General features: G+C 71.7%; 205 protein-coding genes, 1 tRNA gene and 3 pseudogenes (1 of these 209 running past the window's edge). 100 read left to right on the forward strand and 109 right to left on the reverse strand.

Annotation, left to right across the window (positions count from 1 at the left end; genetic code table 11):
• Together ACZ7OH_RS35440 and ACZ7OH_RS35445 are read right to left on the reverse strand one after the other, a co-directional pair.
• Nucleotides 1-16 carry the 5' portion of an aminoglycoside phosphotransferase/kinase family protein gene (locus ACZ7OH_RS35440; RefSeq protein WP_470284838.1) on the reverse strand. It extends 881 nt beyond the left edge of the window, so 16 of the gene's 897 nt are visible here — the first part of the coding sequence; it begins with the start codon at nt 14-16; its stop codon lies beyond the left edge, outside the window.
• Nucleotides 13-489, reverse strand: coding sequence for a response regulator transcription factor (locus tag ACZ7OH_RS35445; protein ID WP_470284839.1), 477 nt, complete (start codon nt 487-489; stop codon nt 13-15). Before ACZ7OH_RS35445 ends, ACZ7OH_RS35440 begins: the two co-directional genes overlap by 4 nt.
• A 24-nt stretch (nt 490-513) precedes the next feature.
• On the opposite strand from ACZ7OH_RS35445, the pseudogene ACZ7OH_RS35450 reads away from it, so the two are divergent.
• Nucleotides 514-645: pseudogene (locus ACZ7OH_RS35450) on the forward strand (hydrolase); the annotation flags it as partial.
• A gap of 184 nt (nt 646-829) precedes the next feature.
• Nucleotides 830-991, forward strand: coding sequence for a hypothetical protein (locus ACZ7OH_RS35455; RefSeq protein WP_470285022.1), 162 nt, complete (start codon nt 830-832; stop codon nt 989-991).
• Here the strand turns inward: ACZ7OH_RS35455 and ACZ7OH_RS35460 are convergent.
• From ACZ7OH_RS35460 to ACZ7OH_RS35470, 3 genes are all read right to left on the reverse strand, one after another.
• Nucleotides 975-1703, reverse strand: a complete 729-nt coding sequence (locus ACZ7OH_RS35460) for a polysaccharide deacetylase family protein (RefSeq protein WP_470284840.1) — start codon at nt 1701-1703, stop codon at nt 975-977. The two genes, ACZ7OH_RS35455 and ACZ7OH_RS35460, sit on opposite strands and share 17 nt — an antisense overlap.
• A gap of 76 nt (nt 1704-1779) precedes the next feature.
• On the reverse strand, nt 1780-2586 hold the full coding sequence (locus ACZ7OH_RS35465; protein ID WP_470284841.1) for an NAD-dependent epimerase/dehydratase family protein: 807 nt from the start codon (nt 2584-2586) through the stop codon (nt 1780-1782).
• Between the two features lie 27 nt (nt 2587-2613).
• The gene (locus ACZ7OH_RS35470) at nt 2614-3423 is read right to left on the reverse strand and encodes an IclR family transcriptional regulator (protein WP_470284842.1); all 810 of its coding nucleotides are present in this window, start codon (nt 3421-3423) and stop codon (nt 2614-2616) included.
• 153 nt (nt 3424-3576) lie between these two features.
• On the opposite strand from ACZ7OH_RS35470, the gene ACZ7OH_RS35475 reads away from it, so the two are divergent.
• The 7 genes from ACZ7OH_RS35475 to ACZ7OH_RS35505 all read left to right on the forward strand — a co-directional run bounded on the left by ACZ7OH_RS35475 (nt 3577) and on the right by ACZ7OH_RS35505 (nt 14052).
• Complete coding sequence (locus tag ACZ7OH_RS35475) at nt 3577-5082, forward strand: sodium:solute symporter family protein (RefSeq protein WP_470284843.1); 1506 nt, start codon at nt 3577-3579, stop codon at nt 5080-5082.
• Between the two features lie 52 nt (nt 5083-5134).
• Nucleotides 5135-6070 carry a 5-dehydro-4-deoxyglucarate dehydratase gene (locus ACZ7OH_RS35480; RefSeq protein WP_470284844.1) on the forward strand — a complete coding sequence of 312 codons (936 nt, stop codon included), beginning with the start codon at nt 5135-5137 and terminating at the stop codon, nt 6068-6070.
• Complete coding sequence (locus ACZ7OH_RS35485) at nt 6070-7326, forward strand: glucarate dehydratase family protein (RefSeq protein WP_470284845.1); 1257 nt, start codon at nt 6070-6072, stop codon at nt 7324-7326. The genes ACZ7OH_RS35480 and ACZ7OH_RS35485 overlap by 1 nt, the downstream gene beginning before the upstream one ends.
• Nucleotides 7327-7330: 4 nt before the next feature.
• Nucleotides 7331-8458, forward strand: a complete 1128-nt coding sequence (locus ACZ7OH_RS35490; protein ID WP_470284846.1) for a hypothetical protein — start codon at nt 7331-7333, stop codon at nt 8456-8458.
• A 15-nt stretch (nt 8459-8473) separates the two neighbouring features.
• Nucleotides 8474-9928 carry an aldehyde dehydrogenase (NADP(+)) gene (locus ACZ7OH_RS35495; RefSeq protein ID WP_470284847.1) on the forward strand — a complete coding sequence of 485 codons (1455 nt, stop codon included), beginning with the start codon at nt 8474-8476 and terminating at the stop codon, nt 9926-9928.
• A 227-nt stretch (nt 9929-10155) separates the two neighbouring features.
• Entirely contained in the window at nt 10156-12516 is a 2361-nt protein-coding gene (locus ACZ7OH_RS35500) for a polysaccharide lyase 8 family protein (RefSeq protein ID WP_470284848.1), read from the forward strand.
• A gap of 66 nt (nt 12517-12582) precedes the next feature.
• Nucleotides 12583-14052, forward strand: coding sequence for a flavin-containing monooxygenase (locus ACZ7OH_RS35505; protein ID WP_470284849.1), 1470 nt, complete (start codon nt 12583-12585; stop codon nt 14050-14052).
• 127 nt (nt 14053-14179) lie between these two features.
• On the opposite strand, the gene ACZ7OH_RS35510 is transcribed toward ACZ7OH_RS35505, so the two are convergent.
• The 6 genes from ACZ7OH_RS35510 to ACZ7OH_RS35535 all read right to left on the reverse strand — a co-directional run bounded on the left by ACZ7OH_RS35510 (nt 14180) and on the right by ACZ7OH_RS35535 (nt 21542).
• On the reverse strand, nt 14180-14302 hold the full coding sequence (locus tag ACZ7OH_RS35510) for a ribosomal protein bL36 (RefSeq protein WP_086684836.1): 123 nt from the start codon (nt 14300-14302) through the stop codon (nt 14180-14182).
• Nucleotides 14303-14377: 75 nt separating this feature from the next.
• Nucleotides 14378-15547, reverse strand: a complete 1170-nt coding sequence (locus tag ACZ7OH_RS35515) for a VWA domain-containing protein (RefSeq protein WP_470284850.1) — start codon at nt 15545-15547, stop codon at nt 14378-14380.
• The gene (locus ACZ7OH_RS35520) at nt 15544-17724 is read right to left on the reverse strand and encodes a DUF5682 family protein (protein ID WP_470284851.1); all 2181 of its coding nucleotides are present in this window, start codon (nt 17722-17724) and stop codon (nt 15544-15546) included. Before ACZ7OH_RS35520 ends, ACZ7OH_RS35515 begins: the two co-directional genes overlap by 4 nt.
• Nucleotides 17721-18806: an ATP-binding protein gene (locus tag ACZ7OH_RS35525; protein WP_470284852.1), complete on the reverse strand. Its 1086-nt coding sequence runs from the start codon at nt 18804-18806 to the stop codon at nt 17721-17723. The genes ACZ7OH_RS35520 and ACZ7OH_RS35525 overlap by 4 nt, the downstream gene beginning before the upstream one ends.
• Nucleotides 18803-20188, reverse strand: coding sequence for a DUF5691 domain-containing protein (locus ACZ7OH_RS35530; RefSeq protein ID WP_470284853.1), 1386 nt, complete (start codon nt 20186-20188; stop codon nt 18803-18805). The genes ACZ7OH_RS35525 and ACZ7OH_RS35530 overlap by 4 nt, the downstream gene beginning before the upstream one ends.
• 34 nt (nt 20189-20222) lie before the next feature.
• Nucleotides 20223-21542, reverse strand: a complete 1320-nt coding sequence (locus tag ACZ7OH_RS35535; protein ID WP_470284854.1) for an SWIM zinc finger family protein — start codon at nt 21540-21542, stop codon at nt 20223-20225.
• Between the two features lie 101 nt (nt 21543-21643).
• Between ACZ7OH_RS35535 and ACZ7OH_RS35540 the strand changes: the two genes are divergently transcribed.
• Together ACZ7OH_RS35540 and ACZ7OH_RS35545 are read left to right on the forward strand one after the other, a co-directional pair.
• Nucleotides 21644-22147, forward strand: a complete 504-nt coding sequence (locus ACZ7OH_RS35540) for a PadR family transcriptional regulator (RefSeq protein WP_470284855.1) — start codon at nt 21644-21646, stop codon at nt 22145-22147.
• The gene (locus tag ACZ7OH_RS35545; RefSeq protein ID WP_470284856.1) at nt 22147-22746 is read left to right on the forward strand and encodes a GyrI-like domain-containing protein; all 600 of its coding nucleotides are present in this window, start codon (nt 22147-22149) and stop codon (nt 22744-22746) included. The genes ACZ7OH_RS35540 and ACZ7OH_RS35545 overlap by 1 nt, the downstream gene beginning before the upstream one ends.
• Here ACZ7OH_RS35545 and ACZ7OH_RS35550 read toward each other — a convergent pair.
• From ACZ7OH_RS35550 to ACZ7OH_RS35560, 3 genes are all read right to left on the reverse strand, one after another.
• The gene (locus ACZ7OH_RS35550; RefSeq protein ID WP_470284857.1) at nt 22731-22994 is read right to left on the reverse strand and encodes a hypothetical protein; all 264 of its coding nucleotides are present in this window, start codon (nt 22992-22994) and stop codon (nt 22731-22733) included. The genes ACZ7OH_RS35545 and ACZ7OH_RS35550 overlap by 16 nt on opposite strands.
• The gene (locus tag ACZ7OH_RS35555; protein ID WP_470284858.1) at nt 22994-25060 is read right to left on the reverse strand and encodes an AMP-binding protein; all 2067 of its coding nucleotides are present in this window, start codon (nt 25058-25060) and stop codon (nt 22994-22996) included. The genes ACZ7OH_RS35550 and ACZ7OH_RS35555 overlap by 1 nt, the downstream gene beginning before the upstream one ends.
• A 265-nt stretch (nt 25061-25325) precedes the next feature.
• Nucleotides 25326-26258, reverse strand: a complete 933-nt coding sequence (locus ACZ7OH_RS35560) for a helix-turn-helix transcriptional regulator (protein ID WP_470284859.1) — start codon at nt 26256-26258, stop codon at nt 25326-25328.
• A gap of 96 nt (nt 26259-26354) precedes the next feature.
• On the opposite strand from ACZ7OH_RS35560, the gene ACZ7OH_RS35565 reads away from it, so the two are divergent.
• The gene (locus ACZ7OH_RS35565) at nt 26355-26735 is read left to right on the forward strand and encodes a VOC family protein (protein WP_470284860.1); all 381 of its coding nucleotides are present in this window, start codon (nt 26355-26357) and stop codon (nt 26733-26735) included.
• Here ACZ7OH_RS35565 and ACZ7OH_RS35570 read toward each other — a convergent pair.
• Entirely contained in the window at nt 26689-27129 is a 441-nt protein-coding gene (locus ACZ7OH_RS35570) for a hypothetical protein (RefSeq protein WP_470284861.1), read from the reverse strand. The genes ACZ7OH_RS35565 and ACZ7OH_RS35570 overlap by 47 nt on opposite strands.
• Before the next feature lie 86 nt (nt 27130-27215).
• Here ACZ7OH_RS35570 and ACZ7OH_RS35575 point away from each other — a divergent pair, with 86 nt between their 5' ends.
• Genes ACZ7OH_RS35575 through ACZ7OH_RS35595 form a run of 5 tightly spaced genes read left to right on the forward strand, consistent with a single transcriptional unit; the run spans nt 27216 to nt 32284 of the window.
• Nucleotides 27216-28088: a helix-turn-helix domain-containing protein gene (locus tag ACZ7OH_RS35575; RefSeq protein WP_470284862.1), complete on the forward strand. Its 873-nt coding sequence runs from the start codon at nt 27216-27218 to the stop codon at nt 28086-28088.
• A gap of 22 nt (nt 28089-28110) precedes the next feature.
• Nucleotides 28111-28248: a DUF397 domain-containing protein gene (locus ACZ7OH_RS35580; protein WP_470285023.1), complete on the forward strand. Its 138-nt coding sequence runs from the start codon at nt 28111-28113 to the stop codon at nt 28246-28248.
• 49 nt (nt 28249-28297) lie between these two features.
• Nucleotides 28298-29047: a 3-hydroxybutyrate dehydrogenase gene (locus tag ACZ7OH_RS35585; RefSeq protein ID WP_470284863.1), complete on the forward strand. Its 750-nt coding sequence runs from the start codon at nt 28298-28300 to the stop codon at nt 29045-29047.
• A 38-nt stretch (nt 29048-29085) separates the two neighbouring features.
• Nucleotides 29086-30414, forward strand: a complete 1329-nt coding sequence (locus ACZ7OH_RS35590; RefSeq protein WP_470284864.1) for an MFS transporter — start codon at nt 29086-29088, stop codon at nt 30412-30414.
• Between the two features lies 1 nt (nt 30415).
• Nucleotides 30416-32284, forward strand: a complete 1869-nt coding sequence (locus ACZ7OH_RS35595; RefSeq protein ID WP_470284865.1) for a helix-turn-helix domain-containing protein — start codon at nt 30416-30418, stop codon at nt 32282-32284.
• Here ACZ7OH_RS35595 and ACZ7OH_RS35600 read toward each other — a convergent pair.
• Nucleotides 32273-33421: an MFS transporter gene (locus ACZ7OH_RS35600; RefSeq protein WP_470284866.1), complete on the reverse strand. Its 1149-nt coding sequence runs from the start codon at nt 33419-33421 to the stop codon at nt 32273-32275. The genes ACZ7OH_RS35595 and ACZ7OH_RS35600 overlap by 12 nt on opposite strands.
• A gap of 30 nt (nt 33422-33451) precedes the next feature.
• Between ACZ7OH_RS35600 and ACZ7OH_RS35605 the strand changes: the two genes are divergently transcribed.
• Complete coding sequence (locus ACZ7OH_RS35605) at nt 33452-34462, forward strand: LacI family DNA-binding transcriptional regulator (protein ID WP_470284867.1); 1011 nt, start codon at nt 33452-33454, stop codon at nt 34460-34462.
• Here the strand turns inward: ACZ7OH_RS35605 and ACZ7OH_RS35610 are convergent.
• Entirely contained in the window at nt 34452-35345 is an 894-nt protein-coding gene (locus ACZ7OH_RS35610) for an NADP-dependent oxidoreductase (protein ID WP_470284868.1), read from the reverse strand. The two genes, ACZ7OH_RS35605 and ACZ7OH_RS35610, sit on opposite strands and share 11 nt — an antisense overlap.
• 73 nt (nt 35346-35418) lie before the next feature.
• On the opposite strand from ACZ7OH_RS35610, the gene ACZ7OH_RS35615 reads away from it, so the two are divergent.
• The gene (locus ACZ7OH_RS35615; protein ID WP_470284869.1) at nt 35419-35955 is read left to right on the forward strand and encodes a TetR/AcrR family transcriptional regulator; all 537 of its coding nucleotides are present in this window, start codon (nt 35419-35421) and stop codon (nt 35953-35955) included.
• 17 nt (nt 35956-35972) lie between these two features.
• On the opposite strand, the gene ACZ7OH_RS35620 is transcribed toward ACZ7OH_RS35615, so the two are convergent.
• Entirely contained in the window at nt 35973-37175 is a 1203-nt protein-coding gene (locus ACZ7OH_RS35620) for an extracellular catalytic domain type 1 short-chain-length polyhydroxyalkanoate depolymerase (RefSeq protein WP_470284870.1), read from the reverse strand.
• 189 nt (nt 37176-37364) lie between these two features.
• Between ACZ7OH_RS35620 and ACZ7OH_RS35625 the strand changes: the two genes are divergently transcribed.
• The 4 genes from ACZ7OH_RS35625 to ACZ7OH_RS35640 all read left to right on the forward strand — a co-directional run bounded on the left by ACZ7OH_RS35625 (nt 37365) and on the right by ACZ7OH_RS35640 (nt 40083).
• The gene (locus tag ACZ7OH_RS35625; RefSeq protein WP_470285024.1) at nt 37365-38693 is read left to right on the forward strand and encodes a 3-hydroxybutyrate oligomer hydrolase family protein; all 1329 of its coding nucleotides are present in this window, start codon (nt 37365-37367) and stop codon (nt 38691-38693) included.
• Between the two features lie 275 nt (nt 38694-38968).
• A complete protein-coding gene (locus ACZ7OH_RS35630) occupies nt 38969-39436 on the forward strand; it encodes a hypothetical protein (RefSeq protein WP_470284871.1) in 468 nt (155 codons plus the stop codon).
• A 63-nt stretch (nt 39437-39499) separates the two neighbouring features.
• Complete coding sequence (locus ACZ7OH_RS35635) at nt 39500-39859, forward strand: hypothetical protein (RefSeq protein ID WP_470284872.1); 360 nt, start codon at nt 39500-39502, stop codon at nt 39857-39859.
• Nucleotides 39805-40083: a dihydrofolate reductase family protein gene (locus ACZ7OH_RS35640; protein ID WP_470284873.1), complete on the forward strand. Its 279-nt coding sequence runs from the start codon at nt 39805-39807 to the stop codon at nt 40081-40083. The genes ACZ7OH_RS35635 and ACZ7OH_RS35640 overlap by 55 nt, the downstream gene beginning before the upstream one ends.
• On the opposite strand, the gene ACZ7OH_RS35645 is transcribed toward ACZ7OH_RS35640, so the two are convergent.
• Genes ACZ7OH_RS35645 through ACZ7OH_RS35655 form a run of 3 tightly spaced genes read right to left on the reverse strand, consistent with a single transcriptional unit; the run spans nt 40058 to nt 43168 of the window.
• The gene (locus tag ACZ7OH_RS35645) at nt 40058-41053 is read right to left on the reverse strand and encodes a TolB-like translocation protein (protein ID WP_470284874.1); all 996 of its coding nucleotides are present in this window, start codon (nt 41051-41053) and stop codon (nt 40058-40060) included. The genes ACZ7OH_RS35640 and ACZ7OH_RS35645 overlap by 26 nt on opposite strands.
• Complete coding sequence (locus tag ACZ7OH_RS35650; RefSeq protein WP_470284875.1) at nt 41050-42291, reverse strand: MFS transporter; 1242 nt, start codon at nt 42289-42291, stop codon at nt 41050-41052. Before ACZ7OH_RS35650 ends, ACZ7OH_RS35645 begins: the two co-directional genes overlap by 4 nt.
• A 4-nt stretch (nt 42292-42295) precedes the next feature.
• Nucleotides 42296-43168, reverse strand: coding sequence for an alkaline phosphatase family protein (locus ACZ7OH_RS35655; protein WP_470284876.1), 873 nt, complete (start codon nt 43166-43168; stop codon nt 42296-42298).
• Between the two features lie 236 nt (nt 43169-43404).
• Between ACZ7OH_RS35655 and ACZ7OH_RS35660 the strand changes: the two genes are divergently transcribed.
• The 6 genes from ACZ7OH_RS35660 to ACZ7OH_RS35685 all read left to right on the forward strand — a co-directional run bounded on the left by ACZ7OH_RS35660 (nt 43405) and on the right by ACZ7OH_RS35685 (nt 47316).
• Nucleotides 43405-43662 (forward strand): hypothetical protein, encoded by a 258-nt coding sequence (locus ACZ7OH_RS35660; RefSeq protein ID WP_470284877.1) that lies wholly within the window; start codon nt 43405-43407, stop codon nt 43660-43662.
• Nucleotides 43659-44627, forward strand: a complete 969-nt coding sequence (locus ACZ7OH_RS35665) for an FAD:protein FMN transferase (protein ID WP_470284878.1) — start codon at nt 43659-43661, stop codon at nt 44625-44627. The genes ACZ7OH_RS35660 and ACZ7OH_RS35665 overlap by 4 nt, the downstream gene beginning before the upstream one ends.
• Nucleotides 44627-45184, forward strand: coding sequence for a ferric reductase-like transmembrane domain-containing protein (locus ACZ7OH_RS35670; protein WP_470285025.1), 558 nt, complete (start codon nt 44627-44629; stop codon nt 45182-45184). The genes ACZ7OH_RS35665 and ACZ7OH_RS35670 overlap by 1 nt, the downstream gene beginning before the upstream one ends.
• Nucleotides 45181-46314 (forward strand): NADH-ubiquinone oxidoreductase-F iron-sulfur binding region domain-containing protein, encoded by a 1134-nt coding sequence (locus ACZ7OH_RS35675; protein WP_470284879.1) that lies wholly within the window; start codon nt 45181-45183, stop codon nt 46312-46314. The genes ACZ7OH_RS35670 and ACZ7OH_RS35675 overlap by 4 nt, the downstream gene beginning before the upstream one ends.
• A complete protein-coding gene (locus tag ACZ7OH_RS35680; RefSeq protein ID WP_470284880.1) occupies nt 46311-46505 on the forward strand; it encodes a ferredoxin in 195 nt (64 codons plus the stop codon). Before ACZ7OH_RS35675 ends, ACZ7OH_RS35680 begins: the two co-directional genes overlap by 4 nt.
• 73 nt (nt 46506-46578) lie before the next feature.
• On the forward strand, nt 46579-47316 hold the full coding sequence (locus tag ACZ7OH_RS35685; protein ID WP_470284881.1) for an SIR2 family NAD-dependent protein deacylase: 738 nt from the start codon (nt 46579-46581) through the stop codon (nt 47314-47316).
• A gap of 141 nt (nt 47317-47457) precedes the next feature.
• Here the strand turns inward: ACZ7OH_RS35685 and ACZ7OH_RS35690 are convergent, their stop codons facing one another.
• From ACZ7OH_RS35690 to ACZ7OH_RS35710, 5 genes are all read right to left on the reverse strand, one after another.
• The gene (locus ACZ7OH_RS35690; RefSeq protein ID WP_470284882.1) at nt 47458-48663 is read right to left on the reverse strand and encodes a glycosyltransferase; all 1206 of its coding nucleotides are present in this window, start codon (nt 48661-48663) and stop codon (nt 47458-47460) included.
• A gap of 118 nt (nt 48664-48781) precedes the next feature.
• A complete protein-coding gene (locus ACZ7OH_RS35695) occupies nt 48782-50260 on the reverse strand; it encodes an aldehyde dehydrogenase (protein ID WP_470284883.1) in 1479 nt (492 codons plus the stop codon).
• Between the two features lie 185 nt (nt 50261-50445).
• Nucleotides 50446-50757: a hypothetical protein gene (locus tag ACZ7OH_RS35700; RefSeq protein WP_470284884.1), complete on the reverse strand. Its 312-nt coding sequence runs from the start codon at nt 50755-50757 to the stop codon at nt 50446-50448.
• A 196-nt stretch (nt 50758-50953) separates the two neighbouring features.
• Nucleotides 50954-52669 (reverse strand): serine/threonine-protein kinase, encoded by a 1716-nt coding sequence (locus tag ACZ7OH_RS35705; protein ID WP_470284885.1) that lies wholly within the window; start codon nt 52667-52669, stop codon nt 50954-50956.
• Between the two features lie 44 nt (nt 52670-52713).
• A complete protein-coding gene (locus ACZ7OH_RS35710; RefSeq protein ID WP_470284886.1) occupies nt 52714-53673 on the reverse strand; it encodes an SDR family NAD(P)-dependent oxidoreductase in 960 nt (319 codons plus the stop codon).
• A 102-nt stretch (nt 53674-53775) separates the two neighbouring features.
• Here ACZ7OH_RS35710 and ACZ7OH_RS35715 point away from each other — a divergent pair, with 102 nt between their 5' ends.
• Both ACZ7OH_RS35715 and ACZ7OH_RS35720 read left to right on the forward strand, forming a co-directional pair.
• Entirely contained in the window at nt 53776-54315 is a 540-nt protein-coding gene (locus tag ACZ7OH_RS35715; RefSeq protein WP_086682824.1) for a DUF6069 family protein, read from the forward strand.
• Nucleotides 54316-54317: 2 nt separating this feature from the next.
• A complete protein-coding gene (locus ACZ7OH_RS35720) occupies nt 54318-54743 on the forward strand; it encodes a nitroreductase/quinone reductase family protein (protein WP_470284887.1) in 426 nt (141 codons plus the stop codon).
• Between the two features lie 26 nt (nt 54744-54769).
• On the opposite strand, the gene ACZ7OH_RS35725 is transcribed toward ACZ7OH_RS35720, so the two are convergent.
• The 6 genes from ACZ7OH_RS35725 to ACZ7OH_RS35750 all read right to left on the reverse strand — a co-directional run bounded on the left by ACZ7OH_RS35725 (nt 54770) and on the right by ACZ7OH_RS35750 (nt 60620).
• Nucleotides 54770-55573, reverse strand: coding sequence for an ABC transporter permease (locus tag ACZ7OH_RS35725; RefSeq protein ID WP_470284888.1), 804 nt, complete (start codon nt 55571-55573; stop codon nt 54770-54772).
• Entirely contained in the window at nt 55570-56541 is a 972-nt protein-coding gene (locus ACZ7OH_RS35730; RefSeq protein ID WP_470284889.1) for an ATP-binding cassette domain-containing protein, read from the reverse strand. Before ACZ7OH_RS35730 ends, ACZ7OH_RS35725 begins: the two co-directional genes overlap by 4 nt.
• A gap of 79 nt (nt 56542-56620) precedes the next feature.
• Nucleotides 56621-57130, reverse strand: coding sequence for an OsmC family protein (locus tag ACZ7OH_RS35735; protein WP_470284890.1), 510 nt, complete (start codon nt 57128-57130; stop codon nt 56621-56623).
• Nucleotides 57131-57204: 74 nt separating this feature from the next.
• Nucleotides 57205-59490: a M4 family metallopeptidase gene (locus ACZ7OH_RS35740; protein ID WP_470284891.1), complete on the reverse strand. Its 2286-nt coding sequence runs from the start codon at nt 59488-59490 to the stop codon at nt 57205-57207.
• 316 nt (nt 59491-59806) lie between these two features.
• Nucleotides 59807-60322 (reverse strand): peptide-methionine (S)-S-oxide reductase MsrA, encoded by a 516-nt coding sequence (gene msrA, locus ACZ7OH_RS35745; RefSeq protein ID WP_400897841.1) that lies wholly within the window; start codon nt 60320-60322, stop codon nt 59807-59809.
• Nucleotides 60323-60413: 91 nt separating this feature from the next.
• The gene (locus tag ACZ7OH_RS35750) at nt 60414-60620 is read right to left on the reverse strand and encodes a tautomerase family protein (protein ID WP_470284892.1); all 207 of its coding nucleotides are present in this window, start codon (nt 60618-60620) and stop codon (nt 60414-60416) included.
• Between the two features lie 116 nt (nt 60621-60736).
• Here ACZ7OH_RS35750 and ACZ7OH_RS35755 point away from each other — a divergent pair, with 116 nt between their 5' ends.
• Nucleotides 60737-61408 (forward strand): TetR/AcrR family transcriptional regulator, encoded by a 672-nt coding sequence (locus ACZ7OH_RS35755; protein ID WP_470284893.1) that lies wholly within the window; start codon nt 60737-60739, stop codon nt 61406-61408.
• A 130-nt stretch (nt 61409-61538) separates the two neighbouring features.
• The gene (locus tag ACZ7OH_RS35760; RefSeq protein WP_470284894.1) at nt 61539-61922 is read left to right on the forward strand and encodes an STAS domain-containing protein; all 384 of its coding nucleotides are present in this window, start codon (nt 61539-61541) and stop codon (nt 61920-61922) included.
• Between the two features lie 221 nt (nt 61923-62143).
• On the opposite strand, the gene ACZ7OH_RS35765 is transcribed toward ACZ7OH_RS35760, so the two are convergent.
• Nucleotides 62144-63010 carry a LysR family transcriptional regulator gene (locus tag ACZ7OH_RS35765; protein WP_470284895.1) on the reverse strand — a complete coding sequence of 289 codons (867 nt, stop codon included), beginning with the start codon at nt 63008-63010 and terminating at the stop codon, nt 62144-62146.
• Nucleotides 63011-63097: 87 nt separating this feature from the next.
• On the opposite strand from ACZ7OH_RS35765, the gene ACZ7OH_RS35770 reads away from it, so the two are divergent.
• Entirely contained in the window at nt 63098-63544 is a 447-nt protein-coding gene (locus ACZ7OH_RS35770) for a nuclear transport factor 2 family protein (RefSeq protein ID WP_470284896.1), read from the forward strand.
• Between the two features lies 1 nt (nt 63545).
• Here ACZ7OH_RS35770 and ACZ7OH_RS35775 read toward each other — a convergent pair whose 3' ends face one another.
• Together ACZ7OH_RS35775 and ACZ7OH_RS35780 are read right to left on the reverse strand one after the other, a co-directional pair.
• A complete protein-coding gene (locus ACZ7OH_RS35775) occupies nt 63546-63851 on the reverse strand; it encodes a hypothetical protein (protein WP_470284897.1) in 306 nt (101 codons plus the stop codon).
• A gap of 35 nt (nt 63852-63886) precedes the next feature.
• Nucleotides 63887-64114 carry a three-helix bundle dimerization domain-containing protein gene (locus ACZ7OH_RS35780; protein ID WP_400897849.1) on the reverse strand — a complete coding sequence of 76 codons (228 nt, stop codon included), beginning with the start codon at nt 64112-64114 and terminating at the stop codon, nt 63887-63889.
• Nucleotides 64115-64264: 150 nt separating this feature from the next.
• On the opposite strand from ACZ7OH_RS35780, the gene ACZ7OH_RS35785 reads away from it, so the two are divergent.
• Nucleotides 64265-65185 (forward strand): hypothetical protein, encoded by a 921-nt coding sequence (locus ACZ7OH_RS35785; protein ID WP_470284898.1) that lies wholly within the window; start codon nt 64265-64267, stop codon nt 65183-65185.
• Between the two features lie 81 nt (nt 65186-65266).
• The gene (locus tag ACZ7OH_RS35790; protein WP_470284899.1) at nt 65267-65692 is read left to right on the forward strand and encodes a L,D-transpeptidase; all 426 of its coding nucleotides are present in this window, start codon (nt 65267-65269) and stop codon (nt 65690-65692) included.
• On the opposite strand, the gene ACZ7OH_RS35795 is transcribed toward ACZ7OH_RS35790, so the two are convergent.
• Entirely contained in the window at nt 65647-66105 is a 459-nt protein-coding gene (locus ACZ7OH_RS35795) for a hypothetical protein (protein WP_470284900.1), read from the reverse strand. The two genes, ACZ7OH_RS35790 and ACZ7OH_RS35795, sit on opposite strands and share 46 nt — an antisense overlap.
• Nucleotides 66102-66542 carry a hypothetical protein gene (locus ACZ7OH_RS35800; protein WP_470284901.1) on the reverse strand — a complete coding sequence of 147 codons (441 nt, stop codon included), beginning with the start codon at nt 66540-66542 and terminating at the stop codon, nt 66102-66104. Before ACZ7OH_RS35800 ends, ACZ7OH_RS35795 begins: the two co-directional genes overlap by 4 nt.
• A gap of 111 nt (nt 66543-66653) precedes the next feature.
• Here ACZ7OH_RS35800 and ACZ7OH_RS35805 point away from each other — a divergent pair, with 111 nt between their 5' ends.
• The gene (locus tag ACZ7OH_RS35805; protein WP_470285026.1) at nt 66654-68015 is read left to right on the forward strand and encodes an NAD-dependent succinate-semialdehyde dehydrogenase; all 1362 of its coding nucleotides are present in this window, start codon (nt 66654-66656) and stop codon (nt 68013-68015) included.
• A gap of 38 nt (nt 68016-68053) precedes the next feature.
• On the opposite strand, the gene ACZ7OH_RS35810 is transcribed toward ACZ7OH_RS35805, so the two are convergent.
• The 8 genes from ACZ7OH_RS35810 to ACZ7OH_RS35845 all read right to left on the reverse strand — a co-directional run bounded on the left by ACZ7OH_RS35810 (nt 68054) and on the right by ACZ7OH_RS35845 (nt 75058).
• Nucleotides 68054-69364, reverse strand: a complete 1311-nt coding sequence (locus ACZ7OH_RS35810; protein ID WP_470284902.1) for a tyrosine-type recombinase/integrase — start codon at nt 69362-69364, stop codon at nt 68054-68056.
• An 87-nt stretch (nt 69365-69451) separates the two neighbouring features.
• Complete coding sequence (locus ACZ7OH_RS35815) at nt 69452-69661, reverse strand: helix-turn-helix domain-containing protein (protein ID WP_470284903.1); 210 nt, start codon at nt 69659-69661, stop codon at nt 69452-69454.
• Nucleotides 69662-69669: 8 nt separating this feature from the next.
• Nucleotides 69670-71310: a replication initiator gene (locus ACZ7OH_RS35820; protein WP_470284904.1), complete on the reverse strand. Its 1641-nt coding sequence runs from the start codon at nt 71308-71310 to the stop codon at nt 69670-69672.
• Nucleotides 71307-72890, reverse strand: coding sequence for an FtsK/SpoIIIE domain-containing protein (locus ACZ7OH_RS35825; protein ID WP_470284905.1), 1584 nt, complete (start codon nt 72888-72890; stop codon nt 71307-71309). Before ACZ7OH_RS35825 ends, ACZ7OH_RS35820 begins: the two co-directional genes overlap by 4 nt.
• Nucleotides 72891-73211: 321 nt before the next feature.
• Nucleotides 73212-73532, reverse strand: coding sequence for a helix-turn-helix domain-containing protein (locus tag ACZ7OH_RS35830; RefSeq protein ID WP_470284906.1), 321 nt, complete (start codon nt 73530-73532; stop codon nt 73212-73214).
• A complete protein-coding gene (locus ACZ7OH_RS35835) occupies nt 73529-73801 on the reverse strand; it encodes an AMED_5909 family protein (protein WP_470284907.1) in 273 nt (90 codons plus the stop codon). The genes ACZ7OH_RS35830 and ACZ7OH_RS35835 overlap by 4 nt, the downstream gene beginning before the upstream one ends.
• 547 nt (nt 73802-74348) lie before the next feature.
• Entirely contained in the window at nt 74349-74804 is a 456-nt protein-coding gene (locus ACZ7OH_RS35840; RefSeq protein WP_247021759.1) for a hypothetical protein, read from the reverse strand.
• Between the two features lie 26 nt (nt 74805-74830).
• The gene (locus ACZ7OH_RS35845; protein ID WP_470284908.1) at nt 74831-75058 is read right to left on the reverse strand and encodes a hypothetical protein; all 228 of its coding nucleotides are present in this window, start codon (nt 75056-75058) and stop codon (nt 74831-74833) included.
• A 245-nt stretch (nt 75059-75303) separates the two neighbouring features.
• Between ACZ7OH_RS35845 and ACZ7OH_RS35850 the strand changes: the two genes are divergently transcribed.
• The 4 genes from ACZ7OH_RS35850 to ACZ7OH_RS35865 all read left to right on the forward strand — a co-directional run bounded on the left by ACZ7OH_RS35850 (nt 75304) and on the right by ACZ7OH_RS35865 (nt 77787).
• Nucleotides 75304-76047, forward strand: coding sequence for a DUF5919 domain-containing protein (locus ACZ7OH_RS35850; protein WP_470284909.1), 744 nt, complete (start codon nt 75304-75306; stop codon nt 76045-76047).
• A gap of 8 nt (nt 76048-76055) precedes the next feature.
• On the forward strand, nt 76056-76526 hold the full coding sequence (locus tag ACZ7OH_RS35855; protein ID WP_470284910.1) for an NUDIX hydrolase: 471 nt from the start codon (nt 76056-76058) through the stop codon (nt 76524-76526).
• Between the two features lie 206 nt (nt 76527-76732).
• On the forward strand, nt 76733-77398 hold the full coding sequence (locus ACZ7OH_RS35860; RefSeq protein WP_470284911.1) for an RNA recognition motif domain-containing protein: 666 nt from the start codon (nt 76733-76735) through the stop codon (nt 77396-77398).
• Nucleotides 77395-77787 (forward strand): hypothetical protein, encoded by a 393-nt coding sequence (locus tag ACZ7OH_RS35865; RefSeq protein ID WP_470284912.1) that lies wholly within the window; start codon nt 77395-77397, stop codon nt 77785-77787. Before ACZ7OH_RS35860 ends, ACZ7OH_RS35865 begins: the two co-directional genes overlap by 4 nt.
• Nucleotides 77788-79289: 1502 nt before the next feature.
• On the opposite strand, the gene ACZ7OH_RS35870 is transcribed toward ACZ7OH_RS35865, so the two are convergent.
• The gene (locus tag ACZ7OH_RS35870) at nt 79290-79673 is read right to left on the reverse strand and encodes a hypothetical protein (protein WP_470284913.1); all 384 of its coding nucleotides are present in this window, start codon (nt 79671-79673) and stop codon (nt 79290-79292) included.
• A gap of 34 nt (nt 79674-79707) precedes the next feature.
• Nucleotides 79708-80994 carry an ABC transporter substrate-binding protein gene (locus tag ACZ7OH_RS35875; protein WP_470284914.1) on the reverse strand — a complete coding sequence of 429 codons (1287 nt, stop codon included), beginning with the start codon at nt 80992-80994 and terminating at the stop codon, nt 79708-79710.
• Between the two features lie 126 nt (nt 80995-81120).
• On the opposite strand from ACZ7OH_RS35875, the gene ACZ7OH_RS35880 reads away from it, so the two are divergent.
• Both ACZ7OH_RS35880 and ACZ7OH_RS35885 read left to right on the forward strand, forming a co-directional pair.
• The gene (locus ACZ7OH_RS35880) at nt 81121-82143 is read left to right on the forward strand and encodes a LacI family DNA-binding transcriptional regulator (RefSeq protein ID WP_470284915.1); all 1023 of its coding nucleotides are present in this window, start codon (nt 81121-81123) and stop codon (nt 82141-82143) included.
• Nucleotides 82144-82245: 102 nt separating this feature from the next.
• Nucleotides 82246-82614 carry a DUF742 domain-containing protein gene (locus ACZ7OH_RS35885; RefSeq protein WP_400897887.1) on the forward strand — a complete coding sequence of 123 codons (369 nt, stop codon included), beginning with the start codon at nt 82246-82248 and terminating at the stop codon, nt 82612-82614.
• On the opposite strand, the gene ACZ7OH_RS35890 is transcribed toward ACZ7OH_RS35885, so the two are convergent.
• Together ACZ7OH_RS35890 and ACZ7OH_RS35895 are read right to left on the reverse strand one after the other, a co-directional pair.
• Nucleotides 82601-83431, reverse strand: a complete 831-nt coding sequence (locus ACZ7OH_RS35890) for an alpha/beta fold hydrolase (protein ID WP_470284916.1) — start codon at nt 83429-83431, stop codon at nt 82601-82603. The two genes, ACZ7OH_RS35885 and ACZ7OH_RS35890, sit on opposite strands and share 14 nt — an antisense overlap.
• A gap of 21 nt (nt 83432-83452) precedes the next feature.
• Nucleotides 83453-84076, reverse strand: a complete 624-nt coding sequence (locus ACZ7OH_RS35895) for a TetR/AcrR family transcriptional regulator (RefSeq protein WP_470284917.1) — start codon at nt 84074-84076, stop codon at nt 83453-83455.
• A 32-nt stretch (nt 84077-84108) separates the two neighbouring features.
• On the opposite strand from ACZ7OH_RS35895, the gene ACZ7OH_RS35900 reads away from it, so the two are divergent.
• From ACZ7OH_RS35900 to ACZ7OH_RS35930, 7 genes are all read left to right on the forward strand, one after another.
• Nucleotides 84109-84969 carry an SDR family NAD(P)-dependent oxidoreductase gene (locus tag ACZ7OH_RS35900; protein ID WP_470284918.1) on the forward strand — a complete coding sequence of 287 codons (861 nt, stop codon included), beginning with the start codon at nt 84109-84111 and terminating at the stop codon, nt 84967-84969.
• A gap of 105 nt (nt 84970-85074) precedes the next feature.
• Nucleotides 85075-86403, forward strand: a complete 1329-nt coding sequence (locus ACZ7OH_RS35905) for a purine-cytosine permease family protein (RefSeq protein ID WP_400897895.1) — start codon at nt 85075-85077, stop codon at nt 86401-86403.
• 11 nt (nt 86404-86414) lie between these two features.
• Nucleotides 86415-87956, forward strand: a complete 1542-nt coding sequence (locus ACZ7OH_RS35910; protein WP_470284919.1) for a hydantoinase/oxoprolinase N-terminal domain-containing protein — start codon at nt 86415-86417, stop codon at nt 87954-87956.
• The gene (locus tag ACZ7OH_RS35915) at nt 87956-89026 is read left to right on the forward strand and encodes a DUF917 domain-containing protein (RefSeq protein ID WP_470284920.1); all 1071 of its coding nucleotides are present in this window, start codon (nt 87956-87958) and stop codon (nt 89024-89026) included. The genes ACZ7OH_RS35910 and ACZ7OH_RS35915 overlap by 1 nt, the downstream gene beginning before the upstream one ends.
• The gene (locus ACZ7OH_RS35920) at nt 89023-90126 is read left to right on the forward strand and encodes a DUF917 domain-containing protein (RefSeq protein WP_470284921.1); all 1104 of its coding nucleotides are present in this window, start codon (nt 89023-89025) and stop codon (nt 90124-90126) included. The genes ACZ7OH_RS35915 and ACZ7OH_RS35920 overlap by 4 nt, the downstream gene beginning before the upstream one ends.
• Nucleotides 90127-90154: 28 nt before the next feature.
• On the forward strand, nt 90155-91225 hold the full coding sequence (locus ACZ7OH_RS35925) for a DUF917 domain-containing protein (RefSeq protein WP_470284922.1): 1071 nt from the start codon (nt 90155-90157) through the stop codon (nt 91223-91225).
• Between the two features lie 196 nt (nt 91226-91421).
• Nucleotides 91422-92792, forward strand: coding sequence for a PucR family transcriptional regulator (locus tag ACZ7OH_RS35930; protein ID WP_470284923.1), 1371 nt, complete (start codon nt 91422-91424; stop codon nt 92790-92792).
• Here the strand turns inward: ACZ7OH_RS35930 and ACZ7OH_RS35935 are convergent, their stop codons facing one another.
• From ACZ7OH_RS35935 to ACZ7OH_RS35945, 3 genes are read right to left on the reverse strand one after another with little or no spacing between them, the layout of a single operon-like run.
• Nucleotides 92793-94349 carry a WXG100 family type VII secretion target gene (locus ACZ7OH_RS35935; protein ID WP_470284924.1) on the reverse strand — a complete coding sequence of 519 codons (1557 nt, stop codon included), beginning with the start codon at nt 94347-94349 and terminating at the stop codon, nt 92793-92795. It lies immediately after the preceding gene.
• On the reverse strand, nt 94349-94663 hold the full coding sequence (locus ACZ7OH_RS35940; RefSeq protein WP_470284925.1) for a hypothetical protein: 315 nt from the start codon (nt 94661-94663) through the stop codon (nt 94349-94351). Before ACZ7OH_RS35940 ends, ACZ7OH_RS35935 begins: the two co-directional genes overlap by 1 nt.
• On the reverse strand, nt 94660-95175 hold the full coding sequence (locus tag ACZ7OH_RS35945) for a YbaB/EbfC family nucleoid-associated protein (RefSeq protein WP_470284926.1): 516 nt from the start codon (nt 95173-95175) through the stop codon (nt 94660-94662). Before ACZ7OH_RS35945 ends, ACZ7OH_RS35940 begins: the two co-directional genes overlap by 4 nt.
• Nucleotides 95176-95357: 182 nt before the next feature.
• Here ACZ7OH_RS35945 and ACZ7OH_RS35950 point away from each other — a divergent pair, with 182 nt between their 5' ends.
• Entirely contained in the window at nt 95358-96368 is a 1011-nt protein-coding gene (locus ACZ7OH_RS35950; RefSeq protein ID WP_470284927.1) for an aldo/keto reductase, read from the forward strand.
• Here ACZ7OH_RS35950 and ACZ7OH_RS35955 read toward each other — a convergent pair.
• Nucleotides 96365-96829, reverse strand: coding sequence for a hypothetical protein (locus ACZ7OH_RS35955; protein WP_470284928.1), 465 nt, complete (start codon nt 96827-96829; stop codon nt 96365-96367). The genes ACZ7OH_RS35950 and ACZ7OH_RS35955 overlap by 4 nt on opposite strands.
• 101 nt (nt 96830-96930) lie before the next feature.
• Here ACZ7OH_RS35955 and ACZ7OH_RS35960 point away from each other — a divergent pair, with 101 nt between their 5' ends.
• From ACZ7OH_RS35960 to ACZ7OH_RS35970, 3 genes are all read left to right on the forward strand, one after another.
• On the forward strand, nt 96931-97620 hold the full coding sequence (locus tag ACZ7OH_RS35960; RefSeq protein WP_470284929.1) for a response regulator transcription factor: 690 nt from the start codon (nt 96931-96933) through the stop codon (nt 97618-97620).
• Nucleotides 97617-98894, forward strand: coding sequence for a sensor histidine kinase (locus tag ACZ7OH_RS35965; RefSeq protein ID WP_470284930.1), 1278 nt, complete (start codon nt 97617-97619; stop codon nt 98892-98894). The genes ACZ7OH_RS35960 and ACZ7OH_RS35965 overlap by 4 nt, the downstream gene beginning before the upstream one ends.
• A gap of 73 nt (nt 98895-98967) precedes the next feature.
• Entirely contained in the window at nt 98968-99420 is a 453-nt protein-coding gene (locus tag ACZ7OH_RS35970; RefSeq protein ID WP_470284931.1) for a hypothetical protein, read from the forward strand.
• A gap of 56 nt (nt 99421-99476) precedes the next feature.
• On the opposite strand, the gene ACZ7OH_RS35975 is transcribed toward ACZ7OH_RS35970, so the two are convergent.
• Both ACZ7OH_RS35975 and ACZ7OH_RS35980 read right to left on the reverse strand, forming a co-directional pair.
• Nucleotides 99477-100037, reverse strand: coding sequence for a DinB family protein (locus ACZ7OH_RS35975; protein WP_470284932.1), 561 nt, complete (start codon nt 100035-100037; stop codon nt 99477-99479).
• A gap of 19 nt (nt 100038-100056) precedes the next feature.
• Entirely contained in the window at nt 100057-103326 is a 3270-nt protein-coding gene (locus ACZ7OH_RS35980) for a glucodextranase DOMON-like domain-containing protein (RefSeq protein WP_470284933.1), read from the reverse strand.
• A 124-nt stretch (nt 103327-103450) separates the two neighbouring features.
• Between ACZ7OH_RS35980 and ACZ7OH_RS35985 the strand changes: the two genes are divergently transcribed.
• The gene (locus ACZ7OH_RS35985) at nt 103451-103861 is read left to right on the forward strand and encodes an ATP-binding protein (RefSeq protein ID WP_470284934.1); all 411 of its coding nucleotides are present in this window, start codon (nt 103451-103453) and stop codon (nt 103859-103861) included.
• A gap of 3 nt (nt 103862-103864) precedes the next feature.
• On the opposite strand, the gene ACZ7OH_RS35990 is transcribed toward ACZ7OH_RS35985, so the two are convergent.
• The 6 genes and pseudogenes from ACZ7OH_RS35990 to ACZ7OH_RS36015 form a co-directional block, all read right to left on the reverse strand.
• On the reverse strand, nt 103865-104590 hold the full coding sequence (locus ACZ7OH_RS35990) for an ANTAR domain-containing protein (protein WP_470284935.1): 726 nt from the start codon (nt 104588-104590) through the stop codon (nt 103865-103867).
• A gap of 196 nt (nt 104591-104786) precedes the next feature.
• Nucleotides 104787-105089, reverse strand: coding sequence for an STAS domain-containing protein (locus ACZ7OH_RS35995; protein ID WP_470284936.1), 303 nt, complete (start codon nt 105087-105089; stop codon nt 104787-104789).
• Nucleotides 105086-109168, reverse strand: a complete 4083-nt coding sequence (locus ACZ7OH_RS36000; RefSeq protein WP_470284937.1) for a SpoIIE family protein phosphatase — start codon at nt 109166-109168, stop codon at nt 105086-105088. The genes ACZ7OH_RS35995 and ACZ7OH_RS36000 overlap by 4 nt, the downstream gene beginning before the upstream one ends.
• A 92-nt stretch (nt 109169-109260) precedes the next feature.
• Nucleotides 109261-109674, reverse strand: coding sequence for an ATP-binding protein (locus ACZ7OH_RS36005; RefSeq protein ID WP_470284938.1), 414 nt, complete (start codon nt 109672-109674; stop codon nt 109261-109263).
• A pseudogene (locus ACZ7OH_RS36010) lies at nt 109671-111232 on the reverse strand (PP2C family protein-serine/threonine phosphatase). Before ACZ7OH_RS36010 ends, ACZ7OH_RS36005 begins: the two are co-directional and overlap by 4 nt.
• 58 nt (nt 111233-111290) lie before the next feature.
• Nucleotides 111291-111611, reverse strand: a complete 321-nt coding sequence (locus ACZ7OH_RS36015; RefSeq protein WP_470284939.1) for an STAS domain-containing protein — start codon at nt 111609-111611, stop codon at nt 111291-111293.
• A gap of 110 nt (nt 111612-111721) precedes the next feature.
• Here ACZ7OH_RS36015 and ACZ7OH_RS36020 point away from each other — a divergent pair, with 110 nt between their 5' ends.
• Nucleotides 111722-112165: an STAS domain-containing protein gene (locus ACZ7OH_RS36020; protein WP_470284940.1), complete on the forward strand. Its 444-nt coding sequence runs from the start codon at nt 111722-111724 to the stop codon at nt 112163-112165.
• A 17-nt stretch (nt 112166-112182) separates the two neighbouring features.
• On the opposite strand, the gene ACZ7OH_RS36025 is transcribed toward ACZ7OH_RS36020, so the two are convergent.
• Nucleotides 112183-113406: a PP2C family protein-serine/threonine phosphatase gene (locus tag ACZ7OH_RS36025; protein WP_470284941.1), complete on the reverse strand. Its 1224-nt coding sequence runs from the start codon at nt 113404-113406 to the stop codon at nt 112183-112185.
• Between the two features lie 82 nt (nt 113407-113488).
• Between ACZ7OH_RS36025 and ACZ7OH_RS36030 the strand changes: the two genes are divergently transcribed.
• Together ACZ7OH_RS36030 and ACZ7OH_RS36035 are read left to right on the forward strand one after the other, a co-directional pair.
• Complete coding sequence (locus tag ACZ7OH_RS36030; RefSeq protein WP_470284942.1) at nt 113489-114208, forward strand: histidine phosphatase family protein; 720 nt, start codon at nt 113489-113491, stop codon at nt 114206-114208.
• On the forward strand, nt 114186-115055 hold the full coding sequence (locus tag ACZ7OH_RS36035) for an NAD(P)H-hydrate dehydratase (protein WP_470284943.1): 870 nt from the start codon (nt 114186-114188) through the stop codon (nt 115053-115055). Before ACZ7OH_RS36030 ends, ACZ7OH_RS36035 begins: the two co-directional genes overlap by 23 nt.
• Here the strand turns inward: ACZ7OH_RS36035 and ACZ7OH_RS36040 are convergent, their stop codons facing one another.
• The 4 genes from ACZ7OH_RS36040 to ACZ7OH_RS36055 are packed head-to-tail and all read right to left on the reverse strand — an operon-like array spanning nt 115056 to nt 119095.
• Nucleotides 115056-115778, reverse strand: a complete 723-nt coding sequence (locus ACZ7OH_RS36040; RefSeq protein ID WP_470284944.1) for an SDR family oxidoreductase — start codon at nt 115776-115778, stop codon at nt 115056-115058. It abuts the gene before it with no gap.
• A complete protein-coding gene (locus ACZ7OH_RS36045) occupies nt 115775-116617 on the reverse strand; it encodes an oxidoreductase (protein WP_470284945.1) in 843 nt (280 codons plus the stop codon). The genes ACZ7OH_RS36040 and ACZ7OH_RS36045 overlap by 4 nt, the downstream gene beginning before the upstream one ends.
• Nucleotides 116618-116659: 42 nt before the next feature.
• Entirely contained in the window at nt 116660-117478 is an 819-nt protein-coding gene (locus tag ACZ7OH_RS36050; RefSeq protein ID WP_470284946.1) for a helix-turn-helix transcriptional regulator, read from the reverse strand.
• A 54-nt stretch (nt 117479-117532) separates the two neighbouring features.
• Nucleotides 117533-119095 carry an alkaline phosphatase D family protein gene (locus ACZ7OH_RS36055; RefSeq protein ID WP_470284947.1) on the reverse strand — a complete coding sequence of 521 codons (1563 nt, stop codon included), beginning with the start codon at nt 119093-119095 and terminating at the stop codon, nt 117533-117535.
• Between the two features lie 136 nt (nt 119096-119231).
• On the opposite strand from ACZ7OH_RS36055, the gene ACZ7OH_RS36060 reads away from it, so the two are divergent.
• Nucleotides 119232-121445, forward strand: coding sequence for an extracellular catalytic domain type 1 short-chain-length polyhydroxyalkanoate depolymerase (locus ACZ7OH_RS36060; protein ID WP_470284948.1), 2214 nt, complete (start codon nt 119232-119234; stop codon nt 121443-121445).
• Here ACZ7OH_RS36060 and ACZ7OH_RS36065 read toward each other — a convergent pair.
• Together ACZ7OH_RS36065 and ACZ7OH_RS36070 are read right to left on the reverse strand one after the other, a co-directional pair.
• Entirely contained in the window at nt 121442-121936 is a 495-nt protein-coding gene (locus ACZ7OH_RS36065) for a methylated-DNA--[protein]-cysteine S-methyltransferase (RefSeq protein WP_372665745.1), read from the reverse strand. The two genes, ACZ7OH_RS36060 and ACZ7OH_RS36065, sit on opposite strands and share 4 nt — an antisense overlap.
• A gap of 17 nt (nt 121937-121953) precedes the next feature.
• Nucleotides 121954-122850: a glycoside hydrolase family 16 protein gene (locus ACZ7OH_RS36070; protein ID WP_470284949.1), complete on the reverse strand. Its 897-nt coding sequence runs from the start codon at nt 122848-122850 to the stop codon at nt 121954-121956.
• 324 nt (nt 122851-123174) lie between these two features.
• Here ACZ7OH_RS36070 and ACZ7OH_RS36075 point away from each other — a divergent pair, with 324 nt between their 5' ends.
• Together ACZ7OH_RS36075 and ACZ7OH_RS36080 are read left to right on the forward strand one after the other, a co-directional pair.
• A complete protein-coding gene (locus ACZ7OH_RS36075) occupies nt 123175-124338 on the forward strand; it encodes a glycoside hydrolase family 64 protein (protein WP_470284950.1) in 1164 nt (387 codons plus the stop codon).
• Between the two features lie 44 nt (nt 124339-124382).
• Nucleotides 124383-124595, forward strand: coding sequence for a hypothetical protein (locus tag ACZ7OH_RS36080; protein ID WP_400897963.1), 213 nt, complete (start codon nt 124383-124385; stop codon nt 124593-124595).
• Between the two features lie 145 nt (nt 124596-124740).
• Here the strand turns inward: ACZ7OH_RS36080 and ACZ7OH_RS36085 are convergent, their stop codons facing one another.
• Nucleotides 124741-125184, reverse strand: coding sequence for an ATP-binding protein (locus ACZ7OH_RS36085; RefSeq protein WP_470284951.1), 444 nt, complete (start codon nt 125182-125184; stop codon nt 124741-124743).
• A 321-nt stretch (nt 125185-125505) separates the two neighbouring features.
• Between ACZ7OH_RS36085 and rho the strand changes: the two genes are divergently transcribed.
• Nucleotides 125506-126567, forward strand: a complete 1062-nt coding sequence (rho, locus tag ACZ7OH_RS36090) for a transcription termination factor Rho (RefSeq protein ID WP_470284952.1) — start codon at nt 125506-125508, stop codon at nt 126565-126567.
• Nucleotides 126568-126957: 390 nt separating this feature from the next.
• Here the strand turns inward: rho and ACZ7OH_RS36095 are convergent, their stop codons facing one another.
• The 3 genes from ACZ7OH_RS36095 to ACZ7OH_RS36105 all read right to left on the reverse strand — a co-directional run bounded on the left by ACZ7OH_RS36095 (nt 126958) and on the right by ACZ7OH_RS36105 (nt 128756).
• Nucleotides 126958-127158 carry a DUF3072 domain-containing protein gene (locus tag ACZ7OH_RS36095; protein WP_470284953.1) on the reverse strand — a complete coding sequence of 67 codons (201 nt, stop codon included), beginning with the start codon at nt 127156-127158 and terminating at the stop codon, nt 126958-126960.
• Nucleotides 127159-127225: 67 nt separating this feature from the next.
• On the reverse strand, nt 127226-127648 hold the full coding sequence (locus ACZ7OH_RS36100) for a hypothetical protein (RefSeq protein WP_470284954.1): 423 nt from the start codon (nt 127646-127648) through the stop codon (nt 127226-127228).
• 55 nt (nt 127649-127703) lie between these two features.
• The gene (locus ACZ7OH_RS36105) at nt 127704-128756 is read right to left on the reverse strand and encodes a C40 family peptidase (RefSeq protein ID WP_470284955.1); all 1053 of its coding nucleotides are present in this window, start codon (nt 128754-128756) and stop codon (nt 127704-127706) included.
• Between the two features lie 401 nt (nt 128757-129157).
• Here ACZ7OH_RS36105 and ACZ7OH_RS36110 point away from each other — a divergent pair, with 401 nt between their 5' ends.
• Nucleotides 129158-129988: a peptidoglycan-binding domain-containing protein gene (locus ACZ7OH_RS36110; RefSeq protein WP_470284956.1), complete on the forward strand. Its 831-nt coding sequence runs from the start codon at nt 129158-129160 to the stop codon at nt 129986-129988.
• Between the two features lie 90 nt (nt 129989-130078).
• Nucleotides 130079-130897 (forward strand): LLM class flavin-dependent oxidoreductase, encoded by an 819-nt coding sequence (locus ACZ7OH_RS36115; protein WP_470284957.1) that lies wholly within the window; start codon nt 130079-130081, stop codon nt 130895-130897.
• On the opposite strand, the gene ACZ7OH_RS36120 is transcribed toward ACZ7OH_RS36115, so the two are convergent.
• The gene (locus ACZ7OH_RS36120; RefSeq protein ID WP_470284958.1) at nt 130851-131795 is read right to left on the reverse strand and encodes a threonine/serine dehydratase; all 945 of its coding nucleotides are present in this window, start codon (nt 131793-131795) and stop codon (nt 130851-130853) included. The genes ACZ7OH_RS36115 and ACZ7OH_RS36120 overlap by 47 nt on opposite strands.
• Nucleotides 131796-131878: 83 nt before the next feature.
• Here ACZ7OH_RS36120 and ACZ7OH_RS36125 point away from each other — a divergent pair, with 83 nt between their 5' ends.
• Nucleotides 131879-132790 carry a LysR family transcriptional regulator gene (locus ACZ7OH_RS36125; protein ID WP_470284959.1) on the forward strand — a complete coding sequence of 304 codons (912 nt, stop codon included), beginning with the start codon at nt 131879-131881 and terminating at the stop codon, nt 132788-132790.
• Here the strand turns inward: ACZ7OH_RS36125 and ACZ7OH_RS36130 are convergent.
• Entirely contained in the window at nt 132741-133664 is a 924-nt protein-coding gene (locus tag ACZ7OH_RS36130; RefSeq protein WP_470284960.1) for a LysR family transcriptional regulator, read from the reverse strand. The two genes, ACZ7OH_RS36125 and ACZ7OH_RS36130, sit on opposite strands and share 50 nt — an antisense overlap.
• Before the next feature lie 73 nt (nt 133665-133737).
• On the opposite strand from ACZ7OH_RS36130, the gene ACZ7OH_RS36135 reads away from it, so the two are divergent.
• The 3 genes from ACZ7OH_RS36135 to ACZ7OH_RS36145 are packed head-to-tail and all read left to right on the forward strand — an operon-like array spanning nt 133738 to nt 136158.
• Nucleotides 133738-134646 carry a DMT family transporter gene (locus ACZ7OH_RS36135; RefSeq protein ID WP_470284961.1) on the forward strand — a complete coding sequence of 303 codons (909 nt, stop codon included), beginning with the start codon at nt 133738-133740 and terminating at the stop codon, nt 134644-134646.
• Between the two features lie 37 nt (nt 134647-134683).
• Nucleotides 134684-135580, forward strand: coding sequence for an NAD(P)H-binding protein (locus ACZ7OH_RS36140; RefSeq protein WP_400897989.1), 897 nt, complete (start codon nt 134684-134686; stop codon nt 135578-135580).
• Nucleotides 135577-136158, forward strand: coding sequence for a CPBP family glutamic-type intramembrane protease (locus ACZ7OH_RS36145; protein WP_470284962.1), 582 nt, complete (start codon nt 135577-135579; stop codon nt 136156-136158). The genes ACZ7OH_RS36140 and ACZ7OH_RS36145 overlap by 4 nt, the downstream gene beginning before the upstream one ends.
• Here the strand turns inward: ACZ7OH_RS36145 and ACZ7OH_RS36150 are convergent.
• Nucleotides 136148-137200, reverse strand: coding sequence for a serine hydrolase domain-containing protein (locus tag ACZ7OH_RS36150; RefSeq protein ID WP_470284963.1), 1053 nt, complete (start codon nt 137198-137200; stop codon nt 136148-136150). The two genes, ACZ7OH_RS36145 and ACZ7OH_RS36150, sit on opposite strands and share 11 nt — an antisense overlap.
• A 153-nt stretch (nt 137201-137353) precedes the next feature.
• On the opposite strand from ACZ7OH_RS36150, the gene ACZ7OH_RS36155 reads away from it, so the two are divergent.
• Both ACZ7OH_RS36155 and ACZ7OH_RS36160 read left to right on the forward strand, forming a co-directional pair.
• Complete coding sequence (locus ACZ7OH_RS36155; protein WP_470284964.1) at nt 137354-139132, forward strand: glycoside hydrolase family 76 protein; 1779 nt, start codon at nt 137354-137356, stop codon at nt 139130-139132.
• A 226-nt stretch (nt 139133-139358) separates the two neighbouring features.
• Entirely contained in the window at nt 139359-139499 is a 141-nt protein-coding gene (locus ACZ7OH_RS36160; RefSeq protein ID WP_470285027.1) for a SecDF P1 head subdomain-containing protein, read from the forward strand.
• Nucleotides 139500-139502: 3 nt separating this feature from the next.
• On the opposite strand, the gene ACZ7OH_RS36165 is transcribed toward ACZ7OH_RS36160, so the two are convergent.
• Complete coding sequence (locus ACZ7OH_RS36165; RefSeq protein WP_470284965.1) at nt 139503-139979, reverse strand: MarR family winged helix-turn-helix transcriptional regulator; 477 nt, start codon at nt 139977-139979, stop codon at nt 139503-139505.
• An 82-nt stretch (nt 139980-140061) separates the two neighbouring features.
• On the opposite strand from ACZ7OH_RS36165, the gene ACZ7OH_RS36170 reads away from it, so the two are divergent.
• The 4 genes from ACZ7OH_RS36170 to ACZ7OH_RS36185 all read left to right on the forward strand — a co-directional run bounded on the left by ACZ7OH_RS36170 (nt 140062) and on the right by ACZ7OH_RS36185 (nt 143038).
• Nucleotides 140062-140703, forward strand: coding sequence for an FMN-dependent NADH-azoreductase (locus tag ACZ7OH_RS36170; RefSeq protein ID WP_470284966.1), 642 nt, complete (start codon nt 140062-140064; stop codon nt 140701-140703).
• Between the two features lie 155 nt (nt 140704-140858).
• Nucleotides 140859-141368 (forward strand): ATP-binding protein, encoded by a 510-nt coding sequence (locus ACZ7OH_RS36175; protein ID WP_470284967.1) that lies wholly within the window; start codon nt 140859-140861, stop codon nt 141366-141368.
• A 1-nt stretch (nt 141369) separates the two neighbouring features.
• On the forward strand, nt 141370-142344 hold the full coding sequence (locus tag ACZ7OH_RS36180) for a GlxA family transcriptional regulator (RefSeq protein ID WP_470284968.1): 975 nt from the start codon (nt 141370-141372) through the stop codon (nt 142342-142344).
• A 67-nt stretch (nt 142345-142411) separates the two neighbouring features.
• Nucleotides 142412-143038, forward strand: a complete 627-nt coding sequence (locus ACZ7OH_RS36185; RefSeq protein ID WP_470284969.1) for a response regulator — start codon at nt 142412-142414, stop codon at nt 143036-143038.
• Here the strand turns inward: ACZ7OH_RS36185 and ACZ7OH_RS36190 are convergent.
• Entirely contained in the window at nt 143019-146411 is a 3393-nt protein-coding gene (locus tag ACZ7OH_RS36190; protein ID WP_470284970.1) for an indolepyruvate ferredoxin oxidoreductase family protein, read from the reverse strand. The two genes, ACZ7OH_RS36185 and ACZ7OH_RS36190, sit on opposite strands and share 20 nt — an antisense overlap.
• Before the next feature lie 157 nt (nt 146412-146568).
• On the opposite strand from ACZ7OH_RS36190, the gene ACZ7OH_RS36195 reads away from it, so the two are divergent.
• Together ACZ7OH_RS36195 and ACZ7OH_RS36200 are read left to right on the forward strand one after the other, a co-directional pair.
• Nucleotides 146569-147015 carry an Lrp/AsnC family transcriptional regulator gene (locus tag ACZ7OH_RS36195; protein ID WP_364461332.1) on the forward strand — a complete coding sequence of 149 codons (447 nt, stop codon included), beginning with the start codon at nt 146569-146571 and terminating at the stop codon, nt 147013-147015.
• 1 nt (nt 147016) lies between these two features.
• Nucleotides 147017-147742, forward strand: coding sequence for a GNAT family N-acetyltransferase (locus ACZ7OH_RS36200; protein ID WP_470284971.1), 726 nt, complete (start codon nt 147017-147019; stop codon nt 147740-147742).
• Here the strand turns inward: ACZ7OH_RS36200 and ACZ7OH_RS36205 are convergent.
• The 3 genes from ACZ7OH_RS36205 to ACZ7OH_RS36215 form a co-directional block, all read right to left on the reverse strand.
• On the reverse strand, nt 147739-148101 hold the full coding sequence (locus ACZ7OH_RS36205; protein ID WP_470284972.1) for a hypothetical protein: 363 nt from the start codon (nt 148099-148101) through the stop codon (nt 147739-147741). The genes ACZ7OH_RS36200 and ACZ7OH_RS36205 overlap by 4 nt on opposite strands.
• Nucleotides 148102-148247: 146 nt before the next feature.
• On the reverse strand, nt 148248-149870 hold the full coding sequence (locus tag ACZ7OH_RS36210; protein ID WP_470284973.1) for a thiamine pyrophosphate-binding protein: 1623 nt from the start codon (nt 149868-149870) through the stop codon (nt 148248-148250).
• Complete coding sequence (locus tag ACZ7OH_RS36215) at nt 149867-150640, reverse strand: cyclase family protein (RefSeq protein WP_470284974.1); 774 nt, start codon at nt 150638-150640, stop codon at nt 149867-149869. The genes ACZ7OH_RS36210 and ACZ7OH_RS36215 overlap by 4 nt, the downstream gene beginning before the upstream one ends.
• Nucleotides 150641-150760: 120 nt before the next feature.
• On the opposite strand from ACZ7OH_RS36215, the gene ACZ7OH_RS36220 reads away from it, so the two are divergent.
• The 4 genes from ACZ7OH_RS36220 to ACZ7OH_RS36235 all read left to right on the forward strand — a co-directional run bounded on the left by ACZ7OH_RS36220 (nt 150761) and on the right by ACZ7OH_RS36235 (nt 156002).
• Nucleotides 150761-151156 carry a GntR family transcriptional regulator gene (locus tag ACZ7OH_RS36220; protein WP_470284975.1) on the forward strand — a complete coding sequence of 132 codons (396 nt, stop codon included), beginning with the start codon at nt 150761-150763 and terminating at the stop codon, nt 151154-151156.
• Between the two features lie 11 nt (nt 151157-151167).
• Nucleotides 151168-152052: an ABC transporter ATP-binding protein gene (locus tag ACZ7OH_RS36225; RefSeq protein ID WP_470284976.1), complete on the forward strand. Its 885-nt coding sequence runs from the start codon at nt 151168-151170 to the stop codon at nt 152050-152052.
• Nucleotides 152049-153020, forward strand: a complete 972-nt coding sequence (locus tag ACZ7OH_RS36230) for a transporter (RefSeq protein ID WP_470284977.1) — start codon at nt 152049-152051, stop codon at nt 153018-153020. Before ACZ7OH_RS36225 ends, ACZ7OH_RS36230 begins: the two co-directional genes overlap by 4 nt.
• A gap of 129 nt (nt 153021-153149) precedes the next feature.
• Nucleotides 153150-156002 carry an RICIN domain-containing protein gene (locus tag ACZ7OH_RS36235; RefSeq protein ID WP_470284978.1) on the forward strand — a complete coding sequence of 951 codons (2853 nt, stop codon included), beginning with the start codon at nt 153150-153152 and terminating at the stop codon, nt 156000-156002.
• Here ACZ7OH_RS36235 and ACZ7OH_RS36240 read toward each other — a convergent pair.
• Nucleotides 155999-156844, reverse strand: coding sequence for an SAM-dependent methyltransferase (locus ACZ7OH_RS36240; RefSeq protein WP_470284979.1), 846 nt, complete (start codon nt 156842-156844; stop codon nt 155999-156001). The two genes, ACZ7OH_RS36235 and ACZ7OH_RS36240, sit on opposite strands and share 4 nt — an antisense overlap.
• Before the next feature lie 70 nt (nt 156845-156914).
• Nucleotides 156915-157109, reverse strand: a complete 195-nt coding sequence (locus ACZ7OH_RS36245) for a hypothetical protein (protein WP_470284980.1) — start codon at nt 157107-157109, stop codon at nt 156915-156917.
• 198 nt (nt 157110-157307) lie between these two features.
• On the opposite strand from ACZ7OH_RS36245, the gene ACZ7OH_RS36250 reads away from it, so the two are divergent.
• Both ACZ7OH_RS36250 and ACZ7OH_RS36255 read left to right on the forward strand, forming a co-directional pair.
• Nucleotides 157308-158042, forward strand: a complete 735-nt coding sequence (locus tag ACZ7OH_RS36250; RefSeq protein ID WP_470284981.1) for a sugar phosphate isomerase/epimerase family protein — start codon at nt 157308-157310, stop codon at nt 158040-158042.
• Nucleotides 158039-159139: a Gfo/Idh/MocA family protein gene (locus ACZ7OH_RS36255; protein ID WP_470284982.1), complete on the forward strand. Its 1101-nt coding sequence runs from the start codon at nt 158039-158041 to the stop codon at nt 159137-159139. The genes ACZ7OH_RS36250 and ACZ7OH_RS36255 overlap by 4 nt, the downstream gene beginning before the upstream one ends.
• Here the strand turns inward: ACZ7OH_RS36255 and ACZ7OH_RS36260 are convergent.
• On the reverse strand, nt 159136-159723 hold the full coding sequence (locus tag ACZ7OH_RS36260; RefSeq protein WP_470284983.1) for a TetR/AcrR family transcriptional regulator: 588 nt from the start codon (nt 159721-159723) through the stop codon (nt 159136-159138). The genes ACZ7OH_RS36255 and ACZ7OH_RS36260 overlap by 4 nt on opposite strands.
• A 123-nt stretch (nt 159724-159846) precedes the next feature.
• Between ACZ7OH_RS36260 and ACZ7OH_RS36265 the strand changes: the two genes are divergently transcribed.
• Together ACZ7OH_RS36265 and ACZ7OH_RS36270 are read left to right on the forward strand one after the other, a co-directional pair.
• Nucleotides 159847-160623 (forward strand): DeoR/GlpR family DNA-binding transcription regulator, encoded by a 777-nt coding sequence (locus ACZ7OH_RS36265; RefSeq protein ID WP_470284984.1) that lies wholly within the window; start codon nt 159847-159849, stop codon nt 160621-160623.
• On the forward strand, nt 160620-161810 hold the full coding sequence (locus ACZ7OH_RS36270) for an MFS transporter (RefSeq protein ID WP_470284985.1): 1191 nt from the start codon (nt 160620-160622) through the stop codon (nt 161808-161810). The genes ACZ7OH_RS36265 and ACZ7OH_RS36270 overlap by 4 nt, the downstream gene beginning before the upstream one ends.
• Before the next feature lie 3 nt (nt 161811-161813).
• Here ACZ7OH_RS36270 and ACZ7OH_RS36275 read toward each other — a convergent pair whose 3' ends face one another.
• Nucleotides 161814-162740 (reverse strand): cation diffusion facilitator family transporter, encoded by a 927-nt coding sequence (locus tag ACZ7OH_RS36275; protein WP_470284986.1) that lies wholly within the window; start codon nt 162738-162740, stop codon nt 161814-161816.
• A 54-nt stretch (nt 162741-162794) separates the two neighbouring features.
• On the opposite strand from ACZ7OH_RS36275, the gene ACZ7OH_RS36280 reads away from it, so the two are divergent.
• A complete protein-coding gene (locus ACZ7OH_RS36280) occupies nt 162795-163145 on the forward strand; it encodes an ArsR/SmtB family transcription factor (protein WP_470284987.1) in 351 nt (116 codons plus the stop codon).
• Here the strand turns inward: ACZ7OH_RS36280 and ACZ7OH_RS36285 are convergent.
• Both ACZ7OH_RS36285 and ACZ7OH_RS36290 read right to left on the reverse strand, forming a co-directional pair.
• Nucleotides 163142-163945, reverse strand: coding sequence for a MerR family transcriptional regulator (locus ACZ7OH_RS36285; protein ID WP_470284988.1), 804 nt, complete (start codon nt 163943-163945; stop codon nt 163142-163144). The genes ACZ7OH_RS36280 and ACZ7OH_RS36285 overlap by 4 nt on opposite strands.
• Before the next feature lie 7 nt (nt 163946-163952).
• Entirely contained in the window at nt 163953-165212 is a 1260-nt protein-coding gene (locus ACZ7OH_RS36290; RefSeq protein ID WP_470284989.1) for an amidase family protein, read from the reverse strand.
• 94 nt (nt 165213-165306) lie between these two features.
• On the opposite strand from ACZ7OH_RS36290, the gene ACZ7OH_RS36295 reads away from it, so the two are divergent.
• The 3 genes from ACZ7OH_RS36295 to ACZ7OH_RS36305 are packed head-to-tail and all read left to right on the forward strand — an operon-like array spanning nt 165307 to nt 166619.
• Entirely contained in the window at nt 165307-165897 is a 591-nt protein-coding gene (locus tag ACZ7OH_RS36295; RefSeq protein WP_470284990.1) for a TIGR03086 family metal-binding protein, read from the forward strand.
• Between the two features lie 43 nt (nt 165898-165940).
• On the forward strand, nt 165941-166120 hold the full coding sequence (locus ACZ7OH_RS36300) for a hypothetical protein (protein WP_470284991.1): 180 nt from the start codon (nt 165941-165943) through the stop codon (nt 166118-166120).
• A gap of 52 nt (nt 166121-166172) precedes the next feature.
• Entirely contained in the window at nt 166173-166619 is a 447-nt protein-coding gene (locus ACZ7OH_RS36305; RefSeq protein WP_400898053.1) for a nitroreductase/quinone reductase family protein, read from the forward strand.
• Nucleotides 166620-166631: 12 nt separating this feature from the next.
• On the opposite strand, the gene ACZ7OH_RS36310 is transcribed toward ACZ7OH_RS36305, so the two are convergent.
• Nucleotides 166632-167255 (reverse strand): maleylpyruvate isomerase family mycothiol-dependent enzyme, encoded by a 624-nt coding sequence (locus ACZ7OH_RS36310; protein ID WP_470284992.1) that lies wholly within the window; start codon nt 167253-167255, stop codon nt 166632-166634.
• Nucleotides 167256-167323: 68 nt separating this feature from the next.
• Nucleotides 167324-168094: an ANTAR domain-containing protein gene (locus tag ACZ7OH_RS36315; RefSeq protein ID WP_470284993.1), complete on the reverse strand. Its 771-nt coding sequence runs from the start codon at nt 168092-168094 to the stop codon at nt 167324-167326.
• 117 nt (nt 168095-168211) lie between these two features.
• Here ACZ7OH_RS36315 and ACZ7OH_RS36320 point away from each other — a divergent pair, with 117 nt between their 5' ends.
• Together ACZ7OH_RS36320 and ACZ7OH_RS36325 are read left to right on the forward strand one after the other, a co-directional pair.
• Complete coding sequence (locus ACZ7OH_RS36320) at nt 168212-168820, forward strand: HSP18 transcriptional regulator (protein ID WP_470284994.1); 609 nt, start codon at nt 168212-168214, stop codon at nt 168818-168820.
• 410 nt (nt 168821-169230) lie between these two features.
• Nucleotides 169231-169404, forward strand: coding sequence for a hypothetical protein (locus ACZ7OH_RS36325; protein WP_167379575.1), 174 nt, complete (start codon nt 169231-169233; stop codon nt 169402-169404).
• Here the strand turns inward: ACZ7OH_RS36325 and ACZ7OH_RS36330 are convergent.
• Genes ACZ7OH_RS36330 through mdlC form a run of 4 tightly spaced genes read right to left on the reverse strand, consistent with a single transcriptional unit; the run spans nt 169401 to nt 173803 of the window.
• A complete protein-coding gene (locus ACZ7OH_RS36330) occupies nt 169401-169559 on the reverse strand; it encodes a hypothetical protein (RefSeq protein ID WP_470284995.1) in 159 nt (52 codons plus the stop codon). The two genes, ACZ7OH_RS36325 and ACZ7OH_RS36330, sit on opposite strands and share 4 nt — an antisense overlap.
• An 8-nt stretch (nt 169560-169567) precedes the next feature.
• Nucleotides 169568-170791: an MFS transporter gene (locus ACZ7OH_RS36335; protein ID WP_470284996.1), complete on the reverse strand. Its 1224-nt coding sequence runs from the start codon at nt 170789-170791 to the stop codon at nt 169568-169570.
• 7 nt (nt 170792-170798) lie between these two features.
• The gene (locus ACZ7OH_RS36340) at nt 170799-172226 is read right to left on the reverse strand and encodes a benzaldehyde dehydrogenase (RefSeq protein WP_470284997.1); all 1428 of its coding nucleotides are present in this window, start codon (nt 172224-172226) and stop codon (nt 170799-170801) included.
• Between the two features lie 2 nt (nt 172227-172228).
• Nucleotides 172229-173803, reverse strand: coding sequence for a benzoylformate decarboxylase (gene mdlC / locus ACZ7OH_RS36345; protein ID WP_470284998.1), 1575 nt, complete (start codon nt 173801-173803; stop codon nt 172229-172231).
• Nucleotides 173804-173897: 94 nt separating this feature from the next.
• On the opposite strand from mdlC, the gene ACZ7OH_RS36350 reads away from it, so the two are divergent.
• The 3 genes from ACZ7OH_RS36350 (at nt 173898) to ACZ7OH_RS36360 (ending at nt 176119) form a co-directional block, all read left to right on the forward strand.
• Complete coding sequence (locus tag ACZ7OH_RS36350; RefSeq protein ID WP_470284999.1) at nt 173898-174791, forward strand: LysR family transcriptional regulator; 894 nt, start codon at nt 173898-173900, stop codon at nt 174789-174791.
• 21 nt (nt 174792-174812) lie between these two features.
• Nucleotides 174813-175004: a tryptorubin family RiPP precursor gene (locus ACZ7OH_RS36355; RefSeq protein ID WP_470285000.1), complete on the forward strand. Its 192-nt coding sequence runs from the start codon at nt 174813-174815 to the stop codon at nt 175002-175004.
• A gap of 62 nt (nt 175005-175066) precedes the next feature.
• On the forward strand, nt 175067-176119 hold the full coding sequence (locus ACZ7OH_RS36360; protein WP_470285001.1) for a cytochrome P450: 1053 nt from the start codon (nt 175067-175069) through the stop codon (nt 176117-176119).
• On the opposite strand, the gene ACZ7OH_RS36365 is transcribed toward ACZ7OH_RS36360, so the two are convergent.
• Complete coding sequence (locus ACZ7OH_RS36365) at nt 176091-176870, reverse strand: cellulose binding domain-containing protein (protein WP_470285002.1); 780 nt, start codon at nt 176868-176870, stop codon at nt 176091-176093. The genes ACZ7OH_RS36360 and ACZ7OH_RS36365 overlap by 29 nt on opposite strands.
• Nucleotides 176871-177037: 167 nt before the next feature.
• Here ACZ7OH_RS36365 and ACZ7OH_RS36370 point away from each other — a divergent pair, with 167 nt between their 5' ends.
• From ACZ7OH_RS36370 to ACZ7OH_RS36380, 3 genes are all read left to right on the forward strand, one after another.
• Nucleotides 177038-177979 carry an NmrA/HSCARG family protein gene (locus tag ACZ7OH_RS36370; protein WP_470285003.1) on the forward strand — a complete coding sequence of 314 codons (942 nt, stop codon included), beginning with the start codon at nt 177038-177040 and terminating at the stop codon, nt 177977-177979.
• A gap of 36 nt (nt 177980-178015) precedes the next feature.
• A complete protein-coding gene (locus ACZ7OH_RS36375; protein WP_470285004.1) occupies nt 178016-179770 on the forward strand; it encodes an AfsR/SARP family transcriptional regulator in 1755 nt (584 codons plus the stop codon).
• Nucleotides 179736-179819: transfer RNA gene (locus ACZ7OH_RS36380), tRNA-Leu, on the forward strand. Before ACZ7OH_RS36375 ends, ACZ7OH_RS36380 begins: the two co-directional genes overlap by 35 nt.
• Here the strand turns inward: ACZ7OH_RS36380 and ACZ7OH_RS36385 are convergent.
• On the reverse strand, nt 179784-180545 hold the full coding sequence (locus tag ACZ7OH_RS36385; protein WP_470285028.1) for a recombinase zinc ribbon domain-containing protein: 762 nt from the start codon (nt 180543-180545) through the stop codon (nt 179784-179786). The two genes, ACZ7OH_RS36380 and ACZ7OH_RS36385, sit on opposite strands and share 36 nt — an antisense overlap.
• 766 nt (nt 180546-181311) lie before the next feature.
• Here ACZ7OH_RS36385 and ACZ7OH_RS36390 point away from each other — a divergent pair.
• Entirely contained in the window at nt 181312-181917 is a 606-nt protein-coding gene (locus ACZ7OH_RS36390) for a hypothetical protein (protein ID WP_470285005.1), read from the forward strand.
• Nucleotides 181918-181919: 2 nt separating this feature from the next.
• Here ACZ7OH_RS36390 and ACZ7OH_RS36395 read toward each other — a convergent pair whose 3' ends face one another.
• A complete protein-coding gene (locus ACZ7OH_RS36395; protein WP_470285006.1) occupies nt 181920-182321 on the reverse strand; it encodes a tautomerase family protein in 402 nt (133 codons plus the stop codon).
• A 10-nt stretch (nt 182322-182331) separates the two neighbouring features.
• The gene (locus ACZ7OH_RS36400) at nt 182332-183441 is read right to left on the reverse strand and encodes a sigma-70 family RNA polymerase sigma factor (protein WP_470285029.1); all 1110 of its coding nucleotides are present in this window, start codon (nt 183439-183441) and stop codon (nt 182332-182334) included.
• On the opposite strand from ACZ7OH_RS36400, the gene ACZ7OH_RS36405 reads away from it, so the two are divergent.
• Nucleotides 183440-184162 (forward strand): SDR family NAD(P)-dependent oxidoreductase, encoded by a 723-nt coding sequence (locus ACZ7OH_RS36405; RefSeq protein WP_470285007.1) that lies wholly within the window; start codon nt 183440-183442, stop codon nt 184160-184162. The two genes, ACZ7OH_RS36400 and ACZ7OH_RS36405, sit on opposite strands and share 2 nt — an antisense overlap.
• A gap of 63 nt (nt 184163-184225) precedes the next feature.
• On the opposite strand, the gene ACZ7OH_RS36410 is transcribed toward ACZ7OH_RS36405, so the two are convergent.
• On the reverse strand, nt 184226-184657 hold the full coding sequence (locus tag ACZ7OH_RS36410; protein WP_470285008.1) for a hypothetical protein: 432 nt from the start codon (nt 184655-184657) through the stop codon (nt 184226-184228).
• 434 nt (nt 184658-185091) lie between these two features.
• Between ACZ7OH_RS36410 and ACZ7OH_RS36415 the strand changes: the two genes are divergently transcribed.
• Nucleotides 185092-185244 (forward strand): hypothetical protein, encoded by a 153-nt coding sequence (locus ACZ7OH_RS36415; RefSeq protein ID WP_470285009.1) that lies wholly within the window; start codon nt 185092-185094, stop codon nt 185242-185244.
• Here ACZ7OH_RS36415 and ACZ7OH_RS36420 read toward each other — a convergent pair.
• The 3 genes from ACZ7OH_RS36420 to ACZ7OH_RS36430 form a co-directional block, all read right to left on the reverse strand.
• A complete protein-coding gene (locus ACZ7OH_RS36420; protein WP_470285010.1) occupies nt 185241-186860 on the reverse strand; it encodes an AcrVA2 family anti-CRISPR protein in 1620 nt (539 codons plus the stop codon). The genes ACZ7OH_RS36415 and ACZ7OH_RS36420 overlap by 4 nt on opposite strands.
• Nucleotides 186857-187249 (reverse strand): hypothetical protein, encoded by a 393-nt coding sequence (locus ACZ7OH_RS36425; protein WP_470285011.1) that lies wholly within the window; start codon nt 187247-187249, stop codon nt 186857-186859. Before ACZ7OH_RS36425 ends, ACZ7OH_RS36420 begins: the two co-directional genes overlap by 4 nt.
• Nucleotides 187250-187984: 735 nt before the next feature.
• The gene (locus ACZ7OH_RS36430; RefSeq protein ID WP_470285012.1) at nt 187985-188584 is read right to left on the reverse strand and encodes a TetR/AcrR family transcriptional regulator; all 600 of its coding nucleotides are present in this window, start codon (nt 188582-188584) and stop codon (nt 187985-187987) included.
• Nucleotides 188585-188754: 170 nt separating this feature from the next.
• On the opposite strand from ACZ7OH_RS36430, the gene ACZ7OH_RS36435 reads away from it, so the two are divergent.
• Nucleotides 188755-189690 (forward strand): alpha/beta hydrolase family protein, encoded by a 936-nt coding sequence (locus tag ACZ7OH_RS36435; protein WP_470285013.1) that lies wholly within the window; start codon nt 188755-188757, stop codon nt 189688-189690.
• 119 nt (nt 189691-189809) lie between these two features.
• Here ACZ7OH_RS36435 and ACZ7OH_RS36440 read toward each other — a convergent pair whose 3' ends face one another.
• The 9 genes and pseudogenes from ACZ7OH_RS36440 to ACZ7OH_RS36480 form a co-directional block, all read right to left on the reverse strand.
• On the reverse strand, nt 189810-189971 hold the full coding sequence (locus ACZ7OH_RS36440) for a hypothetical protein (RefSeq protein ID WP_470285014.1): 162 nt from the start codon (nt 189969-189971) through the stop codon (nt 189810-189812).
• A gap of 6 nt (nt 189972-189977) precedes the next feature.
• Nucleotides 189978-190346 (reverse strand): hypothetical protein, encoded by a 369-nt coding sequence (locus ACZ7OH_RS36445; RefSeq protein ID WP_470285015.1) that lies wholly within the window; start codon nt 190344-190346, stop codon nt 189978-189980.
• A gap of 17 nt (nt 190347-190363) precedes the next feature.
• Nucleotides 190364-190588: a hypothetical protein gene (locus tag ACZ7OH_RS36450; protein WP_470285016.1), complete on the reverse strand. Its 225-nt coding sequence runs from the start codon at nt 190586-190588 to the stop codon at nt 190364-190366.
• A gap of 120 nt (nt 190589-190708) precedes the next feature.
• On the reverse strand, nt 190709-192628 hold the full coding sequence (locus tag ACZ7OH_RS36455) for a LamG-like jellyroll fold domain-containing protein (protein ID WP_470285017.1): 1920 nt from the start codon (nt 192626-192628) through the stop codon (nt 190709-190711).
• A gap of 251 nt (nt 192629-192879) precedes the next feature.
• A pseudogene (locus ACZ7OH_RS36460) lies at nt 192880-193215 on the reverse strand (zinc-binding dehydrogenase); the annotation flags it as partial.
• Between the two features lie 20 nt (nt 193216-193235).
• Nucleotides 193236-193532, reverse strand: coding sequence for a hypothetical protein (locus tag ACZ7OH_RS36465; protein ID WP_470285018.1), 297 nt, complete (start codon nt 193530-193532; stop codon nt 193236-193238).
• A 131-nt stretch (nt 193533-193663) separates the two neighbouring features.
• Complete coding sequence (locus ACZ7OH_RS36470; protein WP_470285019.1) at nt 193664-195754, reverse strand: alkaline phosphatase family protein; 2091 nt, start codon at nt 195752-195754, stop codon at nt 193664-193666.
• A gap of 80 nt (nt 195755-195834) precedes the next feature.
• Nucleotides 195835-196935, reverse strand: a complete 1101-nt coding sequence (locus tag ACZ7OH_RS36475) for a hypothetical protein (protein ID WP_470285020.1) — start codon at nt 196933-196935, stop codon at nt 195835-195837.
• Between the two features lie 411 nt (nt 196936-197346).
• Nucleotides 197347-197484 (reverse strand): hypothetical protein, encoded by a 138-nt coding sequence (locus tag ACZ7OH_RS36480; RefSeq protein ID WP_470285021.1) that lies wholly within the window; start codon nt 197482-197484, stop codon nt 197347-197349.
• Between the last annotated feature and the right edge of the window lie 475 nt (nt 197485-197959).

Below are 197959 nucleotides of genomic sequence, written 5' to 3' on the forward strand. Positions count from 1 at the left end.
ACCAGGACGGGATCACCGGTCCCTGGCCACGAGCGCGGCCTGGGTGCGGCTCGTGACGCCCAGCTTGGCCAGCACGTTCCCCGCGCGCGCCTTGACCGTCCGCTCGGCCGACCGCAGCCGTGCCGCGATGTCCCGATTGGACAGTCCTTCGCCCAGCAGCGTCAAAACATCCCGCGCGCGCGGCGTGAGTGCGCCACCCGCGCTCAACGCGCTCGCCGGGCCCAGCGCGGTGACGACCTGGTGCGCGGCTCGGACCGCGGCCGCGTTGAGGGCTTCGCGGATCTCGCGGGGCCGGCCGACCGTGGTCAGCATCAGCACCCGCGGAGCCGTGGGCGGCAGCAGCACGACGTCCGCCTCCACGGACGAGCCGAGCAGCTCCGGACCGATCGCGTACTGCGCGACGACGTCCAGGCCCGGCCTGGCATCCAGGATCAGCGCGATGCCCTCGCAAGCCAGCGCGTGGTCGTCGACGACCTGAACCCGGATCATGCCGGGCACTCTACTGTCGGCGGCATGCGCCAGAGTTCCGTCACGACGGCAGCGGCCGCCGCGGTGCTGCGCCAGGTCGAGGCCGGCCGGATCGGCCTCGACACCCCGATCGGCCACTACCTGCCCGCGCTCGTGCCCGGGGACCGCGGACGGGCGATCACGGTCCGGATGCTGATCGACCACCCCAGCGGGCTCGCCGAGTACCTCCCGTACGCCAGCCCGAGCCTCAAGGCGTTCCCCAACCTGGCCGAGACCCGGCCGGACAGCCTCGACGACCACCGGTGCACGCGGTTCGACCCGGTCGAGCTGATCGGGATGGCCGCCGGCCGACCCGCCCGGGGTGTATTCGAACACCAACTACCTGCTGCTCGACCAGCTCCTCGAGCACGTCACCGGAGGCAGCACGGAGGAGTGCGCCACCCGCGACGTCATCGACCGCGCCGGCGGGCGAGATCGTCTCGCCGGCTTCGCGCGCTCGCCGCTCTCTACCCAAAGGCGATGAGCTGGGACACGGTCGCGAACCGGTAGCCGCGCTCCTTGAGCCCGTCGACGATCGGCGCGATGGCTTGCCGGGTCTGCTCGCGAGACGCGTACATCGCGTGCAGCAGCACGATCGAGCCGGGCCGGACCTGGTTCAGCGTCGTATTCGTGACGGTCGCCGTGTCAGGGGTCCCGTCCGAGTCCGGCTCGACGTCCCACGTGATCGTCGTCCGGTTGTGCTCGGCCAGGTAGTGCGGCAGGGCGAAGAGCTTCTTGCCGTTCGGCGGCCGGAACAGGATCTCGCCGGTGTAGCCCGTCGTGCGGATGAGGGCGTCGGTGGCTTCGACCTCGTCCGCGACCCACGCGGGCGTCACGCCGATCATCCGCTCGTGGCTGAAGCTGTGGTTGCCGATTTCGTGTCCCGCCGCGGCGATGGCGTGCGCGAGATCGGGGTGCGCGGCGATGTCCCGGCCGATGAGGAAGAAGGTCGCCGAGACCTGACGGCTCCGCAAAGTGTCCAGGATGGCTTGCGTACCAGCCGGGTCCGGCCCGTCGTCGAAGGTGAGCGCGACGACTTTCTCCGTCGTCTCGACGCGGTTCACGAGCCTGCCGAAGAACTGGAACGTCCGCGACTTCGACACCTCGAACAGCGTGAAGGCACCGCCGAGCACGACGACCAGCACGCACGCCACCACGATGGCCCACTTCCGCGCGCGGCGGGATTTCAAGATCATGACGTCCACCTTGGCGGCGCGGCCGGAACGCGGGAAGCCGCGAAGGTACTAATACCTCCGCGGCTTCCCGAAACGGTCAGAGCGGGTTGAACACGCCCAGGGGAGCGGTGCAGAACGGGCCGCCGACGTACTCGGCCGCGATCCCCGTCGGTGCGGGCTTCGACGCCAGCTGGTCCGCGTACACCTCGGCGTCGTCCAGGGACTTGTAGCCCAGCGCCTCCGCCTCCTCCAGCGAATAGATCCGGCGCGTGTTGTCCGAGACGCCCCAGATCAGCCGGTACCCCGGCGACGGCGCCGCGAGGCACGCCTCGAACAGGCGGGCGCCGTCGTCCGGCGAAAGCCACGTCGTCAACCCGCGCGGGCCCAGCGGCAACGGCGTCTCGAAGCACGAGCCGATCCGGATCACGATCACGTCCATGCCGAACCGCGAGTGGTACAGGCTCCCCAGCGCCTCGATCGCCGCCTTCGAGACGCCGTAGTACGTGTCCGGGCGCGGGGACGAGTCCGCCGGCAGGTCCGAATCCACCCGGCGGAAGCCCACCGCGTGGTTGCTCGACGCCAGGATGACGCGCGAAACGCCCGCCGCCCGCGCCGCCTCCAGCACCGTGTGCGTCCCGTTGATGTTGACGTCGAGCGTCGCTTCCCACGAGTTCTCGCGGCTGTGCCCGCCGAGGTGGATCAGCGCGTCGACGCCTTCGCACGCCGAAGCCATCGCCGCCGCGTCGGTGACCGACGCCGTCACGATCTCTTCGGAGGCGTCCGACGCCGTCTGCGGGGCGACGTCGAGCAGGCGCAGCACGCGGCCTTCGCGCTTCAGGCGGGGGCGCATCAGGGTGCCGACGACACCCGCCGACCCGGTGATGAGCACGCGCTGGTCCGTCATTGTGGGTCCTCTCGGTAAGGGCGGCGGTCAGCGAATGCCGGCCCGGCGCAGCTGCTGCCCGAGCTCGGTGGTGATTTCGGCGAGCAGCTCGCCGACGCGCTGCGCGTCGGCGTCGGTCACCTGGGCGATCGGCATCGAGCAGCTGATCGCGTCCGTGCCCGGGATCCGGTAGGGGATCACCGCGGCGACGCACCGGACGCCCAGCGTGCCTTCCTCGACCTCGGAGGCGTACCCGCGCTCGCGGGTCGCGGCGCACTCGGCGTGCAGGCCTTCGAGCGTGGTGATGGTGTTCGGGGTCAACGCGGTCAGCGACGCCGGCATCAGCGTCTCGATCTCCTCGTGCGTCAGCTCGGCCAGCAGCGCCTTGCCCAGCGCGGTCGCGTGCGTGGGCAGCGTGCGCCCGACGCGGGAGACGAGGTGCGTGGACCGCTGCGACTCGCGCGTCTCCAGGTAGACGACCTCGGTGCCGTTGCGGCGCGCGAAGTGCGCGGTGAAGCCGGTCTTCTCCCGGATCCGCTCCAGCGCCTCGGTGGCGAACGGGACGACGGCGTCGCGGTCCAGGTACGCCGTGCCGCAGATCAGGGCGCGGACGCCGAGGCGGTAGCGGGCGGTGTTGGCGTCCGCCTCCAGCCAGCCGGCTTCCAGGAGCGTCCGCAGCAGGCCGTGCAGCGACGAGCGCGGAAAGCCCGTGCGCGCGTGCAGATCGGACAGCGAGAGCCAGACGTCGTTGGCCGCGAACGTCTCGATGAGGTCGACGGCCCGGCGTGCGGACTTCACGCCGGACGACTCGGCGGGAGCGCCGTCGGCCGCGGCCGGGTTGTCCACCTTCTGCGGCATTTGTGCGCCTCCGTCCGGCCGTTGACTTGTGACTCCGGCCATATTAGCGTCCCGAACAACGTTCTTATGGATGAACATAATCACTATAACAGACTCCGTTCATAGATGTGAACAGGTGAACCACATCGAAGTGGACGCGGAAGGGAGCCTGCGGTGCACGCACTCGACTGGACGATGGTCTGCGCGTACTTCGCGCTGATGATCGTGATCGGCTGGTGGTCGCACAAACGGGTCAGCGACGTGAAGGACTTCTTCACCGCCGGCGGCAAGATGCCGTGGTGGCTGGCCGGCATCTCGCACCACATGTCCGGCTACAGCGCCGTGCTCTTCGTCGCGTACGCGGGCGTCGCGTACACCAGCGGCGTCACCGTGTACTTCTGGGGCTTCGCCAGCATCGGCATCGGCGTGGGCATCGGCAGCTGGCTGTTCGCCGGGCGCTGGAACCGGTTGCGCTCGAAGCTCGGCGTCGCCTCACCGCTGGAGTACCTCGCGAAGCGGTACAACGTGCCGACGCAGCAGGCGCTCGCCTGGAGCGGCAGCCTGCTGAAGATCTTCGACATCGCGGCCAAGTGGTTCGCCGTCGCGACGCTGCTGCACGTCTTCGCCGGGCTCGACTACAACCTCGGCATCCTCATCACCGGTGCCGTCACCCTCGTCTACTGCACCATCGGCGGCCTGTGGGCCGACGCGCTCACCGACTTCGGCCAGTTCGTCATCCAGGCCATCGCCGCGATCGTGATGATCGTCGTCGTCCTCGGCAAGCTGGGCGGGATCTCCGCGCTCTGGACGATGTGGGACAAGCTGCCCGAAAACCACGTCAACCCCGTGACGTCCAAGTACACAACGATCTTCCTCCTGGTCTACGTGCTCGTGAAAACGCTGGAGTACAACGGAGGCATGTGGAACCTGGCGCAGCGCTACATGGCGGCGCCGAACACCCACGAGGCCCGGCGCGGCGCGCGGCTTTCGTCGGCGCTGTACCTTTTGTGGCCGCTGGTGCTCATGTTCCCGATGTTCGCGGCGCCGCTGCTCATCCCCGGCATCAAGGACCCGACGCAGTCCTACGCCATCATGACGACGACGTTCCTGCCGCCGGGCCTGATCGGCCTGGTGCTGGCCGGCATTTTCTCGCACACCATGGCGATGGTCTCCTCCGACGCCAACGCGATCTCCGCGGTGATCACCCGCGACATGATCCCGGCGATGGTCCGCCGCACCCGGCAGTGGACCGACGTCCAGGGCCTGAAGGCCGCCCGGATCACCACCGTCATCTTCGTGGCGCTGACCATGCTGGTGGCCACCCAGGCGCAGAACCTCGGCGGCGTGCTGCAGATCGTCGTCAACTGGGTCGCCGCGCTGATGGGCCCGATCTCGATCCCGCTGCTGCTGGGCATGCTGCCGTGGTTCCGCAAGTGCGGCCCGCGCGCGGCGCTGGTCTCGTGGGCGGGCGGCCTGATCGACTACGCGCTCGTGTACTACGTCCTCAACGCCAACCAGACGGTGCTGGTCGCGACGCCGATCCTGGTGTCGCTCGCCCTGTACATCGGCCTCGGCCTGCTCGCCCCCGAGCGCAGCGCGGCCGCCGATGAGATCGTCGACACCGTGAACGCCGACGACGACGTCGACCGCACGAAGGAAGGCACGACCGTGCCCGCTTGACCGACGCCGGTCCACCCCCGGCAGCACCCGACAAACGGAGAGCAGAAAACAGATGGCACAGACCGAGATCGCGCTGGACGGCCTGCTGGCGTTCCCCTTGACCCCGTTCACCGAGAACCTCGAGGTCAACCTCGACGCGCTCGCGGAGAACGTGGAGAGCCACATCGCGGCGGGCGCCGGCGCCCTGTTCGTCGCGTGCGGCACGGGGGAATTCAGCTCGCTGTCGCCGGCCGAGCACGCCGCGGTGCTCGCGAAGACCCGTGAGGTCGCCGCGGGCCGGGTCCCGGTCTGGGTGGGTGCGGGCGGGGGTGCCGCCTCGGCGCGCGCGGGGATCGCCCTCGCCGAGGCCGGCGGTGCGGACGGCGTGCTGCTGCTGCCGCCGTACCTGGTCACCGGGCCGCCGGCGGGCCTGGTCGACTTCGTCCGCTACGCCGTCGGCGACTCGTCGGTGCCGGTGATCGTCTACCACCGCGGCACCGGCGTGTACACCGCGCAGACCGCGGCGGCGCTGCTCGACATCCCCTCGGTGGTGGGGCTCAAGGACGGCTACGGCGACGTCGAGGTGATGACCCGGATCGTCACCACCATCCGCGCGCTGGACACCGAGCGGTCGCGGAACTTCCTGTTCTTCAACGGGTTGCCGACCGCGGAGGTCTCGGCCAAGGCGTACGCCTCGATCGGCGTCGCCCGCTACTCCTCGGCGGTGCACTGCTTCGCGCCCGAGATCGCGCACCGCTTCCACCGGGCGCTCGGCGAGGGCGACACCCGCGTGATGGACGCGCTGCTGACCGGCTTCTACCTGCCGCTGGTGGCGCTGCGGGACGAGACGCCCGGCTTCGCCGTCTCCCTGGTCAAGGCCGCCGCCCGGCTGCGCGGCGACAAGGTCGGCCCGGTCCGGCCGCCGCTGGTCGAGCCGACGCCGGAGCAGATCCACCGGCTGGAGAAGATCGTGGAGGACGGCTTCGTCACGCTGAAGGCGCTGGGCTGATGAAGATCCTCGATGTGGTGCTGACGCCGGTCGCGTTCGCCGACCCGCCGCTGCTCAACGTCATGGGCGTGCACGAGCCGTTCGCGCTGCGCAGCGTCGTCCAGGTGAAGTGCGAAGACGGGATCGTCGGGCTCGGCGAGTCCTACGGCGACTCCGCGTTCCTCGGCGAGGTGCGCAAGGTCCTGCCGCAGCTGCGCGGCCACGACGTCTTCGACCTGCCCGGCCTGCAGCGGCTGGTCGCGCAGGCGTTGTCGGGCACGGTCCTGACCGACGCGCACGGGCTGATCGGCGGGTTCTCCATCCGCAAGACCGTGGCCAGCGTGTACTCGCTGTTCGAGGTCGCTTGCCTGGACGCGCAGGGGCAGTACCTCGGCCGCCCGATCACCGACCTGCTCGGCGGCAAGGCGCGCGACGCCGTCGAGTTCTCCGCGTACCTGTTCTACAAGTACGGCAAGCACGTCGACGGCCGCGAGGACTCCTGGGGCGAGATCACGACGCCGGAAACCCTGGTGGGCTCGGCGAAGCGGATGATCGACGAGTACGGCTTCCGCTCGATCAAGATCAAGGGCGGGGTTTTCGAGCCCGCGCAGGAGGTCGACGGGATCCGCGCGCTGGCCGAGGCGTTCCCCGGGCACCCGCTGCGGATCGACCCGAACGGCGCGTGGACTCCTGCGACCGGCATCCGGGTCGCGTCCGAACTGGACGGTGTCCTGGAGTACCTCGAAGACCCGACGCCGGGTATCGAGGGCATGGCGCGGGTGGCTGCCGAGGCGTCGATGCCGTTGGCCACCAACATGTGCGTGGTGAACTTCGGCGACATCGACCCGGGCTTCCGGGCGCGCGCGATCGGCGTTCTGCTGTCGGACCACCACTTCTGGGGTGGCCTGCGGGCGACGCAGTCGCTGTCGACGACGTGCGAGAGCTTCGGCGTCGGCCTGTCGATGCACTCCAACAGCCACCTCGGGATCAGCCTCGCCGCGATGGTCCAGGTCGCCGCGGCGACCCCGCACCTGACCTACGCCTGCGACACGCACTGGCCGTGGAAGGTCGAGGACGTCATCGAGCCGGGCGTGCTTTCTTTCCGGGACGGGGCTGTCAAGGTGCCCACGACCCCGGGTCTGGGCGTGAAGCTCGACGAGGACGCGCTGGCCCGCCTGCACGAGAACTACGTCCGATGTGGACTGACCAAACGGGACGACGTGACCTACATGCGCAAGTACGTTGCCGGGTTCGAGCCCAACACGGCGAGGTGGTGACCCGGTGAAGGTGACGGGATACGCCTACCCCTGGGACGTCCTGGAGCCCGGGTTCGCCTCGCGGGCCCGCGACCTCGGCGTCGACGAGGTGGCCGTCGCGCTGTCGTACCACAGCGCGCGTGCGGCGACGCCGTGGTCGGCGTCGCGCACCGCCGTCGTGGCGCGGCACGCGGCGTTCTACCGGCCGCTTTCCGATGGATGGGGCGCGCTGCGACCGTCCACTCCGGACTGGGTGTCGGCGGAGGACAGTGGTGGTGACGCCGTCCGGCTGCTCAACGAAGCCGGGATCCCGGCGGCCGCGTGGATCGTGCTGACCCACAACTCCCAGCTCGGTTACGACCACCCGGACGTCGTGGTCCGCAACTGCTTCGGCGAGCCGTACCCGTGGGCGCTGTGCCCGTCGCAGCCCGCGGTGCGCGAGTACGCGGCGACGCTGACCGCCCAGGCCGTCGCCGGGCTGGAGCTCTCGTCGGTGATCCTCGAGGCCTGCGGCCCGCTCGGCGCGGTGCACCAGCACCAGCACGAGAAGACCGACGGCGTCTGGGCGCCCGCGGTGGCCCGGCTGCTGTCGATCTGCTGCTGCGACGCGTGCGCTGCCGGGTGGGACCTCGACACCGACACCGTCCGGGCCCAGCTCGTCGAGGAGGTCCGGCGGCTGATCGCGACCGGCGACCTCGGTGTCACCGCCGACGGTTTGCCGCCGTCGTTGACCTCGATGCTGCTGCGGGTCCGGCAGGAAGCGACCGATGCCTTGCGGGCCGCGGTGCTGGCGTCGTTGCCCGCGGGAGTCCGGATCGTGCTGCACGGCGCGCTCGACCCGTGGGTCACCGGCGCGCTGCCCGGGCTGACGCCGTCCGCTGCGGACGACGTCGACGCGGTCGTATTGTTCGGCTGGGCGCCCGCCACGGGTGCCGAAGCCGTCGCGGCGGCCAGGGAGGCCCTGCCCGAGCGGGTCGCGATCGGCAGCTACATCACCGCGGTCGCCGCGGCGCCGGTGCCGGACATCGCCGCGTACGCCGGCGAGCTGGCCAAGGCGGGCGCGGCCGAGCTGCACCTGTACCACCTCGGACTGGCCGGTCCGGGTCGCTGGAGCGACCTGGCCACGGCCACCGCCGCCGCCCAAGAGAACTGAGGAGCTGTTCCACCCATGAGCCAGGCCACCGACGCCGCCACGCTCGAGAAGATCCTGGCGGGGGCCGCCGAAGCCGCCCGCCCCGCCGCCGCGGCCACCCCGGCCGAGCGCGCCCGCTGGCTCGTCGCGGCCGCCGACGCCCTCGACGCCGCCGCCGACGACCTCGTCCCGCTGGCCCACAGCGAAACGCACCTGCCGGCCACCCCGCGGCTGGCGGGCGAGCTGAAGCGCACGACGTTCCAGCTGCGCCTCTTCGCCGAGGTGCTCACCGACGGCGAGTTCCTCGGCGCGACCGTCGACCACGCCGACCCGGACTGGCCGATGGGCCCGCGTCCGGACATCCGCCGCGTGAAGACCGCGATCGGCCCGGTGCTGGTGTTCGCGGCCAGCAACTTCCCGTTCGCGTTCAGCGTCGCCGGCGGTGACACGGCGTCCGCACTCGCCGCCGGCTGCCCGGTGATCCTCAAGGCGCACCCCGGGCACCCCGAGCTGTCCGCGCTGACCGGCCGGATCCTGCGCGAAGCCCTGGTCGGCGCGGGTGCGCCCGAGGGCATCTTCGATGTCATCTTCGGCCAGGAGGAAGGCGTCACGGCGCTGAAGGACCCGCGCATCGCCGCGGCGTCGTTCACCGGGTCCATCCCCGGCGGGCGTGCGCTGTTCGACATCGCGAACGCGCGGCCGCGGCCGATCCCGTTCTACGGCGAGCTGGGCAGCGTCAACCCGGTCGTCGTCACCGAGGCCGCCATCGCGGCGCGCGGGGAGGCCGTCGCGAAGGGCTACGCCGGGTCGTTCACCCTCGGCGCCGGCCAGTTCTGCACCAAGCCGGGCCTGCTGTTCCTGCCCGAGGACCACAACCTGACCTCGACCCTGAAGGACGCGCTGGACGGGGCCGCGGCCCAGCCGATGCTCAACGACCGCATCGCCGCCGGATACGATTCCAAGCTTTCATTGCTGAAGGAGGTCCCGGGCGTCGAGGTCGTGTCTTCGTCGGATTCTTCGTCGCCCGCGTTCACCCCGACGCTGCTGGCCACCACCGGCAAGCAGTTCCTCGAGGGCGGCGACACCGTGCACGAAGAGTGCTTCGGGCCGGCGTCGCTGATCGTCACCTACGCCGACCAGGCCGAGCTGCTGCGCCTGCTCGACGTCATCGAACCGGGGCTCACCGCCACGATCCACGGCGAGGAGTCCGATGTGGACTGGATCCGGCCGGTGCTGCCGGCGCTGAGCCGCATCGCCGGCCGGCTGCTGTGGAACGACTGGCCCACCGGCGTCACGGTGAGCTGGGCCCAGCAGCACGGCGGCCCGTACCCGGCCACGACCGCCCCGACCACGACGTCCGTCGGCACCGCCGCGATCGAGCGGTTCCTGCGCCCGATCGCGTGGCAGGGCTTCCCGGACGCGTTGCTGCCCGAACCCTTGCAGGAGGCCAACCCCTGGCAGCTGCCCCGCCGCACCGACGGCTCCCGCTGACCCGGCGGGGCGCCCCCCCGGTTTCCACTTTACCGCTTGGTACCGACAGTTTTCGGCGCCGCTGACCCGATTCCCCGACCCGCAGCCCCTGATCCCGCGGGGGCGCCCCCCGGTTCCACTCTATCGTCCGGCACCGACAGTTTTCGGCGCCGAACACCGAATCCGCCGCCGCACAACTGAATCCCCTTTCCCCGCAAGCCGAGGATGTCTTCCTGGGAGGCATTGCCATGCCCGTGAACCGGAGAAACGCTCTGCGCGGCGGCGCGCTGGCGGCCGCTTCGACCGTGTTGCTCACCCGTCCCGCGTTCGCTTCCGCAGCGCCCTTGGGCACCCCGGCCGTGAGCGGGGTGCCCGCCGCGACCGCCCCGATCGTCGCCGCCTACCGGCAGCTGCAGACCGGCATCAACCGGCCGTCGCCGGAACGCGCCGAGGCGCTGGCCAACCTGGGCCGCGTCGCCAAGGCGTACAACGCGAGCCTGTCCGTCGCCGGCGGTGGCGCTCCACTGTGGACGGACCTGCCGCTCGGCCCGGGCAGCGACTACACGACGTCGATGTACGCGCGGCTGCGCGCCATCGCCGTCGACTGGGGCACGCCGGGCGGCGCGCTGTCCGGCGACCCGGTGGTGCTCGACCGGATCAAGACGGTGCTCGAGCTGATCTACGCCAGCCAGTACAACGAGAACGTCGGCGAGATCGGCAACTGGTACACCTACGAGATCGGCATCCCGTACTACCTGCTGCACACGCTGTCGGTGGTCGCCGACCAGCTCACCGCCGAGCAGCTGGCCCGCTACCTCGCGCCGGTCAAACGGTTCGTCGGCAACCCGAACCTGCGGGCCAACAACGCGTCGGTGATCGAGACCGGCGCGAACCGCGCCGACAAGGCCCTCATTTCGATCGTCTCCGGCGCGATGCTCGGCGATACCGCCTGGATCAAGACCGGCATCGACGCGCTCACCGACGTCGCCGGCGGGGGAGCGGCCAGCGTCGTCGCCAAGCTGGACCGCGCGGCCGGCGACGGCTTCCACGTCGACGGCTCGTTCATCCAGCACGACACCATCCCGTACCCCGGGCACTACGGCATCGTCCTGCTCACCGCGCTCGCCGGCGCCATCCACGTCACGGCGGGCACCGAGTACGCGCTGCCGCAGCCGGTCAAGGACAAGATCTACGCGCTGGTGGCGGACAGCTTCGCGCCGTTCGTCTACGCGGGCGCGTTGATGGAGCCGGTGCGCGGCCGGATGCTCTCGCGCCAGGGCGAGACCGGGCACGACATCGGCCACCAGCTGACGGTCGCGACGCTCGTGCTGGCCCGCACGGCGTCCGGCAAGACGAAGACCGACCTCAACGCGCTCGCCGCGAAGTGGATCAAGGAAGGGACGTACGCGCCGTTCCTGAAGATCCCGGATCCCGAGCGGTTCGCGCCCGGCCCGGACCTGGTGGCGACGCCGGGCATCGAGTTCGCGCAGGACATGCTGGCCTCGGGCGCGCGCCCGGCGCGGGTCACCGCGACGCACCGCGTCTTCGGCCAGCAGGACCGGATGGTGCACGTCACCGACGACTGGTCGGCGTCCCTGGGGGTCAGCTCGACGCGGATCTCGCGCTACGAGTCCATCAACGGCCAGAACCTCAAGGGCTTCTACGTCGGCGACGGCGTGCTCTACACATTCCTGCCGAACGCCAAGGGCCACTACACCGACGCCTACTGGCCGACGGTCGACCCGCTGCTGCTGCCGGGCACGACCGAGAACGACGGCCCGGTCGACCCGAAGTTCGGCGGCGTGCCGGTCGGTCCGAACGCGCACACCGGCGGCGTCCGCTGGGACACGCGCACCGGTGCCTACGCGTTCGACTTCAAGTCGTGGGACGGCTCCCTGGTCGCGAAGAAGTCGTGGTTCTTCACGCCGTCCGGGATCGTGTGCCTCGGGGCCGGGATCACCAGCACGTCCGCGAGCGCCGTGCGCACGACGATCGAGAACCGCAACCTCGGCGAGGGCGGCCGTGGCGCGTTGCTCGCGGATGGCCGCCGCGTCCCGACCGACCTCGGCAAGGCCTCGGCACTGCGTCGTCCGCGCTGGCTGCACTTGGAGAACGTCGGCGGGTACGTGCTCCTGGACGACGCTTCGGTCACGGCGCTGCGCGAAGACCGCACCGGCGCGTGGCGCGACATCGACACCGGCGCCAACACGAAGGGCACTACGACGCCGAACACGCGCCGGTACCAGAAGCTGGTGCTGGAGCACGGCGTCAAGCCGGTCGACGCGACCTACGCGTACGCGGTGCTGCCGGGCGCGTCGGTGATCGGCACGCTGACGGAGTCCTTGGCGTGTCACGTGCTGACGAACACCTCGGTGGCACAGGCGGTGCGCACGGGCGACGGCACGGTGCTGGCGAACTTCTTCGCCGCCGGCTCGGTCGGCGACGTGCGGGTGTCCGGCCCGGCGTCGGTGGCGGTCGGGCGGCGTCAGCTCGCGGTGTCGGACCCGACGCAGACGCAGGACAGCGTCACGGTGACCGTGCGCGGCAAGGCCGTGACGGTGCCGCTGAAGGGCACCTTCGGCGCGACTTCGCTGGTGCCGTTGAGGTAGGCCTCCCCGCCGGACCGGTGCCCCGACCCGGTCCGGCGGGGTCCCCACCTCGGTTAGGCTGGTTTCATGACCGAACACCTCGACGTCCTGATCGTGGGGGCCGGGCTGTCCGGGGTCGGCGCGGCGTGCCGGCTGCAGGAGCGGCTGCCGGGCAAGACGTACGCGGTGCTCGAGGCGCGTGACACGATCGGCGGAACCTGGGACCTGTTCCGGTACCCGGGCATCCGGTCCGATTCGGACATGTTCACGCTCGGTTACCCGTTCCGGCCGTGGAAGGACCCGAAGGCGATCGCGGACGGCCCGTCGATCCTGTCGTACATCCGCTCGACCGCCTCCGCACACGGGATCGTCGACCGGATCCGCTTCGGCCACCGCGTGGTGCGGGCGTCGTGGTCGTCTTCGTCGGCGCGGTGGACGGTCTCGACCGAGCACGGCGCCACGTTCACGTGCCGGTTCCTGTACCTGTGCAGCGGTTATTACTCGTACGAGTCCGGGCACGTCGTCGACTTCCCGGGGCGCGCGGACTTCGCGGGTGAGATCGTGCACCCGCAGCACTGGCCCCCGTCGCTGGACTACACGGACAAGCGGGTCGTGGTGATCGGCAGCGGCGCGACGGCGGTGACGCTGGTCCCGGCGCTGGCGTCGCGCGCTTCGCACGTGACGATGCTGCAGCGGTCGCCGTCGTACATCGTGGCGCGCCCGGGCCGGGACGCGCTGGCCGACCGGCTCCGGGCGCTGCTGCCGGAGAAGCTCGCGCACCGGCTGGTGCGCGGCAAGAACGTCGTCATGGGAACGCTGTTCTTCCAGCTGATGCGGCGGTTGCCTCGGCGTGCCGCCCGGGCTTTGCGCGACCGGGTGGCGGCGCAGCTGCCGGCGTCGATCCCGGTGGACCCGCACTTCGTGCCGTCGTACGACCCGTGGGACCAGCGGCTGTGCCTGGTGCCGGACGCGGACCTGTTCCGGGCGCTGCGGTCGGGCAAGGCGGACATCGTGACGGACCGGATCGCGCGGTTCACGGCGTCCGGAGTTTCTTTGGAGTCGGGCCGTTCGCTGGCTGCGGACATCATCGTGACGGCGACGGGGCTGCGGCTGGTGGCTTTCGGCGGGATCGCGCTGACGGTGGACGGCCGGGTTGTGGAGCCGGGGGACCAGCGCGCGTACAAGGGGATGATGTTCGGCGGCGTGCCGAACTTGGCGTGGTGCGTGGGGTACACGAACAACTCGTGGACGCTGCGGGCAGATCTGACGTCCCAGTACGTGTGCCGGCTGCTGGCGTACCTGGATCGGCGCGGGTTCGCGTTCTGCGCGCCGGACGCGGAGTCGGCATCGTCGGCGGGCCGCCCGCGGCCGATCGTGGACCTGGCGTCGGGTTACATCAAAAGGGCCGCTCCCGGCCTGCCGAAGCAGGGTGAGAAGCGGCCCTGGATGATGCGCCAGAACTATCTGCTGGATTTCGCGGACATGCGGCTCGGCCGGGTCGACGACGGAGTGATGCGCTTCGGCCGCGCGGAAGACCGGGCGGCCGCGGCCGGCTGAGGGGCCAGGGGCGATCGCCCTGCAGCGTGCGTGACGCGACGGGCGGGCCGTTGCGATCGCCACGCGATCGAGCCGAAACGGGCGGCCGGGCCCCCTGGCCCGGCCGCGTAAATCCCCTACCGCTTCGTCAGCCCTGGCGGGCCTTGTTGCGCGGGTTGTCCTTGTTGATCACCAGCACCTTCGTCCCCCGGCGGATGACCTGGGCACCCGGCTGGCGGGCGAGCGAGCGGATCGAGCTGCGGACCTTCATGGCGAGCCGTCCTTCCTGCGGGCACTGCGTCCCACGTCCCCTTCAACCACCCGCCGAAGAGTTTCATTCCGCAACTCAGCTGGTCTCCCGCGCCACCCAGGACTGCAGGTCGTCGCCTCGGACGGCCGCCGCCATCAGCTCCGGGAACTGGTCCGGCGTGCACGCGAACGCCGGCACTCCCAGCTCGGCCAGGGCCGCCGCGTTCTCGTGGTCGTACGACGGCGCCCCCGAGTCCGAGAGCGCCAGCAACGTCACGACCTGGACTCCCGCGCCCACCAGCTCGGCGATGCGGTGCAGCAGCTCGTCCTCGTCGCCGCCCTCGTACAGGTCGCTGATCAGCACCAGCAGCGTCTGCTCGGGCCGGCCGACCAGGCCCTGGCAGTACGCGATCGCCCGGTTGATGTCCGTGCCGCCGCCCAGCTGGGTGCCGAACAGCACGTCGACCGGGTCGGCGAGGTGCTCGGTCAGGTCCGCGACCTCCGTGTCGAACGCCACGAAGGACGTCTGCAGGGCCCGCATCGACGCCAGCACCGCGCCGAACAGCCCCGAGTACACCACCGACTCCGCCATCGACCCCGACTGGTCGACCGCCAGGATCACGTCCCGCTGCACCGCCTGCTGGCGCCGCCCGTACCCGATCAGCTGTTCCGGCACGATCGTGCGCAGCTCGGGGGAGTAGTGCTTGAGGTTCCGGTGGATCGTGCGCGCCCAGTCGACGTCGCCCGGCCGGGGCCGGTGCGTGCGCGACGCCTTGTCCAGCGCCCCCTTGATCGCCGCCCGCGTGCGCTCGGCCAGCCGCTCCTCCAGCTCCTCGACGACCTTGCGGACGACCTGGCGTGCGGTCTCCTTGGTCTCTTCCGGCAGCACCCCGTTCAGCGACAGCAGCGTGCCGACCAGGTGCACGTCCGGCTCGACCGCCGAGAGCAGCTCCTTCTCCAGCAGCATCCGGGTCAGCCCGAGCCGGTCGACCGCGTCGCGCTGCATCACCTGCACGACGGTGCTCGGGAAGTACCGCCGGATGTCACCCAGCCAGCGCGCGACCCGCGGCGCCGACGCGCCCAGGTTCGCGCTGCGCGGCCCGCCCGTGGCCTCCTCGTCCGGCTTGTCGTAGAGGGCGGCCAGCACGGCGTCGACCCCACTGTCCTCATCGGACAGCGGGGCGTCGGCCAGCCCCGACCCCTCGCCCGCGCCTTCGGCGCCGAGCACCAGCCGCCAGCGCCGCGCGCGTTCCGTGTCCGCGGTCATGCCCCCACCCCCAGCAACGTCGCCAGGACGGGCAGCACGCGCTCCGCCCGGCCCTCGTCCAGTTCGTCGGTCACGGCGACGACGGCCGCGGTGCCGTCGAGCCCCGCCGCCCGGTGCCCGATCGCCCGTTTCTCGGGTCCGCTGAACGCGCCGAACGTGCGGCGCAGCAACGGAAGCACCTCGGTGAAGACGTCGGCGGGGATCGCCGAGAGCCACGCGTCGATGACCCGCAGCAGGCCTTCGTCGTGCACCAGCAGCAGCGCGCCGCCGTCGAAGAAGCCCTCGACGTACGCCGCGCCCGCCGACGGCGCGATCCCCGGCGTGAGCGCGCGGCCCAGCCGCAGTTCGATGTCGAGCGCGTCGAGCAGCCCCGCGTCGTGCAGGATCCGGGTGAGGCGCCCGGCCAGCAGCGGCGGCAGCGACGGCCGTTCGGCCAGCCGCGCCAGGGCCGACAGCCAGCGTTCCTTGGGCTCCTCGCCGAGCAGCGACGTCGCGTCGTGCACCCCGTCGACCAGCTGGGCCATCCGGGCCGCGGCGTCGTCGTCGATCCCGTGCGTCGCCGGCGGCAGACCGGCGCAGATCCGGTCGAGCATGCGGTCGGCCACCGCGCGCAGCGCGCCGGTGTCGGTGCCCCGGACGTTCCCGTAGCGCGTCGCCCGGGCCAGCGCGGGCAGCGCCGACATGAGCCGTGCGACGTCCGCGTCCGCCGCCGCTCGCGCGTCGAGCGCCGCCAGCGCCTCGGGCAGCGCGTCCGGCAGGTCGGCGAGCAGGCAGTTCTCGACGGCCGTGGTCACCTCGTCCAGCGGGGGCGTGCCCTCGACGGTGCCGCGGACCGCGGCGGTGGCCGCCGACGGCACGGTCGTGCCGTACACCGCGGCCGCGACCAGGTCGACCTCGAACGCCGGTTCCCAAGCCAGCGCCCACGTCTCCCGGAACGTGCCCTTGTTCCGCCGCGCCGACGCCTCCCGGCTGCCCCACTCGATGCCGAGGATCCGCAGCCGGTGCAGCAGCTTCGAGCGGTCGAGCCCGCCGGGCGTGCGCAGGTCGAGGTCGAGCTCCTTGACGACGGGGTCCTTTTTGAGCCGCAGGCGTTTCGCGGTCGCGGTGAGGTCCGCGGCCAACGGCGGCTGCGGCACCCGATCGGGCACTTCGCCGAGCCGTTCGCCGACCACCACCCGCCGCGTGACGAGCTCGACCTGCACCTCGTCCCCGCCGCACAGCACCGAACGGGTGGCTTCGGTGACCTCGGCCAGCCCGGCCGACGACCGCCCGCGCAGCGTGGCCAGGGTCTCGGCCAGCCGGACCGCCTCGATGACGTGCGCGGTCGAGACGGGCAGGTCCTCTTCGCGCAGCACCGCCGCGACGCCGGCCAGCCAGCGCGTGGTGACGTCTTCGGGCGTGGTGAACAGGTGGTGGTACCAGCCGGGGGAGCGCACGCCCGCGCCGTAGCCGCTGGCCGTCGCGAGCCGGCCGTGGGTCCACGGGACCCAGGTGCACGCGACCTTCCGCTTCGGCAGTCCTTTGAGGACGGTCTGGTCGTGCGACGCGGGCGGCAGCGGGTCGGCCAGCGCGGGCACGTGCCAGGCGCCGCAGACGACGGCGATGTTCTCGAAACCGTCCTTGCGGGTGCGGCGCAGCACCGAGCGCATGTAGGCCTCGCGCCGCGCTTCGCTGCCCCGGGGCGGGTCCTCGTCCTCGCGCACCGCCGTCATCGCGTCCGCGATCACCTCGAACGGGTTTTCGTCGTCACGCCGCGACTCGACGACGTCGTCCCACCAGCGTTCCGGGTCGTCGTAACCGCCGGCCGAAGCCAGCAGCGCCAACGGGTCGACCGGCGGGCCGGCGTGCTCGTCCGGGCCGGCGGCGAACGTGTGGGCGGCCGGGAGGTCGCAGAACCGCACCGGGATCCCGGCTTCGCGCGCGTACGCGAGCGCCTGCCACTCCGGGCTGAAGACGGCGAAGGGCCAGAACGCGGCGCGCGAGACGTCGTCGGTCGCGTACGCCAGCAGCGCGACCGGCGGCTGCATGGCCGGGTCTTCGGTGAGCTCGACCAGCGCGTCGGCTTCGGGTGGACCCTCGATCAGCACGACGTCGGGCTCCAGTTCGGCGAGCCGCTTCGCCACGGCCCGGGCGGATCCCGGGCCGTGGTGGCGGATGCCGAGCAGGTGGGTGGTCACGAGATCTCCTGGCCCGCCCGGTAGAAGTCGGCCCAGCCGTCGCGCTCGCGGACGACCGTCTCGAGGTACTCGATCCAGATCGCGCGGTCGGCCACCGGGTCCTTGACCACCGCGCCGTGGATGCCGGCCGCGACGTCGTGCGGGCGCAGCACACCGTCGCCGAAGTGCGCCGCCAGCGCGAGGCCGCCGGTCAGCACGCTGATCGCTTCCGCCGTCGACAGCGTGCCGGACGGCGACTTCACCGCCGTGCGGCCGTCTTCGGTGCGGCCCGAGCGCAGCTCGCGGAACACCGTGACCACCCGCCGGATCTCGGCCAGCTCGGCGGCCTCGACGGGCAGCTGCAGCGACGTGCCCAGCTCGGCGACCCGCCTGCTGACGATCTCGACCTCCGCCTCGGCGCTGTCCGGCAGCGGCAGCACGACGGTGTTGAACCGCCGCCGCAGCGCGCTCGACAGCTCGTTGACGCCCTTGTCGCGGTTGTTGGCCGTCGCGATCAGGTTGAAGCCCGGGCGCGCCTGCACCTCGGTGCCCAGCTCGGGGATCGGGAGCGTCTTCTCGGACAGGATCGTGATCAGCGAGTCCTGGACGTCGGCCGGGATGCGGGTCAGCTCTTCGAGGCGGGCGAGCTTGCCGTCCCGCATCGCGCGCAGCACCGGGCTTTCGACCAGCGCGGCGGCGCTCGGGCCCTCGGCGATCAGCCGGGCGTAGTTCCAGCCGTAGCGGATCGACTCCTCGGACGTGCCCGCCGTGCCCTGCACCAGCAGCGTCGAGTCGCCGCTGATCGCCGCCGAGAGGTGCTCGGACACCCACGTCTTCGCCGTGCCGGGCACGCCGAGCAGCAGCAGCGCGCGGTCGGTGGCCAGCGTCGCGACGGCGACTTCGATCAGCCGCCGCGGGCCGACGTACTTCGGGGTGATCACGGTGCCGTCCGGCAGGGTGCCGCCGAGCAGGTACTCGACGACGGCCCACGGCGACAGGTTCCAGTGGGGCGGCTTGGCCCGGTCGTCGGCGGCGGCCAGCGCGGCCAGCTCGGCGGCGTGGTCCTGTTCGGCGTGCGGCCGGAGGACGATGGGGGCGGTCATGCGAGCTCCTCGTACATTTCGCGGCGGAAGTTCAGCGTTTCGGTGAGCGCCCGGCGCCACGGCCCGGCGTCCATGGTCAGGCGGGTGGTGGCCAGCGGGTGGCGCAGGCACTCCGGCGGGACGGCGCGGGCGATCACGACGGCGGCGTGCGAGACCAGGCGGTGGTCGGCCTGGCGGGCGATCCAGTCGAGGAGGGCGGTGCCGAGCTCCTTCGTCCACGGCCGGGGCAGCTCGTGCACCAGCCGCGCGAACGATTCGACGGGCAGCCGGCCGATCAGGTGCCCGACGGTGGCGGCCTGGCTCGCCGGGCCGAGCACGCCGAGCAGCGGCGGCGTGGTGCGGCCGCCGGGGTCGGCGCCGATCAGGGCCTGGGCCCAGGTTTCGTCGCGCTGGCGCAGGGCGGCGGTGGCCCAGGAGTCGCGCAGGACGCCGGCCGGGCAGCCTTCGACGGTCATCCGGACGACCTCGGCGGGCGGGCCGAACTCGGTCCAGAAGGCCAGCGGAGCGGCCGCGACGAGCGTGCGCAGCCGGACGGTGCCGTCGCCGCGTTCCCCTTGCGGGACGGTGACTTCCAGGACGCGGCCCCGGCGGCGGACCAGGGGCCGCAGGCGGTCGGCCATGCTTTCGCCGTACCGCGTGCCGGGCAGGCGGCCGAGCAGTTCGGCGGCCCGTTCCCGGACGGCCGCGGCGCGGTCGGCGAGGGCGGCTTCGAGGAAGTCTTCGTCCACGGCTTCGAGGTGGCCGGCGAGCACGCCGAGGAAGTCCGACCGGACGTCGGCGGGTTCGCTCTTCCAGGACGTGCGGAGGGCTTCCCGGGCCGCGGCGGGGTCCTGGGTGAGCGTGGTGGCGAGCCAGCGGCGGCGCTGGGCGAGGCTGCCGTACTGCCAGACGTCCTTGCCCGCCTCGGCCGGCGCGCAGAGGAAGGCCCAGTCGGGGTTCCGCTGCCCGAGCCACGCCCCGACAGGCCCGGCGACGGCGACGAGCGGCCCCCGCAGGGCGGCCTTGCTCCGCGCGGCTTCGGCGAGCAGGGGGAGGGTTTCCGGCGGGACGCGGTAGTCCGTGCCCGCGACGATGCCGAGCCACTCCAGGAGGAGATCGGGGTGGCTGGCGGCGAGCAGGCGGGCCAGGCGTTCCCGGGCGAGGGGCGGCACGAAGGGCCGATCGTCGGGGGCCGCGACGGGCAGCGGGCGGACGTCGCGCAGGGGCTGCCGCCCGGCCCGGCGGTAGGTGGTGAGGACGGCCGCCGCGGCGAGGAGCTGTTCGGCGGGGTCGTCACGGTCTTGGACGAGCTCCTGGACGGCGGCCGGTTGGGTGGCGGGGTCGAGCGTGCGACGGCGGGTGCCGAGGAGCGCGGTGCCGACGAGGTCTTCCCAGGCTTTCACGGTCGCACCTCCTGTTCGTGGACAAGGGAGAAGTTCACAGCCGCACCGCCCGGTCCTCGTGCCAGCAAGTCAGCGGGCGCAGACCCGCCGGGCTCCACTCGCCGGCCACCGTCAGCGGCCGACCCGCCGACATCGCCAGCAACGACCACGGGAACGCGTACGGCACCAGCGGCACCGCCGTTCCGTCCTTTTCGGACAGACACCAGCCGCTGCCGTGTTCCGCCGGCGTCACGCCCGACAGCAAGACCGGCCAGCGCTCCAGCCACGGGTCCGCCGCCATCGCCCGCGCGTAAGCCGCCAGCGCGTCGGAAATCGACCCGCCGGACGCCGACGAGGCCGCCAACGGGATGCCGCGCTCGACCACCAACGCCCGCAACGGTGCCGCGCCCGGGTAGAACGCCAGCTCCGCCGTCAGCAAATGCCCTGGTGGCAACGAAGAATCCAGCGGACGGCCCGGCGGCGCGAACGACAGCACCAGCGCGTCCCGGCCCGTGTCACGGCCGCGCAGCCACGTCCGGCGCGTCAGCAGCCGGTCGTTCTCCTCGTCCGCCGCGCCCGTGATCAGCCATTCGTCCGCTACCCGCTCTCCCTGCTCGAGCACCCGCGCCGTCTCGACCGAAAACCCCAGCCGGGTGCGGACCGTTTCCGCCAACGGCAACGGCAGTGCGGCCAACCGCGTCGCCGAATCCGCCAGCAGGTAGACCAGCGACAGCTCGCCCAGCAGCGCTTCCGGCCAGTCGCGGCGGCCGACGATCCCCGCCGCCCGGCGCAACCCGCCCGCCAGGCCGGACGCCTGCGCGTCCACCATGCGTGCCGCCACCGTGCGGAGCTCTTCACCGCCGCTGCGCTCGAACCCGGCGAAACCCGCACCGATCCGGTCGGTCAGCCAGATCTTCAGCTCCGCGACGCCGCCTTCGACCCGCGCCGCCCGCTCCGAAGCGCGTCGAGCGGCCGCTTCCTCGTCCTTGGGCCCGGCCGCCTCCGCGCGTTTCTCCGCCTTGCGAGCGCGGTCGGCGCGTTCGGCGAGCCACGTGTGCACCCACTCGGGTGGTTCGGCCGGCGGCACCTTTCCCGCCGCCCACACCAGCAACAGCCCGAGCGCGTGCTTGCACGGGAACTTCCGGCTGGGACAGGAACACCGGAACGCGGGCTCGGCGAGCTCGACGCACGTCTGGTACGGCTTCTTGCCACTGCCCTGGCAGAAGCCCCACACGGCGTCTTCGGACGCACCCGCGCCCGACCACCTCGCCGGCGCGGCCAGCGCCCGGCCCGCCTTCTCCGAAGCGGGATCCGGCGCCAGCCCGGCCACGCGTTCCGCGGTCCACGGCACCGCCGTCACCACCTGTCCCCCCACTGTCGCCCTCGCTTTCCGGTACTCGCTGAAGCATGCCAGCACCCACCGACAATTTCCGGAAGCCTTGACGAACCGAGCTATTCCAGCACTAGAATACCGACGTGCTGACCGACGCGGAACTGACCGTCCTCGGCCTCGTCGTCGAGCGGCCGAGGCACGGCTACGAGCTGGACGAAGTCGTGTCGGAACGCGGCATGCGCGAGTGGACCGCCCTCGGGTTCAGCTCGATCTACTACGTCCTCGGCAAACTCCGCGACCGCGGCCTGGTCGCCGAGGTCGCGGAAGAACGCGCGCACGCCAAGGCCAAGAAGACGTACACGGCCACCGACGCGGGCCGGCGGGCCTGCGCGGCGGCCGCGGAGGCGGCCGTCGCCGAACTGCGTCCGGTGCACCCGCCGGTGCTGGTCGGGCTGGCCAACAGCCCGGCGATCCCGCCCGGCCGGCTCGCCGCCGCGCTGGCCCGGCGCGCCGAAGCCGTCGCGGAACGCCTGGCCGAAGTGCGCCGAGCCGCGCAAGCCGACGCCCCGCCGTTCGTCCGCGCGATCTTCGACTACTCCATCAAGCAGCTGGAAGCGGAAGCCGCGTGGCTGGAAGGACTGGCCTGATGCCCTACGACGTCAAGAAGGACCTGAAGCAGCTGTACGCGCCGAAGAACACCGACTGGGCGCTGCTCGACGTGCCCGAACAGCAGTTCCTCGCGATCGATGGCCAGGGCAACCCGAACACGGCGGAGAGCTACAAGAAAGCCGTCGAAGCGCTCTACGCCTTCGCGTACACGATCAAGATGACGGCCAAGCGCACCGGCCAGGACTTCGTCGTCGGCCCGCTCGAAGGCCTGTGGTGGGCCGAGGACTACACGGCGTTCACCGTGCGCGCCAAGGACTCCTGGCGGTGGACGATGCTGATCTCCCTGCCGGGACACGTCGGTGAGGAAGCCGTCGAAGAAGCCCGGGAATCGGTGCGGCGCAAGAAGAAGATCGACCCGCCGGTCCGTCTCGAGAAACTGCACGAAGGCCGCTGCGCGCAGGCGCTGCACATCGGCTCGTACGACGACGAGGGCCCACTGCTTGCCCGCCTGCACGGTGACTTCCTGAAGCGCGAAGGGCTCAAAGAAACCGGGCTGCACCACGAGGTCTACCTCGGCGATCCACGGAAAACCGAGCCCGCGAAGCTGAAGACCGTGCTGCGTCAGCCCGTCGGCTGATCGAGCTCGGCGAGGCCGCTTTCCCACCGCGCCCGCCGCTGCTCGGACGTCTGCTCCCACCACGGCTCACCGCGCTCGCCCAGCGCCACCTTCGCCGTCTGGGTGCGCGCGCGGTCCTGGACGCGCCGGGCCGCCATCAGGTGCTTCTGCAGGCGGTCGCGGACGTCGTCCGGGATCGCGGGGTCCGTCGCGCGCCACCGGCGGCCGTTCACGACGATGTAGCGGCCGTCCGGGGTGTGCTCGGGCATCAGTACTCGCTGCTGACCGGCCAGGTGTCGTCGTGCAGCAGGCGCTTGAGGATCTTGCCCGTCGCGTTGCGGGGGAGGTCCGGCACGAAGTACACGTCACGCGGCACGGCGAACCGGGCCAGCCGCTGGTGGATGTAGGCCCGAATGTCCTCCGCGTGCAGCGAGGCGCCGCGCCGCGGGACGACGTACGCCGCCAGCCGCTGGCCCCACTCCGCGTCCGCCACGCCGACCACCGCCGCGTCGTGCACGCCGGGCAGCGCCACCAGCGCTTCTTCCACCGGACGGGGGAACACGTTCTCGCCGCCGGACACGATCATCTCGTCGGCCCGGCCGGTGACGAACAGGCGGCCCGCCGCGTCCAGGTAGCCGACGTCGCCGGTGGCCATCAGGTCCGCCGCCCGCGCCGGGTCCTTCCCGTTCGTGTAGCCGTCGAACAGCATGTCGTTGCCGACGAAGATCTGGCCTTCGCCGCCGGGCGGGACGGGCTTGCGGTCCTCGTCGAGGATCGCGACGCGCGTGCCGAGCGGGCAGCGCCCGGCGGTGCTGGGCGCCGCGCGCAGGTCGGACGGGCCGGCGATGCTCGCCCAGGAGACCTCGGTCGAGCCGTAGAAGTTGTAGAGGACGTCCCCGAAGGTGTCCATGAACTGCGTGACGAACGAGCCGGACATCGCCGACCCGCTGCTCGCGACGATCCGCAGCGACGACAGGTCGTAGCGCGCGCGGACCCGCTCGGGCAGGTCCATGATGCGCTGCAGCATGATCGGCACCGCGAACAGCGCGTCGCACTTCTGCTCGGCGATCGCCCGCAGCGTCTCCTCGGCGTCGAACTTGCGGATCAGCGCCAGCGACGCCCGCAGCGCCATGCCGATCTGCATCGCGGCCAGGCCCCAGCTGTGGAACAGCGGCGCCGCGACGAGGATCCGGTCGCCGGCGCGCAGCGGGATGCGGTCGAGGATCGCCGCGGCCGAGCCCAGGCCCTTCGGCGTGGGGCGGCGCGCGCCCTTCGGCGTCCCGGAGGTCCCGGAGGTGAGCACGACCACGCGGCCCGGCCGGTCGACCGGCTTGGGCGGGTCGGCGGGCGCGGCGTGGATCAGCTCGTCGACGGTCGGGTAGCCGGTCTCGGCGTCCGGCCAGGTGCTGATCCGGGCGAACTCGCCCGGGACGTTCGCGATGGTCTGCGCGAACTCGTCGTCGGCCAGCACGGCGGCCGGCTGGTGCTCGGCGAGCACGTCCTTGACCGAGGCCGCGGACAGGCCGGTGTTGAGCAGGATCAGGTCGGCGCCGAGCTTGCTGGCGGCGACGAACGACTCGACCATCACGGCGTGGTTGCGGCACATCAGCGCGATCCGGTCGCGTTCGCCGACGCCGAGCTCGCTCAGCCCGTTCGCGAGCCGGTCGCTGCGCTCCTGGACCTGCTTGAAGGTGCGGAGACTGCGCTCGTCGTGCAGCGCAGGCTCGTCCGGGACGCGGGCCGCGGCGGCCTGGTAGCCGCCGGCGATGGTGGCGCCCCACTGGGCGAGGGAGTTGAGCTGGCGGGCGATCTTGTCGGGCCGGCCCGCGGACAGGACGCCGGCGCGCAGCAGGACGCTCGTGGTGCGCAGCTTGGTGGCCTTGTTGCCGTCGCGGTCGGCGTCGGGGTCGGCCTGCCCGGCGAGGTGCAGGTCGAGGCGCCGGGCGAGCGCGCGGACGTCTTTCTTCGCCGACGACACCAGATCGGCGTGCGACGGCGGCAGCATCATCCGGACGAACAGCTCGGTCTTGCCGCCGGCCAGCGGTCTCAGCTCGAGCGAGACCCACGTGCCTTCGTCGGGGACGCCGCACCACACGACGTGCTCGCCCGGCCGGTAAACGACAGCCTGGACCTGCGCCTCCATGATCGGCCCGCGTTCGGGCGCGATCCGGATCACGCCCCGGGGCCCCCGGCCGCGCGCGGCGTGCTCGACGATCTCGCACCCGGCGATCTCCGGCACGAACCGCGAATACCACTCCGGCGAACCGACGATCTGCCACACCACATCCGGCGTGTGCCCGACCACGGCGCTCGCCTCGACTACATCGTCACGCATCGTCTGCCCTCACCGCAGGGGATCACCGAACACACGTTCAGGTCACGGAGACGTCACAGTAACAGCAAACGGGTGATCCGGGATACTCCGAACGGCCAGATACCGGAGAGTAACGGACACTCGTAGTAGGTCTTCCTAGCGTCCACTGTGGAGTGATTAACGCCGTTCACCGAGCATAACGGCCACGGGGAGTGTGCGCAGGATTGTCTGCGACGTCTTGAATGACTCGTTCCCGGCCTCTGATGACATGAAGGAGTCGTTCCTGTTATTTCGGGGCATACCGGGCAATCAGCTCAGAACCGAGGCGGGCCAGCTCCGCTTTGACGGACTCCGGTGACTCGACTTCCACGAGCGCACCCCACCCCGCCAGCTCCTGCGCGATCATGATCGGCGCCGGTGCGGCGACCCGCGCGCGGACGCGGTCGCCCGGCAGGTCCGCGATCCGCTCGCAGTGGCGGCCGAACCGGTCGCGCAGCACGGCGAAGTAGCGACGGTCGAGCACCACGTCCGCGGTGAGCAGCGACCGGCGCTTCTCGATCTCCTCGACGACCGCCGCCCAGACCTTCGCCAGTTCGAGGTCCGCCGGGCGGTCCGCGGCTTCCTCGGTCGGGACGGGCTCGGCGATCCGGTCGACCCGGAACGTCCGGCGCCCGGCCGGAGTCCCGGCGACGAGGTACCAGACGTCGTCCTTGTCGACCAGCCCCCACGGGTCGACGAGCCGCTCGCGCCCGCTGTAGGTGAACCGGACGCGCCGGCGCGCGATGACGGCGTCCCGCAGCAGCTCGACCATCGGCGGCCGGTCCTTGACGCGTTCGCCCCAGCCGGCCGGGTCGACGACGACCGCGTCCGCGGCGGCCTCGGCGTCCGGACGGAACGTGCCGGGCAGCGCGCCCATCAGCTTGCGCAGGGCCGATTTGACCTCCGGGGAGGCGGCCGCCGCGGGGCCGGCCAGGAGGAAGAGGGCCTGCGCCTCACGCGCGGTGAGGCCGGACAGGTCGGTGCGCGCGCCGCCGACCAGTTGCCACCCACCACCGCGGCCCGGTTGCGGGTAGACGGGCACGCCAGCCGTCGAGAGCGCTTCGAGGTCGCGGCGAGCGGTGGCGACGGAGATTTCGAGTTCGGCGGCGAGTTCGGCGGCCGTGACCCGGCCGCGCGCCTGCATCAGCAGCAGGGTGGCGACAAGACGGTCGGCGCGCATGGACGAAGTGTCGCAAACAAAGTGCTCACTCGGTGAGCACTTTGACTCCGCATGATGGCGTCAGACCGCTTGAGAGGAGCAGACATGCTGCGAGGAATGGCCACCGTTTCCTACTTCGCCGACGACCACGCGGCCGCGCAGGCCTGGTACACCGAGTTCCTCGGCGTCGAGCCGTACTTCCAGCGGCCCGGGTACGCCGAGTTCCGGATCGGGGACTACCAGCACGAACTCGGTCTCATCGACCGGAAGTACGTGCCCGCGAGCATGGGCGGGGCGAGCGGGGAGATCGTCTACTGGCACGTCGACGACCTCGACACGACCGTCGCCCGCCTCTACGAGCTGGGCGCCAAGGAGTACGAGCCGATCACCGAACGGGGGCCCGGGTTCGTGACGGCATCGGTCGTCGACCCCTTCGGGAACGTCCTCGGTGTCATGACGAACGCGCACTACCTCGCTGTGCTGGCGGAACGCTCGTGAGGCGGTAAGCCTCCTTCACGCACTTGTCGCACCGCTCGTGCCGGACCGTCTTCTCCGCGGGATCCGTTCCGTAGAACGGGAAGCAGCCCGCGCCGCAGCTCGCGTAGTAGATCAGGCCCAGACGGACCTCGCCGCGGCCGACGTAGTGCGCGAGACGGCGGCGCGGCTCCGGACCGCACTCCGGGATCCAGCCATGGGCCGGAAGGCGGGCGGCGGCGATCTCGTCGAGCGCGCCCGCGCGGCTGATCAGGTCCGCGCCGAGGCACGTGAGGCGCTCGCCGAGCTCGCGCATGCCGTCCGCGCGCAGGGGCGGGCCGGCGAGCCAGGCGACGTCGCCGGGGAGCGTCGCGGCCAGGTCGCGCAGACGGGTCAGGAGGGCGTGGTCCGGGTCCATGACCTGCAGGAAACCTGACGCGGATTTGTGACACCAGCCGACGAGCGGCCGCGGGAAATGTCGGACCCCGGTGACAGAATGCGCTCATGGCGACACCCTTCGCGACACCCCGGGCGAGAGCGCTCGGCTTCGGGCTGCGTGAGTCGAGGATGGCCCGCAACCTCGGCGTGCGTGAGCTGGCGAGGTTGATCGGGGTGCTTCCGCAGGAACTGTCCAATTGGGAGTACGGGAAGCGGATTCCCAAGGTGGAGCAGGTGGCGTTGCTGATGGGGGTGCTCGTGGTGGAGCCGGGGGAGCGGGCCCGGCTCCTGGAACTGGCCCGAACGGCGCGCGAGCCGAGCTGGCTGGAGCGCTCGGTGCCGCCGTTTGTTTCGGCCTACGTGCAGTACGAGCGAGCGGCCTCGGAGATCTTCAACTGGGAACCGCTGCTGATTCCCGGCCTGCTGCAGACCGACGAGTACGCCCGGGCCATCCTGGCGGCCGGTGGCCTGGCGGCGAGCGAGGTCGAGAACCTGGTCCTCGTCCGGCGAAGCCGGCGAGGTGTGCTCGCCGGGCTGCGCCCGGCGAGCTTCCACGCGGTGATCGATGAGCGAGCCTTGCAGCCGGGGATCGCGGAGAGCGAGGTGATGGCGGGGCAGCTTCGGCACCTCCTCGCCGCTTCGCGGCGGAAGAACATCCGGCTGCAAGTGCTGCCGAGTGGCGACCGCGCGCACGCCGGGCTGCACGGGAACTTCGCCATCTTCGAGTTCGAAGCCCTGCCGCCGATCATCGCGATCGAGGAATTCCGGGCGGTCGCGTACCTCTACGATGAGGATCAGATGGCCGGCTACCGCGAGGCGGCCGAGGGCCTGACGGCCTCGGCCTTGGATGAGCAGGGCAGCTCGGCGCTGATCGAGGCGATGGTCGCCGAACTGGAGGTGCGGAGTGAATCCGGGGGTGTGGCGGATCTCGAGCCATAGCGAGCAGGCGAACTGCGTCGAAGTGGCGCTCGGACCTGCGGCAAAAATCCGCGACACCAAGGACCGCGCCGGCGGCACCCTCGAAATCTCCACCCGATCGTGGGATGCCTTCCTGACCGACCTATGTCGCCCGGCACCACAGGATCTTCGCCAGGTGTAGTTCCCGCGCACATAGCCCGCGACCCGGGTCACGCTTACCGTTCCCGTCCATGACCAGCGATCTGGACGGGCGCACCGCCCTCGTCACCGGCGGGGCCTCGGGCATCGGCCTGGCCTGCGTCCGCGCGCTCGCCGCGGCCGGGGCGAAGGTGCACGTCGTCGACTTGGACGCCGCCAAAGCCGAAGCCGCTGCCACCGAGGTCGGGGGCTGGGCGCACGCCGCCGACCTCGCCGACCCGTCGACGATCGACAGCCTCCCCGCCGAGATAGACGTCCTGGTCAACAACGCCGGGATTCAGCACGTCGCTCCTCTCGAAGACTTCCCGCCGGACGTCTTCACGCGCATCCAGTCCCTCATGGTCACCGCTCCCTTCCTGCTGATCCGGCACGTGCTCCCCTCGATGTACGCGCGGGGCTGGGGCCGGATCGTCAACATGTCGAGCGTCCACGGGCTGCGGGCCTCTCCTTACAAAGCCGCGTACGTCGCCGCCAAGCACGGGCTCGAAGGCCTCTCGAAGGTCGCCGCCCTCGAAGGCGCCACGCACGGGGTCACCAGCAACTGCGTGAACCCCGGGTACGTCCGCACCCCCTTGGTGGACAACCAGATCGACGCGCAGGCCATCGAGCACGACATCCCGCGCGAGGACGTCGTCTCCGAGGTGCTCCTCAAGCGCGCCGCCATCAAGAAGCTCATCGAAACCGACGACGTCGCTTCCCTGGTGACGTGGCTGTGCTCGCCGCACGCCGGCCACGTCACCGGGGCGTCCATCCCGCTCGACGGTGGCTGGACAGCCGCATGAAAAGCCGCCTGAAAACCCACAAGGAAGTGGAGCCCGCAGTGAGCCAACCCCACCGGTCGGCGATCGCCAAGATCGTCGGCGCGAGCCTGATCGGCACCACCATCGAGTGGTACGACTTCTTCCTCTACACCTCGGCCGCCGCCCTCGTCTTCAACAAGCTGTTCTTCCCGACGGCGAACCCGCTGACCGGCACGCTGCTGGCGTTCCTGACCTACGCCGTCGGGTTCCTCGCCCGCCCGATCGGCGGCCTGGTCTTCGGCCACTACGGCGACCGGCTCGGCCGCAAGAAGCTCCTGATCGTCAGCCTGGTGCTGATGGGCGGCTCGACGTGCCTGATGGGCGTCCTGCCGACGTACGCGAGCGCGGGCGTCGCCGCTCCGCTGCTCCTCACGCTGCTTCGCCTGGTCCAGGGCTTCGCGCTGGGTGGTGAGTGGGGCGGGGCCGTCCTGATCGTCTCCGAGCACGGCGACGACCGCCGCCGCGGCTTCTGGGCGAGCTGGCCGCAGTGCGGCGCGCCCGGCGGCAACCTCCTCGCGACGGCCGTCCTGGCGATCCTGTCCGCGACGCAGTCGGACGCGACGTTCATGTCGTGGGGCTGGCGCGTCCCGTTCCTGCTCTCGGGCGTGCTGCTGCTGATCGGGCTGTGGATCCGGCTGGCCGTCGCCGAGTCGCCGGTGTTCCTGGCCGCGCAGAAGCAGGCCGAGAGCCGCACCGAGAAGCACGTGCCCGTCGTCGAGGTCTTCCGCGACAGCTGGCGCCAGGTGCTGGTCACGATCGGCGCGCGGATGGCGGAGAACGTCTCGTACTACGTGATCACCGCGTTCATCCTCGTGTACGTCACGACCGGGCTGCACCTGCCCAAGGGTGTCGGCCTGACCGCGGTGCTGATCGGCTCGGCCGTGCACTTCGTGGCGATCCCGCTGTGGGGCGCGCTGTCCGACCGCGTCGGCCGCCGGCCGGTGTACCTGTTCGGCGCGATCGGGATGGCCTTGTGGGGCTTCGCGTTCTTCGCGCTGCTGGACACGAAGTCGACGCCGGTGATCGTGCTGGCCGCGACCGTCGGGCTGGTGCTGCACGGCGCGATGTACGGGCCGCAGGCCGCGTTCTTCGCCGAGCAGTTCCCGACACGGGTGCGCTACACCGGCCTCTCGGTCGGCGGGCAGCTGTCGTCGATCGCCGCGGGCGCCGTCGCGCCGCTGATCGCCGTCGCGCTGTTCTCCGCGTGGGGCAGCACCGTGCCGGTGTCGCTGTACGTCGCCGCGATGTGCGTGATCACGGTGGTCGCGCTGCTCGCGGCCCGCGAGACGCGCGGCGAATCGCTGCACGACGACGACGTCCAGGCGGAGACGGCGGCCGTTTCGCCCTAGCATGACGGCCGTGACCGGATCGACCGACGCGGTGCGCCGGCTGCTCGACCTGCTCGCCTCCGGGGCGAGCAGCGAGCAGCTGGCGCACGTCGTCGTGGCCGCCCGTGCCGAGGGCACCCTCGGCGCGGCCGACCTGGCCGCGCTGGCCAGCGCGGGGGAGCTGGCACTGCGGATCCGCGAGACCCTCGCGGAGCACCGGCGGCGCGAGGCCCAGCTCGGCGCGCTGTTCGACACGGCGAGCGAGCTCGCCGGACTGTCCGATCCGGACACCGTGCTGCGGTCGATCGTCCGGCGGGCGCGGGCCCTGCTGAACGTCGACGTGTCCTACCTGTCGCTGAACCGCGAGGCCGAGAACAAGACGTACGTGCGGGTCAGCGACGGGTCCGTGTCGGCGGAGTTCCAGCAGATCGTGCTCGGCATGGGCGAGGGCCTCGGCGGGCTGGTCGCGCAGACCGCGCGGCCGTACGCGACAGCCGACTACTTCAACGACGACCGGTTCAAGCACACGCGGCACATCGACTCCGGCGTCAAGGACGAGGGCCTGACCGCGATCCTCGGCGTCCCGCTGGCCATCGGGCCGAAAGTGCTGGGCGTGCTCTTCGCGTCCGACCGCGCGACGCGGGAGTTCAGTCCCGACGAGGTGGCGCTGCTGTCGTCGCTGGCCGACCACGCGGCGATCGCCCTGGACAGCGCGAACCTGCTCGACCAGACGCGCCGGGCCGTCGCCGAGCTCAACGAGGCCAACGCGACGATCCGGGCGCACACCGAGGCGATGGAACGCGCCCAGGACGCCCACGACCGGCTGACCGACCTGGTGCTGCGCGGCGGCGACCTGCCGGACGTCGCGGCGGCGGTCGCCGGGGTGCTGCACGGCGACCTCACGGTGTACGACGCCGACGGCACGCTCCTCGCCAGCTCGGCTTCCCCAGCCCCGCTGGACCCGGACGCGCTCGCCGCGGCCCGCGCCGCCGGGCGGGCGGTGTCCACAAAGGACACCTGGGTGTGCGGGGTGCAGGCCGGTCCGGAGCTGCTCGGCAGCCTGGTGCTGGCCGGTCCGGACGGGCTCAGCGACCCCGACCGGCGGCTGTTCGAACGCGCCGGCGTCGTGACGGCGTTGCTGCTGATGCTGCGGCGGTCGGTGGTGCGGGCCGAGGACGAGGTCCGCGGCGAGCTGCTGACGGACCTGCTCACCGCGCCGGACCGCAACCCGCGGGCGCTGCTCGCGCGGGGCCGCCGGCTGGGGATCGACCTGTCGGCGCCGCACGCGGTCCTGGTCGCGCACGCGGATGGCGGCTCGCGGCGACGGCTGGCGAGCGCGGCCGCCCGGCACGCGACGCTGGTGGGCGTGCACGCGGAGGAGGTCGTGCTGCTGGGCGCGGGCGACCCGGACGAGCTGGCGCGGCGCGTGGCGGCCGACCTCGGCGCGGCGACCGGCCGTCCGGTGACGGTGGGGGCGGCTGGCCCGGCGAGCGGCCCGTCGGCGATCGCGTCGGCGCACAGCGAGGCGGCCCGCTGCGTCCGGGCGCTGCTGGCCCTGGGCCGGACCGGCGAGGGCGCGGCGATGGCGGGGCTGGGGTTCCTCGGGCAGCTGCTGGGCGAGCACGCGGATCTGGACGGGTTCGTCCGGCAGACGCTGGGTCTGGTGCTGGACTACGACGCGCGCCGCGGGACCGAGCTGGTGGCGACGCTGCGGGCGTACTTCGCGAGCGGGTCGCAGCTGGCGCGGACGAAGGACGTGCTGCACGTCCACGTGAACACGGTGGTGCAGCGGCTGGAGCGGGTGGCGTCGCTGCTGGGGGAGGACTGGCAGGCCCCGGACCGGGCGCTGGAGATCCAATTGGCCTTGCGGGTGCACCGGCTAGGCGGTTGAGGCGAACGCCTTCGACCGCCACACCACGAGCGCCGACGTCAGGCCGCCGACCACCGCGATGAGGACCGCGACCGGGAGCATCCCGTGGTCCAAGCCGAGCCCGCCCAGTGCGGCACCCAGCGCGATGCCGATCTGGAACGCCACGATGTACACCGCCGACGCCAGGTCCGGGCGGTCCTTCGCCACCCGCAGGACCGCCGCCTGCAGTACCACGCCGATCCCCGCCGCCGGGCCCGCCCACGCCACGATCGCCGTCCCCGCCACGATCGGGCCCGGGGACACCAGCAGCGCCAGCATGCACGCCGCCAGGCCCGCCGTCGTGACCAGCGCCGTCGCGCGCGGGTGGTGGTCGATGCGCCGGCCGATCAGCACCAGGCCGAGCATGCCCACTGTGCCGTAGGCGAAGAGCAGGGCCGAAGTCGACGGGCCGGTCAGGTGGACGTACCGCGCGATCAGCGCCGTGACGTACGTGAACGCGGCGAAGTGCCCGGTCACCACGAGGAGCGTCGTCACGTTGACCGGGAACTGCGCGCGGTCGACGGCGATCCGGGAGCCGGATGCGGGGGCGACGGCGGGCATCGGGCCGACCGTGACGCGGATGACCAGCGCCGTCACCGCCGCGACGGCCGCCACCGCCAGGACCGCGAGCCGCCAGCCGAGGGTCGTGCCGAGCCACGAACTCACCGACAGCCCGAACAGGAACGCCAGGGAGTTGCCCGCGAACACCACCGCCGTCGCGCGGCCGCCCTGGCCGGGCCCGAGCAGGCGGGCGGCCATCGACGCGACGACCGACCAGAACACGCCGTGGCCCGCGGCCGCCACCAGCCGGGCCGCGATGGCGACGCCGTAGTTCGGCGCGACCGCCAGGACCACGTTGGACACCACGACCATGCCGAGCGTGACCAGCGCCGTCGTCCGGCGGTCCCAGCGGGACGTCAGCGCGACCAGCGGAACCACCGAGACCGCCACGACCAGCGCGTACCCGGTCATCAGCAGCCCGATCGCGGAGTCGCCGACCCGCAGCCCGGACGCGAGCTGCGGCAGCAGCGCCACGGGCAGGTTCTCCGAGGTCACGGACACGAAGCAGGCGGCGCTGAGCGCTCCGAGGGCCAGCCGCGTCCGGGGTTCGACGAGCATTGTTTAACGATACACAGCTAGGGTGGCCCCATGTCCAGACCGACGATGGCCGACGTCGCGCGCCGGTGCGGGGTCTCGGCGATGACCGTGTCGTACTGCTACAACCAGCCCGACCGCGTCGCGCCCGAGACGCTGCGCCGCGTCCGCGAAGGCGCCGCCGAGCTGGGCTACCGCGGGCCGGACCCGACCGCACGGTCGCTGCGCCGCCGGCACAACGGCGCCGTCGGCGTCGTGCTCGGCGAGCACCTCGCCTACGCCTTCGAAGACCCGCAGGCCCGCCGGTTCCTCTCCGGCGTCGCCGAGGTCTGCCGCGAGCGCGGCAGCGGCCTCAACCTCATCCCGACGACCGGCGCGGAGGACGACGTCGAGCGCGTCCGGTCGGCGTCGGTCGACGGCTACATCGTGTGGACGACCGTCGACGACGATCCGGTCCTCGACGTCGTGAGCGGGCTCGGCAAGCCGGTCGCGATCCACGGCGGCCCCGCCTTCGCCGGAGCGCGGGTGGTCAGCATCGACAACCGCGCGTCGGCGCGGGAACTCGCCGCACGCACCTTCGCCGGCGCGAGACGGCCCGCGGTGCTCAGCTTTCCGTTCGACCGCGACCGCCGGACCCGGCTGGAAACCGCGCCCGCACCGGAAAGCATCGCGTTCCCGGTCACGCGGGAACGGCTCCTCGGCATCTACGACCACCTGGGCGACCCTGGCGGCTTGGCGGTCGCGATCGTCGCCCGCAACGACCGTGACGAAGCCGCGAAGCAGGCCGACGCGCTCCTCGACACCGAGCCCGACGCCGTGATCGCCATGAGCGACCAGCTCGCGTTCGCCGTCCTCGACGCCGCGCGCCAGCGTGGCCTGCGCGTGCCCGAAGACCTCGCGGTCGCCGGGTGGGACGACGACCCGGACGCCGAGCGCGCCGGGCTCACGACGGTCGCGCAGTCGCTCTTCGACCAGGGCCGGGACTGCGCCTTGATCGCGTTGGGCTCGCGTGAACCCGGCCGGCCGGCCGCGTGGACGACGATGGTCCGGGCGTCTACTCGCTGACCCGCACGACGAGCTTCCCGCGCCGTGGCCCACGTTCGGCGGCGGCGTGTGCGGCGGCTGCGTCGGTGAAGACCGCCTCGACCGGCACGCGGAACCGGCCCTCCTCGAAGAGCTTCGCCGCCTCGGCGAGGCCGTGGCGCCCGTCCGGCTCGCCGCCCAAAGCACCGGTGGATACGCGAACTCCGTGGGACGGGCCGCTGAAGTCGGCGAGCGTGACCACCGACGACGGCGTCCCGGTCAGCTCGATCAGCTCCGGCAGCGAACCCTTCCCGGCGACGTCGAGGGCCGCGTCGACCCGCCCGGGAACCCGCGCCGGCAAGCCGGGTCCGTACGCAATCGGGGTCGCGCCCAGGCTTTCGACGAACTCCAGGTCGCCGGCCGTCCCGAACACCCGCGCGCCCCGGGCGAGCGCCAAACCCACCACGAGGCTGCCGACGCCGCCGGACGCGCCGTCGACCAGCAGGGTTGTGCCGGCCCGGACGTCGAGCAGGTCGAGCGCGCGGGTGGCCGTCTCGATTCCGGAGGCCGCCGCGCCCGCCTGCTCCCACGGCATCGACGGCGGTTTGGGCGCCCAGAACGCCAGCACGGCGAACTCGGCGGTCGCCCCGCCGAGCCGGGCGACGTCGACCGCGCCGAACACCTCGTCGCCGACTTCGGCTCCGGGGCCGGCCTCGTCTACGACGCCCGCGGCGTCGACGCCCGGGATGTGCGGGAGGGCGATCGGCGAGCGGGACTTCCCGGCGCGGATCGCCAGGTCCACCGGCGAGACGCCGGCCGTCCGCACGCGGATCCGCACCTGACCGGGGCCGGCGTGCGGCTCCGGAACCTCGCCTGCGGACAGGACTTCCGGCGGGCCGAACCGCTCGAACCGGGTTGCGAACACGATCACTCCTCCACAGCCGGTGACCACGCCTACGCTAGGAAAGATCAGCGGCGCCGAACGGGAAGTGAGAGCCGTGGCCGACGAACTGACTCGGAAACGCCGGACGGACGCCGAACACAACCGCCGGCACCTCGTCGCGGTCGCGCACACGGCCTTCGCGCGCCACGGCCCGGACCTGCCGGTGCGGGAGATCGCGCGCCGCGCGGGCCTGGCCCCGGCGACCGTCCACCGGCACTTCCCGAGCCGCGCCGACCTCCTCGCCGCCGTGCTCGACGGCCAGGTCGACCGGTGCGAGCGGCAGCTGCGGGCAGCGATGGCCGACCCGGACAGCCGTCGCGCCCTGACCCGCACGTTCCACCGCTTCGGCGAATGGCAGGCCGAGGAACCGGGGCTGACCGGTGTCCTTTCCGGACCGGAGTTCTCCGGACGCCGTCGCGCGCACGCCGAGGCGTTCGCGCGGCTGGTCGAGCGGGCCCGCGCCGACGGCGTCCTCCGGCCCCGGGTCACGGTCGACGACGTCCGGCTCGCATTGACGGCTTTGACGTCGGCGCGGACGGGCGAGTCGGCGCGGCGGCTGACCGCGGTGCTGCTGACCGGCCTGCTGCGCTGATTCGCCCGTCCGCGCGGCTAGCACTGCCCGTCGGCGAGGACCCAGTAACCCGGGGACGTCTCGCGCAAGGCGTGCGTGGTGAACGTGTTCCACAGGCCCATGGCCTGGTTGGAGCCGTTCGCGTACGTCTGGCCGCCGCTCTGGTGCGCGCGGCCCGCCTGCGTGTGCGCGTAGTTGCTGGCGTTCACGCACGTGCCCGACGGCTGGGTGGGTGTCGTGGTGGTCGTGGTCGTCGTCGGCGGCGGAGTGGTCGTCGTGCCGCCGGAAGCCAGGCCCCAGAACACGCCCGTGTAGTAGCTGGAGCAGATGCCCGCGAGGAAGTACGCGCCGGTGCTGCCGCACTGCGTCGCGCCCGTGCCCGGGTCGACGGCCGTGCCGTGGCCCATGCCGGCGATCGAGTACAGCTGGACCTTGTCGGCGTAGTTCGTCAACGTCGTGCCGCCGGGCAGCGACTGGGTGCTGGTCGGGGTCTGGGAGACGCCGTGCACCGCCGTCCACTGGTCGCGCAGCTCGGTGCCGTTGACCGGGTAGACCGTGTAGTCGCCGGTGCCCTGCCAGATCGCGACGCGCGGCCACGGTCCGCTGTAGCCGGGGTACTGGGCTTTCGCGCGGGACGCCCACTGCGCCGGCGTCAGGTTCTGGTCGTTCTGCTGGCAGTTCGTCGCTTCGGTGACGCTCGTGGCGCACTGCGCGGGCAGCCCGGCGTCGATGCCGCCGCCGGCGAAGACGTCCGGGTAGGCCGCGAGCAGGTCCGCGGTCATGCCGCCGCCCGCCGAAAGCCCGGTGACGAAGACGCGCGAGCGGTCCGAGGAGTGGTCGGCGATCGCCTGGTCCACCATGGACTTGACGGACGCGGCCTCGCCGTTGCCGCGGGTGTCGTCGGCGGTCGAGAACCAGTTGAAGCACTTGAGCGAGTTGTTCGACGTCGACTGCTGCGGGAACACGACCTCGAAGCGCCACTTGTCGGCCAGCTCGGGCCAGCCGGAATGGGCGTAGTAGTCCGACGCGCTCTGCGTGCAGCCGTGCAGGGCGACGACGACCGGGCGGCCGGTTTCGAGGCCGGCCGGCGTGTAGGTGTACATCGCGAGAGCGCCCGGGTTGGCGCCGAAGTTCGCGACCTGGACCAGGGACGACGGCGGCGGGTCGGCGCTCGCCACCCCGACGGTGGTGAGCACGGCGGCGGTGATCGCGGCGAGTCCGGCGAAGGCGAGCTTGCGCATGGGGGAGTCCTTCTCGTCGTTGAGAGGGTTTCCAGCGACGCTAGGACGGTGCGGTGGCCTGGACCATGTGGCCGTCCACCACATCCTCGCGGCGATTCATGGTGACCGGCGGGGTGGCTCTCGCCGGGCGCACGCGCTTGGGTTCCGGTGCATCGAGACCGGAGGTGAACCGTGCGCAGATGGCTGGTTGTGGTTCTGGCGGGGGCGCTCGCGGCGGCGCTGCCCGCTTCGGCGTCGGCTTCGGCCGGGGGCTGCCGGGTGGACGTGCCCGGCGCCGAAAAGTTCGTTTCGGTGTGCCTGGACGACCTGACGACGACGGGCACGGTCGCGTCCGGTCACACGGTCGCGGCGGACTGGGCCGGGCTGACGTCGGCCGGGCTGCCCACCTACGGAAGCGTCCCCGGCGTCCAGGTCGACGGGTACTTCCCGGACACGTCGACGGCGAACACCAACAACGGCTGGAACCACGACTCCCAGTTCGTGCTGCGGCTGCCGGCGCACTGGAACGGCGGCCTCGTCGTCTCCGGCTCGCCGGGCGTGCGGCGCCAGTACGCGAACGACCGCGCGATCGGCGACCAGGCGCTGGCCGAGGGCTACGCGTTCGCCGCGACCGACAAGGGCAACACCGGCGTGGCCTTCTACGAGGACGGCGTCCGGCCCGGTGACGCGCTGGCCGAGTGGAACACGCGCGTCACCCAGCTGACGCTGGCCGCGCGGGCCGCCGCGGTGTCCCACTACCGCCGTCCGGTGACGCGGACGCTGGCGGCCGGGCTGTCCAACGGCGGCTACCTCGTGCGGTGGCAGCTGGAGAACCGGCCGTGGCTCTACGACGGGGGCGTCGACTGGGAGGGGACCCTGTGGCGTGCCGATGGACCGAACCTGCTGACGTTCCTGCCGCCGGCGCTTCGCGCGTACCCGGCTTACGCGGCGGGGTCGCCGGAAGCGCACCAGTCCATTTTGGACGCGGGGTTCGCGCCGGGGTCGGAGTTCCTGTGGGACTACCACTACCGCGTCTACTGGGACCTGACCCAGCGGATCTACCGCGAGGAGGTGGACCCGTCGTTCGACGGTCCGCTGTCGGCCGGAACCCCGTTCTGCGCCTCGGGAACGCCGTCGTGTGACGCCGACTACGAGTATGCGTCCCGGCCCGCTTCGGTGGCGCGGGCGGTGGAGCGGATCTCGCTGACCGGGCGGATCGGCAAGCCGCTGCTCACCCTGCACGGCACGCTCGACACGCTGCTGCCGATCACTCGCGATTCGGACGTGTACGACCGGATGATCACGGCGGCGGGGCGCGGGTCGCTGCACCGGTACTACCGGGTGGCGGGCGGCAACCACGTCGACGGGCTGGTCGACGCGTACCCGGACCGGCTGCGGCCGCTGGGCCCGTGCTTCCGCACGGCGTTCGACGCCCTGGGCGGCTGGCTGGGCGGGGTGCGCCCGCCGGCTTCCGGAACGATCCCGCTCCCGACTGGCGCGACCGCCGCGGACCTGGCGCGCACCTGCTCGCTGGGCTGACCCCGCTGTTCGTGAAGGCCACCTCGCAGTTCGGCGAGGTGGCCTTCACGATTTTCAGCGGACTGCGCCGAACGAAAGTGAACCGGATCCCGCCGGGGCCCGTACTACCCAGTGAGGGGCTTGTTCCGGGCTACCCGAAAACCGGCCTTGACCTGCTGTTTCACCGCCGGACGGGGGAACCCGTCCGGCCGCTTGCGGGAGCGTTGCCCCTCGTTCATGATGGGGCTCCGGGGTCCGCGAAACATTCGTTCACGTCGAATATCCAGGTGTCGGCCATGCTTCGGAAGAACCGCAAGTCCGGAAGTGAACGCCATGCTGCTACCCGTCGCCGGGGCCTCCTGATGGCCGCGGATCTGCCCGGTTTCGCCATCGTCGCCGGCCTGCTGCTCCCGGCGCTCGTCGCCGCGGCGTGGGCCGTCGCGCTCGAACGCCGTCCGCGCCGGGTCGTCCCACACCCCGATTCCGAGCCCGACTGGACGGTCGCCGGCATCCAGGCGCGCCTGCGCTTCGAGCAGGCGGCCGTGCGGCTGGCCGAGGCGGGCACGATCGCGCTGCCGACGTTGCCGATCCCGGAACAGACCGGCCGCGACTCGTCGCCGGACCGGCTGCCGTGGCGGGTCCCGCGCACGCTCCCGCCGCCACGGCCGCCATCGGGGCGCTTCCTCGCGCCCCGGCTGGCGTTCGCGGCGCCGGACACCGAGCTGATGCACCGCATCCTCGACGGCCTGCGCAACATGGACTGACCGCGCTGTCGATCCCCGGATCCGCCGTTCGTACAGGAGGTGACACGAACGGAAGGACACCCGATGCGCTCGATCCACGTCACCATGAACGTCACCCTCGACGGCGTCGTGCAGGGCCTCGGCCGGCCCGACGAAGACACCCGCGGCGGCTTCGCCCACGGCGGCTGGGGCACCCGCTACCAGGACGACGTCCTGGCCCAGGAGATGGCCGCGGGCATGAGCCGCCCCGGTGACCTGCTCCTCGGCCGCCGGACCTGGGAAGACTTCATCGGTGCCTGGGCGCACCGCGAAGACGGCAACCCCTTCACCACCCACCTGAACGCCGCCACCAAGTACGTCGCCTCGACCACCCTCGACGACGCCGGCGCGTGGCAGACTCGATCCTCCTGCCGGGCGACGCCGAGAAGACCGTCGCCGAGCTGAAGGCCGAACCCGGCCGCGACCTGTCCGTCATCGGCAGCGCGTCGCTCGTGCGCACCCTGCACGCCGCCGGCCTGGTCGACCGCTACACGCTGCTGATCGTCCCGCTCACCCTCGGCTCCGGCCGGCGCCTCTTCGAAGGACCGGCGCCGCTCACCGAGTTCACGCTCACCCGCAGCGTCACGACCACGAAGGGCGTCATCATCGCCCACTACCGGCGGCACTGAGCGCCGCCGGGGACTCGGCGTCCGGGATCAGCAGCCGGGGCGCGCCCGAGCCGTCGGCCGGGACCGACCAGACGTCCGCGTGGCCCGGGCCGCGGGGCACGCCGTAGCCGATCGTGTGGTCGTCGAGCCACGCCGGCTGGTCGTCGACGCTGCGGGTCTCGGCCAGCGGCGTCACCTTCGCCGCCGCCAGGTCGAGCACCGACAGCCGCCACCCGCGAGTCGGGTCACCGTCCACAGCGGACTTGAACGCCACGCGCGTCTGGTCCGGCGAAAGGGACGGGCACTCGACGTTCTCCCGCAGCGTCCGGACCGTGTGCGCGGCGAAGTCGCCCGCGACGAGGTACCGGCGGCCGGCCGTCGACATCGTCGCGTAGAAGTGGCGGTCGTCGCGGGTGAAGGTGACGCCCCAGAAGTTGAGGTCCGCCGCCTGGTACGGCTTGCCGTCGAGCGTCACGGCGTAGTCCTCCAGGGTCCCGGCCAGGTCGCCGGTCGCCGTGTCGAGGATGCCTGCGCGGGTGGAGAACATGCCGCCGTTGTAGGAGTCGCCGGTGACGAACACCGTCCACGCGACCATCCGGCCGCTCGCCGACACCCGCGCCCGGTTCGGCAGCCCGACCAGCGGGATCTCGCGCTTCGACGTCAGCCCGGCGTCGAGCACCACCAGCTGGTAGGTCGTCAGGTCGCCGTCCGGGCGCAGGCAGAGCCCGGTGCCGCCGGCGGCGTAGACGCGGCTGCAGGACAGCGGAGACACCGTCCGCGCGCCGCCCGGGTCGGTGGCCGGCACCGTGGCGACGTGCCCGCGGTCGGCGTCGGCGGTGCTGCGGAACAGCAGCCGCGAGCCGGGGGAGAGGCTCACCACGCCGGTCGCCGAGACGTCGTGGCTGCGTGCGCTCGCGAAGCCGACGTACGCCACCGCCGCTCCGGCCAGCACGAGCACGCCGGCGACCGCGATCAGGATCCGGGTCTTCACGCGGCGACCTTCCGGGGCGAGAGGACCACGAACGTGACGGCGATCGCGACCACCGCCCCACCGGCGGCGACGCCGATCGCGAGCCCCGCGCCCCAGAACTGCCACGCGAGTCCGAAGAGGACGGACGAGGCGAAGTACGCAAGCGCTTGCGCCGTCTGCACCAGGGAAATCCCCGTGGTGCGCAACGACTCCGGCAGCAGCGGACCGGCCAGCGCCATCAGGACGCCGTCGGTCGCCGCGTAGAACGCGCCGTACAACACCAGCGCCAGCACGAACAGCGGCCAGCCGGACACCGGCCCGGCCAGCAGCAGGTAGACGAGCGCGAGCGCGCCGTAGCCGCCGAGCACCACCGGGAGCCGGCCGACGCGGTCGGCCAGCGCGCCGAGCGGCGCGGCCAGCAGGAGGTAGCTCAGGTTGGTGCCGACGGCGAGCAGCGGGAACCAGCCGGTCGCGATGTCCTCCTTGTGCTGCAGCAGCAGGTAGACGAACCCGTCGCCGACGGTCGCCAGCCCGAGCACGCAGGCCACCACGAGCAGGCGCCGCACGCCGCTGCCGCGCAGCAACGCGGCCGCCGCCCGCGGGGAAACCGGGTCGGCCGGCTTCGGGGTCCGGTGGTCGCGGACGAACAGCACCAGCAGCAGCACGCCGATCGCGGCGACGCAGAAGCTGACGACGAACACGGCGTCGAACGCCTCCGGGTTCGTCGCGCCGACCGCGGCCAGCACGGCGAGTGCGACCAGCGGCCCGGCGAACGCGCCCATGCTGTCCATCGCCCGGTGCACCCCGAAGGCGCGGCCGAGCAGCGGTTCCGGGGCCGACAGGGTGATCAGCGCGTCGCGCGGCGCCGTCCGCAGGCCCTTGCCGGTGCGGTCGAGCGTGATCACGGCGCCGATCGCGGCCGCCGACGCCCCGGCGGCGAGCAGCCCGAGCTTCGCGATCGCGGACAGCGCGTAGCCCGCGCCGGCGACGACCTTGCGGCGGCGGACCCGGTCGGCGACGTACCCGCCGACGATCCGCAGGAGCGCCGTCGCGCCGGTGTAGAGGCCGTCGACCAGGCCGTACGCGGCCGGGCCGAGGTGCAGCCCGAGCACGAGGTACACGGGCAGGACCGCGGTGACCATCTCGGAGGAGACGTCGGTGACCAGGCTGACGGCGCCGAGCGCGAAGACGTTCGCGCCGACCGCCGAGAGCTTGCCCTTGGTGGGGTGCTCCCGGCGGCCGATGGTGGCGAGGTACACGCGGTTACTGCCAGACGTCGAGGATCGGCGACTTGCTCGCGGCGCCGCCGATGCCCGGCAGGCCGTAGGACGCCTCGATCGTGCGCAGCACGGTGTAGTGGTTGATCGATTCGCTGTAGCTGCCGACCTGGACGTGCGCGCCGGTGAAGCTGGTGAAGATCTGGTTCACCGACGTGCCGCTGTCTTCGTCGAAGGTGGTGATCAGCAGGCTGTTGTGCGTCTTGGCCCACTGGGCGTAGGCGTCGAGGTGGTTCTTCAGCCAGGTGTCGCCGGTGCCGATGGAGCAGTCGTGCATGTCATTGCACATATCGGGCGTGACGAACGAAACGGTCGGCAGCTGGGTGAAGTCGGACGGGAAGCTCGAGTAGCGGAGGTTGCTCGCGGCCGGGACGTTCGAGAAGTCGACCCAGCTGTTGTGCTTGCGCCGGTAGGTGCCGCTGGAACAGCCGGTGTAGCCGTCCGAGGGCATCGCCTCGGAGTAGCCCGTGAAGGACTTGCCCGCGTCGAGCAGCTGCCGGCCGAGGTTGGCCTTCGCGCCGAGGTCGGCCGGGCAGGTGTCGTCGGTGACGCCCTGCGTCGCGCCCGAGAAGAGGGCGACGTAGTTGGGCTGGCTCGGGTGCGTGATCGCGAAGGAGTTCGTGAACTTCGCGCTCTGCGAGGCGAGGGTGTTGAAGTAGGGCGCGCTGGAACTGCCGTTGATCGAGGAGTACTTCTTGTTCTCGAACATCACGAGGACGATGTGGTCGAACGCCGGCACGGTGGCCGCCGTCGGCTGCACGGCGGGCTCCTCCGTCCGGGTGACGACCGTGGTCGTGATCGCACCGGCCGTGACGAGGGCTGCGGCGGCGAACACGGCGAAGATCCGCTTGCGGATCATGGGTCCTCCAGCGTGTGGTGGGTGAGGGCGCCTCATGATGCCCAGGCCGGAGGTCCGGTGCGTGCCGTGTCGTGGTCCGGTTCGTGAACACCTGGGAACCTCCGGCGGACAAGGGAAAGAGTGGGTCAACGATTTTCCGGTGTCAACCTCCTTTGGTAGGTGTCCACTGTGGACAGCCAGGGACTTGACAGGTCGCTCCCAGGCCGTTCAAAGGAACGGGGCCGAGACTCGAACGCATGGACCCCAACACGACAGGCGGCGCGGCCCGCCGCGAGCACGGCCGCCGCAAGGCCGCGCTGGTCACGGCGACGGTGGCGGTGCTCGGCGCGGCCACGGCCGGCGCGATCGGCTTCGGCCTCTCGGCGGCTTCGGCCGCCGACACTTCGACCACGTCGACCACCACTCCGACCGGTTCCCAGGACCAGCTCCAGTCATCGGACAGCGGGCTGAGCTCGGGTTCGGGCAGCGCGCACACGGGCTCGGGTGCGTCGTGACGACGGCGGCGAGAGCGTTCCCGGCGCTGGGCACGACGGCGGAGGTGGTGGTCACCGACCCCGGCCGGCTCGGCACGGCGGTCGACCTGCTGGAGGCGGAGCTGGCCGCGATCGACCTGGCGTGCAGCCGGTTCCGGGCGGACTCGGAGATCTCGCGGCTGCACGAGACGGCCGGGCGGCAGGTCCGGGTGGGGGCGTTGCTGGCGGAGGCGCTGGCAGCGGCGCTGCGCGCGGCCCGGTTGACGGACGGGCTGGTCGATCCGACGGTCGGCGCGGCGGTCCGGGCGCTGGGTTACGACCGCGACTTCGCCCTGATCACGGACGCGGTCGTGAGCGTGGAACAGTGTTCTAACCCTGTTTCACACTCACGACCCACCCCGGCGGAACCGGTACCCGCTCCGGGCTGGCACCGTGTCCTCTTCGACCCCGCGCAGCGCCTCGTCGTCCTCCCGCGGGGCGTCCACCTCGACCTCGGCGCCACGGCGAAAGCCCTCGCCGCCGACCGCGCCGCGCGGCGGATCCACGCCTCGCTCGGCTGCGGGGTCCTCGTCAACCTCGGCGGTGACCTGCGCACGGCCGGCCCGGAACCCGCCGGCGGCTGGCAGATCGCGCTCGGCGACGACCACGCCGAGGCCGTCGTCCGGCCCGACACCACCGTCGCGCTGCACCGGGACGGCGCCCTCGCCAGCTCCGGCACGACCCGGCGGCGGTGGCGGCACGGCGGCCGGACCGTGCACCACATCGTCGACCCGCGCACCGGGGACGCCGCCGAACCCCGGTGGCGCACCGTCTCCGTCGCCGCCAAGTCCACTGTGGACGCCAACACCGCGAGCACCGCCGCCGTCGTCCTCGGTGGGGACGCGCCCGGCTGGCTCGCGGAACGACGGCTGCCCGCGCGGCTGGTCGGCGTCGGCGGCGACGTCGTCACGACGCCCGGCTGGCCCAGCGAGAGGAAGGCCGCGTGATGTGGTACTTCAGCCGCGCGACCGGTCTCGTCTCGCTCATCCTGTTCACCGCTGTCGTCGTCCTCGGCGCGCTCGGCGCCGGGCGGTTCGCCACGCGGGCGTGGCCCCGCTTCACCGTCGCCGCCGTGCACCGGAACCTCGCGCTGACCAGCGTCGCGTTCCTCGTCGCGCACATCGCGACGGCGATCCTCGACGGCTACGTTTCGCTGAGCTGGCTGGACGTGCTCGTCCCGTTCGGCTCGGGCTACCGGCCGCTCTGGGTCGGGTTCGGCGCCGTCGCCGTCGACCTGCTGCTCGCGATCGTCGTCACCAGCCTGCTGCGCACGCGCATGCCGCCGCGGGCCTGGCGCGCCGTGCACTGGCTGGCCTACCTCTGCTGGCCGGTCGCGCTGGTGCACGGCTTCGGCATGGCCGAGGACGACGCCGCGTACGGCTGGATCGTCGCGCTCGACGTGGTGTGCGTGCTGGCCGTGCTCGGCGCCGTCGCCTACCGCGCCACCCGGCAGGACGCCGACACCGCGACCCGCAAGCTCTCGCCGCTCGGAGGCACCCGATGACCATCCTCCCGTCCCACCGCCTCGACCTGGCCGGGCACCGGCGCCGCAACGGCGTCGTCCCGTGGGTCGCCTACCACGGCGAAGACGGCCGCGACCGGCTGATCGAGGCCGTCGCCGCGGCGGACCTGCGCGGCCGCGGCGGCGCGGGCTTCCCGACCGCGCGCAAGCTGCGGGCCGCGCGGAAGCCGCGCTCGATCGTCGTCGCGAACGGGTGCGAAGGCGACCCGCTCAGCCACAAGGACGCCGCGCTGCTCACGCTGTCGCCGCACCTGGTCCTGGACGGCCTGCAGCTCGCCGCACACGCCATCGGCGCCGGCGAGACCGTCCTTTGTGTACACCAGGGGAGCCCGGTGCTGCCGGGCGTCCGCGCGGCGCTCGCCGAACGCGACGACCGCGTGCCGGTGCGCGTCGAGGAGATCCCGCGCCGGTACGTCGCCAGCGAGGAGACCGCGCTCGTCCACCACCTGACGTCGGGGGACGCGCTGCCGCTCGGCAAGTCGCCGCGGCCCGACGAACGCGGGGTGCGTGGCCGGCCGACGCTCGTGGACAACGTCGACACGCTGGCGCAGCTGGCATTGGTGATCTTGCAGGGCCCGCAGCACTACCGCGCGGCGCGGGTCGATCTGGTCACGGTGACCGGCGCGGTCCGGCGGCCGGGGGTCGTGGAGGTGCCGGCGGGAGCGTCGCTGTCGACGGTGCTGGCCGCGGCGGGCGGCGAGGCCGAGCCGGTGCAGGCTGTGTTGTCCGGCGGCTACGGCGGGATGTGGACGGCGGACTTCGGGTCCGGGCTGACCGGAATCTCGGCGGTGTACGCGCTGCCGGCGCGGGCGTGCGGGCTCGAGTACACGGCGAAGGTGCTGGCGTTCCTGGCGGCGGAGTCGGCCCGGCAGTGCGGGCCGTGCATGTTCGGCCTCCCGGCGATCGCGGCGGACTTCGCGGAGCTGTTACGCGGCGGCGGTCCCGCGACGGCCCGGTTGGCCCGTCGGTTGCCGCTGTTGAGCGGTCGCGGGGCATGCGCGCACCCGGACGGCGCGGCGCGGCTCGCGACGAGCGCGTTGCAGGTGTTCGGTCCCGACGTGGCGGCGCACTCGGCCGGCGGCTGGTGCCGGGTTCTGGAGCGTGTCGCATGAGGGTGACAGTGGACCCGATCGGGTGCCGGGGGCACGGGCTGTGCGCCGATCTGCTGCCGGAGGCGGTCCGGTTGGACGAGTGGGGGTATCCGGTGGTGGCGTCGGGACCGGTGCCGCCGGAGCTGGTGGCCGAGGCCCGCCGAGCGGCGGCGGCTTGCCCGGCGCTGGCGTTGCGGCTGCGGAAGGACTGAGCCTCAGACGGCGGTTCTTCCTGGTGGAGAAACGGGTCGTCGCTGGGCCCCTGCAGTCGTTAACCTCCGTTGCATGGAGCTCATCGACCGGATCCGCGGTGCCCGGCTCGTCGGCGTGCTCACCGGCGCCGGGATCTCCACCGCTTCCGGCATCCCCGACTACCGCGGCCCCGATGGCGTCTGGACGCGCTCGCCCAGTGCCGTCAACGCCTTCACGCTCGAGAACTTCATGGCCGATGCCGAAACGCGGCGGGAATTCTGGCGCAGCTACCGCGGTCATGCGGCCTGGCGCGCCGAGCCGAACGCCGCCCACCGTGCCCTTGCCGACCTGGATGGCGACGGCGTCGCCGTGCGGGTGCTCACCCAGAACGTCGATGGCCTGCACCAGAAAGCCGGCCTCGCCGCGCGGAAGGTCCTCGAACTGCACGGCAGCATGCACACCACGCGCTGCACCGGCTGCGCGGCCCGGTTCCCGACCACCGACGTGCTGGAGCGCGGCGACGACGACCCGCAGTGCCCGCGGTGCGGCGGCATCCTGCAGCTCGACATCGTCCTTTTCGGACAGAACCTGGACGGCGAAGTCCTCGGGCGCGCGCGGAACGTCGCCGCGGCGAGCGAGGTGTTCCTGGCCGTCGGCAGCTCGCTGCAGGTGGAGCCGGCCGCGTCGCTGTGCACGGTCGCCGTGCAGGCCGGGGCGACGCTGGTGATCGTCAACCGGCAGCCCACGCCGTACGACGAGGACGCAGCGTTCGTCCTGCGCGACGACATCGAGACGGTCGTCCCGGAGCTCTGCGCGGCGGTCCGCGCGTGATCCGCGAGGCTGGCGAGTCCGCAGGCCGGCCGGGGTCATGCAGATCCCGCCCGCGTCGACCCGGTTCCGGTTCCGCGCGGAGCCGGGCGTCGAGGAGTGGGTCCGCGACCTCGCCGTCCTCGAGGACTTCTACGCGCTGAGCTAGGCGGACGCGAGCGGCACCGTCGTCAGCAGGTGGCGGCCCGCGACGCTCGCGCCGTCGCCGCGCACCCGGCCCGAAAACGCCTTCGCCCGCGCCGCCACTTCGGGCCGCAACGCCACTTCGAGCGCCGAGGTCAGCGAAGAAGCCGTCGGCACGCCCGGGTCCGTCGCCGCGCCGAGGCCGAGCGAGTGGACCCGGCCCGCGAAGTAGTGCTGGTCGTACATCTGCGGCACGACCACCTGGGGCGCGCCCGCGCGGGCGGCGACCGTCGTCGTGCCCGCGCCGCCGTGGTGGACGACCGCGGCCACGCGCCCGAACAGCGCCTGCTGGTTGATCTCGCCGATGCCGAGGCAGTCCGGTGCGTCGGCGGCGACGAGGTCCGCCCACCCGCGGGCGACGACCGCCCGGCGGCCGTGCGCCCGCGCCGCGGCGAGCGCGGCCTCCGCCGCCTCGGCCGGCGCCCGCATGCTGCCGAAGCCGAAGTACACCGGCGGGTCGCCCGCATCGAGGAACGCCAGCAGCTCGGCCGGCAGCGGCCGCCGGTCCGGCCAGATCCACGCCCCCGTCTGGACGACCCGCGGGTCACCCGGCTCGGGCCACGGCGCCAGCGCGGGGTCGGCGGCGAGCCACGGCCGGTCGGTGAACACGTGGCCCGGCAGGTCGTCGACGGGCGCCTGGCCGGCGGCCGCGCGGTGCTCGTTGACCTTGCCGCCGAAGAAACTGTTCCAGCGCCGCGCGTCTTCGTCCCACAAAGCGCGGTTTTCCTTTTCCCCGGGCGTCCGCCACGGCATCGGCGGCGGCGCGTGCCGGTCGGACGGCAAGGTGATCGGGCAGAAACTCGTGTAGACGTAGGCGGCGCCGGTCCGCTCGGCGATCGAGCGGGTGGCGAACTGCAGGGCGCCGCCGGCGACGAGGACGTCACAGCCCTCGGCGGCCACGGAGATCGTCTCGAACTGGGTCGTGACGGTGTCCTCAGTGGACTTCCGGATCTGCTCGGGCGTCGGCTTCACCCGGTGCGCCTTCGCCGTCGCGCGCACTTCGGGGCCGATCGGCACGACGTCGAAGCCCAGCTCGTCGAGCCAGTCCCGGAAGTCGGGCGGCACGCACAGGCGGACGTCCTGCCCGAGCGCCCGCAGCTCCGAGGCCAGCGCCAGCACGGGCTGCACCTCGCCCCGCGAGCCGATCGTGGACAGCAACACACGCATGAAAAATCCCCTCGGCGGAAATTGGTGAGCCCGAATTGTGGACCCGCCCCGGGGTCTTGCCACAAGCCCCGGGGTCCGCTATATGTTGAAGTGGGGAGAGGGAATCATCCCAGGTGTTTCATCCCAAGGTGAACGGGTCCCGCGTGCCGCCGGTCAGTTCGACCCACACCGCCTTGTCCACCAGGTACTCGTCGATCGCGTGGACGCCGTTCTCGCGTCCGAGGCCCGAGTTCTTCACCCCGCCGAACGGCACCGACGGCGCCACCACCCGGTACGCGTTGATCCACACCGTCCCGGCCTTGAGCTTCGCCGCGACGCGGTGCGAGCGGTGGACGTCCTTCGTCCACACCGCGCCGGCCAGGCCGTACGGCGTGTCGTTCGCCAGGCGGATCGCCTCCGCTTCGCTCGTGAACGTCAGCGCCGCCAGCACCGGGCCGAACACCTCCTCGCGCACGACCGTCGACGACGGCTTCACCCCGGTCAGCACCGTCGGCCGCACGAACAGGCCGCCGAGCGCCGGTTCCGCCCCGCCGCCGCAGACGACCGTCGCGCCTTCGGCCTTCGCCGTCTCCAGGTGGTGCAGCACCTTCTCGTACTGCGGCGCGTTGGCGACCGGGCCCATCTCGGTGCCCGGCTCGTTCGGGTCGCCCAGCCGGATCGCTTCCGCCCGCTCGGCGACCAGCCGGACCAGCTCGTCGTGGACGTCGGCGTGCACGATCAGCCGCGACCCGGCCATGCACGTCTGGCCCGTCGCGGCGAACACCCCCGCGACGACGCCGTTGGCCGCCGCGGCGAGGTCGGCGTCGGGGAACACCACCTGCGGCGACTTGCCGCCCAGCTCCAGCGTCACCTTGTTGAGGTTCCCGGCGGCCGCCAGCGCGACCGCGCGGCCGGTGGCGGTCGACCCGGTGAACGCGACCTTGTCGACGCCCGGGTGCCCGGCCAGCGCCGCGCCGGTCTCGCGGGACAGCCCGGTGACGACGTTGACGACCCCGGGCGGGAACCCGGCTTCGGTGATCAGCTCGGCCAGCCCGAGCGTCGAGACGGGCGAGTGCTCGGACGGCTTCACCACAACCGTGCACCCGGCGGCCAGCGCGGGCGCGAGCTTCCAGGTGAGCAGCAGCAGCGGCGAGTTCCACGGCGTGATGGCCGCGACGACGCCCACCGGCTCGCGGCGGGTATAGACGAGGTAGTCCGGGTTCGGCGCCGGGATCTGGCGGCCCTCGATCTTGTCGGCCAGGCCCGCGAAGTAGTGGTACCAGCCGCCGAGCCCGGTGAGCTGGCCGATCATCTCGCGGTAGAGCTTGCCGGAGTCGTTCACCTCGAGCCGCGCGAGCCGCTCGGCGTGCTCGCCGATGAGGTCGCCGAGCCGGCGCAGCAGGGCGGCGCGCGCGAACCCGGTGGTCGCGCCCCACTCGCCGTCGAGGGCCGCGCGGGCCGCCGCGACCGCGTCGTCGACGTCTTCCGGACCGCCGTCCGGGACGACCGCCCACGGTTCGCCGGTGTAGGGGTTCTGGGACCCGAACGTCCGGCCGGAACGGGCTCCGACGGCTTTTCCGTTGATCAAAAGGGAAAGCCGGGGAAGTGGGTCGCTCATGGTCCGTCCTCCTCGACGTCGAGCCGTGCCGCTCTCAGCCTGCACCCGGACGGGGGCCTGACGTAACCTTCGACGGCGGTCTGGCTACCACCGCGCGGTCGAGGACGCCTTCGCCGCCGGGGGCACGATTTCATCACCCGGGCTGTCATCCCTTTGCCGAGGAGCAGTTTTGTGGTGCGGGAAAGTCAGGAGATCTCGATGCTCTCGCCGGTTTCGGGAACGGTTTCCCGCGTCAGTTCTTCGGCGAAGATCGTATCGATCTTCGCGGACGCGGTCCGCAGTTTCGTCACGCTCGCGACGAGCAGCAGGAGTACGGCGGCGGGGACGACGAGCAGCACGGGCGGCCAGCCGGCGACGACGACCGCGCCGGTGGAGATCATTGCGAACGCGAGGAAGAGCGTCCTGGCGACGACTCGCGGCCACGCGGGGAGCGGCTTGGCGTGCCGCCCGCGACGTGTTCCGTAAACCGGCCGCGCGAGGGCAGCGTGGACGCTCATCAAGACCTCCGTGGAGTCGGGTTCGGGGTTTCCCGGCGGGAGTGCCGGAGCCGGAACGCAGCCGGGCGGACACGTGGTGTGTGTCGGGGCGCGGCCGGTTCCGGTTACGGCTCGTTATTGGTTCGAGTCCGAATTCGGGAAAACAATTCCGCGCTATTAGCGGACGGTTTCCGGCACTAGGGCCGTTGGACCCGGATCAGGCCCGGCCGGAGGTCCCGGAGCCCTTGCCCTTGCCCTTGCCGTGGCTGCGGGTGCGCTGCGGGTTGGCGGGCTTCCCGGGCTTCGGCTGGTCGTCGTGAGTCACGGCGGCGGGTTCGAGCTCGGCGGACTCGGGGGCGCGGGGTCCCGAACCGACGGTCCCGGAGGCGGCGAGGGGTGTGGAGGAGGGGTGAGCGGGCGCGGGCGAACTGGGCGCCGGCGGCTGGGCCGGGGTGGTGGTACCGGAGTCCGGAGAGGAGAGGACGAGAGCGGAAACGGCGACCACGGCGGCGGCGGTCAACCCGGCGGCGGCGGTGAACCGGCGGCGGTTCGCGGGTTCGCTGGCCGGCGAGAGGCCGATTGCGGCGAGGACTTTCCGCGGGCCGGCCGGGAGAGGCGCGCTGGTGTCGCTCAGCGTGGGCGCGAACGGGCCGTGGTGGGTCGGGGTACGGGAGTCGGTTCGGTGGCCGGAGCCGCCGGCCGTGGGAGCGAGTGGATCGTGGCCGGAGTCACTTGCGGTGAGGGCGTGCGGAACGCGGCCCGCGCCGGGAGCGCCGGGGCCGGTTCGGTGGCTGGAGCCACTTGCGGTGAGGGCGTGCGGAACGCGGCCCGCGCCGGTCCCGTGCCCGGGATCGCCGGAGCCGCTGGCCGTAGGGGCGAGCGAGCCGTGGCCGCCGGAGCCGTCCTCCGCGGCGTTGAAACCACCGGCACCACCCGCCGCCGCGCCGAGTCGTTCGCGCTTGCCGCCTCCTACCGGGGCCGCGCGGTGGCGTCTTCTCAACACCTCGCCCAGCCGCCCCGAAGGCCACGGGAGCGCCGGGACCGGGGCGTGCAGCAGCTCGCGGACCTCCGCCGCCGTCGGGCGGTCGGCCGGCTCGCGCCTGGTCATCCGGCGCAACGTGTGCGCCAGCGAGGGCGGCAGCCCCTCCGGAATCCGCGGGGCCCGGGTCAGCCGGGCCATCGCCGCCTCGACCATCGTGCCCGAGTACTCGCGGCGGCCCGTCACGCACTCCAGCAGGATCAGCCCCAGCGCGTACACGTCCGCCGGCGGTCCCGCCCGCTCGCCGCCGACCTGCTCGGGCGCCAGGTACGCCGCCGTGCCGGGGACCACGCCCGTGCCCGTGATGTGCGTCGTGTCGAGGGCGTGTGCGATGCCGAAGTCCCCGATCAACGGGCCGTCCGCGGACAGGAACACGTTGGCGGGCTTGAGGTCCCGGTGCACGACGCGCCGCGCGTGCACGTGGGCGAGTGCCTCGGCCAGCCCGTCGGCCAGCGCCGTCACCTCGGCCACCGGCATCGGGCCGCCCAGCAGCCGCTCCGCCAGGTTCTCGCCCTCGACGAGCTGCATCACCAGGTACGTCCGGCCGTGCTCGGTCCCGCTGTCGAGCAGCGCGACCACGCCCGGGTGGGTGATGCTGCCCTGGATGCTCATCTCGCGCAGCCGGCGCCGCTGGTCGAGCGCGACGGTGTCCCGGTCGTAGATCTTGACCGCGACCTCGCGCTCGAGCCGCAGGTCGTAGGCCCGGTACACCCGCGCGGTCCCGCCGCTGCCGACCAGCCTGCCGACCTCGTACCGCCCGGCCAGCAGGCCGGGCGGACGGTCGTCGAGGGAACGCGGGGCGGCGGTGAACTCGTCGATGGCGAAGCGCGCGCACGTCACGTCGTCCGCGTCGCCCATCGGCGCGTTCCCCGTTCTGCCGGCTTCGTCGGCCACGGCCGCGATGTACCCCGAACCGGTGGCCGGCAAACGTCAGAAGATCACGAGAAAGCGTCCACTCCGGTCAGCTCCGCCGACAACGTCCACAGGCGACGGGCCTCCTCGCGGTCGACGGCGTACCGGCGCACGCCCGACTCGGTCATGCCGACGGCGCCGGCGGGGGACAGCTCGGCGACGTCGCAGTCCTCGAGGTACAGCCCGCCCAGGTCAGCGAGCTGCGGGGACGTCGCGGCCCAGACCGTCGTCGCCGCGCCCTGCTCCGGCGTCTTGAACTTCACCAGGTAGTTCCCGGCCTCGTCGATCCAGCCGCGCTCGATCATCTCCTCCCGCGGGAGGTGGCGCTGCAGCGGCGTCATGATGCCGCCGGGGTGCAGCGCGAACGCGTGGACGCCCTTCTCCGCGCCCAGCTCGTCCAGCCGGACGGCGAAGAGGACGTTGGCCGTCTTGGCCTGCCCGTAGGCGGCCCACTTGTCGTAACCGCGTTCGAACTGGACGTCGTCCCAGCGGATCGGCGAGTAGTGGTGGCCGCGCGAGGACAGGGCGACGACGCGGGCGCCGTCGGCGACGGCCGGCCAGAGGCGGTTGACCAGGGCGAAGTGGCCGAGGTGGTTGGTGGCGAACTGGGCTTCCCAGCCCGGACCGACGCGGGTCTCCGGGCAGGCCATCACGCCCGCGTTGGTGATCAGGAGGTCGATCTGCCGTCCGGTGGCGAGGAAGCGCTCGGCGAAGGCGCGGACGCTCTCGAGGTCGCCCAGGTCCAGCTCGTCGACCTCGACGTTCTCGAAGCCGGCGAGAGCTTCTTCGGCGGTCTCGCGGCGACGGGCGGGGACGACGACGTGCGCGCCGGCGCCCACCAGGGCGCGGGTGGTTTCGAGGCCGATCCCGGAGTACCCGCCGGTGACGACGGCGAGCTTGCCCGTGAGGTCGACGCCTGCGACGGCTTCGGCGGCCGTGGTCGTGGCGCCGAAACCCGAACCGATCTTGTGCTGTGCGGTGGTCATGCCTCGACGCTACGAGCTGGAGTGCACTCCAGCGCAAATCGCGGACGCGGCCGAAAGAGGGGACAATCGGGGGCGAGAGGCAGCCGACCCAGGAAGGCTCTGATGTCCGACTACTACGGGAACCAGCCCCAGGACGTCCGCCCGGGGATCGACGCGCGCCGGCTGTGGGCCGGCGGGGTGGCGACGGCGGTGATCGCGGCCCTGCTCGCGGTGGTCGGGTTGCTGATCGCGCGCGGCGTCTTCGAGGTAGAAGTGCTGGCCCCAAAAGGCGAGGGCGTCTGGGGCAACGCGAGCACCACGACGTACGCGCTGGTCGCCGCCGCGGTGGCCCTGCTCGCCACCGGGCTGATGCACCTGCTGAGCGTCGCCACGCCGGCGCCGTCCCAGTTCTTCGGCTGGATCATGGTGCTGGTGACGCTGATCGCGGTGGTCCTGCCGCTGACGTTGACGGTCGCGCCGAGCGCGAAGATCGCCACGGCCGCGATCAACCTCGTCATCGGGCTCGTCATCGCCGCGGTGGTGAACAGCATGGCGGCCAGCGCCCGGACGCTGCACCGGCGCCGGCAGAGCGCCGCGCCGCCGCCGGCGACCCGGCAATACCCGCAACAGCAGCCCCCGCCGACCCGCTACTACGACCAGTGACCATGGACACGGTCGACGTGCGGGAGACCAACCGCCGCGTGATCGAGCAGTTCCGCGCCGGCGGCGAGGTGGACGGCATGCACCGCGAGCGGCTGGTGCTGCTCACGACCACGGGCCGCCGGTCGGGGGAGCCCCGCACGGTCCCGATGATGTACCACCGCGACGGCGACCGGCTGCTGGTGGTGGCGTCGAACATCGGGGCGCCCCGGCATCCGGACTGGTACTTGAACCTGGCGGAGGACTCGCGGGTGAAGGTGGAGGTGGACGGCCGCGAGTTCCCGGCCGAGGCGCTGCCGCTGCTGGGGGCGGACTACGTGCGGACCTGGGGTGAGCTGGAGAAGCAGTACCCCTTTTTGGCGGACCACCAGGCCAAGGCGCGGGAGGCCAAGCGGGTCATCCCGATCGTGGAGCTGTCCGAAGAGGACTGACCGCAGCCGGTCCTCTTCGGACGGTCCTACTTGCTCGCCACCCGGCGGTACTTCGCCGTCGCCAACGGGGCGAACACCGCGATGATCGCCACGCAGCACAGGATCGCGTACAGTGCCGCGTTCTCCGCCGGCCACCCCGTCGGCGCCGGGCCGAAGCGGTTGCCGAACAGATCTCGCGTCGCGTTGATCACCGCCGTGAACGGGTTCCAGTCCGCGATCGCCTTCAAGAACGGCGGCAGCGTCTGGGTCGGGACGAACGCCGACGAGATGAAGCTCAGCGGGAACATCCAGATCAACCCGAGGCTCTGCGCCACCTCGACGCTGCGCGCCGCCAGGCCGATCAGCGCGCCCACCCAGGACAACGCCCACGCGAACATCAGCATCACCAGGTAGCCCAGCAGCGCGTCCCAGAAGCTGCCGCGGATGCGCCAGCCCACGATCAGCCCGCACGCCGACATCACGACCAGCGCCACCACGCTGACCACCAGGTCCGACGTCGTCCGGCCGAGGACCACCGCGATGCGGGACATCGGCAGCGAGCGGAACCGGTCGATGATGCCCTTCTGCAGGTCGTTGGCGAAGCCGATGACCGTGAACGCCGAGTTGAACGCCACCGTCTGGGCGAAGATCCCCGCGATGAGGAACTCCCGGTACGCCGCGCCGCCCGCTTCGCCGCCGATCGCGTTGCCGAAGACGTACGCGAACAGCAGCACGAACATGATCGGCTGCAGCGTCGCCGCCATCAGCCAGTCCGGGTTGCGGCGGACGTTCATCAGGTTGCGCCACGTGATGATGCCGCCGTCGGAAATGCCCTTCGCGAGCGTGTTCACTTGGCCACCTCCTCGGCCGGCGAAGCGCCGTGGCCGGTCAGGGACAGGAAGACGTCGTCGAGGGTCGGCCGGTGCAGCGCGACGTCCTGGACGGCGATGCCCTGGCCGTCGAGCCGGCGCAGGGCCTCGATGAGCGCTTTCGGGCCGGTGTCGACGAGGATCTCCGCCCGCCGGGTGTGGTCGTCGCCGGCCGGCTCGCCCGTCCCCACCTCGCGCAGCACCGCCAGCGTCGCCGGCAGGTCCGCGGCCGAGGCGACGACCAGCTCCAGCCGCTCGCCGCCGATCTGGGCCTTGAGCTCGTCGGCCGTGCCGCGCGCGATCACCCGGCCGTGGTCGATCACCACGATCGAGTCGGCGAGCTGGTCGGCCTCTTCGAGGTACTGCGTGGTCAGCAGCACGGTCGTGCCGTCCGCGACCAGCTGCTTGATGACCCCCCAGGTGTCGAGGCGCCCGCCCGGGTCGAGGCCGGTGGTCGGCTCGTCGAGGACCACGACGGCCGGCTCGGCGACCAGCGCGCCGGCCAGGTCGAGGCGCCGCCGCATGCCGCCCGAGTAGCCCTTCGCCGGCCGGTCGGCGGCGTCTTCGAGCGCGAACCGCGCCAGCAGCTCCCGGGCGCGCGAGCGGGCCGCGGACTTCCGCCGGCCGTACAGCCGCCCGACCATGTAGAGGTTCTCGAACCCGGTGAGGTTCTCGTCGACGGCCGCGTACTGCCCGGACAGCCCGATCCGCTGCCGCACCTCGTCGGGCTGGGTCAGGACGTCGTAGCCGGCCACGCGCGCCGAGCCCGAGTCCGGCCGCAGCAGCGTCGTCAGGATGCGGACCGTCGTGGTCTTCCCGGCGCCGTTCGGGCCGAGCAGGCCGAGCACGCGCCCGGCCGGGATGTCGAGGTCGACGCCGTCGAGCGCGCGGGTCGCCCCGTAGGTTTTGACGAGCCCGCGCACTTGGACGGCGCTGTCCGGTTCCGGCATGGCGGTTTCCCCTCTCGGTGACCCCGCCAAGCTAGGCCAGCGCGTCCGGTTTGTCCTCCGGGTTTCTCCCTGAGCCGGGTCAGTTCGCCGAAAGCGTGACGGCGAACTCCGGCGGCGTCCGCAGCGTCTGGAAGACGACGCAGTAGCGCTCGGTCAGCTTCTTCAGCGTGGCGAGCTGCTCTTCGGAGGCGTCGGTGTCCAACGCGAACGACAGCCGGATCGCGCGGAAGCCCACCGGGGCGTCCTTGGCGACGGCGAGGGTGCCGCGGAAGTCCAGGTCGCCTTCGGCGCGCACGCGGCCGCCGCGCACCTCGAGACCCAGCGACGTCGCGACCGCCCGCAGCGTCACGCCCGCGCACGCGGCGAGCGCTTCCAGCAGCATGTCGCCCGAACAGGCCAGGCTGCCGTCGCCACCCGTCGCGGGGTGCAACCCGGCTTCGACGACCGCTCGGCCGGTCTCCACCTTGCAGGAGATCCCGAGGGCGTCGAGCTCGGCGTCGGCGTGCAGCGTGACGAGCGCGCTCTCCGGCTGCTCGCGGTACTTGTCCTTCAGCGGCGCCTGGGTCGCGCGCAGCTCTTCGGTGTCCATGGGGGGATTCTGCCCCGGAAAACGGAGAAGCGGGGAGACCGGAAGCCCGGTCTCCCCGCTTCAGCGGTTCAGCTTCAGCTCAGGGTGACGGCCACGTCGTCGATGACGAACGAGGTCTGCAGCGAGCTGTCTTCGGTGCCGCTGAAGTTCAGCGCCAGGGTGCCGCCGGCGGCCGACGAGACGTCGATCGTCTTGAGGGCGTAGCCGGTGTTCTTGTTCAGGTTGGAGTAGCTGCCCAGCGTCGCGCTGCCGTTGGAGACGGTCAGCTTGTCGTAGGCGGTGGTGGTGGTCGTTTCCGCGGTGTCGATGTGCAGGTAGAACGTCAGGCTGGCGTGGCAGCCCGCCGGGATGCTCACCGACTGGGCGACGGACTCGGTGTGGGTCGAGCCGTAGCCGTCGAGCCAAGCGGAGTACGTGCCGCCGTGCGCGGCCTCACCCGAGGACGCCCACTGGCCGATCGCGCCGGTGGTGCCGGTCCAGCTGCCGCTGCCCGATTCGAAGCCGCCGTTGACGATCTTCTGGCCGGAGCAGCCGCCGGTGGTGCCGACGGTCCAGGTGAACGACGCCGTGCCGGTCTTGGCGGCCGCGTCCTTCGCCGTCACCGTGACGTTCGAGGTGCCCGCGGTGGTCGCGGTGCCCGAGATCGTGCCGGTGGAGGCGTTGATGGACAGGCCGGCCGGGAGGCCGGTGGCCGACCAGGTGTACGGCGCGGTGCCGCCGGAAGCCGACAGCGGGAGGTTGACCGAAGCGCCGGTCACGGTGGACTGGTTGCCCGGGTTCGAAACCGTGACGGTGCCGGTGGCCGAGCACGTCGGGTCACCCGACTGCGCCGGCACGCTGACCGCGTCCCACGCCGCCTTGACGGTGTTGAACTCGGTGCAGCTGCCCGGGAACAGGTTCTTGGCCGCGGTCAGCGTCCAGGTGCGGTACTTCAGGTAGGACGCGCCGCTGGTCTTGAGCAGCATCGCGTTGTAGAAGATCTTCACCGCGTTCTGGACACCGAGACCGGTGATCGACGAGCTGTTGCAGGTGGGGCTGGTCGGCTGCCCGTTGCTCGGGTTGGTGCCTTCGGCCAGCAGGTAGAACCAGTGGTTGCCGGGGCCGGCGGCCGCGTGCACCTCGGTGGACGGGATCGAGCTGTCGTAGCAGTTCTTGTCGCCCAGCGCCGACGGGTTGTACATGTTGCGGATCGGGCCGTTGCCGACCAGGTTGATCTGCTCGCCGACGAGGAAGTCCGGCACGTCGTAGGGAGCGGGCTCGTTCGCGAACCACTCGGTCGAGGCGCCGAAGACGTCCGCGACGAACTCCTGCGTGCCGTTGCCCGAGATGCCGCCCGGGGTGTGGTCGTCGATGCCGTGGCCGTGCTCGTGCGCGACGACGTCGATCGAGCCGATCCACTGGTTCTGCGAGTTGTGGCCGATCTGGACCTGGGTGCCGTCGTAGTAGGCGTTCTGGTCGGCGAGGCCGACGCGGATCGGCCAGCCGCCGCCGTTGCCGTCGAAGCTGTTGCGGCCCAGCCACTGCGAGAGCATCTTGTTCTCGGTCTGGGCGGCGAAGAGGGCGTCGACGCAGCCGGTCTCGCGGCTGGTCGCGTTGCCGTTGCCCCAGCTGTCGCTCGTCTTGCTGAAGGTGGTGTTGTTCGCCGCGTCCTGGCAGGACGTGTTGGTGATCGTCGGGTCCTGCATCGTGTAGGTCGAGCCCGAGTGCGTCGTGTCGAGGTGCACCGGGTTCGGGCCGTTCCACGCCGAGGTGCCGTCGCCGTGCAGGACGTGCTCCTGCGTGTGGAGCACCTTCCCGGTGGCGGCGTCGACGATGACGTCGAGCCGGCTCGGGCCTTCGGCGTCGCGGCCGACGACGGTGCTCTTCCACGCCAGCGTCGGCTTGCCCAGCGCGAAGACGACCTGCTGCGCGGGGCTGACGCTCTCCACCGCGGACAGCTGCTGCCGGGCGGTGGCCTCGGCCGCGGCCTTCGTCACCTTCCCGGCGGTGGTGGCCAGGTTGATGGTCTGGTCCTGCGCGACGGAGGTGCCGAGCACCTGGCCCGTCGAGTTGGTCGCGACGACGAAGTCGCCGCCGACCACCGGCAGGCCCTTGTAGCTGCGCTCGTACGGGATGTACTGCAGCCCGTTGGTGGCGGAAATCGCTTTCTGGGCCAGGAAGACGTCGTCCGCGCTGGCGTGCAGCGCGGCCGGCCTGCTCGCCACCAGGCCGGCGGCCGCGGTCGCGGCCTGGGCCACGGCGCTCGGGACGGCGTCCGGGGTGGCGTTCGGGGTGGGTTGTGCCTGTGCGGTGCCGGTGATGCACAGCGCACCGACGAGTACGCCGGCTGCTGCCAAGACGACAGGACGTCTCAGATCCATCGAGGAATTCCCTCCGGGCAGGGTGAACCAGGCCCGGGTCGAGGCCGGGCCGGATCAAGGGGACGAGAGGTGCTGCTGTGGAACGGAAATCAGAATCGGGTGCCGGAGCCTCGTGAACAAGCGACTAACGTACGGTCTTATCTACCGAAGACAATAACTCCCAAAAAGGACATTTCCCGCCATTGGGATTTCCGGGCTCGTCCGTCCACTCAGGACTGGACGGAGATCACCGCCGTTCGGGTGATCTTTCCCGCGTCCGAACGGCGAAGGCCCCTTCGCCGGGGTTCGGCGAAGGGGCCTTCTTGGTACGAGTGTGTCAGGCGGTCGTCTCGCGCTTCGGGAGCTTCCAGCCCGGGCGCACGAAGTGGCAGGTGTACCCGTTCGGAATGCGCTGCAGGTAATCCTGGTGCTCCGGCTCGGCCTCCCAGAAGTCGCCCACCGGGCTGACTTCGGTGACGACCTTGCCCGGCCACAGCCCGGACGCGTCGACGTCGGCGATGGTGTCTTCGGCGACGCGCTTCTGCTCGTCGTTTTCGAAGAAGATCGCCGACCGGTAGCTCAGGCCGATGTCGTTGCCCTGGCGGTTCTTCGTCGTCGGGTCGTGCACCTGGAAGAAGAACTCGAGCAGGTCGCGGAACGTCGTCCGCGCGGGGTCGTAGACCACCTCGATGGCCTCGGCGTGCGTGCCGTGGTTGCGGTAGGTGGCGTTCGGGACGTCGCCGCCGCTGTAACCGACCCGGGTCGAGATCACCCCGGGCTGACGGCGGAACAGCTCCTGCATGCCCCAGAAGCAGCCGCCGGCCAGGACGGCCCTTTCGGTTGACGTGGTCACGGCGTCACTCCTTCTCCTAGTGTGGTGCTGCCACCTGTACAACTTCGGTGGTCAGCCGATGATTCCACGAGGGTGTTACGGAAGCCTGACGTCACCCCGCCTGCAGCTTCGCGAGGGTGAGCACGTCCCCGCCGATGCCCCAGCCGCCGTCGGCGACCTCTTCGACCAGCACCATCGTGTTCGCGCGGGCGCGGTCGCCGTAGAGCTCGGCGTAGAGGTCGGTGACGCGGGTGACGACGAGCTCCTTCTGCTCGGCGGTGAGGGTGCCGGCGGGGACCTTGAAGTTGGCGAACGGCATGAGCGTGTCCTTCGGTATCGATGTTCTCAGGTTGACGAGATCGACGCTAACACGACTGTTGGATCGTCGCTACCCTCATCTTGATATCGCTGGTATCCGCTGGTAGCGTCGGTGTCGTGGACGTGCGGACGCGGATCCTGGAGGCGGCGGCCGAGCTGCTGGCGCACTCGGGCGAGTTCTCCACGCGGGCGGTCTGCGAGGCCGCGGGGGTCGGTGCGCCGGCGCTGTACCGGCAGTTCGGCGACAAGGAGGGCCTGCTCGCCGCGGTCGTCGACCACGCCTTCGAGGCGTACCTCGCCGGGAAGCGGGCGGCGAAACCGTCCGACGACCCGGTGCGCGACCTGCGCGACGGCTGGGACAACCACGTCGCCTTCGCGCTGGAGCACCCCAACCACTACCGCCTGCTCTACGCGGGTCTGTCGACCCCGCCGGGGGCGGCGGCCGAGGCGCACGGGCTGCTGCTCGCCGTCCTCGAGCGCTGCGCGGCGGCCGGGCGGCTGAAGGTGCCGCCCGCGTTGGCCGCGCAGATGGTGATGGCGGCCAACGCCGGCGTCGCGCTGTCGATGATCACGCGGCCGGAGCTGTACCCGGATCCGGAGTTTTCCTTGCGGGTCCGGGAAAGTGTGCTCTCCGGCGTGCTGGCCGAGGCGCCGCCGGAGCCCGGCGACGTCGCGGTGACGGCGACAACGCTGGCCGCCCGGCTGAACGGGGAGACGCCGCTGTCCGCGGCCGAGCTGACGATGCTGCGCGAGTGGCTGGGGCGGTTGAGCGTCCACAGTGGACGCTGAGCCGGACGGCCGCGCCGGTTGGGCCGTTCGCTCGCGTCCCCGGCTTTCTTCGCTTTATGTAGGGCCGGTACCGGGCGGTGGTGGGACGATGAGCCGGGGCCGCCCCGATCCGGCCCCGGGGAGGCGCGCGATGCGTGAGCACGACGGAGCCGTCTCGGAACGGGCCAGCGGCGTGCTGGTCATCGAAATCCGCGGCGAACTGGACATCGACACCGTGCTGCGGTGGACGACGCTGATCGAAGCGGCCCTGTGCGAGCTGCCCGCACCGCACTTGCTGGTGCTGGACCTCGCGACGCTCGAATTCCTTTCGGCGCGCGGAGCCAGAGGCCTGCTCGACGCGATGGAGTCCTGCCGGGACCGCGGGATCACCGGCTGCCTGATCGTCACGCCGGGGAGTGCGGCCGACCGGGTGGCGCGGCTGACGGGGCTGGGGGATCGGGTCCGGGTGTTCCCGAACCGCCTGTCGGCGATCGCGGCCAGCCAGCCGGTGGCGATGCGCTGGCTCCCAGGCTGACGGCGGCTGTCTGTACCCGGGCGGCCGGTGGTGGTGTCCCGGGTGGCTCCGGCCGCCAGGCGTGGTCGGCCGGTTGCGGTGCCTGGATTGAGCCCGGCGCCGGTTGCGGTGTGCGGTAGCGGTGCCCCGGCCGACCTTGGCCGTCCGTTGCGTGCCCCTGGTCGCCGGGCTCGTGTCGGCTGATCGGTCATGGCCAGTCGGCGATTGACCCGCGCCGCCAGTCAGGCCGGTTCGCGTACCAGCTCGGCCGCCGCCTCGGCGAACGCCCGCACCCGCGCCGTCGCGGACCCTTCGCGCCAGACGAGACCCCACTCCAGTCGGGGCGCGTCGCTCAGCGGCACGTACGCCACGTCGGGCCGCGGGTAGTAGCGCCGGAGGTGCGCGCCGACCGGGAGCACTCCCTCACCCGCGCCCGCCAGTGTGAGCAGCTCCTGCAGTCCCGCTCGCGGCCGAGTCACCGCCCTGGGCGCGTGCTCGTCGAGCCACGGGTCCGGCAGCGCGCAGCGCAGCACCGTCACCCGTTCCAGTTCGGCGACAGGCACCGTGTCGCGTCGCGCGAACGGGTGGGTTGCCGCCATCGCCAGGAACCGGCGCTCGCGCACCAGCACCGGGCCCGTGACCAGGCCGGGAGCGTCGAGCGGGAGCCCGGCGAGGACGACGTCCACCTCACCTTCGCGCAGCCACGGCAGGACCTCGGCCGGGCGCACCTCGCGGAACTCGACCTCGCACCCGGGCGCCCGCCGCCGGAACAGCTCGGCGACCCCGGCCAGCAGCTGGCCGCCCGCGGCGTCGCCGAACGCGACGCGCAGCGTGCCGGTGATCCCGCGTCCGGCCTCGACCGCCCGGGCCAGCGCCGAGGAGACCGCCGCCCACGCCGGCCCGAGGTCGGTGAGCAGCTGCCGCCCCACTGGCGTCAGCTCGACGCGGCGGCTGGTCCGGGTGAACAGCGGCGCGCCGATCCGCCGTTCCAGCTTCCGGATCGTCTGGCTGACCTGCGCGGTCGACACGCGCAGCCGCTCCGCCGTGCGGCCGAAGTGCAGTTCCCCGGCCAGCGTCAGGAACGACTCGATCTCGCGCGTCTCGGCCATCCAGCCCCCAGCATCGTCAACTACCGCTTCACGATCGTGGCACAGAAGCGTGTTGATCGGCTTCGCGGGCGTCGCGAGGCTGGCGGCATGGACTTCACCGACCGCACCGAAATCATCGACGCGCTGTACCGCTTCGGCCTCGGCCAAGACCTCAAGGACCGCGAGCTGTTCGCGTCGTCGTTCGCCGCCGACGCCGAGCTGGACTTCCGGCCGGCGGCCGCCCGCTGGGGCGCCGAACCGCCGCTGATGACGGGCCGCGACGCGATCGTCGACACGATCCTCACGCTGTTCGAGGGCCGCGTCGACACGACGCACCAGGTGACCAACCCGCGCGTCACCGTCGACGGCGATACCGCGCGGCTGACGGCCCTGGTCGAGGCCCAGCACCTGCTCAGCGCCGACCACGGCACGCACGCGCTGCTGAAGAACCGCTACGACGTCGACCTCGTCCGCGCCGGCGACCGCTGGGTCATGCGCCGGGTGGTGATCGAAAACGCCTGGTACACCGGCGATCCGGCCGCCGTCTTCGGGTGAGCTATTCCCCGCGCATCGAGCGGCGGATCTCGGCCAGCCGGTCCTTGGCCGCCTGGTCGCGATCGGCGATCTGCTTGTCGAGCGTCTCGGCGGTGTTGTCGGTGCCCAGCCCGGCCACCTCCACCGAGCCGACCGAGGTGTTGTAGCGGTTCTCGATCTTGTCCCGGACGAAGTCGAAGCTCGGGACCCCGCCCGTGCTGTAGTCCGGGTCGGGCAGCGGCGGCGAGGGGATCGCGATGGCCGCGGTGGGCGTCTCGTCGACGATCTCACCGTCCAGGACGTTCGGATCGTCTTCGGGTTTGGTCATCGTCGCCTCCTCGCCGCCGGCCGGCCCTTCCGACCTTAGCGCCGATGGCGGCCCGGCGGCTCGGCCAGCGACTCGCGGACGGCCCGTTCGACGAGGATCGGGACGAACGCGTGGATCCGGGCGTCGTCGAACCGGTGCCGCTCCCGTTCGACGAGGGAGTGGACCTCCACCCCCGTGTAGTCCTGCCGCAGCCGGTCTTCGACGATGTCCAGCTGCAGATCGAGCTGTTCGGACGCGATCGTGTCGAGCGTCTGGGTAGTCATGGCAGGTTAAGTACCGCACGAGAAGAACCACAGGTGAACTGAAGATGAACGACAGGTGAGACTCGGCCAGTGGGTAATTCGGCCGTGGGGCGGCTCGGCCCGGGTGGGAAATGCTCTACGCGCACAGCCGGTGTCCGGAGGGAGCAGACCATGAGTGCCGGGGCCTACCGCGCCGAAACCACGGAAATGGGGACGGTCGCCAAGGCGGTCGAGGAAGTGGGGTCGTCCTTCCTGTCGACCACCCGCGACCTGGAAGGCCTGGTGCTGGACGCGTTGTCGTTCGCCGGCATCGGCAGCGGGGTGGCCGCCGCGAACTCGGCGTTGCACTCGACGCTGGGCAGCGCGCTGCAGAAGTTCCTGAGCCTGATCACGAACGTCAACCAGAATGTCCAGACGGCCGCCAACGCCTACAACGCGGCCGACTCCGACGTCGCCCGGGCCTACGGCGGCGGCCAGGCGCAGGGTGCACAAGGCGGCGGGGGAGCGGCGGCCGCGGCGGCGCCGCAGCAGCTCGACCCGCGCGTCGTCGACTCGATCATGCGTTCCGAAGGCGCGACGGGCGAGCAGGGTGGCGTGCCCGAGGCGTACGGCTTCCGGCAGAACATGCACAACGGCTACGACCGGATCATCGCCGCGCGCGAGCAGTACGGCATCGGCAGCGCGGAGGAACGCGCCGTCGTCTCGGACCTGATGACGGCGAACGCGCGCACCGCGGGCGCGCTGAACTTCACCGACCCCGGCACCCAGGCCGCGATCATGTCCGGCGCGCACATGCGCGGCGCGGGCGGCGTCCGCGCGATCCTCAACCACATGGCGGGCGACGACATCGTCCGCAGCTCACGCACGCTCAGCGACACCGCGATCCAGCACGCGCAAGGCCTCACGCCCGAGCAGTTCCAGCAGGAGTTCCACGACGCGCGCATCGAGTACGACCGCCAGGTCTACGGCGACACGACCACCCGCCAGGGTGGGCACACCGCGAACTGGTGGGACCGCTACGGCAACGGGCTGACCCAGCGCTACGACCGCGAGCAGAACGAGTTCCTCGGGTTGTCGCAGCCGCGGGAGTGATCGCGGGTTCGAAGATCGGAAAACTGGGCACCCTACATCGCGTAGCCGAACGACGACGGGAGGCACGCGATGAACCGGAGGATGATCGCACTACTGGGCGGGGTCGCCGCGATGGCGGGGACCGTGGCGTTCGCGGGAACGGCCGAAGCGGCGTCGACGCCGTGCAGTGCCGAAGCGAAGGCCTGCGTCCAGCGCAGTTCGAATACGGCGTGGCTGACGGACGGCGCCGGGAACGTCACCTACGGCGGCGTCCCGATCACCGTCGGACTGCCGAAGTACCCGACGCCGCTGGGCAAGTTCCACGTCCAGTACAAGGACATCAACCACTACAGCAAGCAGTACAACGGGCCGATGCCGTACTCGGTGTTCTTCACGAACACCGGCGTGGCGTTCCACCAGGGCAACCTGAAGGTGAAGTCCCACGGGTGCGTGCACCTTTCGCACGCCGACGCGGTGACGTTCTACAACTCGCTGCAGCCGGGTGACGTCGTCGAGGTCGTGCGCTGATCCGTCCCGTGTGGACGGTCGAGCAACGCGCCGGCGACGGCGCCGAACACGAGGTGGTCCAGGACCTGCGGGGCGTGGGGAAGCGCCCGCACGGCCGGGTACGCCCGGCCGGCTACGCAGAGGTCCAGCGCCGCGATCGCGAGCCCGGCCGCCGCGCCCCGGAGTGGTCCGAGGTGGTGGCGACGGGCGATCGCGGCGAGGACCCCGGTCCAGAAGGCGGACACCAGGACGTGCGCGGCCAGCCCGGCGACGATGCCGGGCCGGTCGCGCCGGCCGGGCAGCAGGGTGCCCGCCGCGCGGGTCGCGGCCAGGACGTCGTGGCCTTGGAGCAGCGCGTGGGCGGTGGAGGGAATGCCGCTGACGATCGCGGCCACGGCTCCGGCGCGGACGGCCCGGCGGAGCGGCTCTTTCACGTCGTCCCGAGGTACGCGGCCATCCGGATCCGCAACCCCCGGACGTGCGGCAGCGCGATCGTGAACTCCGTCGCGGGCCGGTAGCCCGGCCAACGATCGCCGTGCGTGCAGGGGCCGGCGAAGTAGACGAAACAGTCTTCGTCGTCGAAGCGGCCGGGGGACCAGCGCGCGGCGTCGCCCGCCCGGCGGTCCGCGCACGCGGCCCGGGCGATCCAGTACGTCTCGTGCTTCATGACGCGGCGCAGCTGCGCCGCGAACTCCGGCAGGTCGTCCTCCGGCAGGCCGAGACCGCGCGCGCTCCAGACCCGAGGGGTCCGGTCGGCGGAGCGCGCGGGGCAGCCGAACGTGACCTCACCACCCGCATAACGGCGGGTCCAGCGCATCTTTTCCGTTGCCAGTGCGGCGAATTCGAGTCCGCCGGCGATCTCCAGCGTCATGGGGGAACGATAGTCGATCACACGCGGACGGGTACCGCCGCGCGGGTGTCGATCACTGATCCCATGGTGTATACAGTATGCAGTAGGCTACCGTGGGCAGAGGAGACCGCCATGTACTCAGTCACCAACCCCGCCACCGGTGAACTCGTGGAGGAGATCCCGAACGCGACCGACGAAGAGGTTCGTGCCGCGATCGACCGCGTACACGCCGGGTTCGCGGCCTGGCGCGCCCGGCCGGTCGCCGAGCGGGCGGCGATCGTGCTGCGCGCGGCGGAGCTGTTCGCCGAACGCGCCGGCGAGCTGGCCGCGATCATGACCCTCGAGATGGGGAAGCGGATCAACGAAGGCCGCGGCGAGGTCGGCGTGGTCGTCGACATCTTCCGGTACTACGGCGAGCGCGGGCCCGAGCTGCTGGCCGACGAGCCGCTCACCCTCCGCGGCGGCGAGGCCGTGCTGACGAAGGAGCCGATCGGGGCGCTGCTGGGCGTCATGCCGTGGAACTTCCCGTGCTACCAGGTCGCTCGGTTCGTCGCGCCGAACCTGGTGCTGGGCAACACGATCCTGCTCAAGCACGCGTCGATCTGCCCGCGTTCGGCGGCGGCGATCGAGAGCGTCCTGCGCGATGCCGGTGTGCCTTCGGAGGTGTATGTGAACGTGTTCGCGTCAAGCCGGCAGGTTCCGTGGATGCTCGCGGATCCGCGTTTGGTCGGGGTCTCGCTCACCGGGAGTGAGCAGGCCGGGATCTCGGTGGCGGCGGAGGCGGGGCGCAATCTCAAGAAGTGCGTTCTGGAGCTTGGGGGGTCCGATCCGCTGATCGTGCTGGACACCGATGATCTCGACGAGACGGTCAAGGTGACGGCAACCGCTCGGATGCGCAACTGCGGTCAGTCGTGCAATGCGCCCAAGCGGATGATCGTGCTGGGCGAGTTGTACGACGAGTTCGTCGATCGGTTGGCCAAGCGGGTCGCGGAGTACTACGTGCCGGGTGATCCGGCTGATCCGGCTACGACTTTGCCTCCGTTGGCTTCGGTCGCGGCGGCGGACGAGGTGGCGGCTCAGGTCGAGACGGCGATCCGAGAGGGTGCGACGCTGCGCGCGGGCGGCCGTCGAGTACCGGGCGGCGGCGCGTTCCTGGAGGCGACGGTGCTCACGGACGTGACTCCCGGGATGGCGGCGTACCACGAGGAGATTTTCGGGCCGGTGGTGCTGGTTTTTCGGGCTGAGACCGAGGACGAGGCTGTTGCCTTGGCCAATGACACGCCGTTCGGGCTGGGGGCGAGTGTGTTCGGGACGGACCGTGCCCGCGCGACCCGGGTGGCTCGGCGGATCGAGGCCGGGATGGTTTATCTCAACAAGTCGGGTGGGTCCGAGGCGGATTTGCCCTTCGGGGGGATCAAGCGGTCGGGGATCGGGCGGGAGCTGGGGGCGTTGGGGATCGAGGAGTTCATGAACAAGAAACCGATACGCCTCTGACCTGCTGTTTTGTTGAGTTTGAGCCCGCCAGGCCGTCGTCAGGCCGTCTCGGAATCCTGGGCCGTCTGCTGCGGCCGGCGGGGCTTGAACACGCGGTTGGTCGCCGCCCGAGCCCGCTTGTGGCTCGACGGGACGAGGTGGGTGTAAATCCGGAGCGTGTAGCCCGGGTCGTGGTGGCCGAGGTACTCCGCGACCTCCTTGATCGACACGCCGTTGGCGAGCATCGTCGAGGCGAAGAAGTGCCTCATGGCGTGCATCCCGTCACGCCGTTCGACGTAGTCGAGTCCCGCACCCGCGAAGGCTGGCCGCCAGACGTGGTACGTGAAATTGGCACCCTTGATCACGTTCTTGATCGGCTGCCCCGCGTAGACGCTGCGCTTGGTCGTCCGGGCGATCAGAACGCGCACGGTCTCGGGCCGACCACCCGGTTCGAGCCAGGGGAGCGTTAGCGTGACCGGCTCGAACGTGGCCATGTAGTCGTCGATGTCATCGAGCACGCCTTGCCCGAGCGGCACCACCCGCGTCTTGCCACCCTTGGGCGGCGAGAACACCGGTTGAGTGCCGATCCACCGGATCTGACGCTGAACGTTGACGATCATCTCGTCCCGGTCGACGTCGTCCGGACTGAACCCGAAGATCTCCATCTGCCGCAGCCCGAGGCCGGCCCCGAGCGGCACCGTGACGGTGTACTCGGCGGGCAGGGCGAGCCGCACCGCGCGGACCCGGCTGTCCGGCCACGGGATGACCTTTCGCTGGACGGGCTTGGGCCGCTTGACGCTCTTCGCCCGGCACGGGTTCGCCCGGATCTTCTTGTCCTCGTAGGCCGCCTGGAGGATGGCCGATACGGTGTCGAACAGCACCGCACGCGTGGACGCCATCAGGCCGCGTCCGCCTTCGCTCTTCGGCCGTTCCAACCAGTCGAGCCAGTCCCGAATAGTGTCGGTCTTCGCGGCCACCTTGAGCGGCTTGTCCCCGAGGAACGGGAAAATCCCGGTCTTGAGGTGGTTGCTCACCGTCTGCCGGGTCCCCGCGTCGGCGGACTGGCCCTTGCGCCACTGGGCCGTGTAGTCGCGGAACTTCTCTTCGCCGGACTCGGCCGAGATGTACTCACCGGCGAGCACGTCGTGTTGCATCTTGGTCAGGAAGGTCTTGGCCTTCGTGAGTTGCTTGTCAGGAAAGGACTTGCTCCGTTCGTTGCCCTCGGGGTCGTAGTACCGGACCTTGTACCGGTCGCCCTTGTCGAACAGTTCGGTCTTCTCACGGACCGGATGGCCTTTGGCGTTGAAGACCGGCTTACCTGTCTCGTCCTTCTTCTGCCGCCACCATCGATCTTGCACGTGGCCTTTCATCGTTTTCTCCTATCCCGGTTGGGTTTTGATGCGGCTTAACCCCATGCCCGATGTTGATCGGGCATGGGGTGTCGTAGCCGGGACCTTCTATGCGGCACCGTCATGGCTGAGCTGGTCGATCCAAGCTCGTACCGTTTCGGGGGAGTACCGGACGTGTTTGCCCATCCGAATCCACGCGGGGCCGTAGCTCTTGAAACGCCAGTCCCGCAGGGTCTTCTCGGGTATCCCGAGGAAGGTGGCCAAGTCCTCAGGCGTCCACAGACCCTCGATGCTCACCACCCTGATTCGTGCGCTCATGTCCCCCCTCAGGCCGCCAGTGATGGAGTTGCCGAAGTAACTTCGCCCGGCGGTCCGGCCGCTAGTAGCGCTAGGTCGTACTCCGCCTTCCACGTGATCCGCTCCGAGATCGCACGCATGACGAGCTGATCCCGCGGCGGGCAATGGGTGTCGCCGGGCTCGACTTTGCGCCACACGAACCGTTCCGGAGTCGGTTCCGGCTTGCTGATTCCGACCGCCGCCAACGCCGAGAGCACGAACCCCCGGCGGTCGGCCTTGTGATCGGCCACGGTCTTGCCGGACCACTTGCGCGACACGAGGACTCGCCGCCCCGGTAGCCCGAGGGTTGACCGACGATGCGCCCGCCCCTTGCAGTGGCCCGGAACGGTCTTCCCGTTCGCTCCCTTCGGGTTGATGCCATACAGCAGCCACACCGCGCAGCGCGGTGAACACGGCGTCACGGCCAGGTGGGCGTGAAGCATGTCGTGGTGATCCCGCTGGCCGGCCGTGTCCGCATCGACGACCTCACCGGTCGACTTCGTCAGGTACTTGGTCAGGTAGCCGATGTGCCGCCCGGCCTCCTCCGTCCCGCCGAGGATGCCCTTCGAGTGCACCTGCGTTCCGAACCGCACGACATGAGCCGGTTCCTCCACGGCAGCCACCGCGTCATCCCACGCCGTCAGCGGCTCCCGCGTTTCTGGGTCCACAAAGGAGCGTGAATCAGAATCCCACAACGGTTTCCGGTCCGGGTAGACCAGTTCATCGTGCGCAGGCCACCACACCTGGTGGTAGGTCGCCTCCGTGACCAGCCGGATGGTTTCGTGCGAGATCGCACCCCGCAACGCTGTGTGCAGATGCGGGGCCGCCCGTCGCTGCGGCTCGACCGTGGCGAAGTACTGCACGTCCCAGCCGACGACGCGGCGGAGGTTCTGCCACCACCGATCCACCAGCGCCGCGAAGTGCACCGCATCCCGGGCCGCCCGCCGGTAGTCGTACGACGCCGGGTCGACCGGTGAACCGTCTGGCCGGACGCGGCCGTAGGTGTCGCAGGTCAGCGTGACGAACATCGACGGCCGGAACTTGCCCGCGAACTCCCGCCCCACCGTCGTCTTTGCGACCCTGCGCCGAGGCAGGTTCGGCGCGTCCTGCCGCCGCTTGGTCGACCGCTTCACCGCCTTCCGTTCCGGCATGTCCAGGGCTGGCAGGCGACCGGTCATGCCCGAGGCCCGCAACTCCGCGTCCACGCCGGCGACCCCTGCCCGCAGCTCTTCGGCCTCTGCCTCATCCCCAGCCGCCATCACGTCGCGGTAGTGCGCGGCCAGGTCCGCCCGGTAGGTCAGCAGCTCGGTTTGCGTCTCCGAAGGCTTCTCACGGGTGGTCACCGGCTCTTCGGTCAGGTGCCATCCCTCGCGACACTGGGCCTGCCGCAACGCCTTCGCCTTCCGCGCGCACGGCAGGCACACTGACTCCACGGTGGAGCCACACGGGACGGGGACGTAGCGGACTTCGCCGGTTTCGGTGTCGCCGACCTCCATCGTGAACGGCCGGGTACACACTCCGTGCTTCTCCGCCGTGGCCTTGACGACGTCGGCGGAGAGGGCGCCGCGGATTCGCTCGATCGGGGTGGCCGGCACAGCCGGGGCCTGCGGGTCGTCGGTGGTGGGGGTCATGCCGACCTCCCTTCGCCTGTGCGTCGATCGGCCAGGCTGATTACTTGGGCGCCGCCGTTGGTGACGTAGTGCTCCAGTTGCTTGATCGTGTGATCGGGCACCCACCCGGCTCGCACGCGCAGGGGTTCGCGGATGCCTTCGCCCCAGACGTAGCCGACCCCGGCAGCCGACTCCGGGATGCGGTTCGCCCACGCGCCACGCTCGTATGCGCCGTCGCCGAGGACCATCGGGACCTGCGTCTTCGAGGTCATCCGCATCGCGATGCGCCGGGGCAGCAGCTCGCGCACCGGCACCGTGTCCTTGGTCGGTTCCTGCACGTAGCCCCGCACGGTGAAGCCGAGGGCCCGGCCTTGGGTGGTCAGGATCGCCACCTTCTCCACGATGGCGTCGCGGGTCTTGCGGTCGGTGTACTTGGTCAGCGCGCCGATCTCGTCGAACTCCAGCAGCTCCACCGGGTAGTCCGTCGAGATGGGAACTTGCCGGGTGTGCCCGGCGAACTCGCGCTTGCGCTTGTCCAGCTCGTCCAGGAGCGCGTCAAGGACCTGGACCGCTTCCTGTCCGCTCTGGCCGTAGCGGGCGAAGATCCCGCGCCCGTAGGACAGCTCCATCGCCTTCGGATCGATCCCGGACACCCGCACCAGCCCGGCCCGGATCGCCGAGGCCGCCGCGACCAGCGGGCACCACATCACCGAGTTCTTGCCCGACCCGGTGGCCCCGGCGACCAGGGTGTGCGCGCCCGTGCCGACCAGCGGGAGCCGCCAGGGCTTGCCGTACTCGGTCGACCCCGCGAACACCGCCCGCAGATCCACCCCGGTGCCGTCCACGGAGACCATGTCCGGCACCGGCAGGCACGCGACCGGGGAGGCGAGGAGGTCTCGGCGCATGAAGTCGATCGACACGACGTCGGGCTCGAGTTCCCGGATCTGGCAGCGGGTGACCTTCCGGGCGACCGCCAGCGCGCGGGCCCCGTCGTCGAAATCCTCCGGCTTCTGCCCCGGCACCAGCCGCACCCGGACCTCATCCCACGAGGCCCCAGACCGGACCGATAGCAGTGCAGGCACCCCGACCGAGCGGTCCTGACTGCGGGCAACCGTGTTGCGGCCCCGTCGACGGCCGACCAGGGACACCGTGACGTCGACCGGCACCGAAGCGTCCCGGACCACCAGGCCGCAGGCGGTCAGCCAGCCGGGCAGCTTCCGGCCGTAGAGCGCCCAGCGCAACCACCACGAGCGCAGCCACCGGCCGCACCACTGGTCATAGCTCACCGCGTCCAGCCGCCACCACACCAGCTGGACCAGGCCGAGCACCACGACGGTAATCAGGAGTGAGAGCCCGCCGAGCCATCGGCACCAGGCCCACGCCGTCACGAGGGTGAGGCAGGTCCGCCAGTGCGTCACCAGTTGCCGAACAACCCAGCCGATCGCGCGGGCCAGGCCCCAGAGCACCATCCCGACGACAGCGAGCGCGGCCAGCATCTCCGCCAGGCCGGCCAGCGCACGGCCGATCTTCGCCAGCACCCACAGCAGCACCGCCAGGCCGCCGCCGACCGCCATCAGCGTCATCACGCCGTGCGCGTCCATCAGCGACCACCCCGCACATCAGCCGTGCGGAGCACCAGCGGCAGCATCCCCAGGCACGGGGCGCACTTGGTCTCCCCGGGCAGCAGGCGCGCGAACTTCTTGCATTCCGCGCAGCGCATCCGGGTGACCCCGGTTGACTGGCGTTGGTTGTCATCATTTATCGTTCGCATTGTTCACTTCTCCAGTGGACAGACGCAGAACCGGAACAGGTTGGTAGCCAGGGGCCGGTTCTGCGTTCTAAAAGGGACTCTTGCGGGCACGCGGGGACGCGTTTATCCGCCACACGTCCCCACGTGCGGAATTCCTGATCTTCTGTTCTTCTCAGACTTGCTTGGGTTGCCCGCGTGAGCGGAGCTGGACCCCTTCGGTGAGCAGGATGTTGCGAGTTTGGTTGTAGCTCATGCCATACAGGTCGGCGACTTGCCGGATCGAACGGCCGTGCTCGTACGCGTTGACCAGACCAGGCGGAGTCGGCGGCAGGCGGATCTTCGGCGGCCGAAGCGCAACTCCGGCGTCGATCAGGGTGGTCCGCACCTTTCGGTAGCTGAACGGGAACTCCGCCACCAGAGACTCGATCGTCTGACCGTCGGAATAGCGCTTGACCAGATCGATGGCGACTTCTGGGTCTATCTCGCTGGTCACCTCTCCTCTCCGAAACTTGATCGCCATTCGGGCTTTCTGGTCAGCCTCTCGACTTGACGAATTTCGTAGCCGACCCAGTACAGCGCTTCCCAATGGTGGCGCCGGTCGGTCTCCGAGACCCGCTCGTACATCGCTGCGTTCGCCCGGTGAAACGCCACCCACTCCGACGTCTTCGCGTCAACCTCGGGGCGCAGCACGAACACCGCCTCCCGGGCGTCAGCCAGCGTCACGGCCTCGTCATGCGCCTTGACCACCGACTCCGTCTCCATCAGGCCCCACCGGCGCCGCTGCGCGAGCCGTCAGCAGTGCCGCCAGTTCGTCCACCCCGTCGCGGAGCTGACGAAGGAACGCCGCGCAGGCCGGCCACTGCTCCAGATCCTCCGGGACCGTGAGAGAGACCACCGACGTCGCGCCGGTCACGACCAGCATCGGGGGACTGGCCGGATTCGGCCCGGTTTCCTCCACCGTCACCGAATCCCGAGACTCGACCCTCCACGTCACGCCGAACCCGTCGACCCGAAGCACCATCACCGTCTGCCTTACTCGCCCAATCCCGTGCCAGCTCGGCGAACCCCTCGGCCGCCGACTCCAAAGCCGCCACACACCACCACGGCAGCCCCCGCGACCGCGCCAGCTCATGCCACGCCCGCGACACCCGCCGCGCCGCATTCGACGTGTTGAGCGACGCTCCCGGCGAGAAAACCCGCGAGCCGTGCTCCCACGCCGCCATGTAGTCGCGGTACGCCGATTCCCACGCCCGGACCAGCTCGTTGAACGCCGCAGCGTCGCGAACAGGCCCGGACGCGTTCATCCCGCTCACGCCGCCTTCGTCGCGGCTTCGCCAGCCGTGGCGGAGCGCGCCGACTTCGAACCACTCCCGGCGGCCTTGAAGCCCGTCGCGCGGAAGGCGTAGGACTGGTACTTGAACTCGCCCTGGCCGGCCACCTTCGGCTCAGCCGTCAGGCCCTCCAGCTCGATCGGGCGCATGCCGGGCAGTGCTTCCGAGGTCGCGGGGACCGGCTGGACGTCGGCGAGCAACGTGATCTCGAACGAAGCCCGCTTCGCCTTCGTCTCGTCCGGGTCGGTCACCGTCGCCTTCCACTGCCGCTTACCTGTCACCTCGTCCACTCGCTGACGCGCCGGTCGGCCTGCCGTCCGGTCCTCGCGAGACTGGTACTCGGTGTCCGCTGTAACCTCTCCGATCATGACGAGCCCCTGAGGGAACGCCTGGTCGAACGCAATTTCGAACCTGAAACCCTTGGCGATAGCCATTTCGTTAGCTCCCTGGATGTTGCTTCTCAGTCAGTTGCTTCTGGCGCCTGGTCATCGACTCGTGTCGTTGTCGAGTTCAGTACGGCTCGCACCTCTTCGAGTTCCTTGCTCAGCACCGCAATGGCGTCCGAATCCACGAGCAGCACCACCGGGAACGCCTTGCCGAACCGGATCTCTGCTCGGTTCGCGTAGGTGAGCGCGCGGACCCGGATGGGAAGATCTGCCGTGACGTGGATCTGGACCGTGTCGCGCATACCGGTCGCGCCTACACCGCAAGCCGGCGGAGCGCCCGTGTTCCCACATCACGCGACCGGCCGTCGAGCACAGGCCCCACGCTTCGAGTCGTCATGCCTGCCTTCCTCTCTTCGCCGCCGGGCGGATCCCGGCAATCTGCCCTCCAATCTCCGGCAAAAGTCGGGACATGATCACCACGTGGCGGGACATCTCGGGACGTCCCTGGTACGGTCGAAGACGTCCCTAAAAGTCCCAAGGGGTGCTGATGCCGAACGAACGCCTGCGTGACGCGCTGATGCGCAACGGTCTGACCTTGGAACAGGTCGCCAACGCAGTCGGTGTCGACCAGAAGACCGTTGAACGTTGGATCACCAAGGGGCGCTTGCCGTACCCGAAGCACCGGCACAAGATCGCGGCGATGGCGCGCGAGTCAGAGACGTACCTGTGGCCGGACTCGGTCGCACCGGAGCGCAAAGCCGAGACGGCGGCCGCCGAGGTCGTGCGGGTGTTCCCGCACCGCAACGCCATCCCGGTCGAGTTGTGGGACCGGCTGATCAAGGAGGCATCGGAGACCGTTGAGGTCTTGGTCCACGCCGCGCTTTTCCTGGTCGAGCGCCCGCGGTTCATCAAGGACCTGACGGCCAAGGCTGCGGCCGGCGCGAGGATCAGGCTGGCCTTCGGTGACCCGGAGGGTGACAGCGTCGCGCTACGCGGGGAGGAGGAGCAGCTTGGCGATGGGACGCTTCCGGCGCGTATCCGCAACGCTCTTGCGTTCTATCGCCCCCTGATCGGTATGGAAGGCATCGAGATGCGGTTCCACAACACGACGCTGTACAACTCGATCTTCCGGTTCGACGACGAAATGATTATCAACACGCACGTGTACGGGTTCCAGGGTGCCCATGCCCCGTCGCTCCATCTCCGGCGGCTCTCGGCCGGGGATCTCTTCGAGACGTACTCGGAGAGCTTCGAGTCGGTCTGGAACCTCGCCAAGCCAGCTACCTTCTAGGAGGCGGCATGACCCGAGTCGACTACTACAACGACCCGAATGCCCCTAAGGCGAACAGCATTGCCGTAGCCGTGTCCGCTTTCATTCAGGACAACGACGGCCGAATCTTGATGATCAGGCGTACGGACAACGATTTATACTCAATTCCTGGTGGTCAGCTGGAGCTTGGTGAGACGCTGGCTCAAGCGGCTGTTCGGGAGGTTCGCGAAGAAACGGGTATCACGTGCGAGGTTTCGGGGGTAATCGGTCTGTACTCAGATCCGAAGCATGTGATTGCCTATGATGACGGTGAGGTCCGACAAGAATTCTCTATCTGTTTTCGTGCGAGGCATCTGGGAGGCGCTGTTAGTACTAGTAGTGAAAGCAAGGAGGTGCTATGGGTCGCCCTTGAGGAACTGACGAACTTGCGTATCCACAGTTCTATTAAGTTGCGGTTATCTCATGCTTTAAACTCCAGTGAAGTTCCTTACTTCACTTGATGGTACCGATCCAGTCTTCCCCAGGGCTCCCCGCTAGTCTTTCCAGGGCTGGGCTCTACATCCCGCCACCTGTTGCTGTGACTCACGTTCGCTTCTTCGGCGTTCAACACCGCACTCTTGATGAGATCGCCTCACGATGAGCGGTATGGTGGGTTTTGTTCCCAGGGGGTATAATCATATTTGGGTCGACGTGAGGCAGGTGAACGATGCGACTATCGTGGATACCGCTAGTCGAAGGCGCGAGCCGCGCTTTCGACCTTTCGGCTGCGGCGTTTACTCAACGTCGCTCTCGGTCGGTTGAAGACTTGCAGTCGGCTGCCAACCTATTAAGTCAACGAGCTTCCACCCTTGCGTCAAGATCGACCAAAGAAGAATTGCAACCGATTAAGTTGTTTGTTGGTTCACTTCCCTATAGTGCGACCGACAATGACCTTCGCGAGGCATTTTCAGAATTCGGTGAAGTTATTTCGGCTGCGGTGATTCTCGATCGCGACAGTGGTCGATCTAAGGGCTTTGGGTTCGTGGAGGTTCGCATGACCGAGCGGGCTGTCACGTTGCTAGACGGTGCCGAGCTGCTGGGGCGGGCAATCTCTGTTGGCTTGGCCCGCCCGCAACGCGATCGACCTACCCGGGCGCGAACTAACCTTGCTTCTCGACAAGCAGTGAAACGGGACGACGTCAAAGGGGAAGACCAATCTCTCGCTGAACATGTATCGACGGGGCCGTCGCAACCGTCTCCCATCTCGGATTCAGAGGCCGACGCCAGGCGGCTGGAAAACCTGCCTATTCGGATCGAGATAATTGTGCCTGGCACATATAGGGCTGCTCAAGCAAATCGGGTCCTCAGTGGGGCTGGAACGGACGAGAAATGAGTAGCACGAACGCCCAGCGGCAAGGCAAGTTGATTGCGAGTGAGCAAAGTGCGCTCACTTCGACCGCGGTCTCTGTTCCTGTAACTCCGCAGGAACGTCATATAATGTGGCTCGATCGGCAGGAAGCATACCTAGCCTGGGCAGGAATTGCGACGGCATTTATTCTCGCTCTGGCCTTTCTTGGAGCCTCCGCATGGCTAATTCACGAAGGACGTGAAGTTGGCGGAACGATCCTAGGCACAGTCGATCTTGTGGCCCTTACAACCGTGTTTATCACGAGACGAACTGTCAACTCCTCACCAAAAAAGTCTAAAAATGAACTGATATCGAACGCTGACACGTCGAAAAAAGTGACCAAGCGGCGCAAGGAGCCGGCAGAACCTTCTTGAGTAGTCATGCCTTTGGACGAAATGCGTCGCCTCGATCTTCGCTTCCATCGTCGACGGCCAGACCAAGTACGTCAAAGCTCTAAGGGTAAATCACAAATCCGAACCGCTTTTGAAGTTCTTCGATTGGAATTAATGGTCGCAACGTGGTCTTATTGGAATGCTGACGAACTGACCTGACAACCTCTTCTGCGACGTCTGCTACGGTTACAAGCCCAATCGTAGTCGAGCACTTCAGGTTGGCGTCATGATAGTTTCCAGACCAGCGCTTTCGTGGCCAAGATACTAGGGGTGATCCGGTGTCGCCGTTTAAGAGGAAGACGTGCTGGTACTGTTTCTGCCCTCTGTTGATGTTGAATAACCCAAATTCGTGAGCAAAGGCACAGCGAAGTGCGTAGAGGACCTTGCGCTGAGGTGGTGTGACGTGGGGTGTGAACAAGCGCAAGGCTGTCTCAATAGAGCGTTCGTATTTTATCTTTCTGCTACCGGCTGTTCGAAGAGATTTACCGATTTGTTCGAGCAGTATGAGATAGATTACAGTTCCGGACTATAGGGTAGCGGTGCGTTCATGTGTTATCTGGCCTGTTTTTAGGTCGCGCTTCGTTAGTGATCTGGCCTCGCGCAGTGCGGCGTTGAATGTGGATACGTAGCCTATCTGATTTCTAAAGGGGGCTACATGGTCGGCAAGCGCAGTCCACTCGTTCACCTTCTCGGGTGCCCTCACGACGTGCTCCTTCCGGGATCTCACTCTGTTGCCGAATTTGGCTCTATGGGATCAAGGCGCGCCGCCGACGGCGGCGCGCAGGTCACCACCCGTGCGGCGGCTCGCCCTCATGCGACACGGACGGCCTGCCGCTCCGCTCCGGCCGCCGGTCGCGGGGCGGCCCGCCGAAGGGTCGGCCCCGCACGCGCGCCGCCGGGAGCTGGTTGATCCACTCGTCCCCATACGCCCAGAGACGTCGCCGAGTCGATCAGTGTTACGCCAGATCAGGCCACGATCAGGTGACCGCTCCCTCGTCGGCGATCGTTTAACACCGGCCGACCGCCATCAAGGGCGCCTCCGGCGTCGCTGCGCGATGGACGCAAGCGCCCACCCTTGACACCGGCCCTCCGGCGCTAACGGCAGCGGGGACGAGGAAGACGGGGGAGGGCTGCCACCAGGTCAGACAGACACCGGGGCAGCGAAGAGCCAGGCCGTCTACAGGCCGTCAGACGTCCAGACAGGCCCGGACGCGACCGGACCCAACAGACGAAAAAGAGCAGGTCAGAGGCGGTACGCCCAAGAACGCTCCCAGGCCCACTGACCGCCTGGATAGTTCATGAACAAGAAACCGATCCGCCTCTGAACCAGCGCGGGGCGAGGGTGAGCGCGTCGCTCCCGGTCGATCTTGGGATGACCACCGCCACTCCTCGCCGATCGCCCGCGTCGGTTCCGGAAAGCAGCTCACCGGGCCGCGGCGAAGCCAAGAAGCTCCACGGTTCCGGGTGCTCGGCCGGTCCGCCGATCACACTCGATCGTCGGCGCCGTTGTCCCGTACCGAGCGGGCCACCTCGCGGTCGATCTCCGCCTGTTCGCGCCTCGTGCGGTCCGACGTCGCCACCAGCCGGTCCTTTGCCCGGGCCACCTCTGCCCCCGCTCGGTCGAGGGATTGGCGGTCCAGGTCGGCCAAGTTCGCGTCGAAGTCCGGCTCTTCCCCCGGGGCCGCCTCGAAACGGGCTTCGTAGTACCGGACCCGCTCTTCGCGCCGGTCCGCCTGGCCCTCGCGGCGGTCGGCCAGGCGTTCGCGCTCGTCCGCGCGGCGCTCTCGCTCGTCCGCCTTGAGGTCGCGGTCGTCCGCGCGGCGATCGCGCTCGTCGGCGGTGCGTTCGCGTCCAGCTGGCTCGACCATGCCGTCAACGATACTGCCGGCGAGCCCTCCCGGCTCAGGGGATGATGCCCTTCGAGTTCAATGCGTCCGTCAACCGGTCGCGTAGTTCTTTTGCCGTTGCCTGGACGTCTATCCCCGCCGGTGGGGACAGCACCTTGGAAATCACCGTCGACAGGTTTTGGTACGCCGGGGTCAGGGGGCGGACCGCCGCGTCCGTCAACGCCGCCTGGATGTCACCCTTCATCGGGTACTGGTCGGCCATTGTCGGGTTCTCCTTGGGGTCCGCCGGCTTTGCCGCGTCCAACGGGGCGTTGTCCTGGTAGATCGAGGCGATGCTCGGCGGGATTCCGTCCACCAACGCCTGGTACTTCTGCGAAGTCGCGTTTCGCAGGCACAGCGCCGCCTCGAACGCCTCCGGCTTGTGCTGCGAGTACGTCGATACCGCCAGGTTGAAGCCGCCGATCGTGACGCGGCTGGGCTGGCCCGGCGCCACCGCGGGATACCTCGTCCACTTGAAGTGCGGCAGGTCCTGGGGCTTCTCCTTCGCGTAGGACGCGTACACGAACGGCCAGTTCAGCTCCGTCGCCGCCTGGCCGCGCTGGAACGCCTGGCGGATGTCGTCCTCTTTCTGGTTCGTCAACGACGGGTCCGTGATGCCCGCCGTCGTGAGCTTCTTCAGCAGCTCCAACGCTCGCACCGCGCCGTCGTCCATCACCACGGACTTGCCGTCGTCGGACAGGATGTGGCCGCCCGACGAGGCGACCAGCGTGTTGTAGAAGACCACCAGGCCTTCGTACTGCGCGCCGGTGAACACGACCTGGTACGGCTTGCCGGCCGCCTTCAGCTGCTGCGCCTGCGTCATCAGCTCGTCGAACGACTTCGGCGGTGTCGGCGTGATCCGGTCGTCGTACCAGAGCAGCTGGACGTTCGTGTTCTTCGTCGCGCCGTACAGCTTCCCGTTCCACTTCGCGGTGGCCAGCGGCCCGGGCAGCACGTCGCGCGTGGCCGCCGCCGCGTTCGCGCCCGTCCACTCCTCGGCCCAGCCCGCTTCGGCGAACTCCGGCACCCACGTGACGTCGAGGCCGAGCACGTCCAGCGAGGTGTCGCCCGCGGCGAGCCGGCGGACCATCTGCTCGCGCTGGCCGTCCGCGCCGCGCGGCAGCTTGTTGTAGACGATCTTGTACCGGCCCGCGGCCTCCTGCGTGCACCGGTCCACCACCGTCTGCAGGTGGTCCTCCGGCGAGATGTACAGGTTGATCGTCAGGCCGCTCGCCGACGAGCACGCGGCGAGCGCGCTGGCGGCCAGCAGGGTCGCACCGGTGAGCGGGAGGAGCTGGCGCATGTCGGCCTCCTTGCGGACAGGCGACGCCATTGCAAGCGCTTGCATCGATGATTAGCCTTGATCAAGGCGGGTGTCAATGGCTGAGACGCGGATGGTTGCAAGCGCTTGCAACGAACGGGGCAGGAGATGCCGGACAAGCTCGACGACGTGGCGCGGCTCGCGGGTGTCTCGGCGGCGACCGTGTCGCGGGCCCTGCGCGGGGTGCCCGGGGTCGCCGAGCGGACCCGGACGCGGGTGCTCGCGGTCGCCGCCGAGCTCGGCTACGCCGTCTCGCCCGCCGCGTCGAGCCTGGCCACCGGGCGGACCGGGACGGTCGGCGTGATCGTGCCCTTCGTCGACCGCTGGTACTTCGCGCGCCTCATCTCCGGGGTCGAGCGGGTGCTGCGCGAGGCCGGGATGAGCCTGCTGCTCTACAACCTCGGCGACGACCCGGGCCGCGCGCGGTTCTTCGCCGGCTTGCCGCTGCGCCGCCGGGTCGACGCGGTGCTCGTGCTTTCCCTGCCGCTGCGGGAATCCGAACGCGAGCTGCTGCAGGGGCTCGGCGCGCCGGTCGTCACGATCGGCACCGAGGAGCCCGGCGCGGACTCCGTCGGGATCGACGACCACGGGGCGGCGGTCACCGCGATGCGCCACCTCGTCCAGCTCGGCCACCGCGAGATCGCGTTCATCGGCGAGAGCGCCCCGATCCCGCTCGGGTTCACGGCGCCGCTGCGGCGGCTGGCGGCCTACCGCGAGGTCTACCACGGCGTCTGCCGGGAGGACGGCCGCGTGCCGGACCCCGCGTTCGAGACCGGTGGCGGGTTCACCGTCGCCGGCGGTGAACGCGCGATGGGCGCGCTGCTCGGCCTGCGCCGCCGGCCGACCGCGGTGTTCGCCGCGTCGGACGAAATGGCGTTCGGGGCGCTGCGGACGCTGCGCCGAGCCGGGCTGCGGGTGCCGGCGGACGTCTCGGTGCTCGGGTTCGACAACCACGACCTCGCCGACCTGCTCGAGCTGAGCACGGTCGCGCAGCCCGTCGCCGAGCTGGGCGAGCGGGCCGGACGCCTGATCCTGGCGCGATTGTCCGGCGGAAAAATCGCGACGTCGCCTTCGATTCTCGGGACACGACTAGTCCTTCGCGGCAGTACCGCCCCGCCACCGGGGCGTTGACCTGCGGTTTTTCCGGCGTTGCTCTGTTCGGTCGATTGCGGCCTACTCGATCATTAGGTCAAATAATCGCCGACAAGGATTAATCGCCGTGAGGAGCTGGCTGTGCACTGGGGGTCCGTGCTCGAAGAAGGCGGGGCGGGGATGGTCCGCCCGTACTTCCGCACCCATGGCCGCACGCGTCCGACCCGGGACCTCCCGATCGAGACGCTCGTGTCGATCACCCAGCGGGGGCGGGCGGTCGTGCGGGGGAGCACGACGGAGGAGACAGAGATCTGCGCGCTGCTGCGGACCTCCCAGTCGGTCGCCGAGGTCGCGGCGCGGCGGCGGATCCCGTTGGGGGTGGCGCGGGTCCTGCTGTCGGACCTGGCCGATCGCGGGCTGGTCGCGGTGCACAGCGCGCGGCGCGGCTCGGGCAACCGGCCGAGCCTCGAACTGATGGAACGCATCCTCCACGGCCTCAGCCGGCTGTGAACTCCCGGACCAGCCGCGCGAACTCCGCCGGCTGGTCGAGCGGCAGCAACGTGTAGCTGTCGGCCACCTCGACGAGCTTTCCCTTCGGCAGCAAGGCGGCCAGCCGTTCGCCGTGCTCCGGGGGCATCACGCGGTCCTCGCTCGCCCAGACGACCAGCGCCGGCCGGTCGAACGACGGCAGCCGCTCGGCCACCTCCAGGAGAACCCCCGGGGTCGCGGCGAAAGCCCGCAGCATGCGAACCGTGTCTCGGCGGACGTCCGCCTGGCTCAGCACTGGCCGGAGCCAGCCCGCCGACACCGCGTCACCGCGTTTGGTCAGCCAGCCGAACGCGATCGGGAGGCGCCGGACCGCGCGCAGCCGCATCTGCTGCATGAACAGCCCGAACAGTCCCGGCGACAGCTTTCCCGTCAGGAACAGCGTCTTGCCGGTGAGCCCGGGCGGGAAGTTGTCGAACGCGTCGCACGACGCCAGCACGACCCGGCTCACCCGCGCGTCGCCGTCCGCCATGACCAGCTGGACCAGCGCCCCGCCGGTGTCGACGCCGACCAGCGTGACGTCGCGCAGGTCGAGGCGCTCGAGGAACTCGGTGAGCAACGCGGCGATCCCGGGCAGTGAAAGGTCGGCGTCAGGCCGCATCGGGTGCCGGTGCGCACCCATCGGCAGCGTCGGGACGACACACCGGTGGCCCGCCAGTGACGCGACCGCGCTGTCCCACAACGTGCCGTCCATCAGCAGGCCGTGGACGAACACGAGCACGGGGCCCGGCCCGCCCGTGTCGGTGTACTCGACAGTTCCCGCCCCCAGCTCGATCTCCATGCCAGAAGTGAACCACGCGGTTCACAAAGTGTCGAGAGCTTCTTCACGCTCGACCGCGCGCAGCAGCGCCTCGAACCCGGCGGCCGCGCCGGCGCCGTCCGAGCTGGTCAGCAGGTCGACGAGGAAGCCGCGCAGGGTCGCGAGGATCATCGACGCGACCTCGAACTTCCGCCGCTCCGGCCAGCCGGCCGGGCAGAACGACACCAGCGTCGGCAGGTACTGCTGGGACGCGCCGTGCCCGAGCGCCGCGTACCGGCCGGGGTCGTACATCGCGAGGCCCATCGCCTGGTCCAGCACGCGCCGCAGCTGCGTCTCCTCGTCGCGCAAGCTCTCCCAAGCGGCGCGGACGCGGTCGGTCAACGTGGCGGGGGAAGCGGCGATCGCCGTCAGCGCGTTGCCGATCCGCCGTTCGCGCAGCGCGAAGACCACCTGCCGGAGCAGGTCTTCGGCGCTTTCGAAGTGGTAGAGCAGCACCTTGTGCGTCGTCCCGGCCGTGCGGGCGGCACGCCGCAGCGAGAAGTCGACGAGACCGTTCTCGGCGACGTCGTCGGTGATCTTCGCCAGCAGCTCCCGGCGGCGCGCTTCACCCCGGGGTGACCCCGTCGATCGCCGGTAGCCGGCCCGTTCGCCGGTAGCGTTGTCCACGCGGGACAGCTTGGCACGGGGAGGGGACGTCGATGCGGGTGCTGGTGACCGGCGGCAACGCGGGAATCGGCTATTTCGCCGCGGAACAGCTGGCTTCGGCCGGGGCGGAAGTGGTGATCGGGAGCCGTGACCCGGCGAAGGCGGAGGTCGCGGGCACGGCGATCCGGTCGCGGGTCGCCGGCGCGCGCGTCAGCCACGTCCGGCTCGACCTCGCCGACCCGGCCCAGGTCGCGACCGTCGACCCCGGGCCGCTCGACGCCGTCGTCTGCAACGCCGGGGTCATGCTCGACCACCCGCCGCGCCGCGAGACGCCGGCCGGCCACGAGCTGATGTTCGGCACCAACCACCTCGGTCACTTCGCGCTGGTCGCCCGGCTGCTGCCGCAACTGGCGCCGGACGCGCGGATCATCACCACCGGCAGCTTCGCGGCGAAGTCCGCGAAGCTCGACTTCGCCGACCTCCAGAGCGAACGCGACTACGTCCCGAAGCGCGCGTACGAACGCTCGAAGCTGGCCCAGATGCTCTTCGCGCTCGAACTCGACCGGCGGCTGCGCGAAACCGGCTCGAAGCGGCTGAGCGTCGTCGCCCACCCCGGGGGCGCGCTCGACTCGCTGACGCCGTCGCGCCCGCCGGTGCACGTCCGCACCCCCGGCCAGTGGCTGCGCGGCCTGCCGGCCCGCGCTCTCCTGCAGGGCAAGGACGCCGGTGCGCGGCCCGCCGTCCGCGCGGTCCTCGGCCCGGACGTCACGGGTGGCCAAATGTGGGGCCCGCGCGTGTTCGGCCTGCGCGGCCGGCCTCGCCTCGAAGAGCGCTGGGCGAACCTGACCGACGACGCCGCCCGGCGGCTTTGGGACGAGAGTGTCACGCTGACCGGAGCGGACCCACTGGTCTGAGTGCACAGCGGCCGGGCGTGAACTGTGCACATCGCACGGTGACGTCGCCGGGACCGCTGCTTACGGTGCGGGGAACCGTTCCCCTTCCCGGATTAGGAGGTCGGCGTGGCCTCAACAGTCGGTGTCGATGACTATGCCCTCACCAGAGTGCCGGACCACGCCCGGTACTCGTGGTGGTCGGTCGCCGTCCAGCGGTTCGGCCAGGTGTCCGCCCTGTCCCAGTTCCTGCTCGGAGCCACTGTCGGCTTCGGGATGAGCTTCTGGCCGGCGGTCCTGGCGTTCACGCTCGGCTCGGTCATCCTGGAGCTCATCACCATCCTCGTCGGCGTCATCGGCGTCCGCGAGGGCCTCTCGACGTCCATGATCGCCCGCTGGACCGGCTTCGGCCGCGGCGGCTCGGCGCTCATCGGGCTCGCCATCGGGATCAGCCTCATCGGCTGGTTCGGTATCCAGTCCGCGGTGTCCGCGCAGGGTCTCGTCTCGCTCATCGGCGGCCTGCCGGAGTGGGGCTGGGCGCTCGTCTTCGGCCTGCTCGTCACCGCGATCGTCGTCCGCGGCTTCCACTCCATGGCCTGGACGGCCTACCTGACCGTCCCGGCGTTCCTGATCCTCGTCGGCTGGTCGATCATCTCCGAGCTGACCCGCCACGACCTCGGCGCGCTCGTTTCGTCGGCCCCGCCCGGGCCGTCGCTGAGCCTGCTGCAGGGCACCACGCTGGTCGCCGGCGGCTTCATCGTCGGCGCCGTCATCACGCCGGACATGACCCGCTTCAACCGGTCCACTTCGGACGTCGTCAAGCAGACGCTCGTCGGGATCACGCTCGGCGAGTACGTCATCGGCCTGTCCGGTGTCCTGCTCGCGCACGCCGTCGGCAGCGCCGGGATCACCACCATCGTGACGTCGTCGGTCGGGTGGGTCGGCCTGCTGATCGTCATCGCGGGCACGATCAAGATCAACGACTGGAACCTGTACTCGTCGGGTCTCGGGGTCGTGAACTTCATCGGCACGGTGTCCGGGCGCAAGGCCCACCGCGGTCTGGTGACCGCCGTGCTCGGCGTCGCGGGCAGCCTGCTCGCCGCCGCCGGGATCCTGGCGAAGTTCACCGACTTCCTCACCGTGCTGGGCGTCGCGTTCCCGCCGATCGCCGGGATCATGGTCGCCGAGTACTTCGTCGTGAAGAAGTGGCGTGGGGACCTGGAATCGGCCCGGGCGCGGGGAACCGTGCCCGAGGACGCGCCCGTGTGGGTGCCCGCCACGCTCGTCGTCTGGGTCGCCGCGGCGCTCTTCGGGAAGTTCGTCGAATGGGGCCTGCCGAGCATCAACTCGCTCGTCGTGGGCTTCGTCCTGTACGTCGTCGCCGGGAAGCTCGGCCTGGTGCGGGGGATCGGCAGCAGCCGGACCGCCGACGCCGCTCCCGCCGTCCAATCCGCTTAAGGAGAATCTTCGTGCGCATCGGCATCGACGTCGGCGGCACCAACACCGACGCTGTCCTGCTCGACGGCCGTCAGGTGCTCGCCTCGGTCAAGACCAGCACGACCGCGGACGTCACCTCGGGCATCGTCGCCGCGATCGACGGCCTGCAGCGGCAACGCGCGTTCGACCCGGCGGCGGTAAGGGCGGTGATGATCGGCACCACGCACTTCATCAACGCCCTCGTCGAGGCCCACCGGCTCGCGCCGACCGCGGCCGTCCGGCTGAGCCTGCCGGCCGGGGCGTCGCTGCCGCCGATGGTCGACTGGCCGCAGCGGCTCGTCGACGCGGTGTCGGGGCGCAGCTACCTGGTCCACGGTGGACACGAGTTCGACGGCCGCCACATCGCGGAGCTCGACGAGAGCGAGCTGCGCAAGGCCGCCGACGACATGGGGGAGGCCGGGGTGCGCAGCGTCGCCATCACCTCGGTCTTCTCCCCGGTCAACGCCGAGTTCGAGGCCCGCGCGGCCGAGATCATCGCCGCGCAGCTGCCGGACGTGGCGATCTCGCTGTCCCACGAGATCGGCCGGATCGGCTTGCTGGAGCGCGAAAACGCGACGGTGATCAACGCGGCGCTGCGCGAGCTGGCCGCGCACATCGTCGACGGGCTGTCCGCGTCGGTCACCGGCGCGGGCATCACCGCGCCGCTGTACCTCAGCCAGAACGACGGCACGCTGATGGACGTCGACTTCGCCCGCCGCTACCCGGTGGCGACCTTCGCGTCGGGGCCCACGAACTCGATGCGCGGCGCCGCCGTGCTGTCCGGTTTGGACACCTGCGCGGTGGTCGACGTCGGCGGCACGACTTCGGACGTCGGCGTCCTGCGGCAGGGTTTTCCGCGGGAGGCGACCACCGACGTCAGCGTCGCGGGCATCCGCACCAACTTCCGGATGCCGGACGTCCTGTCGATCGGCCTCGGCGGCGGCAGCCGGGTGCGCGGGAACGTCACGGTGGGCCCGGACTCGGTCGGCTACGAGCTGACGTCGAAGGCCCTGGTCTTCGGCGGGGACACGCTCACCGCGACCGACATCGCCGTCGCGGCGGGCCGCGCCGACATCGGGGACGCGTCACTCGTGTCGCATTTGGACCGCTCGCTGGTCCGCGCGGCGCTGGACCGGATCGCCGCGGACGTGTCCGATGTGGTCGAACGGATGCGGACGTCGGCCGAGCCGCTGCCGGTGGTCGCGGTCGGCGGTGGTTCGGTGCTGCTGCCGGACGAGCTGGCCGGCTGCGGCGAGGTGCACCGGCCGGAGAACTACGCCGTGGCCAACGCGATCGGCGCGGCCATCGCGCAGATCGGCGGCGAGGTCGACCGTGTCTACGTGATCGAACCCGGCCGCCGCGAGTCCGTTGTGGACGAAGCCAAGCAGGAGGCCGTCGACCGGGCGGTTGCCGCGGGCGCGTCGCCGGCGTCGGTCGGCATCGTCGACTTCGACGAGGTGCCCATCCCGTACCTGCCCGGCAACGCCACGCGCATCCGCGTCAAGGCCGTCGGCGACCTGCAGCTGGGGGCGTGATGCGCGAGATCACCGAGCACGACCTCGACGACATCGCCCGCGGTGCCGCCATCCTCGGCACCGGGGGCGGTGGCGACCCGTACATCGGCCGGCTGCTGGCCGCCTCGGCGGTCCGCTCGCACGGGTCCGTGCCGCTGGTGCCGCTGGCGGAGGTGCCGGACGACGCCGTCGTCCTGCCGGTCGCCATGATGGGCGCGCCGACGGTCATGGTCGAGAAGCTGCCGTCGGCCGAGCAGGTCGCGCTCGCGGCCCGCACGCTCGCCGCGTACCTGGGCAAGGAGCTGACGCACATCGCGTGCGCCGAGGCGGGCGGGGTCAACTCGCTGATCCCGGTCGTCGCGGCCGCGCAGCTGGGCCTGCCGCTGGTCGACGCCGACGGCATGGGCCGGGCCTTCCCGGAGCTGCAAATGGTTTTGCCGACTTTGTACGGCATCCGCGCGACCCCGATGTCCATCGCGGACGAGAAGGGCAACCGCGGGGTACTGGACACTGTGGACAACCGGTGGGCCGAGCGGCTCGCCCGGTCGGCGACCATCGACATGGGCTGCTCGGCGATGATCAGCAACTACGCGATGTCCGGCGGCCAGGCGCGGGAGTCGCTGGTGCCCGGCACGCTCAGCCTGTGCGCCGAGCTGGGCGCGCTGGTGCGGTCCGCGCGCGCCGCGCACGAGGACCCCGTCGCGCGGGTCGTTTCCCGCCTGGGTGGGCGGCGGCTGTTCAGCGGCAAGGTCGTCGACGTCGCCCGCCGGACGGTCACCGGCTTCGCCCGCGGCGAGGCGCGGCTGTCCGGAATGGACGGCGACACCGGTGCGGAACTGGTGCTGCGCTTCCAGAACGAGCACCTGGTGGCCGAGCGCCACGGCGTCGTCGAAGCGTCGGTGCCCGACCTGATCTGCACGCTGGAACGCGAGTCCGGCGAGGCCGTGACGACCGAGGGCCTGCGGTACGGCCAGCGCGTCACGGTCATCGCCGCGCCCGCCGACCCGCGCTGGCACACGCCGGAGGGCATCGCGCTGGCCGGGCCGCGGTACTTCGGCTACGACATCGACCCGATCGGAGTCGCCGGGTGAGCTGGACCCTGACCGAAGCCGACCTGCCCGACCTCGCCCGCGGCGCCGCCGTGCTCGGCACCGGCGGCGGTGGCGATCCGTACGTCGGGCGGCTGCTCGTGCGCGAGGCGATCCGGGAGCACGGGCCGATCACGATCCTCGACCCGTCCGAAGTGGACGACGACGCGCTGGTCGTCCCGACGGCGCAGATGGGCGCGCCGACCGTGGTGCACGAGAAGCTGCCCAACGGCGCCGAGCCGGTGCTGGCGCTGCGGACGCTGGAGCGGCACCTCGGCCGGCGCGCGGACGCGACCATGCCGATCGAGTGCGGCGGCATCAACTCGATGATCCCGCTGATCGTCGGCGCCCGGCTCGGGCTGCCGGTGGTCGACGCCGACGGCATGGGCCGGGCGTTCCCCGAGCTGCAGATGGAGACGTTCGGCGTCTACGGCGTCACCGGGTCGCCGATGGCCATCGGCGGCGAGCGCGGCGAGACGACGGTGATCGACACCGGCGCGGACAACAAGCGGATGGAGTGGCTGGCCCGCGGCGTCACCATCCGGCTCGGCGGGGTCGCGCACATCGCCGAGTACGCGATGAGCGGCGCCGAGGTGAAGCGGACGGCGGTGCCGCAAACGCTTTCGCTGGCGCTGACCGTGGGCCGCACGATCCGGGAGGCGCGGGAAGCCAACGAAGATCCGGTCGAGCGGCTGGCTTCGGCGTTGACGACGACGCCGTACCAGCACCTGCGGGTGCTCTTCCGCGGCAAGGTGTCCGATGTGGAGCGGCGCACCGAGGCGGGCTTCGCGCGGGGCCGCGCGGCGGCGGTGTCGCTCGACGGTTCGAGCAAGCTGGAGATCCTGTTCCAGAACGAGAACCTGCTGGCCACTGTGGACGGTACCGTGCGGTGTCTCGTGCCCGACCTGATCTGCGTGCTGGAGTCCGCGACGGCCGAGCCGATCACCACCGAGACGCTGCGGTTCGGCCAGCGCGTCACCGTCGTCGGCATCTCGACGCCGCCGTTGATGCGGACGCCGGAAGCCCTCGACACGTTCGGCCCGGGGGCGTTCGGGCTGCCGCACCCGTTCGTGCCCGTCGAACAGATCACAGCGGAGACGTGAGCGGCCGGCTCGTCTACTGTGGTCAGTCATGCGCATCACCGCCGGTGACGTGGCCGCCCTCGAACGCGGGGTGGCCCTGCTCGGGTCCGGCGGTGGCGGGGACACCGTCACCGCCGCCGTCCTGCTGCGCCGGTTGCTCGCCGACGGCCGCGCGCTCGAGGTTTCGCCGGTGGCCGGCCTGGCGCCGTCGGCCCGGGTGGTGCCGATCGGCGTCGTCGGCGCGACGGCGGCGTTCACCGAGAAGCTGCCGGGCGGCGACGAGTTCGCGTCCGCCGTGGCGGCGATCGAGCGGTGGACGGGCGAGCGCGCCGACGCGCTGATGTCCATCGAGATCGGCGGCCTCAACGGGCTGCTGCCACTGGTCGTGGCCGACCAGCTCGGGCTGGGGTACGTCGACGCGGACCTGTCCGGGCGCGGGCTGCCCCGGCTCGACCAGTTTTCGGTGGCCGCGACCGGCCGCGGGGTCGCGCCGGCGGCGCTGGCCGAGCCCGGCGGGCAGGTGGTGGTGCTGGCGGCCGGCTCCGACGTGGTGATCGAGCGGGGCACGCGGGCGTTCCTGGCCAGCTCGGGCGGGTGGGCGGCGTTCGCGCTGGCCCCGATCCCGGCGGGCGAGCTGGCGTCGTGTTCGGTGGGCGGGACGACGAGCGGCGCGCTTGCGCTCGGCCGCCGGGTGCTGGCGGTGGGGGAGAGCCCACCGCGGGAGGCGCTCGAAGCGGCGTTGGCGGGCTCGGTGCTGGCGCGTGGCCGGGTCATCGAGGTGGCGCGGCACCCCGGCCCCGGCCGGCACGGCAGCCCGGGGTTCGGCCGCGGCAGCGTCACGCTGGCGGACCACCGCGACGGCGCGCTGCTGAGGGTGGAGATGGAGAACGAGTACCTGCTGGCGTTGCGCGACGGGGCACCGGTGGCGTCGACGCCGGACGTGCTGTCGGTGCTGGACCACCGGACGGGGGTCCCGGTGTCGTGCGACGCGATCCGCGCGGGGGTGGAGGTGGACGTGGTCCGCCTGGCGGCGGCCGAGTTCTGGACCGACCCGCGCCGGTTGCCGGTGCTGCAGCCGAGGGCGTACGGAATCGACTGCGACCCGGTGGGGTTCCCGTGAGCGCGCCGAGGCCGGCCCCGGCGTTGCCCCGGCGGGCCGAGTCCTGCCGCGGTGGGGCTCCCGTGAGCCGGCTCCGGCGGGTGGGGCTGCCGTGAGCCTGCGCCGAGTTCTCGCCCTTCCCGGCTGGTCCGAACACGTTCGGGTGCTCGCCGGCGCTTCCGGACTGGACCGTCCACTTGCGACCGTTCAAGCCACTTTGGACGCTTCCCACCTCCCCGCGGCCGGGGAGCTCGCCGTGGTCGCCCGGCCGATCGCCGGGACCGACTGGCAGATCGATGCCCTTCTTCGCCGCTGCGCCGATGCCGGGGCCGCCGCCGTCCTGCTCTCCGGGACCGAGCCGCTCAGCGCGTCGCGGCTGCTTGCCGATCGGCTGGGCGTTCCGCTGCTCGTCACCTCGGCCTCGCCGCTCGATCTGCTCGTCGAAGCTCGGCTGCTGCTCGCCGCGCCCGAGCTCGATCGGGCCGAGCTGCTCCTCGCTACCCACCGCGCGCTCGGGGACCGGCTGCGGCCGCCCGAAGAGGTCGTCGCCGTGCTGCGGCGGCTGCTGCGCTCGCCCGTGGCCGTGCTCGACGACCGGGGGGTGCCGCTCGCCGGGGAGGTCGGCGGGCGCGTCCGGCTGGACGAAGCCGTGCCCCAGCGGACCGAGCTCGACGACGGTGTCCTGCTCGCCCACCCCGTCCTGCTGCAGCGGCCCGCGATGTGGCTGGCCGCCGAGCTCCGGGGGACCGAGGCCGCGCGGGCCGACGACGTGCCGCCCGCACTCGCCGTCGCCGCCGGGGCGCTGCAGCGGTGGCTCCTGGCCAACCGCCTCGAGCTGGAACGCGACGCGCGCTCGCGCACCGCGTTGCTCGGCGACCTCCTGCGCCTGGACACCGAGCCCGGCGCGGACCTGCGCCGCCGCGTCGCCGACGCCGGCTGGCGGCTCGGCGGCTGGCACGTCGGGCTGCACCTGGGCGTCCCGGCGGCCGTCGACACGGTCGCGCGGACCCAGGAAGTCCTGCGGGCGCTGGACGTCGAGGCCGTCGTCGAGCACGGCGACGGCTGGACCGGCTGGGTCACCTTCGACCACGAACCCACGGCGGAGCGGGTGCGCGCGCTGGCGACCCGGCTCCAGGCGGCGCACCGGACGCTGCGCCTGGGCGCGCACATGGGCGTCGGGCGGCCGCACCCGCGTCCGGAAGGACTGGCCGCGACGGTCGCGGAAGCCCTCGACGCCGCCCGCCTCGCCGCGACCCGGCCCGAGACGGGCCACTTCCTGCACGTCGACCAGCTCGGCATGGCCCAGCTGCTGCTGGAGTGGACCCGCACGGACACGTTCGAACCGGCCGCGCGAGCGCTGGTCGCGCCGCTGCGGTCGGTGCCGGGCGACCTCGTCCGGACGCTGGCCGCCTACCTGGACGCGGAGTCGTCGATCGCCGAGACCGCCACGGTGCTGGGCGTGCACCGCAACACCGTGGCGGCCCGGATCGCGCGGATCGAGCAGCTGCTCGGCGTGGACCTGTCCCGCCCGGACGAGCGGCTGGCGCTGCACCTCGCGTCCCGGGCGGTGATCCTTTCGGGGGAGTGACTAGTTGTCGTTCCCGCCGCCGGTGACGTTCCCGATGCTGGCGGGCACGCCCTTGATCATGTCGACGACGGTCTTGCCCGCCAGCCCCGACTTTCCGAACCACGGGTCGGTCATGATCTTGATGGCCGACTCGAACTTCTCGGCGCCTTCCTTGCCGAAGACCTTGCCGAGCTGTTCGACCGAGAAGTTGTTGATCTTGTCGAACTTCGCCAGGATCTCGGGCGTGACACCGTCCACCTTGGACAGCTTGTCCTTGATGACGGCGGTCATCTGATCGGTGAACGGCTTGTGCGGCTTGGGATCCGGGGTGGGTGCGGGGTCCGGAGTGGACGAAGACGGCGCGGGGTCGGGCTTCGCCGGCTCCGGCTTCGGCTCCGGAGTGGCCGAGGAGGAAGAAGGTGCGGACTCGGGCTTCGGTTCTGGAGTGGCTGACGAGGGCTTGGGTTCTGGGGTCGCCGACGACGACGACGGCGGCGCCGGTTCCGGCTTGGGCTCGGGCTTCGGCTCAGGGGCCGCCGAGGACGACGACGGTGCGGGTTCCGGTTTCGGCTCGGGCGCGGGCTCGGGTTTCGGCTCGGGCTCTGGAGTTGCCGAGGAGGGCTTGGGCTCCGGGGTCGCCGAGGACGGCGCAGGTTCCGGCTTCGGCTCGGGTTTGGGCTCCGGCTTAGGCTCGGGCTTGGGTTCCGGAGTAGCCGACGACGGCTTCGGCCCCGGGGTCGCGTCCGGCTTCGGTGCCGCCGGCGGCTTGGGCGTCGGGGTCGGGGTCAAGCTGCTCGTCGGAGGCTTCGCCCCGGCGATCTCGTCCCCCGCTTTGCCCATCTTCGCCAGCGCCTTCACCAGGTCCGCCAGCTTCTTGCCCAGCTGCATCAGCTTCGTGCCGATCTTGCCCAGCGCCGTGGCTACCGTGCCGATCGTCGTCGTGATGAACAGCGCGATCGACGCGCCGAACGTCACCGGGGCGAGCGCCGCCGCGATCAGGGCGCCCTTGATGATCGTCGCCAGGAGCATCGCGATCAGGTCGCGCAGGATGCCGCGGAACGCGCCGACGATGCCGCCCGCGATCATCATGTTCTTGCCGGCCTGGTCGAGGTAGCCGCCGAGGGAGGTCAGCTGCTCGGTGACCGCGTCCATGTCCTTCTTGAACTGCTCCGCCGCGTTGCCGGACCAGTCCTTCATGAGCGTGGCGAGGGCTTCCTGGTGCTGCTGCGACCACCCTTCGAGCTTCTTCTTCTCGGCCTTGAGCGCGTCGCCGGCCGCCTGGATGCCGATCGGGTCGCCCATCAGGATGTCCAGCGGCCACCGCAGGATCGTGATGTGCTCGATGAGCCAGCCGATCCCGGCCGTCAGCAGGCTGCCGATCGGGTCCAGCACGAGACCGATCGTCTCCAGCGCCATGCCCGCCGCGCCGATGCCGATCGCGACCTTGTCGTTCTCCTTGACGGCCTTGTCCAGCCCGACCGCCGCTTCGAAGAACCCGGCCCCGGCGGCGGCGTTGTCCTTGTTGAACAGATCGGAGCCGTGGAGGCTGACGTCCTTGCTCTGGTAGTCGTCGCCCACTATTCGAACCTCACGATCGAGTCGACGGCGTCTTGTTCGCCCGCCTGGTAGCGCTTCGCGGCTTCGGCGACCTTGTCCGCGAACTCGCCGATGGTCTTGGCGTAGTCCCCGAACTGGTGGTGCGCCTTGTCCGTCCACGTGCTCGCGCCCGCCGCCATCAGCTGGCACGCCGGGTTGATGCCGAACATGCCCGGGTCGCAGGTCATGCCGCCGACCAGGTCCGCGGTGCTCCGCAGGTTGCTCTGGAGCTCGTCGAGGTGCTTGCCGAAGGTGGCCAGGGGCTCCGAGTCGACCCTGAACCCGCCGCCGCTCACCAGGGGTTCGATTCGTCGTCGAAGCGGTCGTCGGCCGAGGGACGGCGACGCGGAGCGGGGCCGGCGGCCGGCGGTGCGGGCGGACGGGCCGGGGGAGCGGCGGGCGGCGGAGGGGGCTCGACGGGGGTCTCCGGCGCCGCGAAGTCGCCGTCCGGCGGCGGGTCCGGCGGCAGGAACGACCGGACCATGTCGGTCGACTCGCCGTCGCCGTTGATGGTGGCGAAGGAGTCCGCGACGCTGCGGGCAGTCCGGCGCTGCGCTTCCCGCACGGTGCCCATGATCGCCGCGGTCAGCCGCGCCGGGCCCAGTTCGCACGCCCGGTGCCCGAGCTCGAGGTTCGTGAGCGCGCCGTTCGGCGCGAGCGTGACGGTGACCGCGCCGTCGCGGGAGCGGACGGTCGCACCGGCGGCGGAAAGCGCTTCACCCAGCGCGGCCGCCTTCGACTGCATGTCCCGGACCTGCCGCTCGAGCAGCAGCTGGAAGTCCTCGCCTGGCCCCAGGTTCGGTTGCACGAATTCGACTCCTCGCCACGCCGGGGTGCGGGGCGCCGACCCCGTGATCGCGCCAGATTAGCGCACACCGGACATTCATCTGGTGATCGTGCGCAGTATGCCTGGATGACTCCCCGATGTTGCCCGCGAATGCCTCGATCGGGTTTGACCCGGACCACGCTCCGGGTTGCACGATCGGGTGCATGACACGATTGGACGACTACCGGGCGCTCGGCCGCTCCGGGCTGCGGGTGTCCCCGCTGGCACTGGGCGCGATGACCTTCGGCACCGGACCCTTCTGCGCCGACGACGACACGGCGCGGAAGGTCTTCCGCGCCTACGTCGAGGGCGGCGGCAACTTCGTCGACACGGCGGACAACTACAGCGCCGGCCGCAGCGAGGAGCTGGTCGGGGAGTTCCTCCGCGACGTCGATCGCGACGACGTCGTGCTCGCCACCAAGTACTCCGGACCCGAGTTCCGGGACGGCGCCCCGTATTCGGACCCGCGCCGCCGCAGCAACGGCCGCAAGAACATGGTCGCCTCGCTGGAGGCGTCGCTGCGGCGGCTGCGCGTCGACCACGTCGACCTGTACTGGCTGCACGTCTGGGACGGCTGCACCCCGGCCGAGGAGGTCATGGCGGCGTTCGGCGATCTCGTGCGCGCCGGGAAGATCCGCGCCGCCGGGCTCAGCGACGTCCCGGCCTGGTACGCGACGAAGGCGGCGATGCTCGGCGGCCCGCCGGTGACCGCGCTGCAGCTGGAACATTCGCTGCTCGAGCGGGCGATTGAAGCCGAGTACGTGCCCCTGGCCCGTGAGTTCGGCATCGCGATCCAGCCGTGGGGCGCGATCGGCGGCGGGTTCCTGTCCGGCAAGTACACCCGCGAGGGCACGGGCACCGGCCGGCTCGCCGGCGGCGCGGCCTTCCGGTCGCTGCCCGAGGCGCGCTGGGCGATCCTCGACGTCGTCCGCGAGGTCGCGGCCGAGGCCGGCGCGACGGCCGCCCAGGTGGCCCTGCACTGGGTGACCCGCCGGCCGGGCATGCCCGCGCCGCTGATCGGCGCGCGATCCCCCGAGCAACTCGCCGAGACGGTGGGCGCGCTCGCCCTCGACCTCACCGACGCCCAGCTCGACCGGCTGACCGCGGTCAGCGCGCCGGAACTGCCGTTCCCGCACCGGATCCTGGCGCGCCTCAACGCCGGGTTGCCGGGCTAACCCCGGCCGTGGTGGCCTTCGTCGCCGACGGTGTCGGCGTGCGGCTCGCCGTCCTGGCAGGTCACCACGACCACGTTCTCCGTGCCGCCGTTCTTGAACTTGACCGACGCCGTGGCGGCCGGGCCGCGCGAGACGTCGTCGGCGCGGAAGCCCGGGTCCGGGCTCCACGAGAGCAGGGTGACCCGGTCGCCCGCGCACGTGGCGACGATGGTGCCGCCGGACACGGTCAGGCCGCGCGGCGCCGGGGCGCTCGACGTCGTCGGAGTGGTCGGCGGGACGGTCACGCTCGTGCTCGACGGCACGGTTTCCAGGGCGCGGGCGACGTCGTCGGCGGACAGCGGCTGGTTCTGCGAACCGAGGATGCCGGCGCCGACGACGTCGAGGGCCACCGTGCCGACGCCCGCGGTGACGGCGGCGGCCAGCAGCCAGCCCGCCGCCATCAGCACTCCGCGCCTGTTCACCCGTCCACTGTGCCATCCAGGCGGGTTAAGACACGGCTAAGGCGGCCTTAGCGTTCGCCGGGAACCCGGCGAAGCGGCGGCGCGTGTGTAGCCTCCCGAGCATGGCGACCGTGCTGCTCGTCGAGGACGACCCGACCATCCGCACGGCCGTGCTGCGCGCGCTGACCGAGCGCGGGCACGCGGTGACGTCCGCGCCGACCGCGATGGCCGGGCTCCAGGCGGCCGTCACCGACCGGCCCGACGTCGTGCTGCTCGACCTGGGCTTGCCCGACCTCGACGGCCGCGAGGTGCTGCGGATGGTGCGGGCGGTCAGCGCGGTGCCGATCATCGTGGTCACCGCCCGCGGCGCGGAGGAGGAAATCGTCCGGCTGCTCGACGCGGGCGCCGACGACTACGTGGTCAAGCCGTTCGGCGGTGCCCAGCTCGACGCGCGGATCCGGGCGGTGCTGCGGCGCGCCGAGCCGGAGGAGACGACCGCGCCGGTGGTCGTCGGCGGTCTGTCGGTCGACGCGCGGACGCGCCAGGCGTCGCTCGACGGCGCGCCGCTGGACCTCACCCCGCGCGAGTTCGACCTGCTGCACTACCTGGCGAGCCGGGCGGGAACCGTGGTGAGCAAGCGCGAACTGCTCGCCGACGTGTGGAAGCTGCCCTACGCCGGCGCGGACAAGACCGTCGACGTCCACCTGTCGTGGCTGCGGCGCAAGCTCGGCGAAACCGCGCAGGAACCGCGGTACCTGCACAGCGTGCGGCGCGTCGGCGTCCGGCTGGCCGAACCGGGGGCCGGGGCGTGAGGAAGCGGCTCGCGGTGCTGGTCGCGGCCGCGATGAGCCTGGTGCTCGTGGCGTTCCTGGTGCCGCTGGCGATCCTGCTGCGGTCGGTCACCGCGGACCGCGCGGTCACCGCCGCCACGGCGAAGGCACAGTCCCTGACGTCCCTGGTGGCGACGGCCGACACGGTGACGCTGCGGCCCGCCGTCGACCAGCTCAACACGACCGCCGGCCACCCCGTGACGGTGTTCCTGCCGGACGGCACGGTGCTCGGCGCGCCGACCCCGCGCACGCCCGGCGTCACGCTGGCCGCGGCGCAGGGCGCGAGCCTCACCGTCGAGGACGACGCGGGCCGCGAAATCCTCGTCGCGGTCCAGGGGCTGCCGCGCGGGACCGCCGTCGTCCGGGCCTTCGTCGACCGCGCCGAACTGACCCGCGGGCTGGGCGCGGCGTGGCTGGTGCTGGCGGCGCTCGGCGTGGTGCTGCTGGCGCTCGGGGTGGTCGTCGCCGACCGGCTGGCCCGGTCGATCGTGCGGCCGGTGCACGAGCTCGCGGCGGTGTCGCGACGGCTGGCCGAGGGTGATCTGGACGCGCGGGCCGTGCCCGGCGGGCCGGGGGAGGTGCGCTCGGTGGCGGCCGCGCTCAACCTCCTCGCCGCGCGGATCCGCGACCTGGTCCGCCAGGAACGCGAGGCGGTGGCCGACATCTCGCACCGCCTGCGGACGCCGTTGACCGTGCTGCGGCTGGACGCCGAGTCGTTGCGCGACCCGGCCGAAGCCGACCGGATCACCGGGCACGCGGAGAGCCTGGAGCGCCAGGTCACGGCGTTGATCGACCAGGCGCGGGCCCGGGACTCGGCGCCCGGCTCGTGCGATGCGGCTTCGGTGGTGGGCGAGCGGGCGGAGTTCTGGTCGGTGCTGGCGCAGGACCAGGACCGCGCGGTGACGGTCGAGGTCGCGCCGGGCCCGCTGCCGGTCGCGGCCGGGCCGGCCGAGCTGGCCGCGTGCCTGGACGCGTTGCTGGGCAACGTCTTCGCGCACACACCCGAGGGAACCGCGTACGCGATCCGGTTGACGGGGACGCCCGAGGGGGCGCGCCTGGAGGTCTCGGACGAGGGGCCGGGGTTCGACTTCGACGACGTCGAGCGCGGTGCGAGCGGGGCCGGGTCGACGGGGCTCGGACTCGACATCGCGCGGCAGACGGCGCGCGCGTCCGGCGGGACGTTCACGGTGACCCGCGGGCGGCCGCGCGGGGCGCGGATCGTGCTGGAACTCGGAACGCCGTTAGGGATGCCTTAAGCCGCGCGCAGCGCGCCGCTATCCGCCGGTGCGTGAAGCTTCTTTCGTTGGCAGGGAACGAAAAGGAGCAGACATGCGCAAGATTCTGGTGATCGCGGCGGCCGGCGCGGCGCTCGCGGTGGGCGGCACCACGGCGGCCCTCGCGCAGTCCGGCGCGGACGACGGCACGCGGGTGCCGACGACGGAGACCTCGGCCGCCACGGAGACCACACGCGGCAGCGGAGTCACGGAAACGAGCGCGCCGAGCACGCACCCGAGCGCGACGGCGCCGAGCACGTACCCGACGCGCACCCACGACCTCGGCGACGATCGCGGCGGCCGCGGCGTTGAGCCGGGCGATGACCACGGTGGTCGTGGGGTCGAGCCGGGCGACGATCACGGTGGTCGTGGGGTCGAGGCGGGGGACGACCGCGGTGGTCGCGGGGCCGAAACGGGCGACGATCGCGGCGGTCGCGGCGTCGAAACGGGCGACGATCGCGGCGGTCGCGGCGTCGAGACCGGCAATGACCACGGCGGCCGCCGCTGAGCCGGCTGTCCACACCGGACCGGGTGCGGCACTTTCCCCGGAAAGTGCCGCACCTTTCAGGACCCGGCGGCCTTCGCGACCCGCTCGATCTCCGCGTACCGCTCGGTCCAGAACGCGCGGTTCCGGGGCGGCGCGCTGGTCGCCCCGTCGAGCTGCTCCCGCAGGATGTCGGCGTGCCCGGCGTGCCGGGTGGTCTCGGTGAGCACGTGGACCAGGACGTTGAACAGCAGCACGTCCGGCCGCGGCCACCACGGCACGTGGCCGGGCGCGTCGACGGGCAGTGCCGCGATCGTCGCGTCGGAGTGCTCCGCGGCACGGCGGTACCGGTCGACGATCTCCGCGCGCGTCTCCTGCTCGGTCGCCCAGAAGTCCCGGCCGCGCGCCTCGGTGTCGTCCCAGCGGGGCAGCGGCTCGGGGAACGGCCGGCCGAACACCTCGCCCAGGTACCGCGTCTCCCACAGCGCCAGGTGCTTCACCAGGCCGAGCAGGTTGGTCCCGGTCGCGGTCAGGGGACGGCGGACGTCGTACTCGCTCAGCCCGTCCAGCTTCCCCAGCACGGCCTCGCGGGCTTCGCGCAGATCGTCGTGCAGGTACTGCTTCGCGAATTCGTCGATCATGCCGGCCAGCTTGCCAGGATCACCCGACCGGCACCCCGCGCACCACGACCGGCCCCCGTGTCGGGTCCAGCTCCGCGGCCTGGTCCACTCCGGACGGCGTCAGCACGTCGAGCGCCTTCGGGGCGGTCGCCGGGTCCGCCACGCAGACCGGCGCGGTCCCGCCCGCGGCGCACAGCCCGAACGTGTACTGCCCCGCCGTCGGCGTGAACGGCCGCGCCTGGTCGGGGGAGTTGCCGTCCTGGCCGGTCAGCACCACCGCGAACGTCCAACCGGCCGCCGGGGTCCCGAACGCGGACTTCGCGACGCTCACCGTGATGTACCGCGTCGCCTGCGAAGCCTGCACCGACGGCGTCGCGAGCGTTGCGCCCGAAGCGTCGACGAGCGCCGGGTCGGCGAAGCCCTGGACCTCGATGCGCCGGCTCCAGGCATCGGACGCCGCGATCGTGTACGCCCGGCTCGGGAACGGCGCCGCGGTCGACGTCACCGTCGCGGCCGGGTCGTGCGCGTAGATCGTCAGCAGCTGCGCGCCCAGCGGCGAGCCGAACGTCGGGGACAGGTCGCGGATCTGCGCGCGGAACACCAGGTTGGTGCCCGAGTCGATGACCTGGAATCGCTGCAGGTCGAACGCGCCGGCGTGGAAGTCGCCCGCCGTCGGATACGTGTAGGTGCCCGGGCCGTTGTCGTCGCCGTCGGGGTCGGCCGCGTCGAGCAGGACCGTGCCGGTGACGAAGTCCGAGCTGATCGTCTTCTGCGCGTACCCGGTGCCGCCGCCGGAAGTGGCGGCCGCCGTGACGACGTTCGCGCCCAGCGGCGTCGGCACGGTCACGCCGAACTTCCCGTCCGCGGCGGCCCGCACCGACAGCACCGAAGTCGTTCCGGTGTCGGTGTTCGACACAGCCAGGTCGACCTGGCTGCCCGCGGGCGCGGTGCCGGTGACCGCCGCGGTCCCGGTGGACACCGACGCGGGCGCGTCGAGCGTGACCGCCAGCGCCGCGGGCGGGCCGTGCGTGACGTACCGGGCGCGGACGTCGGCGGGCTGCTCGGGCAGCCGGCCGTCGTCGAGGGCCCGGGCCAGCCGGACCGACTGCGACTGCGCCCAGCTCAGCGGCGCGACCGAACCGGCGGGCTGCCCCGGCGCGAAGCCGATGGACGCCGTGCGCGGGTCCGAGCCGTAGGGCGACGCCGGGACCGCCGGGTTTTCCCACACCTGCTCGGGAATCAGCCCGGTGCCGCCGGTCTGGGCCCGCATCGCACGCAGCAGCGCCGCCGCGCCGGCGCGGTCGCCGGTCTGCACGGCCTGCTCGCCGCGTTCACCGGCGAGCACCGGCCAGAGGTGCCCGGACCCGGTGTTCGGCCCCGGCCACGGTGCCCCGGTCGGGGCGCAGTTCGTCGGGTCCGGCTCGTAGCAGTCGCCGTAGCCGTCTTCGCTGCCCGCCGCGGAAGTCCCGTAGCGGTACCAGCCCGGGCCGGTCGGCGTGTCCCGCTTGATCACGCGGTCCACCACGCCGAGCGACGCGATGACGTCGGGGTCGTTCGCCGGCAGCACGCCGAGGCGGGTCAGCTCGAGGAACCCGGCGTCGACGACCGCGCGCTGGTCGGCGTCGACCGAGCCGTTGCCGAGGTTGTAGATCCATTCGGAGTTCGGATCGCCGTTCTTGGTCAGGCGCAGGAAGTACCGGCCGCCGTACGGCCCGGTGGACGTCACGGTCCAGCCCTTGATGCTGCGCTGGAAGTGGTCGGCGGTGGCCCGGTAGACGCGGGCGCGCGCCGGGTCGCCGTTGCGGTCGGCGATCACCCCGGCCGCGACGAGCCCGGCGATCTCGGCCGCGATCGTCGAGGGGGAGTAGCCGCCCTGCTCTTCCCAGCGTTCGGAGCCGAACGCCGGCCCGTGCGCGACGACGAAGTCCGCGGCCGCGCGGATGTGGTCGGTGTAGAGCGTGCGGTCGCGGTCGAGCCCGGCCTGCAGCGCCATCAGGATCGGGTACGCGCTCTCGTCGAGCTGGTCACCGCCGGAGTCGGGGGCTTTCTTGCCGTTCAGCATGGAGTTGCGCGGGAACCGGCCGTCCGGCTGCTGCTGCCGGGAGAACAACCACCGCACGCTGGCCCGCGCGGTTTCGCGGTCGCCGGCGGCGAGCAGGCCCGAGAAGCTTTCGTAGAGGTCGCGGGCGAAGATCTCGCGGTACGAACCGAAGTAGACGGGCTTGCCGCCGGGCGCGTCCCCGGCGGAGACCGCCTGTCCCCACGGGCTGCCGAGCGAGGCGACCACCGCGCCCGGGAACGTCTTGTCCTCACTGGCCTTCAGCACGTTGGCCGACTGGTAGTAGGCGTCGGAGTCCTTGCCGCGCACGGGAACCAGCCCGTTGTCGTAGTCGCGCCAGCCACGCGCGTACTCGCGGTAGCTCTCGTCGAACGGCGTGCGCAGGCTCGCGCCCGCGGTCCGGACCGCCGCGCTCGCGTCCGCGCCGAAGCCGAGCGCCAGCACGGCCGGGCGGCGCGGCTGCAGGTCCAGCTGCGCGGTCTGCACGACGTTGCCGTTCACCGCCGACGCCGTCTGATCGGTCAGCCGGTGGTCGCGGTCGAGCTGGGCCAGGCCGTCGCCGGCCGTGCCGACGAACCCGCTGGACGTGCCGAGGAACCGGCGGTCGGCGCGCAGCGCGGCGGCCAACGGGGTCGCGTAGTCGCGGGCCGGCGCGCTGGACACCGTGTTCGGGTCGGCGCTGACCAGCGCGGACGTCGCCGCGTCCACCGAAGCCGTGTCCCCGCCGCCGTTCACCGGGCCGCCACCGCCGTTGCCGTTGACGCTCGCGTCGAACCGCACGTAGACCTTGAGATCGCGGCCGGACCCCTGGAGCGGGTCCAGCCGGGTCCGGATGAGCACGCCGGTGCGCGCGGGGTCGGTCAGGTACTCGGTGACCAGCCGGTACTTGCCGCTGCGCGGGGTCGAGGTCACCTCGCAGGCCATCCCGCCCGCGCTGGTGCGGACGGTGTAGGTCATGTCCCGCGCCTGCAGGTCGGTGAACGTGCGGCCGTCGGTGACGGCGAACTGCAGCGTCTCGACGTTCGTGTTGTCGATCACCGGCGCGTAGACGTCGGACAGCACGCCGCCCGCGACCGTGAACCACGCCTTGCTGGTGGTGTTCCGGGCGGTGCCCAGGCAGTCCTTGCGGGCCAGCCCGAAGTGCGAGACCGCGCCCGGTCCGGGGGCCGGGGCCGCGGCGGCGGCCGGCACGGGGAGGAGGGCGGCGGCCAGCACCGCGCACACCACGACGGACGACGTCGACCGAGTCATCCGCCCATCCGATCACGCCGGGCGCACCCCGCACCAGGGCCGAACGCAGCAGGGAAAGCCGGCACTCCTGATTGAGATACCGAACCGGTGGGTAGCAAACCCACAGTCCCCCGGGGAGGTGAACGTGGAAGAGCACGGAGCGGACGGTTGGCGGTACCGCGGCACGATTTCGCCACGGACGCTGCCGAGCTTGCGGCGGCACCTGGTTTCGTGGCTGCGCAGACGCGCCGGCGAGGAGGTCGGGCGCCAGGCCGACGACGTCGTCCTGGCCTGCTGGGAAGCGATGGCCAACGTGCTGGACCACGCCTACCACGGCCGGCCGGGGCTGATCGACGTGCGCGCGCGGATCGACGAGGACGTGCTGGTCGTGACGGTCGCCGACCAGGGGCGCTGGACGTCGGTCACCGAGCGGCCCGACCGCGGCCGCGGCCTGCGGCTGATCCAGGCGCTGGTCGACGGGCTCGACATGCGCTCGACCGACGACGGCACGGTGATCACGCTGACCTGGCCCTTCCCGGCCCGCCGCACCGCCTGAGCGTCAGTCCGCCGAGGACAGTCCTTCGACGAACCGGGTCGCGACCTCCCGCAGCTTCACGTTGGTGTGCTGCGACTCCGCGATCAGGCGCTTCATGGCGTCGTCGGCGCTCACCCGGTGCACGGCCATCAGGATGCCCTTGGCCTGCTCGATCACCGCCCGCGAGCTCATCGCCGTCTCGAGCTCGGCGACGCGGCGGCGGGCGTTCAGGTAGCGGCGCGTGGAACGCAGGCCGAACGAGACGATCGTCGTGTAGAGCGCCAGCAGCCGCGAGTCGGTCTCGGCGAAGCCGTGGTCGCCGTAGCCGAAGAGGTTGAGCGCGCCGCCGAGGGAGTCGTCCACGCGCAGCGGCGCGGCGAGGTAGCTGCCGACGCCGCGGCCGCGGGCGTAGCTGGTGAACTCGGGCCAGACCGCGTCGGCCGTGACGAGCGGCAGCCGGACGATCTCACCGGTCTCGGCCGCCCGCAGGCAGGGGCCTTCCCCCGCCGCGTACTGGACGCGGTCGATGTCGACGGCGCGCTCGTCGGTCGAGGCGGCGGTTTCCGGCTCACCGTCGCGGATCGCGGTGATGCTGGCCATGTCGGCCCCCGGCACGGCCCGGACGGCTTCGGCGCAGACCGCGCCGAGGATCTCGGTCTCGGACGGCTCGCTCTCGAGGGCGCTCGTGAGGTCCGCCATCGCCGCGGTCAGCTCGTCGAGGTGCTCGGGCGGGATCGGCTCACCGGTCACCGCGGTCACCTCCGTCCCGGCTCATGCGGCGAACGATACCCGCGCCGGCGGTTCGGGACGGAGCGGTGGCACCGGCCCGGCGCTCACTGCTGAACGTCGTGGGTCGGACGCCGGGGCCACCTGGCGACGGCCGGCGACACAACCCACCGGCGACCGCCGCTCCCGTCCGCTTACCCCGTCGGCCGGTGACCAACCCTCAGCGGATCGTCACTTTCGCGACCTGGGTCAGGCCGGACACGCGCAGGACGCGGTCGAGCAGGCGGGGCGCGGTCAGGCCCAGCTGGTGGTCGGCGGCCCGGTCGAACAGGACGGCGATGCCGGCGCTGTCGAGGTAGGTCACCCCGGTCAGGTCGACGGTCAGCGGGGCCCCGGTCGCCAGTTCGCGCTCCAGCGCGGCGCTGAACTGCCCGGCGTTGCTCGTGTCGATCTCCCCGGTCGCGGTCAGGATCCGGTCTCCGTCGTCGCCCGCGGAGGCGACCAGCGTGAGTGCCGTGGTCACGAACCGATTCTCCATTCCAGCGTGACGGTGGTGCCGGTCGTGTCGTGCCGGACGGCGACCGCGTCGGCGAGCGCCTCCATCATCGGCATCCCGCGGCCGCGCAGCACGTGGTTGTCCGGCGGGGGTTGCTTCCAGTGCCCGCGATCGGTCACCGTGACGACCAGGTCCGCGCCGGCGAAGCGGGCCGACAGGTGCGCGGTCCCCTCGGCGCCGGGGTAGGCGTGCTCGACGGCGTTCGCGCAGGCTTCGCCCGCGGCGACGAGGACGTCCTGCGCCAGCTCCTCCCCGAGCGAAGCGGTGCCCAGCCACGCGCGCAGCCAGTGGCGGGTCGAGGCGAGGCTGTCCGGGTGCGCCGGGAAGTCCAGCTCCAGCGGCGGGACCGACCGGCGGTAGAGCAGCAGCGCGACGTCGTCCTCGTAGCCGTCCGCCGGTCGCAGCCGGCCCATCAGCGTGGTGGCCAGGTCGGTGAGGTCGGCGTCCCGCGCGCCGTGGGCGACCGAGGTTGCCCGGTCGATGCCGTCGTCCAGCGCCTCGCGGCGGCGCTCGACGAGACCGTCGGTGTAGAGCATCAGCAGCGAGCCGACCGGGACGACCGCCGTGGCCTCCGGGCGGTCGGTGGGGACGCGGACCGCGAGCGGCACGCTGCCGCCGGCGTCGAGGAACTCCGCCGAGCCGTCCTGGTGCACCAGCGTGGCGGGCGGGTGCCCGGCGCTGCTGTAGGTGAGCGTGCCGGTGGCGGGGTCGAGGACACCGCAGAACACGGTGGTGCACAAGGCACCCGGCAGCCGGTCGGCGAAGCGGTCGAGCGTGGTCAGCGTGTGCGCCGGGCCGTTGGCCTCCAGCAGCAGCGCCCGGCAGGCGCTGCGCAGCTGGCCCATCACCGCGGCCGCGGCGAGCCCCCGGCCGACGCAGTCGCCGACGACGATGCCGATCCGGTCGCCCGACAGCGGGACGACGTCGTACCAGTCGCCGCCCACCTCCAGCGGCGGGTTCGCCGGTTCGTAGCGCACCGCGAAGCCGTCCGGCAGCAGGGCCGGGCCGAGGATCGAACGCTGCAGGGCGATGGCGACCTCGCGCTGCCGGTCGTCGCGGTGGGCGCGGCGCAGCGCGTGCGCCAGCGTCCCGGCCAGCAACGCCAGCAGCGTCCGGTCCTCGATGCCGAGCGGGCGGGCGGGTTCCGGCTCCACCCAGAGCGTCAGCCGGCCGCCGGGGTGGTCCAGCGTGGCGCCCGCGCCGCCTTCCGCGGGCGTTGCGTGCAACGCGGGGAGGGACCGGACTTCGCCGAGCTTCGCGCGCAGCGGCGCGGCCAGGTCGGTCCACCGCCGGTCGCCGGCGTCGGTGGACACCAGCTCGGGCTCGCCGTCGGGCACCCAGGTCACGGCGAGCACCCGCTCGGCCTGCCACAGCTCGCGCAGCAGGTCCAGCGCCGTCCGGAGCACGTCGGGCACCCCGCTGACGCCGGCGAGGCGCTGGTTCATCGCGGCCAGCGCGGTTTCCCGCTGGACGGCGTAGCGCTCGGCCGTGACGTCGCGGATCGTGCCGACGAGCCGGCGGCGGCCCTCGTCGTCGTGCAGCTCGTTGTAGGCGATGGCGGCCCACACCCGGTGCCCGTCGCGGTGCCGCAGCGGCAGCACGAAGCTCCCCGACGGCTCGGTCCGCGACCGGCCCAGCGCCCCGGCGACCTGCTGGTAGGCGACCGGGTCGTCGTCCCGGTCCGGCACCCACGGGAACGGCGGGGAGTAGGGCAGCCCGGCCGGCCCGAAGCCGATCAGGTCGGTGCACGCGGCGTTCATCTCCACGATCCGCCCGTCGGCGTCGCAGACGAAGAAGCCGTCCTGCATCGACTCGATCATCGCCGCGCGCCACCGCGAGTGCTGCGTCCGCAGGCGGGCCAGCCGGATGGTCGTGCGGACGCGGGCGAGCAGCTCGCGTGCGGAGAACGGCTTGACCAGGTAGTCGTCGGCCCCGGCGGCCAGCCCGTCGACGGCGGCCTCCTGCCCCGCGCGGGCGGACAGCAGAAGCACGGGCACCGCGGCGGTGCGCGGGTCCCGGCGCAGCTCGTCGAGCAGGCCGAGGCCGTCCAGCCGCGGCATCATGACGTCGCTGATGATCAGCTCGGGCGGTTCGGCGGACGCGGCGGCGAACGCCTCGACGCCGTCGCGGACCGCGGTGACCGCGTAGTCCTCGCGCAGCAGCCGGGTCAGGTAGTCGCGCATGTCCGCGTTGTCGTCGGCGATCAGCACCCGGGTACCCGCGGCCGGGGCGGGGGCTTCCGCGGCCGTCGGTTCGGGATCGCCGTCCGGCAGCCAGCGCAGCGCCTCCTGCACGTACGGCTCGACGGTCTCCGCGGCGAGCCCGGCCGCCGACGGCCCCGGGGCGAGGTGCTCGGCGGGCAGGTGCCGGGTGCCCAGCGGCAGCCGGATCCGGAACGTCGTGCCCTCGCCGGGGGTGCTCTCGACGGCGACCGAGCCGCCGTGCATGCCGACGAGCTCGCGCACCAGCGCCAGGCCGATCCCGCTGCCCTCGTTCGAGCGCGACCGCGCCGACGGGATCCGGTGGAACCGCTCGAACAGCCGGGGCAGCTCGGCGGCGTCGATCCCGATCCCGGTGTCGGACACGGTGATCTGGGCGTGCTCGCCGTCGAGCGCGGTGCGCACCCCGATCTCGCCGTCGAAGGTGTACTTCACCGCGTTGGACAGCAGGTTGAGGACGACCTTCTCCCACATCCCGCGGTCGACGTGCACCGGCGTGCCCAGCGGCGGGCAGCTGACTTCGAACCGCAGCCCGGCCCGCTCGACGGCGGCGCGGAACACGCTCGCCAGCTCCGCGGTGAACGCCGAGAGGTCGACCGGCTCGAAGCGCGCCTGCATCCGGCCCGCTTCGATCCGCGAGAAGTCGAGCAGGTTGTTCACCAGCCGGCCCAGCCGCAGCGCGTTGCGGTGGATGACGGCGACCTCTTCGCGGACGCGCTCGTCCGCGTCTTCCAGCGTCTTGTCCAGCTCGGCGACCGGGCCGAGGATCAGCGTGAGCGGGGTCCGGAACTCGTGGCTGATGTTGGCGAAGAACGTCGTCTTCGCCGCGTCCAGCGCGGTCAGCTCCTCGGCGCGCCGCTGCTGGTCCTGGTAGGCGAGCGCGCCGTTGACCAGCGCCGCCGTCTGCTGGGCGACCAGCCCGAGGAACGTCCGGTAGGACTCGTCGAGCGCGCGTCCGGCGCTCGCCGCCAGCACGATCACGCCGATGGCCGCGGTACCGGGGGCGCCCGGCAGCGGCAGGACCATCACCTCGGTGGGCGGGGTGGACCAGCCGCCCGAGGGCAGCTCGCCGAAGGTCGTCGTCAGGTCGGTCACGGTCCGCGGGGTGCCGTCGGCGAGCACCTCTTCGAGCGGCCAGCCGCCCGGGTGCCCGGTCCCGCCGGGCGTGGCGGCCGCGAGGGTGAGCTCGCCGTCGTCCTCGCGGAGGTGGATCGCGGAGTACGGGACGTCCGCGCCGGCTCGCCCGAGCACACCGGCGACCAGCCCGCAGGCCTCGCCGACGGTGCGGGCGATGCCGGCCTGGGCGCCGAGCTCACGCAGCGTGGCCATCCGGCGTTCGCCGATCACGCGCTCGGTGGTGTCGGTGACCGCGGTGAACACCGCGCGCACGGCGCCTTCGTCGTCGTGGACCGGGCTGTAGGAGTAGGTCCAGTAGGTCTCTTCCCAGTAGCCGTGCCGGTTCATCGGCAGCAGCAGGTCCTCCGACCAGGTCGCCTCGCCGGTCGCCATCACGTGGTCGAGCATCGGGCCGATGATGTGCCAGATCTCGTCCCAGACCCGCGCGCCCGGCTTGGCCAGCGCGGGGTGCTTGGAGCCGAGCAGCGGCAGGTAGGCGTCGTTGTAGAGGAACCGCAGATCCGGGCCCCACCAGACGATCATCGGGAAGCGTGAGGTGAGGCAGATGCGCACGGCCGTCGTCAGGCTCTCCGGCCAGCTCGCCGGTTCCCCGAGGGGCGACGACGCCCAGTCGAACTCCCGCATCCGGGCGGCCATCCGGCTGGTGCCCGGAAAGACGGCCCGCTGGCCGGATTCCTCGCCGACGGTCATCACACTCCCGATCACACGGCCCCGGACGAGCCTACCCGGCCGGGATGGACGCCGCCGCGCGCGCGAACCCGCGCGCCCGGGTGACGCGGGCGTCAGCCGAGCCAGGTCATCGTGACCGTCGTGCCGACCTCGCGGTGCACCTGCGCGCTGTGGTCGGCGAGGCTGCCGATGAGCAGCAGGCCGCGGCCGCGCAGGCCGTTCGTCGCGACGGGGGTGCGCCAGGCGCCGTAGTCGGTGACCGTCACCGTCAGCCGCCCGTTCAGCGCTTCGGCGCGGACGTCGACCTGGCCCGGTTCGCCGGCGCGGTAGGCGTGCTCGGCGGAGTTGGCCATCGCCTCGTAGCCCGCCAGGACGACGTCTTCGCGGCGTTCTTCGCTCAGGCTGAGCGTGCCCAGCCAGTCCGCCAGCGCTTCGCGCAGTTCCGGCAACCGGTCGGCCACCGCGGCGATGCGCCGGTGGAACGACGCGGGCGGCGCGGGCGCGCCCGGCGGGAGGGGGTCCGTCATGCTGGGTCCTCTCCGCGGTGGCGCACGTGGATCAGGGCGATGTCGTCGTCGTGCCGGCCGAGGGTCAGCTCGGCCACGAGCTTGTCCCACGCCGCGCCGAGATCGGCCGCGGCGAGCAGGGCGGGGATGCCGGCCAGCAGCCATTCCACCCCGAGGGTGAGGTCGCGCGTGCGGCTTTCGACCAGCCCGTCGGTGTAGAGCACCAGTTCCGCGCCGGGCGGAAACCGGTGCTGCGCTGGGGGAACTCCGCGCCGACGCCGAGCGGTTGCGCCAGCGCCTCGCCGATCTGCTCCGGCCCGCCGTCCGGGCGGACCAGGATCGCCGGCAGGTGGCCGGCGTTGGCGAAGGTCAGCGTGCCGTCGGCCGGCCGGTGGACCGCGTAGAAGCAGGTGACGAAGCTTTCGCCGAACAGCCCGCCGGTCAGCGCCGAGACGTTGCGCAGCACCTCCGACGGCGGCAGCTCGAGCAGCGCGTAGCAGCGGATGGCCGTGCGGACCTGGCCCATCACGGTCGCGGCCGTGACGCCGTGGCCGACGACGAACGCGGTCGCGCCGGACGGGAGGGCGATGACGTCGAACCAGTCGCCGCCCACCTTGCTCCCGGTCGCCGCGGGCAGGTACCGGGTGACGACATCGAGGCCCGGGATCGGCGGCGCGACCGGCAGCATGCTGCGCGACAGCTCCGACGCGAGGGTGCGTTCGCGCTCGTACAGGCGGGCGTTGTCCAGCGCGATGGCCGAGTAGGCGGCGATGCCCTCGGCGAGGTACTCGTGCCGCGCGGTGAACCGGCCCGGCGCGGAGTGGCCGAAGAAGAACCCGCCCAGCACGTCCTCGCTGGTCGGGCTGATCGCCGACACGGCCAGGTAGCTGCACACGGGCAGATGCCCTTCCGGCATCCCGTGGTGCGGCGCGTTCCGCCCGAACCGCGGGTCCTTCGTGATGTCGGGGCTGCGCACGGTGCCGGTGCCGTCGAAGGTCGGCGCGAACACGTCGGTGTTGCGCGGCATGGGAAAGCGCTCGAACGCCTCCCGCGGCACGCCCGAAATCGTGTACAGCGTGTAGGACTCGCCGAGCTCGTCGACCAGGTTGTAGAAGAACGCGCCGAACTCGGCGCCGGTCGCTTTCGTGGCGGCATCGGTGGCGTCCTGCACGATCCGGTCGATGTCCAGCTGCGCGGTCAGCTCGCGGCCGGTGGAGTGCAGCGCGTCGAGCACCGCCGCTTCGCCGCGCATCCGCCGCAGGGAGGCCACCAGGTGCGCGGTCGCGGCGTCGACCGCGGCGGCGAGGGCCGACGGCGCCCCGGCGACTTCGCCGGTGGTGTGGACCAAGGCGTCCCGGCCGTCGCCGGCGACGGCGATCGCGGCGGTGGTTTCCCGGCCCGGCACCAGCTCCGCGAGCAGCGCGGGGTCGGTCACGGCCACCGCGATGCGGTCGCCGAGCACCGCGCGCGCTTCGGCCGGGTCGAGGAGCCGGACTTCGGTCGGGATCGGGGAGCCGGAGGCGTCGACGAAGGCCCGGCGCACGGCGTCGAGCAGTCCGTCGAACTCCGGGGCGGTCATCCGGCGGCCAGCGCCTCGGCCAGCGACGGGTAGATGGCCAGCTCGTCGGTCAGCCGGGTCAGCTCCAGCGGGCGCAGGGTGATCCGGCCGGCGGCCACCACCCGCAGCGGCGCGGGCACCGTCCGCCCGCCGTGCGCCCCACGAGCTCGGCCATCCCGGCCGAGGCCAGGAAGGTGACGCCGGTCAGGTCGATGACGAGCACCGTGGGCTCCAGGCGTGCGGCGCGCTCGGCGAGCTGCCGGAGCTTCGGTGCCAGGGCGAGGTCGAGTGCGCCGTCGACGCGCAGCACGGCGGTGCCGTCGCGGTGGTCCAGCGCCACCGTGCCCGCTGAGCTGGCGGCGTCTCCGAGGGGGTTCCCGGTCGCGTCCGTTTCGGCCATGCCGCCCATCCTGCCTGGTCCCGGACGGCGCGGAAAGCCGAACAGGGTGCTGAGACGGCGGAGGCCGCGCGGTACGGGCATGATTGACACCGGTTGAGCAAACAGCCTTCGTGATCACGCGCGTCCGCCGGAAGTTCCGGGGCGCGGCCGAAGGCGAGGAGAAGAACACGATGACGGAGCACACCAATACTGAGGGCCCGGCCACCGCTGTGCCATTCGGCGAATTCCGGATCGCCCGAACGGAGCAGGGCGGCGCGGTCGTCGTCGAGGTGGCCGGAGACGTGGACACGACCACCGCGCCGGCTCTCGTGCAGGCCGCGGAAGAGGCGCTGGCGGCGGCGCCGCCGCTGCTGGTCGTCGACCTGACCCGGGTGGACTTCCTCGCCTCACCCGGGCTGACGGCGTTGCTGACCATCCACCGCGACGCCGGTCCCGGCACCGTGGTGCGGATCGTCGCGTCCGGCCGGGCGACCCTGCGCCCGATCCAGCTGACCGGGCTCGAGGGCAGCCTCTCGCTGTTCCCGACCCGCGAGGCGGCGCTGACCGCGTCCTGAGGTCCGTCCCGGCCGGGTCAGCAGCCGGCCGGGGCAGCCTGGCGCTGGATGGTGAGCAGGGCGACGTCGTCCTGGGCCGGCCGGTTGCCGATCATCGAGGCCATCAGCTGCGCGCAGACCCGTTCCGGGTCGCCGGCGCGCAGGGCTTCCGCCAGCTGCCGCATACCGGCGTCCACTGACCGGTCCCGGCGTTCGACCAGGCCGTCGGTGTAGAACGCGAGCACGCTTCCCGGCGGCAGGTCGACCACGGTCGTGTGCCGCTGCGGCCGGCCGATGGTCAACCCGATCGGGGGATCCGGCCGCACGCCCAGCAGCCGGCCCGGCTCACCTGGCAGGGCTTGCGCGGGCGGCAGGTGCCCGGCGAGCGACAGGGCGATCGTTTCGCGGCCCGGCCCGACGATCCCGTAGGCGACGGTGGCCATCGCGCCGTGCTCGAAGTGGTTGGCCTTGCGGTCGAGCTTGTCGAGCACCTCGTCGGGGCTTTCGCAGTCGAGGGCGTACGCGCGCAGGGCGCTGCGCAGCCGGCCCATGATCACGGCGGCCTCCAGCCCGTGGCCGGAGACGTCGCCCATCACGACGCCGAGCCGGTCGCCGGGCAGGACGAAGAGGTCGTACCAGTCGCCGCCGAGCCCGGTTTCCGCGCCGGGGACGTACCGCGCGCCGAAAGCGAGGCCGGACACCTCGGGCAGGCTGCTGGGCAGCAGGCTGCGCTGCAGCGCCATGGTGGCGGTGCGGTTCTCTTCCAGCGCCTCGACCTGGATCGCCATCGCGAGGCGGTCCGCGAGCAGCTGCATCGTCACCACTTCGGCTTCGCCGAACGCCCGCGGCTCGACGGACCCGACGTGCAGCACCCCGACGAGCTCGTGCCCGGCGACCATCGGCACGCCGAGCATCGAGCGCAGTCCCCGTTCCCACAGCAGGGAGTTCACGACCGTCGTCTCGTCGACGTGGTCGAGGACGACGGGCTGGCGCTCGAGCGCCACCCGGCCGGCGAACCCGCTGCCGACCGGCACCCGGACGCCCTGGTGGACCTCCTCTTCGATGCCGGCCGCGGCGAAGGCCACCAGCTGGCGGCCGCTGGGCTGGTACCGCAGCACGGTCGCGGTGTCGACGTCCATGACCTCGCGCAGGCGCTGCAGGGTCTCGGCGAGCAGCTCGGCCAGCCCCAGGTGCTCGGCGGGTACGCCGATGATCTTCTCCAGCTGCTGCAGCCGGTCGTGGGCGCCGAGACTCCGGGACATGGAAAGACCCTAGCCGGAACTCCTTTGCGCGCCTAACCATCCCGGGTTTCGACGGCGGGTCCCCGGGGGTAACCACCCGGGCGTGAGCGTCGACTTGGAGTGGGTGGCCGTGCTGCGCCACGGCCAGAGCACCGGGAACGTGGCCAGGGAAGAGGCGGAGTCGGCGGAGGCGGATGTGATCGACATCGCCGAGCGCGACGCCGACGTGCCGCTGACCGACCTCGGCCGCGAGCAGGCGAAGGCAGCGGGGGAGTTCCTCTCCGAGCGCCCGCCGGACCTCGTGGTCACCTCGACCTACCGCCGGGCCTGGGACACCGCGCTGCTGGCCGTGCCGGACGGCGTCCCGATCGTGCCCGACGAACGGCTGCGCGACCGCGAGCTCGGCGTGCTGGACCTGCTGACGTCGCACGGCGTCCGCGAGCGCTGGCCCGACGAGCTGCGGCGCAAGCGGCGGCTGGGCAAGTTCTACTACCGGCCGCCGGGCGGGGAGTCCTGGGCGGACGTCGTGCTGCGGCTGCGGTCGCTGATGCGCGAGCTGAGCGCGGACCACGCCGGCCAGCGCGTGCTGCTGGCCGCGCACGAGATGACCGTCTTCGCCCTGCGCTACCTCCTCGAAGGCCTGCCGGAGCCCGATCTGCTGCGCGCCGCGAACACCACCGAGGTCCCGAACGGGTCGGTGACGGCGTGGGAGCGCGACCGCGACGGCGGCTTCACCATGGTGCTGGCCCAGGAGGTCGGTCACCTGCACGCCACCGGTACCCCGCCCACGGCGGACGACGATGCCGCCGAGCAGCTCTCCTGACCCGGCGCCGATCAGCCCCGCCCTGTTGCGGGAGGAGCGGATCGGCACCGAGGACCGCGGCACCGTGCTCGTGCTCGGCGGCGCCCGGACCGTGCCGGGCGCGCCGGCGCTGTCCGGGACGGCCGCCCTGCGCGCCGGCGCCGGGACACTGCAGCTCGCGGTGAGCGAACGGCACGCGGGCGCGCTCGGCGTGTCGGTGCCCGAGTCGTCGGTGTTCGGGCTGCCGGAAACGGACTCCGGCGCGATCCACGCGGACGCCGTCGACCGGCTGGTCGACGTGCTCCCCGGCGCCGGAACGGTCGTGGTCGGCCCCGGGCTCACCGGCGCTGCCGAAACCGAGGACCTGTTGCGGCGCTTGGTGCCTGCCATCGCGCCGGACGCCCGCGTGGTGCTCGACGCCTTCGCGCTCGGCGCGCTGAGCCGGGCTCCGGAGCTGGCGAAGCCCTTGTCGGGCCGGCTCGTCCTGACGCCCAACCGCACCGAAGCCGCCTTCCTCGACGACTGCGCCGAAGAAGACGTCGACGACGTCGAGACCGCGGTCCGGATCGCCGGCCGGTACGACGCCGTCGTGCTGCTCTTCGGGGTGGTCGCCGAGCCCGGCGGGCGGACCTGGCGGGACGGCAGCGGCCACATCGGGCTGGCGACGTCCGGCAGCGGCGACGTCCTGGCCGGCCTGACCGGCGGTTTCCTCGCTCGCGGCGCCGACCTCGGCCAGGCCGCCCGCTGGGCGACGCACGTCCACGCCGTGGCGGGCCAGCGGCTGATCCCGGACACCGGCCGCACCGGCTTGCTGGCCCGCGAGCTGGTGGCCGAGATCCCGCGGGTGATCGCCGAGCTGGAGCGCTGACTACCGCTGGGCGGTGGGCCGCACGACGACCTCGTTGACGTCGACGCCCTCCGGCTGCCCGATCGCGTAGGAGATCGCGCCGGCGATGGTGTCCGCCGGCAGCGTCACCGCGCGGTAGGTCCGCATCGCTTCGCGCGCACCGGGTTCGGTGATGGAGTCGGCCAGTTCGGACTCGACGACGCCGGGCGAGACGGTCGTGACGCGGACGCCGGGGGCGGCTTCCAGGCGCAGGCCTTCGGTGATCGCGCGGGCGGCGTACTTGGTGCAGCAGTAGACCGCGGCCGTCGGCACGACCTCGTGCGCGCCGGTCGAGGCGATCGTCACGAAGTGCCCCGAACCCTGCCGCTCGAAGTGCGGCAGGGCGGCCGCGATCCCGTGCAGCAGGCCGCGGACGTTGACGTCGATCATCCGGTCCCACTCCTCGACGTGCCGGGAGTCCAACCGCGACAACGGCATCACGCCGGCGTTGGCGACGAACACGTCGAGCCGGCCGTGCGCTTCGACGGCGGCGTCGGCGAAGGCGGCGACCTCCGCGTGGTCGGTGACGTCGAGGCGGTGCACGTCGGCGGTGCCGCCGGCGTCGTGGATCTCCTTCGCCAGCGCGGTCAGCCGGTCTTCCCGGCGGGCGCCGAGCACGACGTGGTGGCCTTCGCCGGCCAGCCGCAGCGCGGTGGCGTGGCCGATGCCGCTGCTGGCGCCGGTGATCAGGACGGTCTTCTTCACTGGGTTCCTTCCGGGAAGTCTGCGCCGAGGGTGGTCTCGCGCCAGGTGTCGAAGCCGGCCCGCAGGGTGTCGAGCCGGGCGGTCGCGATGTCGTAGGCGGCCTTGCCGAGCAGCAGCCGCAGCGGCGGTTCTTCGGCGTCGACGGCGTTGAGGATCGCTTCGGCCGCGCGGACCGGGTCGCCGGGCTGCCGGCCGTAGGTGGCGGTGGTCGCCGTCCGGCGCGCGCCGGCCGTCTCGGCGTAGTCGTCGATGCGGACCGCCGACTGCCGCATCGAGGGTCCGGACCAGTTGGTGCGGAAGGCGGCGGGCTCGACGATCGTCACCTTGATGCCCAGCGGCGCCACCTCGGCGGCGAGGGACTCGGAAAGCCCTTCCACGGCGAACTTCGTCGCGTGGTAGTAGCCGGTGGCGCCGAAGGCGGCCAGGCCGCCGAGCGACGACACGTTCACGACGTGCCCGCTCCGCCGGGCGCGCATGCCCGGCAGCACCGCGCGGGTGACGTCGGCGAGGCCGAACACGTTGGCGTCGAACAGGTTCCGGATCTCGGCGTCCTCGCCTTCCTCGATCGCGGCGAGGTAGCCGTAGCCGGCGTTGTTGACCAGGACGTCGATCCGGCCGAACGCGCTTTCGGCGCGCTTGACCGCGTCGGTGACCTGCGCGTGGTCGGTGACGTCGAGCGGCAGGGCGAGCGCGCGGTCGCCGTGCTTCACGACCAGGTCGGCGACGCTCGCCGGGTCGCGGGCCGTGACGACGGCGCGCAGGCCGCGGTCGAGCACGGCTTCGGCCAGGGCGCGGCCGAGGCCGGTGGAGCAGCCGGTGATGAACCAGTTTTCGGGCACGACGAAGTACTCCGTCCATGGTGGATAGTCGGAAAAGGAGGGTCAGGAAGCGGCGAGGCTGCCCAGCAGGGCGAGCGCGGCTTCCGAGGAACTGCCGGGTTCGGCCTGGTAGAAGATGAGCTGCTGGCCGGGCGCGCTGTTGACGGTCAGAGCCTCGTAGCTGAGCGTCAGCTCACCGACCTGAGGGTGGTGGAACCGCTTGGTTTCGTGCGTCTTCTGCCGGATGTCGTGGCGCGCCCACAGCCGGCGGAAGTCGGCGCTCTTGACCGACAGCTCACCGACCGTCTCGATGAGCCGCGGGTCGTCCGGGTCGATCCCGGCGGCCACCCGCAGGCCGCCGACGGTGTTGACCGCCACGCGTTCCCAGTCCGGGTAGAACTCGCGCGCGTCCGGGTCGAGGAACACCAGCCGGACGAGGTCACCGCTGTGGGTGTGCCCGGCGAACAGCGCCTCGCCCAGCGCGTTGTGCGCGAGCACCTCGAGGCAGCGGCCGAGCACCAGCGCGGGCGTGTCCGGCCAGCCGTCCATCAGGCGCAGCAGGTTCGGGCTGACCTGCTCCCGCCGGCGCGCGCGGCGGCGTTTCGGAGCGGGCTGGGCCAGCCGGTGCAGGTGGGCGGTGGCGTCCTCGTCGAGGGCCAGCCCGTGGGCCAGCGCGTCGAGGACCTGCGGCGACGGGTTGCGCTCCCGGCCCTGTTCGAGCCGGACGTAGTAGTCGGTGCTGACCCCGGCCAGCACCGCGACCTCCTCGCGGCGCAGCCCGGCCACCCGGCGCGACCCGCCCGCGGGCAGGCCGAGCTCCTCGGGACCCACCTGTTCGCGGCGGGCCCGGAGGAACTCCCCGAGCGCGTTTTCCCTGGCCATGTTCCGAGGCTAACTCCGATCCGCGGGACTTGGGTGGCCGCGCCGCACCCACCCTCAGGTGAGCCGGATCGGCTCGCCTTCGTGGTCCGGCTGCAGCAGGGTGGCGGTGGCCTCGCGGTCGTCGACGTCGAGCGTCATCACGGCGTTCCCGAAGTGCGGCCCCGAGACGCAGCTCCAGGTCAGCGGCGCGGGCGGGACGCCGACGCGGCGCGCCAGCCCCTCGCTCAGCCGGGTCAGCCCGTGCGCCCAGCCGGCCCGGAACAGCCGGTTCATGTACCAGGGCACGGTGTTGTGCACCGGCGAGCAGGTGAGCGGGTGGACCGGCGCGCCCGGGAGGTCGGCGCGCGCGACGTACGCGTGGTGGACGTCGCCGGACAGCACGCTCACCGACGCCGGGCCGTCGTCCGCGACCCGGGCGACGAGCCGGGTCAGCCGGTCGAACGAGTCGCGGAACGCCGGCCAGTGCTCGAGGTCGGCGAGCTGGCGGAACCACTCGGAAACCCGTCCGACGAGCCCCGGCCGCGCGCAGAGCCGCTCGTTGACCGACTGCGCGGCCGACAGCGCGGTCGGCAGCAGCCACGGCAGCGACGTGCCGATCAGCAGGTGGTCGAACCCGTCGGCGGTCTGCTCCTCGATCCAGCGGAACTCCTCGTCGCCGACCATCGAGCGCTCGCCGCCGGCGAGGATCCGCCCGGCGCGCGAGTCGATGACCAGCAGCCGGACCGGGCCGAAGTCCCGCCGGTAGGACCACCGGGTGCCCTTGGCGCCGTCGGCTTCCCGGTCGGCCCGGTCGGCGAACTCGCGCAGCAGCCCGGCGTTGTCGATCCCGGACTTCGTCACCTGCTGGAACAGCTCGTCCGCGGCCAGCTCGCGCGGGCCCAGGTTGCCCAGGTGCTGGTAGACCCAGTACGAGACGAGAGCGCCGCGGATCCGCTCGGGCCACCACGACTCGCGTGCCATCTGCGCGCGCCACGCCTGCGAGGTGTTCCAGTCGTCGCGGACGTCGTGGTCGTCGAAGATCATCGACGTCGGCACGGTGGACAGCAGCCAGCGCACCGACGGCTCGCACCAGGCCTCGGAGTACAGGTGGCAGTACTCCTCGAAGTCGGCGACCTCCGTGCCGGGCGGCTCTTTCGGGTCGCGCCGGGCGGCGAGCCACTCCTGCGTCGCGTCGGTGGTTTCGTCGGCGTAGACCTGATCCCCCAGCAGGAGCAGCGATTCCGGCCATTCGGCCTCGTCGAGCCCGGCCATCCGGTGGGCGTAGGCGGCGAGCGCGTCCGGGCCGAGCGCGTCCTGCTCCCGCGGCTTGCGGCACGACCCGAACACCAGCCGGAACCGCGGATCGCCCGGCGTCAGCGTCCGGATCCGGCTGGGCGGCAGGTCGCTGTCCGGGTCGGGCCAGACGAGCTCGCCGTCGAGCCGGACTTCGTAGGGCGTGCTGCGCCCCGGCGCCAGGCCGGTGAGCACGACCAGCGCGTAGTGGTGCCCGGACACCTCGAACGTCCGCGCCGCCGCTTCCGCGACCCGGACTTCGCACGGTCCGGCCGTCTCGACCCAGATCGTCGCCGAGGTGGCGTCGACGTGTCTCAGCAGCGGTCCCAGGAGCAGCTCGGTCATGCCCGGATCCTTGCAGCAGCAAGCCAAGCCGGCAGTTCGAAGGGTCCCGAAACTTCCCGAAAATCGTTGACCGGTCCCGGGGGCCGAACGAACGATCGTCGCAGCTGCGCCCTGCTCCCGGAAAGGATGGACTCGAGTGCGAAGACTCTTCACCGCCCTCCTCGCCGCCGTGCTGTCGATCGCCGCCGCGATCGTCCTGGTGGTCACGGCGCAGCCCGCGTCGGCGGCCACGCTGACCCGCGTGACCGGCTTCGGCACCAACCCCAGCAACCTGAACATGTACGCCTACGTCCCGGACCACGTCGCCGCCAAGCCGGCGCTGCTGGTCGCCCTCCACTACTGCACCGGCTCGGCCTCGGCGGTGTTCAACGGCTACGCGCACGACTACGTCACCGCGGCCGACCAGTACGGGTACGTCATCGTGTTCCCGGAAGCCACGCGCAGCGGGCAGTGCTTCGACGTCTCGTCACCGCAGGCGCTGACCCGGGGCGGCGGCAGCGACCCGGTCGGCATCCTCTCGATGGTCGACTACGCCAAGGCCCACTACAACGTCGACCCCGCGCGCGTGTTCGTCACCGGGTTCTCCTCCGGCGCGATGATGACGAACGTCCTCGCCGCGGAGTACCCGGACGTCTTCGCCGCCGGCTCGGCGTTCATGGGCGTGCCCGCCGGCTGCTTCGCCACCACCGACGGGTCGAGCTGGAACAGCCAGTGCTCGGGCGGCCAGCTCATCAAGACCGCCCAGCAGTGGGGCGACCAGGCCCGCCAGATGAGCGGCGGGCGCAGCGGCCCGTTCCCGCGGATGCAGCTGTGGCACGGCACCGCCGACGACACCCTGCGCTACCCGAACTTCGGGGAAGAGATCAAGCAGTGGACCAACTTGCGCGGCGTCAGCCAGACGCCGTCGTCGACCGACGCGCCGCAGTCGGACTGGACCCGCACCCGCTACGGCGGCACCGGCGTGCAGGCGCCGGTCGAGGGGATCAGCGTCCAGGGCGCCGGGCATTCGCTGCCGCAGAACGGGATGGTGCCGTACGCGATCGCGTTCCTGGGCCTGAACAGCGGTTCGACCACGACCACCACGACGACGCCGCCCCCGTCCGGCGGCACCACGCTGGGCAGCGCGGCGGGCGGGACCGGACGCTACTTCGGCACCGCCGTCTCGGCGAGCAAGCTCTCGGACAGCGTCTACACGGGCATCCTCAGCCGTGAGTTCTCCATGATCACGCCGGAGAACGAGATGAAGATGGACGCCACCGAGCCGTCGCAAGGCCAGTTCTCCTACTCGGGCGCCGACCGGATCGTCGCCCAGGCGGCGAGCCAGGGCGCCCGGATGCGCGGGCACACCCTGGCCTGGTACTCGCAGCAGCCCGGCTGGATGCAGGGCATGGAGGGCTCGGCGCTGCGCTCGGCGATGCTGAACCACGTCACCCAGGTCGCGAGCCACTACCGCGGCAAGATCTACGCCTGGGACGTCGTCAACGAAGCCTTCGCCGACGGCAGCTCCGGCGCCCGGCGCGACTCGAACCTGCAGCGCACCGGCGACGACTGGATCGAGGCGGCGTTCCGCGCCGCGCGGGCGGCCGACCCGGACGCGAAGCTCTGCTACAACGACTACAACACCGACGACTGGAGCCAGGCGAAGACCCAGGCCGTCTACCGGATGGTCCAGGACTTCAAGTCCCGCGGCGTGCCGATCGACTGCGTCGGCTTCCAGTCGCACTTCAACACCAACAGCCCGGTGCCGGGCAACTACCGGACGACGCTGCAGAACTTCACCGACCTGGGTGTCGACGTGCAGATCACCGAGCTGGACATCGAAGGGTCGGGCACGACGCAGGCGGACAACTACCGCACGGTCACGAACGCGTGCCTCGCGGTCGCGCGCTGCACCGGGATGACGGTGTGGGGCATCCGCGACACGGACTCGTGGCGGGCGTCGGCCACGCCGCTGCTGTTCGACGGCAACGGCCAGAAGAAGGCGGCCTACACCGCCGTGCTCGACGCGCTGAACGGCGGGACGACCCCGCCGCCGACCACCACGACCACCACGCCGACGACACCCACTACACCGCCACCTGGTGGCTGCACAGGGACCTACGCCAAGACGGCGGAGTGGAACGTCGGCTTCAACGGCCAGGTGACGGTGACCGGGTCGAACAACTGGGTGCTCACGATCACCTTCCACGCACCGCAGAAGGTCATCGGCAGCTGGAACTACACCGGCACCTGGGACAGCACCGGCTACATGCTGACCGCGCGGCCCAACGGCAGCGGCAACGTCATCGGCTTCACCGTCGAGCACGGCGGGAACCTGACGGACCCGGCCGTGACCTGCTCGGCGGGCTAGAACAGCCGGCCGACCTCGTCCGCGGGCGGTTCCTCGAGGCTCAGCAGGAACCGCTTGCGGGCGAGGCCGCCCGCGTACCCGGTCAGGCCGCCGCTCGTGCCGACCACCCGGTGGCAGGGCACGATGACGCTGATCGGGTTCCAGCCGTTGGCGTTCCCGACGGCCTGCGCGGCGCCGGGGTCGCCCAGCTCGGCGGCCAGCTGCCCGTAGGTGCGGGTTTCGCCGTACGGGATCTTCGTCAGCAGCGCCCAGACCTGCTTCTCGAACGCCGAGCCGCGCGGCGCGAGCTCGAGGTCGAACTCGCGCCGCGTGCCGGCGAAGTACTCGCCGAGCTGGGCTTTCGCGGCTTCGAAACCGTCGTCGTCGCGCGGCCCGAGGTCGGTGAGGCGGGGTGTCCGGAGGTGGCCGTCGAAGTACAGCCCGGCCAGCGCCTCGCCGTCGCCGACCAGGGTCAGCGGTCCGATCGGTGACGCGATGACGGCGTGCTTCATGGCACCCAGCCTACGGGTCAGCCCTGGCTGGTCTTCACCGAGAGCGAGTCGATGCTCATCTCGGCGCCGGGCGTGATGTCCGCACCGGGGGAGGTGCAGCCGCACACCTTGTTCGGGTAGGAGCCGCCGATCGCGACGTCGAAGATGACGAAGAACCCGTGGTCGACGGCCGCTTTCCAGGTCGCGTCGGAGACCTGGTTCTGCTTGACCGAGAACGTCTGGGTGCCGTCGAGGGAGAAGCGCAGCTCCTCGGCGGCGGCGTCGCGGCGGTCCACGACGACGGAGTAGGTGTGGTAGCCGTCCTGGCAGCCGGGGCAGTCCTGGAGGTCGCTGGTGATGCCGTCCGGGTCGTGGCACTCGCCCTGCCACTGTCCACAGTGGAAGGTGGTGGAGTGCTTGCTCAGCGCGTTGACGTCTTCCATGACGTCGAGCTCGCCGATGCTCGGCCAGTTCGTCGCGCCGACAGGGCGGGCGTCGGCGCCCATCGCCCAGAAGGCCGGCCAGTAGCCGAGGCCGTGCTCGGGGGAGGGCTGCTTGAGCGTCGCGCTGATCTCGAGCTGACCACCCGCGGGGGCGGCGAAGTCGGTGCGCTGCGTTTCGATCCGGCCGGACGTCCACTGGCCGTTCGCGTCGCGCAGCGGCTTGATCGCCAGGTGACCTTGGCCGTCGTGGTAAACGTTTCCGGTCGAGTTCGTGGCGGTCTCGAGCTCGCCGGTGCCCCAGTTCGCCGCGCCGCCCGGGTAGCCGGTTCCGGTGTCGTAGAGCCAGTCCTGGGCGTTCAGGCCGGTGCCGGCGGCGCCGTCGAAGTCGTCCTGGAAGACCGTGGTCCAGCCCGCTTCGGCGTGGGCCGGGGCGGCGGTCACGGCGAAGGACAAGGTGGCCAGGACGGCGGTGATTCGTCGGGCGGTGCGCATGGGTTCTCGCTTCCTCGGGGGAATCCGGTCGTCCACGACCTGCGAGGCCGTCCACTTTCACCGCCGGTCCGCGGTGGCGTCAAGGGATGTGCCCGGAAGTACCCGGCACGCGGTACCCGTGGGCAGACCCGGGGGAGTCCGGTTTGGAATTTCTCCTTTCCGGGCATCGCGCGGGCCGGGTGGTGCGGTGGTCTGGACCTTCTTTCGAAGGGTTGCCAGGTAACGAAATCGTGGTCATAGTTTGTTGGCGTCCACAACGAACCCTGCGAACCACCCTCGGACGTCCTTTATGGACTCCGCCGTCTCCTCACCGTGGAGGACACCATGATCTCCCGTCGCTCGTTCCTCGGCCTCACGGCCGCGACGCTCGCCACGGCAGTACCCCTGGCGCGGTCCGCCTACGCCGCGACGCCGGACACGTTCGGCCTCAAGCTGGTGAACAACTCCGGCTCCGGAACCGTGTACGCGTATGTGACCGGCACGACCCCGGACGGCCGGCTCGTGCTGCTGCGCGCCGACGGAACGCCGTACTACCCGGCGTCGCCGTCGGCGCCGACGACCCCGCTGCCGGAGGACTGCGCCATCCCGATCGCGTCGGGAGCGCAGGTTTCCGTGCCCAGGATGGGTGGCGCGCGCATCTACGTCGTCACGGACGCGAAGCTGGACTTCTTCCTCGACCCGGGGCCCAACCTGGTGCATCCGAGCTTCCTGAACCCCGGCAACCCGAACTACGGCAGGAACTGGTCGTTCAGCGAGTTCACGTTCAACGACACGCAGCTGTTCGCGAACATCAGCTACGTCGACTTCGTGGGCATCCCGATGGGGCTGTCGCTGACGTCGGGGTCCGGCACGTCGACGGTCAACGGGCTGCCGGCGGGCGCGCTGGACCAGGTCGCTTCTTCGCTCTCCGCCTTGGGTGGCGAGTGGGCGGCCCTGGTGCAGACGGGCGGGGGCGGGAACCTGCGGGTGCTCTCACCGCACCACCACGCGGCCCAGTTCGGCGGCTACCTCGACGGGTACATCGACCAGGTGTGGCAGAAGTACGCGGGCATGGACCTGGTCGTCGACTCGCAGAACCCGGGCCTGGGGAAGTTCACCGGCCGCGTTTCGGGCGACCAGCTGGTGTTCGGCGCGGAGTCGTTCGCCAAGCCGTCGACGGCGGACGTGTGGAGCTGCGACAGCGGACCGTTCGCGCTGACGGCGGGAGCGAGCGACGCGCGCAAGGCGATCGTCCCCCGCCTGGCGGCGGCGCTGAACCGCACGACGTTGCTGGACAACCCCAACCAGCCGACGGACGAGGACCCGTCCCGCTTCTACGGCGGCGACGCGACCAACCACTACGCGCGGATCGTCCACTCGAAACTGCCGGACAACCGGGGCTACGCGTTCCCGTACGACGACGTGAGCCCGGGGCCGGACTTCAGCGGAGCGGTCTTCGCGGGCGACCCGCAGGTGCTGACGATCACGATCAACCCGGCCCACACCTAGAGGCAGTGCGAAAACTGTCGGTGGTGACGGCTAGCCTCATGGGCATGAACAAGGACGACGCGACGGTCCCGGCGGACCAGCTGACGAAGGGCCAGTGGTTCTGGCATGAGCCGGCGCCGGGCCTCCCCGCGTGGCAGCTGCAGGTGACCTCGGCGGAGCTGCTGGGGGACTCTGTGGAGATCTTCACGACGGATGAGGAGAGGGAGCTGGTTTCGTACCCTCGGGGCCGGTTGGTGCGGTTGGCCGAGGTCGCTTGAGGGGGTTGTGAGGTAGGACACTCCGGGGCCGGGGCCGGGGCCGGGGTGAGGGGTTGCGGAGCGCGCCGGGGAAGGGTCATGGCTCGGCTGGGCCGTGCCGTGCTTACCGGTCTTCGCGTCAGCGTGTCCCCAGTGTGTTCCGCGCTCAGGCCGGGTTCTCGTCCCTCAGCGCCGCCGGGCGCCACGTCATGCGGATCGTTGTTCCGTTCTCTCCCGAGTCGATGTCGGTCTGGTCCGTCACCTTCTCGATCAGCACCAGGCCTCGGCCGCCCGAGGTGCGCAGTCCCGCCTGGTGGGGGCGCGTTGCCGCGATTCCGCAGCCGGTGTCCGTCACCGTCACCGTTACCGCGTCGCCTGCTCGCTTCGCCTCGAGGCGGGCCCAGCCGTTCCCCTGCGGGTACGCGTGCGCCGCCACGTTGGCCAGCGCCTCGTACGTCGCCAGCGTTATGTCGTGCGTGCTGCCCGGGTCGAGGGGCAGCTCGGCCAGCCACTGCGTCAGCTTGCGGCGCAACCCCGCCACCTCGTTCGGCAGTGCGGGCGCCAGTTCTTCGAACGTCGAGGTGACCACGGCTCCACCGCTCGTGCGCATCGGGGACGTGGTCCCGGTTTGGTCGGCGTCGGCGCTCTCGCCGGTATCGACGCCAGGTTCCGGGGTATGTCGATACACGATCCGCTCCCATCATCAGCCTCGGGTCCCCCGCTTCACGGGCTTCTCTTCAGACCTACCCACCGCGACGACGTCTTACCCGTTGTGCTTTGCGTGATGTCGCGCTAACGTGAAAGTGCTCCTCACGGATGCCGGCCCCGCGGCCGCCCGGAGGAAGCTCTCGGATCCAGGCTGATCGGCCTTCTTCCTCATTTCACCGGTTCCGCCGTTCGCGCGGACCGGTCACCTCATCAGGAGACACCCATGTCTTTTCACGGAATCCTTGACACATCCGGAAAAACCCCGTTCGTCCGCACCGGCTACCGGCCGGCTCCGGACGACGTCGCACTGCCGCTTTCCCTTGTCCGCAAGCACAAACTCCGCCCGGGCGACGAAATCACCGGCACGCCGGAGGAAATCACCAGCGTCAACGGCGCCGACCCGGCGGAACCGCGCCCGCACTTCGCCGACCTGGTGCCGGTGCACCCGGACAAGCGCCTGCTGCTCGAAACCACCCCGGCGCGCCTGCTGCCGCGCGTCATCGACCTCGTCACGCCGCTCGGCAAGGGCCAGCGCGCGCTGGTCGTTTCGCCGCCGAAAGCCGGGAAGACGACCGTGCTGCGTGAGATCGGTCACGGCATCTCGGTCAACCACCCGGAATGCCGGCTGATGGTGCTGCTCGCCGACGAGCGCCCGGAGGAGGTTACCGAGCTGCGCCGGACCGTGCGCGGCGAAGTGATCGCGTCCACTTTCGACCGTCGGCCCGCCGAACACGTCGCGGTCGCGGAACTCGCGGTCGAGCGCGCGAAACGCCTGGTCGAGCGCGGCGAAGACGTCGTGCTGCTGCTGGATTCGCTGACCCGCCTCGGCCGCGCGTACAACCTTGCGGCCCGCCCGTCGGGCCGCACGCTGTCCGGCGGCGTCGACGCGGCCGCGGTGCAGCCGATGAAGCGCATCCTCGGCGCGGCCCGCAACCTCGAAGGCGGCGGCTCGCTCACGATCGTCGCGTCGGCGCTCGTGGAGACCGGTTCGCTGGCCGACACGGTGTTCTTCGAAGAGCTGAAGAGCACGGGCAACGCGGAGCTGAAACTCGACCGCAAGGCGGCGGAGCGCCGCACCTTCCCGGCGGTCGACATCCCGGGATCCGGCACCCGTCGCGAGGAACTCCTGGTCACGCCAGGAGAACTGGCCGCGATGCGCGAGGTGCGCCGCGCACTGCAGGGCCCGCACGCGATCGAGCAGCTGCTCGACCAGCTCCGCAAGACGGGCTCCAACGCGGAGTTCCTCCTCCGCGTAACGGGCGCCGCACTACCCGCGGCGGCTTGATTTAGCTGCCCCGGCGTTCCCGGAGCTCACCGATTACTTTCTGCCCGACGCCACGGGCTTCCTCGGCACTGTCGGGCGGATCGCCTTCGCCGGTCTCGGGGAGCTGGGCATCTCGAAGATGATTACCCGTGCGAGAAGGCGCCATGCCGTGGCGCAGGGCACAAAGCGCGCGGCAGGAGACCCGCACGCAAACCTCAGCGCCCACGCGGATCGCTGGCCGCCGAGCGCAAAACACGCGCGAGCTGACCTCGGTCACCGGGGCGGATTGCCCGCCGCCCGGGCATAAGCGCGCCGCCGACAACCGCGCGCGAGCCGACCTGGCCCGGCCGGCCGCCCAGGGCCTTTGTTTCCCCGCGGCCGCCAATCCGGCCTGCCCCGGCGCTCAGCCGGTCAGTTACCGCGCCCAGTGGCCTGCTGCAGCTCGTCGATCCGCGCCGAGGCCTGCGCCTTCGTCAACCCCTCCGGCACTTCCTCCCCGGCCTCCTGCGCCAAAGTCTGCAGGTATGACTTCTGCGGCCCGGTCATCGGCTCGTCGCCGGTCGTCCAGTCGCTCGGGTCCTTCTCCGGGTTCGGTTCCACCTGATCGGTCACGACATCCTCCAATCGAACATCTGTTCGCCTGGCTTCGACTGTAGCGCAGGGGTACGACAATCGCCGGTCACGGGCGGGCCGGTGGGGTCGACGGCGCGCCCGCCTCGTGGCCTGGCCTGCCGTGCGTGCGGCGGTCGGCCTTCATCTGCTGTTCGTGCAGGTGGCGGCGTCCGTCCGTCAACGACTCGAGCAGCGATCGCTCGAGGTCGCGGCACGCCTTGTAGTAGCCGTCGTCGTACTCCTCGACGACCTGGAACGTCCACCGATCGGGGAGCACGTTGAGCCCGATCAGCTCCTCCGAAATCCGCCGCGCCCAGTCCGCGTGGCCGGCCTTCTCGAGCTTCTCGACGGCTTCGCCGAGGGCCAGGTCCGCGCTACCGGTCAGCTGGTGGAACGAGTAGAGGTGCCCGCGCGCCCGCTCGATCGTCTCGAGCGCCTCGGTGACTTTGCCGACGGCCTCGACCGTCGCGGCGTCGTAGTTGTCGACCATGCGCGGAAGATGCCCTGTTCCGCGATTTCTACACCTCGCGGAACGGGGCACCCGCTCACGCGGTGGGCCGCGTCGCGCCCGCGTACTGGCTCAGCAGCGGCGAGATCTTGACGACGTCGCCGCTGGTCGGGGCGTGCACCATCTTGCCGTCGCCGATGTACATCCCGATGTGGGACACGGGGGAGTAGTACGCGACCAGGTCGCCCGGCTGCAGCTGGTCGCGCGACACGGGCGTGCCGTAGCCCGACTGCGCCGCCGCCGTCCGCGGCAACGAGATCCCGGCCTGCTGGTACGCCCACTGCATCAGGCCCGAGCAGTCGAACGTGCTCGGCCCGGTGGCGCCGTAGACGTACGGGCTGCCGAGCTTGCTCAGCGCCGCGTCGACCGCCTTCTGCGCGGCCGCGGAGGGCGCCTTGACGGTCGGTGCCTTGCCGCCGGTGTCCTTCTGGGCGGCCTTGTCGGCGGTGCTGAGCGTCTTGCTCTGGGCCTCGATCTGGTCGATCTGGTCCTGCAGGTTCTTCTTCTTGCCTTCGATGTCCGACGCGAGCTTGGCCGCGGCGTCCCGGGCGTCCTGCGCCCGCTTCGCCGCGTCCGTCGCGGCCTTCTCGGCAGCAGTGGCCTTGTCGGCCGCGCCGCTGAGGTTGTCCATCGCGGCGTTCTTGTCGGTCGCGATGACCTCGAGCGCCGCCGACCGGTCCAGGAAGTCCTGAGTGGACGTACCGGCCAGCAGCGCCGACAGCTTGTTCATCTGGACGCCGCTGGTGAACGACGCGCCGGCGAACTTGTCGACCTGCGTCTGGTACTTCTGCTTCGCCTCGATGGCCTGGGCACCGGCGTCCTTGGCCGCGGTGACGTCGGCGTTGGCCTTGTCGAGCTGGCCTTGCTTGGCGGTCAGGTCGTCCTGCGCCTTGAGCAGGTCCTCGTTGAGCTTTTCGGCCTGTGCCGAGAGGTCGCGGTACTTGGCCAGGGCGTCGGACCCGGTGGGCGGGGCCTGGAGGACGGGGACGGGGGCGGCGGTGGCCGGCGACTGGGCCATGGTGACGACAGTGATCACCGACGCCGCGGCGAGGGCACCTGACACCACGCGCTTGACGGGATGCGAACGCATTCTCGCGCGGGTCTCCTTTGCTGATCGGCCGCCGTCGGGCACCGGTGGCGAGTCGGGGGCCTCGCCTCGGCCCAGCGCGCGCTCGACCGCAACAGGAAGAGCCCGCGAGGGGATCCGGTACCCGTCAGGGGGTATCGGCGGCGATCTCGCGTCGCCGTCTCATCGACGACCGGGGGCCGCGAGATCTCGGACAGGTTACGAAAGGAACACGGCAACGTCCAGGGCTCGCTCGTGACAACTCTGCGTGACGACGAGAAACACGGCTGGACCAGTGGAGACCGGATCGGCTGTGGCTGGGATTACACGTCGTGATACCGGAGCGAATGCCGCTTTTGTACGTCCCTTGTATCCGGTGGGGTGATCCTCAGGGCCGTACTGATTCCGACCAGTGGAGGACAGGGATGTTCACGAAGGCCGCCGTGCTGACGGCACTCACCGCAGCGGCGTTCGCCGTGGCCGCACCGGCTCAGGCCGCGCCGATGGCCACGACGGCGCTGCCCACGGCGAACATGGAGGCCGTGCTGAAGGCGGCCCAGATCGACCCGCGCCGCGCCGACGACACCCAGACGCCGGGCGCGCACGACAGCGTCCTGCTCGTCGAGCAGGCGTTGCAGGCGAAGGGGCTGCTGGCCTCGACCTACGTCGACGGCTACTTCGGCACCACCACGATCACCGCGTACTCGCAGTACCAGAAGTCGCTGGGCTACACCGGGATCGACGCGTCCGGGCTGCCGGGCAAGACGTCGCTGGAGAAGCTGGGCGAGGGCCGGTACACGGTGACGAACCCGGTTTCGGCGGGCAGCCACGTGACCTACCACGGCGTCACGCTCAACACGCGCACGAAGGCGATGCTCGTGGCCGCCGAGGGGATCTTCGGGTCGTCGGTCAGCCTGACGCAGGGGTCGTACAACCCCGGCGGCGTCGACGCTTCGGCCGGTACCCACGACGGCGGCGGCGCGATGGACATCTCGGTGTCCAGCCTGTCCTCGGCGAGCCGGACCACCCTGCTGAAGGCGCTGCGCAAGGTCGGGTTCGCCGCCTGGCTGCGCACGCCGGACCAGGGTTTCGCCTACCACATCCACGCGATGGCGATCTCCGACCCGGACCTTTCGTCGGGGGCGCAGCACCAGACCGGTGACTACTACCTGGGCATGAACGGTCTCGCCGGCCGCGGCGCGGACGACGGCCCCGCGGTCACCAAGGTCACCTGGGAGGAGTATCAGCGCGGCTGACCGCAGGGGAATTGGGGCGTCTCGCGGTGGCACCGCGAGACGCCCCGGTGGTTTGATCGAAACCACCAAACCAACCCGGGGAGTGCTCCGATGGTCAAGAAGGCGTTCCGGTTCGGCGTGGTCGCGGGCGCGACCGAGGGCGGCGCGAAGTGGCTGCAGACCGCGCGGCGGGCCGAAGAGCTCGGCTACTCCACCCTCCTCAGCCCGGACAACCTCAACCTCCCCACGCCCACCGCCTCGCTCGCGGCCGCCGCGGCCGTCACCACCGATCTCCGGGTCGGCTCGTTCGTCCTCGCCAGCCCGCTGCGGACCGCGCGGGCCGCCGCCTGGGAGTCGCACAGCCTGACCGTCGTCACGCAGGGGCGGTTCGAGCTCGGGCTCGGGACCGGGCTGCCCACCATGCGCCAGCAGGCCGAGGAGCTCGGCCTGCCCTACGGCTCGGGCCAGGAGCGGCTCGACTCGATCTCCGAGACCATCGACCACGTCCGGCGGCTGGACGGGGACGGGCACACCCCCGTCATGATCGCCGCCGGGGGACCGAAGGCGCGGCGGCTCGCCGGGGCGAAAGCCGACATCGTCACCCTGGCCGGCGGCGTGCTGACCACCCGCGCGGAGATGGCCGGCTACGTCGAGGAAATCCGCGCCGCCGCCGGCGACCGGGACGTCGAGCTCGCGCTCAACATCTTCGTCGTCGGGGAGCAGGTGCCGCCGTGGATCCGCGGGTTCATCGGCGTCGACGCCGAGACGCTCATCGAACACGACTCGCTCACCATGCTCCGCGGCAGCCTCGACGACATGGCCGCGGAGCTCGAACGGCGCCGCGACGAGCTCGGCGTCTCCTACGTCAGCGTCAACAGCGCCTTCATCGAGGAGTTCGCGCCGCTGGTGGCGCGGCTGTCGGGGAAGTGAGCGTCGCAGGGTCGGTGTTCGCGCCGCACAGCAGCACCGCGACGCGCTCTCCCGGCGACGGCCGGTAGGCGCCATCCAGCAGCGCCGCGAACGCCGTGGCGCCGCCCGGTTCGACGGCCAGGCGGTAGCGGTCCCACAGCGCCGCCCGGGCTTCCAGGATCGCCGAGTCGTCCACCAGCACCGACCCCACCTCGGTGCGGGTGGCGACCGCGAACGCGATGTCGCCGAGCCGGGACGCGCCCAGCGAGTCCGCGGCGACGCCGGACACCTCGACTCCGACCGGCTCGCCCGCCGCCAGGGCCGCGTGCAACGTCGGCGCCGTGCGCGGTTCGACGCCGACGACCCGCGCCCGGCCTTCGACCGCCGCCGCGATGCCGGCCAGCAGGCCGCCGCCGCCGACCGCGACCAGGATCGTGTCGACGCCGCCCGTCTGCTCCAGCAGCTCGAGCCCGACCGTGCCCTGGCCGGCGCAGATCTCGGGCTGGTCGTAGGCGTGGCAGAAGAGCGCGCCGCGGTCCGCCGCGTCCTTCACCGCCGCGTCGTAGGCGTCCGCGTACTTGTCGCCGACCAGTTCGACCGCCGCGCCCAGCTGCCGCAGTTTCGCGACCTTGACCGCCGGCGCGTTCGCCGGGACGTAGACCCGCGCGGCCACGCCGAACTCCCGCGCGGCGTGGGCGACGGCGAGCCCGGCGTTGCCGCCCGACGCCGTCACGACACCGGCCGCCGAAAGCGGGCCCGCGGCGATGATCCGGTTGAACGCGCCCCGCGCCTTGAACGACCCGGTGTGCTGCAGTTGCTCGAGCTTGAACCACAGGCCGTCGTCGATGAACACGGGCGTCCGGCGGACCCGGCCCTCGATCCGCGCGGCGGCCTGCTCGACATCCGAAGTGCTGATCACGTCCCCAGCATGCGCGCGGACCGTCGTAAGCACCAGCGATGTCTTCTATGCTGCCAACAGCTCTGCTTATGGCTGGAGGTGCCGTGCTCGACGCTCGCCGCCTCGCCCTGCTCGCCGAAGTCGCCCGCGCGGGCTCGATCGCCGCGGCGGCCCAGAAGCTCTCCTTCACGCCGTCCGCCGTCTCGCAGCAGCTGGCGAAGCTCGAACGGGACGTCGGCGCGTCCGTGCTGCACCGCCACGCTCGCGGCGTCACGCTCACGCCGGTCGGGGAAGCGCTGCTGGTCCACGCCGAGACGATCGCCGGGGAACTGCGCGGCGCGGAAGCCGTGCTCCGCGCGGAGCCGGCGCGGCTCGCCGTCGGCACGTTCGCGAGCGCCGGCACGGCACTCGTGCCGGCGGCGCTCGCCGAGTTCCGCCGGGCGCACCCGGCCGTCGCGCTGCGGCTGCTGGACCTCGAGCCGCCCGGCGGCTACGACCTGATCCGCTCGCGCGAGCTGGACCTGCTGATCACCCACCGCTACCCGGGCGCGCCGCTGCCCGACGCGCGCGGGCTGGTCCGGTCGCTGCTGCGGGCGGAACGGTTCCGCCTGATCCTGCCCCCGGACCACCCGGAGGCCCGTACCCGCCGGCTCACGCTGGCGGCGCTGACCGGCGAAGACTGGATCTCGGGCAGCCCGGGCGTGCCCAACCGCGCGTGCCTCGACCAGCTCGCCGACGCCGCGGGCGTCACACTCGGGGTCACCTACGAAACCCGGGACTACCAGGTGATCCTGGCGCTGGTGGAGGCCGGGCTGGGGATCGCGTTCGTGCCGGAAAGCGTGCTCGAGCGGGCGGGAACAGCACGGGTCGAGGTCCGCGACGTGACCGACGCGCGGCCGGCGCGGGACATCTTCCTGGTGCACCACCGGCGGCCGGGCGAGCTGGTCACGGAGATGGTGGACCGGCTCAGCCGACCGGCCGTCCCGCGCTCTCGAAGCGCGCCGAGGCCGCTTTGAGCGCGTCCAGGCACGCGCGCACCGCGCCGCGGTCCTCTTCGCCCGCCCGGCAGATCGCGTAGATCGTGCGGGTCAGCGCCGGCCGGGTCGCCAGGATGCGGACGCCGTCGGGCAGCCGCTCGCGGGCCAGGCGCGGGACCAGCGCCGCGCCGACGTTGCCCGCCACCAGTGCCAGCTGCGTCGGGTACCCGCCCACCGTGCAGCTGATCCGCGGCTCCAGCCGTTGCTTGCGCAGCACCTGCAGCAGCCACTCGTAGCAGCCGGACCCCAGGCTCCAGCCGATCCACGGCAGGTCGTCCACTTCGGACAGATCGACCGTCTTGCGGTGCGCCAGCCGGTGACCGGCGGGCAGGGCGAGGTCCGCGACGTCGGTGAACAACGCGATCCGCGTCGTCGCGGGCGGGAGCACCGTCGGCCGGTCCTCCCAGCTCTCCAGCACCGCGACGTCGAGGTCGCCGGCCAGCACGCGGGGCATCGTCTGCTCCGCCTCGCCCTCGTGCAGCGTCACCGCCAGCCGCGGGTGCTGCGCGGCGAGCGTCGCCAGCGCGGGCGGGAGGAGCGCGTGCACCGTCGTCGGGATCGCGCCGACCCGCAGCGGCCCGATGACGTCCTCGCGCAGCAGCTCCAGATCCGCCTTCGCCTCGGCGACCTGCGCCAGGATCCGCTCGGCGTGCGCGGCCAGCACCTGGCCCGCTTTCGTCAGCCGCACGCCGCGGCCGCGCGGCTCCAGCAGCGGCTGCCCCGCTTCCCGTTCCAGCTTCGCCAGCTGCTGTGACACCCCGGACGGCGTGACGTGCAGGGACGCGGCCGCCGCGGCGACCGAGCCCTGGGTGGCGACGGCGTGCAGCGCGCGCATCCGCTCGAGTCCGAACACAGTAGGGACTCTACCGAATGAGGTGCAGAAACATTCGCTTGTTCTTGACAGTCGTGGCCCGCACGCTGGAACCGTGACCACGACCGCGCCCCGCCCGACGACCGCCGCCACGCCGTTGACCGAGCGCCTCGACCCGCGCCTGCTCGCCGCGCTCGGCAGCTTCTGCATCTCGCTGTCGTCGGTCTTCATCAAGGTCTCGCACGCCAGCGGCAGCACGAGTGCGTTCTGGCGCTGCCTGCTGGCCCTGCCGGTGCTGCTCGCGCTCGCCGCGCGGGAACGGCGCAAGTCGGGCCCGGCGCCCCGCGTGCTCCTCCCGCTGCTGGCCGGCGTCGGGCTCGGCCTGGACTTCGTGCTGTGGGGCGAGGCGATCCCGCGGGTCGGCGCCGGCATCGCGACCGTGCTGCTCGCCGTGCAGGTGGTCATCGTGCCGCTGCTGGCGTTCGCGTTCCTGCGGGAACGGCCGGCGAAGCAGTTCCTCTTCGCCGTGCCCGTGCTGCTCGGCGGCCTCGTGCTGGCCGGCGGGTTCGCCGGGAGCGGCTCGTTCGGCCCGGATCCCGTCACCGGCGCGGTGTTCGCGATGCTCGCCGGCGCCGGGTACGCCGGCTACCTCTTCCTGATCCGGCTCAGCGGCGGCAAGGGTGCGCAAGCGCAGTCCCTGGTGCTGGCGACGCTCTCGGCCGGGGCTGTTGCCGTCGTGCTCGGCGTCCCGACCGGCACGCTCGACCTGAGCCCGAGCCCGGAGACGTTCGGCTGGCTGGTCGCGCTCGCCGTCATCGGCCAGCTGATCGGGTGGATCCTCATCTCCGCCGCGCTGCCCCGGATGTCGGCCACCACCGGCGCGACGCTGATGCTGCTGCAGCCGGTCGGCGCGGTGCTGCTGGGCATCGGCCTGCTGGGGGAGACGCCGAGCGTGCCGCAGCTCGTCGGCTGCGCGGGCGTGGTCGCCGCCGTCTGCTTCGCCGGGCGGACCCGCCGCGGATGATCTGCGGGCCGGGACGGTCCCGGCTACCGTCGCCGGTATGCGTGTGCTGGTGGCCGGGGCTTCGGGGTTCGTCGGCGGCCGGTTGTGCCCGGCGCTGGAAGAGGCGGGGCACGACGTCCTCGCGATGACCCGTCACCCCGCGAAGTACCGCGGCGCCGGGACCCCCGTGCGCGGCGACGTCGCCGACGTCGGCTCCCTGCGCGACGCGCTCAAGGGCGCCGAAGCCGCCTACTACCTCGTCCACTCGCTCGACAGCGCGGACTTCAAGCGCCGGGACGCCGACGCGGCCCGCGCGTTCGCCCGCGCGGCGGCGGACGCGGGCGTGCGCCGGATCGTCTACCTCGGCGGCCTCGGGGACGACGACGACACGCTGTCGGAGCACCTGGCCAGCCGCCGCGAGGTCGAGCGGCTGCTGGGGGAGACCGGCGTGCCGGTGACCGTGCTGCGCGCCGGGATCGTCATCGGGCACGGCGGGACGTCGTGGGAGCTGACCCGACAGCTCGTCGAGCACCTGCCGGCGATGATCACGCCGCGCTGGGTCGGCACGCGCACCCAGCCGATCGCGATCGCCGACGTCGTCCGCTACCTGGCCGGCGTGCTCGACCACCCGGAGGCCGAGGGCCGGACGTTCGACATCGGCGGCCCCGAGGTCCTGGCCTACCGCGACATGCTGCAGCGGGTCGCGGCGATCGAGGGACGCCCGCTGGTGATCGTGCCGGTGCCGCTGCTCTCGCCACGGTTGTCCTCGTACTGGCTTTCCCTGGTCACCGACATCGACGTGCCGACCGGACGGGCGCTGATCGACTCGATGACGAACGAGGTCGTCGTCCGCGACGACGCCATCCGCCGGATCGTCGAGTTCGAGCCGATGGGCTACGACGAAGCCGTGCTGCAGGCCCTCGGCGAGCGGGCGAAGAGCCGGCGGCCCGCGTGAAGAAGGCTCGTCTCGCCGGGGTGCTGGCCACCGGATCCGGGCTGCTCGGCGCGTCCCTGGCCAGCAGGCCGGGCTCGCGGCGGTTCCACGTCCTCACGGCGTCGGTCGCGGCGACGTGGTTCGCCGGCGCCGGGCGGGTGCCGCGAGGCCGCCGGGACGTCGTCCAGCCGGTTCTGGTCGGGGTGGGCGCGTTCGGCGTGTTCTACGGCTGCGCGCTGGTGGCCCGCCGCATCCCGCCGCTGCGCCGCGCCATCGCGGGGGTGCTCGACCACGCCCACCGCGGTCCGACGACGTCGGTGGCGGCGACGACGCTGGTGACCGGAGCGGCGGAGGAGGTCTTCTTCCGCGGCGCGCTCCACGACGCGTTCGGTCCGGGGAAAGCGACGGCGCTGTACGTCCTTTCGACGACGGCGACGCGCAATCCCGCGCTGGTACTGGCTTCGGCGGTGATGGGGACGCTGTTCACCGTGCAGCGCGGCCGGTCGGGCGGGGTGCAGGCGCCGCTGCTGACGCACGTGGTGTGGTCGGCGCTGATGCTCGCCTTCCTGCCGCGCCTGTTCCCGCCCGTTAGCCCGTGATCCCGTCGTAGGCGGCCATGACCGCGCCGAGGCCGCGGTCGTACCCGCCGTCCCAGAGGACCTGGTTCATCACGTACGCCACCACCATGCGGTTCGGCGCGTCGACGAGGACCACCGAGCCGCCCCACCCGCCCCACGAGCACGTGCGGCCCTCCAGCCGGTAGCCCAGGCCGTAGCGCATCCGCGCGCCGAGCACGCGGTCCTCGCCGTGGAACTGCTCCTCGAAGACCCGCTCGGCCCCGGCGGCCGACAGCAGACCGCCGCCGCCACACGCCAGGACCGACTGCACCGCCGCGACCGAGCGGGCGTTGCCGTACCCGTTGATGGCCGGGACTTCCGCGCGGCGCCAGGCTTCGGAGTACGAGTCCGCAACGCCGACCAGGAAACCCGGCGGCTTGTCGCCCTGGGGGTCGGGGATCAGCGGCGCGACGCGGTGGTCGTGCCCGGCGGCCAGCCCGATGTGGAAGTCGGCGCCCAGCGGGCCGGCCACCTCCTCGGCGAAGAACGTGCCGAGGCTGCGGCCGGTGACGCGGCGGACGACTTCGCCGACCAGGAACCCGAACGTGACCGAGTGGTACCCGCCCGCGGTCCCGGGTTCCCACGCCGGGGCCTGCGCGGCCAGCCGCGCGGTCACGGCCGGCCAGTCGAAGAGGTCCTCGACGGCGATCGGTCCGGCGAAGTCCGGCAGGCCGGCGGTGTGCCCGAGCAGGTGCCGGACGAGCGTGGTCTCCTTGCCCGCCGCGGCGAATTCGGGCCAGTACGCGGCGACCGGCGCGTCGAGGTCGAGCTCGCCGCGGTCGGCGAGGACCAGCGCGCACAGCGCCGTCATCGTCTTGGTGGTGGACCAGACGGTGGTGATGGTGTCGCGCTCCCACGGCTTCGTGCGGGCGGTGTCGACGTACCCGCCCCACAGGTCGACCACCGGCTCGCCGTCGACGAAGACGGCGACCGAAGCGCCGACGTCGTCGGAATCGAGTGAGGCCGCCAGGACCTCACGCACCTTGCTGAACCGGTCTTCGCACTCACCCCGGATGTCGGTCACGGCGGCCAGCCAACTCCGTCCGGCCGGGCCGCACCACTCATTTTCCCGCGGCGAACCATTGTCCGGAACGAGCCAGAACCGGGCGGAAACCTTCAGAACCGCGTCGCGGCTTCCTATGCTGGAACGAACTCCGGTGCGTGGAGAGGGATGTCGATGCGGACATTGCTCGTGCTGCTGCTCGTGTTCGGTTCCCTGACCCCGATCCCCGCCGAGGCGGCCACGGCGGTGTGCGTGACGTCGTGCGACACGCTCGACCCGTCGCGGGCCGCGCGGGAGAGCTTTCCCCTGCCCGACAAGGTGATCAACGGCCGCGTGCTGCGCCTGCACGCCTCCGACCCCGACGGCATGGCGTGGGCGAGCATCGACAACGGCGTCGCCGGCGACTCCGTCTGGCTCGACCGCTCCTGGGACGCCGGCGCGTCCTGGGAAGGCCTGCTGGGCAAGGCGAGCATCCCCGGCACGTGGACCGGCACGCGCACGCTGATGTACAACCTCACCGACCCGGCGCAGCACCGCCGCGGCTGGGTCCGCGCGTGCGGGGACGCCCAAGGCGTCGGCTGCACCGCGTGGATCTACCCGGACGTCTGCGACGCCGCGTGCGACCGCGCGGCGCCGGGCAGCGGGGACAGCCAGCCGGTGGCGCCGACGACGCTCTTCGGCCGCACGATCCGGCTCCACTTCGACGGCCGCGGCCTGGCGTGGGCCGGGATCGAGGCCGGCGGCGCCGGGGACGAGGTCTGGCTCGACCGGTCGTGGGACGCCGGCGCGAGCTGGCCGGACGGCTCGTCGCTGGGCCGCACGAGCGTCGCCGCGGGCGCGACCGGTACGCACACGACGGCGTTCGCGACGCGCGATCCCCGCGGCCGGCTCTACGGCGGCGCGGTCCGCGCGTGCGGCCGCGAAGCCACGCATTCCCAGGGAAGCTGCACGGCTTGGGCGCGCCCGGCGACGACCCGCGCGGCCGGTGCGCTCGACGCTCTGATGTGGTCCTACGAGCCGTACACCGCGTGGTGGCCGTCGAGCTGGTGGAACTCGGCGGTCGCGGTGACGGCGGTCGCCGACGCGGGCGGGTTCGACGCCGCGCTGGCCCGCACCTTCGACGTCAACCGCGTCGCTTTCCCCGCGGGGGCAAGGAGTTCCGACGCGATCGACGGCGACTTCGTCAGCCGCGCCATCGACGACAGCGCGTGGTGGGGCCTGGCCTGGGTCGCCGTCTACGACCGCACCCACGACCCGCGCTACCTCACCGAGGCGACGACGATCGCGAACTACGTCCACGGGTTCTGGGACACCGGCAGCTGCGGCGGCGGGGTGTGGTGGAACCGCGAGCGGACGTACAAGAACGCCGTCACGGCGGGGTTGTACCTGCGGCTGACCGCGTCGCTGCACAACCGGATCACCGGCGACACCACGTGGGGCCAGCGGGCTCGCACCGCGGGCGACTGGTACCTCAACAGCGGCCTGATCAACTCTTCGGGCTTGGTGAACGACGGCTTGACGTCGTCGTGCGCGAACAACGGCCAGACCGTCTGGACGTACAACCAGGGCCTCGGCATCGGCGGGCTGCTGGAGCTGTGGCGCGCGACCGGCGTCCAGTCCTATTTGGACGCGGCCAAGCGGCTGGCGGACGCGGCGATGGCCCGGTTGACGTCGGGCGGCGTGCTCGTCGAATCCTGCGACACGGGAACGGCTTCCTGCGACGACAACCAGAAGCAGTTCAAGGGCATCTTCCTGCGCTACTTCGGCGACCTCGCGACGGCGACGGGCTCGGCAACCCACCGCGCGTTCGCGCGGCAGCAGGCGGACGCGCTGTGGACGAACGACCGCGACGCGCTGAACCGGATCGGCCAGCGCTGGACCGGGACCACGCCGAACGTGACGGACTGGCGCACGCAGGCCTCGGGACTGGAAGCGATCCTGGCGGCCGGGTAGCTCCGCGCGACGGAATGAGCGGCGTGCGGATCCTCCTGCTCGCGGCCGTCGCCGTGCTCGGCATCGGGCGCCAGGCCGAGGTCGAGCTGCCGCCGGGTCCGGCGGCAGCTCGGCGACCGAACGGCAGAGCACCGACCCGGCCACGCAGCAGGCCGCGGCGCCGGCGTTCGACGGCGCCCAAGGTAAGCCCGATCCGCTGGACGGCCGCGACGACCCGGCGCTGCCCCTGGTCAGCTGCGATCGCGCGCAGGGCACCCGGACCTGGACGGAGTGGACCGGGCGGAACGTCGGCAAGCAGGTCGCGATGGTGTTGAAGAGCCGCGTCCTGGCCGCGCCGAGCGTGCAGTCCGCCATCACCGGCGGCTGACGGTCAGCAGGTCGGCGGCAGGGCTTCTCGGCAGGCTTCGATGTTCGTCTTGTTCGTCGCCTGCTGCAGCAGGTCGTAGAGGGTCTCGCGCTGCTCGTCGCTGAGTCCGCTGAACACCTCGTCCTCGACCGCGGCGAGCGCGAACTCCGCCCGCGCCAGCAGCTTGGCGCCGACGTCGGTGAGCTCGACCACGTGCCGGCGCCGGTCGACGGGGGAGCGGCGGCGCTCGATCAGGTTCTCCGCTTCGAGGTCGTTGAGCAGCCCGACGACGTTCGTGCCGTCCATCTCCAGGGTCTTCGCCAGGTCCTGCTGGGAGCTGCCGCCCTGGTCGCGCAGGACCGTCAGGGCGATCAGGTGCCGCGGGCGCAGCCCGAGCGGGGTGAGCACCGACTCGCTGCGCGTCTGCAACCGGCGCGTGAGCTGGCCGAGCAGCGCACCACACCGGTGGGGCGGCTGGTTGACGACCGGCAGCGACGACATGAGCCCAGTATATGGGCGTCCCAACAGTCGGTGTGCTAATAATGGTTTGTCCGACACAAACGATCTATGGGCGGCTAACGACATGGCGCACCTCCTCCACATCGACTCGAGCATCCAGGGCGAGCGCTCGGTGAGCCGCGCGCTCACCGCGCGGGCCGCGGCCGCGTGGCGCGCCGCGCACCCGGACGGCACCGTCACCTACCGCGACCTGGGCGCGAACCCGCTGCCCCACATCGACTCGGCGAGCGGGCTGGCCGGCATGGTGCCGCCGGAGCAGCACACGCCCGAGCAGGCGGCGGCGTGGGCGCGGACCCGCGAGCTGGTCGACGAGATCAAGGCGGCCGACACCGTGCTGCTGGGCCTGCCGCTCTACAACTTCGGCGCGCCGAGCAGCGTCAAGACGTGGGTCGACCACCTCATCGCGCCCGGGCTTTCGGTCGACCACGAGACGCAGACCGGCCTGCTCGGCGGCCGCGAGTTCATCGTGCTGGCCTCCCGCGGCGGCGGCTACGGCGAGGGCACGCCCCGCGAAGGCTGGGACCACGCCGAGCAGTGGCTCCCGCACGGCGTTTCGCTGACCGGCCTCCAGCCGCGGTTCATCACGGCCGAGCTGACGTTGGCGCACGTCAACCCGGCGATGGCGGAGCTCATCCCGCTGGCCGACGCGAGCCTGGCCACGGCGGAAAAGGTCATCGACGACCTCTGGGTCCCCGCGCGGGTCTGAGGGACGGCGACCGTTCGGCGCGCGATTCCCCGCCTTCGACGACTCCGGCCGGGACCCCGGCGCAGCCGCGCCGCCCCGGCCGGTACCGTCCCGCCGGAGGCCGGGTGGCAAGATGCCGGGACCCGGACAGTCGACCTGGGCGAGGAAGGTCAGGTTTGAGCGCGCACACCTCCCAGATGGACGATATCCGGCTGGTCGCGCAACCCAGCGCGTTGCCGGTCACGGAACTGTTCGTCCGCCTGATTCTCACCGACTGGTCCCTGCTGCCGATGCTGGAGCAGGTGACCGCGACCGCGAGACGGCTGGTCGAGACCGTGATCGACGCCGGCGACCCGCGGTCACCCGCGTTCGTCACACTGCGGCTGCGGCTGCGCGCCGACGTGCTGGTGGTCGAGGTCGACGACGACGTGCCCGGGCTGCCCGAGCCGAAGGTCGCCGGCCCCGGCGAGCGCGTCGGCGTCACGCCCGGCGTGGGCGGGGCCCGCACCACCTGGTGCGAGCTCGAGCTGCCCGGCGGGATGAACGCCAAGCAGGTGCGCCTGCCGCGGCGGCAGGATCGCCGGACCCTGGTCGACGAGCCCGTCTCGGGCGCCCCGGTGGCGGCGGACCCGGAGGTGCTGGAGCGCCTGCTCACCCGGCTGAGCGGCTGGTCCGGCCAGGGCTGAGGTGGGCCACCGTCCCGGCTGTCGCGTCGTCGTCGTGCTCTACGACGGCGTCCGGCTGCTGGACGTCTCCGGGCCGCTGGAGGTCTTCGCCGAGGCCAACGAGCACGGCGGGCGCTACGAGCTGAAGACGGCTTCGCCCGGCGGCGCCGACGTCCGCGCCAACACGGGGACACGGGTGGGCGCGGACCTCGACCTCGCCGCGGCGGACCCGCGCGGCGCGACCGTGCTGGTGCCCGGCGGCCCCGAATGGGTCCGCACGATCGCCGACACCGAGCTCGTCGCGCAGATCCGGCGGCTCGCCGGCGGCGCGGACCGGACGGCGTCGGTGTGCGCGGGCGCATTCGCGCTGGCCGCCGCCGGTGTCCTCGACGGCCGCCGCGCCACCACGCACTGGGACCTCACCGACCAGCTCGCCCGCCGGTTCCCGCGGATCACCGTCGACGCCGACGCGATCTTCGTCCAGGACGGCCCGGTGCTCACCTCGGCCGGCGTCACCTCCGGCATCGACCTGGCGCTCGCGCTGGTCGAGGCGGACCTCGGCGCCGAAGTGGCCCGGCTGGTGGCCAAGCACCTGGTCGTCTTCCTGCAGCGGCCCGGCGGGCAGTCGCAGTTCAGCGTCCGGCTGGAGACCGGCCGCCCGCGCACGGAGGTGCTGCGGGCCGTGCTCGACGCCGTCGCGGCCGACCCGTCGGCACCGCACACCCTCGACGACCTGGCCGCCCGCGCCGGGGTCAGCACGCGGCACCTGACGCGCCTCTTCCGCGACGAGCTGGGCCGCACGCCCGCGCGGTTCGTCGAGCAGGTGCGCCTCGAGTTCGCCCAGCAGCAGCTGGAAACCACGACCGAGCCCCTCGACGTCGTGGCGCGGCGGTCGGGCTTCGGGTCCGCCGAGACGCTGCGACGCGCCTTCGCGCGCGGCCTCGGCGTGACGCCCAGCGACTACCGCGCGCGGTTCCGGACCACCGGGATCGGCTGAACCGGACCCGCCTCCCGATCCGTGCATCCAGGCAGGGAGAGGACGTGGAGGCGAGGAGGCAGCCGTCGTGCGCATTGTCATCGCGGAAGAAGACGCCCTGCTGCGGGAGGGGCTCGTGCTGCTCCTGCGCAGCGAAGGCTTCGACGTCGTCGCGGCCGTCGACCACCCCGGCGACCTGCTGGCCGCGGTCGCGGCGGAGGCACCGGACCTGGCCGTCGTCGACGTCCGGATGCCGCCGACGTTCACCGACGAAGGGTTGCGGGCCGCTCTGGAAGCGCGCCGGATCATGCCGGGGCTCGCGATCCTCGCGCTCTCGGCGTTCGTCGAAGACGGCTACGCGGGCGACCTCCTGGCCGCCGGAGGCGGCGGCGCGGGTTACCTGCTCAAGGAGCGCGTCGGCAAGCCCGGCGAGTTCCTCGACGCCTTGCGGCGCGTCGCCGCCGGGGGCACGGTGCTCGACCGCGACGTCGTCGCCCTCCAGCTGGCCCGGCCGCGGCCCGGCGACCCCGTCGGCACGCTCACCGCGCGCGAACGCGAGGTCGTCGCGCTGCTGGCGGAAGGCCACTCGGTACCGACGATCGGGCGGCTGCTCGGGATCGGCACCGCGGCCGCCCGGCAGCACGCCGGGGACGTCAGCTCGAAGCTGCGCGTCCCCGACGGTGCCCAGGCGATGCTCAGCTACCTGCGGGCGTGAGCACCTCGGCCTGCTTCTCGCGGTACCGGGCGACGTTGGCGAGCTTGACGTCCTCGTAGCCGCGGACCAGGTCGGGCAGCTCGGCCAGCGCGAGGACGCGGGCGCGGTCGACGTCGGCTGCCGTGAAGGCCGCGAGCACCATGCCGCGGTAGTCCTCGATGAGCTCGCGCTCCACGCGGCGCACCTCGGCGCGGCCGAACGGGTCGAGCCGCGTGCCGCGCAGCCGGCGCAGCGCCCGCAGGACCCGGAACGCCGGGCGGAACCACGGGCCCAGGCTGATCTTGCGCTTCATCCCGAGCGCCCGCAGCACCGGCGGGTGCAGCCGGTAGGCGTACTTCGTGCCTTCGCCGAACTGCTCCTCGAGACCCGCCGTGAACGCGGGGTCGAGCGAAAGCCGCGCGACCTCGTACTCGTCCTTGTACGCCATCAGCTTGTACAGGTGCTTCGCGACCGCTTCGGTGATCTCCGTCGGCCCGTCCTCCAGCACCCGCACCCGCTCGACGAACTCCGCGTACGCCCGCGCGTAGCGCTCGTCCTGGTACGCCACCAGATCCGGGACCCGGACGTCGAGCAGGCGCGCCAGCTCCGAACCCGGTTCCGCGTGCACCAGCTTCCGCACGGACGGTTGCGCGACCGACCGCGTCGGCGCCTCAGCCGTCGTGAGGGCCTCGGGTTCGGCGACGAGCTGGCGGCCGCGGCGGAAGGCCTGCAGGTTCGCCGCCACGGCGGTGCCGTTCAGCTCGATCGCGCGCTCGATCGCCGCGGCCGGCAAGCCGATCGCGCCGGTCTGGAAGGCCGCGCCGAGCTGCAGCACGTTCGCGAACTGGTCGTCGTCGAACAGCTCCTCGGCCAGGCCGCGCGCGTCCAGCGACACCGTGCGCTTCGCCGCGGCCTCCAGGGGCGCGAGGACGCTGCCGGGGTCCGGGAAGGACACCGTCGTGTCGACGACCATCCGGCCGGTCGGCACCTCGGTGGTCGACACGACCGCGGTGGTGCGCGCGGCGTCGGCCACGCCGAGGTTCGCCGCGTCCGCGCCGACCAGCGCGTCGCACGCCAGGTAGAGGTCGCACTCGCCGGCGGCCAGCTTCGGGGCCTGCTCGACCGGCTCCGCCGTCACCTTCAGGTCGGACACCACCGCGCCGCCCTTCTGCGCCAGCCCGGTCTGGTCGAGCGTGCGGACGTGCCGCCCGTCGAGCACGGCGGCGGTGGCGAGGATCTGCGTCACGGTGACCACGCCGGTGCCGCCGATCCCGGTGATCCGCACGGTGAAGTCCGGTTCGGACACCGGGGGCGCGGGGACGGCGTCGGCGGCCAGCTCGCCGAGCTTCCGGCGCTGCTTCTTTCCGGTGGGCACGACAGTGACGAACGACGGGCAGTCCCCGGCCAGGCACGAGTAGTCGACGTTGCACGACGACTGGTGGATCGCGGTCTTGCGGCCGAACTCCGTCGCGACCGGCTGCACCGACAGGCAGTTCGACTTGGTGCCGCAGTCGCCGCAGCCCTCGCACACGCGCTCGTTGATGACGACGCGGGTCGTCGGCGTGGCCTGCTTGCCGCGGCGGCGCTTGCGCCGCTTCTCGGCCGCGCACTCCTGCTCGTGGATCAGCACGGTGACACCCTTGACCGCGGCCAGTTCCTCTTGCGTCGCCAGGAGTTCCGTGCGGTCGCGGACCTCGACACCGGCGGGGAGCTTGCGCCGACGCAGCTTCGCGGGCGCGTCGCTGGTGATCACGACCTTCTTCGCGCCCTCGACGAGCAGCAGCTCGGCGACCTTCTCGACCGGCAGCCCGCCGACGGCGTCCTGGCCGCCGGTCATCGCGACGGCGGAGTTGTAGAGCAGCTTGTACGTGATGTTGACGCCGGCCGCGACGGCCGCGCGCACGGCGAGGCTGCCGGAGTGGGTGAACGTGCCGTCGCCGATGTTCTGGACGAAGTGCTCGGCCTCGACGAACGGCGCCATGCCGATCCACTGGGTGCCCTCGCCGCCCATCTGCGTCACGCCGAGGACGGTGCCGACCTGGTCGGGCTCCATGAACAGGGCCATCGTGTGGCAGCCGATGCCGCCGCCGACCAGCGTGCCCTCGGGGACCTTCGTCGACGAGTTGTGCGGGCAGCCGGAGCAGAAATACGGCGTGCGCGCGAGCAGCGGCACCGAAATGCGTTCGCGGCGACGGCGTCCTCGATAGGCTTCGACCGACGGAATGCCTTCGGGAAGACGTCGCGCCAAGCCGGTTGCGATGCCGTCCGGGTCCAGCTCGCCCAGCTCGGTGAACAGCGTCCTGCCGTCGGTGTCCTTCTTGCCGGTGATCGCGGGCGCGCCGGGAACGCCGTAGAGAACCTCTTTGAGAGCCGTCTCGACGAACGACCGCTTCTCCTCGACGACGATGATCTCGTCGAGGCCCTCGGCGAACTCGCGCACGATCCCGGGTTCGAGGGGGTGGATCGCGCCAAGCTTGAGCACGCGGATGCCGTGCCGGCGCAGGCTTTCCGCGTCGAGACCCAGGGACCGGAACGCCTGCTGGAGGTCCAGGTAGGACTTCCCGGCGGAGACGATGCCGATCCGGTCGGCCGGGCCGCGCGCGGTGATCCGGTTGACCCCGCTCGCGCGCAGGTACTGCGTGACCAGCGGCAGCCGGACGGTGAAGAGACTGCGTTCCAGCTCGGCGAGGCTCGTGCCGAGCAGCCGTGACGTCGGCGTGTGGCGGTACCCCTTTTCGAGTTCCGGGGCGGTCCACTGTGGATCGACGATGGCCGTGCCCGACGCGTCGGCGACGTTCGCGACGATCTTCAGCGACGTCCACACGCCGGCGGCCCGCGACAGCTCGACCGCGTGCATGCCGAGATCGAGGACGTCCTGGGAGTCGGCCGGATAGAGGATCGGGATCGCCAGGTCGGCCAGCGCGAGTTCCGAGGCGCACGGGACGGTCGAGGACTTCGCGTTCGGGTCGTCGCCGACCAGCGCCACGGCGCCGCCGCGCGGGTCGGTACCGGCCAGGTTGGCGTGCCGCAGCGCGTCGGTCGCGCGGTCGAGGCCGGGGGCCTTGCCGTACCAGAACCCGGTGACGCCGCGCTGCCCGCCGGCGCCGGCGACGAGCTGGCTGCCCATCACCGAGGTCGCGGCCAGCTCCTCGTTGAGGCCCGGGCGGTGGACGACGTCGTGCTTCTCCAGCAGCTTCGCGCGGCGGCCGAGCTCGAGGTCGTAGCCGGCCAGCGGCGAGCCCTCGTACCCGGAGACGAACACGGCGGGGTCGCCGCCGTGGGCGCGGTCGTGGCGGACGCGGTCGAACAGCAGCCGGACCAGCGCCTGCACCCCGGTGAGGTGCACGGTCCCCGCTTCCCGCAGGTAGCGGTCCTCCAGCGTGAACGTCTCCACGGCGCGGGCCTCCTTCGCGTCGATGTGCTTCCGGGCACAGTGCGATGCCTGCCACAGCTACGCAACAGGCGATGCCGGATCAGCATCCCAGACGCAAATTTCGGTGGGCTCTCGCGTCGACTGGCCCGGATTTTTGCGCGAAGTTACGCTCGGACGCATGACCGAAGAGCCGCTCGACGCGACCGACCACGAAATCCTCGGCCTGCTGCGCGAAGACGCCCGCCGCACGCTGTCGGACATCGCGGGCCGCGTCACGCTGTCGACGGCCGCGGTCAAGCGCCGCATCGACCGGCTGCGGGAGACCGGCGTGATCACCGGGTTCACCGTGCAGGTCGACCACGCGAAGCTGGGCTGGGGGATCGAGGCGTTCACCGAGCTGCGGTTCGTCGGGAACACGAAGGTCGCGGAGATCCTGCGCACGACCACGCGGATGCCCGAGGCGCAGGCGGTGTTCACGATCGCGGGCGACCCGGACGCGCTCGTGTGGCTGCGGGTGCGGGACATGGCCCACCTGCAGAAGACGATCGACGAGATCCGCCGCCAGCACCAGGTCACCGGCACGAAGACGCTGATCGCGCTGGAGTCCTGGTCGCGGGGGACCTGACGTGCTCGTGACGCTGGCCGAGCGCCCGGACCTCGCCGACGCCGTCTACGCGATCCCGTACCCGCCCGGCTCGCCGTCGTTCATGGCCGGCAGCTTGCCGAGCCTGCTGGTCCGCGGCCGCCGGGTGGCGCGTCGCTGGCCGCACCTGGTCGTGGCGCTTCTGGTGGACGACCGGCCGGTCGCGCGCGGGATCATGGTGCCGTTCCGCAGCCGTGGGCCGCTTCCCTCACGCGGCTGGGACGAGGTGGCGGTGTGGGCCGCGGAGGACGCGCTCGACGACGTAACCCCGGATACGGCGTGCGCGCTGGAGATCGCGGTGCACCCGGACCACCAGGGGCACGGCCACTCGCGAAGGGTCTTGGAGGGCATGCGCGCGGCGGCGGCCGGGCTGACCTCGCTGGTGATCCCGGTCCGCCCGCCGGACAAGGCGGGGGCGCCGTCTTCGTCGATGCAGGACTACGCCGCCGAGACGCGGCCGGACGGGTTGCCGGCCGACCGCTGGCTGCGCACGCACGTGCGAGCCGGCGGCCGGATCGAGTCGGTGGCGTGCTGCTCGGCGACGGTCCAGGCACCCCTCGAAGACTGGCGCCGCTGGACCGGGCTGCCGTTCGAGAGCGACGGCCCGGTCCTCGTCCCGGGCGCGCTGGCCCCGGTGTTCGTGTCGACGGCCCAGGACTTCGCGGTCTACGTCGAGCCGAACGTCTGGGTGTCCCACCGGGTGGACTAGCCGCCCAGCAGAACTCCGGACGTGCGCTCCCGGTCGAAGAAGGACTCCGGCCACGCCAGCCCGTCCGGCGGCGCGTCGATGGCGGTCGCCCGGCGGCGGAGTTCGTTCAGGTAGTCGGTGTCGAGAAGCGTGCGGGCCGACAACGGCTCGCGCAGCATCGTATCGATCGGACCTTCGTACAAGTACGCGTCCACGCCGGGGAAACCCTTGCTACCAGACGGGTATTCGCGGTTCGTCGGGAAGTACGCAGTGTCGAGCGCACCCAGCCAGGAACCGCGCAGCGGGGTCAACGACGGCCACGAACCCAGCCGCCGTTCCAGCCGGGCGTTGTCCGAAGTGAACCCGTAATGATCCGCCACGACGTACGCCGAAGGCGTCCAGGAGCGGCTGGTGGAGCGAGTTCCCGCACTCCACCGCGATGTCGTTCACCCGGCCCGGGAAGCGGGGATCCCGGACGACGTCGAACACGGCATCCAGCTCCGCCCGGGCCGCTGTCGAGGCCGGGTCAGTGCCGGAACGCCTCCGCGAGCCACCACGAACCGCCGTCGTCGGCGATCTTCGCGTCGATGACCAGCGGCGCGTCACGCGGACCCGCGAGCCATTCGCGCACCGCGAAGAGGTCTTCGGGCGACCGCACGGTGACGCCGTCGGCGCCGAAGCCGCGGCCGATCGCGGCGAGGTCGGAGTCGGGGAACCGGACCGTCGTCATGTCGGCGTCGCCGAAGTGGTGGACCTCCGCGCCGTAGGCGGCGTCGTTGTAGACGATCACCACCAGCGGCAGGCCGAGCCGGACCGCGGTGTCCAGTTCGGACAGTGCCATGTGGAACCCGCCGTCGCCGGTGCCGAGCACCGGCAGCCGGTCCGGGCGGGCCAGCGCCGCGCCGATCGCCGTGCCCAGGCCCAGCCCGATGCTCTGGAACGCCTGCGTGAAGCAGAACCCCTGTTCGTCCGGCACCGACAGGTACGCGCTCGGGTAGCCCATGAAGTTGCCGGAGTCGATCGAGACGATCCGCTCGGCGGGCAGCAGCTCGTCCAGCAGCCTGCTCAGCGTCCGCGGGTCGATCCGGCCGCCCCGGGAGAGGTCCTCGTGCTCGACGTCGGTCCAGCGGCCGGTCGCGATCCGCGCCGCGACCTCGCCGGAGCGGTAGCCCGGCTGCTCCTTGACCATCGCGAGGACGTCCGAAGCGGTGCTCGTGACGTCGCCGGTGACGCCGAGGTCGATCGGCCGGTGCGCGCCCAGCGCACTCTGCTCGAGGTCGACCTGGACGAGCTTCGCGTGCGGGCTGAGCAGCTTGCCGTGCCGGGTGGTCCACATGTTCAGCGCGCAGCCCCAGCCGACGACGAGGTCCGCGCCGACGATCAGCTCGGCGGCCAGGGGTGAGGCGAAGCCGCCGGAGATGCCGAGCGCGAACTCGTCGTCGTGGAAGAGCCCGTGCGCGACGGCCGACGTCGCCAGCAGCGCCCCGCACCGGGAAGCCAGCTCCCGCAACGGTTCCCGGCTGCCGCGCGCGCCGCGGCCGGCGATGAACACCGGCCGTTCGGCGGCGTCGAGGAGGTCCGCGAAGGCCGCGACCGCCGCCGGGTCCGGCCGGACGAGCGCCGGACCGGCGATCGGCGGCAGCGGCTCGGCCGGTGAAGGCGCGGGCTGAGCTTGGACATCCAGGGGGAGGTTCAGCACGACGGTCCGGCGCTGCTGCCGCGCGGTCCGGAAAGCCCGGACGGTGTCGGCGACCGCGCTCGCGGCCGAGTGCACCCGCTCCGGGACGGCGCCGACCGCGGCGGCCAGCCCGTCCTGGTCGACGCGGAAGTTCGACAGCACCGACGCGCCCGCGGAGTCGGCGGTGAGCGCGAGCATCGGCGTCCGGCTCTTGGCCGCCTCGGTGATGCCGGTCAGCGCGTTGGTCAGCCCGCAGCCCTGGTGCAGCGACAGCACCGAGACCCGTCCGCTCATCCGCGCGTACGCGTCGGCCATGCTCGCCGCGCCGCCTTCGTGGCGGGCGGCGACGAACCGGACGCCGCCCGCGCGCAGCGCGTTCGTCACCTCGAAGTTGCCGCTGCCCACCACCCCGAAGGCCGTGCCGGCACCGAGGCCGGCCAGCGTGCGGCCGACGAGTTCGGCGACGTTCACCGCTCCACCAGGGCGAGCACGCGGGCCGGGCTGCCGGAGCCACCGACGATCGGCAGCGGCGAGACGACGAGCAGCGTGCCGGTCGGCGGCAGCGCGGCCAGGTTCCGCAGCTGCGTCAAGCCGTGCTTCCCGGCGCCCAGCAGGAGTTCGTGGCAGGGGAACATCGGCTCGAGCCCGGGCGCCTGGCCCGCGTCGGTGCCGACGGTCTCGACGCCGAGCCCGGTGATCGGGGATTCCTCGGCGAGCCAGCGCGCGCACTCGGGCGAGACGCCGGGGGAGTGCGAGCCGGTGTCGTCGGCGTTGAGGAAGGCCTCCTGGTCGTGGCTGCGCGCGTCCCAGCCGGTGCGGTAGAGCAGCCAGCCGCCGTCGGGCAGCGGGCCGTGCTCGGCCGTCCACGCGCGGACGTCGTCGATCGAGAGCAGGAAGTCCGGGTTCTCGGCCGCCTGCGCCGAAAAGTCCAGCACGACCGCCGGCGCCACCAGCGTCTTCAGCGGCACCTGCGAGACGTCGTGACCGTCCTTTCCGGACACCCAATGGACGGGGGCGTCGAGGTGCGTGCCGGTGTGCTCACCGGTGTGGATGTCGTTCCAGTACCACCGCGGGCCGCGCTCGTCGTAGCGGCTGATCTCCTCCAGGCGGAACGGGATCGTGTTGGCGAACGGCTCCGGCAGCTGCAGGATCGGCGTGCTCGCGCTCAGGGGAGCGGTGAGGTCGACGATCTCGACCGACCCGTCGCCGAGTGCCTTGCTCAGCCCGTCCAACAACGACATGCCTGCCTCCCGGGTGCCGGTGTGCGTCTCGATCGAGACCCTATGCCCGCCGGGCGCTCCTTGACAGCGGCGTGGTCGCGGGTGTTGTCTTAATGTCGTAGGACAATAGGAAGGTGTCGGGTGATCGAGTTCGTCCTGGACGGCCGCTCGCGGGTCGCCACGTACATGCAGCTCGTCGTCCAGGTGAAGCAGGCGCTGCGGGTCGGCCTGCTGCGCCCCGGCGACCAGCTGCCGAAGGTGCGCGAAGTGGCCCAGGCGCTGGCGATCAACCCGAACACCGTGCTCAAGGCGTACCGCGAGCTGGTCCTGGAGGGACTCGCGGAGGGCCGGCCGGGGGTGGGCACGTTCGTCACCGGCGACCTCGCCGGGCCGTCGCTGGGCAACCAGGCGCGGCTGCGCGAGGAGCTCGTGGCCTGGCTGGAGCGCGCCGAAGCCGCGGGGATGTCGGCCGACGACATCGCCGCGCTCATCGAGACCACGTTGCGGGGCACCGCGGTGCCCCGCAACCTTGCGTAGGGAGTTCCCGAATGGAGCCGGCAGTCGAGGCCCGGGCGCTGGGCAAGCGCTACGGGCGCACGTGGGCGTTGCAGGACTGCACGCTGGACGTGCCCGCCGGGCGGATCGCCGCGCTGGTGGGCCCGAACGGCGCGGGCAAGACGACGCTGCTGCACCTGGCCGTCGGGCTGCTGCGGCCGGACGCGGGCGAGGTGCGCGTGTTCGGCCGCGACCCGCGGTCGGTGCTCGCCGACATCGGGTTCGTCGCGCAGGACACCCCGCTGTACCGCGACTTCACCGCGGCCGAGCTCGTCACCATGGGCGGCAAGCTGAACCGCCGCCGCTGGGACGCCGCGCTGGCCCGCGAGCGGCTCGCCGGGCTCGGCATCCCGCCGGACAAACCGGTCGGCAAGCTGTCGGGCGGCCAGCGGGCGCAGGTCGCGCTCGCGCTGGCCCTGGCCAAGCGCCCGCGGCTGCTGCTGCTCGACGAGCCCATCGCCAGCCTGGACCCGTTGGCGCGCCGGGAGTTCATGCAGGCGCTGATGGGGGCGGTGGCCGAGAGCGAGACGACCGTCCTGCTGTCCTCGCACCTGCTGGCCGACCTCGAGCGCAGCTGCGACTACCTGATCGTCCTGCAGCGATCCCGCGTCCAGCTGACCGGGGCGGTCGACGAGCTGCTCGACACGCACCGCACGCTGGTCGGCCCGCGGGCCGGCAGCGAGTCGATCGCCGGCGTGGCGAAGGTGGTCCGCGCGAGCCACACCGAACGCCAGTCGACCCTGCTCGTCCGCCGCGGCGACGGCCCGGTCGATCCCTTGTGGACGGAGCACGAAGTGACCCTGGAGGACCTGGTGCTGGCGCACCTCGCCGAAGCGGAGACCCGCGTCGCGGCGGATGCGTGGGGGGTGCCGGCGTGATCTGGCTGACCTGGCGCCAGCACCGCAAGCAGGCGCTGTTCACCCTCGGTGCCCTGGTCGCGCTCGCCGCGATCATGGTGCCCACGGGCCTGGCGATGCACACGAAGTTCGACAGCCTCGGCCTGCCCGCCTGCCGGGCCGCGCTCGGCAGCGCGTCGATGATCACCCAGACCGAGGAGGTGGGCCGCTGCACCGGGCTCGGCCACCAGTTCGAGCAGCAGTTCGGCGGCATGGTGTTCGTCGCCGTGCTGTTCGTGGTCCTGCCGGTGCTGGTCGGCGTGTTCTTCGGCGCGCCGCTGGTCGCCCGCGAGGCCGAGCAGGGCACCCACCGTCTCGTGTGGACCCAGGGGGTCAGCCGCCTCCACTGGGCGCTGGTGAAGTTCGGCCTGGTCGGCGGGATCACCGTGGTGCTGGCGGTCGGGTATGCGCTGGGCGTCTCGTGGTGGTTCGAGCCGTTGGTCACCGCGAGCACCGGGCGGCTGGGCTACTTCTCGTTCGACGTCCAGGGAGTCGTCCCGATCGCCTACACGCTGTTCGCCTTGGCGTTGGGCATCTTCGCGGGGACGTACTGGCGGAAAGTGCTGCCCGCCATGGGAATCGCATTGGTCGGCTTCGCGGCGGTCCGCGTCGCGATCGAGGTCCTGGCCCGGCCGCGCTACCTGCCCGCGCAGACGTTGACGTTCTTCCCGGACGGCACCCAGACGCCGAACACGGCGTCGGGTGACTGGGTGCTGTCCCAAGGCGTCCGCAACGCGGCCGGGGAGATGGTCCTGCCCAACTCCGAGATCGGCCCCTGCGGCGCCGGCGGCTGCGGGCCGAGCGAAGCCGGACCCGGCGCGTACAACTGGCTGGAGTTCCAGCCGGGGGACCGGTTCTGGACGTTCCAGGCGATCGAGGCGGGGATCTTCGTCGTGCTGACGGCGGCGCTGGTGTACTTCGCCCTCCGCCGGTTGCGGACGATCGCCTGACCGGCGCCCGGTCACGAGGAGGCCGGGGTCGTGCGGCCCCGGCCTCCGGCGAACGGCGGATTTACAACGTTGCATCAACTCGGGTAAGACTGGTTTTACAACGTTGTAAAGCCGAGCGGAGGCCCTCCCGTGTCGCTGAACCGCAGGCAGTTCGTCGCCGGAGCCGTCGCCGCCACCCTGCTGACCGGCGCGAACGGCGGCCCCGCGGCCGCCGCCGTCGTCCGCCGGAGGCTGGCCCCCGCGCAAGGCGGCTTCTACACACCCAACGCCGCCCCGCTGAAGCCGGCCGCCTTCCTCAAGCTCCCGCCCGGGGCCGTCACCGCGAAAGGCTGGCTCGCCGGCCAGCTGAACCTGCAGCTCGACGGCCTCTGCGGTCACTACGCCGAGACATCGCACTTCCTCGACTTCTCCACCAGCGGCTGGGTCCACCCCGAGCGCACCGGCTGGGAAGAGGTGCCGTACTGGCTGCGCGGCTACGTCGACCTCGCCGCCGTCACCGGGGACGCCACCGCGAAAGCCACCGCCGGCAAGTGGATCGACGCCATCCTCGCGACCCAGCAGTCCGACGGCTTCTTCGGGCCCACCGCCCTGCGGACCGCGCTGAACAACGGCCCGGACTTCTGGCCGTACCTCCCGCTCCTGCAGGCCCTGCGCTCCTGGCAGGAGTACACCGGCGATACCCGCGTCGTCCCGTTCTTCACGCGGTTCCTCGAGTACATGAACGCTCAGGGCAAGAGCGCCTTCGACTCCAGCTGGGTGTCCGTCCGCTGGGGCGACGGCCTCGACAGTGTCTTCTGGCTCTTCAACCGCACCGGCGACACCTTCCTGCTCGACCTCGCCGACAAGATCCACGCGTACGGCGCCAACTGGGTCGGGAACCTGCCGAGCCTGCACAACGTCAACATCGCCCAGGGCTTCCGCGAGCCCGCCCAGTACGCGCTGCGCTCCGGCGACGCCAGCCTGACCCGTGCCACCTACTCCGACTACGCCACGGTCATGGCGACGTACGGCCAGTTCGCCGGCGGTGGCTTCGCCGGGGACGAGAACGCGCGGCCCGGCTTCGGCGATCCGCGGCAGGGCTTCGAGACCTGCGGGATCGTCGAGTTCATGGCGAGCCACGAGCTGCTCACCCGGCTGACCGGCGACCCCGTCTGGGCCGACCGCTGCGAGGACCTCGCCTTCAACTCCCTGCCCGCCGCGCTCGACCCGGCCGGGCGCGCGGTCCACTACATCACCAGCGCGAACAGCGTCGACCTCGACGACGTGCCCAAGAGCGAAGGCCAGTTCCAGAACGGCTTCGCGATGCAGGCCTACCTGCCTGGCGTCGACCAGTACCGCTGCTGCCCGCACAACTACGGCATGGGCTGGCCGTACTTCACCGAAGAGCTGTGGCTGGCCACGCCGGACAACGGCCTCGCCGCGGCGATGTACTCGGCCAGCAGCGTCACGGCGAAGGTCGGCGACGGCACGTCCGTGACCATCACCGAGGACACCACCTACCCGTTCTCCGAGCAGATCACCTTCACGGTCCGGACGCCGAAGCCGCTGGCGTTCCCGCTGTACTTCCGGATTCCCGGCTGGTGCGCGTCGCCCCGGCTGGTCGTCGCCGGGGCGACGGTGGCCGCGGCGGCGGGGCCGGCGTTCGTCAAGGTCGACCGGACCTGGGCGAATGGCGACGTCGTCACGCTCACCCTGCCCCAGCGCACCACCACCCGGGTCTGGCCGGCGAACCACGACTCCGTGTCGGTCGACCACGGCCCGCTGACGTACTCGCTGAAGATCGGGGAGAGCTACGAAAGCCTGGGCGGGACCGCGCGGTTCCCGGAGTACGCCGTGCACGCGACGACGCCGTGGAACTACGGCCTCACCGTCGGCGCGGGGCTGACGTTTTCCGCGGCCGGCGGCGCGTTGCCCGCCAACCCGTTCACGCCGGACGCCGCGCCGGTCAAGATCACCGCGTCCGCGCGGAAGATCGCCGAGTGGACCGCGGACGACCAGGACGTCGTCACGCCGCTGCAGGCGTCACCGGCGCGCAGCGAGGCGCCGGTCGAGACGGTCACGCTGATCCCGATGGGTGCCGCGCGGCTGCGGGTCACGTCGTTCCCGACGGCGGACCCGAACGGGCACCCGTGGTCGCCGGGCGGCGGGGGAGCGGGCTTCCGGATCGTGAACCGCAACTCCGGCAAGGTGCTGGGTGTCGATCAGATGTCCACTGCGGACAGTGCGCGCGTGGTGCAGTTCGCGGACAACGGGACCGACGACCACGTCTGGCACCTCATCGCGAACGGAGACGGCTGGTACCGCGTCCGCAACCACCACTCGGGCAAGGTGCTGGGCGTCGACCAGATGTCCACCGCGGACAGTGCGCGGGTCGTGCAGTTCACCGACAACGGCACCGCGGACCACCTCTGGCAGCTCATCGACAACGGCGACGGCTGGTGGCGGCTGAAGAACCGCAACTCCGGCAAGGTGCTGGGCGTCGATCAAATGTCCACGGTGGACAGTGCGCAAGTGGTCCAGTTCGCGGACAACGGTTCGGCCGACCACGTGTGGCGGCTCGTCCCGGACGGCCGGGTGCGGATCGAGAACCGCAACTCCGGCAAGGTCCTCGGCGTCGACAGTATGTCCACTGCGGACAGTGCGCGAGTGGTGCAGTTCGCCGACAACGGCACCGACGACCACCTGTGGACGTTCGAAGCCACCGCCGACGGCTGGTTCCTGATCCGCAACGCCCACTCGGGCAAGGTGCTGGGCGTGGACGGTATGTCCACAGCGGACAGCGCGGTCGTCGTCCAGTTCACCGACAACGGCTCGGCCGACCACCTCTGGCGCCTGCGCGACGACGGCAGCGGCTGGTTCCGGATCGTCAACCGCAACTCCGGCAAGGTGCTCGGCGTCGACAGTATGTCCACTGCGGACAGCGCCCAGGTGGTGCAGTTCGGCGACACCGGCACCGCCGACCACCTGTGGCGGCTGCGTTAGCGCTTGACGCCGACGATCCCGGCCACGCACTTCGCCGAACCCGACAGCGGCGTGAGCCGGGGGCCGTCCGGCCACCACTCGTCGCACACCGCCAGGCCGGGGCCGGACGTCGCGTTCGGCTGGAGGAACTCCAGGCCCGGCAGCATGGCTTCGATCTCCACGCGGGTGCGGAACCGGCCGGCGCCCAGCGGGCCCTGGACCAGGATCTGCTCGATCCGCTTCGCGATCGCGGTCAGCTCCGGCACCTCGGGGTCGAAGAAGTGCGACAGCACCACGTACGAGCCCGGGGCCAGCGCGTCGATGTACTCGCGCATGACGTCGACCGCGCCGTCGCCCTCGAAGTGGTGCATCGTGCCGACGTGCAGCAGCGCGACCGGCTCGGAGAAGTCGATGTGGCCGCGCACCTCGTCGTTGCCGAGCACCTCTTGCGGGGTGAAGATGTCCGCTTCGACCATGTGTGTGAAGTCGTTCTCGACGAGCAGCGCCCGGCCGTGCGCGAGGACCACCGGGTCGTTGTCGACGTAGACGACCGTGTGGTCCTTGTCGATGCGCTGGACGATCTGGTGCGTGTTCTCCGCCGTCGGCAGCCCCGAGCCGCAGTCGAGGAACTGCCGGATCTTGGTCTGGCTCGCCAGCATCCGCAGGGCGCGGTTGTGGAAACCGCGGTTGCCGCGGGCGATGTCGACCGCTTCCGGGACCGCCGCGCGGATCTTCTCCATCACGACGCGGTCGACTTCGTAGTAGTTGTTGCCGCCGAGGAAGCCGTCGTAGATCCGGGCGATGCTCGGCCGGTCGGGATCGACTCCCACCGGCTTCTGGCTCGGGGACAGCGTCTCGGACATGGCGACCTCACAGGACTTCGGCGTGGGGCCACCCAGCGTAGTAGTTCGCGTCCGCGCGGTAAACGCGAGGTCAGCCGCTCGGGCGAAGCCGCTGGTCAGGGATGTAGTCGCGGGCGCGCTCGGCGCGTTCGCGGCGCAGCCGTTCGAGGTGCTGCTCGATCCGCCGGTCGAGGTCCCGCGCGGCCTCGGACAGTTCCGTCAGGTCGCGACGGGACGCCGGGTAGCCGACGGCCCCCGTGTCCACTTCGTCCCCTGCCCTGTCCACTACCGGCACCTCCCGGATCGGATCGGCCTGATCTCGTCGAAGCGTTACTGCCCCAACCGGCCCTCGCCAAAACAACCGCGGCGGTGAGCCTCGGCACGCGCGGTGCGGCCGTCCGGTGGACCGGGCGGCAAATCCCTGGTGTCAATTTTGACCGAGTGGTAGAAATTCAGGGAACCCCGCGACCTCCAGGAGCCGGTGATGAGCGAGCTTTCCGTGCAGCTGTACTCGGTCCGCGACGCCTTCGCGGCCGATCCCGACGGCACCCTCCGGCGGCTCGCCGCGCTCGGGTTCACGCGGGTCGAGCCGTACGGCGTCGTCGAGAACGCCGAAGCTTTGCGGGCCGGGTTGCCCGCCCACGGCCTGACCGCCCCGACCGCGCACGCCCGGCTGATCGGTGCCGACCAGGCCGCCGTCCTCGCCACCGCGGCCGAGCTGGGCATCGGCCTGGTCATCGACCCGCTCGTCCGGCCCGAGCAGTGGCGGGACCCGGCCGACATCGCCGCGACGGCGGATGCGCTCAACGCCGCCGCCAAGGTCGCGGCCGAGCACGGCGTGCAGGTCGGCTACCACAACCACTGGTGGGAGCTGGAATCGCGGATCGACGGCCGCAGCGCCTTCGAGGTCTTCGCCGACCAGCTCGACCCCGCCGTGGCGCTGGAGGTCGACACGTACTGGGCCACCGCGGGCGGGGAGGACGCGCCCGCGCTGCTGCGCCGGCTCGGCGACCGCGTCCGCGCGATCCACGTCAAGGACGGCGGCCTGGCCACCGACGCCACCGGTCAGGTGCCCGCCGGGCAGGGCCGGGTGCCGATCCCGGACGTCCTCGCCGCCGCGCCGGACGCGCTGCGCGTGATCGAGTTCGACGCCTACGACGGCGACCTCTTCGAAGCCATCGCCGCCAGCCACGCCTTCCTGACGGGGACCGGCCGGTGACGGGCGGGCCGGTCGGCGTCGGGATCATCGGCGCCGGCGTCATCAGCGGGACCTACCTCGAGAACCTGACGAGCTTCCCGGACGTCCGCGTGCTGCGGGTCGCCGACCTCGACGACGAGCGCGCGGCCGCCCGGGCGGCCGAGTACGACGTCCCGCGGTCGGGCACGGTGGCCGAGCTGCTCGCCGACCCCGACATCGAGATCGTCGTCAACCTGACCCTCCCGGCTTCGCACGTCGACGTCGGCCTCGCCGCTCTCGAAGCGGGCAAGCACGTCTGGGCCGAGAAGCCCCTGGCCCTCGACCGCCAGACCGGCCGCAAGCTCCTCGATCGCGCACGGGAGAAGAACCTGCGCGTGGCGAGCGCACCCGACACCGTCCTCGGCGCCGCGTTGCAGACCGCGCGCAACGCCGTCGACGCCGGCCGGATCGGCCGTCCCCTGACCGCGCTGGCCCTCTTCCAGGTGCCGGGCCCGGAAGTGTGGCACCCGGCGCCGGAGTTCTACTTCCGGGCCGGCGGCGGGCCGCTGCTCGACATGGGGCCGTACTACCTGACCGCGCTGGTGCACCTGCTCGGCCCGGTCCGGCGCGTCACCGGGGCCGGCGGCCGGGCGCGCGACACGCGGGTCGTCGGGTCCGGGCCGCGGGCGGGCACCGAGTTCCCGGTGACGGTGCCGACCACGGTCACCGCGCTCGTCGAGTTCGAAAACGCTTCCGCCCAGCTGGTGCTGAGCTTCGACTCGGCGCTCAAGCGTGCCGGGGTGGTCGAGCTGACCGGCACGCTCGGCACCGCGGTGCTGCCGGACCCCAACCGGTTCGACGAGCCGACCCGGCTGCACCTGCTCGGCCACGACGAGCCGGAAGAGCTCCCGGCGCGCGGGCACGCGGCCTCGCGCGGCACCGGGACGCTGGAGCTGGCCCGGGCGATCCGGGCGGGGGTGCCGGAACGCGCGTCCGGCGAGCTGGCCTACCACGTGCTCGACGCGATGCTGGCCATCGACGAGTCCATGACCCGCGGGCAGACCGTCGAGGTCGCGAGCACCGTCGACGTCCCGCCCGCGCTGCCGGCGGGCTGGGACCCGTACGCGAAGACCCTCTAGAGCGGGACGGTGAGCAGGTTCTGCAGGTAGAAGCGCAGCGAACCGACCAGGTCGACGTCGCCGGGGACGGTCAGCCACTGCACCTGCAGGCCGTCCATGAGCGCGATGAACGTCAGCGTGGCCAGGTCCGGGTCGACGCCGTCGCGCAGTTCGCCGCGGGCGGCGAGGACCGCGAACGACTCGTGCACGCCGGCGCGCGCGGCCCGGTAGTGGCGCACGAAGTACTCGTGCGCCGGGTGGTCGGCGGCGACGGCTTCGGCGGCGAGCCGCGAGTAGAGGTCGACGATCCCGGGATGGCGGACGTTGTGCTCGGCGAGCGCGACGAAGTGGCGCAGCACCTCGAGCCCGGGCGGCACGGTCAGCTGCTCGCGCTCGGCGTCCTCGGAGTCGCGCCGCTCGAGCACGGCGGCGAGCAGCGCCTCCTTGGTGGGGAAGTAGTACAGGAGCCCGGCGTGGGAAATCCCGACGCGCTTGGCGATCTCCCGCAGCGACGAGCCGTGGTAGCCGAGCTCGCCGTACGCCGCGGCCGCCGCCGTGATGATGTCCTCGCGGCGGATCCGGCCCTTCAGGTAGCCCCCGGTCACGGGGTCGCGGTGGTCTCGGCGGCGTGCACGGGCCCATCATGCCGCAGCCGGTTTTCGCACAAGCGCCGTGAGCGGACGAACAAACCGGTTGTGCGAATGCCCGCGGCTTGCGAGCATCGCCGGGTGAAGAGCGCGGAACGGCAGCGGATCATCGTGGAGCGGCTGCGCGACGCCGACCAGGTGGCCGTCGCGGAGCTGGCGTCGGCGACCGGCGCGTCGGAGATGACCGTGCGCCGGGACCTCGACCACCTGGCCTCGCGCGGTGTCCTGCGGCGCGTGCACGGCGGGGCCGTCCCGGCGTCGCCGTCCGGGATCGAGCCGCCGTTCGCCGCCCGCGCGACGGCGGAGCTCGCGGCGAAGCGGGCCATCGCGGCCGCGGCGGCCGAGCTGATCCGCGACGGCGAAACGATCGTCCTGGACAGCGGCACCACCGCGCTGGAGCTGGCGCGGCTGCTGCGCGGGCGCCCGGTGACCGTCATGCCGCTTTCTTTGCACGCGGTCCGCGAGCTGGCCGACGACCCGGCCGTGCGACTGCTGCTGCCCGGTGGCGAGCCGAGGCCGGGGGAGCAGGCCCTGGTGGGTCCGCTGACCGTCGCGTCGCTGCGGGCGCTGCGGTTCGACGTCGCCGTGCTGAGCCCGTGCGCGTTCGCCCTCGACGCCGGGCTGACCGCCTTCGACCTGGGCGACGCCGAGGTCAAGCAGGTGGCGCTCGCCGTCGCGGCCCGCGCGATCGTGCTCGCCGACGGCGCCAAGTGGGGCCGCGCCGCGCTCGCCCACGTCTGTCCCGCCGACCGTCCGGACGTCCTGGTCACCGACCCGGGCGCGCCCGAGGACCAGCGCGCGGCGCTGGCCGAGCTCGGCGTGCTCGTGCACGTCGCCGTCCCCTGGGAGAACCGATGACCGCCCCGCCCCGCCCGCGCGCCGCCCGGTTCGCGACCTTCATGTTCTTCGGCCTCAACGGGTTCGCGATGGGCATGTGGGTGGTGCACATCCCGGACGTCGAGCGCGCGACCGGCATCTCGCACAGCACGCTGGGCGCGCTGCTGCTGGTGCTCGGCGGCGCGGCGTTCGCGGGCATGCAGATCGCCGGGCCGCTGGTCGACAAGCTCGGCCACCGCCGGCTGGTCCCGGCGGCGGGCGTGCTGCTCGGCCTGGCCCTGTGCGGCCCGGGGTTCGCGGACTCGTGGTGGACGCTGGGGCTGACGCTCATCCTGTTCGGCTTCGGCAACGGCGCGATCGACGTCGGGATGAACTCCCACGCGGTGGTGGTGGAGCGGGCGTACCCGCGCCCGATCATGGCGGCGTTCCACGCGATGTGGTCGATCGGCGGCGCGTTCGCGGCGGTCATCGGCGCGGCGACGCTCGGTGGCGGGGTGCCGACCGGCGTCACGCTCACGTGCACCGGCCTGCTGTGCGTGCTGCTTTCCCTGGTGTCGGCGCGGTTCCTGATGGAGCCGACCGACGCACCCGCAGTGGTCGCTTCCGAGCCGTCGCAGGTGGTTCGCCGCCGGACGCCGGGCCGCGTGGTGTGGCTGCTCGGGTTGCTGGCGCTGGCGCTGATGCTCTCGGAGGGCGTGGCGAACGACTGGGCGGCGCTGCACATGGAGAAGGTCCTGGGCACGTCCTCCTCGACGGCGGCGCTGGCGTACGGCGCGTTCGCGGTGGCCATGACGACCGGCCGCTTCCTGACCGACCGGGTGGCGGCGTGGGCAGGCCCGGCGGCGATCGTCCGCTACGGAGCGACGTTGGCGGCGGTGGGGCTGACGACGGCCGCGGCGGCGCCGTGGGTGCCGGTGTCGCTGGTGGGCTGGGCGCTGTTCGGGCTGGGGTTGTCCGGTGGCGTGCCGCAGTTGTTCACCGCGGCGGGGAACCTGGACACGCGGGCCTCGGGGGCGTTGATGGCCCGCGTGGTGGGGCTGGGGTACGTGGGTCTGCTGGCCGGGCCGGCGTTGATCGGCGGGCTGACGCGGTGGATGCCGCTGAACGTGACCTTCGCGGTGCCGGTGGTGCTGTGCGTGCTGGCCGCGGTGTTCGCGGGGGTGCTGAGCCCGAAGCCGGAGCCGGTGGAGGAACCGGTCGGTTCGTGACCGCTAGTGCACCCGTTCCCCGGCCGGTTCGGTGTGGACGACGACCGCGGTCAGGTGCGGGACGACGTGCACGAGCCGGTGCTCCACCTCGTGCGCGAGCGCGTGGGCCTGGGTGACCGTCAGCTCCGCCGCGACCGCGACGGCCAGCTCGGCCCGCAGGTGGTGCCCGATCCAGCGCATCCGCAGGTCGCGGACCTCGCACACACCGTCCACTTCGGACGCTGTCTGCTCGGCCAGCTCGACCGAGGCCGGGTCGACGGCGTCCAGCAGCCGCCGGAAGACCTCCTTCGCCGCGTCGCGCAGCACGAACAAGATCGCGACGGTGATGCCGAGCCCGACGATCGGGTCCGCCGCGGGGAAGCCGAACGCGACTCCGGCGGCGCCCGCGACGACGGCCAGCGAGGTGAAGCCGTCCGTGCGGGCGTGCACGCCGTCGGCGACCAGCGCGGCCGAGCCGATCTCGCGGCCGACCTTGATCCGGTACCGCGCGACGAGTTCGTTGCCGGCGAAGCCGATGACGCCCGCGGCGGCGACCACCCACGGGTGCCCGACCGGCTCGGGAGCGAGCAGCCGTACGACGGACTCGTACCCGACGAGCACCGCCGAAGCCGCGACGACCAGCACGACGACCACCCCGGCCAGGTCTTCCGCGCGCCCGAGGCCGTAGGTGTAGCGGCGCGTCGCCGCGCGTCGGCCCAGCAGGAACGCGACGCCGAGCGGGACGGCGGTCAGCGCGTCGGCGAAGTTGTGGATGGTGTCCCCGAGCAGCGCGACCGACCCGGTCACGAGCACGAGCGCCAGCTGCGCGACGGCGGTCACGAACAGCGCGGCGAACGACCAGGTCAGGGTGCGCAGGCCGCGCGCGCTGGTTTCGAGCGCGTGGTCGACGCGGTCGGCGGAGTCGTGGCTGTGCCCGTGTCCGTGTCCCATGCTGCGAGTCTATCTGCGCACACACGCAGATACGCAAGTAGTAAGGTTCTCGGCATGCACGCGTCGCTGCCGGAGTTCGACATGCCCACCGACGAGCAGGTCCACCTGGCGGCGGAGTCGTTCCGCCTCCTCGCCGACCCGACCCGCATCAAGGTCCTGTGGGCGCTGCTGCAGGGTGAGTCTTCGGTGGCCTGCCTGGCCGAACTGGCGGGCGCGGCCCCGACGGCGGTGAGCCAGCACCTGGCGAAGCTGAGGCTGGCGGGCTTGGTGAGGGGCCGCCGCGAGGGAACGTTCGTGTACTACTCGGCAGCGGACGACCACGTCCGAGGGTTGCTGGCCCAGGCCCTGCACCACGCGGACCACCTGGACCGCGACCTCCCCGCCGAGCACGCCCACCGGCCCTAGCCGATCGGCTCCTGCAGCTCCGTCACCCAGCCCGCCGGATCCTCCGGGCAGTCCAGGTACAGCTCCCGCTGCGACCCCGCCGACGCGAACCCGTGCTCGTCGATCCACCGGACCACCGCCTGCCAGCTCGGCAGCACGCCGTCGATCGCGCCGTGGTGGACCAGTGTTGCGGCGCGCGTCGCCGGGAGGTCCGCCACCTTCAGCCCGTTCAGATCGCCCCCACCCACCGACGCCGGAACCGCCGCGTGGACCACCACCTCGTCCTCCGCGCGCTGCTCGTAGTAGCACGTCAGCCGCCCGGCCGGAGTGACGTCCGCCGCGGGGAGGCGCTGACCGAGTTCCGCGCACAGCGGGCGGACCACCGGCCCGATCGCCTCGGGCGCGAACCCCGCCGCCACGCCCGTCAGCTCCACCACGCGCATCGCCGGCAGCTCCTTGACCACGACGTCGGGCGCGGTTCCCTCCGCCTCGATCGTGCGCAGCCGCGCCTCGACCTGTGCCAACCGCGCCGCGCCCTCCGCCAGCGCCGCCTCCAGCTCCGCGCGCCGCAGCGTCAGCATCCCGCGCACCTGCTCCGCCGGAACCTCGTCGGCCAGCAGCGTCGCCACCTGGTCGAGGGTGAACCCGAGGTCCTTCAGCGCGACGATCCGGTTGAGCCGCGCCAGCTGGCCCGCCGCGTAGCTGCGGTAGCCCGTCGCGGGGTCGACGCGCGCCGGCCGCAGCAGCCCGAGCGCGTCGTAGTGGCGCAGCATCCGGACCGACACGCGGCCGTGGCGGGCGAAGTCGCCGATCGAGAACACGCCCCGATCATTCCGCAGGCGGCACGAACCCGCCGACGACGTCGGCGGCGAGCTCGGCGAACGTGATCGCGGTGTCGTCCTCGCCGGCCGGCCCGACCACCTGCAGCCCGGCCGGCAGCGGGCCGCCGATCGGCGCGCTCACCGCCGGCAGCCCGGGCAGCGACGCCTGCGCGATCCAGAACACCTGGTCGTCGTAGCGGCGGCGGTCGTCGTGCGCCGGGGCCGTCGTGAACACCGTCGGGCAGAGGAAGACGTCGACGTCCGCGAAGTACCGGGCCCAGGCCGCGCCCAGGTCCGCCCGCCGCCGCTCCTGGCCGTCGGCGCCGTCCGGTTCGCGGCCTTCCTGCGCGGCAAAGAACCACTCCACCTGGAAGCCGAACGCGTCCGCCTGGACGACCGGATCGACGCCGTCCGGCCAGCCTTCGGCCACGGGCACCCCGGCCTTGGCTAGCGCGTCGACGGCGTCCGACAAGGCCGCCCCGACCTCCTCGGTCACCGGGCAGGCCGGGTCGTCGAGCACCACGCCGACGCGGAAGTCCGCGAGCCGCGACCGGCGCGAAGACGTCAGCCGCTCAGCGGTGACGCTCAGCGCGAGCCGCAGGTCGGCGGCCGACCGCGCCAGCGGGCCGACCGCCGACGGGAACTCCCGGGGCAGGTCGGTGACCGGCCCGGGCGGCTGGAAACCCCGCAGCGGCACCGTTCCCGGCGTCGGCTTGAGGCCGTAGACGCCGCAGTAGGCCGCCGGGATCCGGATCGACCCGGCCAGGTCCGAGCCGTACTCCACAAAGGACAGTCCGGCGGCGAGCGCGGCCGCCGCGCCGCCGCTCGAGCCGCCCGGCGTCCGCGCGGGGTCCCGCGGGTTGACGGTCCGCCCGTAGACCGGGTTCTCCGTCCGGCCGAAGTCGGCGAGCAGGTGGTGCACGTTCGACTTCCCGACCACGATCGCGCCGGCCGCCTGCAGCCGCTCGACGACGACGGCGTCCCGATCCGCCACGGCGTCGGCGAACGCGGGTTCGCCCCAGGTCGTGGGCAGGCCCGCCACCGCGAAGGCGTCCTTGATCGTCATCGGGACGCCGTGCAGGGGGCCGCCGGTGGTCGCGTCGGCGCGCGAAGCGGCTTCGAGCGCGTAGTCGCGGCGCGTGGCGACGACGGCGTTGACGTCGGAGGCCTCGATGCGCGCGAAGAGCTGTTCGGTCAGGTCACGCGACGACAGCGCGCCCCGGCGGAGGCCGGCGGCCACTTCGGTGGCGGTGCGGAAGAACGTCATGGGTCCGGGATACGCGCTGACACGGTGTCAGGGTCAACTGTCGAGTCCGGCCGCGCCCGTTCGTCCTCGGGGAAACCCTCGACGAAGGAGCGAAATGGACACCATGGACTTGTACCGGCGCGCCCAGGACGAGTTCGACGCGGTACTCGCGGCGGTGCCGGAGGGCCGGTGGGACGCGCCGTCGGCGTGCGCGGAGTGGTCGGTGCGCGACGTCGCCGGGCACGTCGTCTGGGGCCAGTGCCAGCTGCGGGCGTGGGCGAGCGGCGCGGAGTACGGCGAGACCGCCGGTGCGCCGGGCGCGCCCCATCCCGCGGTGCTGGCCGGGACGGACCCCGTACAGACGTGGCGGGCCGCGTCGGTCCGGACGCTGACCGAGGAGGAGCTGAGCCGCCCGGTTTCGTTGCCCGGCCTGGGCGAAGTGCCGGTCGCCGGGATCGTGCCGCTGCTGATCACCGACCTGGTCGTCCACAGCTGGGACATCGACCAGGACGTGCGCCTGGAGCCGGAGCTGGTGGCGGTGGCGTTCGGCTGGGCCCGGGCGAACGTCGTGCGCCGGCCGGGGTTCTTCGGGCCCGAGCTCGACCCGCCCGCGGACGCCGGCGAGCAGACGCGGATGCTGGCCTTCCTCGGCCGCCGGGCGGCCGCGGTGGTTTCCGCGTCGCGCCCGGGTGGTAACCAGCGGTGACGCCGCCCGAACCGCGGGCGCCGCACTGGCGGAGGGAAACCCGATGCCGACCGCAGATCGCATGACCGCACCCCCGGCGCCCCCCGAGCCGGTCCCGCCCGATCCCGCCGCGCCGAACCCGTCGCTGCCCGGGCCGGACCCGGACTTGCCTGCCCCGGAGCCGGGCACGCCGGTGCCGGACCCGCTGCCGCCGGAAACCCAGCCGGGCCCGGGGCGCCACTGAGTACGAAGATCAGATGATATGAGTTTCGTATGACTTCGTGTACGGTCGTGGCATGACAACAGCGCAGAACTACCGGCGGATGGTCAACGCCGGGAACAAGATCGTCGTGGGGCTCCAGCGGCTGGGCGTCGCGTTCGGGCCGATGCAGCTGCTCACGGTCCCGGGGCGGCGCACCGGCGTGCCGCGCACGTTCCCGATCGCGGTCATCCCCATCGACGGCGAGCGGTTCATCTTCCAGGCCTACCCGAAGGCGGCCTGGGTCGCGAACGCGCGAGCGGCGGCCGAAGTGACGCTCACCCGCGGCCGCCGGACGTCCCCGGCGCGCCTGACGGAGGTGCCGGTGGAGGAGCGCCGGCCGCTCCTGCGCCGGCTGGTCGCGGACAGCCCGGCGAGCGTGGGGAAGCGGCTGGTGACGACGGGGCTGGCCGACGCGCCGACCCCGGAAGCGGCGGCCGCGGCGGCCGAGCGCATCGCGGTGTTCCGCGTCGACCCGGTGTGAGCCGCGCGCGGGTCACGTCGTGCGGGCCGCCAGCTGCTCGAGCCCGTCGCCGGACAGCCGCTCCAGCGCGGCTTCGCGTCCGGTCATCGCCATCACAAGCGCGAGCATCGGCCCCCGGACCTCCGGCCCGCTCCCGGCCGACCAGTCCGCGTCGTCGGCCCGCAGGGTAAGCCCCGCGACCCGGCTCTTCGCCCCGATCAGCAGGTTCGACCGCCGGTAGAACTCGGCCACCCTGATCAGCGTCTCGGCCGGGAACGCGCGGGTCAGCCCGAGCGGCCAGCGGATGTCCGTCCCGTGCACGACGACCTCGCCCAGCCACGAATCCGCCGGCCCCGGTGGTCCCGTCGTATCGGTGACGTGGGCACGCAGCCGGGCGAGCGTCGCGTCCGGGCCGCCGGCGGTCTCGCGGGCGATGTTCCGGCTCGTCATCGCCGAGAACCGGAACCCGGAGGCGGCCAGCCGCGCGAAGAACGTCACCGGGGTCAGCGTCGCGGTCGAGACGAGGTGGCCGAGCACGTCGTGCACCGTCCACTCGCGACACAGCGAGCGCGTCGACCAAGCGGTCACGTTCGCGAGGTCGTCGGCCAGTGCGGCGCGTTCGCGGTGGATGCCGGGCCAGGGGCCGGAGTCCGTCATCGGACCTCCTCGGGCCGTCCGGGATCGGCGATCCCGGTGCAGGCAGGTCGTCCGCGGGGGCCGGGGCGTTACAGACCGGCCGGCTCCGCCGTGCCGCCCTCGAACGCCCGCAGCACCTGTTCGGCGGCGGCGCGCGCGGCCGGGCCCGGTTCGATCACGCGGTCGCCGTCGGGCTGCGGCGCCGGCGCGCCCGCCAGCAGTTCCACCAGCGCGACGGCGAGTTCGCGCACCTTGACGTTGAACTGCTGGCTGGCGCGCCGCAGCGTCGCCCAGGCCTCGTCGGGACCGCAGCGGCGCAGGGCGATGACGATGCCCTTCGCCTCCTCCAGCGCGGCCCGCGACTGCAGGAGGTCCAGCATCTGCTCGATCCGGTCGGGCAGCGCCGCTTCGGCGACGACGAGCGCCATCGCCGTCAGCCTTTCGTGCCGCCGCAACACCTTCAGCGTCTCTTCGGTGGCGGGCCGGTCGAGCGTCATCGACAGCACGAGCCTGCCCTCGGTGTCCCACAGCGCGGGCAGCGCGGCGGAACCGCGGACGCGCGTCCAGTCCGCTCCGGGGTGGCGCTCGAGCAGGGCGGTCAAGGTGAGCGACGGCCAGCGTTCGTCGGCGAGGACGTCCGCGGTGACGACCGGCTGTCCCGTGTCACCGGCGGTCGCGACCGGCCCGCCGAGGCCGTCCAGCTGGGCGGGCACGAAGACGTCCCCGATTCCGCGGGACGCGACGACGCGCAGCGACGATCCGTGGTGGTGCACGGAAACCGCCGCGCCGACGGCGCCGGGCGTGTCGGCGGCGATGCGCTCCAGGAGCTCTTCGAGCAGCGCGGTCACGGGCTTGGTCATGGCACTGTCCTGCGGGCGGTCAGCCGGCGGTGTGCCGGGAACTCGACGGAAGCTCGGATTCTGTTCTAGCATGTCGTCAAGATGATGACAAGATGTGGGTCGTCGGAAGGATGACGAATGGGTGACGGTGACCCGGTCGGAGCGCTGAGCCGGATCCACGAGGTGGTCGCGGCGGCCCGCGCGGGCACGGCGGACCGCGAGCGGCTGCTGACGGCGCTGTCCGACCTGCGCGTGCTGCGCGAGGAGCTGGCCGGCTGGGAACCGGAGCTGATCACGGCGGCCCGCACGGCCGGCGCGAGCTGGGTGGCGCTGGCCCCGGCGCTGGGGGTGGCGAGCCGCCAGGCCGCGGAACGGCGGTACCTGCGGCTGCAGCCGTCGGACACGGGCGAGAAGACGGGCGAGGCGAGGGTCGACGCGGAGCGCGACCGCCGGGCGGGCGACCGCGCGGTCGCCGACTGGGCCCGCCGCAACTCGGCGAGCCTGCGCAAGCTGGCCGGCCGGGTGAGCGCACTGGACGGCCTCGACGCGGCGGCCCAGGAGAGCGCGGACCGCCTGGGGGCAGCCCTGGGCGACGACGACCCGGCGACGCTGCTGCCCCCGTTGGTCGCGGCCCGGTCCCACTTGGCCGGCGACCACGCGGGGCTGGCGGAGGAACTGGGGGAGATTTCCGAGGAGACGGCCCGCCTCCGCCGCGACGCCGCCGGCAACCGGCGGGCGAAGGACTAGCCGGGAGGTATCGCCGGCCGGGGCGCTTGCTGCCAGGACAGGCCGGTGGGCTGCGAGTGCCGTGCGCGGGTCGAGCTGCAGTTCGCTCGTCGCGAGCCCCCGTGCGCCAGCTTGCTGCCAGGATCGGCCGGTGGGCTGCGAGTGCCGCGCGCAGCCCGAGCGGCAGCTTGCTCGTCGCGAGACCCGTGCGCGGCCGAGCCGCAGCTCGCTCGTCGCGAGCCCGCGCGCGCCGGCCGCCCGCCGCCCGGCTCCGCCCAGACCTCCGGCCCCCACCACCCGCAGCCGATGCCCGGCAAAACCGGGCCCGTGCCGTGGCCGATCCTCACCGGCGTCCCGGTGCTGATGGCGGCCGGGCTCGCCGTGCGCCGGCCGGGTGTCTGAGTCCCGCCGTGATCGGGTACCACCCCGGCATGGACGACAAGATCCCCGACCGCACCGAAACCCGCGCCGAGCTGCTGCCGGAGGAGCAGGCCGCCGACAGTGCCGACCCCGAAGCCCAGGCCCGCCAGGTGCTCGAGGACTCCGACCGCCGCACCGAAGACCCGAAGCCCACGATGCGCCGCCGCCCCGAGGAAACGGCCTAGTCGCCGCGGAAGTTCTCGTGCGCGCCGGGGTGACCCGGCCGCGCGCGGGCTTCTTCGTCCTCCAACGGCCCTTCCGGCTCGTCCCGGCGGGGCGGCACGTCGACCGGATTGCCGCTCGAGTCCTCTTCGCCGGCTTCGTCACGTGGTTGCGTCATCCTGGCGGCTACCCGGCGGACACCGACGTCAACCGCGACGGCTCCCGCGCCTCACCACGCAGCAGCAGCACCGCGACCAGCCCCAACGCGGCCACGGCGGCGAAGAAGTAGAAGCCCCACGGGTACGCGACCCCGGCGGTGACCAGCGCGCCGGTCACGAACGGCCCGAGGATCGAACCGAGCCGCCCGACCGCCGACGTCAGCCCGAGCGCCGTGCCCCGCGCCTGCGCCGGGAACACCTGGGCGACGTACCCGTAGATCAGCACCTGCGCGGAGAACACGAACACCCCCGTCAGCAGCACGACCGCGTTGAGCACGAACGCGTTGCCGATGCGCAGGCTCAGCGCCGCGAGCAACACGGCACCGGCGCCGAACCAGATCCGGGCGATCGGGCGGATCCCGAACCGGTCGGCGATCGTGCCGGCCAGCAGCAGCCCGAGCACCGCGCCGATGTTGAGCACCAGCAGCAGCGTGATCGACGTCGAAATCGGGTACCCGGCGGTCCGCATCAGCTGCGGCAGCCACGTGTTGAGCCCGTAGACCAGCAGCAGCCCCATGAACGACCCGGTCCACACGGCGAGGCTGATCCGCCGGAACCGCGCGCCCAGCAGGTCGCGCAGCCCGACGCGCTCGGTCTCGGGCTGTTCTCGAGCCGCCAGGTACGCCGCGGATTCGGGCAGCTTCCACCACATCAGCGGCACGGCCAGCAGCCCGACGATCCCGCCGCCGTAGAACAGCACGTGCCAGTCTTCCTTCGCGGACAGCGCGAGGATCGACGTCAGCACCGCGCCGACGTGGTAGCCGGTCATGGTGAACGTGCTCGCGCTGGCGCGCCGCCGCGCGGGCAGGTTCTCCGACATCACGGTCAGCGCCACCGGCATGCACGCGCCGAGCCCGAGCCCGGCGACGAACCGGAAGACCCCGAACATCGCGACGCTCGACGCCACCGGCGTCAGCAGCGTGAACAGCGAGAACAGCAGGACCGAGCCGATGAGCAGCACGCGGCGGCCGAACCGGTCGGTGAGCGGGCCGAGGCAGGCCGCGCCGACCGCCACGCCGATCAGCGACACGGTGGCGACCAGCGTCGCCCCGGCCGCGGTGAAACCGAGGTAGCCGCTCTTGAGCAGGGTCGGGATGGTGGCGCCGAGCGCGACCAGGTCGTAGCCCTCGAGCAGGACGGTCAGCCAGCAGAGGACCGCCGTCCACACGGGACGGGAAGACGTCGTTGTCATGGTTTCCTCAGAACGGGTAGCCCGCGATGTCCGCGCGCACGGTCAGCCATTGGGTTTCGGTGAAGGCCTCGATGTTGGCCTGGGCGCCGCCGAAGCGGGAGCCGTTGCCGGAGTCGCCGACGCCGCCGAACGGGGCGGTGGGCTCGTCGCCGACGGTCTGCTCGTTGATGTGCACCTTGCCCGAGCGGACCTCGTCGGCCAGCGTCATCGCGGTGCCGACGTCGCCGAGGATGCCGACCGACAGGCCGTACTCGGAGTCGTTGACGATCCGGGCGGCCTCGTCGAGGTCGCGGTAGGCGCGCACCGGCGCGACCGGGCCGAAGATCTCCTCGCGCCACGCCGGGGTGTCGCCGGACAGTCCGAAGAGGACGGTCGGCGGGTAGAACGGCGCGTCGGGCTTGCCGCCGGCCACCACCCGGGCGCCCGCCGCGACACTGCGGTCGACGACGTCGGTGACGTGCGCGAGCTGCCGGTCGTCGATGATCGGGCCGAGCGCGACCTCGCCGGTGGCCGGGTTGCCGACCGGCAGCCGCCGCGCTTTCTCCGCCAGGGCCTCGACGTATTCGTCCACTTGGGACTCGTGGACGAGGTGGCGGCCGGTCGTCATGCAGATCTGGCCCTGGTGCAGGAACGAGCCGAACGCGCCGGCGGACGCGGCCTTGGCGACGTCGGCGCCCGGCAGCACGACGAGCGCGTTGTTGCCGCCGAGTTCCAGGTGGACGCGCTTGAGCGAGCGCGCGGCGGCTTCGCCGACCTTCCGGCCGGCCGCCGTCGAGCCGGTGAACGACACGACCGACACCTCGGGCGCGTCGACGACCGCGGCGCCGACGGCGGCGTCCCCGGGGAGCAGGTGCAGCAGGCCCGCGGGCAGCCCGGCCTCTTCGAAGACGCGCACGATGCTCACCCCGCCGGACACCGCGGTGCGCAGGTCCGGCTTGAGCAGCACGGCGTTGCCGAGCGCGAGGGCGGGCGCGACCGAGCGGATCGCCAGGATCAGCGGGAAGTTGAACGGCGAGATCACCGACACCACGCCGGCCGGGACACGCCGGGCCAGCGACCAGCGCGGTTCGCCGGTGCTCAGCACCTCCCCACGCGGGTGGGTCGGCAAAGCCGCGGCCTCGAAGCAGATCCCGGCCGCCATCTCGGTCTCGATCCCGGCCTTGGGGCGCGTCGAACCGGCTTCGCGGACGATCCAGTCCTGCACCTCGGCGGCGTGCGCCTCCCACAGCTCACCCGCGCGGCGCAGCACCGCGGCGCGTTCGGCGGGCTTGCGCCGCGCCCAGTCGCGCTGGGCCTTCGCCGCCGAGACCGCGGCCGCGGCGACGTCGTCCGGCGTCGCGATGCCGACACTGCCCAGGGTTTCCCCGGTCGCCGGTTCGACGACCGCGTGGGTTCCGCCGCTGCCACTCAGGAACTCGTTGTCCAGCAAGGTCATGATCACTCCGGTGTGGTCGGTTCGGTGTCGACCTGGATCAGCCGCGGGCCGTCCGGGGTCGTCTTGAGCTGGGCGCGCAGGTCGTCGACGTCGGCGGCGGTGGTCGCGGGGACGCCGTAGCCGGCGGCGATGGCGGTGAAGTCGAGCCCGGGGATCTCGGTGCCGGGCACGTCCGGCGTCCCGAGCAGCTCGCCGAACCACCGCAGCGCGCCGTAGACGCCGTTGCGCAGGATCACGAACGTGACCGGGACGCGGTAGTGCGCGGCGGTCCAGAGCGCCGTGATGCCGTAGTTGGCCGAGCCGTCGCCGATGACGCCGACGACCGGGCGGTCCGGGCTGCCCATCGCGACGCCGACCGCGGCGGGCAGGCCGAACCCGAGGCCGCCGGCGGCGGGGAAGAAGTACGAGCCTTCGCGGCGCAGGTCCATCTGCCGCCACCAGGCGGAGTTCGTCGATGTCGATTCGACGACGTACCGGGTCTCGGCGGCCTGGGTTTCGCGCAGCGCGGCGAACACCTGCTCGGGGTGCAGCGCCTTTTCGGCTGTCTTGGGCTCGGGGGTCTCGACGTGGTCTCCGGTCGACGCGCGTCCCGGCACCTTGGCCAGCAGCGCCTCGATCACCGGTGCCGGGTCGGCGACGAGCGCCTCGCCCATCGGCGCGCGGGCCGCGGCGCCGAAGTCGTCGGTCACCTGGACCAGCCGCGTGCCCTCCGGCAGGTACGCGCCGGGCACGTACTGGTGGTAGCGGAAGACGGGCGCGCCGAGCACGAGCACGAGGTCGTGCCCGGTCAGCGCGTCCGAAACCGGCGCGATGCCGGCCGGCAGCACGCCGCGGAAGAGCGGATGCCGGTTGGGGAACGGCAGCCGGTGCGGCGACGGCGCCACCCACGTCGGCAGGCCGAGGTGCTCGGCCAAGGCGACGGCGCGGTCGAACAGGCCGAGGGCGTCGATGTCCCCGCCGAGGACGAGCGCGGGGTTCTTCGCCGCGGCGAGGCTCGCGGCGAGGTCGTCGAGCTGGGCCCCGCTCGGCGTCAGTCCTCTTTGGACGTTCCGGTCCAGCGTCACGGCGGCGTTCGCGTCGAGGTCCACGGCCCAGTCGTCGTAGGGCACGGAGAGGTAGCTCGGCCGCCGGTGCAGCTCGGCCTCGAACACGGCCTGCGCGAGCGAGCGCGGGACGTCCTCGGCGCAGCTCGGCTCGCCGGACCAGGCGGCCAGGGGGCGCATCAGCTGCGTGGCGTCGACGTTGGCGAGCATCGCCTCCATCCCGATCGCCGCGCGGACCTGCTGGCCGGCGGTGAGCACCAGGGGAGAGCGCGAGTAGACGGCGTTGGTCAGCGCGCCCATGGCGTTGCCCGAGCCGGCGGCCGCGTGCAGGTTGACCAGCACCGGGCGCCCGGTCGCCTGGGCGTAGCCGTCGGCCATCCCGACGACGGCGCCTTCGTGCAGGCCGAGGACGTACCGGAAGTCGCCGGGCAGCTCGGCGAGGAACGGCAGCTCGTTGGAGCCGGGGTTGCCGAAGATCGTCGTCAGGCCGCGGCGGTGCAGGAACTCGTGGGCGAGCCGGCGGGCGGTGGGCATGCGCTGTCCTCCTCGGGCGGGTTGGACCAGACCCTAGGGAGGCCGCGGCGTGTGTTCCAATAAATGTTGCCTCGGTGGTTCATAGACGGGATCGATGATGCGCGACTTCGACCTCAACCTGGTGCGCACGTTCGTGCTGCTCTACGAGACCCGCAGCGTCACCGCGACGGCCGAGTCCCTGCACGTCACGCAGCCGACGATCAGCTACAGCCTGCAGAAGCTCCGGCGCCGGTTCTCCGACGAGCTGTTCCGCCGCACGGGTGGCGGCCTGGTCCCGACGACGACGGCCCGCGCGCTGTACGAGCCGCTGCACAGCGCGCTGTCGGGCATCGAGACGGCGGTCAGCGGCGCGTGGTCGTTCGACCCTTCGACGGCCCGCGCGGCGTTCACGCTGTGCCTGTCCGACCTGGGGGAGATCTCGCTGCTGCCGCGTTTGATGGCGGCGCTGCCGGGGTCTGCTCCCGGCGTGACGCTGACGGTCCGCCCGCTGGACGTCGACCGCGCGGCCGACCAGCTCGGCCGCGGCGAGATCGACGCGTTCATCGCGTCCCCGCTGATCAGCTCGCAGCGCGTGGCCCGGATCCCGCTGTTCTCCGAGGGCTACCTGGGCATGGTGGCGCACGACCACCCGCGCCTGCGTGCGTCGGTGGACTTCGCCGCGCTGGCGGCCGAGCGCCACGTGACGGTGTTCGGCCCGACCGGCCACGACGGCCCCCGCCGCGCCCTGGAGGCGCACGGGCTCCTGGACCGGGTGGTCCTGGAGGTGACGCGCTTCGCGGCCCTGCCGTACCTGGTCCAAGACGGCGAACTGGTGGCCATGGTCCCGCGCCTGGTGGCGGAGATGTTCGCGGCCCAGCACCGGGTCCGGCTGTTCGAGCTGCCGATGGACGTCGAGCCGGCGCAGGTGTCGGTGTACACGCGCCACACGCACGCGCGCAGTCCCGCGCAGCATTGGCTTGTGACATTCATGCGCGAAGTGCTCAGCTGATTTAACACGCATTTTTCACGCGTGCCCTTTTCCCGCCGAAAGGTCTGGGCCGAACGTGTAGTGCTTGGTGCTGAACCGATCCCGACCTGCCTAGTGTCGATCACGATCCTGACACCCGAGCTAGGGAGGAATCCGGTGAAGCTCGTCCGCCTGGTGAAGAAAGCGCTTCCCAAGAAGAGCCTGAAGGCTTACGCCTGGTACGGCTGGATCTGATCGCGCGGCCGGTCCCGGTCACCGGGACCGGCCCCCGTTTCCCCCTTCGAGGAGTGCCGAACGTGGTCATCGCTCCCGCTCACCGCGAGGTCGTCTTCGCGCACCGCCTGGAGAAACTGCTGCGCGAGCACCGCGACGGCGGGCTCTTCCGCCTCGAGCCGGACACCGTCGGGATCGCCGATCCGGAGCTGATGGACGCCGTGCTGCGCGCTCGCCCGGCGAACGCCGAGGAACGCCCGACGTTCAAGCCGGTGCTCGGCCGCCACGTCACCCGCGCCGAGTCCGCGAGCCTGATGCAAGCGCTGGGCGCGGACGTCCGGGCCGCGCTGAAGCGGCCCGCCGACCACCCCGACCTCACCGGTGCGTGGCCCGCCGTTCCCCATGACTACCTGCGCCGATTCGTCTTCGGACCCGAGCCGCGCCGGTTCCGCGTGCTCGTCGACCGCCGCCTGGAGCTGACGCCGAAGCTGACGTGGTCGGCCGTCGCTGCCGGGGCCGCGCTGGCCCGCCGGCCGGCTCCGGACGCGGAGCTGTCCACGCTCGCCCGTCAGGTCCTCGCCGCCGAAACCCTGGCGGAGCGGCGCTTCCGGATGTACCTCTACCGCCGGGTCGCCGCGCCGATCTGCTTCACCGTCGCCGCGCTGGTGACCAACGCGGTGTGGCTGGGCGCGCCGTTCGACGACGACGTCCCGAACGAGTACGTCCTCAATGAAGCGCTGCGGCTGCTGCCGCCGTCGTGGAACATCCTGCGCGTCCGCTCGCCGGAGTTCGCCGAGGTCGACGCCCGCATCACGCCCGGCGACGACGTCCTGCTGCTGCCGCTGCTGAGCCACCGCTCACCGGCGCTGTGGGAAGCACCGGACGAGTTCCGGCCGCGGCGCTGGGCCGGGCTCGACGCCGACCGGCACCCGGGTTACCTGCCGTTCGGGCACGCCAGCGAGCGCTGCTGGGGCCGGCATCTGGTGCTGCCGCTGGCGAGCCGCCTGCTCGACGTCGTCCGCGCGCAGGGGCTGGTGCCCGATCCGCGACGCCCTCGCGCGCACGTCGAGCTCGACGGCTTGCTGGAGCTGGCCGACGTGCGGATCGTCAGCCCGCGTCGCAACGGGCGCCGTTGAGGGTGAACGCCATCGGGGCCGGGTTCCCGTGGTCGAAAGCCCCGTTCAGCCCCGTGCTGACCGTCGCTCCCGGCGCGAGGGTGGCGTTGTAGGACTCGGCGTTCACCGTCACGCGGCTCCCGCTCTGGCTGTAGACGCCGTCCCAGCCGTGGGTCACCTGCTGGCCGGCGGTGAACGTCCAGGAGAGCGTCCACGGCGAGAGCTTCTGGCCGCTCTTGTTGGTGATGGCGACGCCCGCGGTGAAGCCGTCGTTCCACTGGTCGGTGACGGAAAAGCGCACGACGCACGTCGCGGCTTCGACCGGCGGCGGCGGTTTGGGCGCGGCCGAGGTCGAAGCCGGCGTCGACGACGCGGTTTGCCGCAGCACGGTCGGGATCGGCGTCGGACTCGGCCGGGTGAAGGTGGGAGCAGGACGCGGCGTCGTCGCGGGCGCGAGCAGGTCCTGGGGCGAGGCTTGCCGCTGCGGCGCGCTTTCGGACGTCACCGCGATGAGCACGAGGCTGCCGACCACCACGACGGCGCCGGCGAACGCGGAGATCCACCGGATCCGCCGGCCGGCCCGCTGCTGGACGGCCGCGGCCTCGCGGGCGCGCTGCTCGAGCCGTTCGCGGTAGCCGTCGCCGGTGTCCTCCTCGCGGGGCGGCGTGGCCGCGGGCGGCCCGCCGAGCGAGCGCGGCGTCGCCCCCGTCTCCCGGAGCAGCTCGGCGACCGACAGCTCGTCGTCGTCCCGCCGCCGATCGGCGCGCGCCATCCGGAACCTCCCGTTCTGCGGCCCGACCGGCGAATCCTAGGAAGCGACGACGACCTTGTAAACCGGGTGCACGCCGCGTGCACGCGCTGTGCACGAGACGCAGACGGCGAGGCGGTTACCTGGGGCGGTGGCCGGAACCCACCGGCCCGATCCCCAGGAGGTTCACGATGTCCGACCCGAAGATCATCGCCGTCGTCGGCGCCACCGGCCAGCAGGGCGGCGGCCTGGCCCGCGCGATCCTCGACGACCCGGAGCGGCGCTTCGCGCTCCGGGCGATCACCCGCAACCCGGACTCCGCGGCCGCGCGGGCGTTGGCCGCCCGCGGCGCCGAAGTCGTCGCCGCCGACCTGGACGACGAATCGAGCCTCACGAAGGCCTTCGAAGGCGCGTACGGCGCTTACCTGGTCACGGCGTTCTGGGAGTACAACTCCGTCGAACGCGAGCAGCAGCAGGCACGCGCGATGGCCGCGGCGGCGAAGGCCGCGGGACTGCGGCACGTGATCTGGTCGACCCTGCCCGACACCCGCCTGCACCTGCGCGACGACCGCGTCCCGACGCTGCACGAGCGGTACAAGGTCCCGCACTTCGACAGCAAGGCCGAGGCGGAGGCGTTCTTCGTCGAGGCGGGCGTGCCGACGACGTTCCTCTCGACGACGTTCTACTTCGAAGCCTTCCTCGACTTCTTCCGCCCGGTCCGCGACGACGACGGCGTCGTCGCGCTGCACCTCCCGATGGCCGACCGGCGGCTGCCGGGCATCGCGGCGGAGGACATCGGCCGGACGGCGTTCGGCGTCTTCGCGCAGGGCCCGTCGCTGGCCGGCGAGACGATCAGCATCTCGGGGGAGAACCTGACCGGCGAGCAGTACGCGGCGGCGTTCGCCAAGGAGCTCGGCACCGACGTCGCCTACCGCCCGATGAGCGTCGAAGCGCTTCGGTCGGCGGGCTTCCCGGGCGCGGACGACCTGTCGAACATGTTCTTCTACTACACCGAGCACGAAGCTGCCTTCGCCGGCGCGCGCGACCCCGAAGCGGTGCGGAAGCTCAACCCGCGGCTGCAGGACTTCGCGTCCTGGCTCGCTTCGCGGCGGGAGGCGTTCGAGGGGCTGTGACGGAATACGCGTCCGTGGCCGCCGGTTGCGCTCTGCGTGACCGATGCGGTGCGGTTCGAAGTCCTCGGCCCGGTCCGGGCGTGGCGCGGTGACGTCGAGCTCGAGCTGGGCCCGCCCCGGCAACGGGCGGCGCTGGCGGTCCTGCTCCTGCAGGAGGGCACCCCGCTGTCGCCATCCCAGCTGGTCACAGCGTTGTGGGGCGGCGCGGAGCCACGGGCGGCCATCGGCATGGTGCGCTCGTACGTGTCCCGCCTGCGCCACGCGGGCGTCCCGATCGAGTCAGTGGGAGGCGGCTACGCGATCCGCGCCGGTTCCGTGGACGTGACGGAGTTCCAGCGCCTTTTGTCTTCGCCGCGCGAGGCTCTGGACTTGTGGCACGGCACGCCGCTGTCGGGGGTGAACGGCGAGTACGTGGAGGCGGCCCGCGAGCGCCTGACCCAGCTGCACTTCACGGCGCGAGAGGACCTGGCGGCGGCGGACATCGCGGCCGGCCGGCACGTCGATCTGAGCGATCTGATCGCCGAGCAGCCGTTGCGCGAGCGGCCGCGCGAGCTGCAGATGCTGGCGCTGTACCGCGCGGGTCGCCAGGCGGAGGCGTTGGAGCTGTTCGCGGCGACGCAGCGCCTGCTGGAGTCCGAACTCGGGCTCTACCCGGGCCCCGAGCTGCGGGAGATGCAGCGCCGCATCCTGGCGGCGGACCCGTCGCTGGCGCCGTCGGTGTCCCGCCCGTCCCAGCTACCCCCGGACCTCCCGGAGTTCGTCGGCCGCGCGTCTCTCACATCAGCCCTGTCCGAGGCGCTGACCAACCCGCGCGCACCACTCCCGGTGATCGGCATCGAGGGCTTGGCGGCCATAGGCAAGACAACGCTGGCGATCCACGTCGCCCGAGCGGCGGACTTCCCGGACGGCCAGCTGTTCCTGGACTTGGCGGAGTCGGCAGACCCGCTGTCGGAGCTCCTGCACGGAGTCGGGGCAACGGACCTACCGGCGTCGCCGAGCGAGCGAGCGGCCCTGTGGCGAACCCGAACAACGGGCCGTCGGCTGCTGGTGGTCCTGGACAACGCCCGCCCAGGCGACGACATGCGTCCCTTGCTTCCGGGCACAGGCGGCCCCGCAGTGCTGATCACGGCACGCAGGCGTTTGTACGACATCCCGCACGCCCACTGGACAAAGCTGGGCGCGCTCGACGTCCGTGAATCAATGGCCCTGCTCACGCACCTGGTGGGGGAGGACCGAGCGGCGTCTTCTTTGGCGGCGACCCAGGAGCTCGCCGCGCGAACGGCGGGTCTCCCGCAGGTCATCCGAGCGATCGGCGAAAGGCTGGCATCCCGCCCGAAGTGGTCGATGGCGGAGGCGTTGCGAAGGGTGGGCCGCCCAGCCCCGGGAGCGCCGGCCAGGCCCCCGGAGTGCCAGGCGATAGAGAGGCCGTACGAGTCGGCGGTGGCGGAGCTGACGCCGTGGCAGACGCTGGCATTCGGGCGGCTATCGGCGTTCCCACGCTTCTCGACGGCAACGGCGTCGGAGGTGCTGGACTTGCCGCTCCAGGACACGTCGCTTCTCCTGGAGTCCCTGGTGGACACGCACTTGCTGGAGGCCTCCGGGCCCGACGGGTACGCGTACCAGGAGCCGGTCCGGTTGTTCGCTGAATCGATGCAGCCCGCTCGAAAACGGATGATGATGCCAGAGGGGCCGGAGGTGTCGATCGAGACCCCCCTGAACGAGCCCGCGGAGGCGCCGTATACTCTTTCTTCAGCAGGTCCGAGTGGCGGAATGGCAGACGCGCTAGCTTGAGGTGCTAGTGCCCTTAACGGGCGTGGGGGTTCAAGTCCCCCCTCGGACACTTACCATAACCCCAACCGTGCGGATCGAGATTAGTCTCGATCCGCACTTGTCGTTTACCGGGGTGGTAGGTCGCGTGCAGCTGAAGCTGCCGGTAGACCTCCGCCTTTCGTTCGGTGTCGGCGGTGGCCAGGACGTTCCGGATGTCTCCGAGCCGCTCAACGAGGTCGCTGATCTGCTGCTTGCTCAGCCGCTGCCGTTGAGGCTGCGCGACGATACGTGCCTTCGCTTCGGCGCGGCGGGCCTGGGTCTCGGTGATCCACCCGGCGACCAGCGCGGGGTCAGCGCCGGCCTCAAGGGCTGCACGGTGGCGGCTAATCGCTCGATCGCATTCTTCGATCGTTGTGGCGGCGGCTGCTGCGCCGGGATCGATTTCGAGCTCCGGTTGGGCGTCGTAGAGATCGTCGATGGTCTCCGTGAGCCGGTGGGGCGCGAAGCAGGTGCTGAGCCAGCTGTCGAGCGGCCCGATGAGGTCCCGCTCGGCGAGGTAGACGTTGCGGGGGTGTTCGGTCTTGTTCGCCAGCCCGTACTCGTTGGGGTAGCGGCAGCGGTAGAAGAGCTGCTCGCGGCTCTTCTGGCCCTGCATGCGACGACCGCAGATCCCGCAGTGCAGCAGCCCACGGAGGACGTACCGGTGCTGAGTGCGGGTGCGTTCCCGGGTCTTGCGACCGGCGCCCTTGGCTGCGGTGATGTCCTGAGCACGCTGGAAGGTCTCAACGTCGATGATTGCTCGTGAACAACCTGGTCAGACAAGATCCACTTGTCGCGGTCGTTCCAGCGCATCTTGGTCTCGTGGCCCAGCCCGACATCTTCGACGTCGATGAGGACCTCGTCTTTGCGTTGCTTGTTCCAGACCTGGCGGCCGGTGTAGCGGCCGTCCGCGCGGCAGACCTAGCGGTTGGATCTTTCCGTTTGATGGTCCCTTGTTCTTTTAATCCGTAGGTTCTGGGTTCGAGCCCCAGGCGGCCCACCAACGATCACGCGTCTGACCTGCGCTTTCGTCGGCACTAGGCGGTGATTTGCTGTTGTGAATGGCCATGTGGGGCTCCGTTGCGTCTCAGTTCGCACCGGTGTGCCGAACCGGTAGTCGGAGGTACGCCCGTGAGCGCTGCTGGGCCGTCGCAACGGACGCGTCGAGTGAACGATCAAGCTACCCATCAGCACGGACGCTGGACGTGCGACCACGGCGCGCCCGCGCTCCTAGCCGGACGACAAGACGCGAAGTGATCCGCCTGTGCTCGGCTTGTCCCCCCGACCGCTCGCAGTATCCCGACGTGAGGCCCCTTGGCAGGTGCCTTCAGTTCCGGAACGGGATCAGCAACCTGAGCGGTCGTTGCACTGCGCTCATCTCGTAGCCCGCCGGGCTCGAAACAAGACGAACTCCGAGGTGCGTTCCAAGTATTCGCGTGGGATGTATACCTTCTTCGGTGCGCACACGTAGTGTGCGGTCGAAACGTCTGCGGATCGGCGCGGTGACGTGCCATGATCCAGTCATGAAGGCCCGGGATCGCAGCACGTCGAAGGCACCGCGTGTTGTCTTGCTGCGCATGGCACTGTGCTGGGTGGGCGTGGTGGTGCTCGGCGCCGGGATGGGCCTGGGGTTCGTTAGCTCCGACACCGCCCTGATCGCGGCGGGGCTCGTGCTCGGTGTGCTACTCGCCGTCGTGGCGGCCGTTGCGACCCTCATCGCATCCGGGCGGAAGTGGCCGTTGTTCCCGGCGTTCCTGCTGACCTGCCTGTACATCGTGGCCGCGGCGTTCACCTGCGTCGGGTACGTCGCCGCGCACGGCACGAGGTACACCGCGACCGCCGTTTCCGCCGAATGCCACAGGGTCAAGGGCGGGTCCGCCTGCACGGCGCGCCTGCGCCGTCCGGACGGCACCGCGCTGCCGGACGCGGTGTCGGTGGGGGAACGAATGTCCCCCGGCGAGACCGTCGAGGTCGTCGAGGACCCGAACGACATCGTGGCCATGCACACGGCGGAAGAGATGGACCCGGACGCGCTGCCGGTCGACGTGACCCTGCTCGGCGCCGCGGCCGTCCTGCTGGCGGGTCTTTTCGGGCTGACGAGTTGGCTCGGCATTCGCCGGGCCGCGTGAGCTTACCCGCGGTAGATGCTCCTCTGGCGTTTGACGCGTTCCGCGTTGTCCGAGTGGAGAATTCCGTCGAGCGCGACCCGGTCGAGTGGGTACTCGTCGATGAAGATCATGAAGCTCGCCAGGTGGTAGGCATCGGCCACCGCGTCGCTGATCTCCTTGAGCATGGTGCGTCTGGCCTCGCTTTTGACTCCCTGCGGGACGTTCATGGTGAGCACGGGCCGGGCGGGCGCTGACGCGATCAATCCGTTCTGGCTCACGGAGTCCGGCGGCCACTCGCGAATGAAGATGCGCACGTCGTCCGGAAACGGGTAGGCCCGGTGAAGCGCGTCGTAGAGGCGCTTCACCAGGTGCCGCTTGCTTCCGGCGTCGAGGCCTTCCGGTACGTCGAGGTAGGAAACGGGCATGGGGATCCTTTCAATGGGGGAGCGAGCGGGGCAGCCCGAACGTCGGGAGCACGCCCGCGTCGAAGCGGGTGATGGCGGAGATCCGGTCGCCGCTGAGCGTGAGCACGACGAGACCGATCCCGTGGCGGACGCCGTTCGGGGAGTGCAGGTAGGTGCCGAGCGCCGGCTGGCCGTTCGCGCGGGTGGGCACGAAGTCGGTGGTCCAGTCCGGGCGGAGAACGGTGGCGTAGAAGCGGGCCACGTCGGCGCGGCCGTGGTATTCGAGCGGAACCGGCGGCATCGAAAGCCGGACGTCGTCGGTCAGCAGGGCGAGCAGCGCGTCGATGTCGGCGGACGCGTAGGCCTCGGTGAACTTTGCGACCAGTGCCTGTTCCTCGGGCGAGCCGGGCGCGGGCGGGGGTTCACGCCCGGTCACGTGCCGCTGCAGCCCGGCACGCGCTCGCTTGAGCGCGCTGGTGACCGATTCGACGGTCGTGTCCAGCATGGCGGCGACCTCTTTCGCGGGATAGCTGAGCACGTCACGCAGGATGAGCACGGCCACTTGGCGCGGCGGCAGGACCTGCATCGCGGTCACGAAGGCCAGCGAAATCGTTTCGAGCTGCTCATATCGGGCGGCCGGCACATCGTCCAGGAGCGCGTCGGGGTACGGCTCGAGCCACGAGACCTCCCCGAGCCGTGTCGGCTCGGGCGGCTCGAGTTCTGGGATGTCCCACGGCACGGCCAAGCGGCGGCTTGCGAACCGGAGCGCGTCGAGGCACCGGTTGGTGGCGATGCGGTAAAGCCAGGTGCGGACCGAGGCGCGTTCCTGGAACGCTTCGATCCCTTGCCAGGCCGACAGAAGCGTGTCCTGAAGGGCGTCCTCTGCGTCCTGGAAGGAGCCGAGCATCCGGTAGCAGTGCACGTGCAGTTCCCGCCGGTATGGCTCGGTCAGCTCCCGGAACGCGGCGCCGTCGCCGGCGCGCGCCCTGGTGATCAATTCGATGATGGCTGTCCCCTCCTTTGCGGGTGCGTTCGCAGTATGGACGTCGCCGCATGCGCGAACTGGGCGCTCGGCGACCGCCCAATTTCGCGTCCGCGGCTCGTCTGTCCCCCACGACCGCATTTCCTCAGGAGGACGCATGACGATCACGGGCAAGACGGTGCTGATCACCGGGGCCAACCGCGGCATAGGCCGCGCACTTGTCGAGGAGGTGCTGGCGAGGGGCGCGAACCACGTGTATGCCGGTACCCGCCGGCCATTCACCCACCCCGACGAACGCGTCACGACTCTGACCATGGACGTCACCAGCACCCAGCAGCTCGAGGCCGCCGCCCGGCGCGTACCGGTGCTGGACGTCTTGATCAACAACGCGGGCGTGGCGATCTACGAGGACATCGCCTCGCGATCCGCGCTCGAACGCCAGCTCGCCGTCAACCTGTTCGGCCCGTATGAGGTGACACGGGTTTTCGTGCCCCAGCTGACCGCTTCGGGCGGCGCGATCGTCAACGTCCTGTCCCTGGCGGCCATCGCAGCCGTGCCGCTCATGCCCGCCTACTCCATCTCGAAAGCGGCCGCGCTCTCCCTGTCCCAAGCGGCGCGCGCCCTGCTGCGCAAGCAAGGCGTACAGGTCCACACCGTCCTGGGCGGCCCGGTCGACACCGACATGACCGCCACACTCGACCTTCCCAAAGCCACCCCGGAATCCGTCGCACAGGGCATCCTCGACGGACTGGACAAGGGCGCAGAGGACATCTTCCCAGACGCCCTGTCGGCCTCCGTCGCCGAAGCCTGGCACGGCGGGGTGGCCAAAGCACTCGAACGCGAGAACGCACAACTCCTCGACCCCACGTCCACCGACTGAAGGCCCGCACCGCAGCCACCCGAAGCCCACCGACGGCAGAAAACGTCGGTGGGCTTCGGATAGTCACGAACGACACCGAATCATCATCACCGTGATCGGAGGGTAACCCGACCCACCTGCGCCGGCTTCGTCAACGCCGGCGGCGAGCGAGCAGGCAACGAACCCCGGCGCACCGCCCCACCGCCGGCCCCAGCGAACTCCCCGGCGCCGGCACCGCTGGCAACCGCGGCGAGCGCCTGGGCCGGCGGCAACCGCCCGTGCTCGCGGGCCGCCAGCGGTAGCCACGATCCCGGTCCCGTCTTCCCCGATGACGTCGGCCAGCAACGCCAGCACCCCCGGCATCGGCCCGGCCGCCGCTTCGTCGACGATCTCGGCGTCCACCGGCCCGGTGTCGGCGGTGCTTGCCGCGACCAGCTCGGTCAGCGCGGCGGCCTCGACCAGCGCCGGCGGGCATTGCTGGCCGCGTCTCCCGTAACAGTGCTGGTCGCGGTGCACGCGAAGTGGATGTCACCAACAAGGCGGTCGTAGACGCGCTCGAGGCGATGCCGACAGACGTTGGCGTTCGAGCGGTAGGTGGTCGTCCAACTAGGCAGCACAGGACGAGGAGTACAAGCGCCTACAATCACGGCTTCCGCCGCCAGAATGCCCGGATGACTTCGGCGAGGTGCCGGAGGCCGTCTGTCTTACCGGTTTTGCCAACGATGTAGACAGACACGGCCATCGCCGCGAAGAAGCACAGCACAACGACGGTTCCGACGACCGCCAGGGGATACCCCGCCATTAGGCGCGTCTCCTGTCAACAAGCTGCGAGCGCCCTCACGGCGCGCGCATCTAACCCGTTTCTTCAACTCGTCTCCTCGGCCCTTTGTTGAGCCTCGACAACGGGTGTCCTTGCCGACTCACGCATTCTACCTCTGACGTTTCCACGGATGCTGGAACGCTTCGGCTCGGCGGCGATCGTGTCGGACGTGCGAGCCCGCACCGATGCGAAGCTCAGTGCCGATCAGCAGGCCCGCGTAGCCGAGTCAGTGGCTGACGCGTCTGCGCTGGCCAGGCAGCGCGTTCCGGATCTCAGGCCCTAGGCACGGAGGATGTAGACCTGGCCGCGCCCGGCGCTACCGCCGTGCACGGCGGTAGCGCGGACCCAGGTCCACTTGCGTTCGCGGCGTTCGTGCCCGGTCCGCTGGTGGCGCCAGTGGCCGCGGCGCAGGTGCGGCCGGACGGCGGCGCCGTTCTCCTCACCGTCGGCGTGGGCACGGTGGGGCGAGGTGGCGTCGATGTCGATGACATGCAGGACGCCCGGGTCGGTGTTGGCTGCGCCGATGTGGGGTTTTCCGGTGAGCCGGGCGGGCAGGGTGGTGGTTTCGTGCCAGCAGCTGAGCGCGATCCCGGCGATGAGGTTGTCGACTTGCCGTCGCCAGGTGGCGCGGCGCCGGGAGGCGGGGATCGCGATCCGGCCCAGCGGCATCCCCATCGGGTGGTAGATCACCACGCACCAGGCGATGTCGTCGCCGGGCACGCCGTGCTCGTCGGCGGTGAGCAGCACACCTTCGACGAACCCGCCGTAGCGGTCGAGGACCTCCAGCGGCGACGGGAGGTCGCTGCGGTCGGTGAGGCCGGTGGCCTGCAGCCGGCCGAGAACTTCCTCGAGGGTGGGCGGCATGAGGTCGTCGCCGAGTCGGCCGCGGGCGTGCATGAACAGCGGGTGCTGGGTCAGCAGCGGGTGTGTCCCGGCGTCGGGGTGGGGGTCGATGCGCCACGGGGTGGACAGCACCGCGAACACCGCCAGGAACGGCAGCCGCAGGTCGACCTCGTCCGGCAGCGACCGGGCGGCGGGGAAGCTGCTGGAGTGCTCGGCGGCCAGCCACATCGGGACCGGCTCGGCGTCGCGATGCCAGTCCTGGGCCCAGGTGCTGCGCCGGTACCAGTAGCCCAGGTCCAGCGCGTCGCCGGGATGGGAGATCAGTGGCAGGTGTCGCCACGGCGCCATCATCAGCATGTCCCGGCGCAGCGCCGGCACGCCGATCGGGAAGTCCGGGATCGTCCGCTGCGGTGCGCCGGCGCCGACCGCGCCGAACTGCGTCCGCAACTCGGGTGCGTCGCTATCGTCGGTGGGGATGCACATCCAGGGCGGGATCGCCCACACCCAGCAGGCCTGCGGGGTGACGTCCACCGGGTAGGTGTAGGCGTAGCCGGCGAATTCGTCCGGGTTCTCCTCGACGTCGTCGGGAATCCATCCCCGCAGCGACAGCTGCCGCTGCGGCATGGGCGTGCCGATCCGCTTGTTCAGCCAGACCTGCCGGTAGCGGTCGCTGGCCGAGGTATGCAGGCCCGGAAACGATACTGGGACCCCGGCCTGCTGGATCTCGCTGATGCTGTCCGGATCGCCCACCGCGCCGGTCAGCTCCTCGTCGACGTCGCGGACCTTGCGGGTCACCGCCTTGAGCTGCTCCCGGGTCCGGATCGCGCCTTCGGCACGGCGGCGGGCCTCGGCGGCGTAAGGCGCGAGCCGGCGCGCGGTCAGCCTCCGCTCCCGTGCCAGCTGCTCCCGCGCCTCGGCAACCTGCTCGGCGGCCGCGCGGGCTTGTGCGGCACGCGTGGTTTCTCGGTCGATCTCCTCTCGCAGCCAGGCGATCTCGTCCCGTAGGGCGCGCTCGGCTCGTCCTTGCCGTGCCCGGGCACGTTTGCCGCGCGTCACGAGCCAGCCTCGCCCTCGGCGTCATCGTCGCTATTGACCGCGTCGGCGAAGGCCTCCATCGCGGCCCGGAAATCGTTCTCTACCACCCGGCGAGCTGCGTGCATCCGCGAGTCGTTCTCCCCGAGCCCGGCCACCTGCACGCGGGTCCACAAGCGGCCCACCCGGGCCGTGAGTTCCTCCGCGTCGATACAGGCCAGGTCGATCTCCCGGCGAGCCGCGTCCATCTCCGCCGACATCTCCGTGTCCCGATCGCGGCGGGTCGCGGCAATCTCGGCCCGCACGCGGCCGAGCGCGGCCGCGGCCTTCTCGTCCACTTCCCGTTGCGCAACCAGGGCCAGCAACTGCGCGCGCAGCCCGTCCCGGACCGCGACATCGTCGCCCATGTCCACGCCCCGACCATGCCAGGCACCGATCGTGGCCACGTCCCTCCACGCCGAAGTCGGCGCGCCTTCACCCGTTCAGCCCGAAATGCACCGTCCGCTTCGTTGGCAGGGCGGTCTCGGAGGGTGCTGGCGGTGTGCACGCGAGTTTCCTCGAACTTGCTCGGCCGGTACTCGTAAGTCACGGTTGTCGGTTCCAGCTGAATATTCAGGTGGCGTTGACAGGTGCATGCCGCCGCCGGGCTCGGATGTCGCGTTGGGATGGCCGCTTCGGAACGTGTAGCGTCGGGCGACTCGCCGACAGGTTCCGAACTGAGAGTCGGCGTGTCTTCTCAACAGCTGGGATGACAGCTTGGCGGTTTCCTCTTTCTGGCGAGAAACTTGCTGGTCGCGCAGGGCAGCGCTCGCCCTCCGCGGCGAGCGAGGATCGCAACACCGCGCTGGGCCCGGACCGCCGGCAAGCGCTCTGCAGCGCTACGCAGCGGGTCCGGCGTGACGCCAGAGCAGCGCTGGCCGTCCGCGGCCGGCGAGGATCGCACCTTGTCCACGGCCATGACTGCGGCCACTGCCGACGTCCCCGGCAACAGTTTCGCCGGCCCAGCCACTTCGGCCACATGCGCGGCGCGCCGCAACTCATCGGCCGGTCCGCCACGGCGCAGGATCCGGATCTGGCCCGCCGCCTCTGGACCGTGTCCGAACAGCTGACCGGCATCCACGCGTCGATCTGACACGACCAGCCGCGAGTCAGCCGCTCGGTCGTCGGCACCCGTCGAGCAGCAGTCGAACGGTCAGGCGAGCGTCGTACGAGGGATCGACCCGTTCGGCGCCCGCGCAGATGTCGCCGATCGCGCGGATCAACTGGTACGCGGTGATGTCGGCGGTGACCTCGCCGGCGTTGCGGGCGGCGGCGAGAATGTCGGCGAGTACCGGCACGAGGCGATCGAGGAACAGTGCGTGCAGGGCGGTGAAGCCGTCGGGATCGTCGCGCATCGCGGCGGCGAGCCCGTGTTTGGTCGCGAGGAAGTCCACGAAGAGGTTCACCCACTGGCGCAGCGCGGCGAACGGTGAGCTGGCTGTCGCCAGGAGAGTGGGTCCGGCTTCGGCGCAGGTGTCGACTTGTTGCCGGTAGACGGCCACGACGAGGTCGGCGCGCTTGGGGAAGTGCCGGTAGATCGTGCCCGTGCCGACGCCGGCCGCGGCGGCGATCCGACGTACCGGCGCGTCGACGCCGTCCGTGACGAACACCGACGCCGCGGCGTCGAGCAGGGCTTTCTCGTTCCGCCGGGCGTCCGCGCGCTTGGTCGAGTTCGCGGGCGCCGGCGGTGGCTCGTCGCCTGCACCCACGCTACTTCACCTTTCTCGCGGCCGCACTTGCCAACCGGAACGTTGTTCCGTATATTCGGAACCGGGTTCCGGTTGGTCAATCTAGCCGGTGGTCCGCTCAGGCGGCACCCCGTCCCCGTGCCTGTCCGCGCCAACGCGGCGCTCATCAGCAATCGAGAAGGAAGCTGCATATGTCCACATCCGGCACGGTCAACCCGACCGCCGTCCCCGTCCTGACCACGCCGATCATCAGCGTCAAGCCGGTCGTCCTGCCCGCACCGGAGCGCGGCGACGACCTCCAGGTGCGTGTGTCGGCCCCCGCCTCCGGCACCGGCCTGCCGGTCATCGTCTTCGCCCACGGCTTCGGCCAGTCGATGTCCGCCTACGACCCGCTGGTCGATTTCTGGGCCACCAACGGCTTCGTGGTCGTCCAGCCCACGTTCCTCGACTCGCTGACCCTCGGCATCACCCCGGCCGACCCCCGGTACGCGGACATCTGGCGCATCCGGGGCCAGGACGTCGGACGGGTACTCGACGAACTCGACCACGTCATCGCCGCGGTCCCAGGGCTCGGCGACCGCACCGACCGCGACCGCATCGCCGTCGCGGGGCACTCCTGGGGCGGACAGACCGTCAGCATGCTCCTCGGTGCGCGCGTTGTCGGCGCGGACGGGCCGCCCGGGCCCGACGCTCGCGTGAAAGCCGGCGTCCTGCTCGCGACGACCGGCATCGGTGGCGACGACTTGACGCCGTTCGCCAAGGAGAACTTCTCCTTCATGAACCCCGATTTCGACGGCCTGACCACGTCGGCCCTGGTGATCGCGGGCGACCACGACCAGTCCCTGCTCTCGACCCGTGGCCCCGACTGGTTCACCGACGTGTACAAGTACAGCCCCGGCGCCCAGAGCTTGCTGACCGTGTTCGGGGCGGAGCACTCGCTCGGCGGAATCCACGCGTACAACGCCAAGGACACGACCGACGAGAGCCCCGAGACGGTCGCGTTGATCCGGCGGGCGTCGTGGGCCTACCTCCGCAGCGCCCTCGGAATCGACGACGTCGCGTGGAAGCAGGTGCAGACGGAACTGGCGGAGACCACCGAACCGATCGGACGCATCGACAGCAAGTAGGACGTGCCATCGGCGCGGGCCGCCCACGACGGACGAACTGCGCCGATGATCTTCGCGACGTCGAGCAGTGGGGGCGCGATGTCCGCTGCTCGACTGGTCTACCGCGACGGGTGCGTTGGCTAGTGCTCGCGAGGGGGTTGAGCCGTCGGGAGAGTAGAACGCAGCGGCCGCGCGAGTGCCTCAACGACGGAAGCGGGCAGCCGCAGCGTCGGCACCAGCCGCAGCTCCGCCTCGAAATCAGGGTCGACCGGGACGCAGTCGCAGTCGAGGTACTCCTCCACGCCGAATCATCGAGTTGTCAGGTCCGAGTCGAAGTCCGGGGGTGCGAGCCGGGCCAGCAGGCGGATCATCGGCGCGGTGACCGCGGCCGGCCGGGCACGGAGGTCGTCCGCCATCAGCCGGGCCACGAGATCCGTCGACTCGTCCGCTCCGGGAGCCGAGATCCCGTGCCGCTCGCGCGCGGCGGCCACCAGCGGTTCGGTGTCCCACCCGTTCACCCGGCGGCTCAGGCCGGCCAGCTCGGCGATCTCCGGATCCTCGTTGCCTTCCAGCAGCATGGCGACCGCGACGTCCGGCCAGTCGCCCGGTTTCAAGCAACCGCAGCGTTCGGCCGCCCTCGCCACCGAGAGCGCCGTTCGCGTGGAAGCGTCGTCCATCGACCGACTCCAAGCGTTCAGACGGTCCATCCTGACGGCCGTAACCGTGTGAGATCCGGGGGCGCCGCGGAACGCAGCCAGACCTGTCCCCGGCTCTGCGTGCTCACCGTGACGTGCACCGTCGGCATGGCGAGGCCCTCGTCGAAGAGCAGCACCGGGCCGCTGCGCAGCTCGTCGTACGGAGCGCCGAGACCCGAGCGGGTGGACAGGAAGCCGCCGCGCTCGTCGATGTTGCACGTCAATGGGCCCCTGCCATGCTCCTGCAGCCCGGTCGGATTCGCCGGCGTGGCGGTGATGCCGTCGCCGGGAATTCTTGACCAAGGCGGCAGCGGGTGACCACCGGGTCACCCGCTGCCGGTGGATCACTTGGTCATGAACTCTTCCGACCGCAGCGCGCGGTTGACGATCCGGACGTCTCCGATCCAGCCGTGGAACACGTTGTCGAGGGCGCCGCCGTATTCGTGGCCGCCGAGGAGCCACGTGAGGCCGAGGGAGGCGATGCCGACGGAGTCGGTGAACGGGTTGTCGGCCACCGGGGAGCTTTCGACGTAGACCTTCGTGTGGTGTCCGTCGTTGACGACCGCGATGTGCCACCACTGGTCTTCGGCCAGGCCGTGGCTCCAGTTGGTGGTCGGGTAGGTCTGGCTGAGCGGGTAGCAGTTGAACTGCACCTCACGACCGTTGTTCGTGGTCATGAGCTGCGCCACCGGCTCCTTCGGGTCGGTGTTCTTGCCGTGCTTGCCCGCGTCGCCGGACGCACCGCGGCGGACCAGGACGGGCATGTTGCCGTTGTTGCCGCCGTCCCAGTCGCGCGGGATCTTCACGAACGTCTCGATGGTGTAGCCGCGGTTGAACGTCTCGGTGTTCAGCGGCGCCCCCGAACCCGTGGTCAGGTACGCGCCGTGCAGCGGGTTCTTGCCGCCGGCGAACCGGAGGCTGGCGTGACCCGGCTGGTCGGGGTGATGGTCGTCGGTCCAGATCAGGGCATCGGGGGCCGTGCCGGGGACGGACTGCAGCGTGAGATCGTTGCCGTGGCCCGACAGATCGCGCACCTTCTGGCTCGAGCTGACGGGGCTGCCGTTCGCGCCGACGCCGTCGAAGCGCCAGTACGCGAGCGTGCCCGGCACGAGCACCTGGCCGGCCGGACGCGCCGGGCGGACCGGCACTTGGATGAAGCCGGAGAAGCGCTGCTCGAAGTCGAACGGCATCGAGAAGCGGTCGACAGCCGTGGTCAGCCGCGACTCCAGCACCTCCATGCGGTTGCGCTTCGCGGGGTCCTTCTCGAGGATCCACGGGGAGATCGTCTCGACGTCGATCGTGTTGCGCTCGAGGTCGAAGTGGTACAGGCGCAGCATGCCACCGCCGCTCATGTACCGGTTCTGGTAGTTCGTGATGTGCAGGTGCACGTCGTTGCCGGCGGCGTTCTTTTTCGTCGTGCGGCCCGAAGGCCAGTAGTGGCCGTTGAGCGTGAGGAAGATCTGGTCGTTGTCCTTGATCAGCGAGTCCCACACGGTCTGGCCGTAGCCGGAGAACTCGGCGTTGTTCTCGGGGTCGCCCGACTCGTACGGGTAGACCTCGTCGCCGTAGGTCGATCCGACGATCTCGTGGCAGGTGAGGATCACCGGCAGCCGCGGGTTCTTCTTGATCACGTCGTTGGCCCACGCGAAGCCCGCGGCCGACGTGCGCCAGTCCATGGCCAGCAGCAGCCACTCCTGCCCGGCGGCGCGGAAGACGTGCGCGGTGTTGTAGCCGCTCGCGTCGGAGCCGAGGAACGACTTCTGGCGACGGAACCGCTGCGGGCCCATCGTCTGCAGGTACGGCGTGGTGCCGCGGGTGTCGTCACCTGACACGTCGTGGTTGCCCGCGAGCACGCTGTAGGCGACGTTGGCCGAGTCGGCCAGCTTGAACGTCTTGTCCACGGCCTGGAACGACGTGATGTCGGCGTCCTGAGTCAGGTCACCGAGGTGGGCCAGGAAGACGATGTTGTTGTCCGGTTTGCCGCTGTTCTCGATCACGTACCGCAGCGATGCTTCCTGCGGCTCCGGGTTGATGCTGTTCTGGCTGCCCCAGAAGAGGTACTGGGTGTCCGGCATCACGGCGACGGTGAACTGGCGGCTCTCGCCGTCCGGGTTCCATCTGCCGCTGACGCTGTTCGCGCTGTTCGCGGTGTCGGCTTCGGCCGGTGCGGCGCCGAGCGCACCCAGCGCCGTCGCGCCGACGCCGGCCAGCCCTGCGTTGCGCAGGAAGGACCGTCGGTTCGGGCCCGCCTGGTTTTCGCGCATGATTTGCCCCATTCGGTTTTCCAGGGAGATTCCTTCAGCGACCGGACGCTATTCCCGCCTGCTTGAGCCGGTGCGAACACCAGATGGCCTGCTCACGTCGGCTCCCTTACGTCGCGCGCGTTTTGACAATTCCTGTCCTGCTCGGGGATTTTCGCGCGGACACAGTTTCGGTTCGTGGCGCCGCGTCCTCGCCCACCGTCGGCGGCGCGGCGTCCGCCTTCGGGACTGCCTGGCCTTTCCGGATGAGGGGGTCAGGCGGGGACGACGACGACCTTGCCGTGCACCGCGCCCTCGGCGGCCCGTGCGTGCAGCGCCGGCAGCTCGGGCAGCGGCACCCGCTCGGCGACGTCGACGCGCAACTCGCCGCGGTCGACCAGCGCCACCAGCTTCGCCAGCTGTTCGGCGTCGCTGCGGACGAACAGGTCGATGCCGCGCATGCCGCGTTCCTCGTCGGCGGGCGCGGGCATCCACACCGTCGTGTTCACCACGACCCCGCCCGGCCGGACCAGCGTGACCAGCGTGGCCAGCTCCGCCGGGGCGACCGGCGCGAGGTTGAGCACGACGTCGGCCTGCTCGGTCACCGCCGCGCCGGTCTTGGCCGGCTGCATCACCGCGACCACGCAGCCGGCGACGGCACCCGCGATGATGCCGCCGATCGGGCGGGCGGCAGGGTCCCGGGGAAAGCGGAGCCGAGCTGTCGCTGTCCGCGCACTCCGACCAGCGTGAACAGCGCCGCTAGGAGCCCCAGAGCCGCCCAGGACACGGAAATCGTCGCCAGACGGTTCTGCTTGGCGACCGAAACCACCACGTTGCTGACGAACACCGGCGCCATCACGACGATGCCGATGAGGAGTCCGTCACGGAGACCACGGAGTCCGGGCGGACCAGTCGAGACTGCCGCCATGCCGCACCTGCTATCAAATAGCGGGACGAGGCCTGTCGTTCGGCACCACCCGTGAAGTCGTCGCATGGAGCGACACCGTTGCCCGGCCGACGAAAGTCATCGGCCGGGCAACGGACGCGGGCGAGGCGCCCTCAGCCCGCGTGATACTCGATCAGCGGATCACGGCCGCTGCCGTTCTTGTCATAGCCGACTGCCCACACGTTCTCGCCGGCAGTCGAGATGCCGCCGAGTACGTTGTCGCCGGATCCTGGGCTGGGAGCCGGGACCGCGTGGAGCCCGTTCCGGTCCCGCCGAAGGACCAGGGTCTTCTGGGTTCCCGTGGCGGGGTCGAAGTAGGTGCCGGCGCCCCACACCGTGTCCGAGGTGGCTGTCACCCCGGTGAGGTTGCTGAATGCCGACCCCACACCGGCGGCCACGGTGGCGGTCCAGGTGCCGTTGTGCAGGTGTCCGATCAGGGGCCGGCCCTGCTGGGTGGCGTTGTCCGTCTGCCCGACGGCCCACACGTCGCCGCCGCGGACGGCCACGCCGTCGAGCACCGCGCCGGTCGTGCCCGGCGTCGCCAAGGGCGTCCACCGACGGCCGTCCCAGTGTTCGACCAACGAACTGTCGGACGAAGCGTCGTTGCGTTGACCGACGGCCCACACGTCACCATGGCCGCCGGTGGCGACGCCGTAGAGGTGGTTCCCGGTGGTGCCGGGGTTCGGCGACGGCTCAACCGACCACTTGGCGCCGTCCCAGTGCTCGACCAGGGTGGCGAACTTCCCGGCCTGGTTCTGCTGTTCGCCGACCGCCCACACGTCGTTCGCCGACACCGCGGTGGCCGAGGTGAGGATGTCCCGGGTGGTGTCCAGCTTCGGGGTGGGAATGATGTGCCAGGCTCCGCCGTCCCACGCCTCGATCAGGCTGTGCGCGTGGTAGCCGCTGTCGAGTGCCACGCCGACCGCCCACGCGCGGCCTGGCACGGCGGCGACTCCGAACAGCGTGTTGTAGTCGGGCCCGGTGTTCGGTGTCGGTGTCGAGGTCCAGTGCGTGCCGTCGAAATGCGCCGCCAGGCTCAGGGCGGCGTCGGGATTGCTCTGCGGGGCATCGGGCAGGTAGTTGCCCACTGCCCACACGTCGCTGGGAGACACCGCCGCCACCGCGCCGAACGTGTTGTCGGCCGTGCCGAGCTTGGGCACGGTCTGCACCTTCCAGCCGCCGCTCGCCGCGGTTCCGGTGACGGTGCCGACCGGCTCGGCCGGAGCCGGGGTGGGTGTCGGGAAGGACGGGACCGGCAGTGGCTTCGTGGCGATCGCCGGCGCCCCGGTGACGGTCAGCAGCGGGGCCATCGACGCGACGTGGGCCGTGTCGCACGTCATTTCGAGGCAGCCCAGCCCGAAGGACCGCTGCAGCGTCTGCAGCAGGGAATAGTGGTTGTAGGCGGCAGGATCCTGCACCTTGCGCGGGCCGTGGCTGGTCACCATGACGGTGGCCGCCCGGCCACCGCCTCCGGCGTTGTCGGTGCCCTCGTCGTAGACGACGGCGATGGCGTTGTTGCCCTTGGCCCAGAAGCCGGCGCTCGTGATCTTGCTGACGAGCTGCCCGAGGTACTGGTCCCCGGTCGCGACGAGCCGCTGATCCTGCGGATCGCCCGGGGTGCCCGAGTCGATGCAGTACGGAGGATCACCGTGCTGGTCATGGCATTCGTCGGGAATCACCAGGTTGAACGCGGGTACCGTGCCGTGCGCGAGATCGGCACCGAGCTGTTCCACGGGCACTTGCCGCGACCAGTCGGCGGCGTTCAACGACGTGCTGAAGTTCGGGATGGGGTTGTGCTTCGACACGTACAGCGGATCTTTGTCCGGCGCCCCGTTGCAGTTCGCCGGGTAGCAGATTCCCTGGTAGCCAGGGTGCGGAAGGCCCTGGAGGTAGGCCTTCCAGCTCACGCCCGCCTGGTCGAGCTGACTGATGAGGCTCGGCTTGTCGACGCGGTTGAGGTAGTAGGGGTTGTCGTCCTTGACCCCGAACGTGTTGCCGCCGAGCATCGCGACGTAGTTGGGTTCGCTCGGGTGAGCCACACCGTAGTAGTTGGTCGCCAGGCCGTACTGCTGGGCGAGAGCGTTGAGGTTCGGCGCCGCCGGATTGCCGATGACGTCGGTGAAGCCGTGGTTCTCCTCCACGACGACGAACAGGTGGTCGTAGTGGGGGACGGCGGCCTGGGGCGCGGCGCCCGCGGGTGTCACCAGAAGGAGAGAGCAGGCTGCTGCGACAGCCAACGCCAGCAGGGGCCGGACGTATCGGGACATCGTCGGATCCCTTTCCGTCAGCCGTGGTGGCCGGGGCCGGTGTGCTGGCCGTCGTCGTTGCCGCCGTCGGCGGCGAACAGCAGGCCCTTGGGCGTCTTGACGCCGCTGCCGAACGGGGTGACGTGGCCGGTCTTCAGGTCGACGGTGCTGAGGCCGGTCGCCGAGCCGAAAGCCTGTCCCCGCCGGAAGTTCCCGGTGATTGCGATGACGCTGCCGGCCGCGTTGTCCACCACGTAGAGCGTGCCACGGGTGGCCGTGGCGAACGCGACGTCATCAACCTGCACGCTCACCGGCAGCACCGAGGCGCTCTGGCCACGGTCGCCGGGGTGCCGCACGAAGACCAGCTGCTGGTCACCCTGGCCGACCAGCATCAGGCTTCCGCCGACACCCGGCACGGACCGCGGAACCGCGCCGCTGGAGTCCGGGTCGGTGAGGTTCAGGGCGGCCTTCTTGCCGTTGACCAGGTTGGTGGCGGTGACGTTGTCGTCGAAGACCGGCGTCAGTTTCGCGGTGGCACCCCGGAAGTCCACTGTGTACATCGCGGGTTTGCCCGCGGCGCTGCCGTTGGCATCCGTCGCCGGTGCGGAGGCAGCGACGTACACGACGCCGTTGCGCACGGTCACACTGTCGGTGCCACCGCCGTGGGGGAGCGGGGTCGGGCTGTAGTCGTAGTGCGCGACCTGAGTGTGCGGGCGCTCCGGTGAGATGGTGTAGATGCTGCTGTTGCCGTCTTCGTTCACCGTGGCGACGACCTGGTGGGTCCGGGCATCGGCGCCCATCCCGTCGACCTTCCCGGTCACGTCCCAGTGCGCTACGTCCCGGCCCTGCCGGCTGTACTCGACGACCGTGCTGGTGGTACGTCCCGATTTCGCCGGTTCCCCCTTCGTGCCGACACCGTTCTGGAAGGCCACGAACAGGTTGCCGTCGAGTTGGGCGATATCGTCGGGGCTGGTGAGCGAGGCGTCGTGCGCGAAGACGGTCGCGAAGAAGCCTCCGGGAACGGTGACACCACCGGCGGCCGGAGCCGCGGCCGCAGCCGGTACGGCGAAGCCGAACGAGGCCAGGGCCGCGGCCACGGCGGCCACGGCGGTGGCCGCCGCGGGGATGCGCAGATTCATCACCGATGACATTAAAGTCCTTCCATAGCACGGAGATTCGCCATGGGATAACGGCCCGCACGGCGGCTTGGCCGTCGCCATGCTTGCCGCGGCCGATGGCCGCGGGGAAGACAACCGGTAACGGAAAGCTGAACATCTACTTTGCTGTAGAAGTTCGTGGCATGGCCGCAGTGCTGCGTAGGAAATGGTAGGACGCCGACGTTGAGGGGACGCTGAGTGTTTTCGTGAACTGCCGGAGGCCACGAGCTGTGATCACATCTCGTTGGCCGCGTCACGGCGCTACTCGTTGCCGTTGAACGAATGACTGACCTTGGCACCTGCTGGATCAGTGTGACAGTCGTCCGGTTCGCCCGGTTTCGCCGGGTCTGCTCGGTGGGATTCAGTTGGCTCGGCAGCGACCGTCCCGGGTCGTCAGGTCCTGGTCGGTGGTGCGCTCATCGCTGCCGCCAGGAAGGTGATCGCCCAACGTCGGGCGGCCTCGCCGGCCACCGGGGACAAGCCGGCCGGGGTGTGCTGGTTGTAGACCTCGACGCGGTCCGTGGCCGTCACGGCGAGGATCCCCCGCATCCGGAACCACAGCTCCTCCGGGGACAGAGCGGGCAGTGCGCGCCCGAACGTGGGCTGCGGCCCAACATTCCCCCATCCCTGCGGCGCGGTCGCCGGCCCATACGACTACAACGTCAATTCCGCAACCGTCTCCATCGGGGCGACCGACATGTACATGCAAGTCTGGGCGGCCAACATCGGCGGCCCCGGCCCGTCCACCAGCGTCCCTATTACGGCCTCATCGGGAACCGGCAAAGCGTCCGCCCAACCACACGGCAATCCACCGCGCTGACACCCAACCCAGCAGGCCAACGCGGTCCGCCAACCGGCGCGCCCAATACTGTCAACTACTCACAGTGAGCGGCCCTGAGGATAGAGCGAGTCTAAGGGATGTCTCGTAACCCGGTGTCGGAGCGGCCGGGCCGGTAGTTGATCATGTTGGTGTGGTGCAGGTGATCACAGCGTCGCGGCCGGAGTG

It is taken from the genome of Amycolatopsis sp. NPDC114478 (assembly GCF_055633805.1).

Bases quoted from the DNA above. Each gene is read 5' to 3' on its own strand.
- ACZ7OH_RS35715 (WP_086682824.1), top strand. From the start codon at position 53,776: ATGTCCGACTACTACGGGAACCAGCCCCAGGACGTCCGCCCGGGGATC.
- ACZ7OH_RS36475 (WP_470285020.1), bottom strand. From the start codon at position 196,935: ATGAATCTGCGCATCCCCGCGGCGGCCACCGCCGTGGCCGCCGTGGCC.
- ACZ7OH_RS36080 (WP_400897963.1), top strand. From the start codon at position 124,383: ATGAACAAGGACGACGCGACGGTCCCGGCGGACCAGCTGACGAAGGGC.
- ACZ7OH_RS36215 (WP_470284974.1), bottom strand. From the start codon at position 150,640: ATGTCGTTGTTGGACGGGCTGAGCAAGGCACTCGGCGACGGGTCGGTC.
- ACZ7OH_RS35770 (WP_470284896.1), top strand. From the start codon at position 63,098: ATGGACTTCACCGACCGCACCGAAATCATCGACGCGCTGTACCGCTTC.
- ACZ7OH_RS35700 (WP_470284884.1), bottom strand. From the start codon at position 50,757: ATGAGCGTCCACGCTGCCCTCGCGCGGCCGGTTTACGGAACACGTCGC.
- ACZ7OH_RS35500 (WP_470284848.1), top strand. From the start codon at position 10,156: ATGCCCGTGAACCGGAGAAACGCTCTGCGCGGCGGCGCGCTGGCGGCC.
- ACZ7OH_RS35720 (WP_470284887.1), top strand. From the start codon at position 54,318: ATGGACACGGTCGACGTGCGGGAGACCAACCGCCGCGTGATCGAGCAG.
- ACZ7OH_RS36275 (WP_470284986.1), bottom strand. From the start codon at position 162,740: ATGGGACACGGACACGGGCACAGCCACGACTCCGCCGACCGCGTCGAC.
- ACZ7OH_RS36170 (WP_470284966.1), top strand. From the start codon at position 140,062: ATGGCGCACCTCCTCCACATCGACTCGAGCATCCAGGGCGAGCGCTCG.
- ACZ7OH_RS36105 (WP_470284955.1), bottom strand. From the start codon at position 128,756: ATGCGTTCGCATCCCGTCAAGCGCGTGGTGTCAGGTGCCCTCGCCGCG.
- ACZ7OH_RS36350 (WP_470284999.1), top strand. From the start codon at position 173,898: ATGATGCGCGACTTCGACCTCAACCTGGTGCGCACGTTCGTGCTGCTC.
- ACZ7OH_RS35890 (WP_470284916.1), bottom strand. From the start codon at position 83,431: ATGGAGATCGAGCTGGGGGCGGGAACTGTCGAGTACACCGACACGGGC.
- ACZ7OH_RS36335 (WP_470284996.1), bottom strand. From the start codon at position 170,791: ATGACAACGACGTCTTCCCGTCCCGTGTGGACGGCGGTCCTCTGCTGG.
- ACZ7OH_RS36240 (WP_470284979.1), bottom strand. From the start codon at position 156,844: ATGTCCGAGACGCTGTCCCCGAGCCAGAAGCCGGTGGGAGTCGATCCC.
- ACZ7OH_RS35800 (WP_470284901.1), bottom strand. From the start codon at position 66,542: ATGACGCTGGAGATCGCCGGCGGACTCGAATTCGCCGCACTGGCAACG.
- ACZ7OH_RS35595 (WP_470284865.1), top strand. From the start codon at position 30,416: ATGACGGCCGTGACCGGATCGACCGACGCGGTGCGCCGGCTGCTCGAC.
- ACZ7OH_RS35765 (WP_470284895.1), bottom strand. From the start codon at position 63,010: ATGGCCGAGACGCGCGAGATCGAGTCGTTCCTGACGCTGGCCGGGGAA.
- ACZ7OH_RS35815 (WP_470284903.1), bottom strand. From the start codon at position 69,661: ATGAGCGCACGAATCAGGGTGGTGAGCATCGAGGGTCTGTGGACGCCT.
- ACZ7OH_RS36315 (WP_470284993.1), bottom strand. From the start codon at position 168,094: ATGACCAAGCCCGTGACCGCGCTGCTCGAAGAGCTCCTGGAGCGCATC.
- ACZ7OH_RS35465 (WP_470284841.1), bottom strand. From the start codon at position 2,586: ATGACGGACCAGCGCGTGCTCATCACCGGGTCGGCGGGTGTCGTCGGC.
- ACZ7OH_RS35960 (WP_470284929.1), top strand. From the start codon at position 96,931: ATGGCGACCGTGCTGCTCGTCGAGGACGACCCGACCATCCGCACGGCC.
- ACZ7OH_RS36165 (WP_470284965.1), bottom strand. From the start codon at position 139,979: ATGTCGTCGCTGCCGGTCGTCAACCAGCCGCCCCACCGGTGTGGTGCG.
- ACZ7OH_RS35555 (WP_470284858.1), bottom strand. From the start codon at position 25,060: ATGCGTGACGATGTAGTCGAGGCGAGCGCCGTGGTCGGGCACACGCCG.
- ACZ7OH_RS36100 (WP_470284954.1), bottom strand. From the start codon at position 127,648: ATGGTCGACAACTACGACGCCGCGACGGTCGAGGCCGTCGGCAAAGTC.
- ACZ7OH_RS35975 (WP_470284932.1), bottom strand. From the start codon at position 100,037: ATGATCGACGAATTCGCGAAGCAGTACCTGCACGACGATCTGCGCGAA.
- ACZ7OH_RS35760 (WP_470284894.1), top strand. From the start codon at position 61,539: ATGCGTGAGCACGACGGAGCCGTCTCGGAACGGGCCAGCGGCGTGCTG.
- ACZ7OH_RS36050 (WP_470284946.1), bottom strand. From the start codon at position 117,478: ATGGCCAGGGAAAACGCGCTCGGGGAGTTCCTCCGGGCCCGCCGCGAA.
- ACZ7OH_RS35875 (WP_470284914.1), bottom strand. From the start codon at position 80,994: ATGCGCCAGCTCCTCCCGCTCACCGGTGCGACCCTGCTGGCCGCCAGC.
- ACZ7OH_RS35880 (WP_470284915.1), top strand. From the start codon at position 81,121: ATGCCGGACAAGCTCGACGACGTGGCGCGGCTCGCGGGTGTCTCGGCG.
- ACZ7OH_RS36280 (WP_470284987.1), top strand. From the start codon at position 162,795: ATGCACGCGTCGCTGCCGGAGTTCGACATGCCCACCGACGAGCAGGTC.
- ACZ7OH_RS36035 (WP_470284943.1), top strand. From the start codon at position 114,186: ATGCCGCCGAGCAGCTCTCCTGACCCGGCGCCGATCAGCCCCGCCCTG.
- ACZ7OH_RS35660 (WP_470284877.1), top strand. From the start codon at position 43,405: ATGGACCCCAACACGACAGGCGGCGCGGCCCGCCGCGAGCACGGCCGC.
- ACZ7OH_RS35690 (WP_470284882.1), bottom strand. From the start codon at position 48,663: ATGCGTGTGTTGCTGTCCACGATCGGCTCGCGGGGCGAGGTGCAGCCC.
- ACZ7OH_RS35635 (WP_470284872.1), top strand. From the start codon at position 39,500: ATGCGCTCGATCCACGTCACCATGAACGTCACCCTCGACGGCGTCGTG.
- ACZ7OH_RS36270 (WP_470284985.1), top strand. From the start codon at position 160,620: ATGACCGCCCCGCCCCGCCCGCGCGCCGCCCGGTTCGCGACCTTCATG.
- ACZ7OH_RS35525 (WP_470284852.1), bottom strand. From the start codon at position 18,806: ATGACCGCCCCCATCGTCCTCCGGCCGCACGCCGAACAGGACCACGCC.
- ACZ7OH_RS35460 (WP_470284840.1), bottom strand. From the start codon at position 1,703: ATGATCTTGAAATCCCGCCGCGCGCGGAAGTGGGCCATCGTGGTGGCG.
- ACZ7OH_RS35605 (WP_470284867.1), top strand. From the start codon at position 33,452: ATGTCCAGACCGACGATGGCCGACGTCGCGCGCCGGTGCGGGGTCTCG.
- ACZ7OH_RS36115 (WP_470284957.1), top strand. From the start codon at position 130,079: ATGGTCAAGAAGGCGTTCCGGTTCGGCGTGGTCGCGGGCGCGACCGAG.
- ACZ7OH_RS35925 (WP_470284922.1), top strand. From the start codon at position 90,155: ATGCGCATCACCGCCGGTGACGTGGCCGCCCTCGAACGCGGGGTGGCC.
- ACZ7OH_RS35775 (WP_470284897.1), bottom strand. From the start codon at position 63,851: ATGACCAAACCCGAAGACGATCCGAACGTCCTGGACGGTGAGATCGTC.
- ACZ7OH_RS35585 (WP_470284863.1), top strand. From the start codon at position 28,298: ATGACCAGCGATCTGGACGGGCGCACCGCCCTCGTCACCGGCGGGGCC.
- ACZ7OH_RS36465 (WP_470285018.1), bottom strand. From the start codon at position 193,532: ATGGCGGCAGTCTCGACTGGTCCGCCCGGACTCCGTGGTCTCCGTGAC.
- ACZ7OH_RS36300 (WP_470284991.1), top strand. From the start codon at position 165,941: ATGCCGACCGCAGATCGCATGACCGCACCCCCGGCGCCCCCCGAGCCG.
- ACZ7OH_RS35675 (WP_470284879.1), top strand. From the start codon at position 45,181: ATGACCATCCTCCCGTCCCACCGCCTCGACCTGGCCGGGCACCGGCGC.
- ACZ7OH_RS35565 (WP_470284860.1), top strand. From the start codon at position 26,355: ATGGCCACCGTTTCCTACTTCGCCGACGACCACGCGGCCGCGCAGGCC.
- ACZ7OH_RS35845 (WP_470284908.1), bottom strand. From the start codon at position 75,058: ATGCGCGACACGGTCCAGATCCACGTCACGGCAGATCTTCCCATCCGG.
- ACZ7OH_RS35600 (WP_470284866.1), bottom strand. From the start codon at position 33,421: ATGCTCGTCGAACCCCGGACGCGGCTGGCCCTCGGAGCGCTCAGCGCC.
- ACZ7OH_RS35780 (WP_400897849.1), bottom strand. From the start codon at position 64,114: ATGACTACCCAGACGCTCGACACGATCGCGTCCGAACAGCTCGATCTG.
- ACZ7OH_RS35515 (WP_470284850.1), bottom strand. From the start codon at position 15,547: ATGACCGCGGACACGGAACGCGCGCGGCGCTGGCGGCTGGTGCTCGGC.
- ACZ7OH_RS36310 (WP_470284992.1), bottom strand. From the start codon at position 167,255: ATGACGGACTCCGGCCCCTGGCCCGGCATCCACCGCGAACGCGCCGCA.
- ACZ7OH_RS36330 (WP_470284995.1), bottom strand. From the start codon at position 169,559: ATGACGCAACCACGTGACGAAGCCGGCGAAGAGGACTCGAGCGGCAAT.
- ACZ7OH_RS36400 (WP_470285029.1), bottom strand. From the start codon at position 183,441: ATGCGTCCTCCTGAGGAAATGCGGTCGTGGGGGACAGACGAGCCGCGG.
- ACZ7OH_RS35570 (WP_470284861.1), bottom strand. From the start codon at position 27,129: ATGGACCCGGACCACGCCCTCCTGACCCGTCTGCGCGACCTGGCCGCG.
- ACZ7OH_RS35730 (WP_470284889.1), bottom strand. From the start codon at position 56,541: ATGCCGGAACCGGACAGCGCCGTCCAAGTGCGCGGGCTCGTCAAAACC.
- ACZ7OH_RS36445 (WP_470285015.1), bottom strand. From the start codon at position 190,346: ATGGACGACGCTTCCACGCGAACGGCGCTCTCGGTGGCGAGGGCGGCC.
- ACZ7OH_RS36070 (WP_470284949.1), bottom strand. From the start codon at position 122,850: ATGCGCACCGCCCGACGAATCACCGCCGTCCTGGCCACCTTGTCCTTC.
- ACZ7OH_RS36320 (WP_470284994.1), top strand. From the start codon at position 168,212: ATGGGTGACGGTGACCCGGTCGGAGCGCTGAGCCGGATCCACGAGGTG.
- ACZ7OH_RS35735 (WP_470284890.1), bottom strand. From the start codon at position 57,130: ATGGACACCGAAGAGCTGCGCGCGACCCAGGCGCCGCTGAAGGACAAG.
- ACZ7OH_RS36110 (WP_470284956.1), top strand. From the start codon at position 129,158: ATGTTCACGAAGGCCGCCGTGCTGACGGCACTCACCGCAGCGGCGTTC.
- ACZ7OH_RS35805 (WP_470285026.1), top strand. From the start codon at position 66,654: ATGTACTCAGTCACCAACCCCGCCACCGGTGAACTCGTGGAGGAGATC.
- ACZ7OH_RS35505 (WP_470284849.1), top strand. From the start codon at position 12,583: ATGACCGAACACCTCGACGTCCTGATCGTGGGGGCCGGGCTGTCCGGG.
- ACZ7OH_RS35825 (WP_470284905.1), bottom strand. From the start codon at position 72,890: ATGGACGCGCACGGCGTGATGACGCTGATGGCGGTCGGCGGCGGCCTG.
- ACZ7OH_RS35980 (WP_470284933.1), bottom strand. From the start codon at position 103,326: ATGACTCGGTCGACGTCGTCCGTCGTGGTGTGCGCGGTGCTGGCCGCC.
- ACZ7OH_RS36140 (WP_400897989.1), top strand. From the start codon at position 134,684: ATGCGTGTGCTGGTGGCCGGGGCTTCGGGGTTCGTCGGCGGCCGGTTG.
- ACZ7OH_RS36055 (WP_470284947.1), bottom strand. From the start codon at position 119,095: ATGACCGAGCTGCTCCTGGGACCGCTGCTGAGACACGTCGACGCCACC.
- ACZ7OH_RS36340 (WP_470284997.1), bottom strand. From the start codon at position 172,226: ATGACCTTGCTGGACAACGAGTTCCTGAGTGGCAGCGGCGGAACCCAC.
- ACZ7OH_RS35915 (WP_470284920.1), top strand. From the start codon at position 87,956: ATGCGCGAGATCACCGAGCACGACCTCGACGACATCGCCCGCGGTGCC.
- ACZ7OH_RS35900 (WP_470284918.1), top strand. From the start codon at position 84,109: ATGCGGGTGCTGGTGACCGGCGGCAACGCGGGAATCGGCTATTTCGCC.
- ACZ7OH_RS36395 (WP_470285006.1), bottom strand. From the start codon at position 182,321: ATGCCCGTTTCCTACCTCGACGTACCGGAAGGCCTCGACGCCGGAAGC.
- ACZ7OH_RS35785 (WP_470284898.1), top strand. From the start codon at position 64,265: ATGAGTGCCGGGGCCTACCGCGCCGAAACCACGGAAATGGGGACGGTC.
- ACZ7OH_RS35820 (WP_470284904.1), bottom strand. From the start codon at position 71,310: ATGACCCCCACCACCGACGACCCGCAGGCCCCGGCTGTGCCGGCCACC.
- ACZ7OH_RS36305 (WP_400898053.1), top strand. From the start codon at position 166,173: ATGACAACAGCGCAGAACTACCGGCGGATGGTCAACGCCGGGAACAAG.
- ACZ7OH_RS36365 (WP_470285002.1), bottom strand. From the start codon at position 176,870: ATGGCGCGCGCCGATCGGCGGCGGGACGACGACGAGCTGTCGGTCGCC.
- ACZ7OH_RS35655 (WP_470284876.1), bottom strand. From the start codon at position 43,168: ATGATCCGCAAGCGGATCTTCGCCGTGTTCGCCGCCGCAGCCCTCGTC.
- ACZ7OH_RS36455 (WP_470285017.1), bottom strand. From the start codon at position 192,628: ATGCGCGAAAACCAGGCGGGCCCGAACCGACGGTCCTTCCTGCGCAAC.
- ACZ7OH_RS36155 (WP_470284964.1), top strand. From the start codon at position 137,354: ATGCGGACATTGCTCGTGCTGCTGCTCGTGTTCGGTTCCCTGACCCCG.
- ACZ7OH_RS35495 (WP_470284847.1), top strand. From the start codon at position 8,474: ATGAGCCAGGCCACCGACGCCGCCACGCTCGAGAAGATCCTGGCGGGG.
- ACZ7OH_RS35445 (WP_470284839.1), bottom strand. From the start codon at position 489: ATGATCCGGGTTCAGGTCGTCGACGACCACGCGCTGGCTTGCGAGGGC.
- ACZ7OH_RS35710 (WP_470284886.1), bottom strand. From the start codon at position 53,673: ATGACCACCGCACAGCACAAGATCGGTTCGGGTTTCGGCGCCACGACC.
- ACZ7OH_RS35860 (WP_470284911.1), top strand. From the start codon at position 76,733: ATGCGACTATCGTGGATACCGCTAGTCGAAGGCGCGAGCCGCGCTTTC.
- ACZ7OH_RS35485 (WP_470284845.1), top strand. From the start codon at position 6,070: ATGAAGATCCTCGATGTGGTGCTGACGCCGGTCGCGTTCGCCGACCCG.
- ACZ7OH_RS35510 (WP_086684836.1), bottom strand. From the start codon at position 14,302: ATGAAGGTCCGCAGCTCGATCCGCTCGCTCGCCCGCCAGCCGGGTGCC.
- ACZ7OH_RS35870 (WP_470284913.1), bottom strand. From the start codon at position 79,673: ATGGTCGAGCCAGCTGGACGCGAACGCACCGCCGACGAGCGCGATCGC.
- ACZ7OH_RS35670 (WP_470285025.1), top strand. From the start codon at position 44,627: ATGTGGTACTTCAGCCGCGCGACCGGTCTCGTCTCGCTCATCCTGTTC.
- ACZ7OH_RS36295 (WP_470284990.1), top strand. From the start codon at position 165,307: ATGGACACCATGGACTTGTACCGGCGCGCCCAGGACGAGTTCGACGCG.
- ACZ7OH_RS35790 (WP_470284899.1), top strand. From the start codon at position 65,267: ATGATCGCACTACTGGGCGGGGTCGCCGCGATGGCGGGGACCGTGGCG.
- ACZ7OH_RS36195 (WP_364461332.1), top strand. From the start codon at position 146,569: ATGACCGAAGAGCCGCTCGACGCGACCGACCACGAAATCCTCGGCCTG.
- ACZ7OH_RS35630 (WP_470284871.1), top strand. From the start codon at position 38,969: ATGCTTCGGAAGAACCGCAAGTCCGGAAGTGAACGCCATGCTGCTACC.
- ACZ7OH_RS35750 (WP_470284892.1), bottom strand. From the start codon at position 60,620: ATGCCGTTCGCCAACTTCAAGGTCCCCGCCGGCACCCTCACCGCCGAG.
- ACZ7OH_RS35850 (WP_470284909.1), top strand. From the start codon at position 75,304: ATGCCGAACGAACGCCTGCGTGACGCGCTGATGCGCAACGGTCTGACC.
- ACZ7OH_RS36370 (WP_470285003.1), top strand. From the start codon at position 177,038: ATGTCCGACCCGAAGATCATCGCCGTCGTCGGCGCCACCGGCCAGCAG.
- ACZ7OH_RS36075 (WP_470284950.1), top strand. From the start codon at position 123,175: ATGATCTCCCGTCGCTCGTTCCTCGGCCTCACGGCCGCGACGCTCGCC.
- ACZ7OH_RS36415 (WP_470285009.1), top strand. From the start codon at position 185,092: ATGCTGGAACGCTTCGGCTCGGCGGCGATCGTGTCGGACGTGCGAGCC.
- rho (WP_470284952.1), top strand. From the start codon at position 125,506: ATGTCTTTTCACGGAATCCTTGACACATCCGGAAAAACCCCGTTCGTC.
- ACZ7OH_RS36390 (WP_470285005.1), top strand. From the start codon at position 181,312: ATGAAGGCCCGGGATCGCAGCACGTCGAAGGCACCGCGTGTTGTCTTG.
- ACZ7OH_RS36290 (WP_470284989.1), bottom strand. From the start codon at position 165,212: ATGACGTTCTTCCGCACCGCCACCGAAGTGGCCGCCGGCCTCCGCCGG.
- ACZ7OH_RS35680 (WP_470284880.1), top strand. From the start codon at position 46,311: ATGAGGGTGACAGTGGACCCGATCGGGTGCCGGGGGCACGGGCTGTGC.
- ACZ7OH_RS35740 (WP_470284891.1), bottom strand. From the start codon at position 59,490: ATGGATCTGAGACGTCCTGTCGTCTTGGCAGCAGCCGGCGTACTCGTC.
- ACZ7OH_RS36065 (WP_372665745.1), bottom strand. From the start codon at position 121,936: ATGAAGCACGCCGTCATCGCGTCACCGATCGGACCGCTGACCCTGGTC.
- ACZ7OH_RS35810 (WP_470284902.1), bottom strand. From the start codon at position 69,364: ATGAAAGGCCACGTGCAAGATCGATGGTGGCGGCAGAAGAAGGACGAG.
- ACZ7OH_RS35620 (WP_470284870.1), bottom strand. From the start codon at position 37,175: ATGCGCAAGCTCGCCTTCGCCGGACTCGCCGCGATCACCGCCGCCGTG.
- ACZ7OH_RS35575 (WP_470284862.1), top strand. From the start codon at position 27,216: ATGGCGACACCCTTCGCGACACCCCGGGCGAGAGCGCTCGGCTTCGGG.
- ACZ7OH_RS35695 (WP_470284883.1), bottom strand. From the start codon at position 50,260: ATGAGCGACCCACTTCCCCGGCTTTCCCTTTTGATCAACGGAAAAGCC.
- ACZ7OH_RS35950 (WP_470284927.1), top strand. From the start codon at position 95,358: ATGACACGATTGGACGACTACCGGGCGCTCGGCCGCTCCGGGCTGCGG.
- ACZ7OH_RS35840 (WP_247021759.1), bottom strand. From the start codon at position 74,804: ATGGCTATCGCCAAGGGTTTCAGGTTCGAAATTGCGTTCGACCAGGCG.
- ACZ7OH_RS36005 (WP_470284938.1), bottom strand. From the start codon at position 109,674: ATGACGGACCCCCTCCCGCCGGGCGCGCCCGCGCCGCCCGCGTCGTTC.
- ACZ7OH_RS35550 (WP_470284857.1), bottom strand. From the start codon at position 22,994: ATGCCCGAGCACACCCCGGACGGCCGCTACATCGTCGTGAACGGCCGC.
- ACZ7OH_RS36085 (WP_470284951.1), bottom strand. From the start codon at position 125,184: ATGCGCACGAGCGGTGGAGCCGTGGTCACCTCGACGTTCGAAGAACTG.
- ACZ7OH_RS35865 (WP_470284912.1), top strand. From the start codon at position 77,395: ATGAGTAGCACGAACGCCCAGCGGCAAGGCAAGTTGATTGCGAGTGAG.
- ACZ7OH_RS35855 (WP_470284910.1), top strand. From the start codon at position 76,056: ATGACCCGAGTCGACTACTACAACGACCCGAATGCCCCTAAGGCGAAC.
- ACZ7OH_RS36405 (WP_470285007.1), top strand. From the start codon at position 183,440: ATGACGATCACGGGCAAGACGGTGCTGATCACCGGGGCCAACCGCGGC.
- ACZ7OH_RS35685 (WP_470284881.1), top strand. From the start codon at position 46,579: ATGGAGCTCATCGACCGGATCCGCGGTGCCCGGCTCGTCGGCGTGCTC.
- ACZ7OH_RS35970 (WP_470284931.1), top strand. From the start codon at position 98,968: ATGCGCAAGATTCTGGTGATCGCGGCGGCCGGCGCGGCGCTCGCGGTG.
- ACZ7OH_RS36250 (WP_470284981.1), top strand. From the start codon at position 157,308: ATGAGCGAGCTTTCCGTGCAGCTGTACTCGGTCCGCGACGCCTTCGCG.
- ACZ7OH_RS36325 (WP_167379575.1), top strand. From the start codon at position 169,231: ATGGACGACAAGATCCCCGACCGCACCGAAACCCGCGCCGAGCTGCTG.
- ACZ7OH_RS35470 (WP_470284842.1), bottom strand. From the start codon at position 3,423: ATGCCGCAGAAGGTGGACAACCCGGCCGCGGCCGACGGCGCTCCCGCC.
- ACZ7OH_RS36000 (WP_470284937.1), bottom strand. From the start codon at position 109,168: ATGACCGTCGGCGAGGAATCCGGCCAGCGGGCCGTCTTTCCGGGCACC.
- ACZ7OH_RS35545 (WP_470284856.1), top strand. From the start codon at position 22,147: ATGCCCTACGACGTCAAGAAGGACCTGAAGCAGCTGTACGCGCCGAAG.
- ACZ7OH_RS36225 (WP_470284976.1), top strand. From the start codon at position 151,168: ATGGAGCCGGCAGTCGAGGCCCGGGCGCTGGGCAAGCGCTACGGGCGC.
- ACZ7OH_RS35560 (WP_470284859.1), bottom strand. From the start codon at position 26,258: ATGCGCGCCGACCGTCTTGTCGCCACCCTGCTGCTGATGCAGGCGCGC.
- mdlC (WP_470284998.1), bottom strand. From the start codon at position 173,803: ATGCCCACCGCCCGCCGGCTCGCCCACGAGTTCCTGCACCGCCGCGGC.
- ACZ7OH_RS35835 (WP_470284907.1), bottom strand. From the start codon at position 73,801: ATGGAGACGGAGTCGGTGGTCAAGGCGCATGACGAGGCCGTGACGCTG.
- ACZ7OH_RS35480 (WP_470284844.1), top strand. From the start codon at position 5,135: ATGGCACAGACCGAGATCGCGCTGGACGGCCTGCTGGCGTTCCCCTTG.
- ACZ7OH_RS36435 (WP_470285013.1), top strand. From the start codon at position 188,755: ATGTCCACATCCGGCACGGTCAACCCGACCGCCGTCCCCGTCCTGACC.
- ACZ7OH_RS36015 (WP_470284939.1), bottom strand. From the start codon at position 111,611: ATGGCCGAAACGGACGCGACCGGGAACCCCCTCGGAGACGCCGCCAGC.
- ACZ7OH_RS36025 (WP_470284941.1), bottom strand. From the start codon at position 113,406: ATGTCCCGGAGTCTCGGCGCCCACGACCGGCTGCAGCAGCTGGAGAAG.